The sequence below is a fragment of the Thermus brockianus genome (assembly GCF_001880325.1).
GTDB classification, from domain to species: domain Bacteria; phylum Deinococcota; class Deinococci; order Deinococcales; family Thermaceae; genus Thermus; species Thermus brockianus.
This window is the reverse complement of sequence record NZ_CP016312.1, coordinates 1,461,544-1,677,662: the sequence shown is the minus strand read 5'-3', so window position 1 is coordinate 1,677,662 and position 216,119 is coordinate 1,461,544. Positions and strand designations below refer to the sequence as shown.

229 protein-coding genes, 4 tRNA genes, 12 pseudogenes and 1 riboswitch (2 of these 246 only partly in view) are annotated in these 216,119 nt (G+C 67.5%); of the genes and pseudogenes, 102 read left to right on the top strand and 143 right to left on the bottom strand.

Features of this window, described 5'->3' with window-relative positions:
* Window positions 1-827: the 5' portion of an NAD(P)H-dependent flavin oxidoreductase gene (locus A0O31_RS09045; protein WP_071677575.1), read on the bottom strand. Its footprint begins 28 nt before the window's first position; the window shows 827 of its 855 coding nt (coding positions 1-827); it begins with the start codon at window positions 825-827; the stop codon falls past the left edge of the window.
* Window positions 828-863: 36 nt separating this feature from the next.
* Between A0O31_RS09045 and A0O31_RS09040 the strand changes: the two genes are divergently transcribed.
* Window positions 864-2,036, top strand: coding sequence for an MFS transporter (locus A0O31_RS09040; protein WP_071677574.1), 1,173 nt, complete (start codon window positions 864-866; stop codon window positions 2,034-2,036).
* On the opposite strand, the gene A0O31_RS09035 is transcribed toward A0O31_RS09040, so the two are convergent.
* The 5 genes from A0O31_RS09035 to A0O31_RS09015 are packed head-to-tail and all read right to left on the bottom strand — an operon-like array spanning window position 1,992 to window position 7,449.
* Entirely contained in the window at window positions 1,992-3,428 is a 1,437-nt protein-coding gene (locus tag A0O31_RS09035) for a glycosyltransferase family 2 protein (protein WP_071677573.1), read from the bottom strand. The two genes, A0O31_RS09040 and A0O31_RS09035, sit on opposite strands and share 45 nt — an antisense overlap.
* Window positions 3,428-4,561 (bottom strand): HEAT repeat domain-containing protein, encoded by a 1,134-nt coding sequence (locus A0O31_RS09030; RefSeq protein ID WP_071677572.1) that lies wholly within the window; start codon window positions 4,559-4,561, stop codon window positions 3,428-3,430. Before A0O31_RS09030 ends, A0O31_RS09035 begins: the two co-directional genes overlap by 1 nt.
* Window positions 4,545-4,907 carry a response regulator transcription factor gene (locus A0O31_RS09025; protein WP_237258994.1) on the bottom strand — a complete coding sequence of 121 codons (363 nt, stop codon included), beginning with the start codon at window positions 4,905-4,907 and terminating at the stop codon, window positions 4,545-4,547. Before A0O31_RS09025 ends, A0O31_RS09030 begins: the two co-directional genes overlap by 17 nt.
* Window positions 4,908-4,917: 10 nt before the next feature.
* Complete coding sequence (locus A0O31_RS09020) at window positions 4,918-7,089, bottom strand: ATP-binding protein (protein ID WP_071677570.1); 2,172 nt, start codon at window positions 7,087-7,089, stop codon at window positions 4,918-4,920.
* A 42-nt stretch (window positions 7,090-7,131) separates the two neighbouring features.
* Window positions 7,132-7,449, bottom strand: a complete 318-nt coding sequence (locus tag A0O31_RS09015) for a cupin domain-containing protein (RefSeq protein WP_071677569.1) — start codon at window positions 7,447-7,449, stop codon at window positions 7,132-7,134.
* Window positions 7,450-7,505: 56 nt separating this feature from the next.
* On the opposite strand from A0O31_RS09015, the gene A0O31_RS09010 reads away from it, so the two are divergent.
* Window positions 7,506-7,582, top strand: a tRNA-Pro gene (locus A0O31_RS09010).
* Window positions 7,583-7,614: 32 nt separating this feature from the next.
* On the opposite strand, the gene rpe is transcribed toward A0O31_RS09010, so the two are convergent.
* From rpe to tkt, 3 genes are read right to left on the bottom strand one after another with little or no spacing between them, the layout of a single operon-like run.
* Window positions 7,615-8,265 carry a ribulose-phosphate 3-epimerase gene (rpe, locus tag A0O31_RS09005; RefSeq protein WP_071677568.1) on the bottom strand — a complete coding sequence of 217 codons (651 nt, stop codon included), beginning with the start codon at window positions 8,263-8,265 and terminating at the stop codon, window positions 7,615-7,617.
* A 20-nt stretch (window positions 8,266-8,285) separates the two neighbouring features.
* On the bottom strand, window positions 8,286-8,717 hold the full coding sequence (locus tag A0O31_RS09000; protein WP_071677567.1) for a phosphate-starvation-inducible PsiE family protein: 432 nt from the start codon (window positions 8,715-8,717) through the stop codon (window positions 8,286-8,288).
* A 55-nt stretch (window positions 8,718-8,772) separates the two neighbouring features.
* A complete protein-coding gene (tkt, locus tag A0O31_RS08995; RefSeq protein ID WP_071677566.1) occupies window positions 8,773-10,728 on the bottom strand; it encodes a transketolase in 1,956 nt (651 codons plus the stop codon).
* A gap of 164 nt (window positions 10,729-10,892) precedes the next feature.
* Between tkt and A0O31_RS08990 the strand changes: the two genes are divergently transcribed.
* A tRNA-Arg gene (locus tag A0O31_RS08990) sits at window positions 10,893-10,969 on the top strand.
* 99 nt (window positions 10,970-11,068) lie between these two features.
* Here the strand turns inward: A0O31_RS08990 and A0O31_RS08985 are convergent.
* Both A0O31_RS08985 and A0O31_RS08980 read right to left on the bottom strand, forming a co-directional pair.
* Entirely contained in the window at window positions 11,069-12,202 is a 1,134-nt protein-coding gene (locus A0O31_RS08985; RefSeq protein ID WP_038034998.1) for a tyrosine-type recombinase/integrase, read from the bottom strand.
* Entirely contained in the window at window positions 12,183-12,467 is a 285-nt protein-coding gene (locus A0O31_RS08980; protein WP_152024424.1) for a helix-turn-helix domain-containing protein, read from the bottom strand. Before A0O31_RS08980 ends, A0O31_RS08985 begins: the two co-directional genes overlap by 20 nt.
* 496 nt (window positions 12,468-12,963) lie before the next feature.
* Between A0O31_RS08980 and A0O31_RS08975 the strand changes: the two genes are divergently transcribed.
* From A0O31_RS08975 to A0O31_RS08965, 3 genes are all read left to right on the top strand, one after another.
* A complete protein-coding gene (locus A0O31_RS08975; RefSeq protein ID WP_008631029.1) occupies window positions 12,964-13,326 on the top strand; it encodes a hypothetical protein in 363 nt (120 codons plus the stop codon).
* 346 nt (window positions 13,327-13,672) lie between these two features.
* Window positions 13,673-15,265 carry a site-specific DNA-methyltransferase gene (locus tag A0O31_RS08970; protein ID WP_008631028.1) on the top strand — a complete coding sequence of 531 codons (1,593 nt, stop codon included), beginning with the start codon at window positions 13,673-13,675 and terminating at the stop codon, window positions 15,263-15,265.
* Complete coding sequence (locus A0O31_RS08965) at window positions 15,262-17,748, top strand: DEAD/DEAH box helicase (RefSeq protein ID WP_008631027.1); 2,487 nt, start codon at window positions 15,262-15,264, stop codon at window positions 17,746-17,748. The genes A0O31_RS08970 and A0O31_RS08965 overlap by 4 nt, the downstream gene beginning before the upstream one ends.
* 132 nt (window positions 17,749-17,880) lie before the next feature.
* Here A0O31_RS08965 and A0O31_RS08960 read toward each other — a convergent pair whose 3' ends face one another.
* From A0O31_RS08960 to thiE, 14 genes are all read right to left on the bottom strand, one after another.
* On the bottom strand, window positions 17,881-18,450 hold the full coding sequence (locus A0O31_RS08960; RefSeq protein WP_071677565.1) for a DUF4411 family protein: 570 nt from the start codon (window positions 18,448-18,450) through the stop codon (window positions 17,881-17,883).
* The gene (locus tag A0O31_RS08955; RefSeq protein ID WP_071677564.1) at window positions 18,437-19,570 is read right to left on the bottom strand and encodes an ImmA/IrrE family metallo-endopeptidase; all 1,134 of its coding nucleotides are present in this window, start codon (window positions 19,568-19,570) and stop codon (window positions 18,437-18,439) included. Before A0O31_RS08955 ends, A0O31_RS08960 begins: the two co-directional genes overlap by 14 nt.
* Window positions 19,571-19,608: 38 nt before the next feature.
* Window positions 19,609-19,740, bottom strand: a complete 132-nt coding sequence (locus tag A0O31_RS13455) for a hypothetical protein (RefSeq protein ID WP_257786032.1) — start codon at window positions 19,738-19,740, stop codon at window positions 19,609-19,611.
* A 448-nt stretch (window positions 19,741-20,188) separates the two neighbouring features.
* Window positions 20,189-21,751, bottom strand: coding sequence for a YfjI family protein (locus A0O31_RS08945; RefSeq protein WP_071677562.1), 1,563 nt, complete (start codon window positions 21,749-21,751; stop codon window positions 20,189-20,191).
* Window positions 21,732-22,769 (bottom strand): DUF7146 domain-containing protein, encoded by a 1,038-nt coding sequence (locus A0O31_RS08940; RefSeq protein ID WP_008631018.1) that lies wholly within the window; start codon window positions 22,767-22,769, stop codon window positions 21,732-21,734. Before A0O31_RS08940 ends, A0O31_RS08945 begins: the two co-directional genes overlap by 20 nt.
* A gap of 5 nt (window positions 22,770-22,774) precedes the next feature.
* Entirely contained in the window at window positions 22,775-22,963 is a 189-nt protein-coding gene (locus A0O31_RS08935; protein WP_008631016.1) for a hypothetical protein, read from the bottom strand.
* A 2-nt stretch (window positions 22,964-22,965) separates the two neighbouring features.
* Window positions 22,966-23,157 (bottom strand): hypothetical protein, encoded by a 192-nt coding sequence (locus A0O31_RS12720; RefSeq protein ID WP_008631014.1) that lies wholly within the window; start codon window positions 23,155-23,157, stop codon window positions 22,966-22,968.
* Window positions 23,158-23,328: 171 nt separating this feature from the next.
* On the bottom strand, window positions 23,329-23,526 hold the full coding sequence (locus tag A0O31_RS08925; protein ID WP_008631012.1) for a helix-turn-helix domain-containing protein: 198 nt from the start codon (window positions 23,524-23,526) through the stop codon (window positions 23,329-23,331).
* Between the two features lie 343 nt (window positions 23,527-23,869).
* Window positions 23,870-24,646 carry a bifunctional hydroxymethylpyrimidine kinase/phosphomethylpyrimidine kinase gene (gene thiD / locus A0O31_RS08920; RefSeq protein WP_071677560.1) on the bottom strand — a complete coding sequence of 259 codons (777 nt, stop codon included), beginning with the start codon at window positions 24,644-24,646 and terminating at the stop codon, window positions 23,870-23,872.
* On the bottom strand, window positions 24,643-25,950 hold the full coding sequence (thiC, locus tag A0O31_RS08915) for a phosphomethylpyrimidine synthase ThiC (RefSeq protein ID WP_071677559.1): 1,308 nt from the start codon (window positions 25,948-25,950) through the stop codon (window positions 24,643-24,645). Before thiC ends, thiD begins: the two co-directional genes overlap by 4 nt.
* Window positions 25,947-26,876, bottom strand: coding sequence for an NAD(P)/FAD-dependent oxidoreductase (locus A0O31_RS08910; RefSeq protein ID WP_071677558.1), 930 nt, complete (start codon window positions 26,874-26,876; stop codon window positions 25,947-25,949). The genes thiC and A0O31_RS08910 overlap by 4 nt, the downstream gene beginning before the upstream one ends.
* Window positions 26,873-27,655: a thiazole synthase gene (locus A0O31_RS08905; protein WP_071677557.1), complete on the bottom strand. Its 783-nt coding sequence runs from the start codon at window positions 27,653-27,655 to the stop codon at window positions 26,873-26,875. Before A0O31_RS08905 ends, A0O31_RS08910 begins: the two co-directional genes overlap by 4 nt.
* A 10-nt stretch (window positions 27,656-27,665) precedes the next feature.
* A complete protein-coding gene (gene thiS, locus A0O31_RS08900; RefSeq protein WP_071677556.1) occupies window positions 27,666-27,860 on the bottom strand; it encodes a sulfur carrier protein ThiS in 195 nt (64 codons plus the stop codon).
* Window positions 27,847-28,467 carry a thiamine phosphate synthase gene (gene thiE / locus A0O31_RS08895; RefSeq protein WP_071677555.1) on the bottom strand — a complete coding sequence of 207 codons (621 nt, stop codon included), beginning with the start codon at window positions 28,465-28,467 and terminating at the stop codon, window positions 27,847-27,849. The genes thiS and thiE overlap by 14 nt, the downstream gene beginning before the upstream one ends.
* 70 nt (window positions 28,468-28,537) lie before the next feature.
* Window positions 28,538-28,647: riboswitch (TPP riboswitch) on the bottom strand.
* A gap of 130 nt (window positions 28,648-28,777) precedes the next feature.
* Between thiE and A0O31_RS08890 the strand changes: the two genes are divergently transcribed.
* The 7 genes from A0O31_RS08890 to sat are packed head-to-tail and all read left to right on the top strand — an operon-like array spanning window position 28,778 to window position 35,083.
* Window positions 28,778-30,508 (top strand): nitrite/sulfite reductase, encoded by a 1,731-nt coding sequence (locus A0O31_RS08890; protein ID WP_071677959.1) that lies wholly within the window; start codon window positions 28,778-28,780, stop codon window positions 30,506-30,508.
* A gap of 9 nt (window positions 30,509-30,517) precedes the next feature.
* The gene (locus A0O31_RS08885) at window positions 30,518-31,279 is read left to right on the top strand and encodes a uroporphyrinogen-III synthase (protein WP_071677554.1); all 762 of its coding nucleotides are present in this window, start codon (window positions 30,518-30,520) and stop codon (window positions 31,277-31,279) included.
* Complete coding sequence (locus tag A0O31_RS08880; RefSeq protein ID WP_071677553.1) at window positions 31,276-31,920, top strand: precorrin-2 dehydrogenase/sirohydrochlorin ferrochelatase family protein; 645 nt, start codon at window positions 31,276-31,278, stop codon at window positions 31,918-31,920. Before A0O31_RS08885 ends, A0O31_RS08880 begins: the two co-directional genes overlap by 4 nt.
* The gene (locus tag A0O31_RS08875; protein WP_071677552.1) at window positions 31,908-32,576 is read left to right on the top strand and encodes a phosphoadenylyl-sulfate reductase; all 669 of its coding nucleotides are present in this window, start codon (window positions 31,908-31,910) and stop codon (window positions 32,574-32,576) included. The genes A0O31_RS08880 and A0O31_RS08875 overlap by 13 nt, the downstream gene beginning before the upstream one ends.
* A 1-nt stretch (window position 32,577) precedes the next feature.
* A complete protein-coding gene (locus A0O31_RS08870) occupies window positions 32,578-33,318 on the top strand; it encodes a sulfite exporter TauE/SafE family protein (RefSeq protein ID WP_071677551.1) in 741 nt (246 codons plus the stop codon).
* Window positions 33,311-34,030 (top strand): uroporphyrinogen-III C-methyltransferase, encoded by a 720-nt coding sequence (cobA, locus tag A0O31_RS08865; RefSeq protein ID WP_071677550.1) that lies wholly within the window; start codon window positions 33,311-33,313, stop codon window positions 34,028-34,030. Before A0O31_RS08870 ends, cobA begins: the two co-directional genes overlap by 8 nt.
* Window positions 34,031-34,033: 3 nt before the next feature.
* Entirely contained in the window at window positions 34,034-35,083 is a 1,050-nt protein-coding gene (gene sat / locus A0O31_RS08860; protein WP_071677549.1) for a sulfate adenylyltransferase, read from the top strand.
* Here the strand turns inward: sat and A0O31_RS08855 are convergent.
* From A0O31_RS08855 to nth, 5 genes are all read right to left on the bottom strand, one after another.
* Complete coding sequence (locus A0O31_RS08855) at window positions 35,061-36,104, bottom strand: LLM class flavin-dependent oxidoreductase (protein WP_071677548.1); 1,044 nt, start codon at window positions 36,102-36,104, stop codon at window positions 35,061-35,063. The two genes, sat and A0O31_RS08855, sit on opposite strands and share 23 nt — an antisense overlap.
* Before the next feature lie 56 nt (window positions 36,105-36,160).
* Entirely contained in the window at window positions 36,161-37,696 is a 1,536-nt protein-coding gene (locus A0O31_RS08850; RefSeq protein ID WP_071677547.1) for a DEAD/DEAH box helicase, read from the bottom strand.
* Between the two features lie 75 nt (window positions 37,697-37,771).
* Window positions 37,772-38,986 (bottom strand): molybdopterin molybdotransferase MoeA, encoded by a 1,215-nt coding sequence (locus A0O31_RS08845; RefSeq protein WP_071677546.1) that lies wholly within the window; start codon window positions 38,984-38,986, stop codon window positions 37,772-37,774.
* 17 nt (window positions 38,987-39,003) lie between these two features.
* On the bottom strand, window positions 39,004-40,143 hold the full coding sequence (locus tag A0O31_RS08840; RefSeq protein WP_084720317.1) for an MFS transporter: 1,140 nt from the start codon (window positions 40,141-40,143) through the stop codon (window positions 39,004-39,006).
* Window positions 40,144-40,159: 16 nt separating this feature from the next.
* Window positions 40,160-40,813, bottom strand: coding sequence for an endonuclease III (gene nth / locus A0O31_RS08835; protein ID WP_071677545.1), 654 nt, complete (start codon window positions 40,811-40,813; stop codon window positions 40,160-40,162).
* Window positions 40,814-40,836: 23 nt separating this feature from the next.
* Here nth and A0O31_RS08830 point away from each other — a divergent pair, with 23 nt between their 5' ends.
* Window positions 40,837-41,202: an ASCH domain-containing protein gene (locus A0O31_RS08830; protein ID WP_071677544.1), complete on the top strand. Its 366-nt coding sequence runs from the start codon at window positions 40,837-40,839 to the stop codon at window positions 41,200-41,202.
* On the opposite strand, the gene A0O31_RS08825 is transcribed toward A0O31_RS08830, so the two are convergent.
* The 3 genes and pseudogenes from A0O31_RS08825 to A0O31_RS08815 form a co-directional block, all read right to left on the bottom strand.
* The gene (locus tag A0O31_RS08825) at window positions 41,168-42,904 is read right to left on the bottom strand and encodes a GNAT family N-acetyltransferase (protein ID WP_071677543.1); all 1,737 of its coding nucleotides are present in this window, start codon (window positions 42,902-42,904) and stop codon (window positions 41,168-41,170) included. The two genes, A0O31_RS08830 and A0O31_RS08825, sit on opposite strands and share 35 nt — an antisense overlap.
* Window position 42,905: 1 nt before the next feature.
* A pseudogene (proS, locus tag A0O31_RS08820) lies at window positions 42,906-44,338 on the bottom strand (proline--tRNA ligase).
* An 11-nt stretch (window positions 44,339-44,349) separates the two neighbouring features.
* Window positions 44,350-45,534, bottom strand: a complete 1,185-nt coding sequence (locus A0O31_RS08815) for an RNA-guided endonuclease InsQ/TnpB family protein (RefSeq protein WP_237258993.1) — start codon at window positions 45,532-45,534, stop codon at window positions 44,350-44,352.
* A 141-nt stretch (window positions 45,535-45,675) separates the two neighbouring features.
* Here A0O31_RS08815 and A0O31_RS08810 point away from each other — a divergent pair, with 141 nt between their 5' ends.
* Both A0O31_RS08810 and A0O31_RS08805 read left to right on the top strand, forming a co-directional pair.
* Window positions 45,676-47,436 (top strand): adenosylcobalamin-dependent ribonucleoside-diphosphate reductase, encoded by a 1,761-nt coding sequence (locus A0O31_RS08810; protein WP_071677542.1) that lies wholly within the window; start codon window positions 45,676-45,678, stop codon window positions 47,434-47,436.
* Window positions 47,433-48,107, top strand: a complete 675-nt coding sequence (locus A0O31_RS08805) for a DUF58 domain-containing protein (RefSeq protein WP_071677541.1) — start codon at window positions 47,433-47,435, stop codon at window positions 48,105-48,107. Before A0O31_RS08810 ends, A0O31_RS08805 begins: the two co-directional genes overlap by 4 nt.
* On the opposite strand, the gene A0O31_RS08800 is transcribed toward A0O31_RS08805, so the two are convergent.
* The 4 genes from A0O31_RS08800 to A0O31_RS08785 are packed head-to-tail and all read right to left on the bottom strand — an operon-like array spanning window position 48,078 to window position 53,675.
* On the bottom strand, window positions 48,078-49,940 hold the full coding sequence (locus tag A0O31_RS08800; RefSeq protein WP_071677540.1) for an aldehyde ferredoxin oxidoreductase family protein: 1,863 nt from the start codon (window positions 49,938-49,940) through the stop codon (window positions 48,078-48,080). The genes A0O31_RS08805 and A0O31_RS08800 overlap by 30 nt on opposite strands.
* 53 nt (window positions 49,941-49,993) lie before the next feature.
* Complete coding sequence (locus A0O31_RS08795) at window positions 49,994-51,244, bottom strand: ABC transporter substrate-binding protein (RefSeq protein WP_071677539.1); 1,251 nt, start codon at window positions 51,242-51,244, stop codon at window positions 49,994-49,996.
* 54 nt (window positions 51,245-51,298) lie between these two features.
* The gene (locus A0O31_RS08790; protein WP_420833572.1) at window positions 51,299-52,432 is read right to left on the bottom strand and encodes a carbohydrate ABC transporter permease; all 1,134 of its coding nucleotides are present in this window, start codon (window positions 52,430-52,432) and stop codon (window positions 51,299-51,301) included.
* Window positions 52,433-52,481: 49 nt separating this feature from the next.
* Window positions 52,482-53,675 carry a carbohydrate ABC transporter permease gene (locus A0O31_RS08785; RefSeq protein WP_071677537.1) on the bottom strand — a complete coding sequence of 398 codons (1,194 nt, stop codon included), beginning with the start codon at window positions 53,673-53,675 and terminating at the stop codon, window positions 52,482-52,484.
* A 30-nt stretch (window positions 53,676-53,705) separates the two neighbouring features.
* Here A0O31_RS08785 and tsaB point away from each other — a divergent pair.
* Window positions 53,706-54,253, top strand: a pseudogene (tsaB, locus tag A0O31_RS08780) (tRNA (adenosine(37)-N6)-threonylcarbamoyltransferase complex dimerization subunit type 1 TsaB).
* Here tsaB and A0O31_RS08775 read toward each other — a convergent pair.
* Both A0O31_RS08775 and A0O31_RS08770 read right to left on the bottom strand, forming a co-directional pair.
* On the bottom strand, window positions 54,250-54,903 hold the full coding sequence (locus A0O31_RS08775; protein ID WP_071677536.1) for a flavodoxin family protein: 654 nt from the start codon (window positions 54,901-54,903) through the stop codon (window positions 54,250-54,252). The pseudogene tsaB and the gene A0O31_RS08775 overlap by 4 nt on opposite strands.
* Window positions 54,904-54,948: 45 nt before the next feature.
* The gene (locus A0O31_RS08770) at window positions 54,949-55,935 is read right to left on the bottom strand and encodes a lipocalin family protein (protein ID WP_071677535.1); all 987 of its coding nucleotides are present in this window, start codon (window positions 55,933-55,935) and stop codon (window positions 54,949-54,951) included.
* An 83-nt stretch (window positions 55,936-56,018) separates the two neighbouring features.
* On the opposite strand from A0O31_RS08770, the pseudogene A0O31_RS08765 reads away from it, so the two are divergent.
* The 4 genes and pseudogenes from A0O31_RS08765 to aspS all read left to right on the top strand — a co-directional run.
* Window positions 56,019-56,704 (top strand): annotated as a pseudogene (locus tag A0O31_RS08765) (TatD family hydrolase); the annotation flags it as partial.
* A gap of 50 nt (window positions 56,705-56,754) precedes the next feature.
* Window positions 56,755-58,071 carry a phospholipase D-like domain-containing protein gene (locus tag A0O31_RS08760; protein WP_071677534.1) on the top strand — a complete coding sequence of 439 codons (1,317 nt, stop codon included), beginning with the start codon at window positions 56,755-56,757 and terminating at the stop codon, window positions 58,069-58,071.
* Complete coding sequence (locus A0O31_RS08755; RefSeq protein WP_071677533.1) at window positions 58,058-58,357, top strand: hypothetical protein; 300 nt, start codon at window positions 58,058-58,060, stop codon at window positions 58,355-58,357. The genes A0O31_RS08760 and A0O31_RS08755 overlap by 14 nt, the downstream gene beginning before the upstream one ends.
* Window positions 58,358-58,468: 111 nt before the next feature.
* On the top strand, window positions 58,469-59,737 hold the full coding sequence (gene aspS / locus A0O31_RS08750; protein WP_071677532.1) for an aspartate--tRNA(Asn) ligase: 1,269 nt from the start codon (window positions 58,469-58,471) through the stop codon (window positions 59,735-59,737).
* Window positions 59,738-59,770: 33 nt separating this feature from the next.
* On the opposite strand, the gene A0O31_RS08745 is transcribed toward aspS, so the two are convergent.
* Genes A0O31_RS08745 through sdhC form a run of 4 tightly spaced genes read right to left on the bottom strand, consistent with a single transcriptional unit; the run spans window position 59,771 to window position 62,964 of the window.
* A complete protein-coding gene (locus A0O31_RS08745) occupies window positions 59,771-60,469 on the bottom strand; it encodes a succinate dehydrogenase iron-sulfur subunit (RefSeq protein ID WP_071677531.1) in 699 nt (232 codons plus the stop codon).
* 9 nt (window positions 60,470-60,478) lie between these two features.
* Complete coding sequence (gene sdhA / locus A0O31_RS08740) at window positions 60,479-62,212, bottom strand: succinate dehydrogenase flavoprotein subunit (protein WP_071677530.1); 1,734 nt, start codon at window positions 62,210-62,212, stop codon at window positions 60,479-60,481.
* Between the two features lies 1 nt (window position 62,213).
* Window positions 62,214-62,609 (bottom strand): succinate dehydrogenase hydrophobic membrane anchor subunit, encoded by a 396-nt coding sequence (locus A0O31_RS08735; protein WP_071677529.1) that lies wholly within the window; start codon window positions 62,607-62,609, stop codon window positions 62,214-62,216.
* Window positions 62,599-62,964, bottom strand: a complete 366-nt coding sequence (gene sdhC, locus A0O31_RS08730) for a succinate dehydrogenase, cytochrome b556 subunit (RefSeq protein WP_071677528.1) — start codon at window positions 62,962-62,964, stop codon at window positions 62,599-62,601. Before sdhC ends, A0O31_RS08735 begins: the two co-directional genes overlap by 11 nt.
* Before the next feature lie 277 nt (window positions 62,965-63,241).
* On the opposite strand from sdhC, the gene speD reads away from it, so the two are divergent.
* The 4 genes from speD (at window position 63,242) to A0O31_RS08710 (ending at window position 66,780) form a co-directional block, all read left to right on the top strand.
* Window positions 63,242-63,679: an adenosylmethionine decarboxylase gene (gene speD, locus A0O31_RS08725; protein ID WP_071677527.1), complete on the top strand. Its 438-nt coding sequence runs from the start codon at window positions 63,242-63,244 to the stop codon at window positions 63,677-63,679.
* Between the two features lie 87 nt (window positions 63,680-63,766).
* Window positions 63,767-64,909 (top strand): NEW3 domain-containing protein, encoded by a 1,143-nt coding sequence (locus A0O31_RS08720; protein ID WP_071677526.1) that lies wholly within the window; start codon window positions 63,767-63,769, stop codon window positions 64,907-64,909.
* 1 nt (window position 64,910) lies between these two features.
* The gene (locus tag A0O31_RS08715; RefSeq protein ID WP_071677525.1) at window positions 64,911-65,834 is read left to right on the top strand and encodes an ABC transporter ATP-binding protein; all 924 of its coding nucleotides are present in this window, start codon (window positions 64,911-64,913) and stop codon (window positions 65,832-65,834) included.
* Window positions 65,824-66,780 carry an ABC transporter permease gene (locus A0O31_RS08710; protein ID WP_071677524.1) on the top strand — a complete coding sequence of 319 codons (957 nt, stop codon included), beginning with the start codon at window positions 65,824-65,826 and terminating at the stop codon, window positions 66,778-66,780. Before A0O31_RS08715 ends, A0O31_RS08710 begins: the two co-directional genes overlap by 11 nt.
* A 6-nt stretch (window positions 66,781-66,786) precedes the next feature.
* On the opposite strand, the gene A0O31_RS08705 is transcribed toward A0O31_RS08710, so the two are convergent.
* Window positions 66,787-67,167: a cupin domain-containing protein gene (locus A0O31_RS08705; protein ID WP_071677523.1), complete on the bottom strand. Its 381-nt coding sequence runs from the start codon at window positions 67,165-67,167 to the stop codon at window positions 66,787-66,789.
* Window positions 67,155-67,781, bottom strand: coding sequence for a phosphoribosyltransferase (locus tag A0O31_RS08700; protein WP_071677522.1), 627 nt, complete (start codon window positions 67,779-67,781; stop codon window positions 67,155-67,157). The genes A0O31_RS08705 and A0O31_RS08700 overlap by 13 nt, the downstream gene beginning before the upstream one ends.
* 89 nt (window positions 67,782-67,870) lie before the next feature.
* Between A0O31_RS08700 and A0O31_RS08695 the strand changes: the two genes are divergently transcribed.
* Entirely contained in the window at window positions 67,871-69,553 is a 1,683-nt protein-coding gene (locus A0O31_RS08695; RefSeq protein ID WP_071677521.1) for a long-chain-fatty-acid--CoA ligase, read from the top strand.
* On the opposite strand, the gene A0O31_RS08690 is transcribed toward A0O31_RS08695, so the two are convergent.
* The 10 genes from A0O31_RS08690 to A0O31_RS08645 are packed head-to-tail and all read right to left on the bottom strand — an operon-like array spanning window position 69,550 to window position 79,451.
* Complete coding sequence (locus A0O31_RS08690) at window positions 69,550-70,674, bottom strand: cysteine desulfurase family protein (RefSeq protein ID WP_071677520.1); 1,125 nt, start codon at window positions 70,672-70,674, stop codon at window positions 69,550-69,552. The two genes, A0O31_RS08695 and A0O31_RS08690, sit on opposite strands and share 4 nt — an antisense overlap.
* Before the next feature lie 9 nt (window positions 70,675-70,683).
* Window positions 70,684-71,130 (bottom strand): RrF2 family transcriptional regulator, encoded by a 447-nt coding sequence (locus A0O31_RS08685; protein WP_071677519.1) that lies wholly within the window; start codon window positions 71,128-71,130, stop codon window positions 70,684-70,686.
* A 15-nt stretch (window positions 71,131-71,145) separates the two neighbouring features.
* Window positions 71,146-71,952 (bottom strand): metal ABC transporter permease, encoded by an 807-nt coding sequence (locus A0O31_RS08680; RefSeq protein WP_071677518.1) that lies wholly within the window; start codon window positions 71,950-71,952, stop codon window positions 71,146-71,148.
* Complete coding sequence (locus A0O31_RS08675) at window positions 71,945-72,685, bottom strand: metal ABC transporter ATP-binding protein (protein ID WP_071677517.1); 741 nt, start codon at window positions 72,683-72,685, stop codon at window positions 71,945-71,947. The genes A0O31_RS08680 and A0O31_RS08675 overlap by 8 nt, the downstream gene beginning before the upstream one ends.
* A gap of 39 nt (window positions 72,686-72,724) precedes the next feature.
* The gene (locus tag A0O31_RS08670; protein ID WP_071677516.1) at window positions 72,725-73,555 is read right to left on the bottom strand and encodes an ABC transporter ATP-binding protein; all 831 of its coding nucleotides are present in this window, start codon (window positions 73,553-73,555) and stop codon (window positions 72,725-72,727) included.
* 43 nt (window positions 73,556-73,598) lie between these two features.
* Window positions 73,599-74,795: an ABC transporter substrate-binding protein gene (locus A0O31_RS08665; protein WP_028494574.1), complete on the bottom strand. Its 1,197-nt coding sequence runs from the start codon at window positions 74,793-74,795 to the stop codon at window positions 73,599-73,601.
* 9 nt (window positions 74,796-74,804) lie between these two features.
* Window positions 74,805-75,872, bottom strand: a complete 1,068-nt coding sequence (locus A0O31_RS08660) for a branched-chain amino acid ABC transporter permease (protein ID WP_028494573.1) — start codon at window positions 75,870-75,872, stop codon at window positions 74,805-74,807.
* On the bottom strand, window positions 75,869-76,762 hold the full coding sequence (locus A0O31_RS08655; RefSeq protein WP_028494572.1) for a branched-chain amino acid ABC transporter permease: 894 nt from the start codon (window positions 76,760-76,762) through the stop codon (window positions 75,869-75,871). The genes A0O31_RS08660 and A0O31_RS08655 overlap by 4 nt, the downstream gene beginning before the upstream one ends.
* Window positions 76,759-78,693: a long-chain fatty acid--CoA ligase gene (locus A0O31_RS08650; RefSeq protein WP_152024422.1), complete on the bottom strand. Its 1,935-nt coding sequence runs from the start codon at window positions 78,691-78,693 to the stop codon at window positions 76,759-76,761. Before A0O31_RS08650 ends, A0O31_RS08655 begins: the two co-directional genes overlap by 4 nt.
* The gene (locus tag A0O31_RS08645; RefSeq protein ID WP_071677515.1) at window positions 78,690-79,451 is read right to left on the bottom strand and encodes an ABC transporter ATP-binding protein; all 762 of its coding nucleotides are present in this window, start codon (window positions 79,449-79,451) and stop codon (window positions 78,690-78,692) included. The genes A0O31_RS08650 and A0O31_RS08645 overlap by 4 nt, the downstream gene beginning before the upstream one ends.
* Before the next feature lie 161 nt (window positions 79,452-79,612).
* On the opposite strand from A0O31_RS08645, the gene rpmH reads away from it, so the two are divergent.
* The 6 genes and pseudogenes from rpmH (at window position 79,613) to prmC (ending at window position 83,023) form a co-directional block, all read left to right on the top strand.
* Window positions 79,613-79,759, top strand: coding sequence for a 50S ribosomal protein L34 (gene rpmH, locus A0O31_RS08640; protein WP_014516087.1), 147 nt, complete (start codon window positions 79,613-79,615; stop codon window positions 79,757-79,759).
* Window positions 79,729-80,097, top strand: a complete 369-nt coding sequence (gene rnpA, locus A0O31_RS08635; protein ID WP_084720338.1) for a ribonuclease P protein component — start codon at window positions 79,729-79,731, stop codon at window positions 80,095-80,097. The genes rpmH and rnpA overlap by 31 nt, the downstream gene beginning before the upstream one ends.
* 5 nt (window positions 80,098-80,102) lie before the next feature.
* Window positions 80,103-80,345, top strand: coding sequence for a membrane protein insertion efficiency factor YidD (gene yidD, locus A0O31_RS08630; protein ID WP_071677514.1), 243 nt, complete (start codon window positions 80,103-80,105; stop codon window positions 80,343-80,345).
* Window positions 80,342-81,634 carry a YidC/Oxa1 family membrane protein insertase gene (locus A0O31_RS08625; RefSeq protein ID WP_071677513.1) on the top strand — a complete coding sequence of 431 codons (1,293 nt, stop codon included), beginning with the start codon at window positions 80,342-80,344 and terminating at the stop codon, window positions 81,632-81,634. The genes yidD and A0O31_RS08625 overlap by 4 nt, the downstream gene beginning before the upstream one ends.
* A 9-nt stretch (window positions 81,635-81,643) precedes the next feature.
* Window positions 81,644-82,230 (top strand): annotated as a pseudogene (locus A0O31_RS08620) (Jag family protein).
* On the top strand, window positions 82,193-83,023 hold the full coding sequence (prmC, locus tag A0O31_RS08615) for a peptide chain release factor N(5)-glutamine methyltransferase (RefSeq protein ID WP_071677512.1): 831 nt from the start codon (window positions 82,193-82,195) through the stop codon (window positions 83,021-83,023). Before A0O31_RS08620 ends, prmC begins: the two are co-directional and overlap by 38 nt.
* On the opposite strand, the gene A0O31_RS08610 is transcribed toward prmC, so the two are convergent.
* Entirely contained in the window at window positions 82,955-84,340 is a 1,386-nt protein-coding gene (locus A0O31_RS08610; protein ID WP_071677511.1) for a DUF3084 domain-containing protein, read from the bottom strand. The genes prmC and A0O31_RS08610 overlap by 69 nt on opposite strands.
* Window positions 84,341-85,069 carry an LPS export ABC transporter ATP-binding protein gene (gene lptB / locus A0O31_RS08605; RefSeq protein WP_071677510.1) on the bottom strand — a complete coding sequence of 243 codons (729 nt, stop codon included), beginning with the start codon at window positions 85,067-85,069 and terminating at the stop codon, window positions 84,341-84,343.
* Window positions 85,070-85,123: 54 nt separating this feature from the next.
* Between lptB and gltX the strand changes: the two genes are divergently transcribed.
* Genes gltX through ftsY form a run of 3 tightly spaced genes read left to right on the top strand, consistent with a single transcriptional unit; the run spans window position 85,124 to window position 87,920 of the window.
* Window positions 85,124-86,536 carry a glutamate--tRNA ligase gene (gltX, locus tag A0O31_RS08600; protein WP_071677509.1) on the top strand — a complete coding sequence of 471 codons (1,413 nt, stop codon included), beginning with the start codon at window positions 85,124-85,126 and terminating at the stop codon, window positions 86,534-86,536.
* A 32-nt stretch (window positions 86,537-86,568) separates the two neighbouring features.
* Window positions 86,569-87,006: a hypothetical protein gene (locus A0O31_RS08595; protein WP_071677508.1), complete on the top strand. Its 438-nt coding sequence runs from the start codon at window positions 86,569-86,571 to the stop codon at window positions 87,004-87,006.
* On the top strand, window positions 87,006-87,920 hold the full coding sequence (ftsY, locus tag A0O31_RS08590; RefSeq protein WP_071677507.1) for a signal recognition particle-docking protein FtsY: 915 nt from the start codon (window positions 87,006-87,008) through the stop codon (window positions 87,918-87,920). The genes A0O31_RS08595 and ftsY overlap by 1 nt, the downstream gene beginning before the upstream one ends.
* Here ftsY and A0O31_RS12860 read toward each other — a convergent pair.
* Window positions 87,917-88,072, bottom strand: coding sequence for a C1orf53 family protein (locus A0O31_RS12860; RefSeq protein ID WP_161489863.1), 156 nt, complete (start codon window positions 88,070-88,072; stop codon window positions 87,917-87,919). The two genes, ftsY and A0O31_RS12860, sit on opposite strands and share 4 nt — an antisense overlap.
* A gap of 30 nt (window positions 88,073-88,102) precedes the next feature.
* Between A0O31_RS12860 and A0O31_RS08585 the strand changes: the two genes are divergently transcribed.
* The gene (locus A0O31_RS08585) at window positions 88,103-88,507 is read left to right on the top strand and encodes a disulfide oxidoreductase (RefSeq protein WP_071677506.1); all 405 of its coding nucleotides are present in this window, start codon (window positions 88,103-88,105) and stop codon (window positions 88,505-88,507) included.
* On the opposite strand, the gene A0O31_RS08580 is transcribed toward A0O31_RS08585, so the two are convergent.
* The 3 genes from A0O31_RS08580 to A0O31_RS08570 form a co-directional block, all read right to left on the bottom strand.
* On the bottom strand, window positions 88,504-89,151 hold the full coding sequence (locus A0O31_RS08580; protein ID WP_071677505.1) for a chromosome segregation protein ScpA: 648 nt from the start codon (window positions 89,149-89,151) through the stop codon (window positions 88,504-88,506). The two genes, A0O31_RS08585 and A0O31_RS08580, sit on opposite strands and share 4 nt — an antisense overlap.
* Window positions 89,148-90,161, bottom strand: coding sequence for a tryptophan--tRNA ligase (gene trpS, locus A0O31_RS08575; protein WP_071677504.1), 1,014 nt, complete (start codon window positions 90,159-90,161; stop codon window positions 89,148-89,150). The genes A0O31_RS08580 and trpS overlap by 4 nt, the downstream gene beginning before the upstream one ends.
* A 45-nt stretch (window positions 90,162-90,206) precedes the next feature.
* Window positions 90,207-90,293, bottom strand: a tRNA-Leu gene (locus A0O31_RS08570).
* 192 nt (window positions 90,294-90,485) lie between these two features.
* Here A0O31_RS08570 and leuC point away from each other — a divergent pair.
* From leuC to A0O31_RS13635, 7 genes and pseudogenes are all read left to right on the top strand, one after another.
* Window positions 90,486-91,904: a 3-isopropylmalate dehydratase large subunit gene (gene leuC, locus A0O31_RS08565; protein WP_071677503.1), complete on the top strand. Its 1,419-nt coding sequence runs from the start codon at window positions 90,486-90,488 to the stop codon at window positions 91,902-91,904.
* Window positions 91,905-91,915: 11 nt separating this feature from the next.
* On the top strand, window positions 91,916-92,521 hold the full coding sequence (gene leuD, locus A0O31_RS08560; protein WP_071677502.1) for a 3-isopropylmalate dehydratase small subunit: 606 nt from the start codon (window positions 91,916-91,918) through the stop codon (window positions 92,519-92,521).
* On the top strand, window positions 92,518-93,555 hold the full coding sequence (gene leuB / locus A0O31_RS08555) for a 3-isopropylmalate dehydrogenase (RefSeq protein WP_071677501.1): 1,038 nt from the start codon (window positions 92,518-92,520) through the stop codon (window positions 93,553-93,555). The genes leuD and leuB overlap by 4 nt, the downstream gene beginning before the upstream one ends.
* A gap of 5 nt (window positions 93,556-93,560) precedes the next feature.
* Window positions 93,561-93,932, top strand: a complete 372-nt coding sequence (locus A0O31_RS12950) for a PDDEXK family nuclease (protein ID WP_071677500.1) — start codon at window positions 93,561-93,563, stop codon at window positions 93,930-93,932.
* On the top strand, window positions 93,929-94,663 hold the full coding sequence (locus A0O31_RS08545; protein WP_071677499.1) for an SDR family NAD(P)-dependent oxidoreductase: 735 nt from the start codon (window positions 93,929-93,931) through the stop codon (window positions 94,661-94,663). Before A0O31_RS12950 ends, A0O31_RS08545 begins: the two co-directional genes overlap by 4 nt.
* Window positions 94,660-95,639 (top strand): annotated as a pseudogene (locus A0O31_RS13640) (dihydroxy-acid dehydratase domain-containing protein); the annotation flags it as partial. The gene A0O31_RS08545 and the pseudogene A0O31_RS13640, both read left to right, overlap by 4 nt.
* Before the next feature lie 63 nt (window positions 95,640-95,702).
* Window positions 95,703-96,326, top strand: a complete 624-nt coding sequence (locus A0O31_RS13635; protein WP_476756173.1) for an IlvD/Edd family dehydratase — start codon at window positions 95,703-95,705, stop codon at window positions 96,324-96,326.
* On the opposite strand, the gene A0O31_RS08535 is transcribed toward A0O31_RS13635, so the two are convergent.
* Genes A0O31_RS08535 through A0O31_RS08495 form a run of 9 tightly spaced genes read right to left on the bottom strand, consistent with a single transcriptional unit; the run spans window position 96,323 to window position 102,916 of the window.
* The gene (locus A0O31_RS08535) at window positions 96,323-96,700 is read right to left on the bottom strand and encodes a c-type cytochrome (RefSeq protein ID WP_071677498.1); all 378 of its coding nucleotides are present in this window, start codon (window positions 96,698-96,700) and stop codon (window positions 96,323-96,325) included. The genes A0O31_RS13635 and A0O31_RS08535 overlap by 4 nt on opposite strands.
* 35 nt (window positions 96,701-96,735) lie before the next feature.
* Entirely contained in the window at window positions 96,736-97,791 is a 1,056-nt protein-coding gene (locus tag A0O31_RS08530) for a polyamine ABC transporter substrate-binding protein (protein WP_071677497.1), read from the bottom strand.
* Window positions 97,788-98,567: an ABC transporter permease gene (locus A0O31_RS08525; RefSeq protein WP_071677496.1), complete on the bottom strand. Its 780-nt coding sequence runs from the start codon at window positions 98,565-98,567 to the stop codon at window positions 97,788-97,790. Before A0O31_RS08525 ends, A0O31_RS08530 begins: the two co-directional genes overlap by 4 nt.
* Window positions 98,564-99,424, bottom strand: coding sequence for an ABC transporter permease (locus A0O31_RS08520; protein ID WP_071677495.1), 861 nt, complete (start codon window positions 99,422-99,424; stop codon window positions 98,564-98,566). Before A0O31_RS08520 ends, A0O31_RS08525 begins: the two co-directional genes overlap by 4 nt.
* Window positions 99,417-100,484, bottom strand: a complete 1,068-nt coding sequence (locus A0O31_RS08515; RefSeq protein ID WP_071677494.1) for an ABC transporter ATP-binding protein — start codon at window positions 100,482-100,484, stop codon at window positions 99,417-99,419. The genes A0O31_RS08520 and A0O31_RS08515 overlap by 8 nt, the downstream gene beginning before the upstream one ends.
* An 18-nt stretch (window positions 100,485-100,502) precedes the next feature.
* Window positions 100,503-101,582: a rod shape-determining protein RodA gene (gene rodA, locus A0O31_RS08510; RefSeq protein WP_071677956.1), complete on the bottom strand. Its 1,080-nt coding sequence runs from the start codon at window positions 101,580-101,582 to the stop codon at window positions 100,503-100,505.
* Window positions 101,583-101,589: 7 nt separating this feature from the next.
* Entirely contained in the window at window positions 101,590-101,811 is a 222-nt protein-coding gene (minE, locus tag A0O31_RS08505; RefSeq protein WP_071677493.1) for a cell division topological specificity factor MinE, read from the bottom strand.
* A complete protein-coding gene (gene minD, locus A0O31_RS08500) occupies window positions 101,811-102,614 on the bottom strand; it encodes a septum site-determining protein MinD (RefSeq protein ID WP_071677492.1) in 804 nt (267 codons plus the stop codon). Before minD ends, minE begins: the two co-directional genes overlap by 1 nt.
* Entirely contained in the window at window positions 102,611-102,916 is a 306-nt protein-coding gene (locus tag A0O31_RS08495; protein WP_071677491.1) for a winged helix-turn-helix transcriptional regulator, read from the bottom strand. The genes minD and A0O31_RS08495 overlap by 4 nt, the downstream gene beginning before the upstream one ends.
* Window positions 102,917-102,989: 73 nt before the next feature.
* On the opposite strand from A0O31_RS08495, the gene A0O31_RS12945 reads away from it, so the two are divergent.
* The 3 genes from A0O31_RS12945 to A0O31_RS08485 are packed head-to-tail and all read left to right on the top strand — an operon-like array spanning window position 102,990 to window position 105,071.
* On the top strand, window positions 102,990-103,127 hold the full coding sequence (locus A0O31_RS12945) for a hypothetical protein (protein ID WP_203226792.1): 138 nt from the start codon (window positions 102,990-102,992) through the stop codon (window positions 103,125-103,127).
* A gap of 9 nt (window positions 103,128-103,136) precedes the next feature.
* On the top strand, window positions 103,137-104,681 hold the full coding sequence (locus A0O31_RS08490) for an acyl-CoA mutase large subunit family protein (RefSeq protein ID WP_071677490.1): 1,545 nt from the start codon (window positions 103,137-103,139) through the stop codon (window positions 104,679-104,681).
* A 3-nt stretch (window positions 104,682-104,684) separates the two neighbouring features.
* Window positions 104,685-105,071: a nuclear transport factor 2 family protein gene (locus A0O31_RS08485; protein ID WP_071677489.1), complete on the top strand. Its 387-nt coding sequence runs from the start codon at window positions 104,685-104,687 to the stop codon at window positions 105,069-105,071.
* A gap of 25 nt (window positions 105,072-105,096) precedes the next feature.
* Here A0O31_RS08485 and acs (A0O31_RS08480) read toward each other — a convergent pair whose 3' ends face one another.
* Window positions 105,097-107,043, bottom strand: coding sequence for an acetate--CoA ligase (gene acs, locus A0O31_RS08480; protein ID WP_071677488.1), 1,947 nt, complete (start codon window positions 107,041-107,043; stop codon window positions 105,097-105,099).
* 129 nt (window positions 107,044-107,172) lie between these two features.
* On the opposite strand from acs (A0O31_RS08480), the pseudogene A0O31_RS08475 reads away from it, so the two are divergent.
* The 10 genes and pseudogenes from A0O31_RS08475 (at window position 107,173) to A0O31_RS08435 (ending at window position 120,768) form a co-directional block, all read left to right on the top strand.
* Window positions 107,173-109,703: pseudogene (locus A0O31_RS08475) on the top strand (AMP-binding protein).
* A pseudogene (gene acs, locus A0O31_RS08470) lies at window positions 109,681-111,563 on the top strand (acetate--CoA ligase). The pseudogenes A0O31_RS08475 and acs (A0O31_RS08470) overlap by 23 nt, the downstream one beginning before the upstream one ends.
* Window positions 111,564-111,763: 200 nt before the next feature.
* On the top strand, window positions 111,764-112,012 hold the full coding sequence (locus A0O31_RS08465; RefSeq protein ID WP_071677487.1) for a DUF4212 domain-containing protein: 249 nt from the start codon (window positions 111,764-111,766) through the stop codon (window positions 112,010-112,012).
* Window positions 112,013-112,021: 9 nt separating this feature from the next.
* Entirely contained in the window at window positions 112,022-113,764 is a 1,743-nt protein-coding gene (locus A0O31_RS08460; RefSeq protein WP_071677486.1) for a sodium:solute symporter family protein, read from the top strand.
* Between the two features lie 37 nt (window positions 113,765-113,801).
* On the top strand, window positions 113,802-114,173 hold the full coding sequence (locus A0O31_RS08455) for a hypothetical protein (RefSeq protein ID WP_071677485.1): 372 nt from the start codon (window positions 113,802-113,804) through the stop codon (window positions 114,171-114,173).
* Complete coding sequence (locus tag A0O31_RS08450) at window positions 114,127-115,875, top strand: putative nucleotidyltransferase substrate binding domain-containing protein (RefSeq protein WP_071677484.1); 1,749 nt, start codon at window positions 114,127-114,129, stop codon at window positions 115,873-115,875. Before A0O31_RS08455 ends, A0O31_RS08450 begins: the two co-directional genes overlap by 47 nt.
* The gene (locus A0O31_RS12940) at window positions 115,872-116,048 is read left to right on the top strand and encodes a hypothetical protein (RefSeq protein ID WP_203226791.1); all 177 of its coding nucleotides are present in this window, start codon (window positions 115,872-115,874) and stop codon (window positions 116,046-116,048) included. The genes A0O31_RS08450 and A0O31_RS12940 overlap by 4 nt, the downstream gene beginning before the upstream one ends.
* Window positions 116,045-118,545: pseudogene (locus A0O31_RS13450) on the top strand (ATP-binding protein). Before A0O31_RS12940 ends, A0O31_RS13450 begins: the two are co-directional and overlap by 4 nt.
* A complete protein-coding gene (locus tag A0O31_RS08440; RefSeq protein ID WP_071677483.1) occupies window positions 118,523-118,882 on the top strand; it encodes a response regulator transcription factor in 360 nt (119 codons plus the stop codon). The pseudogene A0O31_RS13450 and the gene A0O31_RS08440 overlap by 23 nt, the downstream one beginning before the upstream one ends.
* Complete coding sequence (locus A0O31_RS08435) at window positions 118,879-120,768, top strand: 3'-5' exonuclease (RefSeq protein WP_071677482.1); 1,890 nt, start codon at window positions 118,879-118,881, stop codon at window positions 120,766-120,768. Before A0O31_RS08440 ends, A0O31_RS08435 begins: the two co-directional genes overlap by 4 nt.
* On the opposite strand, the gene purD is transcribed toward A0O31_RS08435, so the two are convergent.
* From purD to A0O31_RS08410, 5 genes are read right to left on the bottom strand one after another with little or no spacing between them, the layout of a single operon-like run.
* Window positions 120,765-122,012, bottom strand: coding sequence for a phosphoribosylamine--glycine ligase (gene purD / locus A0O31_RS08430; RefSeq protein ID WP_071677481.1), 1,248 nt, complete (start codon window positions 122,010-122,012; stop codon window positions 120,765-120,767). The two genes, A0O31_RS08435 and purD, sit on opposite strands and share 4 nt — an antisense overlap.
* Window positions 122,009-122,881 (bottom strand): phosphoribosylglycinamide formyltransferase, encoded by an 873-nt coding sequence (gene purN / locus A0O31_RS08425; protein ID WP_203226790.1) that lies wholly within the window; start codon window positions 122,879-122,881, stop codon window positions 122,009-122,011. The genes purD and purN overlap by 4 nt, the downstream gene beginning before the upstream one ends.
* Window positions 122,882-123,781, bottom strand: a complete 900-nt coding sequence (locus tag A0O31_RS08420) for an MBL fold metallo-hydrolase (RefSeq protein WP_071677480.1) — start codon at window positions 123,779-123,781, stop codon at window positions 122,882-122,884.
* A complete protein-coding gene (locus A0O31_RS08415; protein WP_071677479.1) occupies window positions 123,775-124,569 on the bottom strand; it encodes a fumarylacetoacetate hydrolase family protein in 795 nt (264 codons plus the stop codon). The genes A0O31_RS08420 and A0O31_RS08415 overlap by 7 nt, the downstream gene beginning before the upstream one ends.
* Window positions 124,570-124,578: 9 nt before the next feature.
* The gene (locus A0O31_RS08410) at window positions 124,579-125,109 is read right to left on the bottom strand and encodes a glycerol-3-phosphate acyltransferase (protein ID WP_071677954.1); all 531 of its coding nucleotides are present in this window, start codon (window positions 125,107-125,109) and stop codon (window positions 124,579-124,581) included.
* Window positions 125,110-125,193: 84 nt separating this feature from the next.
* On the opposite strand from A0O31_RS08410, the gene A0O31_RS08405 reads away from it, so the two are divergent.
* The 9 genes from A0O31_RS08405 (at window position 125,194) to A0O31_RS08365 (ending at window position 132,898) form a co-directional block, all read left to right on the top strand.
* Window positions 125,194-126,228, top strand: coding sequence for a substrate-binding domain-containing protein (locus A0O31_RS08405; protein WP_071677478.1), 1,035 nt, complete (start codon window positions 125,194-125,196; stop codon window positions 126,226-126,228).
* 3 nt (window positions 126,229-126,231) lie between these two features.
* On the top strand, window positions 126,232-126,675 hold the full coding sequence (locus tag A0O31_RS08400; protein WP_071677477.1) for a YqhA family protein: 444 nt from the start codon (window positions 126,232-126,234) through the stop codon (window positions 126,673-126,675).
* Window positions 126,675-127,340 carry a hypothetical protein gene (locus A0O31_RS08395; protein WP_071677476.1) on the top strand — a complete coding sequence of 222 codons (666 nt, stop codon included), beginning with the start codon at window positions 126,675-126,677 and terminating at the stop codon, window positions 127,338-127,340. Before A0O31_RS08400 ends, A0O31_RS08395 begins: the two co-directional genes overlap by 1 nt.
* Before the next feature lie 10 nt (window positions 127,341-127,350).
* Window positions 127,351-128,469, top strand: a complete 1,119-nt coding sequence (gene mqnE, locus A0O31_RS08390) for an aminofutalosine synthase MqnE (RefSeq protein WP_071677475.1) — start codon at window positions 127,351-127,353, stop codon at window positions 128,467-128,469.
* A complete protein-coding gene (locus tag A0O31_RS08385) occupies window positions 128,469-129,281 on the top strand; it encodes a menaquinone biosynthesis protein (protein WP_071677474.1) in 813 nt (270 codons plus the stop codon). The genes mqnE and A0O31_RS08385 overlap by 1 nt, the downstream gene beginning before the upstream one ends.
* Window positions 129,282-129,345: 64 nt before the next feature.
* A complete protein-coding gene (locus A0O31_RS08380) occupies window positions 129,346-129,882 on the top strand; it encodes a YceI family protein (protein ID WP_071677473.1) in 537 nt (178 codons plus the stop codon).
* Window positions 129,882-130,649: a VOC family protein gene (locus A0O31_RS08375; protein ID WP_071677472.1), complete on the top strand. Its 768-nt coding sequence runs from the start codon at window positions 129,882-129,884 to the stop codon at window positions 130,647-130,649. The genes A0O31_RS08380 and A0O31_RS08375 overlap by 1 nt, the downstream gene beginning before the upstream one ends.
* A 138-nt stretch (window positions 130,650-130,787) precedes the next feature.
* Window positions 130,788-131,822 (top strand): 3-deoxy-7-phosphoheptulonate synthase, encoded by a 1,035-nt coding sequence (gene aroF / locus A0O31_RS08370; RefSeq protein ID WP_071677471.1) that lies wholly within the window; start codon window positions 130,788-130,790, stop codon window positions 131,820-131,822.
* The gene (locus A0O31_RS08365) at window positions 131,819-132,898 is read left to right on the top strand and encodes a prephenate dehydrogenase (RefSeq protein ID WP_071677470.1); all 1,080 of its coding nucleotides are present in this window, start codon (window positions 131,819-131,821) and stop codon (window positions 132,896-132,898) included. The genes aroF and A0O31_RS08365 overlap by 4 nt, the downstream gene beginning before the upstream one ends.
* On the opposite strand, the gene A0O31_RS08360 is transcribed toward A0O31_RS08365, so the two are convergent.
* The 4 genes from A0O31_RS08360 to A0O31_RS13150 are packed head-to-tail and all read right to left on the bottom strand — an operon-like array spanning window position 132,883 to window position 135,717.
* On the bottom strand, window positions 132,883-133,836 hold the full coding sequence (locus A0O31_RS08360) for a GGDEF domain-containing protein (protein ID WP_071677469.1): 954 nt from the start codon (window positions 133,834-133,836) through the stop codon (window positions 132,883-132,885). The two genes, A0O31_RS08365 and A0O31_RS08360, sit on opposite strands and share 16 nt — an antisense overlap.
* A 46-nt stretch (window positions 133,837-133,882) precedes the next feature.
* Window positions 133,883-135,232, bottom strand: coding sequence for an FAD-binding oxidoreductase (locus A0O31_RS08355; protein ID WP_071677468.1), 1,350 nt, complete (start codon window positions 135,230-135,232; stop codon window positions 133,883-133,885).
* Window positions 135,233-135,241: 9 nt separating this feature from the next.
* Complete coding sequence (locus tag A0O31_RS13155) at window positions 135,242-135,445, bottom strand: hypothetical protein (protein WP_237258991.1); 204 nt, start codon at window positions 135,443-135,445, stop codon at window positions 135,242-135,244.
* On the bottom strand, window positions 135,436-135,717 hold the full coding sequence (locus A0O31_RS13150) for a hypothetical protein (RefSeq protein WP_237258990.1): 282 nt from the start codon (window positions 135,715-135,717) through the stop codon (window positions 135,436-135,438). The genes A0O31_RS13155 and A0O31_RS13150 overlap by 10 nt, the downstream gene beginning before the upstream one ends.
* Window positions 135,718-135,787: 70 nt before the next feature.
* Here A0O31_RS13150 and A0O31_RS08345 point away from each other — a divergent pair.
* A pseudogene (locus A0O31_RS08345) lies at window positions 135,788-136,239 on the top strand (EVE domain-containing protein).
* Here the strand turns inward: A0O31_RS08345 and pilC are convergent.
* Window positions 136,214-137,433 (bottom strand): annotated as a pseudogene (pilC, locus tag A0O31_RS08340) (type IV pilus assembly protein PilC). The pseudogenes A0O31_RS08345 and pilC overlap by 26 nt on opposite strands.
* Here pilC and A0O31_RS08335 point away from each other — a divergent pair.
* Entirely contained in the window at window positions 137,432-138,025 is a 594-nt protein-coding gene (locus A0O31_RS08335) for an L-threonylcarbamoyladenylate synthase (protein WP_071677467.1), read from the top strand. The pseudogene pilC and the gene A0O31_RS08335 sit on opposite strands and share 2 nt — an antisense overlap.
* Window positions 138,018-138,539 (top strand): SMC-Scp complex subunit ScpB, encoded by a 522-nt coding sequence (gene scpB / locus A0O31_RS08330; RefSeq protein WP_071677466.1) that lies wholly within the window; start codon window positions 138,018-138,020, stop codon window positions 138,537-138,539. Before A0O31_RS08335 ends, scpB begins: the two co-directional genes overlap by 8 nt.
* Here scpB and A0O31_RS08325 read toward each other — a convergent pair.
* Window positions 138,486-139,561 (bottom strand): annotated as a pseudogene (locus tag A0O31_RS08325) (PIG-L deacetylase family protein). The gene scpB and the pseudogene A0O31_RS08325 sit on opposite strands and share 54 nt — an antisense overlap.
* A gap of 33 nt (window positions 139,562-139,594) precedes the next feature.
* Here A0O31_RS08325 and A0O31_RS08320 point away from each other — a divergent pair.
* The gene (locus A0O31_RS08320) at window positions 139,595-140,218 is read left to right on the top strand and encodes a GNAT family N-acetyltransferase (protein WP_071677465.1); all 624 of its coding nucleotides are present in this window, start codon (window positions 139,595-139,597) and stop codon (window positions 140,216-140,218) included.
* Here A0O31_RS08320 and A0O31_RS08315 read toward each other — a convergent pair.
* Window positions 140,215-140,535, bottom strand: coding sequence for a heavy metal-binding domain-containing protein (locus A0O31_RS08315; RefSeq protein WP_071677464.1), 321 nt, complete (start codon window positions 140,533-140,535; stop codon window positions 140,215-140,217). The genes A0O31_RS08320 and A0O31_RS08315 overlap by 4 nt on opposite strands.
* Before the next feature lie 17 nt (window positions 140,536-140,552).
* Between A0O31_RS08315 and A0O31_RS08310 the strand changes: the two genes are divergently transcribed.
* The 7 genes from A0O31_RS08310 (at window position 140,553) to A0O31_RS08290 (ending at window position 148,637) form a co-directional block, all read left to right on the top strand.
* Window positions 140,553-142,775, top strand: a complete 2,223-nt coding sequence (locus tag A0O31_RS08310; RefSeq protein ID WP_071677463.1) for a DEAD/DEAH box helicase — start codon at window positions 140,553-140,555, stop codon at window positions 142,773-142,775.
* 134 nt (window positions 142,776-142,909) lie between these two features.
* Entirely contained in the window at window positions 142,910-143,143 is a 234-nt protein-coding gene (locus A0O31_RS13145) for a hypothetical protein (RefSeq protein WP_237258989.1), read from the top strand.
* Complete coding sequence (locus A0O31_RS13140; protein ID WP_237258988.1) at window positions 143,122-143,307, top strand: hypothetical protein; 186 nt, start codon at window positions 143,122-143,124, stop codon at window positions 143,305-143,307. Before A0O31_RS13145 ends, A0O31_RS13140 begins: the two co-directional genes overlap by 22 nt.
* Before the next feature lie 13 nt (window positions 143,308-143,320).
* On the top strand, window positions 143,321-144,022 hold the full coding sequence (locus tag A0O31_RS13135; RefSeq protein WP_237258987.1) for an adenylate/guanylate cyclase domain-containing protein: 702 nt from the start codon (window positions 143,321-143,323) through the stop codon (window positions 144,020-144,022).
* Between the two features lie 47 nt (window positions 144,023-144,069).
* Window positions 144,070-145,902, top strand: coding sequence for a tetratricopeptide repeat protein (locus A0O31_RS08300; RefSeq protein ID WP_237258986.1), 1,833 nt, complete (start codon window positions 144,070-144,072; stop codon window positions 145,900-145,902).
* Complete coding sequence (dnaG, locus tag A0O31_RS08295; RefSeq protein WP_071677462.1) at window positions 145,881-147,614, top strand: DNA primase; 1,734 nt, start codon at window positions 145,881-145,883, stop codon at window positions 147,612-147,614. Before A0O31_RS08300 ends, dnaG begins: the two co-directional genes overlap by 22 nt.
* 39 nt (window positions 147,615-147,653) lie before the next feature.
* The gene (locus A0O31_RS08290; RefSeq protein ID WP_071677461.1) at window positions 147,654-148,637 is read left to right on the top strand and encodes a malate dehydrogenase; all 984 of its coding nucleotides are present in this window, start codon (window positions 147,654-147,656) and stop codon (window positions 148,635-148,637) included.
* Between the two features lie 6 nt (window positions 148,638-148,643).
* Here A0O31_RS08290 and A0O31_RS08285 read toward each other — a convergent pair whose 3' ends face one another.
* A complete protein-coding gene (locus A0O31_RS08285) occupies window positions 148,644-149,105 on the bottom strand; it encodes a phosphoribosyltransferase (protein ID WP_039455771.1) in 462 nt (153 codons plus the stop codon).
* Entirely contained in the window at window positions 149,105-150,322 is a 1,218-nt protein-coding gene (locus A0O31_RS08280) for an aspartate kinase (protein ID WP_039455769.1), read from the bottom strand. The genes A0O31_RS08285 and A0O31_RS08280 overlap by 1 nt, the downstream gene beginning before the upstream one ends.
* An 88-nt stretch (window positions 150,323-150,410) precedes the next feature.
* Between A0O31_RS08280 and A0O31_RS08275 the strand changes: the two genes are divergently transcribed.
* From A0O31_RS08275 to A0O31_RS08265, 3 genes are read left to right on the top strand one after another with little or no spacing between them, the layout of a single operon-like run.
* Entirely contained in the window at window positions 150,411-151,544 is a 1,134-nt protein-coding gene (locus A0O31_RS08275) for a methyltransferase (RefSeq protein ID WP_071677460.1), read from the top strand.
* Complete coding sequence (gene rpoD / locus A0O31_RS08270; protein ID WP_039455765.1) at window positions 151,541-152,857, top strand: RNA polymerase sigma factor RpoD; 1,317 nt, start codon at window positions 151,541-151,543, stop codon at window positions 152,855-152,857. The genes A0O31_RS08275 and rpoD overlap by 4 nt, the downstream gene beginning before the upstream one ends.
* 43 nt (window positions 152,858-152,900) lie before the next feature.
* Window positions 152,901-153,725 carry a DMT family transporter gene (locus A0O31_RS08265; RefSeq protein ID WP_071677459.1) on the top strand — a complete coding sequence of 275 codons (825 nt, stop codon included), beginning with the start codon at window positions 152,901-152,903 and terminating at the stop codon, window positions 153,723-153,725.
* On the opposite strand, the gene A0O31_RS08260 is transcribed toward A0O31_RS08265, so the two are convergent.
* Window positions 153,709-154,215: a 2'-5' RNA ligase family protein gene (locus tag A0O31_RS08260; RefSeq protein ID WP_071677458.1), complete on the bottom strand. Its 507-nt coding sequence runs from the start codon at window positions 154,213-154,215 to the stop codon at window positions 153,709-153,711. The two genes, A0O31_RS08265 and A0O31_RS08260, sit on opposite strands and share 17 nt — an antisense overlap.
* Window positions 154,216-154,347: 132 nt before the next feature.
* Between A0O31_RS08260 and A0O31_RS08255 the strand changes: the two genes are divergently transcribed.
* The 10 genes from A0O31_RS08255 to A0O31_RS08210 all read left to right on the top strand — a co-directional run bounded on the left by A0O31_RS08255 (window position 154,348) and on the right by A0O31_RS08210 (window position 163,184).
* A complete protein-coding gene (locus A0O31_RS08255; RefSeq protein WP_071677457.1) occupies window positions 154,348-155,463 on the top strand; it encodes a hypothetical protein in 1,116 nt (371 codons plus the stop codon).
* 58 nt (window positions 155,464-155,521) lie between these two features.
* Window positions 155,522-156,010 carry an NUDIX hydrolase gene (locus tag A0O31_RS08250; RefSeq protein ID WP_071677456.1) on the top strand — a complete coding sequence of 163 codons (489 nt, stop codon included), beginning with the start codon at window positions 155,522-155,524 and terminating at the stop codon, window positions 156,008-156,010.
* Complete coding sequence (gene ribF, locus A0O31_RS08245) at window positions 155,988-156,872, top strand: riboflavin biosynthesis protein RibF (RefSeq protein ID WP_071677455.1); 885 nt, start codon at window positions 155,988-155,990, stop codon at window positions 156,870-156,872. Before A0O31_RS08250 ends, ribF begins: the two co-directional genes overlap by 23 nt.
* A 40-nt stretch (window positions 156,873-156,912) precedes the next feature.
* Window positions 156,913-157,878: a sensor histidine kinase gene (locus tag A0O31_RS08240; RefSeq protein ID WP_071677454.1), complete on the top strand. Its 966-nt coding sequence runs from the start codon at window positions 156,913-156,915 to the stop codon at window positions 157,876-157,878.
* The gene (locus A0O31_RS08235; protein ID WP_071677453.1) at window positions 157,875-158,471 is read left to right on the top strand and encodes a response regulator; all 597 of its coding nucleotides are present in this window, start codon (window positions 157,875-157,877) and stop codon (window positions 158,469-158,471) included. Before A0O31_RS08240 ends, A0O31_RS08235 begins: the two co-directional genes overlap by 4 nt.
* 102 nt (window positions 158,472-158,573) lie before the next feature.
* Window positions 158,574-159,101, top strand: a complete 528-nt coding sequence (locus A0O31_RS08230; RefSeq protein ID WP_071677452.1) for a TorD/DmsD family molecular chaperone — start codon at window positions 158,574-158,576, stop codon at window positions 159,099-159,101.
* On the top strand, window positions 159,073-161,370 hold the full coding sequence (locus tag A0O31_RS08225) for a molybdopterin-dependent oxidoreductase (RefSeq protein WP_071677451.1): 2,298 nt from the start codon (window positions 159,073-159,075) through the stop codon (window positions 161,368-161,370). The genes A0O31_RS08230 and A0O31_RS08225 overlap by 29 nt, the downstream gene beginning before the upstream one ends.
* Window positions 161,370-161,957 (top strand): 4Fe-4S dicluster domain-containing protein, encoded by a 588-nt coding sequence (locus A0O31_RS08220; protein ID WP_071677450.1) that lies wholly within the window; start codon window positions 161,370-161,372, stop codon window positions 161,955-161,957. The genes A0O31_RS08225 and A0O31_RS08220 overlap by 1 nt, the downstream gene beginning before the upstream one ends.
* Window positions 161,950-162,711 carry a polysulfide reductase NrfD family protein gene (locus A0O31_RS08215; RefSeq protein WP_071677449.1) on the top strand — a complete coding sequence of 254 codons (762 nt, stop codon included), beginning with the start codon at window positions 161,950-161,952 and terminating at the stop codon, window positions 162,709-162,711. The genes A0O31_RS08220 and A0O31_RS08215 overlap by 8 nt, the downstream gene beginning before the upstream one ends.
* Before the next feature lie 32 nt (window positions 162,712-162,743).
* Window positions 162,744-163,184: a rhodanese-like domain-containing protein gene (locus tag A0O31_RS08210; RefSeq protein WP_071677448.1), complete on the top strand. Its 441-nt coding sequence runs from the start codon at window positions 162,744-162,746 to the stop codon at window positions 163,182-163,184.
* Window positions 163,185-163,226: 42 nt separating this feature from the next.
* Here the strand turns inward: A0O31_RS08210 and gcvPB are convergent, their stop codons facing one another.
* The 8 genes from gcvPB to A0O31_RS08170 all read right to left on the bottom strand — a co-directional run bounded on the left by gcvPB (window position 163,227) and on the right by A0O31_RS08170 (window position 172,282).
* Complete coding sequence (gene gcvPB, locus A0O31_RS08205) at window positions 163,227-164,651, bottom strand: aminomethyl-transferring glycine dehydrogenase subunit GcvPB (RefSeq protein WP_071677447.1); 1,425 nt, start codon at window positions 164,649-164,651, stop codon at window positions 163,227-163,229.
* On the bottom strand, window positions 164,648-165,964 hold the full coding sequence (gene gcvPA / locus A0O31_RS08200) for an aminomethyl-transferring glycine dehydrogenase subunit GcvPA (protein ID WP_071677446.1): 1,317 nt from the start codon (window positions 165,962-165,964) through the stop codon (window positions 164,648-164,650). The genes gcvPB and gcvPA overlap by 4 nt, the downstream gene beginning before the upstream one ends.
* A gap of 108 nt (window positions 165,965-166,072) precedes the next feature.
* Window positions 166,073-166,459 (bottom strand): glycine cleavage system protein GcvH, encoded by a 387-nt coding sequence (gene gcvH / locus A0O31_RS08195; RefSeq protein ID WP_071677445.1) that lies wholly within the window; start codon window positions 166,457-166,459, stop codon window positions 166,073-166,075.
* 18 nt (window positions 166,460-166,477) lie between these two features.
* A complete protein-coding gene (gene gcvT, locus A0O31_RS08190) occupies window positions 166,478-167,527 on the bottom strand; it encodes a glycine cleavage system aminomethyltransferase GcvT (protein ID WP_071677444.1) in 1,050 nt (349 codons plus the stop codon).
* An 18-nt stretch (window positions 167,528-167,545) separates the two neighbouring features.
* Window positions 167,546-169,270 carry an ATP-binding protein gene (locus A0O31_RS08185; protein WP_071677443.1) on the bottom strand — a complete coding sequence of 575 codons (1,725 nt, stop codon included), beginning with the start codon at window positions 169,268-169,270 and terminating at the stop codon, window positions 167,546-167,548.
* Window positions 169,270-170,148, bottom strand: coding sequence for a DNA double-strand break repair nuclease NurA (locus A0O31_RS08180; protein WP_071677442.1), 879 nt, complete (start codon window positions 170,146-170,148; stop codon window positions 169,270-169,272). The genes A0O31_RS08185 and A0O31_RS08180 overlap by 1 nt, the downstream gene beginning before the upstream one ends.
* A 4-nt stretch (window positions 170,149-170,152) precedes the next feature.
* Complete coding sequence (locus A0O31_RS08175) at window positions 170,153-171,883, bottom strand: NAD-dependent malic enzyme (RefSeq protein WP_071677441.1); 1,731 nt, start codon at window positions 171,881-171,883, stop codon at window positions 170,153-170,155.
* Between the two features lie 66 nt (window positions 171,884-171,949).
* Complete coding sequence (locus tag A0O31_RS08170) at window positions 171,950-172,282, bottom strand: metal-sulfur cluster assembly factor (RefSeq protein ID WP_071677440.1); 333 nt, start codon at window positions 172,280-172,282, stop codon at window positions 171,950-171,952.
* Window positions 172,283-172,461: 179 nt separating this feature from the next.
* On the opposite strand from A0O31_RS08170, the gene A0O31_RS08165 reads away from it, so the two are divergent.
* Complete coding sequence (locus tag A0O31_RS08165) at window positions 172,462-173,157, top strand: TerC family protein (RefSeq protein WP_071677439.1); 696 nt, start codon at window positions 172,462-172,464, stop codon at window positions 173,155-173,157.
* A gap of 1 nt (window position 173,158) precedes the next feature.
* A complete protein-coding gene (locus tag A0O31_RS08160; protein WP_071677438.1) occupies window positions 173,159-173,674 on the top strand; it encodes a VTT domain-containing protein in 516 nt (171 codons plus the stop codon).
* On the opposite strand, the gene A0O31_RS08155 is transcribed toward A0O31_RS08160, so the two are convergent.
* On the bottom strand, window positions 173,671-173,973 hold the full coding sequence (locus tag A0O31_RS08155) for a P-II family nitrogen regulator (protein WP_071677437.1): 303 nt from the start codon (window positions 173,971-173,973) through the stop codon (window positions 173,671-173,673). The genes A0O31_RS08160 and A0O31_RS08155 overlap by 4 nt on opposite strands.
* 3 nt (window positions 173,974-173,976) lie before the next feature.
* Window positions 173,977-174,933 carry a sodium-dependent bicarbonate transport family permease gene (locus A0O31_RS08150; protein ID WP_071677436.1) on the bottom strand — a complete coding sequence of 319 codons (957 nt, stop codon included), beginning with the start codon at window positions 174,931-174,933 and terminating at the stop codon, window positions 173,977-173,979.
* 47 nt (window positions 174,934-174,980) lie between these two features.
* On the opposite strand from A0O31_RS08150, the gene purE reads away from it, so the two are divergent.
* From purE to A0O31_RS08130, 4 genes are all read left to right on the top strand, one after another.
* Complete coding sequence (purE, locus tag A0O31_RS08145; protein WP_071677435.1) at window positions 174,981-175,475, top strand: 5-(carboxyamino)imidazole ribonucleotide mutase; 495 nt, start codon at window positions 174,981-174,983, stop codon at window positions 175,473-175,475.
* The gene (locus tag A0O31_RS08140; protein WP_071677434.1) at window positions 175,472-176,614 is read left to right on the top strand and encodes a 5-(carboxyamino)imidazole ribonucleotide synthase; all 1,143 of its coding nucleotides are present in this window, start codon (window positions 175,472-175,474) and stop codon (window positions 176,612-176,614) included. The genes purE and A0O31_RS08140 overlap by 4 nt, the downstream gene beginning before the upstream one ends.
* Complete coding sequence (locus tag A0O31_RS08135) at window positions 176,593-177,723, top strand: phenylacetate--CoA ligase family protein (protein WP_071677433.1); 1,131 nt, start codon at window positions 176,593-176,595, stop codon at window positions 177,721-177,723. The genes A0O31_RS08140 and A0O31_RS08135 overlap by 22 nt, the downstream gene beginning before the upstream one ends.
* Window positions 177,724-177,826: 103 nt before the next feature.
* Window positions 177,827-178,747, top strand: coding sequence for a carbohydrate kinase family protein (locus A0O31_RS08130; protein ID WP_071677432.1), 921 nt, complete (start codon window positions 177,827-177,829; stop codon window positions 178,745-178,747).
* On the opposite strand, the gene hisH is transcribed toward A0O31_RS08130, so the two are convergent.
* The 5 genes from hisH to A0O31_RS08105 form a co-directional block, all read right to left on the bottom strand.
* Window positions 178,718-179,314 (bottom strand): imidazole glycerol phosphate synthase subunit HisH, encoded by a 597-nt coding sequence (hisH, locus tag A0O31_RS08125; RefSeq protein WP_071677431.1) that lies wholly within the window; start codon window positions 179,312-179,314, stop codon window positions 178,718-178,720. The two genes, A0O31_RS08130 and hisH, sit on opposite strands and share 30 nt — an antisense overlap.
* Window positions 179,314-179,898 carry an imidazoleglycerol-phosphate dehydratase HisB gene (gene hisB / locus A0O31_RS08120; RefSeq protein WP_071677430.1) on the bottom strand — a complete coding sequence of 195 codons (585 nt, stop codon included), beginning with the start codon at window positions 179,896-179,898 and terminating at the stop codon, window positions 179,314-179,316. The genes hisH and hisB overlap by 1 nt, the downstream gene beginning before the upstream one ends.
* The gene (locus A0O31_RS08115; protein WP_071677429.1) at window positions 179,891-180,934 is read right to left on the bottom strand and encodes a pyridoxal phosphate-dependent aminotransferase; all 1,044 of its coding nucleotides are present in this window, start codon (window positions 180,932-180,934) and stop codon (window positions 179,891-179,893) included. Before A0O31_RS08115 ends, hisB begins: the two co-directional genes overlap by 8 nt.
* A gap of 403 nt (window positions 180,935-181,337) precedes the next feature.
* Entirely contained in the window at window positions 181,338-181,955 is a 618-nt protein-coding gene (locus tag A0O31_RS08110) for a nitroreductase family protein (protein WP_071677428.1), read from the bottom strand.
* Window positions 181,956-182,009: 54 nt separating this feature from the next.
* Window positions 182,010-182,951: a thiamine-phosphate kinase gene (locus tag A0O31_RS08105; RefSeq protein WP_071677427.1), complete on the bottom strand. Its 942-nt coding sequence runs from the start codon at window positions 182,949-182,951 to the stop codon at window positions 182,010-182,012.
* Window positions 182,952-182,978: 27 nt separating this feature from the next.
* On the opposite strand from A0O31_RS08105, the gene A0O31_RS08100 reads away from it, so the two are divergent.
* From A0O31_RS08100 to A0O31_RS08090, 3 genes are read left to right on the top strand one after another with little or no spacing between them, the layout of a single operon-like run.
* A complete protein-coding gene (locus tag A0O31_RS08100; RefSeq protein WP_071677426.1) occupies window positions 182,979-183,692 on the top strand; it encodes a 2-phosphosulfolactate phosphatase in 714 nt (237 codons plus the stop codon).
* Window positions 183,680-184,384 carry a WecB/TagA/CpsF family glycosyltransferase gene (locus tag A0O31_RS08095; protein ID WP_071677425.1) on the top strand — a complete coding sequence of 235 codons (705 nt, stop codon included), beginning with the start codon at window positions 183,680-183,682 and terminating at the stop codon, window positions 184,382-184,384. The genes A0O31_RS08100 and A0O31_RS08095 overlap by 13 nt, the downstream gene beginning before the upstream one ends.
* Window positions 184,385-184,393: 9 nt before the next feature.
* Window positions 184,394-186,295 carry a tetratricopeptide repeat protein gene (locus A0O31_RS08090; protein ID WP_071677424.1) on the top strand — a complete coding sequence of 634 codons (1,902 nt, stop codon included), beginning with the start codon at window positions 184,394-184,396 and terminating at the stop codon, window positions 186,293-186,295.
* 186 nt (window positions 186,296-186,481) lie between these two features.
* On the opposite strand, the gene A0O31_RS08085 is transcribed toward A0O31_RS08090, so the two are convergent.
* The 40 genes and pseudogenes from A0O31_RS08085 to A0O31_RS07885 form a co-directional block, all read right to left on the bottom strand.
* Window positions 186,482-187,018, bottom strand: a complete 537-nt coding sequence (locus A0O31_RS08085; RefSeq protein WP_237258985.1) for a murein hydrolase activator EnvC family protein — start codon at window positions 187,016-187,018, stop codon at window positions 186,482-186,484.
* 142 nt (window positions 187,019-187,160) lie between these two features.
* Window positions 187,161-187,430, bottom strand: a complete 270-nt coding sequence (locus A0O31_RS08080; RefSeq protein WP_071677422.1) for a hypothetical protein — start codon at window positions 187,428-187,430, stop codon at window positions 187,161-187,163.
* Between the two features lie 260 nt (window positions 187,431-187,690).
* Complete coding sequence (locus A0O31_RS08070) at window positions 187,691-188,101, bottom strand: hypothetical protein (protein ID WP_071677420.1); 411 nt, start codon at window positions 188,099-188,101, stop codon at window positions 187,691-187,693.
* A gap of 2 nt (window positions 188,102-188,103) precedes the next feature.
* The gene (locus tag A0O31_RS08065; RefSeq protein ID WP_071677419.1) at window positions 188,104-188,457 is read right to left on the bottom strand and encodes a lysozyme family protein; all 354 of its coding nucleotides are present in this window, start codon (window positions 188,455-188,457) and stop codon (window positions 188,104-188,106) included.
* A 246-nt stretch (window positions 188,458-188,703) separates the two neighbouring features.
* Window positions 188,704-188,982 (bottom strand): phage tail assembly chaperone, encoded by a 279-nt coding sequence (locus A0O31_RS08060; RefSeq protein ID WP_071677418.1) that lies wholly within the window; start codon window positions 188,980-188,982, stop codon window positions 188,704-188,706.
* Window positions 188,975-189,271 (bottom strand): hypothetical protein, encoded by a 297-nt coding sequence (locus A0O31_RS08055; protein ID WP_071677417.1) that lies wholly within the window; start codon window positions 189,269-189,271, stop codon window positions 188,975-188,977. Before A0O31_RS08055 ends, A0O31_RS08060 begins: the two co-directional genes overlap by 8 nt.
* A gap of 2 nt (window positions 189,272-189,273) precedes the next feature.
* Entirely contained in the window at window positions 189,274-190,104 is an 831-nt protein-coding gene (locus A0O31_RS08050) for a hypothetical protein (protein WP_071677416.1), read from the bottom strand.
* A 15-nt stretch (window positions 190,105-190,119) separates the two neighbouring features.
* Window positions 190,120-190,629, bottom strand: coding sequence for a hypothetical protein (locus tag A0O31_RS08045; protein ID WP_152024420.1), 510 nt, complete (start codon window positions 190,627-190,629; stop codon window positions 190,120-190,122).
* A gap of 123 nt (window positions 190,630-190,752) precedes the next feature.
* A complete protein-coding gene (locus tag A0O31_RS08040; RefSeq protein WP_071677414.1) occupies window positions 190,753-191,847 on the bottom strand; it encodes a baseplate J/gp47 family protein in 1,095 nt (364 codons plus the stop codon).
* Entirely contained in the window at window positions 191,831-192,208 is a 378-nt protein-coding gene (locus A0O31_RS08035) for a hypothetical protein (protein WP_071677413.1), read from the bottom strand. The genes A0O31_RS08040 and A0O31_RS08035 overlap by 17 nt, the downstream gene beginning before the upstream one ends.
* A 3-nt stretch (window positions 192,209-192,211) precedes the next feature.
* Window positions 192,212-192,709 carry a hypothetical protein gene (locus A0O31_RS08030; protein ID WP_071677412.1) on the bottom strand — a complete coding sequence of 166 codons (498 nt, stop codon included), beginning with the start codon at window positions 192,707-192,709 and terminating at the stop codon, window positions 192,212-192,214.
* Window positions 192,702-193,373, bottom strand: coding sequence for a hypothetical protein (locus A0O31_RS08025; RefSeq protein ID WP_071677411.1), 672 nt, complete (start codon window positions 193,371-193,373; stop codon window positions 192,702-192,704). The genes A0O31_RS08030 and A0O31_RS08025 overlap by 8 nt, the downstream gene beginning before the upstream one ends.
* A gap of 2 nt (window positions 193,374-193,375) precedes the next feature.
* On the bottom strand, window positions 193,376-193,924 hold the full coding sequence (locus A0O31_RS08020) for a hypothetical protein (RefSeq protein ID WP_071677410.1): 549 nt from the start codon (window positions 193,922-193,924) through the stop codon (window positions 193,376-193,378).
* A complete protein-coding gene (locus tag A0O31_RS08015) occupies window positions 193,914-196,397 on the bottom strand; it encodes a tape measure protein (RefSeq protein ID WP_071677409.1) in 2,484 nt (827 codons plus the stop codon). The genes A0O31_RS08020 and A0O31_RS08015 overlap by 11 nt, the downstream gene beginning before the upstream one ends.
* 143 nt (window positions 196,398-196,540) lie before the next feature.
* Window positions 196,541-196,864 (bottom strand): hypothetical protein, encoded by a 324-nt coding sequence (locus tag A0O31_RS08010; protein ID WP_071677408.1) that lies wholly within the window; start codon window positions 196,862-196,864, stop codon window positions 196,541-196,543.
* Window positions 196,865-196,874: 10 nt separating this feature from the next.
* Window positions 196,875-197,312, bottom strand: a complete 438-nt coding sequence (locus A0O31_RS08005; protein ID WP_084720316.1) for a hypothetical protein — start codon at window positions 197,310-197,312, stop codon at window positions 196,875-196,877.
* Window positions 197,313-197,317: 5 nt separating this feature from the next.
* Window positions 197,318-198,715, bottom strand: coding sequence for a DUF2586 family protein (locus A0O31_RS08000; RefSeq protein WP_237258984.1), 1,398 nt, complete (start codon window positions 198,713-198,715; stop codon window positions 197,318-197,320).
* Between the two features lie 10 nt (window positions 198,716-198,725).
* On the bottom strand, window positions 198,726-198,929 hold the full coding sequence (locus A0O31_RS07995) for a hypothetical protein (protein ID WP_071677406.1): 204 nt from the start codon (window positions 198,927-198,929) through the stop codon (window positions 198,726-198,728).
* A gap of 2 nt (window positions 198,930-198,931) precedes the next feature.
* Complete coding sequence (locus tag A0O31_RS07990; protein ID WP_071677405.1) at window positions 198,932-199,366, bottom strand: hypothetical protein; 435 nt, start codon at window positions 199,364-199,366, stop codon at window positions 198,932-198,934.
* On the bottom strand, window positions 199,363-199,878 hold the full coding sequence (locus A0O31_RS07985; RefSeq protein WP_071677404.1) for a phage virion morphogenesis family protein: 516 nt from the start codon (window positions 199,876-199,878) through the stop codon (window positions 199,363-199,365). The genes A0O31_RS07990 and A0O31_RS07985 overlap by 4 nt, the downstream gene beginning before the upstream one ends.
* 2 nt (window positions 199,879-199,880) lie before the next feature.
* Window positions 199,881-200,273, bottom strand: coding sequence for a phage protein Gp36 family protein (locus A0O31_RS07980; protein WP_071677403.1), 393 nt, complete (start codon window positions 200,271-200,273; stop codon window positions 199,881-199,883).
* Window positions 200,251-200,496, bottom strand: a complete 246-nt coding sequence (locus tag A0O31_RS07975) for a helix-hairpin-helix domain-containing protein (RefSeq protein WP_071677402.1) — start codon at window positions 200,494-200,496, stop codon at window positions 200,251-200,253. Before A0O31_RS07975 ends, A0O31_RS07980 begins: the two co-directional genes overlap by 23 nt.
* 26 nt (window positions 200,497-200,522) lie before the next feature.
* A complete protein-coding gene (locus A0O31_RS07970; RefSeq protein ID WP_161489862.1) occupies window positions 200,523-201,377 on the bottom strand; it encodes a phage major capsid protein in 855 nt (284 codons plus the stop codon).
* Between the two features lie 18 nt (window positions 201,378-201,395).
* Window positions 201,396-202,712 carry a phage protease gene (locus tag A0O31_RS07965; RefSeq protein WP_071677400.1) on the bottom strand — a complete coding sequence of 439 codons (1,317 nt, stop codon included), beginning with the start codon at window positions 202,710-202,712 and terminating at the stop codon, window positions 201,396-201,398.
* Window positions 202,713-202,892: 180 nt separating this feature from the next.
* Window positions 202,893-204,032, bottom strand: a complete 1,140-nt coding sequence (locus tag A0O31_RS07960; RefSeq protein WP_071677399.1) for a PBECR2 nuclease fold domain-containing protein — start codon at window positions 204,030-204,032, stop codon at window positions 202,893-202,895.
* Window positions 204,019-205,446 carry a phage portal protein family protein gene (locus A0O31_RS07955; protein ID WP_071677398.1) on the bottom strand — a complete coding sequence of 476 codons (1,428 nt, stop codon included), beginning with the start codon at window positions 205,444-205,446 and terminating at the stop codon, window positions 204,019-204,021. The genes A0O31_RS07960 and A0O31_RS07955 overlap by 14 nt, the downstream gene beginning before the upstream one ends.
* Window positions 205,439-205,843 (bottom strand): hypothetical protein, encoded by a 405-nt coding sequence (locus A0O31_RS07950; protein WP_152024419.1) that lies wholly within the window; start codon window positions 205,841-205,843, stop codon window positions 205,439-205,441. The genes A0O31_RS07955 and A0O31_RS07950 overlap by 8 nt, the downstream gene beginning before the upstream one ends.
* 109 nt (window positions 205,844-205,952) lie before the next feature.
* Window positions 205,953-207,206 (bottom strand): terminase large subunit domain-containing protein, encoded by a 1,254-nt coding sequence (locus A0O31_RS07940; protein WP_071677395.1) that lies wholly within the window; start codon window positions 207,204-207,206, stop codon window positions 205,953-205,955.
* Entirely contained in the window at window positions 207,199-207,507 is a 309-nt protein-coding gene (locus tag A0O31_RS12710) for a hypothetical protein (protein ID WP_152024418.1), read from the bottom strand. Before A0O31_RS12710 ends, A0O31_RS07940 begins: the two co-directional genes overlap by 8 nt.
* Window positions 207,508-207,861: 354 nt before the next feature.
* Window positions 207,862-208,212, bottom strand: a complete 351-nt coding sequence (locus A0O31_RS07930; protein WP_071677393.1) for a RusA family crossover junction endodeoxyribonuclease — start codon at window positions 208,210-208,212, stop codon at window positions 207,862-207,864.
* Complete coding sequence (locus tag A0O31_RS12855; RefSeq protein WP_161489861.1) at window positions 208,203-208,373, bottom strand: hypothetical protein; 171 nt, start codon at window positions 208,371-208,373, stop codon at window positions 208,203-208,205. Before A0O31_RS12855 ends, A0O31_RS07930 begins: the two co-directional genes overlap by 10 nt.
* Window positions 208,370-208,783 (bottom strand): hypothetical protein, encoded by a 414-nt coding sequence (locus A0O31_RS07925; protein WP_071677392.1) that lies wholly within the window; start codon window positions 208,781-208,783, stop codon window positions 208,370-208,372. The genes A0O31_RS12855 and A0O31_RS07925 overlap by 4 nt, the downstream gene beginning before the upstream one ends.
* Before the next feature lie 15 nt (window positions 208,784-208,798).
* Entirely contained in the window at window positions 208,799-209,173 is a 375-nt protein-coding gene (locus A0O31_RS07920) for a hypothetical protein (protein ID WP_071677391.1), read from the bottom strand.
* Window positions 209,163-209,714, bottom strand: a complete 552-nt coding sequence (locus tag A0O31_RS13130) for a hypothetical protein (RefSeq protein ID WP_237258983.1) — start codon at window positions 209,712-209,714, stop codon at window positions 209,163-209,165. The genes A0O31_RS07920 and A0O31_RS13130 overlap by 11 nt, the downstream gene beginning before the upstream one ends.
* Before the next feature lie 450 nt (window positions 209,715-210,164).
* A pseudogene (locus tag A0O31_RS13605) lies at window positions 210,165-210,350 on the bottom strand (helix-turn-helix domain-containing protein); the annotation flags it as partial.
* A gap of 43 nt (window positions 210,351-210,393) precedes the next feature.
* Window positions 210,394-211,266 (bottom strand): hypothetical protein, encoded by an 873-nt coding sequence (locus A0O31_RS07910; protein ID WP_152024417.1) that lies wholly within the window; start codon window positions 211,264-211,266, stop codon window positions 210,394-210,396.
* Between the two features lie 499 nt (window positions 211,267-211,765).
* Entirely contained in the window at window positions 211,766-211,954 is a 189-nt protein-coding gene (locus A0O31_RS07900; protein WP_071677387.1) for a hypothetical protein, read from the bottom strand.
* The gene (locus A0O31_RS07895) at window positions 211,947-212,246 is read right to left on the bottom strand and encodes a hypothetical protein (protein ID WP_152024416.1); all 300 of its coding nucleotides are present in this window, start codon (window positions 212,244-212,246) and stop codon (window positions 211,947-211,949) included. Before A0O31_RS07895 ends, A0O31_RS07900 begins: the two co-directional genes overlap by 8 nt.
* A gap of 14 nt (window positions 212,247-212,260) precedes the next feature.
* Entirely contained in the window at window positions 212,261-212,524 is a 264-nt protein-coding gene (locus A0O31_RS07890) for a helix-turn-helix domain-containing protein (protein ID WP_071677385.1), read from the bottom strand.
* Entirely contained in the window at window positions 212,517-212,744 is a 228-nt protein-coding gene (locus A0O31_RS07885; RefSeq protein WP_071677953.1) for a helix-turn-helix transcriptional regulator, read from the bottom strand. Before A0O31_RS07885 ends, A0O31_RS07890 begins: the two co-directional genes overlap by 8 nt.
* A gap of 170 nt (window positions 212,745-212,914) precedes the next feature.
* Between A0O31_RS07885 and A0O31_RS07880 the strand changes: the two genes are divergently transcribed.
* Genes A0O31_RS07880 through A0O31_RS07870 form a run of 3 tightly spaced genes read left to right on the top strand, consistent with a single transcriptional unit; the run spans window position 212,915 to window position 215,384 of the window.
* Entirely contained in the window at window positions 212,915-213,487 is a 573-nt protein-coding gene (locus A0O31_RS07880; RefSeq protein ID WP_237258982.1) for a S24 family peptidase, read from the top strand.
* A 9-nt stretch (window positions 213,488-213,496) separates the two neighbouring features.
* Window positions 213,497-214,249 (top strand): hypothetical protein, encoded by a 753-nt coding sequence (locus tag A0O31_RS12705; protein WP_152024415.1) that lies wholly within the window; start codon window positions 213,497-213,499, stop codon window positions 214,247-214,249.
* Window position 214,250: 1 nt separating this feature from the next.
* Window positions 214,251-215,384 carry a tyrosine-type recombinase/integrase gene (locus A0O31_RS07870; RefSeq protein ID WP_071677382.1) on the top strand — a complete coding sequence of 378 codons (1,134 nt, stop codon included), beginning with the start codon at window positions 214,251-214,253 and terminating at the stop codon, window positions 215,382-215,384.
* A gap of 77 nt (window positions 215,385-215,461) precedes the next feature.
* Here the strand turns inward: A0O31_RS07870 and A0O31_RS07865 are convergent.
* Both A0O31_RS07865 and A0O31_RS07860 read right to left on the bottom strand, forming a co-directional pair.
* A tRNA-Ala gene (locus tag A0O31_RS07865) sits at window positions 215,462-215,537 on the bottom strand.
* 37 nt (window positions 215,538-215,574) lie between these two features.
* Window positions 215,575-215,913 carry a hypothetical protein gene (locus tag A0O31_RS07860; protein WP_071677381.1) on the bottom strand — a complete coding sequence of 113 codons (339 nt, stop codon included), beginning with the start codon at window positions 215,911-215,913 and terminating at the stop codon, window positions 215,575-215,577.
* A gap of 62 nt (window positions 215,914-215,975) precedes the next feature.
* On the opposite strand from A0O31_RS07860, the gene A0O31_RS07855 reads away from it, so the two are divergent.
* Window positions 215,976-216,119 carry the start of a Rad52/Rad22 family DNA repair protein gene (locus tag A0O31_RS07855; RefSeq protein ID WP_071677380.1) on the top strand. Its footprint extends 498 nt past the window's final position, so only the first 144 of its 642 coding nucleotides appear in the window; it begins with the start codon at window positions 215,976-215,978; its stop codon lies off the right edge, out of view.

Here is a 216,119-nt window from a genome sequence, read left to right as displayed (position 1 = left end):
TACTCCGCCACCAGGCGGGCCACCACCTCCTTGGCCGAGGGGATGTCCCGAATGAAGGCCACCCCGTGCCCTGCAGAGTAGACCTCCTTCCAGGCCTTCCCCCCGCCTTGGCGGAAGCGCTCCAGGGACTCCTGGAGGAAGTTGGCGGGCACCCCGGTGACCTCGGGGGTGTACTGGATCTCCTCAGGGGTAGCCCGGAGAAGGGCCTCCTTGTACTCCAAAGGCGCCTCGGACTCCAAGGTGGCGATGAACCGGGTGCCGATGTAGGCCCCGTCCCCCAGGGCCAAGGCGGCAAGGAGCTGCCTTCCCGTGGCGATCCCCCCAGCGATCAGGACGGGCACCCCAAGCTCCTCCCTGAGCCAGGGGCCCAGGACGAAGGGGCTCACCACCCCCGCATGCCCCCCGGCTCCCGCCGCCACAGCCACCAGGGCATCGGCCCCCGCCTCCACCGCCTTCCTGCCGTGCCTTAACCCCACCACGTCGCACCAGACCACGCCCCCGTAGGCCTTGACCTTCTCCACCACCCGCGTTGGGTCCCCCAAGGAGGTGACCACCAGGGGGACCTGGCGCTCGGCCACCGCCTGGAGGTCCTCCTCGAGGCGGGGGTTAGCCTTCAGGATCAGGTTCACGCCGAAGGGAACCCCCTCGGGGAAGGTTTCCAAGAACTCCCGAAAGGCGGCGTGGGTGCGGAAGTTGAGGCTAGGGATGACCCCGATGGCCCCCGCCTCGGCCACGGCCAAAAGGAGCCTGGCCCCGGAAACCAAGAACATGGGGGCGGCCACGATGGGGTAGCGGATGCCCAGCATCCTCGTGATGGCAGTCTCCATAGGAGGGATTTTACCCGGTTCAAGGATAATAGGCAGGTGGAACCGGACCGCTCCCTGCGCCTCTCCATCTGGGAAGGAACCCTGGCCGTCCTTTTCCTCAACTGGAGCACCGACGTCCTCGTCATCGGGTACGCCCTGGCCCTAGGGGCCCCGCCCCTGGCCCTGGCCCTCCTGGAGGCCCTGCCCTTTCTCGCCCAACTCACAGCCCCCCTAGCTCCCTTCCTCCGGGGAAGCCAGAAGGCTTGGGCGGTGCGGCTCAACCTGGCCTCCCGCCTCCTCTTCCTGCCCACCCTCCTGGCCCCCTTCTTGCCCGAAGGGCTAAGGATGCCTTGCCTTCTCCTCTTCGCCGCCATCTCCCAGCTCCTCGCCGCCCCGGTGGGGGTGCTCTGGCTTTCCTGGATGGCGGACCTGGTGCCGCAAGAAAGGCGGGGCCGCTACTTCGGCTTCCGAAACGCCCTTCTGGGCCTGGTGGGTACCTTAGGCAACGCCCTGGGCGGCCTGGTGGCGGACACCCTCCCCTCGCCCACGGGGTACCAAGCGGTGCTCCTTTTGGGGGTAGGCGCAGGCCTCCTCTCCGTTTGGGTTTTGCGGTTGCAGACCGAACCCCGAGCGCCTTCCCCCCCTCCGCCCCGCACCGCCTTGCGGGCCGCCTTCCACGACCAGGCCTACCGCCTTTACCTGACCTGCGTCCTCCTCTGGTACGGGGCGGTGATGGTGGGGGGACCCTTCGTGGTCCCTTACTTCGTGCAGGTGGGCGGGCTTTCCATGGCCGAGGTGGGGCTTTGGACCCTCCTCTCCGCCACCTCTGGGCTCCTCTTTGGCCCCCTTTGGGGCCGGCTCGCCGACCGGGAAGGGCACGGCGTGGTCCTCTTCCGGGCGGGCCTAGTGGGGGCCCTGATGCCCGCTTTGTGGCTCCTAGGCTCCCCCACCTTCCCCTGGCCCATCTGGCTTTCCGCTGTGGCCGACGCCCTGGCCTGGAGCGGTCTAAGCACCGCCATGGCCAACGCCGCCCTCGCCCGGGCCCCCGAGGAGGTGCGGGGCGGCTACCTGGCCCTCTTTTGGCTCGCCCTAGGGCTCGGGGGGCTTGCGGGAAGCCTCCTTGCCGGAAGCATCGCCCACTTAGGCGTGGGGCCTAGCCCTTACCACCTGCCCATCCTGGTTTCGTTAGGCCTTCGGCTCCTGGTGGCTTTGGCCTTCCGGCGCCTCTAGGCCTTTCCGCTGCATCTCCCCCCAGACCCCCCGTTTACGCCACACCTGGAAGGTGGCGAGAAAGCGCTCCCAGGCGAGGAGCTGGCGGTAGCCCAAGGCCTCCAGGAACCCCAGGAAGAGGAGCCAAAGCCTGTCCCTTAGCCGGGGGTACCGCTTGAGGAGCAGGGTTTCCATACCCACGGCGAGATGGGAAAGGAGCACCCCATACCCCACCGCCAGGGCCAGGAAGAGCCCCGCCACCTGGGCGTTCAGGAGGCCCAGAAGCCAGAAGACGGGAAGAAGGGCGTAGCCCAGCACCTCCACCACCGGGCCCAAGGCCTCAAAGAGGAAAAAGTAGGGCATGGCCACGAGGCCAAGCCGCCCGTACCGGGGGTTGAAGAGCATGGCCCGGTGGTGCCCAAGCACCTCCCAAAGCCCCCTGTGCCAGCGGTTGCGCTGCTTACGCAAGGTGGCCCAGTCGGCGGGCACCTCCGTGTAGCAGATGGGGTCCGGGGTGTAGAGGATGCGGTACGCCCGCCCCTCCTCCCGGGCGCGGCGGTGCAGGCGCACCACGAGCTCCATGTCCTCCCCCACGGTGTCCGTGCGGTAGCCCCCCACGCGGAGGGCCTCCTCCCGGCGGAACACCCCAAAGGCCCCGGAGATGATGAGGAGAGCATTCATGGCGCTCCAGCCGGCGCGCCCCATAAAGAAGGCCCGGGCGTACTCAATCACCTGCATCTTCTCCAGGAAGCCCCGGGGTAGCCGCATCTCCCTAACCACCCCGCCCCGCACCACGGCCCCGTTCAGGGGCCTTATGGTGCCCCCCACGGCCAAGACCCGGTCGTCCTCCAGGAAAAGCCGGCTCGCCCTGAGGAGGGCCTGGGCGTCCAGGAGGCTATCGGCGTCCACGGCGCAGAAGAGGGGGTAGCGGGCGAAGTTGAGCCCGGCGTTCAGGGCGTCCGCCTTGCCTCCGTTTTCCTTGTCCACCACCAGGAGGTTGGGGTAGAGGAGGGAGCGGTACACCCCCCGCACCGGTTTGCTCGGGAGCACCCGGCGGTAGACCCAGTCCACCGCCACCAGCCGGAAGGCTTCCTTTAGGACCTCGAGGGTCCGGTCCTTGGGCCCGTCCGCCACCACGACCACCTCAAACTCCGGGTAGTGCAGGGCGAGGAAGGAACCCACCGCGGCGGCGATGGTCTTTTCCTCGTTGTAGGTGGGCACCAGGATGGAAACGGGCAGGTAAGCCTCCCGCTCCAAGAGGTCCTTCAGGGCCACCTCGGAAAGCTCCCGGGCGTAACGGGCCACCATGGCGAGGCCGCTTAGGGCGAAGTAAGCGTAAAGTAAGTTCAAAAGGGCAAAGTAGTAGAGGATAAAGACTTGATAGGCGAAAAGAAGCCCAAGAAGCGTCTCCATCACGCCCCCAAAACCTGCTTGGCCATGGCCCGGCCGTAAGGGTCGGGGTGGGCCTCGGCCGCCCGTTCCAGGAGGGCCGGGTTCAAGGCCTTAAGGGCCTCCGCCGCCGCCCGGCGCACGTAGAAGGAGGGGTCGGAGAGGGCCCTCCACAAGGCCCTCCGGGCCAAGGGTTCCCCCAGGAGGGGAAGAAGGCGCACCGCCTGAAGCCGCACGAACTCCTCCTCCGCCTCCAAGGCGGCGAGCACCGCCTCCTCGTGCCCCAAAGGAGGGTATTCCAGGCGCCAAAGGGCCCGCATGGCCGCCGCCCGCACCTCGGGGTCCGGGTGGTGGAGAAACGCTAGGGCCTCCTCCGCCAGGCTGTGGAGCTTGAGCCGGCCCAGGGCCTCCAAGGCCGCCCCCACCTCCTCCCTTCCCCCCGCTTTCAGAAGGCGCCGCACCACCGGCTCCGCCCGGCCCTCCAAGAGGAGGAGGACCTCCAAGAGCGCCCCCCGAGGGAGCGCCGCCCGCAACAAGGCCTCGGCGAAGGCCTCCAGGTCCTGCTCCCCCACGAGGCGGGCCCCCGACCGGGCGGCCGCCAGGCGCAGCACGGGGTCCGGGTGGGCCAGGTAGGGGAGGACGAGGGGAAAGGCCTCGGGTAGGCGGGCCTGGGCCAGGGCGTCCAGGGCCTCGAGGCGGCGGGCCCGGGAAGCGAGGGGGCCCTTCAAGGCCCTTTCCCAACGGGGTAAGCCCAGGCGGAGCCAGGGAAGGAGGGCTTGGCCCAAATCCCCTTTCAGGCTCTCCCTTAAGGCCAAAAGGGCGGCGAAGGCCTCCTTGGGCCAAGGAAAAGGAGGCGGACTTCCCCCCTCCAGGAGGGCCTGGGCGAAGCGCTCCAGGTATCTTTCCCGGAGTCTTTCCTCCTGGCCTTCCCGCCAAGCGGTGTAGGCGTGGTAGAGGAGGGCATAGGCCCCCAGGAGGACAAGGGCGAGCCCGGTGAGGGCGAGGCCAAGGAGAAGGGCGCCCAGCGTTTCCCCATACCCAAGAAGGCCAAAGAGGCGCGCCGTAAGGGTGAGGACCAGATACCCCAAGGCCAGGGCCTCGAGGAGGACCACCAGGAAGACCACCAGGGCGTAAAGCCCCTCACCGGGACGCCACATACCGCTCCAAGCGAAGGACCAGCTCTTTTGGGCTAAAGGGCTTGGTCAGGTAGTCCTGCGCCCCCGCCCGCAGGGCCTCCAACACGTGGTGCTCCTGCCTTAGGCCCGAAAGGACCAGCACCGGGGTCCGCTTCCCCAGGGTCCCGCGCAGGTGGCGCAGGAGGTTCAGACCGAACCCCCCGGGGAGGTTCAGGTCCAAAAGGATGGCGTCCCAGTCTTCCCCCAAAACCGCCAGGGCTGAGGGGTAGTCCCGGACCAGGTGGGGCTGGAAGCCCTCCCGCTTAAGGGCAAGCTCCAGGACCTTGGCCACGGCGGGGTCATCCTCCACCACCAAAACCCGGGCCACGGAGGCCATTTTATTCCCCGGATAGGCGCTCCAGAAGGGCCCGCACCTCGGGGTCGGGGTTGCGGCGAAGCTCCTCCGCAAGGAGGCGCCGGGCCTCCTCCTTCTTGCCCACCTCCAGCAGGGCCTTGGCCAGGGTGAAGCGGGCCAAGGGGTAGTCGGGCTTTAGGGAAAGCACCTGCCGGGCCAAAAGCTCCGCCTCCCTGGCCCGCCCTAGGGCCAAGACCACCTCAGCGAGGCCCCAGCGGGCATCCAGGTTGCCCGGATCCTCGGCCAACACCTGGCGGTAGCTCTCCTCCGCCTCGGCATAGCGGCCCATATGGTAAAGGAGCCGCCCGTAGCGCACGCGGATATCGGGGCTATCCAAGAGGGCCAAGGCCCGCTCGTATAGGGGCTTGGCCTCGGCGTGGCGGCCTTGGAGGTAGAGGGCGAAGGCCAATTCCCCAAGGGCCTCGGCGTCGTCGGGAAAGACGGCCACCGCCCTGCGCAAGAAGGCTTCCGCCCCAGCGGGGTCCTTGGGCAAGCGCCTTTTACCCTGGTACAAGCTATACCGCTCCCGAAAGGGTACGGGGTCCGAAGGGTAGCCCAAAAGCCCCGCCTCGTCCAGGGCGAAAGCCCGCACCTGGCTTAAGCGGTCCGCCTCGGGCAGGTAGCGGAAAAACCCTTCCTCTGTCCGGGCGGAAAGGAGCACCTTTTCCCCGCTCCGCACCTCCACGAAAAAGCCCCTCGCCCCTTCCGGGCCCAAGAGGCGGAAGACCACCTCTCCCCCCTCCCCCGGCGCCGGCCGCACCAGGGGAGCGGGGAGGAGTTTCCGCCGCACCCCCGTGCCCAAAACCGCCCCCTCCCCGGCGGGCAGGGCCTCCCGGCCCAGGGAAAGCCGCCCCTGGTAGAGGGAAACCCTACTCCGCTCCTCCCGGGAAAGGCGCAGGTGGGTGCCCGTGGGCCTTAGCTCCCCCTCGGGGGTGGCGAAGGCGAGGCTTGCGTTCCCCTCCCGCACCGCCTCCACCCCGCCCCTTTCCAAGGCCACCCTTACCCGCTCCCCCCCACCCCAGAGGCTCCGCCAACGCCGGGCCTCCCCTTGCGCATCGGGGCTAAAGGCGAGCTCCAGCCCCTTAAGCCGCACCACCTCCCCCGCCGGCACCTCCCCAAAGGCCCGGGAGCCCAAGGGAGCGGGGTAAACGGGAAGCCGGGCCAGGGCGATGAGGGCCAGCATGAGGAGAAGAAGCCTCCCCACGGGAGCCCGCTGCCCAGGCCGGGGCCGGGGGAGGAGGAGCAGGAAGGTGCTCCCCCGGCCCAGGCGGCTTTTCAGGCGCACCTCTCCCCCATGGGCCTCGAGGACCCGCTTCACCAAGGCGAGGCCCAGCCCCGTCCCCTCCGCCTCCCCCCGGGTGGAGGCCCGGAAAAAGGGTTCAAAGACCTTCTCCGCCTCCTCCTCGGGTATGCCAGGCCCGGTATCGCTTATGGCTATGCCGTAGCGGTCCGCGCCCGCAAGAAGCCGCACGGAAACCCTTCCCCCTTCTGGGGTGTACTTGACGGCGTTGCTCAGGACGTTGAGGATCGCCTGGTAGAGCCAGTCCCGGTCCCCGTAGACCCAAGCCTCCCGCCGGGGCAGGGAAAGGCGGATGGCCAGGCCCTTTCTGCGGGCCAGGGGGCGCACCTCCTCCACCGCCTGCAAGAGGAGGGCCTTCAGGTCCACCCGCTCGGACTTAAGCCGCACCCCCTGGCCCAGGCTCAGGTACTCCTGGGCCCGTTGCAAAAGCTCCCGGATACGCCGGGCGGAGCGCTCGGCGATCTCCAGAAGCTCCAAAGCCTCTTCCGGCAGGCCCTCGGTCTCCCGGAGAAGCTCCAAAGCCCCCAAGACGCTCATGAGGGGGTTTTTTATCTCGTGGAGGAGTAGGCCAAGGAGCCTCGCCGTCTCCCCCTGTGCCTTAAGCAGGGCCAGCTCCCTTTCCCGAAGCTCCCAAAGCTCCCGAAACGCCCGAAGGAGGAGGCGCAGGGCCTCCTGGACCTGGGGCGAGGGAGGCCTACCCTCCCAGTAAAGGGCCAGGTCCCCCTCCTCCCAAAGCTTCTCCCCCCGCAGGGGGGGCTCGGGCAACACCTCCCCCCGGAAGGCCACCCGCACCGGGTACCGGCGCAAAAGCTCGGCCAAAAAGGCTAGGTCCGTGGGGGGGTGCTCTTGGAGCATCGTCCTCAGCCTAGCCCGAAGGTTTGAAGGGGATGTGAAGGCCTAGGGCTTTGGGGCCATGACCACCAGGAGGAGGGCGGGGCTTGCCGACTGGTTCCGCACCCCGTGGGGCTCGCCTTCCCTGGCCCGCACAGCCATCCCCGGGGCCAAAAGGGCCTCCTCCTCCCCCACCTGCACCACCACCTCCCCCTCCAGCACCAAGTAGACCTTGTCCGCCCCCGCATGGGCGTGCACCTTCTGGGCCTGGCCAGGGAGGAGGGCGTAGAGGTCGTAGAGCAGGTATGGCGAGTCAAATACGGGGATCTTCACCATCTTCTCCTGGCTGTAGCGGGCCAGCCGCTTGAGGTCCCGGATTTCCATGGGCCCCAGTCTACTTGACGAAGCCCTTTTGGGGCACTACACTAACCTTTGCGCGCCGGGGAGTAGCGCAGCCTGGTAGCGCACACGCTTGGGGTGCGTGTGGTCGTCGGTTCAAATCCGGCCTCCCCGACCAAAAAAGGCCCCGCCCAAAGGCGGGGCCATGGTTTATTCCAAGACCTCGCGCAAAGCCCGAAGGTTATCCGCCACGGGCCTCCCGTTGAAAAGGGCGCTACCCACCACCGCCACATCGGCACCCGCTTGGTATACCTCTCCCACGGTCCTCGCATTCACCCCCCCATCCACCTCAATGAGGCAGCCGGGGTTTAGGCGGTCCCTAAGGGCTTTCAACCCCCGGATCCGCTCGGTGGAAGTGGGGATGTACCGTTGCCCGCCAAACCCCGGGTTCACGGTCATGAGGAGGGCCAGGTCCAGGTAGGGCAAAAGGGGCTCAAAGGCCTGGAGGGGGGTTCCGGGGTTGATGGCGAGGCCGGCCTTTTTGCCCAAATCCTTGATGCGCTCCACCGCCCGATGGGGGTGGTAGGTGGCCTCCACGTGCACGGTGATGTGGTCCGCCCCTGCGTGGGCGAAGTCCTCCAGGTAGCGCTCGGGGTGCACGATCATGAGGTGCACGTCCAGAGGTAAAGCCGTGACCCGGCGCACCGCCTCCACCAGGATGGGGCCAAAGGTCAGGTTGGGCACGAACACCCCGTCCATCACGTCCAGGTGGATCCAGTCCACCCCCGCCCTTTCCGCCTCCTGGATCTCCTCCCTCAACCTACCGAAATCAGCCGTGAGAATAGAAGCGGCGAAATGCACGAAAAAACTATACCCCCTCCTTAGCGGCGCACCCACCGGTACGCCAAGGCCAAAGCCAAAATCATCAGGGAAAGCAGGAGAAGTTCAGCCAAAACCGCCTGAAAACCCGGATGGTCCAGGGAAAAGGGAAACTTCTGGAGCCCTTCGGCTGTCACCACCAAGATGCGCCGTACCCCCGCAATCACCCCGATGATAAGGAAGGGTTCCACCTGAAGCTGACCCTCCTTGGCAAAACGCACCAAGGTGTAGAGGATTTCCGCCATCATCAAGGCAAGGAGAACGCGATCCAAAAGAAAAACGGCCAGCTTGCCCCCTTCACCGCCCAGGAGAAGCGCAACCCCCTCCACCACCGCCATGGCCAAAAGGTAGGCTGCACCCAAAACAACCAATATCCCCGCGAAGAGATAAATGACCGCCTCCGCGCGGGGAAAAAAGCGGTAAAACCCCTCCATGAGGAAAGGGTAACCCCGAGGACACCCCTTGCCCAGGAGGGAAAAGCTCGTGTGATTACACCAGCTCTAGAAGGACTTCCGCCACCCGCTCCGGCGTAAAGCCCAGGCGCTCGTAGACCTCAGGGTAGGGGGCGCTCGCCCCAAAGCGGTCCAGGCCCACCACCCTGTGGGCGTACCGCTCCCATCCCAAGGAAGCCCCCGCCTCCACCGCCACCACGGGAAGGCCTGGGGGTAAGACCGCTTTGCGGTATTCCTCGGGCTGGGCCTCAAAGAGCTCCAGGCAAGGCAGGCTTACCACCCGCACCCCAACGCCCCGCTCCCCTAGGAGTTCCTTAGCCTTCAAAGCCAGGTGGACCTCGCTCCCCGTGGCCAAAATCACCCCTTGGGGCTTCTCGGCGTCTTCCAGAACGTACCCGCCCCGCAAAAGTCCCTTGGCCTTCTCGGGGGAAAGGAGGGGCACCGCCTGCCGGGTGAGGACCAAGGCGGTGGGGCCTTCCTTCCGCCTTAGGGCCACCTGCCAGGCGTAGAAGGTCTCGTAGGCGTCGGCAGGGCGGATCACCCAAAGCCCCGGCATGGCCCTCAGGCCCATTAGGTGCTCCACGGGCTGGTGGGTGGGCCCGTCCTCCCCCAGGGCGATGGAGTCGTGGGTGAAGACGAAGACCGTGGGGGTTCCCATAAGGGCGGCGAGGCGGATGGCAGGGCGCATATAGTCGGAGAAGACCAAGAAGGTGCCCCCGTAGGCCCGGTAGCCCCCGTGGAGGTTAAGCCCATTGAGGATGGCCCCCATGCCGTGCTCCCGCACCCCAAAGCGCAGGTAGCGGCCCGTGGGGTTTTGCGGGGAGAAGTCCTCCATACCCTGGGCCTTGGTGTTGTTGGAAGGGGTAAGGTCGGCGCTACCCCCCAAGAGTTCGGGCATACGGGGAGCGAGGAGGTCCAGGACCTTGCCGCTTGCCGCCCGGGTGGCGAGGGGCTTGTCAAAGGCGGGAGGCTCCTCCGGCAAGGGGGGAAGCTCCCCACGGAGGCGCCGAAGAAGCTCTTGGTAGAGCTCGGGGTACGCCTTGGCGTAGGCCTCCATCGCCCCCTCCCAAGCCTCCTGCCAGGCCCGCCCCTGGGCGCGCAGGTCCATGTGCCGGTAAACCTCCTCGGGCACCACAAAGGGCGGGTAGGGCCAGCCCAGGTTCTTGCGGGTGGCCTCCACCGCCTCCGGGCCCAAGGGCTCCCCATGGGCCTTGGGGGAGTCTTGCTTGGGAGAGCCGTAGCCGATGTGGCTCCGCACGGCGATGAGGCTGGGGCGCTCGTCCAGTTGGGCAAGCCTGAGGGCGTGGCGGAGAGCGTTCAGGTCGTTGGCATCCTCCACCCTTAGGGTCTGCCAGCCGTAGGCGCGGTAGCGCAGGAGGACGTCCTCCTTAAAGGCCAGGTCCGTGGGGCCGTCTATGGAGATGCGGTTATCGTCCCAAAAGACGATGAGCTTGGAAAGCCCCCACTGCCCCGCCAAGGAGCTCGCCTCCCCCGAAACCCCTTCCATCAGGTCCCCGTCGGAGGCCAGCACGTAGGTGTAGTGGTCCACCACGGTGTGCCCAGGGCGGTTGAACTCGGCGGCGAGCTTCTTCTCCGCCAGGGCCAGGCCCACCGCCGTGGAAATCCCCTGGCCCAAGGGCCCCGTGGTCACCTCCACCCCTGGGGTGTGCCCCCGCTCGGGGTGGCCTGGGGTCTTGGAGCCCCACTGGCGGAAGCGCTGGATTTCCTCTAGGGGGAGATCGTACCCCGTGAGGTGGAGGGCGGCGTAAAGGAGCATGGACCCGTGGCCGGCGGAAAGGACGAACCGGTCCCGGTTGGGCCAGGTGGGGTCCAGGGGGTTGTGCCGCATCACCTCCCGGAAGAGGAGGTAGGCCAAGGGGGCCATGGCCATAGGCATCCCCGGGTGGCCGCTTTTGGCCTTTTCCACAGCATCCATCGCCAGGAAACGGATGGCGTTCACGGATAGGGCGGTGAGGTCCTGGGTCTTGGTCATGTTCCCTCCAGGGTAGGCTTCCCCGAGCCAAAGCGCAAGGAAGCCTGGGGCGTTGGCGCATAAAGGGGGACTTATGAAAACCCCCTTATCCCCCGCGAAAGACTATACCGGACCCCGGGCGGTTGCCATGGCCTCCAAGGGGTGCTAAAATCCCAAGGGCGTGGGCGCCCGTAGCTCAGCAGGATAGAGCGGGGGCTTCCTAAGCCCTAGGTCGGGGGTTCGAATCCCTCCGGGCGCACCAGCACCAGGACGCAATCCTCCCGCCCACGGAAGCGTGGGCGGGGCCTTTTTTACCCCCATGTTCTACCCCCATAGCGCCAAGCTCCCCTCATGTGCCCCCCTACGCTTGCCCCCTGGGCCGGCTCGTCAGCTCCTCGGGGTCCACGACCCAGGCCGCCCGCTCGTGGGCCAAGAGGTGGCGGTAGATGCCCAGGGTGATGCTGGGGTTTGCGTGGCCCATGCGCTCCGCCACAAGCTCAAGGGGGGCTCCGTTGGCGAGGAGCAGGCTTCCGTAGGTGTGGCGAAGGTCGTGGACACGGATGGGGGGAAGGCCCAGGCGGGTGGTCATCTTCCGTAAGGCGTGCCCCAGGGTGTGGGGGTTCAGGGGCCCCCCCGTCCGCCCCGGAAACACCCAGGCCAACCTGAGCTCCTCGGGCGGGATCCCCAGCTCGAGGAGCTCCTGGTAGCGGGCGCGAAGCCGGGCCAGGGTGGCGTGGGGGATGGGGATGCTCCGCCTCGAGGAGGGCGTCTTCGGCTCGGTGAGGACCCCCCGCCCGCCCATCGCAGTCCACGCCCGGCGCACGTGGAGGACCCCCGCCTCGAGGTCCACGTCCTCCCACCGGAGCGCCAGCGCCTCGCCCGCGCGAAGCCCCAGGGCAAGGCAGAGGCGCAGGGCCATGCCCACCTCCCAAGTGGGCCACGCGTCAAAGGCCCGGAGCAAGGCCTCCACCTCGTGGGGCTCGAGGGCGCGGCCCACGGGGGGCCTTGAGGGGACCTCCACCCGCACGGCGGCGGTGGGGTCCCGCGCCACCAGCTCGAGGGCCAGGGCCTCCCGGAACACGGCCCGGGCCCGCTCCAGGACCTTCCTCAGCGACCTGGGGGAAAGCCCCTTGCGGGCCAGGGCGTCAAGAGCGGCGCGGATGTCGCTTGGGACGATGTCCTGGAGGCGTTTGTTGCCCAGGGTGGGCAGCAGGTACCGCAACTCTCTCTCGTAGGCCCGGATGGTGGTGGGGCCACGCACCCGGGCCTTGCGCTCAAGCCAGGCCTGGGCGAACTCGGCAAAGGTCCGGGGGTCGCGCTTGGGGATGAGTCCCAGCCGGTGCTTGACCTGGTACTCCGCCGCCTTCGCCTGCGCCTCCTTGGCCGTCTTGCCGTAAAAGGAGCGGCGCACGCGTTTGCCGTCCTCCACCACATACACCCGGACCTCCCAAAGGCCCGAGGCGTGGCGGCGCGGTTTAGCGCCCCGTTTCGGCACCTTCCACCTCCTCTACCCGCAGGAGCGCACACAGGTCCACGGGCTCGCCCGTGAGCCGCTCGAGGCCCTCCAACACCTGGGCGAGTGTGCTGAGCCTAACGCTTTCAATCCTACCTGCGGCGATCGCGTAGACCGTAGACGGGTGCATTTCGGGCACGAGCTTCACCAGCTTGTAGACGCTGAGCCCCCGCTCCTTCAGGTACTCCCGCAGTCGGAACCGAATGCGCTTCCGCCCCATTGTCCGATAGTCTACTATATCAATCAACTGCTTTACTAGACTACTCTTGTGGAGCTAAAGCACAGGTGGCCCAGGGGGGTGTGGGAAGGGAGCACCTGCCCAAGAAGGGACCGCCCCTCAAGCCCCTGCAAGCAAAAGAACCTGCCTCCCTCGCCAAGCGCAAGAGAGGCAGGCTTGTGGTGCGGATGGGTCGCCGCGCAAGGCCTGGCCTTACCGCGCCAGCCGCGCCACGCCGGGCCACGCCTCGCCATGCCGGGCCGTGCCACGCCGCGCCAAGCCCCACAAAGCCGAGGTAGAAGGCTTGGCTTTCAGGGTCTGGCGCGCGAGCCCATGCGCAGGCACGTCCTCAGTATGCCCCGACGCTCCCCCCTGTCAACGGATAACGGTCCTTATCCCGTTCCCCTTTCGCCCTCCGCCTCTCCCGCAGGTGGGCCACCCTCCCTGGGAGTTTGCCTCCGGAGCCGCCTCGCCATCAAAGACGCTCTGGAGCAGTTCTGGTATAAGCTGGTGACGGAGGCCCGCCGTGCTTAAGGAAGGACCAGGAAAGGAGCTCCTCGAGGGGGTGGCCACGCTCCTGAGGATGGACCCCATGAGCTACGTGGCCTTCGGCCCCTACTGGTGGTGGATCAAGCGCTGGCTGCAAGAGGCCTACGGGGAGGACTCCCCCGTGCAGGGGGAGGCGGACGACCCCGTGGCCCGGGAGCGCCTGGCCGCCTACTGGAAGGGGGACTGGAAGAAGCTCTGGAGGGCGGCCATCCGCCACTACCAGCAGAAGGTGGCCTGGGGGGAGCGCTACGAGCCCCACAGCTACATGCCCCCTCACGAGGAAGCCTACGTGGTGAACGACCCGGACATGGTCCCGCCTTCCCTGCCCCGGATGCGGTAGCCAACGCACAGCTCCCGGGGCGGTTTCCCGGGAGTCGGGGAAGGCGCGGGCGCGAGTGGCCTAAGCTTCCTGGGCCACGTTGGCGGGCGGTTTAGGAAGCCGGTCCCGCCACTCCTCGGGGCGGAGGGCCCCCCGCTTCAAGAAGGCCACCCCTTGCCCATGACCCCCACGGTGTTCACCCTGTTGACCAGGGCTTCCACCGGGGCTTTGAGGAGGTCGTCTCGCATGAAACGAGGATGCCCTCGAGGTTTTCCAGGTGGGTGATGTGGTAGATGCGCGTGGGCACCGGATAGACCGGGCTTTGCTGTGGCATGGTTCCATTATACCTGGGGATATACTCTTCCTCATGCCAGCCTTGGAGTGGATCGGCAAGCAGGCGGTGGTGCGGCACCACTTGGAAGTCCCTTACCGCATCCTCGCCCCGGTGCCCGAACTCTCCTACGGCGAGGGCGAGAACCTTTTGGTGGAGGGGGACAACCTCGAGGCCCTAAAGGCCCTCCTCCTCGAGTACCGGGGGCGGGTGAAGCTCATCTACATAGATCCCCCCTACAACACGGGCAACGAAGGCTGGGTCTACAACGACAACGTGAACAGCCCCGAAATCCAGGCCTGGCTGAAGAAGGTGGTAGGCCCGGAAGCGGAAGACCTCTCCCGGCACGACAAGTGGCTTTCCATGATGTATCCCAGGCTCAGGCTCCTCCACGAGCTTTTGCGGGAGGACGGAAGCCTGTGGATGAGCATAGACGACAACGAGGTCCACCGGGCGAGGATGCTCCTAGACGAGATTTTTGGGCCTCAAAACTTCGTGGCCACGGTGATTTGGCAAAAGAAGTTTTCGCTTCAAAACGATGCCACCTACTTCTCCGACATGCACGACTACATCCTGGTCTACGCCAAGCGAAAAAAGTCCAACCGGGACGACCCTGCGGGATGGGCTCTGAACAAACTCCCCGCTACGCCGGCGAAGGTGGCCCGGTACCAAAACCCGGACGATGATCCGAGAGGTCCTTGGCAGTCGGTAGATTACACGTGCGCAAAAACCAAAGACGAGCGGCCCAACCTTTACTACCCCATCGTCAACCCCAACACCGGCGAGGAGATCTGGCCCTCTCCTACCCGGGTCTGGGCCTTTTCCCGTGAGGAACACGAGCGCCATTTGAAGGAAAATCGCATCTGGTGGGGGAAAGATGGTAGGGGTAGACCCAGGCTAAAGAAGTTTCTAAGTGAAGTCCAGGCCGCCATGGTGCCCACCACGCTCTGGTTGCGGGAAGACGTTGGGGATACCCAGGAGGCCCGCAGAGAGGTGCGCCAAATCCTGGCAGGGGAGGACTTCCCCACCCCCAAGCCCACCCGGCTCCTCCAGCGCATCCTGCAGATCGCCACGAACCCCCATGACGAGGACATCGTCCTGGACTCCTTTGCCGGTAGCGGCACCACGGGGCACGCGGTGCTCAAGCAAAACGCCGAGGACGGGGGTAACCGGCGCTTCATCCTGGTGGAGCTGGACCCTGGGATCGCACAGAACATCACCCGCAAGCGCCTGGAGTACGCCGCCAGGACGCATGGGGGCGGCTTCCGGTACCTGCGCCTGGGGGAACCCCTCTTCACCCCAGACGGGCGCATCCGGGAAGGGGTGGACTACCTCACCTTGGCCCGGTACGTCTACTACCGGGAGACGGGAGAGCCCTTGCCCGAGACCTTCACCCCCCCTCTTTTAGGCGTGTCCCAGCGCGGGGTGGCGGTCTACCTCCTCTACAACGGGGTGCTGAAGGACAAGTCCCCCAAGGGGGGAAACGCCCTCACCCGGGAGGTCCTGGCCCACCTGCCCCCTTTTGACGGCCCCAAGGTGGTCTACGGCACCTCCTGCCGCCTGAGCCCCGCCACCCTGAAGGCTTTGGGCATCACCTTCCGCCACATCCCTTACGAGGTGGCTCCATGATGAAGCTGAAGGCCTATCAAGAGGAAGCCCTGAAGGCCCTGGAGGACTTCCTCCACCGGGTAAGGGTTCACGCGGACGCCGGCCTTCCCAACCCCTTGGGCCAGGCCTACCGCGAAGTGGCGGGGAGGTATCTGGACAACCCCCCTCCTTACTACGAACCGGTGGGCCTCGAGGGGATCCCCTACGTGTGCTTCCGCATCCCCACGGGCGGGGGCAAAACCCTCCTGGCGGCCCACGCCCTGGCCCCGGCCCGGCGCTTCCTGGGCCAAGACGCCCCCGCTGTGGTCTGGCTCACGCCCACGGAGGCCATCCGCCAGCAGACCTTGCGGGCTTTGAAGGACCCCCGCCATCCCTACCGCCAGGCCCTCGAGGGGGCTCTGGGTGAGGTCCGGGTCATGGACCTACGGGAGGCCCTGGCCCTGACTCCCGGGGACGTAGGCGCGGTCAGCCTGGTGCTGGTGGCCACCCTCCAGGCCTTCCGGGTGGAGGAAACCGAGGGGCGCAAAGTCTACGAGGACAACGGCCACCTCATGGCCGTCTTCGGGAACCTCGAGACCGCCCTTCCGGAAGGGGCATCCTCGCCCCCGGAAGGGGTGGGGCGGTACTCCCTGGCCAACCTCCTCCGCCTCATGCGTCCCATCGTGGTGGTGGACGAGGCCCACAACGCCCGCACCCCCCTCTCCTTTGACACCCTGGCCCGCTTGGAGCCCGGGGTCATCCTGGAGTTCACCGCCACGCCCCGGGAGGACTCCAACGTCCTCTTCGCCGCCACGGCCCACGAGCTTCACCGGGAGGGCATGATCAAGCTGCCCATAGAGCTCGTGGTGCTGAAGGACCGGGAGGCGGTCCTACAGGCGGCCCTGGCCAAGCGGAAGGACCTCGAGGCCCTGGCCGAGGGAAGCCGGGAGTACCTCCGCCCCATCCTCCTGATCCAGGCCGAACCCAAACGTGGCGAGGACCCCTTCACTTGGGAAAGGGTCCGCTCCTTCCTCCTGGAGCTCGGGGTAAAGGAAGAACAGATAGCGGTCTCCACGGGGGAACGGGACGACCTCACGGGCCAGGACCTCCTCTCTCCCTCCTCCCCCGTGCGCTACGTCATCACCGTGGACAAGCTCAAGGAGGGATGGGACTGCCCCTTCGCCTACGTGCTGGCCTCGGTGCGCTCCCTGAAGTCGTCCACGGCCATTGAACAGGTGCTGGGCCGGGTGCTGCGGATGCCGGGGGCCAGGCCCAAGGAGCGGGAGGAGCTCAACCGGGCCTACGCCTTCGCCGTGTCCGAGGACTTCTGGGAGGCGGCCAACACCCTCCGGGAAGCCCTGGTCCTCGAGGGGTTTGAGCGCTACGAGGCCGAGCGGGCCGTGTACGCCGTGGGCTTGGGCTTGGAGGAGCGCGTGCCCCTCAAAGCCCATCCCAAGCCAGAGGTCCTGGAGTCCCTAGGGTCCAAGATCGCCTACGACCCGAAGACCAAAACCCTGGTCCTCAAGGAGCCCCTGACCCCTAGCGAAAAGGCCATCCTCCGCGAGGGGCTGAAGGAGGAGGACCGGGACAAGCTTCCACAAACCGTTCGCACCCCCTCCGAGGAGGGCAGGGTCCTGGAAGTACCCCTCCTCGCCTGGCACGGGGAGCCCCTGGAGGCCGAGCACTTTCTGGAGGAGGGGTGGAGCCTGGCGGGTCGGGACGCCCACGTGGACTTCGTCCCGGGGCCCCTGGGGGTGAGGGGGGAGATCGGCCTGGAGGGGGGCCGGGTGCGCATCGCCCGCCTGGAGGGGTTGGACCGGGCGGGGAGGCTGTTCGGTCCCCACGTGGGCTGGACCCTGGAAAGCCTCGCCCTTTGGCTGGACCGCCACATCCCCCACCCCGACCTGCCCCAGGAGGAGACCCTGCCCTTCCTCTACAGGGCCTTGGGGGGGCTTCTGGAGCGGGGCTTCGCCCTAGAGGATCTGGTGGCGGAGAAGCGGCGGCTCAGAGACCTCCTGGAGGCCAAGATCCGCGCCCACCGGGAAGCGGCCCGAAAGGAGGTCTTTCAGCGCCTCTTGAAGAACCCTCCTGCCAGCCTGGGGACCCTCACCTTGCGGTTGGAGGGGGACTACTTCCCGTCCAACCCCTACCGGGGGGCTTACGTCTTCCGCAAGCACTTCTTCCCGGTCATCGCCGACCTCGAGGACGGCACGGAGGAGTTCCAGTGCGCCCGCCTTCTGGACGAGCTAGACGAGGTGGAGTTCTGGGTGCGCAACTACCCCACCTGGCGCCACGCCTTCCGCCTGCCCTACCCCGGTGGCACCTTCTTCCCGGACTTCCTGGCCAAGCTTCGGAACGGGACCCTTCTCGTGGTGGAGTACAAGGGGGCGCACCTGGCGCACACCCCCGAGACCTACGAGAAGGAGGCCATTGGCCAGCTCTGGGCCCGGAAGACGGGCAACCGCTTCCTCATGGTGCGCACCCTCCAAGAGCTTGATGCCCTCCGCCAAGCGGCCCGTCTCTGACCCCGCTTGGCTCCGAGTCCTACGCGGAAGGATTAGGGGGGCCTGGAGCCCGCCCAAGACCTCCGGCGCCTCGGGCGATTGAAGGGCGGTTCAGAACCGGTTCGGGCGGGGCCTCGAGGGATGGGCTACCGATTACCCTCCGCCCGCCTCGCCTGGAGCCTGAGGAAGGCTAGCCTGCCCCTGGACCTCCAGGAGAGCCGTCAGCAAGGGCACGCACCGCACCCCGAAGGCGAAGGCCACATAGGGTAGGCGTGGCCTTCCCGTGATTAGGCCACTCGCCCCGTCCAGCTGGGGCACCACGTGCCTTTCCTGGGTAATCAGGGTGAGGTTGTGGACCTTGGCCAGGGCCACCAGGGTCGGGTCAGCGCCTCGGAGAAAAGGCTCAGCGTCCTCAGGGGCATAGTGTTCCCTCACAAAGTGGGCCACCTTCTCCAAGGCGTCAAAAAAAGCTTCGGTAACTTCCAGAAGCTTGTACTGCCCGTCTAAGGACTTCAGGAGGTCATGGCCCGGACCCCGCTTTCGCAAGATCTCGTCCCTCACTTCGCGCCCTAGCCGAAGGATGCCCCTTTTGATTCCGTCCCGGAACCAGGCCTCCAGATGGGCCTTGGCCTCCTCTGGTGATCTCCCGAGGGCCTTAGCCAGGGCTTCCAGGAAGCCTGGGACGAAGGGAGTGATGATGGCGTTGGCGTCAAGTAGGTACACCCTTGCCCTCCAGGAAGGCCCAGGCCGTCCTGAGGTCCACATTGAGGAGAAAGGCCACGTCCTTGGCGTCCACTTCCCCTTCTAGGGCCGCCCGCCTGACCTCCCGCACGAAGGCGGGGCTGTTCTGGACCACCAGGGTCTTCCAGAAGTCCCCGCCCCCCTTCCTGGGACGGGGAGGCGCGGTCTTCCGCAGGGCCTCGAGGGCCTCCATGTACCCCTCCCGGTGCACAAGTTCCAAGCGAAAGGCCCGCTCCAGGGCGGCCCTCGGGCTCACGAAGAAGCGCCGGGAAGCCTCCCGGGCGGCCTCCAAGGGGGGAAGGTGCCCGTTCCAAGCCGCGCGAAACTCCTCCTCGGGCATCAGAAGCTCCGCGGCCACGTGGTCCGCCCAGACCTCCACCTCGTCCCGGGCCTCTTCCTCCAGCCCGCCCTCCAGTCCCCCTTCTCCCCGCCACACGTGGGCCAGCTCGTGGGCCAGGGTGAAGACCTGGCGGGAAGGGTGCTCGCGGGCGTTCAGGAAGACCACGGGGGCCACGGGGTCCACCAGGGCGAAGCCGGAGAACTCCTCCGGGTCGTAGGTCCTCCGGGTGTGGGTGCCCACGTGCCCTTGCCGGAGGACCAGAACCCCAAGGGCTTCCGCCCTGTCCGCAAGGGCCTTGAGGAAGCCTTGATGGTCCCGGGCCCTTCTCCGCAAGGCTTCCACTTGCAGGAAGGTCGCCATCTCGCGGGCCACCTCTGCCGGGGAAGCGCCCTTGCCGCTTCCCACGAAGGGAAGGGGCTTCCCCTTGCGCTCCCGCCACCACTCCTGCTTACGTCGCGCGTCGTGGTAGGCCTCGAGGAGCTCCGGGCTTGGGGGGGCTTGCCGCCCTCTTCCCCGACGAAAGTCCCTCAAAGGAAGCTTGACCTCGGGCGGGGGCAGGAGGAGGTGCCCCAAGCCCAAATGAAGGGCCTGGGCCAGCTTCAGGGCCTGGGGGTAGGTGGGCTTCTCTTTCCCCTCTAGCCAGCGCTCCACCTTCTCCGGCTTGACCTGGACCTTCCGGGCGAGGCTTTCTGCCTCGAGGCCCGCCCAGTCCATGGCCCACCGGAGGGTTTCTGGCTTGATGGGTACCTCTACCGTTTTCATCCCGGCCCCCCCTAGGGGACTCCATTCTACCCCCGGCCTTACGCTGGCAACGTGCCCTCTCCCAAAGCCTCGAGGAGCCGGGCAAGTTCCTCCGGGGGGAGGCGGTTGCCCGCCATGTTCCAGGCCCCCTGAACGCCGTGGATCTCCAAGACCGCCCCTACCTTGCGCATGACCTCGGGAGGGAGGGGGCGGGGCGGCGCGGCAAACCAGGCGGCGCGGACTTCGCGCCCGGTGGGCCGGACAGGCACCGCCCGATGGGGTTCCTCGCTCTCGGTGCGGCTCTCTGGCGCAACAGGGGGCTCCACTACCCATTCAGGCCGAAACCGCTGGTACCCCATACGACCTCCTCCACGCGGCTATGGCTACGGTGGCTACTTTGGCTACTGAGAGGGGTTTTCTCCGTCCTGGACGGGGAAAATACAGTAGCCACAGGGTGGCTACGGAGTGGCTACTGTGGCTACGGTCGGCTACGGTAGCCGGGGCCCCGGGGTAGGGATCCTCAGGACCGTAGCCATTCCGTAGCCAACAGTAGCCAGGGGGTGGCTACTGTTTTTTTACCGTCCTGGACGGCGCTCATGGGGTTCAGTAGCCAAAGTAGCCACTATAGCCACCCCCCGCTCAAAGCGCCCGGGGGTTCAACTCCCAGACCTCCCTGCGCCCCTCCCGATGGACGCGAACGTACCCGTGGGCCTCGAGGAGCCGCAGGGCCTCCCGCACGGCCTGGGTGGTGCGCCCCACGGCCCGGGGACCGTAGCGCACCACGTCCGGCGTGGCGATGGGCGACGCGCCCCCCCGCGCCCGCTCCCGCAGCCACTCCAGGAGGCGCGCGGCCCGCCGAAGGGGCTCGGGCACCCGGGCCCCCTCCATCAGCCGCCGGTGTTCCAGCATGTACCACTCGGCTAGGGCGATGCCCCGCTCCATGTGCTCGGGGCCCAGGCGGGTGAGAGACGGATCCTCGAAGAGGCCCAGGACCAGGGCGAGGCGCACCGCGTGCTCGGGCGTTTTGGCCGCGAACGCCCGGGCCTCCCCAAGCTCCTCCTTTTGCGCCTCCAGGTGCTCAAAAAACGCCACGTACAGCCGCTTGGCGGCGGGGTGCAGGGGGAGGCTGGGGAGTTCCAGCCCCCGCACCCGGGCCTCGGGGTCGTCCCGGACGTTCCCGGCGGTGGCCTCGAGGAGGGCGTCCAGACGGCCCTGGTAGGCGATGTAGGCGGGGTTTCGCGTCAGGTCCTCCTCCACGTAGCGCCGGGGGCCCACCTGGGGGGCCCAGGCGGTGAAGAAGCGCGCCAAGAGTCCCTGGTTTCGCACCAGGCGGTCCTCGAGGAGGTCCCGGGCCACCTCGGGTTGCATGCCCAGGTGGACGCTCAGCCGCCTCCCGAGGAGGAGGCGCTTCCCGTCCCCCTGCCGGGCCCGCTCCACTCCCTGCCCGTCCCAGAGGCGGCTCAGGACGGAGATGGTGTAGAGCCGCTTCTCCTTACTCATGGCGTGGCCGCCCAGGAACACGCCGGCCTCGGAGGCGAACAGCCCCACGCTGGGCCAGTCGTCCGCCAGGGCGCTCACGATGGCCTCAGTGGTAGCGTCCGAGAGGAGGCACAACCCGCTCCACGGCCTGGCCGGGGGGAGGCCCAGGGCCTTCAGGGCCTCGGCCCGCTCCTCCCGGGAGAGGCCCTTCTCCCCCTGGATGCGCCGGCGCTCCGCCTCCCAGGCCTCGCGCTCCGCGCGCCAGGCCTCCTCGGCCAAGGCGGCAACCTCCGCCTTCGCGGTCTGCCACGCCCGGGCGGGCAGGAGGGCGAGGCGGTCCAACTCCGTTTTGCGCTCCCCCGAGTCGGCCACGGTCAGGAAAAACAGGCTCGCCGGGTACGTCCGCCCGTCCACCACGGCGTTGGCGATGCCCTGGGCCCCCAGGGACGCCCCGGCGAGGAACGCGGCGGCGGTCAGGGCCTCCGCGCCCTGGACCACGCGCAGGGCCTCCCGCACCACGCCCTCCAGGGGCCCGAGGGCCTCGAGGGGGTAGGGCTCGGGCGGGTCGGCCTCCCGGAACAGGGGCAGGGGCTCTGGCCAATCGTCCACGTCCTCGGGCCGCACGTAGGGCACGTTGCGCAGGGCCTCGAGGGCCTTCTCGGGGTCGAAGCCGTCAGCCTGTTGCGAAACGCCGTTCAAAACCTTAGAGTGTTCCTTGAGCATCAGTTTCCTCCTCTCCCGGGGCGGCCTCTACCCGCCCCGCGCGCTTTTTCGCCGCCAGCACGTCAAGCCAGTCCGTGCCGTCTGGCGGCACGGCCAACTTCACCGCGATCCCAAGCGCCAAAAGCTGCTTCGCCAGTTTTTTCCCAGCTTCCACCCCCCTCTCGTCCCCGTCAGCCGCGATCAAGACCTCTCCCACCCCGGGTGGGGGCTCCCACGCCTCGAGGCCCCCCGCGCTCACGGCGGCCCAGGCGGGAAGGCCCGCGGCCTCGCGCACCGCGAGGGCGGTCTCCACCCCTTCGGCCACGGCCAAAACCCCGCCCCCAGGGGCGTAGAGGCGGATGGCCGCCCCCTTCAGGCCGCCCTCGAGAACCGCCCGGCTGAGCTTTTTGGGGCTCCCCACCGGGGCCTTCCCCCTCCCGTCCGGGCTCAGATAGGTCCGGTGCAGGGCTACTAAGCCGTGCTGAGGGTGCTCCACCCGGGCGAGGAGGGCGGGAAAAGTCCCTAAGGCCTCCTCCCCTTCCCGGTACTCCAGGCCGGGGTGGAGGCGGAGGTTCTGGAGGCCGGGGAGGACGGCCTCGAGGCTCAGGCCCCGGGCCTCGAGGTAGCGCCGCCCCAGCTCCGCGCCGGGGCGGTCGAGGGGGACAGCCCGGGCCCAGATGGCCTCGAGGAGCCTCCGCCGCCCCTCGTCCGGTCGGGGCTCGGGGCGGGGAGAGGGCGCGGGCCGAACGCGGCGAAAAACCCTCCCCAAGGGCTCCTCGTGGGAGTCGGGGAAAAGTGCGCCCCATGAAAGGCCCAGGGCCTCGAGGACGGCCTCCGTGGGGCAGCCCGCAAAGCAATGCAACAGGACCCGCCCCTCGGGGCTGAGGCGGATGGAGAGAGAGGGATCCCGGTCCTCGTGGGCGGGGCAATGGCCGATCCACCGGCCCTGGCCCGAGGGGCGGGCCCGGGTGGCCCAGAGGATGTGCTCGAGGACCCCCTCGGGGCCTAGGGTGCGAGTACCGGCGGGCACCGGGTTCATCGTGCTCACCTCCCTCGCCCCTCGAGGGCGGGGGCGGTTTTTTCCGCCCCCTCCTCTTCACGTTGCAGGTCCCAATCAACCGCCTCGTTGGCCGCGTACAGCGCGTCAACGCGGCCCGTGGGCGTGAGCATGGCGAGGATGACGCGCAGGACCGCCAGGAGGATGCGGTCGCGAAGCGTTTGAGCTTTTCCCACGGCTACGCCTCCTCCCGGGGCAAGCGGCCCCGCTCCAGAAGGCCCTCGAGGATGCTGGAATGAAGGTAAAGTTTGCGCCCCACACGAACGCCGTATTTCCTCATAAACCGCCGCACCCCATCCCTCCCCAGACCCAGGTGCTCGGCCAGGATGGGGGCCACCTCGTTGAAGGTGAGGAGTTTCTTCTCCCTCATCACGCCGACCCTAGCGTCCCGTGCCGTCATGCGGCGTAGGGGGTAGGAGAGGGCCGCCCGTTCCCGGTTTCCAGGGCGGGGTTGCAAGGTTGCGTTTGGGTGGATAAGCTGAACCTTGCGCATCAGCCGGATCGCGCGTACGCTCCCACGCCCCCCGTGGGAGCGCCTTTTTTACCTCCTTCCCCCCAATCCCCTTTCCAGAAACGCCTCGAGTTCCTTGTACGGGATGAGCGTGCGCGCCCCGATTTTCATGGCCTTGAGCTCCCCGCGCCAGATCGCGCGGTAGATCGTAACCCTGCTCACCGAAAGCAAACGCGCGGCCTCGTTCACGCTCACGGCCAGGGGGGGCTGCCCGGTGCTCTGTTTCATCCGCTATCCCTCCGGTTCCACTTGTACCCCAACATATAGTGGTGTCGCAAGTGATAACCGCCACATGTTGTAGTTACCCGCTCCTCGAGGGGCGGGAGAAAGATTAGCCCTTTTCCAAAGTTTTACCCCTCTTTTTACCCCCATACTACCCCCACGGCTACCCCTAAACGGAGAAACACCAGGAAACAGCCAAGCGAATAAATCGCGTCCCCGTGCCCCTCCATGGGTCCCCACGGAGCACAGGAAACGTTTTCCAAGGACTTCCTAAGCCCTAGGTCGGGGGTTCGAATCCCTCCGGGCGCACCAGAAAGCCTCTCCCCTCCTTTGGGAGGGGAGAGGCTTTTTAGGCCCCGTGGTTAAGGGGTCCGTGCCCCTGGCCCAGGGGAGGGGCCGTCCTTAGGGCCCGGGTGAGGTAGGCCTTGGCCTCGGCCACCGCCTCCTCCAGGGGTTTTCCCAGGGCCAAAAGGGCGGTGATGGCGGCGGAAAGGGTGCAGCCCGTGCCGTGGGTGTTCCGGGTGGCCACCCTGGGGGCCCGGTAGGCCCGCACTCCCTCCCGGGTGGCGAGGAGGTCCACCGCCTCCTCCCCCTCCAGGTGCCCCCCTTTGAGGAGGACCGCCTTGGGGCCAAGGGCCAAAAGAGCCCGGGCGGCCTCCTCCGCCTCGGCAAGCGTGCGGATGGGGCTCCGGAGGAGGGCTTCCGCCTCGAGGCGGTTGGGCGTGATGAGGTCAGCCAAAGGGAAAAGCTCCGCCTTCAGGGCCTCCACCGCCTCGGGGGCGAGGAGCGGGTCCCCGCCCTTGGCCACCATCACGGGGTCCACCACCAAGGGGGCGATGCCAAAGCGCCGCACCCCCTCGGCCACCGCCTGGACGATGCCCGCATCCCCGAGAGCCCCCGTCTTGGCGGCGTGGATGGGGAAATCCGTGGCCACGCTTTGGATCTGGGCATAGACCAGGCGGGGCGGCAAAAGGTGAAGGGCCTCTACCCCCAGGGTGTTCTGGGCCGTGACCAGGGTGAGGGCGCTCGTCCCATAGACCCCGAAGCGGAAGAACACCTTGAGGTCCGCCTGCACCCCCGCCCCACCCCCCGAGTCGGAGCCGGCGATGGTGAGGGCTACCCTCATGCCAGGGGAAGCTCTTGGCGCTCGCGGCCCCTTAGCACCGCCTCCACCAGGTTCATGGGGCAGAAGGGGCCACACATGCTGCAAGCCTTGGTGCGGCTTCCCCGCTCCTCCTTAAGCCGCCTGGCCTCCTCGGGGAAAAGGGCGAGGGCGAACTGGGCCTCCCAGTCCAGGCGGTAGCGGGCCTCGGACATGCGCCGGTTCCGCTCTAACGCCCTCGGGTTTCCCCGGGCCACGTCGGCGGCGTGGGCGGCGACCTTGAAGGCGATGACGCCCTGCTTCACGTGCTCGGCGGTGGGCAGGCCCAGGTGCTCCGCCGGGGTTAGGTAGCAGAGCATGTCCGCCCCCATCCAGCCCGCCAACGCCCCGCCGATGGCCCCGGCGATGTGGTCAAAGCCGGCGGCGGTGTCCACGGGGAGCATGCCGAGGATGTAGAAAGGGGCGTGCCCCGTGAGTTTTTTCTGGATTTGGACGTTGGTGGCCACCTCATTGAGGGGGATGTGCCCTGGCCCCTCCACCATGGCCTGGACCCCGGCCCGCCTGGCCCGCTCCACCAGCTCCCCGATGGTGAGGAGCTCGGCGATCTGCGCCCGGTCGGTGCTGTCCGCCAGGGAGCCCGGCCTAAGGCCATCCCCCAGGGAAAGGGTCATGTCGTAGGTGCGGGCGATGTCCAGGAGGTCGTCAAAACGGGCGTAGAGGGGGTTTTCTTCCCCGCGGTGGAGCATCCAGGCGGCCATGAGCCCCCCGCCCCGGCTCACGATGCCCGTGGTGCGGGGGCTGTGCCGGTAAACCTCCAGGTTCTTCAGGGTGACCCCCACGTGCACCGTGATGTAGTCCACCCCCTCCTTGCCGTGCTCCTCAATCACCGCAAAGAGCTCATCGGCGGACATGTCAAAGAAGTTCTTGCGCTTGGCGGCCCGGAACTCCGCCTCGTAGATGGGCACGGTGCCCAGGGGGACGGTGGCCACCTCGAGGATGCGCCGCCGGATCTCCTTCAGATCCCCCCCGGTGGAGAGGTCCATGAGGGTGTCCGCCCCGTAGCGGATGGCCACCCGGGCCTTTTCCACCTCCTCCTCCACGTCCACGTAATCGTAGGAGGTGCCTAGGTTGGCGTTGACCTTTACGGCAAGCCCCTCCCCGATCCCCTTGAAGTCCCTAAGGGTGCGGTGGTTGGGGTTCCTGGGGATCACGATCCTTCCCGCCGCCACCCCTTCCCGCACGAACCCGGGGGAAACCCCCTCTTGCTCCGCCACGTAAGCCATCTCCTCCGTGATGATCCCTTTCCTTGCCGCTTCCAGTTGCGTCATCCTTCCACCCCCATAAGCCGCAAAAGCCGCCTCGCCGTCCAAGGGGCGAGGAGAACCCCGTTCCGGCCATGCCCCGTGGCCGCATAGACCCCCTCCCCCACCTCCCCCACGAAGACCTCCCCCATGGGCCTATACCCCCAGACCACCCCCCGGAAGCGGGCCCCCTCCAGGAGGGGAAAGCGCTCGTGGGCGTAGTCCGCAAGCCACCGAAGCCCAAAGAGGTCCACGCCCTCCCCCCAACCCTCCCGGCCCGTGGCCCCCACGTAGACCCCGCCCTCCCGGGGCAGGAGGTAGCCTTCGCCGGCGAAGAGGGGGCCAGGGGGAGAGGGTCCCTGGAGGAGGAGGGCCTCCCCCCTAAGGGGGCGCACCCCTAGGCCAAACCGCGCTCCCCAGGCCCCCACGGCGAGGAGGATGCGCCGGGCCTGTACCGCCCCTTCGGCGAGGACTACCTGCCCCTCCCGCACCCCCTGGGCCTCGGCCCTCAGGTAGGGCACCCCCATGCCCCGAAGCGAGGCCAAAAGGGCCTCCCTAAGGGCCCTTGGGTGGACATACCCCCCAGGGAAGGCCCGGGCGCCCAAGGCCCCCCGGACCGGGTAGGGCGGGGGGTCTTCCGCCTCCCAGGCCTCCTTCTCCCCGGGGCTCAAGGCGGCCACGAAGGTGCCGGCGAAGCCCGCCTCCACCGGGAAGCCCTTTTCCCCAAGCTCCGCCAAAAGTTCCGGGTAGTAGTCCAGGGCGAAAAGCCCCGCCTCCAGAAGCTCCCCCGAAAGCCCCTCGGGGTAAGGGGCGAGCATCCCGGCGCTCGCCAGGGTGGCGGCGCCGGGCTTCTCCGCATCCAGGAGGAGAACCTCGAGGCCCCGCTTGGCGAGCTCGTGGGCGGCCAGGGCCCCGATGATCCCCGCCCCCACCACGGCCACCTCGGCCCTCACCCTGGCCTCCCCAAGGGCACCCCTTCCGTGGGGCTAGAGGGGCTCGCCCCCTCCCTAGGCCGCATGGGCCCCGCCAGGTAGGCCTTCCTCCCCGCCTCCACCGCCAGGCGGAAGGCCTCGGCCATGGCGGGCGGGTCCTTGGCCTCGGCGATGGCGGTGTTCACTAAGACGGCGTCCAGGCCCAGCTCCATCACCTCCGCCGCGTGGGAGGGAAGGCCGAGCCCGGCGTCCACCACCACGGGCGGGAGGCCTGGGCGTTCCCGGGCGAAGAGCTCCAGAAGGGCCCGCGTCTTCACCCCCCATCCCGAGCCGATAGGGGCGGCCAGGGGCATCACCGTGGCCGTGCCCAGGGCGGCGAGCCTTTTGGCCAGAACCAAGTCCGGCCCCATGTAGGGCAGGACGACGAAGCCCTCCTGGAGAAGCATCTCCGCCGCCTTTAGCGTCTCCAGGGGATCGGGGAGGAGGTAAGCGGGGTCGGGGATGACCTCCAGCTTCACCCAGTTCTCCCCTGTAAGGAGCCGGCCGAGCCGGGCAAGCCGCACCGCCTCCTCCGCCGTGCGCGCCCCGGCGGTGTTGGGGAGGAGGCGCACCCCCTCTAGGGCCTCCAGAAGCCCCACATGCCCCGGGGCCCCCACCTCCACCCGGCGCACGGAAACCGTCACCACCTCCGCCCGCGCCGCCTCTATGGCCTCCCGCATCACCGCGAAGTCCTGGAACTTCCCCGAGCCCAAAATGAGGCGGCTCGTGAGGGTTATGGGTCCCACCTGCCAAGCGTCCATCTATCCTCCTTTACCCCCCTTGCATCAGGGCCACCACCTCCACCTCGTCCCCCTCCTGGAGGACGTGGGGCGGAAGCTCCCTGCCGGAGTAGGCCTCCCCGTTGAGGAGGACGGCCACCCGCTCCGGCTCCACCCCCAAGGCCTCCAGCACCTCCTTAAGGGTCTTCCCCTCCAAGGGCTTGGGCTCGCCGTTAAGCCACACCATAAAGCCTCTCCCTAAAGGCCCGGGCTGCCTTCTCGGGGTCTTCGGCGTCCAGGATGGCCCGCACCACCACGATGCGCCGGGCGCCCGCCTCGAGGACCGCCGCCAGGTTTTCCAGGTTGATGCCCCCGATGGCGAACCAGGGCCTCTCCCCCAGGTTCTCCGCTGCAAAGCGGACGTAGCCGAGCCCCGCCGCCTTGCGCCCGGGCTTGGTGGGGGTTTCCCACACGGGCCCCACGGAAAGGTAGTCCGCCCCTTCCTCCAAGGCCCGTAGGGCCTGATCGGGGGCGTGGGTGGAACGGCCCACGAGGCCCTGGAAAAAGCGCCTGGCCTCCAGGGGCGTCAGGTCCCCCTGCCCGAGGTGCACCCCATCGGCCCCCAAGAGGGCGGCGAGGTCCGGGCGGTCGTTGAGGAAGAAGGGAACCCCGTAGCGCCGGGCCAAGGCCAGCATCCTTTCGCCCAACTCCAGGATGGGCCTGGCCTCCCAGTCCTTGGCCCTAAGCTGCAACACCTCCACCCCACCCCCAAGGGCCCGCTCGGTACGGGAAAGCACCTCTTCCCACGTCCAGCCAGGCCTTGGGGTCACCACCAAGTAGAGCCTTCCAAACAACCTTTCACCCCCTCAAGCCAGCGGCCAAGGCCCACGCGGCCCAAGGGGCATTTGGGTTTTGGGGATTGGGGATCCTCCGCATAGGCTTCCCTCCGCCGGCATTACCCGGATCAGGTTCCAAGGGTTGCTGGGAAAGACCCAGCTCTCAGCCCCTCTATTAGGGCACCCCTAGCCTGCAAGGGCCACTTTACCACGAAAGGGCCTAGGGAATGGAAAGGGGGACACAAAGGGCCTTATACCCTTGACATTCATGAGCTCAATGGTATACCATGCCCGGCAACCCTCCCTCTGGGAGGGGAAGGAGGGGAAGATGGCAGGGCTTTCCGAGGTGGTGGAAGCGGAAATCCGGTACCTGGAGGCGATGATCGCCCGCCTCGAGGCCGGGGAGGAAGACCCCGAGGACTTCCGGGTCTACCGGCTCAAGAACGGGATCTACGGGATTCGGGGACGCCCTGAGCACCACATGATCCGCATCAAGCTCCCCGTGGGCCGCATTACCCCAGAGGGCCTCCGGGTCCTGGCGGACGTGGCCGAGGCTTATACGGAAAACCGCCTGGCCCACGTGACCACCCGCCAGGCGGTGCAGCTCCACCACGTGCACCGGCGGGACGTGCCCAAGGTCCTCCGGGCGGTGAACGCCGTGGGCCTCACCACCCGCGAGGCCTGCGGCCACTCCATCCGGGCCATCACCTGTTGCCCCTACGCCGGGGTCTCCCCCGAGGAGCCCTTTGACGTCACCCCCTATGCGGAAAGGGCCTACCGCTACTTCCTCCGCCACCCCGTGGGGCAGAACCTGCCCCGGAAGTTCAAGGTGGCCTTTGAAGGGTGCGCCACGGACCATGCCCGCACCCCCATCCACGACATCGGGGTGGTGGCGGCGGTGGAGGGGGGCAAGCGGGGCTTCCGCATCTACGTGGGTGGGGGGCTGGGCGCCGCCCCCATGAGCGCCGAGCTCCTGGAAGCCTTTACCCCCGAGGAGGACCTCCTCCCCACCATGCTCGCCATCATCCGCCTCTTTGACCGCTATGGCAACCGCAAGGTCCTGACCCAGGCCCGGCTCAAGTTCCTGGTGAAGAAGTGGGGCATCGCCGCCTTCCGGGAGGCGGTGCGGGAAGAAAGGCGGGTGGTGAAGCTCACGGCAAGCGGGGCCGACCTCGAGGCCTGGGCCCCGCCCGAGGACTACCCGCCCCCTCGCCTCCCCAACCCGCCCCGAAAGCCCTTCTCCTTCGCTCCCGGCTTTGACGCCTGGCGGCGAACCAACCTCTTCAAGCAGAAGCAGGAAGGCTTCTACACCGTCACCGTGCGCCTCCCCTTGGGGGACATCACCCCCGAAGGGCTCAGGGCCCTGGCGGAAATCGCCGAGACCTACGCCGGGGAGATCCGAAGCGCCATCAGCCAAAACTTCCTCCTGCGTTTTGTGCCCGAGGAGGCCCTGGGTGGGCTCTACGAGGCCCTCCTGCAGGCAGGGCTCGCCCATACGGACGCCCACACCCTCCTGGACATTACCCGTTGCCCCGGGGCCGACACCTGCAACCTGGCCATCACCCGCTCCCGGGGCCTGGCCCAGGCCCTGGGGGAGAAGCTACAGGCCCTCCCCTTGGCCCAGGACCCAGGGGTAAAGGCCATCAGCGTCAAAATCTCCGGTTGCCCCAACTCTTGCGGGCAACACCCCATCGCCGACATCGGCTTCTACGGCTCTAGCCGCAAGGTGGGGGACCGGGAGGTGCCCCACTACGTCCTCCTCCTGGGAGGGCGGACCCGGGAAGGGGAAGCCCGCTTCGGCCAGGTGGTAGGCCGCATCCCCGCCCACCGGGTTCCCGAGGCGGTGGAGGCCATCCTCCAACGCTACCTAGGGGAGCGGCAAAACGGGGAAAGCTTCCAAGCCTACTTGGACCGGGTAGGAGCAGCTTCCTTCAAGGCATTGCTAGAGCAATTCCAGGAGATTCCGCCCTACGCGGAGACCCCGGAGTTCTACCAGGACCTGGGGGCGGAAGGGGAGGCCTTCAGCGTGCAGCTTGGGCGCGGGGAATGCGCCGTATAGGAAGACGCCATGCGCATCGCCTACGCTGGCCTAAGACGCAGGGAAGAGTTCAAGGCCCTAGCGGAAAAGCTGGGCTTTACGCCGCTCATTCTCCCCGCCCAGACCACGGAAAAGGTGCCCGTCCCCGAGTACCAGGACCGCCTCCGGGAACTCCACCAAGGGGTGGACCTCTTCCTCGCCACCACGGGGGTGGGCGTGCGGGACCTCCTGGAGGGAGGCAGGACCCTGGGCCTGGACCTCAAGGGGCCCCTGGCCGAGGCCCACCGCCTGGCCCGGGGGGCCAAGGCGGCCCGCATCCTGCGGGAGGAAGGCCTTTCCCCCCACGCCATGGGGGACGGTACGAGCCCAAGCCTCATCCCCCTCCTCCCTGAAGGCCCGGGCAAGGCGGCGCTCCAGCTTTACGGCAAGCCCCTGCCCCTCCTGGAAGGGGCCCTAAGGGAAAAAGGGTACGAGGTCCTTTCCCTAATGCCCTACCAACACCTACCCAACCCCGAGGGTATCCGGGCCCTGGAGGCAGCCATCCGGGAAAGGGCCGTGGAGGCGGTGGCCTTCGTGGCCGCCATCCAGGTGGAGTTCCTCTTTGAAGGCGCCAGGAACCCCCACGCCCTCCGGGAAGCCCTAAACACCCAGGTGAAGGCGGTGGCCGTGGGCCGGGTCACGGCGGACACCCTGAGGGAATGGGGGGTAAGGCCCTTCTACGTGGACGAAACCGAGCGCCTAGGGAGCATGCTCCAGGGCTTCAAGAAGGCCCTTTTCCAGGAGGTGCCATGACCTACTTCCCCTTGATGCTGGACCTTAAAAACCGCCCTGTCCTCCTTATCGCCGGGGGCCCCGAGACCGAGGCCAAGCTCCACGCCCTCCTCCAGGCTGGGGCCCGGGTTACGGTGCTGGCGGAGGAGGACGCTTGGGGCTTGAGCGCCCTGGAACGGGAAGGGAGGATCCGCTGGCTCCGGCGGGGCTACCGGGAAGGGGACCTGGAAGGCTATTTCCTGGTCCTCAGCCACCCCAAGGACAAGGCCATCCACCCCCGGGTGCGCCGGGAGGCGGAGGAAAGGCGCATCTTCCTGGTGGCGGTGGACGACCCAGAACACGCCAGCGCCATCCTTCCCGCCGTGCTCCGCCGGGGCGACCTGGTGGCGGCCCTTTCCACCTCGGGCGCGGCCCCCGCCCTGGCGGTGCGCCTCAAGGAGCGGCTCGCCCGGCTCTTCCCCGAGACCTACGGGGAACTCGTGGCCTTCCTCCGCACCCTAAGGCCCAGGATCGCCCAGATCCCGGGCTTTGAGGAGAGGAGGCGGCTTTGGTACCGCATCGTGGACCAGGCCCTGGAGGAGCTGGACCTAGATCCCAAGGAAGGCTTGTCCAAGGCCATCGCTAAGGCTGAAGCCACCCTGGAGGAGGTATGGACAAGGTGAAAAGCGCCAAGGCCCTCGTACAGGAAGCCCTGGCCCAAAGCCAAAATCCCTGCTTTACCTGCAGCTTCCAAGCGGAGGATGTGGCGGTGCTCCACATGCTTTTGGAGGTCAAGCCCGACATCCCCATCCTCTTCCTGGATACCGGCTACCACTTCCCCGAGGTCTACGCCTACCGCGACGCAATGCAAAGGCGTTTCGGCTTCCGCCTGGTGAACCTTCAGGCCTCTCTTTCCCGGGAAGAGCAGGAACGCCGCTACGGGAAGCTCTACGAAAGCGACCCCACCCGCTGCTGCCAAATCCGCAAGGTGGAGCCCCTTTTCCAAGCCCTGGAAGGGTACGACACCTGGTTTACCGGCCTGAGGCGGGAACAGTCTCCCACCCGGGCCAACCTCCAGCCCCTGGAAGAAGCGGTCCTCCCTTCGGGCCACCGGCTCAGGAAGGTAAGCCCCCTTTACGACTGGACCCTCAAGGAAGTCTTTGCCTACCTGGCGGTGCAGGACCTGCCCTACCTTCCCCTTTACGACCAAGGCTACCTTTCCATCGGCTGCGCCCCTTGCACCGCCAAGCCCCTAGACCCCAACGACCCCCGTTCCGGACGCTGGGCGGGTAAGGGCAAGCTGGAGTGCGGCATCCACCTGCACGGGAAGGAGGGGTAGCATGGCCTTCCTCCTGGGCTTCTTCATCGCCTTCGCCATCGGGGTCACAGGGGTGGGAGCGGGAACCATCACCGCACCCCTCCTCATGCTGGCCCTGGGGCTTCCCCCGGAGGTGGCGGTGGGCACCGCCCTCCTCTTCGGTTTCCTGGTGAAGCTCCCCGCAGGTGCGGTCTACCTCGCCCAGAGGCAGGTGGCGCCCAAGGCCCTGGCCCTCCTCCTCCTCGGAGGAATACCCGGGGTGCTCCTGGGAAGCCTTCTCCTCACAGGGGTCAAGGGGGCTAAGGACCTTGTCCTCCTCCTGGTGGGCCTCACCGTGGTGGCCTCCGCCGCCTTGGGGCTTTGGCGGAGCTTCGGGAAACCCACCGTGGGCCGGGAGAGGCCTAGGCTTCTTCCCCCCGCGGCCTTTGGGATTGGCCTCGAGGTGGGCTTTTCCTCCGCCGGGGCCGGGGCCTTGGGCACCCTTCTCCTCCTCTACGCCACCCGGCTCTCCCCGCAACAGGTGGTGGGGACGGATATTCTCTTCGGCCTCGTCCTCTCCCTCCTAGGGGGTGGGGTGCACCTCCTCTTCGGCCAGGTGGCCCCGGACCTCCTCCTCACCCTGGGGACCGGGGGGATCCTGGGCGCCACCCTGGGAGCCCTCTTCGCCACCCGCCTGCCCCGGGAACCCCTGAGGGTGGCCCTCCTCCTCTGGCTCCTCTTCGTTGGGGGGCACCTCATCTACCGGGGGGTGGCCCATGGGTAAGGTCTACCTGGTGGGGGCAGGCCCAGGCGACCCCGAGCTCCTCACCCTCAAGGCCCACCGCCTCCTCCAGGAGGCCCCCGTGGTCCTCCACGACCGCCTGGTGGACGAACGCATTCTGGGCCTTGTCCGGGGAAAGAAGGTCTATGTGGGGAAGGAGGAGGGGGAAAGCAGGAAGCAAGCGGCCATCCACCACCTTCTCCTCCACTACGCCCGCCGCTACCCCTTCGTGGTGCGCCTAAAGGGTGGGGACCCCTTCGTCTTCGGCCGGGGCGGGGAGGAGGCGCTTTTCCTCCTCAGGCACGGGATCCCCGTGGAGGTGGTCCCGGGGGTAAGCAGCCTCCTCGCCACAGGGTTACCCCTCACCCACCGGGGCCTCGCCCACGGCTTCGCCGCCCTTTCCGGCGTGGTGGAAGGAGGCGGCTACCCCGACCTGACCCCCTTCGCCCACGTTCCCACCCTGGTGGTGCTCATGGGGGTAAAGCGGCGGGTCTGGATCGCCAAGGAGCTCCTCCGCTTGGGCCGCAACCCCCAAGAACCCACCCTCTTTGTGGAACGGGCCACCACGCCCAGGGAGCGCCGCATCCTCGCCCGCCTGGGCGAGGTGGCCCAAGGCAAGGTGTCCGTGGAAGCCCCTGCCCTCTGGATCCTAGGGGAAACGGTGCAGGTCTTTGAGGAAGCCCGCCTTAAAGCCGAAGCCCTCCCATGGAGGTAGCCCATGGTGGAGACCCTTCCCACCCTACAGATTGGCGAGGACGAGCGCTTGGACCTGGAGAACCTGGCCACGGGGGCCTTCGCCCCCCTGCAAGGCTTCATGACCCGGGAGGAAACCCTAAGCGTGGCCGAGGCCATGCGCCTGCCCACAGGAGAGGTCTGGACCATCCCCATCCTCCTCCAGACCCCGGAAAGGCCCCGGGTGGGCCGGGGGGAGACCCTGGCCTTGGTCCACGGCGGGGAGCGGGTGGCCCTCCTCCACGTGCAGGACGTGTACGCCCTGGACCTAAGGCAACTGGCCAAGCAGGTCTTCGGCACGGAAAGCGAAGCCCACCCCGGTGTGGCCCGCCTCTACGCCAAAGGCCCCTACGCCCTGGGGGGTAGGGTGGAAGTCCTAAAACCCCGGGCGCGCGGCCCCTTGGAGAAAACCCCCGAGGAGGTGCGGGCCCTCTTCCGGGCATGGGGGTGGAGGCGGGTGGTGGCCTTCCAAACCCGCAACGCCCCCCACCGGGCCCACGAGTACCTGATCCGGCTCGGCCTGGAGCTGGCGGACGGGGTCCTCATCCACCCCATCCTCGGGGCCAAAAAGGCGGACGACTTCCCCACGGAGGTCATTGTCCAAGCCTACGAGGCCCTTATCCGCGACTTCCTCCCACAAAACCGCGTGGCCCTTTTGGGCCTCGCCACCCCCATGCGCTACGCTGGGCCCAAGGAGGCGGTTTTCCACGCCCTGGTGCGCAAGAACTTCGGGGCCACCCACTTCCTGGTGGGCCGGGACCACGCCGGGGTGGGGGATTTCTACGATCCCTACGCCGCCCACCGCATCTTTGACGAGCTTCCCCCTCTGGGCATTGAGATCGTCCGGGTAGGAGCCATCTTCCACTGCCCCCTTTGCGGCGGCATCGCCTCGGAAAGGACCTGCCCCGAGGCCCATAGGGAGAAGCGCCTTTCCATCAGCATGACCAAGGTGCGGTCCCTCCTGCGGGAGGGGAAAACCCCTCCACCCGAACTGGTGCGGCCCGAACTCCTCCCTATCCTGCGACAGGGCGTGTAGCGAGGGCCTTTTGCACCCGGGGCAGGACCTCCGTGCCCAAAAGCTCTATGGCCCGGAGCACCTTGGTGTGGGGAAGAGTGCCCACGGTGAGCTGGAGGATGAGCCGCTCGGGGCGGAAAAGCTCATGCCAGTAAAGGGCCTTCTCCGCCACCCTAAGGGGGTCGCCGATAAAGTCGGCCCCCTGTAGGCCCCGCGACCAGGCGAAGTAATTCACGTCCATGGGCCGCCAGCCCCGCTCCCGCCCGATCCGGTTCATCACCTCTAGGAAGGCGGGGGCGGCGAGGCGGAAAGCCTCGGCGTCGTCCTCCGCCACGAAGCCGTGGGCGGCGAGGGCGAGCCTGGGGGTGTGGCCGTGGGCCTGGGCCGTTTCCCGGTAAAGCTCCACAAAGGGCAGGAAGCGCTGGGGGCTTCCGGCGATGATGGCGAGGACCAGGGGAAGCCCAAGCTTCCCGGCGCGCACCGCCGACTCCGGACTCCCCCCCGCCGCCACCCAAAGGGGCAGGGGATTTTGCTTAGGCCTCGGGTATACCCCAAGGCCCGGGATGGGCCGGGTGAAGCGCCCCCCGGGCCAAAAGACCTTCTCCTCTTCCCGAAGCTTCTGGAGAAGGGCAAGCTTCTCCTCAAAAAGGGCCTCGTAATCCCGGAGATCGTACCCAAAAAGCGGGAAGGACTCCACAAACGAGCCCCGGCCCACCCAAAGCTCCGCCCGCCCGCCAGAAAGGAGGTCCAGGGTGGAAAACTGCTGGAAGACCCGGATGGGGTCCTCGGAGGAGAGGACCACCACGGCGCTGGCGAGGCGTATCCGCCGCGTGCGGGCCGCTATGGCGGCAAGCACCACCGCCGGGGCCGAAACCACGTAGTCCTCCCGGTGGTGCTCGCCCACGGCGAAGAGGGAAAGCCCCACTTCGTCGGCTAGCTCTGCCTCCTCCAAAAGGCGCTTTAGCCTCTCCTCCGCCGTGGGGGGGCGGCCCAGCCCGGGGTCAAAGGTGCGCTCGCCAAAGGTGTAAAGGCCGAACTCCACCCCTCAAGGATAGGCGAGCGCTTTATCTTTAAAAGCGCCTTAGGCCACCTTGGCCCCTACGCCCGCACCCGGCGCCGGCTGGGGGCGGCCTCGGGCAGGGCCTCCACCCGCTTGGCCCTCTCCAGCCTGACCCCCTGCACCTCGGCGAGCCGGGGCAGGTCCTGGGGGCGGAGGTCCACGTAGAAGCCCTCCTCCCCGGGGGCGATCTTCCCCACCTCGAGGCCCTGCTCCTTCAAGAGGGCCACAAGCCGGGGCAGGGTAAGCCTGGGCCCCGTGGCCTTGAACGTGAGCCAGCCCTCCTCCCCCGTGAGGAGGCTTTTCTCCTTGGGCGCCCCGCCCAAGAGGAGGGCCATGATGGCGGCCACCACCTCCACCCGCCCCTCGGCGAAAAGCCTCCCGGCGAAGTCCAGGTAGGGCTTAAAGTCCCGCTCCGGCACCCGGGCCAGCCGGGCCAGGAGGTGGTGCCACTTGGCCTCCAACACCTCCTCGGGGGTGGGGGGATTCACCCGCTTGAAGGTGCGGCCCACCGCCCGCTCCAGCTCGGAGAGCTCCCGCTTCTCCCGGGCCCCGTAAAGGACCACCACCTCGCCCCCTCGTCCGGCCCGGCCCGTGCGTCCCGAACGGTGCTGGTAGGTTTCCGCCTTATCGGGCAGGCGGTAATGGACCACCAGGTCCACCTCGGGAATGTCCAGGCCCCTGGCGGCCACGTCCGTGGCCACCAGAATCCGCACCTCCCCCTCGCGGAAGGCCCGCATCACCCGCTCCCGGTCCGTCTGGGAAAGGTCCCCATGGATGGCCCGGGCCGGGTGACCCAGGCGCAAGAGGCCCGTGGCCACCTCCTCGGTTTCCGCCTTGGTGCGGGTGAAGACAATGGCCCGCTTGGGCGCCTTCACGTACAGGATGTCGGAAAGCAGGGCCAGCCGGTCCCCCGGGGCCAGGATGGCCTCCTCCTGGTAGGTGACCCCCTCCTCCCGCACCACGTTGATGACCACGGGAGCCTTCATGTAGCGTTCGGCGAGCCTTCTCGCCCAGGAGGGCAAGGTGGCGGAGAAAAGGAGGGTCTGCCGCGCGGCAGGGGTAGCGGAAAGGATGGCCTCCACCTCCTCCTCAAAGCCCATGGAGAGCATCTCGTCCGCCTCGTCCAAGACGGCGATTTTCACCTCGGAAAGGTCCAAAACCCCTTGCCGCAGGTAGTCCAGGGCCCGCCCCGGGGTGGCCACCACCACGTCCGCCCCCCGGGCAAGCTCCTCCTTCTGTTTGCCGTAGCCGGTGCCCCCGTAGACCGCCACCACCTTGAGGTGGGGGGCCACCGCCGCCACCTCCCCCGCCACCTGGAGGGCCAGTTCCCGGGTGGGGGTGAGGATCAGGGCCCTAGGCTTCCTGCCGCGGGTGGGGCTCGGTTCCAGGGCCTGGGCGATGGGCAGGGCGAAGGCCAGGGTCTTGCCGGTACCCGTGCGGGCCTGGCCGATGAGGTCCTTGCCCTCCAGGGCCAAGGGGAGGGCGGCCGCCTGGATGGGGGTAGGGGCGGTGATGCCCCGCCGGGCCAAGGCTTCCTTGATCTCTTCCTTTAGGGGAAAATCTTTGAACTCCATTCTCGCTCGCTTCCCGGGCCCCACCCGCGCCCGAAAAGGAGGGGTAAAGCCCGTAAACCTTTCAAGTTTAGTGAACTAGAGCACGAATGTCAAGGGGATGACCTCCACCACCTCCCCCTCCCGGGCGTCCCGGTCCGGGGGAAGGACCACGAGGGCGTTGCCGAAGGCCATGGAGCGGAGGACGCCGCTGCTTTGGTTGCCCGTGGTGCGCACCACGAGCTCCTCCTCAAAGGAAAGCACCCCCCGGCGGAAGACCTTCTTGCCCTTGGCCCCCTTGAAGGGGGTAAGGGCCCGGGCCTTGAGGGGGCGGTAAGGGGGGTCGGTGCGCCCTAGGAGGCGGAAGAGGAAGGGCCTGCCGTAGAGGAAGAAGGTGACCATGCTGGACACGGGGTTTCCCGGAAGGCCTAGGACGGGAAGGCCCCCTAGCCGGGCGAGGAGCAAAGGCCCTCCGGGCTGCTGCTTCACCTTCCAGAAGACCACCTCGCCCCTCTCTTCCAAGACCTTCCGCACCACGTCGTACTCCCCCATGGAAACCCCGCCCGAGGTGAGGAGGAGGTCCAAAGGCCCCGCCGCCTCCAGGCGGGCCAGCACCTCCTCGGGACGGTCCGCCACCTTGCCCAGGAGGACGGGTTCCCCCCCCGCCTCGAGGACCAACCCCAACAGGCTATAGGCGTTGGAGTTGTACACCCCGCCGAAGGGCAAGGGCTCCCCCGGCTCCACCACCTCGTCCCCCGTGGAGAGGATGCCCACCCGGGGCCGGCGGAAGACCTTGAGGCGTGGGTAGCCCATGGCCGCAGCCAGGCCCAGCCTCCCGGGGGTGAGGAGATCCCCCCGCCTCAGGTAAACCTCCCCCCGCTTCAGGTCATCCCCCTTGGGCCGGATGTCCTTGGGGCTCGCTGGGGCGAAGAGGAGGACATCCTCCCCTTCCCGCCGCGTGTCCTCCACCCGCACCACGGCGTTGGCCCCCGGGGGAATGGGGGCACCCGTGTACACCGCCACCGCCTCGCCCTTCCCCACCCTGCCCGCAAAGGGCCTCCCCGCCGGAGACTCCCCGATGACCCGGAGGCGCACGGGGTTATCCCCCGAAGCCCCCCAAGTATCCTCCTCCCGGCAGGCGTAGCCGTCCACGGCGGTGTCGTCCTGGTCCGGGTGGTCCACCCGGGAGGCGAGGTCTTCCGCCAGGACCCGGCCGTAGGCCTCCCGGAGGGGAACCTCCTCCACGCCCAGCTCCCCGCGGGCCTCCGCCAGCACCAGGGCCAAGGCTTCCTCCACGCTGAGGTTCGTGCGCACGGGTCCAGTCTAGCGCATTAGGCCTCGTAAAGGGCTTTTAGGCGGCCAAAGGCCCACGGCCAAAGGGCGATGCCCAGGGCGTAAAGGGCCAAGGTGGCCCCAAAGAGGTAGTGGAAGGCGGGAAGCCCCAAAGCCGCCTGGAGCTTACCGGAAAGGGCACTTCCTAGGGCGAAAAGGAGGCTCCAAAGCGCCGACTCCACCAAAAAGAAACCCGGGCGCTCCTCCTCGGGCAAGTAGTCCATGACCAAGGCGGCGTAGACGGGCCCGGCGGCGTTCATCAGGGCCCCCCGCACCAAAAGGGCGAAGGTGACCACGGGAAGCCAAGGGGCCCAGGCCAAAAGGGCGAGGAAGGGGAGGGAGAGGGCCTGCACCAGGACGATGGCCTTAAGCTTCCCCACCCTATGCACCAAAAGGGGCTGGAGGAGCATGGCCCCGCCCGTGGCCAAGGAGGAGAGGGCGAAGACGAGCCCCGTGGCCCCGTAGGTGAGGCCGAACTTCTCCTTCAGGTAAAGGTTCAAAAAGGGAATGACGAGCCCCGCCCCAAAGCCGATGACCACCTGGGGCACGAGGAGGCGAAGCCACACCCCAAACCGCCCCCCAAGCCGAGGGGTCTTCCCTTCCCCTTCCGGCAAGCCCAGGGCCAAGGGCACCGCCAGGAGGAAGAAGGGCAGGGCGAAGAGGAGGACGTGCCTGGCCCCCACCCACTCGGACAGGAGGCCAGCGAGCAGGGTGGAGAAAAAGCCGCTCGCCGTGGTGAGGGCCGCCTGCAGGCTGAAAAGGGCCACCCGCCTTTCCGGGGGCACGAGCCGCGCCATGAGGGGCGCCGCCGCCCCCTGCAAAAGGGCCCCCGCCAGGCCGTACCCCCCGAGGGCGGGAAAGACCAAGAGGCCGAGCCCCAGGAGCAGACCGCTTCCCGCCGCCAGGAAAAAGGCCAAGTAGAGGCTTTTGAGGTAACCCAGGCGGGGGATGAGGTAGGCGAGGGGCAGGGCGGACACCACCCCCATGAGGAGGAGAAGGGCCTGGGCGTAGCCGATGTGGGCCCGGGTATAGCCCAGGGCCTGGAGGTGGAAGTTGAGGAAAAAGTAAACCAGGTTGGCCCCGAAGGACCAAAGAAAACTGGCCAGCACAAAGCGGTATGCGGGGGAAATCCCCTTCACCGAAGACCTCCTTAGCCTAAGCCTCCCGGCTTGGACAGTAGGGGGCGAGGACGCAGGCGCCGCAACGGGGCCTCCTCGCCGTGCACACGTAGCGGCCGTGGAGGACCAGGGCGTGGTGGACGAAGACCCAGTCCTCCTTGGGGAAAAGGCTTTCCAAATCCCTTCCAATCTTCTCCGGGCGCTTGGCTTCCGTAAGGCAAAGCCTCCGGCTTAGGCGCGCCACGTGGGTGTCCACGGCGATGCCGGGGACGCCGAAGGCCGCCCCCAGGACCACCGTGGCCGTCTTCCAACCCACCCCGGGAAGCCGCATGAGGGCCTCCTTGCTCCTAGGCACCTCTCCCCCATACTCCGCCACGAGCCGCTGCGCCAGGGCCACCAGGTTCTTGGCCTTGGTCTTGTAGAGCCCGATGCGCCTGATATAGGGCTCCACCTCCTCGGGCGTGGCCTCCGCCAGGGCCTTGGCGTCGGGAAAGCGGGCGAAGAGAGCCGGGGTGGCCTCGTTCACGCTCCTATCCGTGGCCTGGGCGGAAAGGACCGTGGCCACAAGGAGTTGGAAGGGGCTATTGTGCTTAAGCTCCGTGCGGGCACCGGGATAGGCCTCCTTTAAGGCTCTGAGAACGGCCAGCGCCCTCGCCTTCCTTTCCTTAAGCCCTTCCCTCGGACAACCCACGCCCCCTACTCTACAATGGGGGTGTGGAAAGGCCCAAAATCGGGCTCATCGTGCGCGAACCCTACGCCAGCCTCATCGTGGACGGCGAGAAAACCTGGGAGATTCGCAAGCGCTACGCCCGCCACCGGGGGCCCTTGGGCATCGTCACGGGAGGGAGGCTTATCGGCCAGGCGGACCTGGTGGGCGTGGAAGGCCCTTTCAGCGTGGAGGAGCTCCTGCCCCACTTCGCCAAGCACCGGGCGGAGGAGGCCTTCCTCCGGGCCTACGCCGAGGATGCCCCCCTCTACGCCTGGGTCTTGGAAAACGCCTTCCGCTATGAAAAACCCCTCTGGGTTCCCCGGCGCAAGGGCCGGGTCATGTTCGTGGACCTCTCCGAGGTACCGTGGTGAGCCCCCCGTAGCCCACAAAGACCAGCAGGTCGGGGTCCAAGGCGGCGATGACCTCGGGGCGGTGGGTGGCCGCCACCAGGGTGATCCCCGCTTCCCGGCAAAGCTTGCCCAGGCCCAAGGCCACCCGCCGGGCGGTGGGCACGTCCAGGTGGGCGGCGAACTCGTCTATGAGGAGAAGGTCGGGCCTCTCGGCCAAGAGAAGGGCGAGGCGGAAGCGCTCCCTCTGCCCCGTGGAAAGCTCCAAGGGCCTGGCCCGGTAGAGCACGGCGTCGGAAAGCCCCACGCGGTTCAAGACCTCAATGGCCGCCCCCACGTCCCCAAGCTTCCGGTAGACCGCCTCGAGGACCGCCCCCTCCCCCAGCGCCACCTCCCGCTCCCCCGGGATGTAGGCCACGCGCCTGCCCGGGGGCAGGACCACCCGGCCCAGGTCCGGGGGCTCGCCCAGGAGGAGGCGGAGCAGGGTGGTCTTCCCCGCCCCGCTCGCCCCCGCCAGGACCACCAGGGCCCCTGGGGGAATTTCCAACGCCGCACCCCGGAGCACCGCCCGCTCCACCACCCGCGCCTTCACCCCAAAGGCCGCCAAGGCCTCCTGAACCTCCCCGGAGAGCCCCTTAAGGTCCAGGTGGCTCCGGTAAGCCTTGTGGACCCCTTGGAGGCTTATGGGCCCCTTAAGCCCCGCCACCCGCCCAAACCGGGGCCGGAAGAGCCTCCCCCCGTGGGCCCGGGCGTAGGGATCCTCCCGGAGGAAGCGCTCTAAATACGCCCTCGCCTCCTCGGTTAAGGGGTAAAAGAGCACGGGCCGCCCCGAGGCGGTTTCAAAGAGGTAGCGGAAGCCCACCTTCTCAAAGAAGGGGTGGTAGCGGGCCATCTGGGCGATGGTGTAGACGAGGTGCTTCTCCCGCCTTCCCTCGGGGGCGCCCCGCTCCTTGGCCCAGGCCAAGGCCATCTCCACCAGAAGCTTCCCAAAGCCCTCCGAGCGGTAGTCGGGGTGGACCACCACCCGGGCGATGCGGGCGGCGGCGGTATGCACCCGGTCCAGGGCCTCCTCCCAGTCGCCTCCCCCCTCGTAGGTGGGGTGGAACCAGTCCTTGGGGAAAATCCTTTCCCGGATGTCCCGCTCCACCCCTTGGGGGGTCTTGCGGTGCATGCGGGGGATGGGCGGGTCTAGGCGCAGGTAGCCGAGGATCTTGGGCTCAAAGGGGAGGCGCTCCAGGAGTTCTAACACCAGGAAGCGGCTCGCCGGGGTGGAGCCCCGAATCTCCTTAAGCCGCGCCTCTCCCCCGCAATCGCAGACGGGCTTGGCGTTGGCGAGAAGGGTCTTATGGCACCGGGTGCAGACCCAAAGGGCCACCACCTCCTTCTCCGAGGCGTAGTGGAACTGCTCCAGCTCGGCGATGGCCTCAAAATCCCCCTCGTAGGTGGCCTCCCGCACCCGAAGGCGGTACCGGTAGGCCTCCCCGCCCAAGGGGCTTTCCCGCACGTGCACGAGCTCCCGGCTAAAGGGGGGCCAGAGGGGGAAGGCCCCCTCTAGGGCGTACTCGTCAAAGTCCAGGAGGGGCTTTTGGAACTCCGTCCTTAAGCGCACCCGGTCCCCTGGGCGAAGCCACTTGGCGGCATCCCCCGACATGCGGAGGACGATGCCCTCCTCCAGGAGCACCTCCCCGTACCACCGCCAGTAAACCCTGCGCCCCAGGACCCGCACGTCAGTAAGCCTTGGCGAAGACCACCCGCTTGCCGTAGGCCGCAGGCCTCCCGCAGCGTACGCAGACCCCCTCCTCCGGCTCCCCCTCAAAGGGCACGCAGCGGGTGGTGGCGGTGGTCTCCTCCTGGATGAGCCTCTCGCAGGCCTTGTCCCCGCAGTGGAAGGCCAGGGCGAACCCCTCCTGCACCGCCTCCTTAAAGGCCTCGTAGGTGTCCACCCTGCGGGTGTGGGCCTCGCGGAAGGAAAGGGCCCTTTGGTAGAGAGCTTCGTGGAACTCGTCTAGCCTTTGCGGCAAAAGTACGGGCAAGGCCTCCAAGGAAACCCGTTCCTTCCCCCCTAGGCGGCTTGCCAACACCGCCTCGCCCGCCTCGAGGTCCTTGGGACCGAGCTCCACCCGGTAAGGCACCCCTTTAAGCTCCCACTCGTGGAACTTGTACCCAGGGGTGTACTGGTCCCGGTCGTCCAGGTGGACCCGCACCCCCACCTCCCCAAGGCGGCGCTTGAGGCCATGGGCGGCCTCCAGAACCCTTTCCCGGCTCTCCTCCCGGTAGATGGGCACGATGACCGCCTGGATGGGGGCGAGGCGGGGGGGAGGATGAGGCCCTGGTCGTCCCCGTGGGTCATGATGATGGCCCCAATAAAGCGCCAGGAAAGCCCCCAGCTGGTGGTGTGCACGTACTTCACCTGGAGGTCCTTGTCCTGGAACTTGATGTCAAAGGCCCGGGCGAAGTTTTCCCCCAGGTAGTGGCTCGTGCCCGACTGCAGCGCCTTCCCGTCCCGCATCATGGCCTCAATGGTGGTTGTGTAGACCGCCCCGGCGAACTTCTCCTTCTCGGTTTTCCTGCCCTCTATGACGGGGATGGCGGCGTACTCCCGGGCGAGCTTGGCGTAGATGCCGAGCATCCTGCGCACCTCCTCCTCCGCCTCCTCCCGGGTGGCGTGGGCGGTGTGGCCCTCCTGCCACAAGAACTCGCTGGTGCGCAGGAAAGGCCGGGTGCGAAGCTCCCAGCGCACCACGTTCCCCCACTGGTTTAAGAGCTGGGGCAGGTCCCGGTAGCTTTTGATCCACTTGGACCACATGTAGCCGATGACCGTCTCCGAGGTGGGGCGCACCGCCAAGGGCTCCTCCAGCTCCTCCCCCCCGGCGTGGGTCACCACGGCGAGCTCGGGGGAAAACCCCTCCACGTGCTCCGCCTCCTTCTTAAGGAAGCCCATGGGGATGAAGAGGGGAAAGTAGGCGTTTTGGTGGCCCGTTTCCTTGAACATGCGGTCCAGAACCTGCTGGATGTTTTCCCAGATGGCGTAGCCGTAGGGGCGGACCACGATGGTGCCCCTCACCGGCCCGTAGTCGGCGAGCTCTGCTTTCTGGATGACCTCGAGGTACCATTCGCTGAAGTCTTGGCTCTGAGGGGTTAGACCCTTCTCCTTCGCCATACCCGCCCATCTTACCCTAGTGACGACTCCCCGCTCTTCAGAGCAGGGCTTCTCAGTTCAGAACGCGAGGGCATCCCTCCCCGAAGGCCCCGTCCAGGCCTTCGCCAGGATGTTCCGCGCAGCGGCCACATGGCCACATCCCGGTGCAGGGAAGTCCCACAAGCGGGACAGGTGAACTCCCTGACCCACAAGGGTCGCCTCTCCCTGTGGCCGCACACCGGGCAGTCCTGGCTGGTGTACTTAGGGTCTACCGTTATCACTCGCCTACCAGCCTCCTCCGCTTTGTAGGCAAGGATCCGCAAAAACTGAGCCCAACCAGCGTCATGTACGCCCTTAGCCACGTGGCTACGGCTCAGACCTAGGATGTTCAGGTCTTCGTGGACGATGGTTCCATAGCGGTTCACCAACCCCCGGGCCACCTTGTGGTGAAAATCCAGCCGTTGCCGGGCTACCTTCCGGTGAAGCCGGGCAAGCTCCTCTTTTGCCTTGTCGTACCGGTTGCTACCCCGTTTCTTACGGGAAAGCTCCCTCTGCTTCCTAGCTAGTTTGTTTTGAGCCTTTTGATAATACCTGGGGGCTTCTATCTTCTCCCCCTCCGAGGTGATGAGAAAGTGGGGGTTGGTCCCCAAGTCAATGCCCACCGCCTCGCCAGAAGGGGAAAGGGGTTTGGGCTCCACCTCGCAGACGAAGACCACGTACCATTCGTTCCCCTCTCGCTTGACCGTGGCGGTCTTGAGTTGCCCCTCTAAGGGTCGGTGAAGCTTCACCTTTACCGAACCAACGCCGTGGATGAGCACCCGCTTCCCCCCCTCCTGGAGTTTGACCCCGGTGGCGTAGGCTTGGGGGAAGGTGAAGGAGTCGTAGCGTCCCTTTCCCTTGAACCGGGGATAACCGGCTTTTCCCCCTTTGGCCCTAACCCGACGGAAGAAGCCTTGAAAAGCCCGGTCTACCCTTTGGAGAACGTCTTGCAGGACCTGGGAGTGGACCCTTTGGTACTCGGGCAGGTCAGCCCGTATCTCGGGGAGCCATCGCTTTTGCTCGTGGAGGGAGAGGCTTTTCTTCGCCTTCTTGTAGGCCTCCCTCCTCTCCTGAAGGGCGGCGTTGTAGAGCTGGCGGCAGAGTTCCAGGGTGCGTTCTAGGTCTTTTTGTTGGGGCTTGGTGGGATAGAGGCGGTATTTGAAGGCTCTACGCGCCACCTGTCTACCATGACAGGGCATCTGGCGCCCACGATGCTCTGTCTGCCTCCAGAGGGCGGGGGGGAGGCCATGTATCCCAGGGGCGGAAAGTCCGGGGCATTATAGCTCCCCCACGCCCCCGCTTTTCTCTAAACTGAAGGCGTGCCCAAGCCCTACCGGGAAGAAGAGGCCATCCGCCTGGCCCTGGAGTTCTTTGAGGGGGACGAACTTAGGGCGAGCGTCTTCCTCCGGCGCTACGCCCTGCGGGACAGGGAGGGGAGGCCCCTCGAGGCCACCCCCCCGGAGCTATGGCGCCGCCTCGCCCGCCACGCCGCCCGGCTGGACCGGGGGATGGAGGAAGCCTACCTTTGGCTCCTCCAGGACTTCCGCTTCGTCCCTGGGGGGAGGATCCTCTTCGGCCTCGGCAACTGGCGGAAGAGCACCCTTTTCAACTGCTACTTCGTCCCCATCCGGGAAGACTCCGTGCGGGGCATCGCCCGCTTCCTGGACGAGGCCATGCGCACCTTCGCCTACGGAGGCGGGGTGGGCACCAACGCCGACGTCCTCCGCCCCAAGGGGGCCAAGGTGGGGAACGCCGGGGTGGAAAGCTCGGGGGCGGTGAGCTTCATGGAGCTATTCTCCACCCTGGCCGGGGTCATGGGGGCGAGCGGGGGGAGGAGGGGTGCCCTCATGCTCACCTTCGCCGACACCCACCCCGAGCTTCTGGACTTCCTTAGGGCCAAGACCGACCCCGAGCGCAGGAGGATCCGCCACGCCAACCTCTCCCTAAGGGCCACGGACGCTTTCCTGGAAGCCGCCTTGGCCGACGAGCCCTGGCGGCTTTCCTTCACCACGCCCAGGGAGGAAATCAGGGCGGAGATCCGGGCCAGGGAGGCATGGACCCTCCTGGTGGAGGCCGCCTGGGCCAGCGCCGAGCCTGGCCTCCTCTTCTGGGACCGGGTGCGCACCTGGGCCACGGCCCAGTACGGGGGGATGGAGGTGCAAGGCGTCAACGTCTGCGGGGAGGTGCCCATGGAGCCCTACGGGGCCTGCAACCTGGGAAGCCTCAACCTCGCCGCCTTCGTCCAGGCCCCCTTCACCCCCCACGCCTCCCTGGACTACGCCGCCTTGGAGGAGGCCACCCGGCTTGCGGTGCGCTTCTTGGATGCGGTGGTGGACCTGGGGAAGAACCGCCACCCCGTGCGGGCCCAGAAGGAAGCCTCCCTGAGAAGCCGCCGCATCGGGCTTGGCCTCATGGGCCTCGCCGACATGCTGGCCATGCTGGGCCTCCCCTACGGCAGCGGGGAAGCCCTCCGCCTCGCCGAGGAGGTCATGCGCCGCATCAAGGAGGCGGCCTACGGGGAAAGCGCCCAGCTGGCCCAAGAGAAGGGCCCCTTCCCCGCCTTTAACGCCGCAAAACACCTCCAAAGCCCCTTCATCCAGGCCCTCCCCGAGGCCCTCATCCAGAAGGTGGAAAAAGGTTTAAGAAACGCCGCCCTCCTCTCCATCGCCCCCACGGGGTCCATCTCCATCCTGGCCGGGGTGACGGGCGGCATTGAGCCCATCTTCGCCCTCACCTACCTCCGCCACGCCGGGGGAGAGGTCTTCCTGGCGGAGCACCCCCTTCTCAAGCGCTACCGAAAGGCCACCAAAGGCGGCACCCCCGACTGGCCCACGGCGCACACCGTGGACCCATTCCAAAGGGTGCGCCTCCAAGCCACCTTGCAACGCCACGTGGACCAAAGCATCTCCTCCACGGTGAACCTGCCCAAGGAAACCCCCAAGGAGGTGGTGGAACAGCTTTTCCTCACCGCTTGGAAGGAGGGGTGCAAGGGGATCACCGTCTTCCGGGAGGGAAGCCGGGAGGAGGTCATGGAGCCCTTGCCCCCCGTGGGGGTCTGCACCTTCTGCCAGACGGCATGACCCGCTACCGCCTCGCCACCAAGCCCTACCTCCCCTACCCCGGGGAGCGACTCGCCCGGAGAAAGGGCTTTGGAGGGGAGTTCTTTGAGCTTCGCCCCTACGCCCCCGGGGACGAGGTGCGCCGGGTCCACTGGCGGGCCTACGCCAAGACGGGAAGGCTCTACACCCGCCTGGAAACCGCCCCGGAAAGGCCCCGCTTCCGCCTCTACCTGGACGAGAGCGAGAGCATGCGCCTCCACGGGAAACTGGCCTACGCCGAGGAGGTGGCCTCCCTCCTCCTCCGGATCGCCCGGCAGGAGGACCCCCAAGCCCGTCTAGCGCGGGGTAGACCCGGGGCCTGGGGGGCGGGAAGGGGTACCTTGGTCCTCCTCACGGACGGCCTGGACCCCTTGCCCTGGGCGAAGCTCCTCCCCCGGCGGGTGGTCCTGGTCCAGATCCTCTCCCCCCAGGAGCTCCAGCCGCCCTTTGGGGAAGCCCTCCTGCGGGACGTGGAGACGGGGGAGGCCCTTTGGGTGGGGAGGGCGGAGGTGGAGGCCTACCGGGAGGCCCTGGCGAAGCACCTCAAAGCCCTCCGCCTCCTCGCCCTCCTCCGGGGAAGGTACGCCCTCCTAAGGGTGGGGGAACCGCCCCTGCCCGCCCTCCTACGCCAGGGCGTTTTGGAACTCCTCTAGGCCAAGGGCGGCAAGCCGCCCGGGGTCCACCCCCCCTTCCCAGCCCGCGAGCCGGCGGTAGGCCAAGACCCCTTCCCGGAAGGCCACCGGGTCCAGCCGGGCCTCGAGGTTCCCCCGCCGGAAGGGCTGGAAAAAGCGCTCGGGAAGCCGGTCCTCCTCCGGGGAGAGGCCTTCCCGGAGGTTGAAAAGGCGCGTGAGCTGCAAGGTCCTCTCCCCCACCGCCAGCATCTCCTCAGGGGTCAGGCGCCAGCCCGTGGCAGCGTAGACCGCCTCCTGCCACTCCTCGGGGGTCCAGGGGACGAAGTCGCAAAGCACCAGGCTGTTCACGAAGCCCCGCTCCCGGGTCTTGGTCCAGAGCATGCGGATCTTGGTTTCGGAGAGGTCCTCAATGGGCAGGGGCGGGAAGTCCTCCCCGTAGAAGCGGAGCTCCTTTAGAGCCTTCCCTTCCTTGGCGAAGGCGGTGTCGTGGAGGTTGTGGTTGTGGTCCGCCCCCGTGGGGCTCACGGCGTAGCCCACCCCCAGGGCCCGCTTGTACCGGGGGTCGTGCATGGGCACCTCCTGGCCCTTCACGTGCATGGCGAGCTCGGGATGGCCGATGGCCTCCGCCAACCGCCTCGCCCCCAAGGCCAGAAGGGCCCCAAGCCGCCCCTCCTTGCGGGCGAGCTTCTCAATGGCGGCGATGAGGGCATCCCCGTTGCCGAAGCGGAGGCCAAGCCCCTCATCGTCCAAATAGCCCTTTTCCACCGCCTCCATGGCGCAGGCGACGGTCACCCCCACCCCGATCACGTCCAGCCCGTACTGGTTGCAAAGGGTATTGGCCTTGGTCACGGCGTAGGGTTCGGTGACCCCGCAGGTGGAGCCCAAGGCCCCAAGCCCCTCATACTCCGGCCCCCCGTACTCCGGGCGCACATCGTACTTGCCCGTGCCCTCTATCCTCACCACCTGCTTGCAGCGGATGGCGCAGGCGTAGCAGGTGTCCCGGCCAATGCGGATGCCCAGGGCGTCCAGGCTGGTGCCGTCCAGGGCCTCGGCGCCCTCCAAAAAGCCATCCAGGAAGTTGTGGCTCGGGAGGACCCCCCGGAGGTTAAAGGGCTTCACCGTGCCCACGGTACCCATGGTGACGAGGCCCGCCGCCCGCTCCATGCGCTCCTTGGCCATGCGCCGGGCGAGCTCCTTGAGGAGGGCGGGGTCGTGGTAAGGGGGAAGGGTTTCCTTCCTTGCCCGGGCGGAAACCGCTTTGAGGCGTTTCGCCCCCATCACCGCCCCCAAGCCTCCCCGGCCGGCGAAGTGGGCCAGGTCGTGGATCACGTTGGCGGTGAGGACCCCGTTCTCCCCCGCCAGGCCGATCTGGGCGATGCGGGCATTCCCCCCGTGCGCCTCCTTGATGAGGGCCTCCACCTCCAAGGGGTCCTTGCCCCAAAGGTGGCTGGCGGGGTGGATGGCCACCTCGCCCCCCTCCACGTGCAGGTAGACGGGGCTTTCCGCCTGGCCAAGGACCACCAAGGCGTCCAGTCCGGCGTTCTTCAGCTCAGCCCCGAAGAAGCCACCCCCCTCGGCGTCCCCGTACCCGCCGGTCAAGGGGCTCTTGGCGGCCACGGTGTTCCGCCCCGAGCCGGAGATGGGGGTGCCGGTGAGGACCCCGGGGGCAAAGACGAGGGCGTTTTCCGGCCCCAGGGGGTCCGCCCCCTTGGGCACGTGCTTGAGGAGGAGGTAGGCGGCAAGGGCCCTACCCCCCAGGTACCGGCGCCAAAAGCCCTCACCGTAGCTTTCGTACCAGATGCGCCCCGTGGAGAGGTCCACGAAGGCCACGCGGTCGTGGTATCCCTTGGGCATGCCTTAAGTCTAAACCGCCCGCCCTTAGGGCGGGCGGTCCAAGGGCCCTTGGCCTAACGGGTCCTGCCGGAAAGGAGGTCCTCGGCGAGCTTTTGCGCCTTGTCCAAGGCCGCCTTGGGGTCCACCCTGTTCAGGATGGCCTCCTTGATGGCCTGGCCCAGGATGTCAAAGCGGATCTGCTCCCACTCGGCCAAGGCGGGCTCAAACTTGGCGTAGCGGCTTTGGCGGACGATGGTGGCGTAATCGGGGTTTTCGGCCACGTAGCCCTGGTAGACGGGGTCCTTGAGGGCGGCCTCGGTCACGGGCACGTACCCCGTGGCCGTGGCGAAGACCGCCTGGGCCCTGGGGCTTAGGACGAACTGGAGGAAGTCCTTGGCCACCCCCTGTTCCTCCTTGGAGGCCTGGCGGAAGACCACCAGGTTGGTGCCCTGGACCAAGCCGAAGCCCGCCTGCCCTTTGCTTCCCGGAAGCGTGGCCACCCCCAGGTCAAACTTGGCCCCTTGGCGGTAGTAGGTGTAGCCGGCGGAGGTGTCCACGCTGAAGGCGTAAGGGCCGGAGCCCAGGTTCTGGTTGATGTAGCCCGAGGTGATGGCCTTGGCCCAGCCCTCCTTCACCCCGTTTTGCAGGAGGGTGAGGGCCTCCACCGCCTCCTTGGAGTTCAGGACGAGCTTGCCGTTTTGCAGGTAGCTTCCCCCCAGGTTGAAGAAGAAGTAGGCGAAGGTGGAGGCGTCGGGCTGGAACCAGTAAACGGGGCCCCCTTCCGCCTGGGAAAGCCGCTTGCTCAGGGCCACGAAGGCCTCGAGGGTGGTGGGCACCTTGGCCCCGTGCTTCTTCAGGAGGTCCTTGTTGTAGTAGAGGACCTGGATGCTCTTGTTGAAGGGCACGCCGTAGACCATGCCCCTGAACCGCACGGCGTTCAGGAAGGTGAGGTTCACCCCTTGGAGCTTCACCCCCAAGGACTCAATGGGCAAGAGGGCCTTGGCCTCCAGGTAAAGGGCAATGTTGTTCTCGTAGGCCTGGGCCATGGCCGGCACCTTCCCGGCGGCGAAGGCGGCCTTGATCTTGGTGGAAAGGTCCCGGTACCCCCCCTGGGGCACGGGGCGGACGCAACGGCCCTGCTGGGTCTTGTTGAACTCCACCACCAGGTTCTCCAAAGCGGTCTTGGGGGCTCCGCCGGTGAACCCGTGCCAAAGCTCAGCCACCACCTTGGCCTTGGCGCACTGCTCCTTGATGACGTCCTCGGGTTTGGCCTGCTGGGCTAGGGCTAGCCCCAAAAGGGCCACGAACGGCAATATCTTCTTCATACGCCTCCACACCTCCGGCTAGGAGTATACCGCCCCGGGTCAGGCCCGTGTCAGCTACTTGAGCCCCGAGCGGGCGATGCCCTGGATGAACTGCCTTTGGGCCACGAAGTAGCCCAGGATGACGGGAAGGATCACGAAGGTGCTGGCGGCCATCAACGCCCCATAGTCCGAACCCGCCTCGGAAACAAAGGCCTGGAGGCCCAGCTGCACCGTGCGCATCTCCGGGCTTTGCGTGACGATGAGGGGCCAAAGGAGGGCGTTGTAGGCCCCCAGGAAGGTAAAGATGCCGTAGGACACAAGCCCCGGCAGGGAAAGGGGCAAGGCGATGCGGAAAAGCTGGGTGAGGTACCCGGCCCCGTCTATGCGGGCGGCGTCAAAGAGGTCCTGGGGCAGGGAGAGGTAGAACTGCCTGAGGAGAAAGATGCCAAAAACCGAGGCCAGCCAGGGCACGATGAGGGCGTAGTACGTGTCCAGCCAGCCGAGCCGGGCCAGGAGGACGTAGTTGGGGATAAGGAGGACCTCCCCCGGCACCATCAGGGTGGCGAGGATGAGGACGAAGACCCCCTCCTTGCCGGGGAAGGGCACCCGGGCCAGGGCGAAGGCGGCCAAGGCCGCCAGGAAAAGCCCCACCCCCACCTGGGTCAGGGCGGTGAAGAAGCTATTGAAGAAGTACCGGCCCCAAGGGGCGGCCCGCCAGGCCTCGAGGTAGTTGTGGAACACGTACCCCAAGGCCCCGGGCACGGCGTTCACCCACTCTAGCCGCCACGCCTCCCCTTGGGAGCGGAGGGCATCGGGGGGCAAGGGCGGGGAAAGGGGCACCTCCTTGGGCCAAAGGACCACCAAGGGGAGAACCCGGAAGGCCCCTTCCGTGGTGTTGGTGAGGCGGACCCGCCACGCCCCCTCCCGGTAGGCCACCTCCACCCGGGTCCCGTCCGCCACCGGGTCAAAAAAGGCCCCCGGGGTTCGGGGCACGAAGGCCCTCGGGGGCCTCCCCTCCTCCCCCGGGAAGGCGAGCTCCACGCTCCGCCCAGGGCCCAACCCCCCCCAGAAGGGGCTATCCCCAAGCCTCGCCGCCTTCAGCCAGTTCTGCGGCTTCATCCTCGCCGGCACCCAGATGGGCTTTGCCTGCAGGGCCTCCTGGGGGCTTTTGAGGCTCGTGGCCAGCATCCAGTAGAAGGGGAAGGCCATCAAGAGCCCGCCGGCGAGGAGCAGAAGGTGGACCAGGAGGATAGAGGCCTTAAATCTCATAGTTCACCCGCCGCTCCAAAATCCGCCGTTGCACGAGGGTCAGGACCAGGATGATCAGGAAGGTCACCATGGCGATGGCGCTGGCATAGGAGAAGTCGGAATCGCGGAAGCCTTTGTTGTAAAGGTAAAAGGCCAGGGTCAGGGTGTCCTGCAAGACCCCCCCCGTGGGGGTCAGGACGTAGACCTGGGTGAAGACCTGGAATGCCCCGATGATCCCCAAGGTGAAGAGGAAGAAGGTGGTGGGGGAAAGGAGGGGCCAGGTGATGAGGCGGTGTTGCTGCCAAAAGCTCGCCCCGTCCAGCTCCGCCGCCTCGTAGTACTCCTTCGGGATGGCCTGAAGCCCTGCCAGGAGGATCACCACCTGGTAGCCCAGGAAGTGCCAGACGCTCATGGCCATGACCGCCACGAAGGCGAGGCTCGGCCCCGCCCAAAAGCCCTGGGGCTCGAGGCCCAAGGGCCTGAGGAGCAGGGCGAAGACCCCGGTGGGGGTATTGAGCCAGTCCAGGCCCGGGGTGCCGAGAAGCCAGTTCAAGAAGCCGAACTCCGGGTGGTAGATCCACCGCCACACCGCCGCCGCCGCCGTGAGGGCGGTGATGTAGGGGAGGAAGTAGAGGGTGCGGTAAAACCCCTGGAAGGCCACCCCCGTGTTCAGGAGGATGGCGATGGCGGTGGCCAGGAGAAGCCCCGTGGGTACGGTGAAGAGCACGTACCAAAAGGTGTTCCCCGAGGCCCGCCAAAAAAGCGGGTCCCTGAGGAGGATCTGGTAGTTCTCAAGCCCGGCAAAGGCTGCCGGGCGCAGGAAGTTCACCTTCTCAAAAAGGCTCAGGTAAAAGGCGTAGAAGGTGGGAAAGACCTGCCAGACCAATAAAAGCGCCAGGGCCGGCCAGACCAAAGCCCACCCGTAAAAGGCCGCCTGCTCCCTCTCCCCCATGCGCCGCCCGAAGAGGAGGGCAAAGGCGAGGGGGACGAGGAAAGCGGCCCAGGGAAACCAAGGCGCCAAAAGCCCCAAGAGCAAGAGCGCATGGCGGAGGCCAAAGCGGAGGCCATAGAGGGCGAAGGCGCCGTAGGCCAAAGCCCCAAGGGGGACCCAAAAGGGAGGCGCAAAGCCAAGCCTTTCCGCCAGCACCGCCAAGGCCCAAAGGACCCCCACGGAGAGGAGAAGGTGCAACGGGTACCCCCGCATCCCGTGCCGGAGTATACCAACCCCCTTAGGATGGGGAGCATGTGGACCCTGACCCTGGACACCGCCACCCCCTACCTGGCCCTGGGCCTCTTCCGGGGGGAGGAGGGGGTGGGCCGGGTGGTGCGCCTGGGAAGGCGGCACGAGGAGGTGCTTTTTGGCCTCCTGGACGAGGTCTTAGCCGAGGTGGGGGCGGAGAGGGAAGCGATCGGCGCCCTGGTCCTGGGCACGGGCCCAGGCTCCTACACGGGCCTCCGCATCGCCCTGGCGGCGGGGCTTGGCATCGCCTTCGCCCAAGGGGCCAGGGTCCATGGGGTAAGCTCCCTCCTCGCCGCCGCCTGGCCCTTCCTGGCGGAAGGGGGACCGCCCCTCACCCCCCTTTTCACCGCAAGGAACCGGCTCTACTACGGGGCCACCTACGCCAAGCGGGAAGGGAGGCCGGTGGAGATAACCCCCCCAGGAAGCTCAAGGCGGAGGAGCTTCCCCACGAAGGCCTCCTCCTGGACCCACCCCCTGACCCCCGGGCCCTTTACGAGCTCCTTCCCTTCGCCCAGGAAGGGGCGGAACCCCTTTACCTCTAGTCGGCGGCCACCCCCGGGAGGCGGGGAACCCGGTAGAGGTAGCTCGGAAGGGGCTCTTGGAAGGGGGCCCCCCGGAGCCTTTCCGCCATGAGGACCAGGTTCTCCCCGGCGATGCGGGCGTCCTCCACCAGTTCCGGGTTCTCCTTGAAGGTAGCAAGCCCCCGCCGGTGGGCATAGACGAGGCCCAAGGGCGCAAGGACGAAGCCCATGTAGGAAAGGGGCAGGAGCATCTGGGCCAAGGCCTGGCTCGCCCCCTCCTCCTCGGCCACCGCCAGGAGGGCCATGGGCTTGCCCAGGTTGAGAAGCCCCTGGTTTTCCATGGAGGTCATCCGCTCCAAGAGGGCCTTCATCCGGGCGGAAACGCTAAACCAGTACACGGGGGTGGCGAAGACCACGGCGTCGGCGTTCAGGATCCGCTCCGCCACCTTGCCAAACCCGTCCCAAGGCCCCTGCACGCAGGTTTCGGGACCGCAGGAGGAAGGGTCTTGGGAGTAGTTCCCCGCGCATAGGGGAAAGGGGTGCTTCACCAAGTCCAGGCGCTCCGTGGTGGCTCCCTTGCGCCTGGCCGCCTCCAAAACCTCGTCCAAAAGCTCCGCCGTAAACCCGTCCGTCCGTGCCGATGCGTTGACGCCGAGCACGCGTAAACCCATAAATATCACCTACGCACTAAACCTCTTTTAGTATAACACGCGCATTTACGGGCGGAAGGTCCCGGCCACAAACTCCCCCATCCCCCGGGCCCGCACGGGGTAGCCCTGCAGCCACCCCTCCCCCGCCACGGGGCCTTCCCAGTAGGCCACCCGGGTGGTGCGGGAGAGGATCTCCCCTTCCCGGAAGAGGGGCCTGAGGGTTAGGGAGAGCGCTGGCCCCTCGAGGCGCCAGGCCAGGGTGTAGACCCGGCCCGAGGGGCTTCGCCAAACCTCCAAGGGGACGAAGGCGAGGTCCAAGGCCTCCACCCACCCCAAGGGGTCCATCCGGCTCCCCAGGACCTGGACCACCTGGCCCTGGGCGTCCTTCACCTGGTAGGCCATGAGCTCGGAGCCGTCGGAGAGGTGGAGGCCAAACCAGTCCCAGGTGGCCTGGACCCCGGAAAGCTGCTCCCCCCACTGGTGGTCCAGCCAGGCCTCCCCTTCGGCCTTTTCCCCGAGAATCCTGCCCGAGGCCCGGACCCGGGTGTAGGACTGGTAGTACATCCGCCCCGTGGCCTCCGTGCCGGAGTAGCCCGGGGGGTGGACCACGGGGGGCTTTTGGGGCTGGAAGAAGAGGTCTAGCGGCCCCGCCAGGAGGCGGAAGTCTTCCCCTTCCCGCTCCAGGCGCCAACCCCCCACCTCCAGCCTGGGCCCAGGCTCCGCCCGGCCCCGGGGGGCCAGGAGGTCCTGGTCGGAAACCTCGAGGAAGCGCCTCTCCCCCGTGCGCAGGTCGGTGAGGGCCAGGTGGGCGGCGTGGAAGGCGCCAAAGAGGCTTCCCGGCAGGCCCAGGATGCGGTAGGAAGGAGGGGCGTAGGCCTTGAAGAAGGCGAAGTGGAAGGCGTAGGGCTCCGCGTGGCCCGAGGCGTACCACCACTCCAAAGGGGCGGGCTTCGGGTCCCAATCCTTGGGGTCGGGAAGCCTTTCGGGGTCCACCCGCAAAAGGAGAGGGGCGCAGGCGGCGAGGAGAAGGGGAAGCAGGGCCAGCCGCTTCATAAGGGGCCTCCCCCTATAGCCTACCGGGGCAGAGGGGGGCCTGTGTAACCCCGCAAACAGGCCTTTGGGCTAAGCTTATCCCCGTGACCGATACCCACGCCCACCTGGACTTCCTGGAACCCGGGGAGCTAGCGGAGGTGCAGGCCCACCTCCCGGAACTCCGGGCCGTCCTCACCCTAGGGGTGGACCCAAGCCGTTGGGAGAAGACCCTGGCCCTGGCCCAAGGGAACGTGTACGCCGCCCTCGGCCTCCACCCCACGAGCGCCCACCTCCTCTCCCCGGAGGTGGAGGAGGCGCTCCGCCACCACGCCCGCCACGAGCGGGTAAGGGCCATCGGGGAGACGGGCCTGGACTACTACTGGACCCCCGAGACCCAAAGGGCCCAGCTGCGCGCCCTGGACTTCCAGGCGGCCCTGGCGGAAGAAAGGGGGCTTCCCCTTGTCCTCCACGTGCGGAGCAAGGACGGAAGCGCCGAGGAGGACCTCGCCGCCTGGCTCCGCCTCCACCGCCCCAAACGGGTGGTCCTCCACGCCTTCGGCGGGCACCCGGCCTTGGAGCGGGCGGGCCTCGAGGTGGGGGCCTACTTCAGCCTGGCAGGCCCCCTCACCTACAGGAAGAACGAACCCCTAAGGGAGGTGGCGAGGCGCCTCCCCGAAGACCGCCTCCTGGTGGAAACCGACACCCCCTTCCTCCCCCCGAGCCCCACCGGGGGAAGCGCAACCGCCCCCACTACGTGCGCTTTACCCTGGCGCGGCTTGCGGAGGTGCGGGGGCTAAGCCTCGCCGAGGCGGAAGCCCTCACGGACCGAAACGCCCAGGTATGCTTTGGGTGGTGATGCGAAGGCTCCTTTTTGCCCTGGTCTTCCTCCTCCTCGCCGCCCTGGCGGCTCCCCGGCTCGTGGTGGAGCCCGAGGACGGGGTAGAACCCCTCCTGGACCTCATCCGCTCGGCCAAGGAGGAGATCCTGGTCAAGGTCTACCTCTGGACCCCAAGCCGCCTGGACCTGGTGGAGGCCTTGGGGGAGGCGGTAGCCCGAGGGGTTAAGGTGCGGGTCCTCCTGGAGCGGGAGCCCTCAGGGGGGCGGGCGGACCTCACGGTCTACCAGGCCCTGAAGGAACGGGGAGTGGAGGTGCGCCTCACCACCCCCTTCCGCTTCGTCTTCGTCCACGAGAAGAGCGTGGTGGTGGACCGCAAACGGGCCTGGGTGGGGACGATGAACTTCACGGGAAGCTCCTTCGGTGCCAACCGGGAATACGCCCTCATCCTGGACGACCCCAAGCAGGTGGCGGAGGTGGCCCGGGTCTTTGAGGCGGACTGGAAGGGGGAGCGCCTGGACCTTTCCCGGCCCCTCCTCGTCTGGGCCCCAAGCCGCACCCTGGGCGGGGTCAAGGAGGGCAACGCCCGCGAGGTCCTCCTCTCCCTCATCCGCGGGGCCAAGAAGGAGCTTTTCTTGGAGCACCAGGCCATGGCGGACCCCGAGGTGGTGGCGGCTCTGAAGGAGGCCTTGGCCCGGGGGGTCAGGGTGCGCCTGGTGGGAAGCCCCGCCGAGCCCGGGGACACCTACTTCCTGGCGGGTGCGGAGGCGCTTAAGGCGGCGGGGGCCGAGGTGCGCTTCCTCCCCGACCCCTATGTCCACGCCAAGGTCCTGGTCAAGGACGGGGAGGTGGCCCTTTTGGGAAGCCTGAACCTGAGCGCCAACTCCCTCAACGCCAACCGGGAACTCGCCGTGCTCCTTTCCCGCAAGGAAGCCCCCGAGGCCTTCGCCCGCCTCCTCGCCACCATGGAAAAGGACTTCCAGGCGGGGCTTAAGGAGAACCCCTTCGCCCTCCCCGAGGTGGAAGGGGTCATCCCCTGGCAGGAGGCCCCCAGGTATTTTGGCCGGGTGGCCTGGGTGGAAGGGGTGATCCAGCGGGTGGAGGACCGGGGCACCGTGGCCTTCCTCCACTTCGGCACGGGGGAAAGGGACCTGCGCCTGGTGGTCTTCCCCCGGAGCTACGGCCTCTTCCAACAACCCTTCCCCCAAAGCTACCTGGGCAAGCGGGTGCGGGCCAAGGGGCGCATCGTCCTCTACGCCGGGTATTACGAGATCGTCCTGGAAAGCCCCGAGGCCCTGGAGGTCCTGGATGGAAGCCCTTAAAGCCCTGGGCTACGAGGTGAGCCCCCTTGAGGGGGGGTGGTATGCGGAGAAGCGCCGGGGCGGGGTGGTCTACCAGGTCTTCTACGGGGAAGGGGGGGATGTAAGGCTAAGGCGGCGCCGCTTCCTCCGGGAGGAAGCGGGCCCCAGGACCTTAGCCGGGGTGGCGGGGGAGTGGGCGGCCCGCCTGGAGGTGGAGGAGAACTTCTTTGCCGTGGCCGAGCCCGAGCGGCTTCCCGAGCTCGTCTTGGCCTTTGAGCGGCTTGACCGGGAGGGGGAAACCCCCTAAACTTAGGCCCAACATGCGCCCGCGTCTTCTCAACAACGGCTAGCTGGGGGGCGATGCACCTGGCCCCCCCGGTCCCCCATGGCCGGGGGGGCCAACGCTTAGGAGGGAAGGATGCGCGTACTGGTGAAGGACCTGAAGCGGCACGTGGGCGAGGAAGTGGAGCTTTTTGGCTTTCTCCACTGGCGGCGGGATTTGGGCAAGGTGCAGTTCCTCCTCTTCCGGGACCGAAGCGGGGTGGTGCAGGTGGTGACGGGGGGAAGGAAGCTTCCCCTGCCCGAGTCCTCCTTACGGGTGCGGGGGGTAGTGGTGGAAAACCCCAAGGCCCCGGGGGGCCTCGAGGTCCAGGCCCAGGACCTGGAGGTCCTCTCCCCCGCCCTAGAACCCACCCCGGTGGAGATCCCCAAGGAGGAGTGGCGGGCCCACCCCGATACCCTCCTGGAGTACCGCTACGTGACCCTGAGGGGGGAAAAGGCCCGCGCCCCCCTCAAGGTGCAGGCCGCCTTGGTGCGGGGCTTCCGCCGCTATTTGGACCGGCAGGACTTCACGGAGATCTTCACCCCCAAGGTGGTGCGGGCCGGGGCCGAGGGGGGGTCGGGGCTTTTCGGCGTGGACTACTTTGAGCAAAGGGCCTACCTGGCCCAGTCCCCCCAGCTCTACAAGCAGATCATGGTGGGGGTGTTTGAGCGGGTCTACGAGGTGGCCCCGGTGTGGCGCATGGAGGAGCACAACACGAGCCGCCACCTGAACGAGTACCTCTCCCTGGACGTGGAGATGGGCTTCATTGAGGGCGAGGAGGACCTTATGCGCCTGGAGGAAGGCCTCCTCCAGGAGATGCTGGAAGAAGCCCTCACCGCCGCCGGGAACGAGATAAGGCTTCTCGGGGCCGAGTGGCCCTCCCTCCCCAAGGACATCCCCCGCCTGACCTTGGCCGAGGCCCGGCGCCTCCTGAAGGAGGAGCTAGGCTACCCCGCCGGCCAGGACCTCTCCGAGGAGGCGGAGAGGCTCCTCGGCCAGTACGCCAAGGAGCGCTGGGGCACGGACTGGCTCTTCCTCACCCGCTACCCGCGGGCGGTGCGTCCCTTTTACACCTACCCCGAGCCCGACGGCACCACCCGGAGCTTTGACCTCCTCTTCCGCGGCCTGGAGATCACCTCAGGGGGCCAGCGCATCCACCGCTACGAAGACCTCCTGCAGAGCCTCCAGGCCAAGGGCATGGACCCCGAGGCCTTCCAGGGGTACCTGGAGGTCTTCAAGTACGGCATGCCCCCCCACGGGGGCTTTGCCATCGGGGCGGAAAGGCTCACGCAGAAGCTTCTGGGCCTGCCCAACGTGCGCTACGCCCGGGCCTTCCCCCGGGACCGGCACCGGCTTACCCCCTAGAAGGGGCGGGGAGCCTGAGCTCCCCGCCCGGGGCTAGAAGCGGTCAAAGAGGATTTCCCGCTTCACCTCTTCAATGAGCTGGGTCACGGGGATCTCCCGGGGACAGGCCTCGGTGCAGTTGTAGGCGGTGCGGCAACGCCACACCCCGCTTCCCGAGCCCAGGGCCTTGAAGCGCTCCCTCTTGCCCCGGTCGCGGGAGTCAAAGATGAAACGGTGGGCCTGGACGATGGCCGCCGGGCCCAAGTAGGTGCCGTTCACCCAGAAGACGGGGCAGCTGGTGGTGCAGCTGGCGCAGAGGATGCACTTGGTGCCCTGGTCAAAGCGCTCCCTTTCCTCGGGGGACTGGAGGCGCTCCCGCTGGGGCGGGGGTTCGTCGTTGATGAGAAAGGGCTTCACCGCCCGGTAGGCGGCGAAGAAGGGCTCCATGTCCACGATGAGGTCCTTCTCCACCGGCAGGCCCCGGATGGGCTCCACGGTGATGACGTTACCCAGGTCCTTCACCAGGGTCTTGCAGGCCAGGCGGTTTCTGCCGTTGATGAGCATGGCGTCGGAGCCGCAGATCCCGTGGCCACAACTCCGGCGGAAGGCCAGGGTGCCATCCTGTTCCCACTTGACCTTGTGCAGGAGGTCCAAGACCCGGTCCGTGGGCTCCGCCTCCACCTGGTAGGTCTGCCAGCGGGGCTTTGGGTCCTTGGCGGGGTCAAAACGGAGGATCTTCAGGGTGACCTGCATGGGCGCCTCCTAGTAGGTGCGGGCCTTGGGCTCAAAGCGGCCCAGGACCACGGGCTTGTAACGGAAGGCCACCTTGCCGTCCGCCACCTTGTAGGCCAGGGTGTGCTTGAGCCAGTTCTGGTCGTCCCGCTCGGGGTAGTCCTCCCGGGCGTGGGCCCCGCGGGACTCCGTGCGGTTTAGGGCCGAGTGGACCAGGGCCTCGGAGACCTCGAGGAGGTACCCAAGCTCCAAGGCCTCCACCAGCTCGGTGTTGTAGGCGTCCCCCTTATCCTCAATGGAAATCCGGCTGTAGCGGTCCATGAGCTCCTTGAGGATCTCCACCTGCTTTTGCAAAAGCTCCCCGGTGCGGAAGACGGAGGCGTGGTCCATCATGGACTGCTGCAGCTCCGCCCGCAACACCGCCACCTTCTCCGTGCCCGTGGAGTTCTTGATGCGCTCAATGCGCTCGCGGCTTGGGCCCAGGTGCTCCTCGGTGAGCTCGTGGTAATCGGCGTCCTTGGCGAAGCGGGCGGCGTGGATGCCAGCCCGGCGGCCAAAGACCACCAGGTCCCCCAGGGAGTTGGTGCCCAGACGGTTCGCCCCGTGCAGGCTCACGCAGGCCGCCTCCCCGGCGGCGTAGAGACCGGGAACCACGGTGTTCTTCTCGTCCTGGATCACCTGGCCCCACAGGGTGGTGGGAATCCCCCCCATGGCGTAGTGGGCCGTGGGCATGACCGGCACCGGCTCCTTCAGGGGGTCCACCCCCAGGTAGATGCGGCTGAACTCGGTGATGTCGGGGAGTTTCTTCTCAATGACCTCCGGGGGCAGATGGGTGAGGTCCAAGAGGACGTGGTCCTTCTTGGGGCCCACCCCGCGCCCCTCCCGCACCTCCAGGTACATGGCCCGGGCCACCATGTCCCGGGGGGCTAGGTCCTTGATGGTGGGGGCGTAGCGCTCCATGAAGCGCTCCCCCAAGGCGTTGCGCAAAATACCCCCCTCGCCCCGGGCCCCTTCCGTGAGGAGGATGCCCAAGGGGTAAAGCCCCGTGGGGTGGAACTGGTAGAACTCCATGTCCTCCAGGGGCAAGCCCTTGCGGTAGAGGATGGCCTGCAGGTCCCCGGTGAGGGTGTAGGCGTTGGAGGTCACCTTGTAGATGCGGCCAAACCCCCCGGAGGCGATGACGATGGCCTTGGCCTGGAAGAGGTGGAGCTCCCCCGTGGCCAGTTCCAAGGCCACCAGGCCCTTGGCCACCCCGTCCTCGAGGATGACGTCCGTGACGTGGAACTCGTTGTAGAAGGTGATGTTGTGCTTGACGCACTGCTGGTAGAGGGTCTGGAGGATCATGTGCCCCGTGCGGTCGGCGGCGTGGGCCGCCCGGTGCACGGGAGCCTTGCCCCAGTCCTTGGTGTGCCCGCCGAAGCGGCGCTGGGCGATCTTGCCGTTGGGAAGGCGGTCAAAGGGAAGGCCCATGTGCTCTAACTCAAGCACCGCCTCAATGACCTCCTTGGCGAAGACCTCGGCGGCGTCCTGGTCGGTGAGGTAGTCCCCTCCCTTGACCGTGTCAAACATGTGCCATTCCCAGTGGTCCTCCTCCACGTTGCCCAGGGCCGCCCCTATCCCCCCTTGGGCCGCCCCCGTGTGGCTCCGGGTGGGGTAAAGCTTGCTGACCACCGCCACATCGGCGCCTTCCCTGGCCGCATAAAGGGCGGTGGCGAGGCCCGCCCCGCCCGCACCCACCACGATGACCTCGTGTCTGTGCGCCATACTAGTTCACCCCAAAGTCGTGGTTAAAAAGGCTCAGGCTCCCCAGGACGAAGAGGAAGGCGATGAGGCCGTAGAGCACCACCTTGGTCCAGAAGCGCTTGGCGGGATGGCGGATCCAATCGTCCAGAACGTAGCGAAGCCCGTTGGTCCCGTGCAGGAGGGCCAGGGCCAGGATAAGCCAGTCGTAGATCTTCCAGGTGGTCTGGGAAAGTCTCTTGGCCACGTAGTTGTAATCAATCTTGTTGAGGTCCATGAGGACGGCGTTCATCCACATGTGGCCGATGAGGAGGAAGACGAGGACCACCCCGGAGATGCGCATGAAAACCCACCAGTAAAGCTCCAGGTTGGTGCTGGCCTCGAGCCTCGCCTCTTGGTAGCGCTTGGACTTAATCGCCATGGCTCCCTCCCAGGATGCCCCCGCCAATCTTCACCAGGAAGGGCAGGTAGAAGAGGACGAAAAGCACCCAGACGGCGTACCAAAGCTGCCTTTGGTAGCGCACCCCCCAGGTGGTGAAGTCCATGAGGATGATCCTAAGCCCGTTGAACCCGTGGTAGAGCACCCCGGCGATGAGGAGCAATAGCCCCACCTGGAACACGGGCTGGTGGTAGAACTTCATGAGGGCGTTGGACACCTCCGGCCCCCACATGGCGCTTGAGATATTGGCCACGTGGAGCATGAGGAAGACCAGGATGCCCAGGCCTGAGATCCGGTGCAGGTAAAACGCCCACTGCCCTTCTCTTCCCCTGTACATGGCACCTCCTTGCCGGAGTTATCATACACCTTTCCCCCTGGGCCCTTGCGTCGGGCAGCCCACCTTTCCGCCGTCCTATACCCCATGCCCGTATACGAGGCTTGGTCCCAACGAAGCTTCCCCCTTGGCTGCCCCCACCGCCCCAAGAAGGGGGCCTTCCCAGGGGCAAGGCGGGCTTTTCCCGCCCGGGAACGAGGTATTGACAGGGGGGGGAGGGGGGGCATAATGGGGGGCGTGCCGCGGGGGATACCCCGGGGGGCACGGGAAGGAGGTGGTCATGGTGGAACTCTTCGGATTCGGTCCGCATCTCATGGTGGACGGGTACGACGCCAACCCCATTAAGCTCCAGGACGCTGAGCTGGTGCGCCGCGTCCTGGACGAGCTCCCCCAGGAGATGGAGATGACCAAGGTTCTCCCCCCCTTCGTCTACAGCTACGGCCCGAACGGGGAGGACGGGGTGACGGGGGTGGTGATCATCGCCGAAAGCCACATCGCCATCCACACCTTCCCCAAGAAGCGCTTCCTCTCCATCGACATCTTTTCCTGCAAGGCCTTTGACATGGCCAAGGCCCTGAAGAAGCTGGCCGAGGTCTTTGAGATCGGGCGCTACGAGACCTACATGATCCACCGGGGCAAGGAGTTCCCCAAGGACCCCGAGCTGGCCCGGAAGATTGTCCTGGGCGAACGGGAGTACCTGGAGGCCCGGGTCAGCTAGCGGGCCCACCCCCCTTCCCCGGGCACGCCCGGGGTTTTCATTTTGCGCTCATCCTTTCTGCCTAGCCTTGATAGAGGAGGCTTAGGTATGGTGCGTAGGCTCTTTCCCCTCGTGCTCCTCTTGGGTCTTGCCCTGGCACAAAACTTCCGGGGCCTTTCCCTGGGCACCCCCTACCCCGAGATGGGGGTGCAACCGGGGGAAAGCGTCAACCTGACCCTCACCCTGAAGAACTACGGGCTTCCGCCTGGGGTGATCCGCCTAAGCGTGGCGGAGGTTCCCCAGGGCTGGCAGGCGAGCCTGATTGGGGGCGGCCGGCTCGTGCGGGCGGTGCACCTGGCCACGGACGGGGAGGCCACCCTGACCCTTAGGCTCCAGCCCCCTAAGGAGGTGAAGCCGGGCACCTACCGCTTCCTGGTGCGGGCCGAGGGCCTAGGGCAAACGACGAGCCTCCCCATCGCCTTGGTGGTGGGCCAAGGCTTGCCGCAACGGCTTAGCCTCGAGGCCGAACTCCCCGTGCTCAAAGGCCCCCCCACCAGCGCCTTCCGCTACCGGGTGACCCTCAAGAACGAGTCCGACCGGGACCTTTTGGTTTCCCTGGAGTACGAGGCCCCCAAGGGCTTCCAGGTCACCTTCACCCCCGCCTTCGCCAGCCAGCAGGTGACGAGCCTGCCCCTCAAGGCCGGGGAAAGCAAGGATCTGGACGTGGAGGTCTCCTTGCCCAAGGACACCCAGGCGGACACCTACGGCCTTACCCTGCGGGCGGTGGCGGGGGAGGCCAGGGCGGAGCTCGCCCTCACCCTGGAGGTCACGGGGCGGCCCGAGGTGCGCTTCACCACCAAGGAAGGGCGGCTTTCCGGCCAGGTGGTGGCGGGCCGGGAAAACGCCGTGAAGCTCGTGGTGAAAAACGAGGGAAGCGCCCCCGCCAAGAACCTCTCCTTCAGCGCCATGGAGCCCTCGGGGTGGGAGGTGAAGTTTGAACCCGAAAAGCTGGAAGCCCTGAACCCCGGCCAGGAAGAGGAAATTACCGCCCGCATCAAGCCCTCCCCCAAGGCGGTCACGGGGGACTACATGGTGACCCTTTCCCTCTCGGGGGACGAGGGGGTCTCGGAAAGCCTGGACTACCGGGCCACCGTGGTGCGCTCCAGCCTCTGGGGTCTGGTGGGGGTGGGCATCATGGCCGTGGCCCTTCTGGTCCTGGGCTTTGCCGTGAACCGCTTCGGCCGGAGGTAGCATGGCGGTCATCCAAACCCGCGGCCTCACCAAGCGCTACAGCCGGGTGGTGGCCGTGGAGGACCTGAACCTGGAGGTGGCGGAGGGGGAGGTTTTCGGCCTCCTCGGCCCCAACGGCTCGGGCAAGACCACCACCATCCTCATGCTCCTGGGCCTCACCGAGCCCACCGCAGGCGAGGCCCGGGTCCTGGGGCTTGACCCCATGCGGGAGCCCCTGAAGGTGAAGGCGAAGGTGGGCTACCTCCCGGACCAGGTGGGCTTCTATGGGGAACTCACCGCCTGGGAAAACCTGCGCTACACCACAAGGCTTCTCGGCCTTTCCGAGGCCGAGGCCAAGGCCCGGATTGAGGAGGTGCTAAAGCGCATGGGGCTTTGGGAGGTAAGGGACCGGCGGGTTTCCGCCTTCAGCCGGGGGATGCGCCAGCGCCTGGGCCTGGCGGAGGTCCTCCTCAAACGGCCCAAGGTGGCCATCCTGGACGAGCCCACCCTGGGCTTGGACCCGGAGGCCGCCCGGGAGTTTTTGGCGCTCATCAAGGGCCTAAAGCAGGAGGGCATCACCGTCCTCCTTTCCAGCCACCTCCTGCACCAGGTGCAGGAGATCTGCGACCGGGTGGGGCTTTTCCACAAGGGAAGGCTCGCCCTTTTGGGCACCGTGGAGGAGCTCGCCCAAAGGGTGCTCGGGGGCGGGTACGAGATCCAGGTGGAGGCGAGCCCGGGCCTCGCCGAGGCCTTCGCCGCCTTAGACGGGGTAGCCAAGGTGGAGGCGGGGGAAGGGCACTACCGCATCCTCGCCACCCGGGACCTCAGGCCTGAGCTTGCCCGCATCGCCGTGGCGCAGGGTAGCCTCTATGGCCTTGCCTTGCGCAAACCGAACCTGGACGAGGTCTACGCCCACTACTTTAAGGAGGTGGCCCATGCGGCGTGAGGGTTCCCCTTGGACCGGGCTTTGGGCCGTCTTCTTCAAGGAGATGGCGGACCACCTCTCGGGGCTCAGGATGCGGATCCTGGAGGCCCTCATCCTCCTTTCCGCCCTGGCTGCCCTGTACACGGGTACCCAGACCTTAAGGCAGACCGTGGGGGAAGACCCCTACCTCTACCTCAAGCTCCTCACCACGGCCCAAGACCCCCTGCCCTCCTTCGTGGGCTTCCTCTCCTTCTTCGTGCCCCTGGCGGCCATCGCCCTAGCTTTTGACGCCGTGAACGGGGAGTACGCCCGGGGCACCCTTTCCCGCATCCTCTCCCAACCCATCTACCGGGACGCCCTCCTCTTCGGCAAGTTCTTGGCGGGGCTTGGCACCCTGGCGGTCCTCCTCCTCGCCCTTTTCCTCCTGGTGGTGGGCCTTGGGCTCTTCACCTTGGGCGTGCCCCCTGAGGCGGAGGAGATGGCCCGCGCCTTCTTCTTCCTCCTGGCCACCCTGGCCTACGCAGGGGTCTGGCTCGCCCTAGGCCTTCTCTTCTCGGTGCTCTTCCGCCAGCCCGCCACCGCCGCCTTGGCCGCCATCGGGGTCTGGCTCTTCTTCGCCGTCTTTTACCCCATCCTCACCGACCTGGCGGCCAACGCCCTCCTCCTCCAGGCCGACCCCTTTGACCCGGAAAGCCAACTCCGCCAGGCCAACCTGGCCCTCTGGATCTCCCGGCTTTCCCCCAACACCCTCTACGCCGAAACCCTCACCGCCGTCCTCAACCCGGCGGTGCGTTCCCTGGGGCCCATCCTCATCACCCAGCTGGAGGGGGCGGTGCTCGGCACCCCCCTGCCCCTAGGGCAAAGCCTCCTCCTCGTCTGGCCCCAGCTCACCGGGCTTTTCGCCCTGGTGATCCTCCTCTTCACCCTGGCCTACGTGGCCTTCCAGCGGCAGGAGGTGCGGGCCTGAGAAGGGCTACTCCTCCAGCCACTCCGTGGCGTAGGCGCTCGTCTTGGGGATGACACAGAGGAACTCCACGGGCTCATCCCCCTCGTTCACGTAGGCGTGGGGGGTGTCCGGGGGGATGTAGACCGCCTGGCCGGCGGAAACCTCGCGCACCTCGTTCCCCAGGAAGACCTTCATCCGCCCGGAAAGCACGTACTGCTCGTGCTCAATGGTGGGGTGCTTGTGCCTGGGGATGCGCCCTCCAGGAAGGAGGGTGAACTTGCGGGTGATGAAGTGGGGGGCCCCGTCCTCGGGACCGATGAGCACCTGGATAAAGGCCTTCTCCCCCCGCTCCACGGGGCGGGCTTCCACGCTCGCCGCTTGCTTGACCACGGGCTTCATGCCGCCCATTGTAGCAAAAGGGCCTCCACGTCCTCGTCCGTGACCTCGCTGAAGTCCAGGTAGTAGGCCCCCACGGCGGCGAAGTCGGGGGGAGTGGAAAGGGCCACCACCTCCGCCCGCTCCTTGAGCTTTTCCGCCGCCTCCGGGCTCGCCACGGGCACCGCCACCACCACCCGCCTGGGGTTTTCCGTCAAGACCACGGAAAGGGCCGCCTCCATGCTGGAACCCGTGGCGATGCCGTCGTCCACCAGGACCACATCCCGCCCCGAAAGAGGCACCTTGGGACGCACCTTGCGGTAGCGCTCCGCCCGCTTGCGGATCACGTCCTTCTGCCGGGCCGCCTCCCTTTCCAGGTAGCTTTTGTCGGCGTACTGAAAGGCGTACGGGCGCAGGATCAGCTCCCCCTTCTCCCCCACCGCCCCCAGGGCGAACTCAGGGTTGCCGGGCGCTCCCACCTTGCGCACCAAGACCACGTCCAGCTCGCCTCCCAGGCGCCGGGCCACCTCGTCCGCCACCACCACCCCACCCCGGGGTATCCCCAAGACCACAGGACGCTCCAAGCCTAGGGGTTTTATGCCCTCGGCCAAAAGGGCTCCGGCGTGCCGGCGGTCACGGAAGCGCATAGGAAACCTCCAGTATCCATGCTACACCAGTCCACAGTCTTGAACGCGGTATAAAGAGTTTGGTAACCTGGGGGGCAAAGGAGGGTAGCATGTCTGAAGTCGGCACCAAGCCTTGGCTGGCCCACTACGACCCGGGTGTCCCGGCGGAGGTAGAGGTCCCCCCCATCCCCCTTTGGCGCCTTTTGGAGGAGAGCGCCCAGCGCTTTCCCAAGAACGTGGCCCTGGAGTTCCTGGGGAAAACCTTAACCTACGGGGAAACCTGGGACCTGGCCCGCCGCTTCGCCCAGGGGCTAAAGGACCTCGGGGTAAGGCCGGGGGACCGGGTGGCCATCATGCTCCCCAACACGCCCCAGTTCGTCCTGGCCTTCTTCGGCACCCTGTTGGCGGGGGGCGTGGGGGTGAACGTGAACCCCCTCTACACCCCGCGGGAGCTCAGGCACCAGCTGGCCGATGCCGGGGCGGAGACCCTCATCATCCTGGACCACCTCCTCCCCCGCTTCCTGGAGGTGGAAAAGGAAACGCCCGTAAAGCGGGTGGTGGTCACGGGCATCAAGGACTTCCTCCCCTTCCCCAAGAACCTCCTCTACCCCTTGAAGGCCAAAAGGGACAAGCTTCCCCTGGGCTTCCCCAAGCGGGAAGGCTTCTTCGCCTTCACTGAGCTCCTCAAGCGCCCCCCCGCCGCGCCCCACATGGCCGATCCCGAGGACCTCGCCCTCCTCCAGTACACGGGCGGCACCACGGGGATCTCCAAGGGGGCCATGCTCACCCACCGCAACCTGGTGGCCAACGTCCTGCAGATTGACGCCTGGGACCCCACCTCCAGGGAGCTTTTGGGCAAGGGGGTGATGCTCGGGGCCCTTCCCTTCTTCCACGTCTACGGCATGACCGTGGCCATGAACTACGGCCTCTTCTCCGGCTACAAGCTTGTCCTCCTCCCCCGCCCGGAGATCCACGCCGTGGTGGAGGCCATAGAGAAGCACCAGGTCACCCACTTCCCCGGGGTGCCCACCCTGTACGTGGCCTTCAACAACTTCCCCGGGATTGAGAAGCGCAACGTCAAAAGCATACGCATCTGCCTCTCGGGGGCGGCCCCCCTGCCCGTGGAGGTGGCCAAGCGCTTTGAGGAGATCACCGGAGCCAGGCTCATTGAGGGCTACGGCCTCTCCGAAGCGAGCCCTGTGACCCACTCCAACCCCGTGGAAGGGGTGGTGAAAAAGGGCTCCATCGGCATGCCCCTCCCCAGCGTGGAGGCCAAGGTGGTGGACGAGGGGGGCAAGGAGGTCCCCTTGGGCGAGGTGGGTGAGCTCATCGTCAAGGGCCCCAACGTCATGAAAGGCTACTGGAACCGCCCCGAGGAAACCCAAAAGGCCCTCAAGGACGGCTGGCTCTACACCGGCGACATGGCCCGCATGGACGAGGACGGCTACTTCTACATCGTGGACCGCAAAAAGGACATGATCATCGCCGGCGGCTACAACATCTACCCCCGCGAGGTGGAAGAGGTCCTCTACACCCACGCGGCCGTCCAGGAAGCCGCCGTGGTGGGCGTCCCCGACCCCTACCGCGGGGAAACCGTGGCTGCCTTCCTCGTCCTCAAACCCGAGTACCGGGGCAAGGTGACGGAAAAGGACATAGAGGCCTTCTGCCGCCAGCACCTGGCCGCCTACAAGGTACCCCGCATCCTCGTCTTCCGCGATAGCCTCCCCAAGTCCAGCGTGGGGAAGATCCTAAGGCGGGAGCTTAGGGAGGAGTTCGCCAAGCGGCAAGGCTAACCCCGGGCCCGCGCCACCGCCTCCCCAAAGGCGGCCACGGCCTTATCCACCTCCTCCAGGGTGGTGGTGCGGCCCAGGGAAAAGCGCAAGGAAGCCTTGGCCTCCCGGGGGGGGCGGCCTAAGGCCAGGAGGACGTGGGAGGGCTCGAGGCTCCCCGCCGAGCAGGCGGAGCCCGAGGAAACGGCCACCCCCAGGAGGTCCATGGCGAGGAGCAAGGCCTCCCCATCCGCCCCCTTCACCGTGACGTTCGTCAGGTGGGGCAGGCGGGCCGTGGGGTGGCCGTTCCGCTCCACCCCGGGCACGGCGAGGAGGCCGGCCTCGAGGCGGTCCCTCAGGGCGGCGAGGCGCGGCGCTTCCTCGGGCAGGAGCCTCAAGGCCTTCTCCAAGGCCACCGCCATACCCCAGGCCAGGACCGGGCTCGGCGTCCCCCCCCGCCTCCCCCCTTCCTGGGTTCCCGGCACCAAGGGGACGAGGTCCACCCCTTGGCGCACCAGAAGCGCCCCCACCCCCTTGGGCCCGTGGAACTTGTGGGCGCTTAGGGAAACCAGATCCGCCTCCACCTCGTCCGCCCGCAAAGGGACGTGGCCTATGGCCTGCACGGCGTCCGTGTGGAAGAGAACCCCCCGGGCGTGGGCCACCTGGGCGATCTCCCGGATGGGGTAAAGGGTACCCACCTCGTTGTTGGCGGCCATGACGCTCACCAGGAAGGTGTCGGGCCTCAAGGCCTCCGCCACCTGCTCGGGGTAGACAAGGCCGAAGCGGTCGGGCTTTAGGCGGGTCACGGCGAAGCCCAGGCGCTCCAGAAGCCTTAGGGCCCCAAGGACCGCCGAGTGCTCCACCTCGGTGCTCACCACGTGCCCCCGCCCCTTGGCCAAGGCCACCCCCAGGAGGGCCAGGGCGTCCGCCTCCGAGCCCCCGCTGGTGAAGACCACCTCCCGGGGCCTCACCCCGAGGAGGGAGGCCACCTTCTCCCGCGCCCCCTCCAGCACCCGCCGGGCCTCCTGGCCAAAGCGGTGGATGCTGGAGGGGTTGCCAAAGGCCTCCTCCACCCCCCGCATGGCCTCCCGCACCTCGGGGTCCAGGGGGGTGGTGGCGGCGTGGTCCAGGTAGATCCCGCGCACCCCCTTAGGCTACCCGGTGGGCTCCAGTTGGATCAGGCGCCTCGCCTCTATGAGCTTCCGCTCCTCAATGAGGTCCTTGAGGGTGGTCCCCCCCAGGACCTGGCGCATGGCCAGGTCCACCCGCTTCCAAAGGAGCTCCGTGGAGCACTGCCCCACCTTGGCGCAGCTCTCCGGGTCCTCAATGCAGGAGACGGGGGCCAGGCTTCCCTCCAGGGCCTCCACCACCTCCAAGGCGGTGACCCGTTCCGGGGGGCGGGCCAGGCGGTACCCTCCCTTGGCCCCCCGCACGGAGCGGATGAAGCCCGCACGGCGAAGCTGGGCGGCGATCTGCTCCAGGTAGTGCTGGCTGATGCCCTGGGCCTCGGCCACCTCCTTAAGCGGCACCGCCTCGGGGGCGCGGAGGCCGATCTCCACCAGGGCCCTCAGGCCGTACTGGGCCTTCGTGGAAACCCACATACCCTCAGTATATCCCTATTTGCCGTGCGGAAATAGCGCTTTTGTGAAGGCGAGGGCAAAGAGGGCCGCCTGGGCCAGGACCACGCTGGCCCCGCTGGGCCAGTCCAGGAGGAAGGAGAGGAAAAGCCCAAGGAGGGTGGAAAGGAGGGCGAAGAGGAGGGAAAGGAGGGTCATGCGGGCGAAGGTGGAGGAGAGGAGCCGGGCTGCCGCCCCGGGGATGACCAGGAAGGCCGCCACCAGGAGGACCCCCACCACCTTCACCGCCAGGACCAGGCTCACGGCGATAAAGCCGGAAAGGAGGTAATCGTGAAAGACCACGGGCAGGCGGTCCGCCAGGGCGAGCTCCCGGTCCAAGGTGGCGTAGGCCAAGGCCCCCCAAAGGGGCAAGAGGAAAAGCCCCAAGAGGCAAAGAAGCCCCAAGGCCCAAAGGTCCTCCGGCCCCACCGCCAAAAGGGAGCCAAAGAGGTAGCCCATGGCGTCCCCCACGTACCCCTTGGCCTTGGCCAGGAAAACCGCCCCTAGGGCCACGGAAAGGGCGAAGAAGACCCCGATGGCGGTGTCCTCGGAAAGCTCGGTCCTCTCCTTAACGAAGGTGATGGCCAGGGCCACCAGAAGGGTGAAGGGCAGGGCGAACCAAAGGGGCTCCCCCCGCAGGAAAAGCCCCAAGGCCACCCCGGCGAAGGCGGCGTGGGCCAGGCCGTCCCCCAGGAAGGAGAGGCGCCTTTGCACCACGAAGGGGGAAAGGAGCCCGGCGAGAAGGCTCACCAAAACCCCCGCCAAGAGGGCCCGCTGGAAAAAGGAGTAGGCCAAGGCTTCAAGCACCGCTTCCCCCCAGGTAGAGGCCGTGGGCGTGGCCCAGGTGGCCGAAGGCCTGGCGCAGGCACTCCTCGCTTAGGGCCCGCTCGGGCGGGCCGAAGCCCACCACCCTGCGGTTGAGCACCAGGACGTGGCTGGCGTGGTGGGCCGCCTCCCAGTCGTGGGTGACCATGAGCACCGTGGCGCCCGTTTCCACCTGGTAGGCCTCGAGGTAACGGTACAGGTCCACCTCCCCCGCCCGGTCCACCCCCGTGGCCGGCTCGTCCAGGAGGAGGAGCCTGGGCCTGCGGGCGAAGGCCCGGGCCAGGTAGACCCGCTGGAGTTGCCCCCCGGAAAGCCGGCCCAAGGGCCTTTCCGCCAGGCCTTCCGCCCCCACCCGCTCCAAAGCGCGAAGGGCCTCCGCCCGCACGCCAGGGCTTAGGCGGAAGGGCCAGCGCCCAAGAAGCCCCGTGGCCACCAGCTCCACCGCCAGGGCGGGAAAGGTGCGGTCAAAGGCCTTGATCTGGGGCACGTAGCCGAACCAGCGGGGGTCGGCCTGGGCCAAGGGGCGGCCCAGGGCCCGCACCCGCCCCTGAAAGGGCACGAGGCCCAAAAGGGCCTTTAGGAGCGTGCTCTTTCCCGCCCCGTTGGGCCCCACGATGGCCACAAAGGCCCCTTCCGGCACCCTCAAGGAAACCCCTTCCAGGACCCAGAACTCCCCCAGGCGCACGGAAAGGTCCTCTACTTCCAGGGCCCACACGCCCTTAACGATACTGAGTTTTCACTATTTGGTCAAGGGCTACATGAAGCGCTTGCGCCTTTTGTACGCCTTCACCTCCTTGAAGCTCTTGCGCCCCCCACCCTTGGCCACCCCCAGGTAGAACTCCTGCACGTCCGGGTTCTCCAAGAGGTAGTCCCGATCCCCCTCCAAGACGATCCGGCCCGTTTCCATGATGTAGCCGTAGTGGGCGATGGAAAGGGCCACCCGGGCGTTTTGCTCCACCACGAGGACCGTCACCCCCTCCTCGGCGTTCACCCGGGCCACGATGTCAAAGATTTCCCGCACCAAAAGGGGCGCAAGCCCCAAGGAGGGCTCGTCCAAAAGGAGAAGCCTGGGCTTCGCCAAGAGGGCGCGCCCGATGGCGATCATCTGCTGCTCGCCCCCGGAGCAGTAGCCGGCCAAGCGGTGGCGGAGGTCGGCCAAGCGGGGAAAGTAGTGATAAATGCGTTCCAGCTCCTCCTTAAGCCGCGCGTCCTTCCGGGTCAGGGTCCCCACCCTGAGGTTTTCCTCCACCGTGAGGTGCTTGAAGACCCGGCGCCCCTCCAGGACCTGGACGATGCCAAGCCGCACGATCTCCTCGGGGGGAAGGCCATGGATGGGCTTGCCCCCATAGAGGATCTCCCCCCGCACCACCTCCCCGTCCTCCGGGATGAGGAGGCCGGAGATGGCCCGGAGCGTGGTGGTCTTCCCCGCCCCGTTGGGGCCCAGGAGGGCGGTGATCCTGCCCTCCGGCACCTTCAGGGAAACCCCCCGGAGCACCTGGATGATGTCGTGGTAGACCACCTCAATGTTGTTGACCAAAAGGAGGATGGGACCGAGGTCCTCTGGACGCGTGGGGTTCAGGCTCATGGCAGGGAAAAGGGGCCCGGGGGCTTCCCCGGGCCCAAAAGGGCTATTTGCCGTAGTGCACCTTGCGGAAGAGGGCCGAGGTGAAGGGGTCGGTGATGGGCACGAAGCGCCCACCCTTGACCTCGAGGATGCGCAACCCCTCCGCCCCGGTGCGCTCGCTCCTGGTGAAGTCCACCTCAATGCCCTGCTTGGTGGACACGGCGAGTCCCGGCTTGAAGGCGTTGGGCCCGTTCATGCCCACGATGGCCTGGTAGACCGTCTCGTTGGTGATGCGCTTGAAGCGCTCCTGGGCCCGCTTCATGGCCTCAATGGCGATGGCCGCCGCCAGCATGCCCGCGGTGTAGTTGTGGTTCTCCACGTAGCTCGCCGGACGGCCGAAGCGGGCCACCAGGTCTTTCTGGAGGCGGATGCCCGGGGTATCGTCCTGGGCGGTAAAGTAGGGGCTTGCCCAGAGGAAGCCTTCCGCCGCCTCCCCCGCCAGGGCGATCAGGTCCACCCCACCGGTGTACACCGCCCCCAGGTGCCGCATCTTGCCCGAGAGGCCCAGCCTCCGGGTGTCCTTGAGGATGTTGGCCACCGGCCCCGCCACGTTTTGGTGGACCACGAACTCCACCCCCGCCCCCTCAAAGCGCCGGAGAAGGGCGGTGTTGTCCAGGTTGCCCGCCCCCACCTCCTGCACGTCCACGATCTGGAGGCCGAGCTGCTGCGCCGCCTTCCGGGCGTCCTCCACGGGGGCTCGGCCAAAGGGAGAGGGGTGGACCACCAGGGCCACCTTAGCCCCCCGCTTCTGCTTGGCGATGTACTCCAAAAGGGCCACCACCTGCTCGGAGTAGGTGGAAACCGGGATGAAGTAGTAGTCCCCGTTGGGCGGGTCAATCAGGCCCACGTGGTTGGAGGCGGGCAGGGTGGGGATCTTGAGCTCCTGGATGAGGGCCTTCATCTGGAGCATGGCCCCCGTGCTGTAGCCCAGATAGATGGGGATTTTAAAGCGGTCCACCGCCTCCTCAAAGAGGCGTTGCGTGGTGGCGTTATCGTAGCGGTCATCCCGCACCACGCAGTTCAGCACCACCCCCGGGATGGCCCGGGCCATGTGCCGGCAGTAGTCCTCTATCCCCGCGCCGTAAGGGGCCCCCGTCTCCGAGGTGGGGCCGGTGATGGCCCCCGACCAGAAGAGGGTCACCTGTTGTTGGCCTAAGGCCAGGCCCAACGCCGCCAAAACCGCCACCAAACCCTTGCGCATACTTCCCTCCTAGTACTTGAACGGCCACGTGCGGAGGTAGCTCCGCACGATGCGCCACCAGTTGTAAAGCCCCCTGGGCTCAAACATGAGGAAGAGGACGATGATGAGCCCAAAGGCCAAGGGCCTGAGGGCGCTGGCCACATCCACCCCCGCCACGCTGAAGCCCAAGGCCTTGATGAGGTTGGAAAGGGCCTCCATGTTCACGTCCAAAAGGACGAGGAAAAGGGGTCCAAGGAAGCTTCCCACCAAGGTGCCCAACCCCCCCACGATGGCCATGGCCAGGTACTTCACCGAGTGGGCGAAGACGTAGTCCTCTATGACCACCGCCCGGGAAAGGTAGGCGTACAGCACCCCCGCCACCCCGGCGTAAAAGGCCCCCAGGGCGAAGGCGAAAAGCTTGGTGCGCCCGGGGTCCATGCCCATGGCGTCCGCCGCCCGGTCGTTGTCCCGCACGGCGATGAGGGCGCGGCCGTACTTGGTGCGCAGGAGGTTGCGGAAAAAGAGGGCGAGGAGGACGAGGGTTGCCAAGGAAGCGTAGTACCAGAAGTGGAAGTGGTTGCGGAACCCCGCCTCATAACCCAAAAAGCTCGCCCGGGGCATGTCCATGGCCCCCCCTTGCTTCAGGAGGGGCAGGTGGCCCACGGTCCACTCAAAGATCACCTGGAAGGCCAGGGTGGCCAGGGCCAGGTAGAGGTGCTTCACCCTAAGGCTTGGAATCCCCACCAGAAGGCCGAAGAAGGCGGCCACCAGCCCCCCTAACGGGATGAGGAGCCAGAAGGGAAGCCCCTGGGGGGCGAGGAGGGCAGCGGTGTAGGCCCCCACCCCCATGAAGGCCGCCTGGCCGATGTTGATGAGGCCCGCATACCCCGTGGTGATGTTGAGGCCCAAGACGGCGATGCTATAGACCAGGATCAGGTCCAGGATGAAGACCTGGGTCCGGGAGAGGAGCTGGGGCAAAAGGAGGAGAAAACCCAGGAAAAGGAGGAGGGAAAGGAGCTCCCGGTGGGTGGCAAAGAGGCTCGCATCCTGGGAATACGAGGTGCGGTAGTTTCCGGTCTGCGCCCAAGGGTTTCTCATACGCGCTCAATCTCCTCCGTACCAAAAAGCCCGTGGGGTTTGAACCAAAGGACGAGGAGCAAGACCAGGAAGGGGAAGACGTCCCGGGTGCCCCCACCGGGCACATAGGGGTCCAGGAAGCCCGCCGCCAGGTTTTCCAAAACGCCGATGAGGATGCCCGCCACCACCGCCCCGGGAATGGAATCAAGCCCCCCCAGGATCACCACCGGGAAGACCCGCAGGCCGATGTGGACCAGGCTGTCCAGGTTAAGGCCGGAGATGGTGCCCACCATCACCCCGCCCGCCGCCGCCGCCAGGCCCGCCGCCGCCCAGGCCAGGGCGAAGACCTTGCCCACGGACACCCCGAGGCTCATGGCCGCCATCTGGTCATCGGCCACGCTCCGCATGGCCACCCCCAGGGTGGAGCGCTGGAAGAACCAGGTGAAGAGGAAAAGAAACCCCAGGGTGAGGAAAAGGGCGAGGAGCTGGGCGTAGGAAACCTGGGCCCCCAGAACCCGCACCCCGCCCTCGGGCAGGAAGGGAGGGTAGCCGTAGCTCCCCGCCCCGTAGGGCGTGAGGTGCAGAAGTCCGTCCAGGAAAAAGGCCAGGCCGATGGTGGCCATGATGACGGAGATGATGGGCTGCCCCACCAGGCGCTTGAGGAAAAGCCTTTCCAGAAGGTAACCCACCAGGGCCGTGAACCCTAGCGCCAAGGCAAAGGCCAGGACCACGGGGAGCTTGAGGCCCACCAGGAAGAAGTGGGCGGAAAAGGCGCCGATGGCGATGAGCTCCCCTTGGGCGAAGTTCACCACCCGGCTCGCCTTGTAGATGAGGACAAACCCCAGGGCCACCAGGGCGTAGATGAGGCCCAGGACCACCCCCGAGAGGAAGAGTTCCACCACGAAGCTCATGCCGCCACCACCTCCTCGAGGTCCAGCACGGGCACCCGGGCCTGCACCCGCTGGACGGTGCCGTCCTGGTACCGGTACTCCGCCTCCACCTCCACCGCCTTGGCCCCGGAGTACAAGGCCTCCACCAAGGGGGCGTACTTCTTGGCGATGAGCCCCCGGCGCACCTTGCCCGTGCGGGTGAGCTCCTCGTCGTCGGCGTCCAAAAGCTTGTAAAGGAGAACAAAACGGCGGATCTTCAGCTCTTCGGGCAACTCGCCGTTCACCCGCTCCACCTCCTTGCGGATAAGCTCCGCCACCTCCGGCTTCAGGGACAGGTCCAGGTAGGTGGTGTAGGCGAGCCCCCGGTCCTCCGCCCACTTGCCCACCGTCTGCGGGTCCACGTTGATAAAGGCGGCCAGGAAAGGCTTGCGGTCGCCGAACACCACCGCCTCCTTGATGTAGGGGGAGAACTTCAGCTTGTTCTCCACAAACTGGGGGCTGAAGACCGTGCCCCGCTCGGTGCGCATCACGTCGGAAAGCCGGTCAATCACCACCAGGTGGCCATCCTCCGTGAGGTAGCCGGCATCCCCGGTGTGGAGCCAACCGTCCCGGAAGGTTTCCGCCGTGGCCTCGGGCCTTTCCCAGTAGCCGGCGCACACGGCATCGGACCTTAACAGGATCTCCCCCTCCTCGCTGATCCTCACCTCCGTGCCGGGAATGGGGAGGCCCACGGTATCGTGGCGCACGTCCCCATCCCGGTGGACGAAGGCGATGCCGATGATCTCCGTCTGGCCGTAGATCTGCTTGGGGTTCACCCCGATGGCGTGGAAGAACCGGAACACATCGGGCCCCAGGGCCGCCCCTCCCGTGTAGGCACGGCGGAGGCGCAGGAAGCCCAGCTGGTCCCGCAGAGGCCGGAACAACACCCAGTCGGCGAAGGCGTAGGCCAGGCGCAGGGAGAGGGGCATGGGCCGCCCCCGCATGCGGTACTCCGCCGCCCGGTAGCCCAGGCGGAGAAGCCTTTCGTAAACGAAGCGGTTGAAGCCAGGGCTTTCGGAGATGCGCACCCAGATGCTGCTCTGGATCCCCTCCCAAACCCTTGGGGGGCTGAACATCACATGGGGACCGATCTCTTTCAGGTCCTGCAAAGCGGTCTCCACCGCCTCGGGGAAATTGACGGCGAACCCCCCGGTAAGGGCCATGGCCACGGACATCATCTGCTCCCCAATCCAGGCGAGGGGCAGGAAGGAAAGGTAGTCGTCCGTGGGCTGGAGGGGGTCCACCTCCTGCAGGGCCACCCCCATGTGAATCAGGTTGCGGTGGCGGAGCATGGCCGCCTTGGGACGGCCCGTGGTGCCGGAGGTGGAGGAGAGGTGGCAGACCTCCTCGGGGCTTGCGGAAAGGAGGAGCTTCTCCACCGCCTCGGGGTGTTGCCTCCGGTGCTCCCGCCCCCGCTCCAAAAGTTCCTCAAAGGAGATGAGCCAAGGGTCCTGGTAGCCCCGCATCCCCTTGGGGTCCTCGTAGATGACGTGGCGCACGTGGGGGATCTCGTTCCGGATCTCGTAGAGCTTGTCCACCTGCTCCTGGTCCTCGGCGAGGACCACGCTCGCTCCCGTGTACGCAAGCATGTAGGCGATCTCGGAAGGCAGGGAGCTTTGGTACACCCCCACGCTGATCCCCCGCACCGCCTGGGTCCCCAGTTCGGCGTAAAGCCACTCGGGGATGTTGTCGGCGATGATGGCGAGGCGCTCCCCCGGGGAAAACCCGAGGGCCAAGAGCCCGTGGGCGAAGAGGAGGACCTTCTCGTAGTACTGGGCGTAGGTGACCTCGTTCCAGATGCCGTAGTCCTTCTCCCGAAGGGCCACCCGGTCCCCTTCCTCCAGGGCGCGAAGCCTCAGGAGCTGGGGCAGGGTGTAGCGCTTCATCTCGTAGGAGGGCCGGATCGCCTTCACGCCTCCACCCCCAGGTAGGCCTCCTGTACCCTGGGGTTTTGGGCCACCTCCGCCGGGGAGCCTTCGGCGATGACCTGGCCGAAGTCCAACACGTAGACCCGGTCGGAGATGTCCATGACCACCCCCAGGTCGTGCTCAATGAGGATCACCGTGGTGCCTTGGGCCCGGATCTCCAGGATGAAGCGCACCATGTCCTCCTTTTCCTCCAGGGTCATCCCCGCCATGGGTTCGTCCAGGAGGAGGAGCTTGGGGGCCAGGGCCAAGGCCCGGGCCACCTCCACCCGCTTCCGCACCCCATAAGGGAGGTTCCCCACCAGGGCCTTGCGGTAGGGCTCCAGCTCCATGAAATCTATGACCTCCTCCACCCACCTCCGGTTCCGCACCTCCTCCGCCAGGGCCCGGCCGTAAAAGAGCCCCGCTTGGAGGAGGCCGTAGCGGAGGTGGGTGTGCCGGGCCAGCATGAGGTTTTCCAGCACGGTGAGGCCGGAGAAGAGCTCAATGTTCTGGAAAGCCCGGGCAATGCCCTTGCGGGTGATCTCGTGGGGGCTTGCCCGGGTGATGTCCTGGCCCTCAAAGAGGATGCGCCCTCGCTGGGGGTGGTAGAAACCGGAGATGACGTTCAAAAGGCTCGTCTTCCCCGCCCCGTTGGGGCCGATGATGGAGACGAGTTCTCCTTCCTCCACCGAAAGGGAAACGGCGGAAAGCGCAGCCACGCCGCCAAAGGTTAAGGTGACGTTCTCCACGAGTAGCTGGGCCACAGGCTCCTCCCTAACGACCGTTTGCCGGGAAGTATAAGGGAGGCGGCGGGGGAATGTCAACGTTATACCGCTTGGGTGTAAAAAACCGTTAGACCGGGTACAGGGCTTTCTGTGCTACACTCGTTAGGGTATCGGGGCGTCGGCCCCAGGGAGGGAAATGGATGAAAAGGACCTGGCAGCCCAACCGGAGGAAGCGGGCCAAGACCCACGGCTTCCGGGCCCGCATGAAGACCCCAGGCGGCAGGAAGGTGCTGAAGCGCAGGCGGCAGAAGGGCCGCTGGCGCCTCACGCCCAAGGTGAACGCCTAAAGCGCCCGCCCCCCGCCCCGGGGGGCAAGCTCGTTTCCCTCAAAGGGGACCGGGCCTTCCAAAGGCTCCGCAAGGGCAAGGCCGGGCGGGGGCGGTATGTAAGCGTGAAGTGGCTCCCCGCCCCCGAGCTCAGGGTGGGCATCGTGGTCTCCAAAAAGGTGGGGAAGGCGGTGGTGCGCAACAAGGTGAAGCGGCGCCTACGGGAGATCCTCCGCCGCCTCCACCTGCCCAAGGCCCACCTCCTGGTGGTGGCGAGCCCCGAGGCCCGGGAGGCGAGCTACGTCGAGCTTTTCCAGGACGTGGCGCGCGCCCTGAAGAAGAGCGGGCTGATACAATAGGCGGCGTGCGCAGGCTCCTCGTACTCCTGGTCAAGGCGTACCGCCGTTACCTCTCCCCCCTTAAGCCCAAGACCTGCCGGTTCCACCCCACCTGCTCCGCCTACGCCCTCGAGGCCCTGGAGCGGCATGGGGCCCTTTGGGGTAGCTATTTGGCGGTGCGGCGGATCCTAAGGTGCCACCCCCTGCACCCCGGGGGGCTAGACCCCGTACCCCTTGTCTTCCCTCCCCGGAAGGAGGCGGCCCGATGAGAAAACTCCTCGCCCTTTTCCTCCTCCTCTCCCCCGTCTGGGCCCTAGAGGCTGCCTTCAAGGACATGGACGTGAACGGGGACGGTACCCCCGAGAAGGTGGCCGTGACCAACCTCATGGATCTGGCCTTTGACCCCAAGGGACAGATTGTGGGCTGGTACGTAAAAACCTACAAGGGCACGGCCATCGGCGACTACACCCGGGCCCCCAACCTGGCGGACGGGGCCCCCGTGGTGGCACCGGAGGGCTTCGCCCCTGAAAGGGCTGAGTTCCTGGTGGAGGATGGCCGCCTCCTCGCCCGCTTCCAAGGCCCTGAAGGAACCCTCACCTACCGCCTGGCCAAGGGGCGGTACACCCTCGAGGTGGAGGCGGACTTCCCCCTTACCCTAAAGCTCAAGGCCCAAGGCCAACCCAAGGTTCTCCCGGAAGGGGCAACGGAACCCGCCCCGAGCGGGGAAGGCCTCCTCCGCTACCTGGCCTGGCAGACCCGCCCCAAGGCCGGCTACGCCCTGGTGGCCTTCGCCGAGGGTCCTGTGGCGGGCAAACTGGTGGGCAAGGAAGGGGAAGTGCGGCTAGAGCCCGGAAAAGCCCTCAAGGTCTACGGCGGCCAGAACGAGCTGGTGCGTTACCACGTGGAGGGGCTCCTTTCCCTCCCCGGGCTCTTTAGCCCCAACATCTGGGGCCAGCTCTCCTTAGGCCTCCTTTGGCTCATGGAAACCGCCTTCCGCTACACGGGAAGCTGGGGCCTCGCCATCCTCTTCCTCACCCTGGTGGTGCGCCTCCTCCTGTGGCCCTTAATGCACCAGCAATTCAAGAGCATGGCGGAGATCCAGCGCCTCCAGCCCCTCATCCAGAAAATCAACGAGAAGTACAAGGACGACCCCAACAAGCGGGCGGAGGCCACCATGAAGCTCTACCAGGAGCACAAGGTGAACCCCGCCGCCGGCTGCCTGCCCCTTTTCATCCAGATGCCCATCCTCTTCATCCTCTGGAAGGTCATCGCCAACTACGAGTTCGGCCAGGGCCTCCTCTGGATCCCCGACCTGGCCCTGCCCGACCCCTTCTACATCCTCCCCGCCCTCTACGTGGCCACCACCTTCCTCTCCACCTGGCTTTCCGCCCACGGCAACAAGGACCTCATCCGGCAAAGCCTCTTCATGAACCTGATCTTCATCTTCCTGGTCCTCCAGTTCCCTTCGGGCGTGACCCTTTACTGGGTGCTCTCCAACCTCATCGGCCTGGGGCAGCAGTGGCTCATCAACCGGAGCCTCAAGCCGGTGGCGGCGTAAACTTGAGGCATGGACGAGAAGAAGAAAAGCATTGACGACCTCCTCTCCGACCTCGGGGTCCTGGAGGAAGCCCCGGTGGAGGTGGAGCTGAAGGAAGCGGGCAAGGAAGCCCGCCCCCAAGGGCCCAAGGAGGTGCTGGAAGCCTTCCTGGTGGGCCTCCTCCTCCGCCTGGACCCGGCGCACTACGTGGAGATCCGCCAGGAAGGAAACCTCCTCAAGGCGGAGGTCAAGGGCGGGGACCTGGGCCGCTTCATCGGCAAGGAGGGCCGCACGCTGAAGGCGGTGGAGTACCTGGCGGGGGTGGTCCTGGCCAAGTACTTCGGCGGGGCGTACCGGGTGGTCCTGGACGCCGCCGGCTACCGCAAGCGGCAGGAGGAGAAGATCCGCCGCATCGCCGAGGAGGCCGCCCTCGCCGTGGCCATGACCGGGGAGCCCTTGCACCTCCCCCCATGCGCCCCTCGGAGCGGCGCATCGTCCACATGCTCCTCAAGAACCACCCCCAGGTGACCACGGAAAGCCAGGGGGAGGGCGAGGCGCGGCACGTGGTGGTCTACCCCCGTGATAAGGCTCCTCCGAGCGCTTCAGGGGCGGCTTAAGGAGGCGGGCCTCCCTGAGGGGGAGGCCTTGGACCTCCTGGCCCTGGCCACGGGCCTTTCCCGGAAGGACCTCCTCCTCAAGCTTCCCGAACCCCCACCCCCGGGGGCCGAGGAAAGGGCTTGGGCCCTTCTGGAGAGGAGGCTTTCCCGCTACCCCCTGCAGTACCTCTTGGGGGAGGTGGAGTTCTTCGGCCTACCCTTGAAGGTGGAGGAGGGCGTCCTCATTCCCCGGCCCGAAACGGAGGGCCTGGTGGCCTTGGCCCTCACCCTTCCCCTTCCGCCAAGGCCCAGGATCCTGGACGTGGGCACGGGCACCGGGGCCATCGCCCTCGCCCTCAAGCGCCACCTCCCCGGGGCAGAGGTCTTCGCCACGGAGGTGGACGAGAAGGCCCTGGCCTTGGCCCGGGAAAACGCCAGGCGGCTTGGCCTCCTTGTCCACTTCCGGAAAGCCCCCCTTACGGGCGGGCTTACGGGGCTGGACCTCCTCGTGGCCAACCCCCCCTACCTGCCGGAGGCCTACCGGGAAGAAGCGCCGCCCGAGCTCCGCTACGAAAACCCCCTGGCCCTCTACGCCGGGGAAGAGGGGCTCGCCGTGGCCTGGCCCTTGGCCCTGGAGGCGGAAAGGGCCTTGCGGCCTGGGGGCTTTCTCCTCTTGGAGCTTGCGCCCGAGAACGTGGGCAAGCTGGCCGAGGCGCTACGGGAGCGGGGGTGGAGGGTGGAGGTGCTACGGGACCTGGCGGGTCGGGACCGGTACCTCCGGGCCCGGCGGCCCCCCCAGGAGGCGGAAGGCTAGGAGGGGCCTTTCCGTGGTCCAAAGCTCCTTCTCCGCCACCACCCCCACCCGCGCCACCCCCTGCCGCCCCCTTAGGAGGGCGAGGCCCCGGGCGAGCTCCTCCGGGGAAGGGAAGGTGGCGTATTCCGGAGGAAACCCCGCTTCCAAAAGGCGCTTCCTCGCCTCCTCCCCCAAGCGCTCCAGGGTCTCTTGGTTGCGGGCCTGGGTGGCAAGGCGGAAGGTGGCGCTGGCCAGGACCTCCCCTTCGGCGAAGGCCCGCCTTTCCGGATAGAAGCGGACCCGCACGAGAAGCCTGCCCTCCTGGTACCCCGCCCCCTCGAGGACCGCAAGCCCCGGGCCCCTGACCTCCCCCAGAAGCTCCACCCCCCGGAAGCCCTGGAGGAGGGCCCGCCTTTCCGCCACCCTCTCCAGCACCGCCCGGCCCTCCTCCGTCCCCAGGCGCACCTCCCCCAGGTAAAGCCCTTGGCTTAGCCGCACCAGGCTCTGGGCCAGCTGCCCCTTTTCCCCCTGCAGGACCTCCGCTTGGGCCAAAAGGCTCAGGAGGCGCTCCTCCGCCTGGCGGAGCTCCCGCCGGGTGCGCTCCAAGGCGGCCTTAAGCCCCTCCGCCTCCTGGGCGAGGCGGGCCCGCTCTTCCCTCGCCCCTTCCAGGCGGGCCTGGGCCTTCGCGAGCTCCTCCTGGAGGCGGCGCCTTTCCGCCTCGAGGCTCCTCGCCGCCTCCTGGAGGCCCTTTAGGCGGCTCTCTAAGCCCTGAAGCTCCCGGCTCCTTTCCCCAAGCTCCTTGTTCTTTAGGGTGAGGAGGTTGGCCAGCTCCTCCCGCTCCGCCTTAAGCCGCCCCGTTTCCTGGAGAAGGGCCTTTCGCTCCTGGGTGAGGGCCTGGACCTGGCGGGAAAGGGCCTGGGCTTCCCCCTCGAGGCGGCGCCTCACGGCCTCCGCCGCCGCCAAGGCCTCGGAAAGCTCCCGCCTTTCCACCCGCAAAGCGTTGAGCTCCGCCAAAGCCCGGGCCGCCTCCGCCTCCATGGCCGCCTTGGCCCGCAAAAGCACGTCCCGCTCGGCCCTTAGCGCATCCCGCTCCTTGCGGATGGCCGTGGCCTCCAGGATCACCTCCCGGGCCTCGCGGAAGACCAGGAGGAAAGCGAGGTAGCTGAAAAGGGCAATCCCCACCCCCGTGAAGACGGCGATAAGGGTAGCCGTCTGCCGGGGGCGCAGGCCAAAGAGGCGGTAATGGCGCTTCCCCGCCCACTTGGCCACCTTGTCCCCCAGGTAGGCCACCAGGGCAGCGAGGAAGAGGATGAGGAATAAAAGCGCCCAAAAGGTCATCTAAAGCTCGTAATCCTCACCCAGGTAGTGCCGCCTTACCCCCTGGTCTTGGGCGAAGGTGTCGGGGTCCCCGTGGAAGAGGACCTGGCCGTCGTACATCAGGTAGACCCGGTCGGTGATGGCCAGGGTCTCCCGCACCGCGTGGTCGGTGATGAAGACCCCCACCCCCCGCCTTTCCCGGAGCTCGGCGATGACCTTTTGGATCTCCCGCACGTTCTTGGGGTCCACCCCGGTAAAGGGCTCGTCCAGGAGGATGAAGTCGGGGTCGGTGCAAAGGGCCCGGGCGATTTCCAACCGCCGCCTTTCCCCCCCAGAAAGGGCGTAGGCCAGGCGGTCTTTTAAATGGTAAATGGAGAGCTCCTCCAGAAGGGCTTTGGCCTTTTCCAGGCGCTCTTTTTTGGAAAGAGGCTGGAACTCCAGGATGGCGAGGAGGTTTTCCAGTACGGTCATCCGCCGGAAGGCGCTGGGCTCCTGGGGCAAATAGCCGAGGCCGAGCCGGGCCCTTTTGTACATGGGCAGGCGGCTCACCTCCTGCCCCTTCAGGTAGATACGCCCCGCCGTGGGCCGGATGAACCCCACCACCATGTAGAAGGTGGTGGTCTTCCCCGCCCCGTTGGGGCCGAAGAGGGCCACGATCTCCCCCCGCTTCAGGTGGAGGTCCACCCCCTTGACCACCTCCTTGGGGCCGTAGCGTTTGCGCAAACCCTGGGCCAGAAGCTCCCCGTCCATTACCCCCAAGCCTAAGGCCCGGCCTTTAAGCGCGGATGAGATAATGGGCGAGGTATGGTGGTGACCCGCATTGCCCCAAGCCCCACGGGGGACCCCCACGTGGGCACGGCCTACATCGCCCTTTTCAACTACGCCTGGGCCCGCAAAAACGGGGGGCGCTTCCTGGTGCGCATAGAGGACACCGACCGCGCCCGCTACGTGCCGGGGGCGGAGGAAAGGATTTTGGCCGCCCTCAAGTGGCTCGGCATCACCTACGACGAAGGCCCCGACATCGGCGGCCCCCATGGGCCTTACCGCCAGTCGGAAAGGCTTCCCTTCTACCGGCAGTACGCCGAGGAGCTCCTGAGGCGGGGCTTCGCCTACCGGGCCTTTGAAACCCCCGAGGAGCTTGAAAGGATCCGCAAGGAAAAGGGGGGATACGATGGCCGGGCCCGGAACATCCCCCCGGAGGAGGCGGAGGAGCGGGCTAAGCGGGGCGAGCCCCACGTGATCCGGCTCAAGGTCCCCCGCCCCGGCGCCACCGAGGTGAAGGACGAGCTCCGGGGGGTGGTGGTGTACGACAACCAGGAGATCCCCGATGTGGTCCTCCTGAAGTCCGATGGGTACCCCACCTACCACTTGGCCAACGTGGTGGACGACCACCTCATGGGGGTCACGGACGTGATCCGGGCGGAGGAGTGGCTGGTTTCCACCCCCATCCACGTCCTCCTCTACCGGGCCTTCGGCTGGGAGGTGCCCAAGTTCTACCACATGCCCCTCCTGCGCAACCCCGACAAGACCAAGATCAGCAAGCGGAAAAGCCACACCTCCTTGGAGTGGTACAAGGGGGAAGGCTTCCTGCCGGAGGCCCTAAGGAACTACCTCTGCCTCATGGGCTTCTCCATGCCGGATGGGCGGGAGATCTTCACCCTGGAGGAGTTCATAGAGGCCTTCAGCTGGGAACGGGTATCCCTCGGGGGGCCGGTCTTTGACCTGGAAAAGCTCAAGTGGATGAACGGGAAGTACATCCGCGAGGTCCTCTCCCTGGAAGAGGTAGCCGAGCGGGTGAAGCCCTTTTTGGCAGAGGCGGGGCTTTCCTGGCCCGAAGAGGCCTACCTGCAAAGGGCGGTGGCCCTCATGCGCCCCCGGTTTGACACCCTGAAGGAGTTTCCCGAAAAGGCCCGCTACCTCTTCACCGAGGACTACCCCTTTACGGACAAAGCCCTCGCCAAGCTCCAGGAGGGCCTCCCCCTTCTTGGGGAGCTCCTTCCCGCCCTAAAGGCCCAGGAGGACTGGAGCGAAACCGCCCTGGAAAGCCTCCTCCGGGGGTTCGCCGAGGGGAAGGGCCTAAAGCTCGGCCAGGTGGCCCAACCCCTAAGGGCCGCCGTCACGGGGAGCCTGGAAACCCCGGGGCTTTTTGAAATCCTGGCCCTCCTGGGCAAGGAGCGGGTCCTCAGGCGGCTGGAGCGGGCCCTCGCCCATTCGTGAAAAGCGGCGCGAGAGGGGCTATACTGGAAAGGATGAAGCGGGCCTTCCTCCTCCTTGCCCTCCTTGGTCTAGCCCACGCCCAAAGCGCCATCCAGATGCGCTTTGGCTACGGGGAAACCCTGGGCCTCACCTTCGGCGCCGGGGTGGAAAGCCGCCTAAGGCAGAACCTGGTGGGCCGCCTCACGGCCGAACTCGCCCCCGCCGCCCCGGGGGTAGCCCTTGAGGCCGCCCTTCTCTTCAAGCCCGACCTGGGCCAGTACGCCCAGGACCTACAGGGCCTCCTCCCCTACTTCGGCGGGGGCTTGGGCGGCCTGGTGGGGCCAAGCCCTACCCTAGGGGTGAGCTTCACCCTGGGCCTCGAGGGCCTTCTGGACCCCTACACGGGCCTTTTCGCCGAGGGAAGCTACGTCTATGGCTTTGCCCACTTCCCCAAGGTGTGGCGCTTCGCCCTGGGGGTGAACTTCCGCTAATGGGCTTCTTTGACCGCCTCAAGGCCGGGCTTGCCAAGACCCGGGAAACCTTCCTCAAGGCCGTCCCCTGGGGCGGTAACCCCGAGGAGGTCTTGGAAGAGCTGGAAATGGCCCTCCTCGCCGCCGATGTGGGGGTGGCGGCCACGGAGGAGCTTTTGGCGGAGCTAAGGGCCTCGGGGAGGAAAGACCTGAAGGAAGCGGTAAAGGAAAGGCTTGTGCAGATGCTGGAGCCGGACGAGCGGCGGGCCACCTTGCGCAAACTGGGCTTCCGCCCGCAAAGCCCGAAGCCGGTGGAGCCCCAGGGGCACGTGGTGATGGTGGTGGGGGTGAACGGGGTGGGCAAGACCACCACCATCGCCAAGCTGGGCCGCTACTACCAAGCCTTGGGCAAGAAGGTGATGTTCTGCGCTGGGGACACCTTCCGTGCCGCCGGGGCCACGCAGCTCGCCGAGTGGAGCAAGCGCCTGGGCATCCCCGTGATCCAAGGCCCCGAAGGGGCGGACCCCGCCGCCTTGGCCTTTGACGCCGCCAAGGCCCGCCAGGCCCGGGGCTTTGACCTCCTCTTTGTGGACACCGCCGGCCGCCTGCACACCAAGCACAACCTGATGGAGGAGCTTAAGAAGGTGAAGCGGGCCATCGCCAAGGCCGAACCCGGGGAGCCCGGGGAGATCTGGCTGGTGCTGGATGCGGTCACGGGGCAAAACGGCCTGGAGCAGGCCAAGCGCTTCCACGAGGCGGTGGGCCTCACGGGGGTCATCGTCACCAAGCTGGACGGCACGGCCAAGGGCGGGGTTTTGGTGCCCATCGTGCGCACCCTGAAGGTGCCTATCCGGTTCATCGGGGTGGGGGAAGGCCCGGAGGACCTCCAGCCCTTTGACGCCGAGGCCTTCGTGGAGGCCCTCCTCGAGGCCTAACCCTCCTCTTCCGCAGAACGCCAAGGGCAGTGGCGGCACCCCGAGCCGCAACAGTAGCCCCGCTTGCGGTGGTAGGCCTCCGTGAAAACCACCCGGTCCCCTTCCCAGTAGAAGTCCTCCCCTTCCCGCAAAGCCTCGTCCTCGGCCTTCACAAACCCCAGTTTACGGGTATGCTTTAACCGATGCAGCGCGGCCCTTTCTTGCTTAGCTTCGCCTGGGTGGTGGCCCTGGTGGCCACCTTGGGTAGCCTTTACTACTCCGAGGTACGGCTTTTCCTTCCCTGCGAGCTCTGCTGGTACCAGCGGATCTTCATGTACCCGCAAGCGGTCCTCCTGGGACTGGCCCTTTGGCGGCAGGACCTGGGCGTCTGGCCCTATAGCCTGGCCCTTTCCCTTATCGGGGGAAGCATCAGCACCCTGCACCTTTTAGAGCAGAGGTTCCCCGAGCTCTTTACCCTGGCCTGCAAGCCCCCCGTGCCCTGCTCCGTGGAGTACATCCCCCAGTTCCCCATTCCCCTGCAAGCCCTCATCGCCTTCCTTCTCATCGCCCTCAGCATGGGGCTTTTGGCCAGGGAGGCCAGGCGCTAGGCCAAGCGCCGTTCCAGGGCCTCCTCCACCTCCACGTAAAGGGGCGCAAAGGGAGCCTCCTGGTAAAGCCGCACCCGCCCGAGGCGATGGGCCTCCAAAAGGGCGGCAAAGCCCACCGCCTTTTCCCCCCAGGAAGGAAGGGGCAGGCGGTGGAAGGCCACCCGCCCCCTCAGGTAGGGCCAAAGCCTACTCCAGGCCTCCTCGAGGCCAAAACCCTCCCGGGGCAGGTGGAGCACCGCCTTGCGAAAGGGCCGGGCCGCCTCGGCCAGCACCCGTGGGGGAAGCCGAAGGGAGGGCCTGGGCACGGGCGGAGGGGACACGGGGTAAAGCCTCGCCCGCTTGACCAGGCGCCCCTCCAAAAAGGCCACGGCCTCGGAAAGGTCCAAAAGGACCCGCACCAAGGGAGCCTCCTCCCCTTCCTCCTTGGGCGCCAGGGCCTTTTCCGGGGCCAGCTTGAGCACGAGGAGCTCCGCCAAAAGGGGAAGAAGCTCAGCCTTCGCCTTAAGCTCCTCCGGCACCTGGGAAAGGGCCTGCTCCACCACCAAAAGGACCGGGAGGTCCTTCGGGGAAAGCCGGCCCCGCCGAAGGGCCTCCCTAAGCTCCCAGGGAGACCCGGCAAAACCGGGAAAAGCCAAGCGGATCACGCCAGGACCGGCCGCTTCCTGGGCAGGAGGAGGCCCACCTTCTCCCGCACCTCTTCCATGGTGGCCGCCGCCACCGCCCTGGCCCGCTTCGCCCCCTCCAAAAGGGCGTCCATCACATAGTCGGGGTCCCGCTTGAGGGCCTCGGCCCGCTCCCGGATGGGCCTTAGGGTCTTCATCATCTCGTCAAAGAGGATGCGCTTCACCACGTACGTGCCCACCCCCGCCTTGCGGTACTCCTCCTTAAGCGCCTCCACCAGCTCCTTAGGGGCGAAATAGGAGAGGTAGGTGAAGAGGATGGTCCTTCCCGGGTCCCCGGGGTCGGAAAGCCGGATCCGCTGGGGGTCGTCGGGCAGGTGCTGGATCTTTTGCCAAATGCTCTCCTCGGGCTCCAAAAGCCCGATGGTGTTCCCCAAGGACTTGCTCATCTTGGCCTTGCCGTCAATGCCCGGCACCCGGGGGGCCTCCGGGTTCAGAAGGGCCTCGGGCTCGGGGAAGGTTTCCCCAAAGAGGTGGTTGAAGCGGCGGGCGATCTCCCGGGTGAGCTCAATGTGCTGCACCTGGTCCTCCCCCACGGGCACGGTGTCCGCCTTGTAGATGAGGATGTCCGCCGCCTGCAAAACGGGGTACATGAGGAGGCCGGACCAGATGGTTTCCTGCTTGCTGGCCTTGTCCTTGAACTGGGTCATGCGGGTCAGGTCCCCCAAGGGGGTTAGGGTGGTGAAGACCCAGGAGAGCTCCGTGTGCTCGGGCACGTGGGACTGGACGAAGAGGGTGACCTTTTCCGGTTTGAGCCCGGCGGCGATGTTGACGAGGGCCGCCTCAAAGGTGCGGCGGGCCAGGGTTGAGGGGTCGTAGGCCAAGGGGTTGGTGAGGGCATGGTAGTCCACGATGCAGAAAAAGGCCTCTTGGCCCAGCTTCTCCCCCAAGGCCACCCACTGCTTGATGGCCCCCAGGTAGTTCCCAATGTGGATCTCCCCCGAGGGCTGGATGCCGGAGAGCACCCGTCGCATGGCCTAAGTGTAGCAAAAGGCGATGGCCCCCTTGCGGGGGCCTTTTGGTGCCGGGGGCGGGACTTGAACCCGCACGCCCTTGCGGGCACATGACCCTGAATCATGCGCGTCTACCAATTCCGCCACCCCGGCAGACGCAAAGCTCATTCTAGGGGGGCCTGGCTCCCCCGTCAAGCTTGACCCGGGCGCAAGGAGGCCTTAGGCTATAGGGCAATGCGGCGGGGCATCCTGCTAGACCTAGGCCGGGCGGGCCCGGTCTAGGGAGGCCTTTCCGCTTTCCCCCGGGCCCAAACCCCGGGGGATTTTCGCATAGGGAGGGAGAGCATGGGGAAGACGCTTTACGAGAAGGTTTGGGAAGCCCACGAGGTGCGAAAGCTGAGGAACGGGCAAAGCCAGCTTTTCATAGACCTGCACCTCCTCCACGAGGTGACAAGCCCCCAGGCCTTCGGCATGCTCAGGGACCTGGGCCTTAAGGTACGCTACCCCCACCGCACCTTCGCCACCGTGGACCACATCGTCCCCACCCACGACCGCACCGAGCCCTTCCAAGACCCCTTGGCTCAGAGCATGCTGGACGCCCTGAGGCAGAACACCAGGGAGCATGGCATCACCTTCTTTGACCTGGGAAGCGGCAACCAGGGCATCGTCCACGTGATCGGTCCCCAGCTCGGCCTCACCCAGCCCGGCATGACCATCGCCTGCGGGGACTCCCACACTTCCACCCACGGGGCCTTCGGGGCCGTGGCCTTCGGCATCGGCACGAGCCAGGTGCGGGACGTCCTCGCCACCCAAACCATCGCCGCCCAGAAGCTCAAGGTGCGCCGGATCAACGTGGAAGGGAAGCTCGCCCCTGGGGTTTACGCCAAGGACGTGATCCTCCACATCATCCGCCACCTGGGGGTAAAGGGAGGCTTGGGCTACGCCTACGAGTACGGGGGGAGCACGGTGGAGGCCATGGACATGGAAAGCCGCATGACCCTTTGCAACATGTCCATTGAGGGCGGGGCCCGCATCGGCTACGTGAACCCCGACGAGACCACCTTCCGCTACCTCGAGGGCCGCCCCTACGCCCCCAAGGGCGCCGAGTGGGAGGAGGCCAAGCGGCGGTGGCTTTCCTTCCGCTCCGACCCCGACGCCCCTTACGACGACGTGGTCACCTTCCGCGCCGAGGAGATCGCCCCCACGGTGACCTGGGGCATCAACCCCGGCCAGGCCATCCCCATTGACGGCCGCATCCCCTTCCTGGAGGAGCTTCCCGAGGAGGAGAGGCCCGTGGCCGAGGAGGCCCTGGCCTACATGGGCCTTAGGCCAGGGCAGCCCATCAAGGGGGTGCCCATCCAGGTGGCCTTCATCGGAAGCTGCACCAACGCCAGGCTCTCCGACCTCCGGGAAGTGGCCCGCTACCTCAAGGGGCACAAGGTCAAGAAGGGGGTGCGGGCTCTGGTGGTGCCGGGCTCGGAGTGGGTGGCGAGGCGGGCCGAGGAGGAGGGGATCGCCGAGGTCTTCCGCGAGGCGGGGTTTGAGTGGCGCAACCCGGGCTGCTCCATGTGCCTGGCCATGAACCCGGACCGCCTCGAGGGGGATGAACTCGCCGCCTCCAGCTCCAACCGCAACTACAAGGGGCGCATGGGAAGCCCCAAGGGGCGCACCGTGCTCATGAGCCCCCTGATGGTGGCGGCGGCGGCGGTGGCCGGGGAGATCGCCGATGCCCGGGAGGTCTTCGGCGTGGTGGGCGCCCGCTAAGGAGGTGGAAGATGTTGGAGAAGTTCACGGTCATCCGGGGAAAGGCGGTGCCCCTAAGGGGCGAGGACATAGACACGGACCGGATCATCCCGGCCCGCTTCATGAAGGCCCTCACCTTTGAGGGCCTAGGCCAGTACCTCTTCTACGACGAGCGCTTTGACGAGCAGGGCAACCCCAAACCCCACCCCCTGAACGACCCCCGCTACCAAGGGGCCAGCATCCTCTTGGTGGAGTCAGGCTTCGGCTCCGGGAGTAGCCGGGAGCACGCCCCCCAGGCCATCAAGCGGGCGGGGTTTAAGGCCATCATCGGGGAGAGCTTCGCCGAGATCTTCTTCGGCAACGCCACGGCCATCGGCCTGCCCTGCGTCGCCTTGGCCCCCGAGGACCTGGCCCTCCTCTTCCAGATGGTGGAGGCAAACCCCGGGGTGGAGGTTACGATTGACCTGGTGCAAAAGGAGGTGCGCTTCGGGGACAAGGTGGCCCCCCTCTTCCTTCGGGAAGAGGCCCGGGAGGCCCTCGTCCAGGGGCTTTGGGACCCCATCGGGGAGCTCTTGGAGGCCGGGGAGCTTCTGGACGCCTTTGACCGCAAGCTCCCCTACCCGAGGAGGGCGGAATGAGGGTGGCGGTCCTCCCCGGGGATGGCATCGGCCCCGAGGTGACCGAGGCCGCCCTGAAAGTCCTCCAAACCCTGGACCGGGCCCACGGCCTAGGCCTCACCTACGAGGTTTTCCCCTTTGGCGGAGCCGCCATTGACCAGTATGGGGAGCCCTTCCCCGAGGTAACCCGGCGGGGGGTGGAGGGGGCCGAGGCGGTGCTTTTGGGGAGCGTGGGCGGACCCAAGTGGGACAACCTCCCCCGCAAAATCCGCCCAGAGACCGGGCTTTTGGCCCTCAGGAAAAGCCAGGACCTCTTCGCCAACCTCCGCCCCGCCAAGGTCTTCCCGGGGCTTGAGCGCCTCTCCCCCCTCAAGGAGGAAATCGCCCGGGGGGTGGATGTCCTCATCGTCCGGGAGCTCACCGGGGGAATTTACTTCGGGGAGCCCCGGGGCATGTCCGAGGCGGAGGCCTGGAACACGGAGCGCTACAGCAGGCCCGAGGTGGAGCGGGTGGCGAGGGTGGCCTTTGAGGCGGCCAGGAAGCGGCGAAAACACGTCACCAGCGTGGATAAGGCCAACGTCCTCGAGGTGGGGGAGTTCTGGCGCAAGACCGTGGAGGAGGTCCACCAAGGCTACCCCGAGGTGGCCTTGGAGCACCAGTATGTGGACGCCATGGCCATGCACCTGGTGCGAAGCCCCGCCCGCTTTGACGTGGTGGTCACGGGGAACATCTTCGGGGACATCCTCTCCGACCTGGCCTCCGTCCTCCCCGGCTCCTTGGGCCTCCTCCCCTCCGCTTCCCTGGGCAGGGGGGTGCCCGTCTTTGAACCCGTGCACGGCTCCGCCCCGGACATCGCCGGCAAGGGCATCGCCAACCCCACCGCCGCCATCCTCTCCGCCGCCATGATGCTGGAGCACGCCTTCGGCCAGGTGGAGCTCGCCCGCATGGTGGAAAACGCCGTGGCCCAGGCCCTGGTGGAAACCCCTCCCCCCGACCTGGGCGGCACCGCCGGGACCCAGGCCTTCACGGAAGCGGTGCTCCGCCGCCTACAATGAGGGCAATGCGCCACCACCGCTTCAGCGAGCCCCAAGGCGGGGCCTACCGGTGCCAGAAGGTACTGGAAGAAGTGGAAGGGGGCTTGGTGGAGATGAACCCTGTCGGTCCTAGGCACGCCATCGTCCGCAGGCTAACAGGCCGCTTGGCCCCCTTGGTCTTGGAAGGGAAGGCCCTGCTTAAGGACGCCCTCCGGGTGGGGGAAGTGGCCGACACTCCGCTACGCCACGACCTCTCCACCAAACTCCCCTACGCCCAAGGGGGCGTGCCCGAGGTCTGGGGGGTGGACCTGGAGGGCCAAGGGGCCCCCTACGGGGAGGTGGAAACCCTGCGGCCCGCCTTCCTCGGCGTGGAAATCCCCATGGAGGAACTCCTATGAAGAAGACCCTAATCCTCACCGGAGCGAGCCGGGGCATCGGCAAAGCCCTCGCCCTGGAGCTCGCCAAGGCGGGCTACGACCTGGTCCTGAACGCCCGCTCGGAAGGCCCCTTAAAGGCGGTGGCGGAGGAGGTGGCTGCCCTAGGGGGTAGGGCCCTTTACGTGGCGGGGAGCGCCGGCAAGGCCGAGGTGGCCGAGTCCCTGGTGGGGAAGGCGGAAAGCCTTGGCAACTTCTTCGGTTACATCCACAACGCCGGGGTCCTGCACCCGGGGCCCCTGCTCTACGAGATAGCGGAGCCGCTTTTCATGGAGGTCCTCGAGGCCAACCTCCTCGCCGGCTACCAGCTCGCCCGCTTCGCCTACCCCCTCCTGCGGAGGCGGGGCGAGGGGCTTGCGGTGTACGTGGGCTCGGGGGCGGCGGAAACGAACCTCCCCGGCATCGGCGCCTACGCCGTGGCCAAGGCGGCGGAGGAGCACCTGGCGCGGCAGCTGGCCGCAGAGGTGCCCGAAATCGCCTGCTTCGTCTACCGGCCCGGGGTGGTGGAGACGGAGATGCAACGCCAGGCCCGGGAGGCCCAAGGGAGCGCCGCTTCTGTGCTCCAACGGGTCTTTAGGGGCTACAAGGAGGAGGGCTTACTCCTCACGCCGGAGGAGGCGGCCAAGGCCCTGGTGCGCCTCCTTCCCAAGGCCAGGCAGTACCACGGCAAGACCGCCAGTTGGAGGGACGCATGAGATCGGACCGCATCAAGAAAGGACTGCAGCAGGCCCCCGCCCGGAGCATGCTCCGGGCGGTGGGGGTAGGGGACGAGGACTTCCAAAGGCCCTTCGTGGGGGTGGTGAACACCTTCACCGACGGGATGCCCTGCAACTTCCACCTGCGGACCCTCGCTTTGGACCTCAAGGCGGGCCTCAGGGAAGCGGGCCTCGTGCCCTTTGAGTTCGGGGCCCCCGCCATCTCCGACGGCATCAGCATGGGCACCCCGGGGATGCGGGCAAGCCTCGTGAGCCGCGAGGTCATCGCCGACAGCGTGGAGCTCATAGCCCAAGGCTACCTTTACGATGGCATGGTGGCCCTCTCCGCCTGCGACAAGACCATCCCCGGGGGGCCATGGGGGTCATCCGAAGCGGCGTCCCCGGCATGGTCCTCTACGGGGGCACCATCGCCCCCGGGGAGTGGCAGGGCAGGAAGCTCACCATCGTGGAGGTCTTTGAGGCAGTGGGCCAGCGGGCGGCGGGCAAAATCGCCGACGAGGAGCTTTTGGAGATAGAGAAGCGGGCCATCCCGGGCCCCGGGGCCTGCGGCGGCCAGTACACCGCCAACACCATGGCCATGGCCCTCGAGGCCCTAGGCCTCTCCCCCCTCGGCTACAACGCCATCCCCGCCGTCCACCCGGACAAACCCCGGGCCACCCGGGAGGCAGGGAAAATCCTCGCCGAGGCCATCGCTAAGGACTGGAAGCCCAAGGACTTCCTCACCCGGAGGAGCTTCCTCAACGCCATCGCCACCGTGGCCGCCACGGGGGGGAGCACCAACGCCGTGCTCCACCTCCTGGCCCTGGCCAGGGAAGCGGGGGTGGAGCTTACCCTGGACGACTTTGACCAAGTTTCCCGCAAGACCCCGGTCATCGCCGACCTGAGGCCCTGGGGTACCTACACCGCCTGGGAGCTCTTTGAGGCGGGGGGGACGGCCCTCGTCTTCCGGCGGCTTTTGGAAGCGGGCCTCCTCTTTGGGGACGAGAAAACCCTCACGGGGAGAACCCTGGCGGAGGAGGTGGAAAGGGCCTTTCGGGAGCAGGAAGGGCAACGGGTGGTCTTCCCCGTGGCAAAGGCCCTCAAGCCCCACGGGGGCCTGGTGGTCCTCAGGGGCAACCTTGCCCCCCAAGGGGCCGTCCTAAAGCTTGCCGGCACGGAGCGCACCTTCTTCCAAGGCCCGGCCCGGGTCTTTGACTCGGAGGAAGCCGCCATGGAAAGGGTCCTAAACGGGGAGATCCGCCCCGGGGACGTGGTGGTCATCCGCTACGTGGGGCCTAAGGGGGCTCCCGGCATGCCGGAGATGCTCTCGGTGACGAGCGCCCTCGTGGGGGAGGGCCTTGGTCCCGAGGTGGCCCTCCTCACCGACGGCCGCTTCTCTGGGGGCACCCGGGGCCTCATGATCGGCCACATCGCCCCCGAGGCCTTCGTGGGGGGCCCCATCGCCCTCCTGGAAGAGGGGGACACCATCCGGATTGACGTGGAGAACCGCCGCCTCGAGGTCCTCCTTTCCGAAGAGGAACTCGCCCGGCGCAAGGCGAGGTGGCAACCCCGCCCCCCCGCCTTCACCCGGGGGCTTTTCGCCCGCTACGCCGCCCTCGTGCGCCAGGCGGACGAGGGCGCCGTCCTGGAAGAACCCCTCTAAGGGCGCTTCACCTGGTCGGGGGTGAGGTTTAGGCCTCGCCCCCGGCGGATCTCTTCCGGGGTGAAGGGTTCGCCCTTGGCCCCAAGGAGGGCGCGGAGGTGGTTCAGAAGGGCGGCGAGCTCCTCGTCCTTAAGTTGGGAAAAGCCCGGCATCAGGCCAGCCTCGCCCTTCTTGCCGTAGAGGACCACCAGGATCAGGTAACGCCGCCCCTCCGGGGTAGCGAAGAGGGGCAATGCCCCCTGAAGCGAGGGGTAGGGACGCACCCCTTGGCCCTTCTCCCCGTGGCACTGGGCGCAGGACCTCGCCCAAAGGGCCTCTACCCCTTGGCCCCACGCCAGGCCCAAGACGAGGAGAATGGCCCAAAGCTTCCTCATGGGTCCAGCCTACCCTATTCCCTGCCCTAGCGCCTTTAGCGGGCCTTTACCTCGGTCCAAACCCGGTCAAAGAGGGCGATGTCCGGCCCCAGGTCCTTCAGGTATTCCAGCTTGGCCCGCACCTCCTCCGGGGGGAAGACCACGGGGTCTTGGCGCATCGCTTCGGGAAGAAGGGGGATGGCGGCGGCCACGGGGGTGGCATAGCGGGTGTACTCCGCCAGGGCGGCGGCGTTTTCCGGCTCCAAGAGGAAGTCTATAAAGCGGTAAGCCAGCTCCTGCGCCGGGCCCCGCTTCAGGACCACCATGGCGTCCGTCCAAAGGGTACCCCCTTCCTTGGGGATGGCGTAGCGCAGGCGCTCGTCCTCTTGCCGGGCCTGGAGCACGTCCCCCGAGTAGGCGAGGGCAAGGGCCGCATCCCCCGCCAGGATGCGGTTTAAGGCCTCTATCCCCCCCGCAAACCCCACGGAACGCCCCTTGGCGCTAAGGAGGAGCTCCTTGGCCTTTTCCAAGGCAGCGGGGTCCGTGGTGTTCACCGAGTAACCTAGGTACTTGAGGGCCGCCCCAATGGTCTCCCGCATCTCGTCCAGGAGGAGGAAGGGCCCCACCTGGCGGGCAGGGTCAAAGAGGACCGCATAGGAGTCCACGGGGCCCTGGACCAGGTCCTCCCGGTAGGCAATCCCCGTGGTGCCCCACAAGTAGGGCACGGAGTACTGCAAACCCGGGTCATAGGGGGGATCTTGGAAGAAGGGGTCCAGGTTTTTTAGGTTGGCGAGCCTCCCCTTGTCCAGGGGGGCGATGAGCCCCTCCCGGGCCATCTGGAGCACGTAGTAGTCCGGGGCCACCACCAGGGAAAACTCCTGGTCCGCCCCCGCCTTCAGCTTGGCCAGCATGGCCTCGGGGGACTCAAAGGTGTCCAGGACCACCTTGGCTCCCGTTTCCGCCTCAAACTTCCTGACGAGCTCCTCGGGGATGTAGTCAGCCCAGTTGAGGAAGTAGAGGGTACCCGCCCCTTGGGCCGGCCTAGGCCGGAGGAGGAATACCCCAAGGAGGACCAAAACCACAAGCAAAAGGAGAAACGCCCCTCGCCTCATACCCGCCTCCTTGAAAGAGCATACCCCAACGCCAGAAAAAACGCCGAAAGGCCCACGATGAGGGTGGAAAGGGCGTGCACCTTGGGGCTTACGCCCAGCTTCACGCTGGAGTAGATGTAAAGGGGCAGGGTGGTGGCCCCGGGGCCTGCGGTGAAAAAGGTGACCACAAAGTCGTCCAAGGAAAGGGTGAGGGCCAGGAGGGCCCCCGCCGCCACTCCCGGCCAGGCCAAGGGAAGGGTCACGTGGAGGAAGGTCTGGAACCCCCTGGCCCCCAGGTCCCGGGCCGCCTCCTCCAAGGCGGGGTCCAGGAGGAGAAGCCGGGAGCGCACCACCAGGGTCACAAAGGCCAGCTGGAAGGTGATGTGCCCGAGGATCACCGTGAGGAGGGAAAGCCTCGGGAAACCCAAAAGCTCCCGGGAGAAGGCGAAAAGGAGAAGGAGGGAGATCCCCATGACCACGTCGGGCACCACCACGGGAATGTAGAGGAGATAGCGCAAAAGCTCCTTGCCAAGGAAGCGGTAGCGCACCATGCCCAAGGCGAGCAGGGTGCCCAAGACCGTGGAGACCAAAGTGGACACCAGGGCCACGACCAGGGTGTTCCCAAAGTACTCCAAGACCCTGGGGTCCTGAAAAAGGGCCCGGTACCAGTCCAGGGTGAAGCCGGTGAAGCGCACCCCCCGGCGGCTCTCGTTGAAGGAAAGGGCCACGATGACCAAAAGGGGAAGGTAAAGGAAGGCGTAGACCAAAAGGGCGTGGAGGGAAAGCAACCGCCTCATACCAGCTCCTCAAGCCCCCTTTCCCCCTGGATGCGGGCGTAGAGGTAAAGGCTTAGGAGGACGAAGCCCATGAGGAAGACGCTCAACGCCGCCCCGAAGGCCCAGTCCCGGGTGACGCCGAACTGCTGCTGGATGAGGTTGCCGATGAGCACCACCCGCCCAGCCCCCAAAAGGTCCGCCACCACAAAGGTGCCCATGGCGGGGATGAAAACGAGGACGCTTCCCGCAAAGAGCCCCGGGTAGGTCTGGGGAAGCACGGCGTGGAGAAAGGCCCTAAAGGGCCTCGCCCCTAGGTCATAGGCCGCTTCCAGAAGCTGCCAGTCCAGCCTTTCCACGCTGGCGTAGACCGGCAGGACAAAAAAGGGCAGGAAGGTGTAGACCGTGGCCCAAAGCACGGCGCCAAAGGAGGGGTAGAAGGCGAAGGGGCCAAGGCCAAAGGCCTCCAAAAAGGCGTTCACCAGGCCCTCCCGTTGCAGCAAGACGAGCCAAGCGTAGACCCGGATGAGGAAGTTGGTGAGGAAGGGCAGGAGGAGCAGAAAGAGGAGGAGGTCCCGCTTCGGGTGGCGGGCGATGTAGAAGGCCAGGGGATAGCCCAAGAGGGCGGAAAGGAGTGTGGCCCAAACACCCACCAAGAGGCTTTGGAGGAAGGCCTCCAGGTAAAGGGGCTCCAAGGCCCGGGCGTAGTTGTGCAGGCCAAGGGGCGGGCCCAGCTCCCCGTAAGGCCCCCGGGTGAGGAAGGAGGCGAGGAGGACCAAAAGGGAGGGGAAGAGCACGAAAAGGACGAGCCAAAGCCCCCCCGGCCCTACGGTGACCAGGACCCGGAAAAGGCGCTGGCTGGGGGTCGCCGCCTCATTCATGGACCACCACCAGGTTCCCTGGGGGGAGGTAGGCGTAGACCTCCTCCCCATAGCCGAATTCCTCTGCCCCTGGTTCCTGCAGGTCCTGGTTCAGGGTGTAGGCGAGAAGCCGCACCTCCCCCGCCCTCAGGTAGTACTGGTTCTCCGCCCCCGTGTAGACGATCTCCTCCACCACCGCCCGCACCAGGTTCTCCCGGGCGGGGACCCCGTTTTGCGCCGGGTACAGGCGGATCTTTTCCGGGCGGATGGCCAAGGTGGCCGCTTGGGCCAAGGGCTCCTTTAGCCGCAAAGGCCCCAAAGGGGTTTCGGCCCCCAGGGGGTGCGGCCTTGCGGGGAGGAAGTTGGAACGCCCCAAAAACTCCGCCACGAAGCGGTTTTTGGGCCTTTCGTACACCTCGTCGGGAAGCCCCTCTTGCACGATGCGCCCGGAGCGCATCACGGCGATGCGGTCCGACATGACCAAGGCCTCTTCCTGGTCGTGGGTGACGAAGATGAAGGTGGTACCAAGCCGCCTCTGGAGTTGCATCAGCTCCACCCGAAGCTCCTGGCGAAGCCGGGCATCCAGGGCGGAAAGGGGCTCGTCCAGGAGGAGGACCAAAGGCTCCAGGACCAAAGCCCGGGCCAGGGCCACCCGTTGCTTCTGCCCCCCAGATAGCTCCCTCGGGTAGCGCTTCTCCAAGCCCACAAGGTCCACGAGCTCCAAGGCCCAGGCCACCTTCCGCCGTACCTCGGCCTGGGGCAGGCCTTTCATCCTAAGGCCAAAGGCCACGTTCCCCTCCACGGTCATGTGGGGGAAGAGGGCGTAGTTCTGGAAAACGGTGTTCACCGGCCGGGCATAGGGAGGAACCCCCGCCATGTCCTTTCCGGCGATCTCCACCCGGCCCGCGTCCGGTGTGTCAAATCCGGCAAGAATTCTAAGAAGAGTGGTCTTCCCGCACCCCGAGGGTCCCAAGAGGCTGAAAAACTCCCCCCTTCGCACCTCCAGGTCCACCCCGTCCAAGGCCACCACCCCGCCAAAGGCCTTGCGCACCCCGGATAGGCGCACCAGTACGTCCGCCACGGGGCCTAGTTTAGCAGGCTAGGGCACCGCCCGGTCCCGGTGCACGAGGAGGACCAGGCCCAAGGCGAAGAGGGTGGCCATGAGGCTGGAGCCCCCGTAGGAGAAAAGGGGCAGGGTAAGGCCGGTGACGGGCATCACCCCCAAGGCCACGCCCAGGTTCACCACCACCTGGAAGCCCAGCATCCCTCCAATGCCGGCAATAAAGAGCCGATCCTCCATCCGGGCACATTCCAGGGCGAGGCCAAAGAGGCGCACGGTGAGGAGGGCGTAGAGCCCAAGGAGGGCCACCACCCCCACAAAACCCCACTCCTCCGCCCAGACGGCAAAGACAAAGTCCGTGTGGCGGAAGGGGACGAAGCCCAGCTGGGTCTGGGTCCCCTGGCCATACCCCTTGCCGAAAAACCCCCCAGAACCGATGGCGATGGTGGACTGGATTACCTGGAAGCCCTGGCCCAGAGGGTCGCGGTAGGGGTCTAGGACGATGAGGACCCGCTCCCGTTGGTAGGGCTTGAGGTTGGGCCAGACCACGGTGGGCACGAGGAGGATAAGGGCCAAGGCCCCGAAGAGAAGATGCCTCCAGGGTAGACCCCGCACGAAGAGCACGGTAAAGGCCCCAAAAAGGACGACCAAGGTGCCCCCAAGATCGGGCTGGAGGAGGAGAAGCCCCGCCACCGGGGCCGTGAGGAGGGCAGGCAAGATGTAGTCCGAGAAGCGGCGGACGGGCCTTTCCGCAAGGAGGCGGGCCAGGGCCAGGACGAGGCCCACCTTGGCGAGCTCCAGGGGCTGGAACTGCAAGGGCCCTAGGACAAACCACGCCTTGGCGCCGTTAATCTCCCGGCCAAAGGCCAAGACCGCCACCAAAAGGGCCAAGGAAAGGGCGTAAAGGGGATAGGCCGAGGCGAAGAGGAGCCGACGGGTGAGGAACTGGACCCCCACCGCAAGCCCGAGACCCAGAAAAAGGGCCAAGACCTGCCGGGAGACAAGGCCAGGGTCAGGGGTGGCGCTTCTAAGGTTAAAGACCCCGAGGACGGCCAAGGTCAGGGCCAAAACGATGAGCCCCCAATCGTACGCCAAGAGGTTTGGCCGCTTAAGGACCACGCCCACCTCAGCGCAAGGGGATATCCGCCACCAAGACCATCTTCTCCCCCCGCTCCTCCAGGGCCACCTGGAGCCCCTCCTCCTGGGCGGGGAAGTAGCGGCGGAGCACCTCCAAGAGGTCCCTCTTTAGGCTTTCCACAAGCCCGGGGGAAAGCTTCGCCCGGTCGTAGGCCAGGACCAGCTTAAGCCTTTCCTTGGCCTTTTCCTTGCTCCTTTTACGCCACCACATCACCGACCCCCAAAGAGCCTGCGCAAGACGCCCAAGAACCCCTGGACCTCGTCCAGGTGGCGGAAGGGCACCTCCTCCCCCCGCATCCGCCGGGCGGTGTCCAAGAAGGCCTGGGCGGCGGGGCTCGTCCCTTTGAGGACCAAGGGCTCCCCCTGGTTGGTGGAAACGATGACCTGTTCGTCCTCGGGGATGATGCCGATGGGCTTTAGGCCCAGGATCTCCACCACGTCCTCCACGGAAAGCATATCCCCCCGGCTCACCATCTTGGGCCGGAGGCGGTTCACGATGAGGTAGTTTTCCCGGATCTCCCGGGCCTCCAAGAGGCCGATGATGCGGTCGGCGTCCCGCACGCTACTCACCTCGGGGTTCACCACCACCAAGGCCCCTTCCGCCGGGGTGGCGGCGGTCTGGAAGCCCTTCTCTATGCCGGCGGGGGAGTCTATGAGTACCCGGTCAAACCCCTCTTCGTTAAGGAGGAGCTGGATAAGTTCCCTGAACTTGGCGGGGTCCAAAGCCTCCTTGTCCTTGGTCTGGGAGGCGGGGAGGAGGTAGAGGTTTTCCACCCGCTTGTCCCGGATGAGGGCCTGCCGGGGTTTGGCCCGCCCCTCCAGGACGTCAATGAGGTCAAAGACCACCCGGCCCTCGAGGCCCATGACCACATCCAGGTTGCGGAGGCCCACGTCCACGTCCACCACCGCCACCTTCTCCCCCAGCTTGGCCAAGGCCGCCCCCAGGTTGGCGGTGGTGGTGGTCTTCCCCACCCCGCCCTTGCCCGATGTCACCACGATGGCTCTGGCTTTCACCGTACCTCCTCCTTGGGCTCCAATACCTCCTCCAATCCGCGCAGGAAATCCAAAACCCGCTTGCCCCGCGGGGTCAGGATGTATTCTACCCGAGGCGGCACCTCAGGGTAGGCGCGCCGCTCCACGAAGCCCAACAGGTGGAACTCCCGAAGCCTCTCCGCCAGGGTTCTCGGGGATAGGACCAGGAGGCTTTCCAGGTCGGAGAAGCGGGAGGCCCCCCGGCTTAGGGCGAAGAGGACCTCGGGGGCCCCCCGGCGGGCCAGAACCTTAAGCACCTTCCGGGCGCTCTTGGATAGGGCCATGGGCTAATGCTATCAAAAGAGGATGTAGCTAGGTAGCGGGGAAGTAAAGCGGAGAAAGGGGTATGCTAAGGGCGTGCAAGGAAATCCCCGGCCCGACTGGAAGGACTTTTTGGCCATGGTGCTGGCCGCCTATAGCCTCCTCTTGCCCCCTTTGCTCCTTATCCTAGGGGTCCTCTTCCTCGCCCTTCTCCTTCTCCGCCTCTTCTTGTAAAACTAGGGCATGGAAGGCCTCTTTGAGTCCCTGCCCGAAGGGTACCGGGAAAGGCTCGGCCGCCCGGGGGAGTACCCCTTCACCCGGGGCATCTACCCGCGGATGTACCTGGACCGGCTCTGGACCATGCGCCAGTACGCCGGCTTCTCCACCGCCGAGGAGTCCAACGCCCGCTACCGATACCTCCTCGCCCAGGGCCAGACCGGCCTCAGCGTGGCCTTTGACCTGCCCACGCAGCTCGGCCTAGACCCCGACCACCCCATGAGTGTGGGGGAGGTGGGGCGGGTGGGGGTGTCCATCGCCACCCTCGAGGACATGCGCAAGCTCTTTGAGGGCATCCCCCTGGACCGGGTTTCCACCAGCATGACCATCAACGCCCCCGCCATGATGCTCCTCGCCCTCTACCTCCTGGTGGCGGAGGAGCAGGGGGTAAGCTGGGACCAGGTCTCGGGCACGGTGCAGAACGATATCCTCAAGGAGTACTTCGCCCGGGGCACCTACATCTACCCCCCAGGCCCTTCCATGCGCCTGGTGACGGACATCTTTGAGTTCTGCGCCCAGCACGTGCCCAAGTGGAACACCATCAGCATCTCCGGCTACCACATCCGGGAGGCCGGGGCCACCGCCGCCCAGGAGATCGCCTTCACCTTGGCGGACGGCAAGGCCTACGTGCGGGCGGCCATGGAGCGGGGCCTGGACGTGGACGCCTTCGCCCCCAGGCTTTCCTTCTTCTTCGCCGCCCACGGGGACATCTTGGAAGAGGCGGCCAAGTTCCGCGCCGCCAGGCGGCTTTGGGCCCGCATCATGCGGGAGGAGTTCGGGGCCAAGGACCCCAAAAGCTGGATGCTCCGCTTCCACACCCAGACCGGAGGCTCCACCCTCACCGCCCAAGAGCCCTTGAACAACGTGGTGCGCACCGCCTACCAGGCCCTGGCCGCCGTGCTTGGGGGCACGCAAAGCCTCCACACCAACGCCTACGATGAGGCTTTGGGCCTCCCCACGGAGAAAAGTGCCCTCCTCGCCCTGCGCACGCAGCAGATCCTGGCCTACGAGAGCGGGGTGACCAAGGCCATTGACCCCTTGGGGGGAAGTTTCTACGTGGAGCACCTTACCGATACCCTGGAAAAGGAGGCGGAACGGCTCATCGCCGAGATAGACGCCCTGGGCGGGGCCGTGGCCGCGGTGGAGGCGGGCTACTTCCAGCGGGCCATAGAGGAGTCCGCCTGGCAGTTCCAGAAGGAGGTGGAGGAGGGCAAGCGGATCATCGTGGGGGTGAACCGCTTCCATGACCCCAACAGCCCCCTGAACGAACCCGTGCCCGTGCAGCGCATTGACCCGGAGCTCCACGAAAGGAGGAAGCGGGAGCTTGCCGCCTTCCGGGCAAACCGGGACGGGGAAAGCGTCCGTATCGGCCTGGAGAACCTGCGCCGGGCGGCCAAGGGAGGGGAGAACCTCTTCCCCTATGTCCTCGAGGCCTTCCGCCGCCGGGCCACCTTGGGGGAGGTCTGCGGGGTCCTCCGGGAGGAGTGGGGGGAGTACCAGCCGGGGAGGTGAGCCGTGGAGGGCGAGGCCGAGCTTTGGGGTTTCCTGGAGCACCACCTAAAGAGCATCTACGAAGGGGACTACGCCACCTACGCCGCCACCACCCATCCCGAGCTTTCCCTCTACGAGTGGTTCGTCACCCCCCACCGCCTGGACGGCCTGGACTTCCACCGCTTCATGGTGGAGAAGCGCTGGGCCACCCGGGGGAAGCCCTACCGGATAGACCTCTTGGAAAGAAGGCTCCAGCGCTACGGGGAGGTGGCCATCTTCAGCTATACCCTCCTCCTCACCCTCGAGGAGGAAGGGGGCCTAAGGCACCAGGCGGTGAACGAAAGCCGCGTGGCGGTGCGCTTCCCCGAGGGGTGGAAGGTGGTGCACGTGCACAAAAGCCCGGCGGGCTAGCCCGCCGGGCCGAGGGCGCAGGGCCTTAGGCCCCTTCCTTCAGCCTCTCCACCACGGAGCGGTCCTCGAGGGTGGAGGTATCCCCCTTAATCTCCTTCTCCCCGGCGGCGATCTGCCGCAGGAGGCGGCGCATGATCTTGCCGGAACGGGTCTTGGGCAAGGCGTCGGTGAAGCGCACCTCGTCGGGGCGGGCGATAGGGCCAATCACCTTGGCCACATGGGCCTTGAGCTCCTCCCGTAGGGCGTCGGAAGGCGCATGCCCCTCCTTCAAGGTCACGAAGGCCACGATGGCCTCCCCCTTAAGGGGGTCGGGGCGGCCCACCACCGCCGCCTCCGCCACCGCCGGGTGGGAAACCAGGGCGGACTCAATCTCCATGGTGCCCAAGCGGTGCCCCGCCACGTTCAAGACGTCGTCCACCCGGCCCTGGATCAGGTAGTAGCCGTCCTTGTCCCGCCGCGCCCCGTCCCCGGTGAAGTAAACCCCGGGGTGCTGGCTGAAGTACTGCTGGATAAACCGCTCCGGGTCGCCCCAGACGGTGCGGAGCATGCTGGGCCAGGGCCTTGTGATGCAGAGGTGGCCGCCCTCGTCCGGGTTCTCCACGGGCTTGTGCTCGCTGTCCAGGATCTCCGGCTTCACCCCGAAGAAGGGCTTGCCGGCGTGCCCCGGCTTCATGGGATGGGCCCCGGGCAGGGTGGTGATCATGATGCCCCCCGTTTCCGTCTGCCACCAGGTGTCCACGATGGGGCACCGCCCCTTGCCAATCACGTGGTAGTACCAAAGCCAAGCCTCAGGGTTGATGGGCTCGCCCACGGTGCCGAGAAGCCTCAGGGTCTCCAGCCGGTGCTTGTTGGGCCACCCCTCCCCCCACTTCATGAAGGCCCGGATGGCGGTGGGGGCGGTGTAGAAGATGGTGACCCCGTACTTGTCCACGATTTGCCAGAAGCGGTCGGGCTCCGGCCAGTTGGGGGCCCCCTCGTACATCACCGTGGTGGCCCCGTTGAGGAGGGGCCCATAGACCACGTAGGAGTGGCCGGTGATCCAGCCCACGTCGGCGGTGCACCAGTAGACGTCCTCGTCCTTGAGGTCAAAGATCAGCTTGGTGGTGTAGTAGACGTAGGTCATGTACCCGCCCGTGGTGTGCAGGACGCCCTTGGGCTTACCGGTGGAACCCGAGGTGTAGAGGATGAAAAGGGGGTCCTCCGCCTCCATGGGCTCGGGGTCCGAGCGGTCGGAGGCCGCCTCCATGAGCTCGTGCCACCAGTGGTCCCGGCCCGGGGTCCAGGGCACCTCCTCCCCGGTGCGGCGCACCACCACCACGTGCTCCACGCTGGGGGTTTCCTTCAGGGCCTCGTCGGCGTTTTGCTTCAAGGGGACGATGCCCCCCCGGCGGTAGCCGCCGTCGGCGGTGATGAGGACCTTGGCCTCGGCGTCCTTGATGCGGTCGGCCAAGGCCCCGGAGGAAAAGCCCCCGAAGACCACGGAGTGCACCGCCCCAATCCGGGTGCAGGCCAGCATGGCGATGGCCGCCTCGGGGATCATGGGGAGGTAGATGGTGACCCGGTCGCCCTTCTTCACCCCAAGCTTTTTGAGGACGTTGGCGAACTTCTGCACCTCCCGCCAGAGGTCGTGGTAGGTGAGAACCCTTTCCTCCCCAGGCTCCCCCTCCCAGATGATGGCCGCCTTGTTCCTCCGCCAGGTCCTCACGTGGCGGTCCAGGGCGTTGTAGGAGAGGTTGGTCTTGCCCCCCACGAACCACTTGGGGTGGGGGAGGTCTCCCTCCAGGACCTTCTGCCAAGGCGCAAACCAGGAAAGCTCCGAGGCCACCCGTCCCCAGAAGCCTTCCGGGTCATTTAGGCTTTCCTCGTAAAGCCGGGCGTATTCCTCCTCGCTCTTGATGTGGGCCTGCTGGCGGAAAGCCTCGCTTGGGTAAAACACCCGCTCTTCCTTGAGCACGCCTTCAATCCGGTCCATACCCCCTCCTTTGCCCTTAGAGGATAGGCGGCGGAGAGGGCGGGGTCAAGAAAAAGGGGGTTTTTCACCATTTGCCAAAGGCCCCCTTTCTTGACAGGGAGGGCCCTGCCAAGGGCAAGATGGAGGCAAATGGCCAAGAGGCGAAGCCTTTCCACCGTCCAGGCCGCCCTGCGCATCCTGGCCTATCTGGCGGAGCACCCCGAGGGGGTGGAGGTGAAGGAGGTGGCCCGCCTCCTGGGCAAAAGCCTCTCCACCGCCTACGCCCTCCTCAACAGCCTGGTGGAGGAAGGCTTCGCCGTTAAAGGGGAAAAGGGCTACCGCTTGGGAAGCGCCAAACCCCTCCGGGTGGAGACCACGCCCTTGGAAGAGGCCCTGGAGGAGCTTTACCTGCGCACGCGGGAAAGGTGCTACCTGGCCCTCCTCACCCCCGAAGGGGTGAGGCTAAAGACCCGGGGGCGCCAGGGCCAACCCCATCCCCTGGGGGAAAGCCTTCCCGAGGAGGTCCATGCCCTGGCCTTGGGCAAGGTGCTTTTGGCCTTTGGCGCCCTGCCCCTTCCCCCCCTCCGCCCCCGCACCCCCTACACCCTCACGGACCCCCTGGCCCTGGAGGAGGAGCTCAAGCGGGTGCGGGAGTCGGGCCTGGCGGCGGAGATGGAGGAGTACGCCCCGGGGCTTTCCGCCCTGGCCGCCCCCCTTTTTGGCCCAGGGGGGAAGCTCCTTGGGGCCCTGGGCGTGGTGGTGCCGGCCCGGCGCTTCCCCTTCGCCTTTAGCCGCCTGGCCCGGGCCCTTTCCGAGGTGGCCCAGGTTTCCCCTTACCTCAAGCCCCCCGAGCCCCCAAGCCTCGCCCCGCCCCCGGAGGCGAGTTTCCGGGTGGAGGTGATAACCCCTCCCGCAGGGCTCCAGGAGCAGGCCAACCTGCAGGACTTCGCCGCCGCCTACCGGGAGGCCCTCGAGGACCCCGAGGGCTTCTTCGGCCCCTTCGCCCGGGAGTTCTTCTGGGAAAGGCCCTGGGAAAAGGCCTACGATCCCGAAACCCGCCGCTGGTTCCAAGGGGGGCTCACCAACGCCGCCCTAAACGCCCTAGACCGCCACCTCCCGGCAAAGGCCCAGCAGGTGGCCCTCCTCACCCTGGACGGGGAAGGGCGCCTGGAAAAGTGGACCTACCGGGAACTCCAGGAACTCTCCGCCCGCCTGGCGGGCCTCCTTTGGGACCTAGGGATCCGGCCGGGGGACCGGGTGGCCCTCTACATGCCCACAGGGGCCGAGGCCGCCCTAGCCCTTTTGGCCTTAGCCCGCATCGGCGCGGTGCACGTGGCCCTGCCCGTGGGCCTCGGGCCCGAGGCCCTGAGGGAAAGGCTACGCCAAAGCCAAGCCCGCCTTCTCCTCGCCGCCGACGGCTACTACCGCAGGGGGCAACGGGTCCCCTTGCGCCCCGTGGTGGAGGCGGCTATAGCGGGGCTAGACCTCCCCGTGCTTTGGCACGCGCGGGGGAACACGGAGTTTTGGGAAAGGGTTTCGGAAGCAAAGCCCGTGGACCCCGTACCCGTGCCCGCCCATCACCCCCTTTTCCTCCTCCACACCTCGGGCTCCACGGGAAAGCCCAAGGGGGTGGTCCACGGCCACGGGGGGTACATGGTAGGGGTGGCCTGGGCCCTCCGGTACCTCTTTGACCTGAAGCCAGGGGAGGTCTTCCACACCACCGCTGACCTCTTCTGGGTGGTGGGCCACTCCTTCGGCCTCTACGCCCCCCTGTTCCTAGGGGGGACGACCCTCCTCGTGGAGGACCGGCCGGACCACCCGAGCCCCGCCGCCTTCTACCAGCGCCTGTCCCGCCTTGGGGTGGATGTCCTCCTCACCTCCCCCACCCTGCTCCGCACCCTAAGGCGCCACGGGGAGGCGCGGCCCACGCGCCTGCGCCTGGTGGGGAGCGTGGGGGAGGCCTTGTCCCCGGAGGTGTGGCGCTGGACCCGGGAAAACCTGGCCTGGCCCCTGGACAACTGGTGGCAGACGGAGCTGGGGGCCCCGGCCCTCGCCACCCCCCTTGCCCTCCCCGCCAAGCCGGGCTTCGTGGGGGTGCCCCTGCCGGGGGTGGAGGCCCGGGTGGTGGACGAACGGGGGGAGGTCCTCCCGCCAGGGGCCAAGGGGCACCTGGTCCTCCTCCGGGCGGGCCCCGCCCAGATGGTGGACCTCCTGGGGGGGAAAGCCCCTGGCAGGGGGGGCTTTACTGGACCGGGGACCTGGCGGTGATGGACGAGGAGGGGTACTTCCGCATCCTGGGCCGCTCCGAGGAGGTGATCAAGGTGGGGGAGGCCAGGCTCGGCACCGCCGAGGTGGAAGCCGCCGCCCTCACCCACCCCCAGGTGGCGGAGGCGGCGGCCATCGGGGTGCCGGGGGAGGAAGGGGAGGAGATCGTGGTCTTCGTGGTGCCCAAGCAAGCGGTGCCCGAGGAGCTCAAACCCCTCCTGGCGGAAAAGCTCAAGGCCCACCTCCTGCGCCACCTGGGCCCTGTGCCCCCGCCCCGGGTCCTCTTCGCCGAAAGCCTCCCCCGCACCCGGAGCGGCAAGATCCTGAGGCGGCTTCTCAAGGCGGAACTCTTGGGCTTAGACCCGGGGGATACCTCGGGACTGGAGGATACCTATGGCGGTGGAAAAGCTTCTTAGGACGGAGGAGCGGCTTTGGGCCCCAGAGCCCCTGCGGCAGGCGGCCAACCTGAAGGACTTCGCTGCGGAGTACCGGCGGAGCCTGGAAGACCCCGAGGGTTTCTGGGGAGCGTGGGCGAAGCGGTTCTACTGGGAGAAGCCCTTCCAGAAGGTCCTGGAGTGGAACCTCCCCGAGCACCGGTGGTTCTTGGAAGGGACCACCAACGCCGTCTACAACGCCTTGGAGCGCAACGTGGAACGGGGCCTTAGGAACAAGGTAGCCCTCCTCTACCTCGCCGAAGACGGCCGGGAAGAGAAGCTCACCTACGGGGAACTCTTGGACCGGGTGCGCCGCCTGGCCACGGCGCTCAGGCGGCTTGGGGTGGGCAAGGGGGACCGGGTGGTGGTCTACATGCCCCTCACCCTGGAAGGGATCATCGCCATGCTGGCCGTGGCCTACCTGGGGGCCATCCACAGCGTGGTCTACGCCGGGCTCGGGGTGGCGGCCCTAAGGGAGCGCATCCTGGACGCCGGGGCCAAGCTCCTCATCGCCGGGGACGTGAGCTACCGCAGGGGCAAGGGGGTGGACCTCCGGTCCATTGTGGAGGAGGCGATTAAGGACCTTCCCCTCGAGGTCATCTGGTTCCAAAGGGCCTACCGGGCGGAGCTTCCCCAGGGGCATTACGACTTCCACGAGCTCCTCTGGAACACCCCCCCAGAGGCCCGGGCGGAGATGGTGGGGGCGGAACACCCCCTCTTCATCCTCTACACCTCGGGCTCCACGGGCAAACCCAAGGGGGTGGTCCACGTCCACGGGGGCTACATGGTGGGCACCACCTACCACCTGCGCACCTTCTTTGACGTGAAGGACGACGACGTCTTCTGGGCCACCAGCGACATCGGCTGGATCGTGGGCCACTCCTACATCGTCTACGCCCCCCTGCTGGAAGGCATCACCTCCCTCCTCCGGGAAGGGGCCCCGGACTACCCCGACCCCGGGGCCTTCTGGGGGTGGTGGAGCGGTACCGGGTGAACGTGATGTTCACCGCCCCCACGGCGGTGCGGCTTTTCATGAAGTACGGCCCCGAGTGGCCCAAGAAGCACGATCTCTCCTCCTTGCGCCTTATCGCCGTGGCGGGCGAGCCCCTAAACCCCGAGGCCTTGCGCTGGGCCTACACCCACCTGGTGGAGGAGGGCAGGCGGGGCTTTGTGGCGGACAACTGGTGGCAGACGGAGCTGGGCGGGCCCACCCTGGGCACGCCCCTCACCCTCCCCGCCAAGCCCGGCTTCGTGGGGGTGCCCCTGCCGGGGGTGGAGGCCCTGGTGGTGGACGAGGAGGGAAAGCCCGTCCCCCGGGGGCAGGGGGGGCTTTTGGTGCTCAGAAGGCCCTTCCCCCACATGATGCGCACCGTCTGGGGCAACCACGAGCGCTACCTGCAGTACTGGCGGGAGGTCCCGGGAGGGGTCTACGCTGCCGGGGACGTGGCCAGCCAAGACGAGGAGGGCTACTTCAGCGTCCTAGGCCGGGCGGACGATGTCCTGAACGTGGCCGGACACCGCATTGGCACCGCGGACGTGGAAAGCGCCCTGGTTTCCCACCCAGCGGTGGCGGAGGCGGCGGTCATCGGGGTGCCGGACCCCCTCAAGGGGGAGGCCATCAAGGCCTTTGTGGTGCTGCGCGCCGGGCAAACCCCTTCAGAGGAGCTTAAGGAGACCATCATTCAGCACGTGCGCCGGGAGCTCGGGCCCATCGCCACGCCGGGCGAGGTGGTTTTCCTGGACAAGCTCCCCAAGACGCGCTCGGGCAAGATCCTGCGCCGCCTCTTGAAGGCCCAGGAGCTGGGCAAGGACCCAGGGGACCTTTCCACCTTGGAGGAATAACCCGTCCTCCCATGTCCCACCCCCTCGAGGGGGTGGGTTTTGCCTTCCCATGACCCAGGAGAAAATCCCGGCTTTTGCGCATGGTCGCAAAGCCTCCGTTTCTTGACACCCCCCTCATCCTTCCCTAAGATTGCCGCTAACCGCGAGGGAAGCCTGTGGCCCGGAGGCGCTTTGGCGCTTCCCAAGCGGGGGAGGGAGTTATGAACCAGCTGGAAGGGTACTGGAAGGCCAACACCGCGCTCATACGGAACCTGCTCATCGTCTGGGCCCTGGTTTCGTATGTCTTCGGCATCCTCCTGGTGGAACCCCTCAACGGGATTCGCCTAGGAGGGCTTCCTTTGGGCTTCTGGTTCGCCCAACAGGGAAGCATTTACGTCTTCGTCATCCTGATCTTCTACTACGCCTGGAAGATGGACCAACTGGACCGTCAGTACGGCGTGCATGAGTAAGGAGGGAGCATGAGCGTTGAGGCTTGGACCTATCTCATTGTAGGTATCACCTTCGCCCTTTACATCTACATTGGGTACGCCTCGAGGGTGCGGGAAACCGCCGGATTCTACGTGGCCGGCAGGGGCGTGCCCGCCATTGCCAACGGGGCCGCCACCGCCGCCGACTGGATGTCCGCCGCCAGCTTCATCTCCATGGCGGGCCTCATCTCCTCCATGGGCTACGACGGGGCGGTCTACCTCATGGGCTGGACCGGGGGTTACGTGCTCCTGGCCCTGCTCCTTGCCCCCTACCTCCGCAAGTACGGGAAGTACACGGTGCCCGACTTTATCGGCGACCGCTACTACTCCCACACCGCCCGGGCCGTGGCCGCCATCGCCACCATCTTCATCTCCCTCACCTACGTGGCGGGACAGATGCGGGGCGTTGGCATCGTCTTTAGCCGCTTCCTCCAGGTGGACATCGCTACCGGGGTTATCATCGGCGTGGCGGTGGTGGCCTTCTTCGCCGTGCTGGGCGGCATGAAGGGCATCACCTGGACCCAGGTGGCCCAGTACACGGTCCTCATCATCGCCTACCTGATCCCCGCCATCGCCATCGCCAACCAGCTCACGGGCAACCCCATCCCCCAACTGGCCTTCACCTTCAGCGACCTGGTGAACCGGCTCAACCAGATCCAGGTGGACCTGGGCTTCACCGAGTACACCAAGCCCTTCCAGGGGAAGCCCATGATTGACATTCTGGCCATCACCCTGGCCCTGATGGTGGGCACCGCCGGCCTCCCCCACGTGATCATTCGCTTCTACACCGTGCCCGACGTTCGCTCCGCCCGCTACTCCGCCGGGTGGGCCCTCCTTTTCATCGCCCTCCTCTACACCACCGCCCCTGCCCTCGCGGCCTTCGCCCGCTACAACCTAATCTCCACGCTGCACGGCAAAACCCTGGAGGAGGTGCGGCAGATTGACTGGGTGGCCAAGTGGGAGAAGACCAAGCTTTTGGCCTTTGTGGACAAGGACGGGGACGGGAAGGTCACCGTGGCCCCAGGGCGGGCCTTCGCCCTCAAGGGAGGCCGGCCCGACTTCAACACCCCGGACGAGAAGAGCAAGAACGAGGTCCACATCGACAACGACATCATCGTCCTCTCCACGCCGGAGGTGGCCCGGCTGTCCCCCTTCGTCATCGCCCTGGTGGCAGCAGGCGGTTTAGCAGCGGCGCTCTCCACGGCAGCGGGCCTTCTCCTTGCCATGTCCAGCGCCATCTCCCACGACATCTATTACCGCATTTTCCGCCCCAACGCCACGGAGGCGCAGCGGCTTTTGGCCGGGCGCATCGTGATCCTTCTGGCGGTGATTCTGGCCGGTTACTTTGGGGTGAACCCGCCGGGTTTCGTGGCCCAGGTGGTGGCCTTCGCCTTCGGCCTTGCCGCTTCAAGCCTCTTCCCCGCCATCCTGCTCGGCATTTTTGACAAGCGCATGAACCGGGAAGGGGCTATCGCTGGCATCCTGGTGGGCCTCATCTTCACGGCTGTCATGATCGGGATGATGCGGGCGCCACAGATCTTCGGCGCCCCCGCTCCCGTCATTCCCAACCTCTGGGGCATCAGCGCTGAAGGCGTGGGGGTGATTGGGATGATCCTCAACTTCATCGTGGCTTACGTGGTGTCTCGGGCCACCCCGCCCCCACCTGAACATATCCAGCACCTGGTGGAGGAAATCCGCATTCCCAAAGGGGCAGGCCAGGCAGCAGAGCACTAGCTGGCACGGGGGGCTTCGGCCCCCCTAAGATATTTCTATGTTCCTTCTTTACCTGCGGTTTTACCTGGGAAGCCTTCTGGCCCTATTCGGCTTCTACCTCACGGGCCACTACCTCCTCGCCCTTCCTTTCCCCACCCCGGCTACCCTCATCCAGCTCGCCCTGGGAGCAGGGCTTGGGGTAGGGCTAGGGGCGGTATACCACAGGCTTTGGCCCCTTCCCCCGCCAGGCATAGGGCGCGTGGTACGGCTCTTTGTCCTCCTACCCCCCGCTTTTATGCTGGGCATCGGGCTCATGCTCCTCTTCCAAGCCCAAGTGGCCCTCTACCTTGTGGTGCCCCTCCTCGCCTGGCTCACCCCGGACTATGGACCCAAGAACGGTCCCACCCCTGAACGCCCTTCCCGAGGCTGAACGGGAAGCCCTTCTCCAGGAGGCCAGGGAGGAGCGCCACCCTCCGGGCACCCCCTTCCTGGAACAGGGCGGAAAACCCGCCCAAGCGGTCTACTTGGTCCTGGAAGGCGAGGTGGCCCTTTGGGACGGGGAAAGGGAGGTGGACACCTTGGGGCCCGGGGAGTTTTTTGGGTTCCCCTCCCTCCTGGCCCAAGAACCCCCTGCCTTTGGCGTGGTGGCCAAGACCCCGGTGCGCCTCCTCCGGTTTCCCGAGGCCAGTTTCCGCAAGCTTCTCGCCCACCCCGAGGCCGCCCGCTTTTTCGGGCAGGGCTTGGCGGAGCGGATCCGCTTGCGGTCCCTTCCGGACCTCTCCCTCTTCGCCCCGGTGGGGCGGCTCGTGCGGCGGGAGCCCGTTTTCATCCCGCCCAACGCCCCGGTGCAGGAGGCGGCAAGGAGGATGCGGGAAGAAGGCATCAGCAGCCTCCTGGTGGCTTCCGAACCCCCCGGCATCCTCACGGACCGCGACCTGAGAAACCGGGTGCTGGCGGAAGGCCTTCCCCCCTCCACGCCCGTGGCGGCGGTGATGACCGCACCCCTCTTCGCCCTGCCGGCGGATACCCCCCTCTACGAGGCGGTGGCGGCCATGGTGGAGCGGGGCATCCACCACCTACCCCTGCTGGAGGGGGGGAGGATCGTGGGGGTGGTGACCCACACGGACCTCCTCCTCCACCAGGCGCAAAACCCCCTGCTCCTCTTGAGGCGGATTGAGCGCTTGGAGCTCGCCCGCTACAGCGCCGAGGTGGCCCACCTGGTGGAGGGGCTTTTCCAAAAGGGCCTCGAGGCCCTGGAGATAGGCCGGGTGGTAGCCTCCTTGAACGACGCCCTCATCCGCCGCCTCCTAAAGGAGGCGGAAACCGCCCTAGGGCCCCCTCCCATCCCCTATAGCTTCATGGTCTTCGGCTCGGAAGGCCGAAGGGAGCAAGCCCTCCTCACCGACCAGGACAACGCCCTGGTCCTGGCGGAAAGGGGGCACGAGGCCTACTTCCAGGCCCTGGCGGAGCGGGTGGTGGGGGGGCTTTTGCAGGCGGGGATCCCCGAGTGCAAGGGGGGGTACATGGCCACCCGCTGGCGCATGCCCTTGGCGGACTGGATCGCCACCTTCCGCCGCTTCATGGAGGCCCCCGAGCCCCAGGCCCTTCTGGAAACCCAGATCTTCTTTGACTTCCGGAGCGCCGCCGGGGCGCTTTCCCTAAGCCCCTTGGAGGAAGCCATCCTGGAAGGGGCCAAGCGGGGGGTCTTCCTCTACCACCTGGCCCGGGCGAGCCTGGAGTTCCGCCCCCCTTTGGGCTTCCTCGGCCGGGTGCGCACGGAAGAAGGCTTCATAGACCTCAAGCGCTCGGCCCTCGCCCCCATCGTGGCCCTGGCCAGGCTTTACGCCCTCCTGGCGGGAAGCCCCGCCAGGGGCACGGTGGAAAGGCTAAGGGCGGCGGTGGAGGCGGGGACGCTAAGCCGGGATGGGGCGGAAAGGCTGGAGGAAGCCTTCCGCTTCTTCTTCGGCCTTCGGCTCGCCCACCAGCTCAAGGCCTTCCGGGAGGGGAGGCCCGTGGAGAACCGGGTGCTCTGGGCCGCCCTCTCCCCTGGGGAGAAAAGGCGGGCCTTGGAAGGCTTTAGAGCCATCCAGGAGGTCCAGGAAAGCACGGCAGGCCGCTTCCAGCTGCGATGAAGGAGAAAGCCTTCGCCCTCTTCCTCCTGGCCCTTTTCCTCTTCACCCTGCCCTTTGGCCTCCTCTTCCGGGAGGCAGAGGGGCCTTTGGGACTTCCTCCCCTTTACCTTTACCTCTTCGGGGCCTGGGCCCTGGTGGTCCTCCTGGCCCGCTTCCTCTTCCGCCGGCCATGAACCCTTGGGCGCTCCTCCTCGGCCTTTTCCTCTACCTCGGCCTCCTCTTCCTGGTGGCCCTCTGGGGGGAGGGAAGGGGGGCAGGTGGGCCAAGGGGCCCTGGGCCTACGCCCTCTCCCTGGCGGTCTACGCCACCGCCTGGACCTTCCTGGGAAGCGCCGGCCGGGCGGCCACCGAGGGGGCCACCTTCCTCCCCATCTACCTGGGCCCCACCCTGGTCCTCCTCCTCTGGCCCTGGCTCCACGGGAGGCTCCTCGCCCTGGCCAAAACCCACCGCCTCACCTCCTGGGCGGACCTCCTCCACCTCCGCTACGGCCCCGGGGTCCTGGCCCCTTTGGCGGCGGGGTTTCTGGTGGTGGGGCTCCTGCCGTACCTCGCCCTGCAGCTTAAGGCCATCGCCCAGGCCTTCCTCTTCCTGAGCGGGGAGAAGGCCCCTTTGGCGGACGTGGCCCTCCTCACCGCCCTCCTCCTCGCCCTCTTCGCCATCCTCTTCGGCACCCGCCGCCTGGACCCTTCCGAGCGCCACCCGGGCCTGGTCTTGGCGGTGGCCTTTGAGTCGTTGGTGAAGCTCCTCGCCCTCCTCCTGGTGGGTGCCCTCGTCCTCCTTAGCCTAGGAAACCCTTTCCCCCTGGCCCAGGCCCGGCCCCACCTTCACCCCCTCCTCCTGCCCCCCGAGCGGCTTTCCGGGCACCTGGCCTGGGTGAGCCTGGTCTTCCTCTCCGGCCTCGCCTTCCTTTTCCTGCCCCGGCAGTTCCACGTGGCGGTGGTGGAAAACCAAGACCCCCGCCACCTGCCCCAGGCCGCCTGGGCCTTCCCCCTTTACCTCCTCCTCATCAACCTGCCCATCCTGCCCTTGGCCCTTTGGGGAAGGCTCCTCCTCCCCGAGGAAAACCCCGACCTCTACGTCCTCGCCCTACCCCTCCTCGCGGGAAGCCCCCTGCTGGCCTTCCTGGCCTTCCTGGGGGCGGTTTCCGCCGCCACGGCCATGGTGGTGGTGGAGGGGCTTGCCCTTTCCATCCTCATCTCCAACCACCTCCTCTCCCCCCTCCTCCTGCGCTACCGCGCCCTGGGAAGCCTCCTCCTTTGGCGAAGGCTCGCCATCCTCCTGGTGATGCTCCTCGCCTACCTCTACTTCCGCCTGGCGGGGGAGGCCTACGCCCTGGTGGGCATGGGGCTCATCTCCTTCGCGGCCGTGGCCCAGCTGGCCCCGGCGGGGCTTCTGGGGCTTTTCTGGAGGGGGGCCACGCAGAAGGGAGCCTTGGCCGGGCTTGTGGCGGGCATCCTCCTTTGGACCTACACCCTCTTCCTGCCCGCCCTGGCCCGCTCGGGCTGGCTCCCTGAGGCCTTCCTGGAAGGCCCCCACCCCCTTCTAAGCCCAGAGAGGCTTTTGGGCCTCAAGGGCCTGGACCCCATCACCCACGGCTTCCTGGTGAGCCTTGGGGTAAACCTGGCCCTCACCTTGGGCGTCTCCCTCTTCAGCCGGGAAAGGCCCCAACGGGAAGGGCGCACCGGGGAGGTCCGGGAGCTTGCCGCCCTTTTGGAAAGGGTTTTGGGCCGGGAGGCGGCGGAGGGCTTCCTCCAGGAGGCCCAGGGGCTTTCGGGAAGGGAGGCCGCCTTAAGGGCCGAAGCCCTCCTCTCCTCCGCCATCGGCCCGGCCACGGCGAGGCTCCTCCTCCTCTCCGTCACCCAAAAGGCCCCCGGGGAGGAGGGCTACGCCCCCCTCCTGGAGGAGGCGGCCCGGGAGTCCAAGGAGGTGCGGGCCTACGCCCAGGCCCTGGAAGCGGCGAGGCGGGAGCTCGCCGAGGCTTACGAGCGGCTCAAGGCCCTGGACCAGGCCAAGGACGAGCTCCTTTGGGCGGTCTCCCACGAGCTCAAGACCCCCCTCACCGCCGTGCGGGCCCTGGCGGAAATCCTCAGGGACCACCCGGACCTCCCGGAGGCGGAAAGGAGCCGCTTCACCGCCCTCCTGGCCAAGGAAGCGGCAAGGCTTTCCCGGCTGGTGGAGGAGGTTTTGGCCTACACGAGGCTCCAGGCGGGGCCTTCCCTAGAGAAGAGGCCCACGGACCTCAAAGCCTTGGCGGAGGAGGCCTTGGGCCTGGTGACGCCCTTGGCCCAGGAAAGGGGCATTAGACTGGAAGGTAGCCTGGCCCCCATCGCCACCCTCACCGACCGGGATAGGGCGCTCCAGGTGCTCCTCAACCTCCTCACCAACGCCGTGCGCCACGCCCAAAGCCGGGTGCGCCTGGAGCTCATCCCAAAGGGCCAGGAGGCGCTTTTCCGCGTCCTGGACGATGGCCCTGGGGTACCCAAGGAGGCGCGGCACCTGGTGTTTGAACCCTTCCAAAGCCTTTCGGGAGGCACGGGGCTCGGGCTTTACCTGGCGCGACGGCTCGCCGAGGCCTTGGGGGGGCGGGTTTACCTGGAGGAAGGGGAAGGCGGGGCCTTCGCCTTCACCCTGCCCTTGGAGGTGGTGGATGCGGATTCTTTTGGTGGATGACGAGGAGAGCATCCTGGTGCCCTTGGAGTTCCTCTTGCGCAAGGCGGGGTACGAGGTGGGCCTGGCCAAAACGGGAGAGGAGGCCCTAAGGGCCTTGGAAACGGGCCCCTTTGACCTGGTGGTCTTAGACCTGATGCTTCCTGGCCTAGACGGCTTCGCCGTTTTGGAGCGGCTAAAGGCCCGTCCAGACCCCCCCAAGGTCCTAGTCCTCACCGCCCGGGGCCGGGAGGCGGACCGGGCCAAGGCGGAGGCCTTGGGGGCGGAAGCGTATTTGGGTAAGCCCTTCGCCACGGAGGACTTCCTGCAGGCGGTGGGGCGGCTTTTGGAGGGAGCATGAGGGAGGCCTTGCGCTTTCTGGGCGCCCTCCTCTTGGGCCTCCTCCTGGTGGGGGGAACGGTGGGGGCAGGGCTTTTCCTCCTCCTCCAGGGGGAAGAGGAGCTCGCACGGGAGCTTCTCCGGGTGGCCCAGGAGAAGGCCTTCCTCCTCCTCTTCCTAGGCCTCCTCTTCGCCCTGGTGCTGGCCGCCCTCCTCCACCCCCTCTTCCTCGGGTACCTGGCCGCCACCCGGGCCCTGGGCCAGGAGGCGGAGGTCCTCCTGGCCAACCCCGGCCACCGCCTGCGCCTTAGAGGACCCTTTGAGCTCCAGGCCCTGGCCAGGCTCATCAACCGCCTGGCCGAGGAAAAGGAGGCTTTAGAAAAGGAGGTGGAGGCCCGCATCGCCGAGGCCAAAGCCCTCCTGGAGCGGGAACGGGAGGTTCTGGGGGCCCTCATCGCCCACCTGCCCCAAGGGGTGGTCCTGGCAAACCCCAAGGGCCAGGTCCTCCTCTACAACCCCCCGGCGCGCGGGCTCCTCGGGGAGGGGCTTGGGGCGGGCAAAAGCCTCTTTGGCCTCCTGGACCGGGGGCTTCTTGCCCACGCCCTGGCCCTTCCCGAGGAACGCTTCCTGGCCCAGGGCCCCACGGGGCCCTTGCGCCTCCAGGCGGTGCCCCTAAGGGGAGAGGCGGGCTTTTTGCTCCTCTTGGAAAGGCCCAAGGAGGAGGGGGGCCTCGAGGGGGAAGCCCTCCATGCGCTCAAGGATAAGATGGCGGGCCTGAAGGCCCTGGTGGAGGTGCTGGAAGGGGAAGCCCCCGGGGCCCTCGCCCCCCTCCTCCGCCAGGCCCGGGCCACGGCGGAGGCCCTTTCCCGCCTGGTGGAGGCGCTCAAGGCCCCGGCGCGGGCGGAGGAGGTGCGGGCGGAAGACCTCCTTCCCCTGTTGGCGGAGGCCCTGGAGCGGGAGGCGGGGCTTTCCCCAGGGTTTTCCCTAAAGGAAGGGGCCGAGGGGCTTTTGGTGCAGGCGGACACCTACGCCCTGGCCCGGGGGCTTGCCGCCACCTTGCGCGAGGAAGAGGAGGTCTTCCTGGAAGGGGAACGGCAGGGGAACCTCTTCCGCCTCACCCTAAGCTTCCCCCACCCCGCCCCGAAGCCCCACCCCCTCCTGCAGGAGGCGGTGGAGGCCGGCCTGGGAAGCCTTTGGCGGGAGGGGAGCCGGCTCCACCTCCTCCTGCCGGCCAGGGAAGCCCCAAGCACCCCCCTCCCCAAAGGACCCCCGCCCCGGGCCGAGGTGGTGGACCCCGCCCTTCTCCAGGTGCCCGAGGCCCTGGAGGAAGCCCCCTTGGAGGGCCTGCTCTACACCGCCTTTGACCTGGAAACCACGGGGCTGGACCCGGGAAAGGACGCCATCGTCGCCCTGGGGGCGGTGCACGTCCTGGGGCGGAAGGTGCTCTACCAGGAAACCTTTGAAGCCCTGGTGGACCCGGGGCGGCCCATTCCCCAGGCGGCCACCGAGGTCCACGGCCTCACCTGGGAGATGCTCAAGGGCAAGCCCAAGCTGGAAGAGGTCCTCCCCGCCTTCAAGGCCTTCCTGGAGGACACGGTGCTCCTGGCCCACAACGGGGCCTTTGACCTGGCCTTCCTGCGGAAGGTGGGGGTGGGGGAGCCCCCTTTGGTGGACACCCTCCTCCTCGCCCACCTCCTCTTCCCCGACCTCAAGGACCACCGCCTCGAGGCCTTAGCGGAGCGCTTCGGGGTCCCCGTCCTGGGACGGCACACCGCCCTCGGGGACGCCCTCATGACCGCCGAGGTCTTCGCCCGCATGGTGCCCCTCCTGAAGGAACGGGGCTACGCCACCCTAGGGGCGGTGCTCGCCGCCTGCCAAAGGCTTCCCTTGGCCCGGCTCAAGTACTAGCGGGCCCTAAGGGCCCTCCGCCCGATGTCCTTCCGGTAAACCGCCCCCGGGAAGCCCACCTGGGGGACGAAGGCGTAGGCCCGGGCCAAAGCCTCCTCTAGGTCCTGCCCCAGGCCCACCAGGTTCAGCACCCTACCCCCGGCGCTCACAAGCCGCCCCCCCTCCCACCGGGTGCCCGCATGGAAGACCAGGACCCCTTCCGGGGGCTCGGGCACGTGGAGGGGGATGCCCTTTTTGGGGGACTCGGGGTAGCCGGGGGCGGCCAGGACCACGCAGGCGGCGGCCCCTTCCTTCCAGGAAAGCCCGGTTCCCGCAAGCCTCCCCTCGGCCACCTTAAGGGCGAGCTCCACCAGGTCGTTTTGCAGAAGGGGAAGGACCGCCTGCGCCTCGGGGTCGCCGAAGCGGGCGTTGAACTCCAGGACCTTGGGGCCCTCCCGGGTGAGCATGAGCCCGGCGTAGACCACCCCCCGGTAGACCACCCCCTCCGCCCGGAGGCCCCGGATCAAGGGCTTCAGGATCTCCTCCTCCACCCGGCGCAGGGTGGCGGGGTCCATGGGGTACGGGGCCACCGCCCCCATCCCCCCGGTCATGGGGCCCTGGTCCCCGTCCAAAAGGCGCTTGTGGTCCTGGGAGGGAAGGAGGGGCAGGATGGTTTCCCCATCGGTTAGGGCCAGGACCGTGGCCTCCTCCCCTTCCAGGTATTCCTCAATGACCACCTCCCCCCCTTCGGGGCCCGAGAGGAGGTTTAGGACCGCCTGCTTGGCCTGGTGCAGGTCAAAGGCCACCGTGACCCCCTTGCCGGCGGCGAGCCCCGAGTCCTTCACCACGATGGGCACCCCCACCTCCTCCAGGTACTCCAGGGCCTCGAGGGCCTCGGTGAAGACCCGGTAGCGGGCCGTGGGGATGCCGTGGCGCTGCATAAGCTCCTTGGCGAAGGCCTTGGAGCCCTCAATCATGGCCGCCTTTTGCGTGGGGCCGAAGATCTTCAGGCCCCGCTCCAAGAAGGCGTCGGCAATCCCCTCCACCAGGGGAGCCTCGGGGCCCACCAGGGTGAGGTCTATGCCCTCGGCCAAGGCCCATTCCGCCAAGGCCTCCACGTCCCCATTCCAGGGAACGAGCTCCGCCAAGGCCGCCATCCCGGCGTTGCCGGGGGCGGCGTAAAGCTTCTCCACAAGGGGGCTTTGCGCCGCCTTCCAAAGGAGGGCGTGCTCCCGCCCCCCGCTGCCCACCACCAGGACCCTCATAGAGGGGATTCTACCCGCTCCCAAAGCGCCAGGGCCGCCCCTCCCACCTCGGGCAAGGCGGCGAGCTCCTCCCGCAGGGGCAGGTGGGGCGCGGCGAGGAGATGGGCGAGGAGCCAAGCCCCCCGGACCCAAGGGTTCCGGGAAGCGGCAAGGGCCTCGGGCCAAAGGCTTTCCTTCCCCCAAAGGGCCAGGGCGGCAAGGGCCCGGGCGGAAAGGGCGCGCTCCCCTGGGGGCAGGGCGTAAAGCGCCCCCCGCAGCTCCCCAAAGGCCTCGGGGGGCCGGGCCAGGCCTAAAAGGAGCAGGCGCACCGCCCTGGGATAGAGCCAGTGCTCCAGGCGCAGGACCCGGGCCTCCACCTCCGCCTCCCCGTCCCCGGGGAGGATGGGCACCCGCCCCTGGAGGACGATGGGCCCCGTGTCCACCCCCTGGTCCACGAAGTGGACCGTGGAGCCCGTCTCCTTTTCCCCAGCCTCGAGGACCCGCCGGTGCACGTGGAGGCCGGGATAGGCGGGGAGAAGGGAGGGGTGGATGTTGAGGAGGCGGCCGTACCACGCCTCCACGAAACCCGGGGAGAGGAGGCGCATGAAGCCGGCGAGGAGGACCACGTCCACCCCCATGGCCCGCAGGAGGGCCTGGGCCTCCCCCTCAAAGGCCTTCCGCCCCCGCCAGGGGAGGGCCTCCGCCCGCACCCCCCGCCTCCTGGCCCGCTCCAGGGCGGGGGCCTCGGGGTTGTCGGAAAGGACCAGGACCACCTCCCCTAAGGGGTTCCCAGGGGGGAAGGCCTCCAGGAGGGCCTGCAGGTTCGTCCCCCTCCCGGAGGCCAGGACCGCCATCCGGGCCCTATGGCCCAGGGGAAAGGGCCAGGCCATCTACCCCTCCAAGGCCTCGGGGTGGTGTTTCTGCCAGTAGCGCACCAGCCCCTGCAGGTTCATATAGGGGGGGTCGGCGAGCTCGTACAGGCGCATCCCCGCCTCGTCCACCCCCGCCCGCTTCAGGCCCTCCCGCCAGTAGGCCTCAAAACGCCGGGTCATCTCCTCTTGGGATAGGCCCTCCCTGAGGCGGCTTAGCGTCCAGCCCGCCCAGTCCTCCAGGGCCTGGCGCAAGGCGAGAAGGTGCGCCTCCACGTCCCGGTAAACCCCAAAGTGGGTGAGGTAAAGGGCCTCAGGGCGCAAGGAAAGGAGGCGGTCCAAGGAGGCGTACCAGCTTTCCAGGTGGATGTCCGGCGGGGGTGTGGGGGGGAGCACCGGCCCCGGGGCGATGCGCACCCCAGCGATGTCCCCGGCAAAGACCACCCCGTCCACCAGGTAGGCGTGGTGGTGGGAGGCGTGGCCCAGGGTTTCCAACGCCTGCACCCTCACCCCGCCCAGGTCCACCACCTCCCCGTCCCCCAAGACCCGCACCCTTTCCGGGGGGATGCCCTTTAGCTCCCCCCAGAGGGGCTTAAGGAGCTCCCCATAGATGCGCTCCGCCGAGGCCAAAAGCCTGGAGGGGTCCACCAGGTGGGGTGCCCCCTTGGGGTGGACGTAGACCGTGGCCCCGAGCTCCGCCAAGCGCCAGGCGGCCCCGGCGTGGTCCAGGTGGATGTGGGTGACGAAGACGTGGCGCACCGCCCCGGGCTCCACCCCGTGGGCCCTGAGCCCCTCCTCCAGGCGGGCGTAGGTGCTCTCGGGACCGGTTTCTATCAGGACGGGCCCCACGGGGGTATCCAGGAGGAAGCTGGCGATCACCCTTTCCACCCCCTGGAACCCCAGGTCCAAAACCCTCACCACGGCTGTGCCTCCTTGGGGCCGATGCGGGTGTGGAGGGTGCCTATCCCTTCCACCGCCACCTCGAGGCGGTCCCCGGGCTTCAAGGCCCCCACCCCTTCCGGGGTGCCGGTGAGGACCACGTCCAAGGGCTCTAGGGTCATGAAGGTGGAGATGTAGGAAAGGATCTCCGCCACGCTGAAGATCATCTCTGAGGTATGTCCCTCCTGCCGGAGTTCCCCGTTCACGTAGGTGCGAATCCAGACGTTTTGCGGGTCCAAATCGGTTTCCAGCCAAGGCCCCAGGGGCAGGAACTTATCGGCGCTCTTGGCCCTTACCCACTGCAGGTCCTTCTTCTGGGCGTCCCGGGCGGTGATGTCCACGGCCACCGTGTAGCCCAGGACGTGGTCCAGGGCCTTCTCGGGGGGAACGTTCCGCATGCGGTCCCCCACCACCACGGCAAGCTCCCCCTCGTAGTGGAGCTCCTCGGTAAAGAAGGGATAGGGCACGGCGTCCCCCGTGTTCCAAGGGTCCATGGGGTTGCCCGGGTGGGCCAGGGTGTTGGGGGCCTTGAGGAAAAGCCCGGGCTCCTTGGGGAGGTCGTGGCCGAAATCGTGCCCCATCTCCCGGATATGCTCCCTGTAGTTCCGCCCCACGCAGACGATCTTGCTGGGGGTTGCCGGCACGAGCAGCCTGACCGAGGCCAGATCGTAGCGCCGGCCCGTGGGGTTCCCCCCGGGGCCATCCGTCTCCAGGACCAGCTCCCCTTCCAGAATGCCCCAGCGCCCGCCGTTAAACCTCAGGATCTTCATGCCCCAAAGCTACCACCTTCCCCTCAGGATTTGTAGGCCCCTTAGGGCCATCACCACGGCCACCAGCAAGGCGGCAAGCCGGCCCCCCTCGGGCACCTGCAGGAAAAAGACCAGGTAACCCCAAAGGGCCCCAAAGGGGATGGGGTAAATCCCCCGCCTCCTCCGCCACCAAAAGAGGTGGTAGACCCCCGCCACCAAGAGGGCGAAAAGGGCGGAAAGAAGGGCCTCCCGCGGGAACCATACCAGAAAAAATCCCAAGGAAGGGGCGATGCCCCCGCCTCCCCGGAAGCGGAAGAAGAGGGGCCAGGTGTGCCCCGCCACCACCGCCGCCCCGGCCCAAGGACGCCAGGCCTCGGGGGTCAAAAGGCCCACCAAGGCCCCCTTGCCCACGTCAAAGAGCACCACCCCAAGCGCAGCCCAGGGCCCCTTCTGCCGGAAAACCCCAGAACCCCCCGGAAGGTCCTTCCCCCGCACCTCGGGAACGAAGAGAAGCCCCCCCACCAAGGAACCCAGGAGGTAGGCCAAGAGCACGTACCCCATGCCCCCATTCTTGCAAAAGGCCTCCCGTTGCCCTATCCTGAGGATGGAAGTTTCCATGAAGCGCTTCCATCCAGGTGCCAGGCCATGAGAAAGAAGAAACCCACCATCCACGAGGTGGCCGCCCGGGCCGGCGTAGGCCTGGGCACGGTAAGCCGCGTGCTCAACAACCACCCTGCGGTGCGCCCGGAAACCCGGGCCCGGGTCCTAAGGGCCATGGAGGAACTGGGCTATACCCCCAACCCCCACGCCCGCAGGATCGCCGGGGGAAGGAGCTACACGGTCAGCGTCCTCCTCCCCTTCGTGGCCACGGAGTTCTACCGCAGGCTCATTGAGGGGATAGAGAGCGTCCTCCTGGAAAAGCGCTACGACCTGGCCCTTTTCCCCATCCTCTCCGAGGCCAGGCTCAGGCGCTATTTGGAGAGCCACACCCTGGCCTACCTCACGGACGGCCTCATCCTCGCCTCCTACGACCTCACGGAGCACTTTGAAGGGGGAAAGCTCCCCACGGACCGGCCCGTGGTCTTGGTGGACACCAAGAACCCCCGGTACGACTCGGTCTACCTGGACAACTTCCTGGGTGGGCACATGGCAGGCACGTACCTGGCCCGCTTCCCCGGGGCCATTTTCGCCGTGAAGGTGGAGGAGGAGCCCGACCGCGCCTTCCGCCACACGGTCTTCGCCGAACGCATGGCGGGCTTTTTGCAGGCGCTAAAGGAGCAGAGAAGGCCTTTCCCGGAGGACCACCTCTACACCACCCGCCTCTCCCCCGAAGGGGGGCGGCTTGCCCTCCGCCATTTCCTGGAAAAGAGCTCCCCGCCCCTCAACGTCTTCGCCGGGGCCGACCAGGTGGCCTTAGGGGTCATGGAGGAGGCGGAAAGGCTCGGCCTCACCGTGGGCCAGGAGGTTAGGGTCTTGGGGTTTGACGGCCACCCCTTCGCCGAGGAGGTGGGGCTTTCCACCATCGCCCAGCCCGTGGAGGCCATGGGGGCCAAGGCGGCGCAGCTTCTCCTGGAAAGGATGCAGGGCTACGCCGCTCCCCCCCGGGAGGTGCGCTTTGAGCCCCTCCTCATTGAAAGGGCCTCCACGGGAACCCCGCCCGCCGTACCCTACGTGCCCTAAGCCATGCGCCTGGAAACCTTGGCCCACCTTATCCGCTGGGTCATGCTCCTGCCGGTGGCGGGGCTTCTCCTGGGTGCCTTCTACTTTGCCTGGAACGCCTTTACCGAAGCCCTAAAGGCCCTCTCCCACCCCCTAGAAGAGGCCCTCCCCGCCTTGGTGGGGGCGGTGGACCTGGCCCTTTTGGCCGCCGTCTTCCTCCTCTTTTCCCTAGGCCTTTTTGAGCTTTTCATCCGCCCCTTGGCGCTTCCCATGGGGAACATCCTGGCGGTGGAAAGCCTCTCGGACCTAAAGGCCAAGCTGGGCCAGGTGATCGTCATGATCCTGGTGGTGAAGTTCTTTGAGAAGGCGCTGGACTTCAAGCCGCAAAGCGCCCTGGACTTCCTCCTCTTCTCCGGGGGCGTAGCCCTTTTGGCGGGGGCGCTCTGGCTCGCCAAGGCCAAGGAGTAGTGCTGGTCTACCTGGACCAAAACCACGCAAGCCGCATGGCCAAGCACCTCCTGGGCCAACGGGGCCACGAGGCCTTTGGCCGGCTCTACGAGGCCCTAAGGGGAAGGGTTTTGGCCCCGGCAAGCCCCTTCCATGTCCTGGAAACCCTTTACCCGCAAAGGGGCCCCAAGGAGAAGGCGGGCTACCTCCTCCCTGCCCTCCAAGCCCTCTTCGGCGAGCTTTCCCAAGGGTACTGGGTGCGCCCTTGGCAGGAGGTGGCCTGGCGGCAAGGGCGGGGGCTTTACCGGGAAGACCTCCTCTGGCAGGGGGGAAGCTGGGAGGTGCCGGCGGACCTCTCCCCCTTCCAGGGGCTTCCGGAAAGGCTAAGGGGGCTTCCTCCCCTCGAGGCCCTCCACACCGCCAAGGCGGAGATCCTCTCCCGCACGGGGTTAAAGGAGGTGCCCTTCGTCCGCCTCCTCGCCGAACTCCTCGCCCGCATGAGCACGGACCCCCACCGCAAGCCCCGCCCCTCCGACCTGCTGGACGCGGTGATGGCGGCCACGGTCTACCCCTACGTGGACCTCCTCCTCACCGACCGCTACCTCCGGAACCTCCTCCCCGAAAGGAGCGTGGGCGGCCGGCGAAAAGAGGTGGAGGCCCTGGTCAGGCGCCTTCAGGGGGAGTAGACTGCCCCCCGTGAAGGGGATTAAGGACCCCCGCCTCCTGCCCATCGCCGAAAAGGTGGAAGCCGGGGAGAGGCTCACCTTCGCCGAAGGGCTTGTCCTTTACGAAACCCACGACCTCCCCACCCTCATGCGCCTGGCCAACCGGGTGCGGGAGAGGAAGCACGGCCACAAGACCTACTTCGTCCACTCCATCCGCGTCTCCCAGACCAACATCTGCTACGTGGGCTGCACCTTCTGCGCCTTCCAAAGGCGTTTTGGCGAGGAAGGGGCCTGGGACTGGGACGTGGAGGAGGTGGTGGCCTGGGTTAAAGCCCGCTACCAGCCCGGCCTCACGGAAATCCACATGACCGCCGGCCACCACCCCAAAAGGCCTTTCCAGTACTACCTGGACCTGGTGCGGGCCCTGAAGGAAAGCTTCCCCGGCGTCCAGGTGAAGGCCTGGACGGCGGCGGAGATCCACCACTTTTCCAAAATCGCCCGCCTGCCCTACCGGGAGGTGCTCCAGGCCCTGAAGGAGGCGGGCCTGGACGCCATGCCGGGGGGCGGGGCAGAGATCTTCGCCGAGAGGGTGCGCAAGCGGATCGCCCGGGCCAAGGTGAGCGCCGAGGGCTGGCTGGAGATCCACCGCACCGCCCACGAGCTCGGCCTCCCCACCAACGCCACCATGCTCTACGGGCACATAGAAACCCTGGAGGAGCGCCTGGACCACATGGACCGTCTTAGGCAACTCCAGGACGAAACGGGCGGCTTCATGAGCTTCATCCCCCTGGCCTTCCAGCCCGACGGGAACCAGCTTGCCCGGGAGCTGGGCAAGCGGGAGTTCACCACGGGCCTGGACGACCTCAGGAACCTGGCGGTGGCCCGGCTTTACCTGGACAACATCCCCCACATCAAGGGGTACTGGGCCACCCTTACCCCCGAGCTCGCCCAGGTGTCCCTGGACTGGGGCGTCACCGACATTGACGGCACCCTCATTGAGGAGCGCATCGTGCACATGGCGGGAAGCCCCACCCCCGAAGGCCTCTCCAAGCGGGAGCTCGCCCGCATCATCCTGGCGGCGGGGAGGATCCCCGTGGAGCGGGACGCCCTTTACCGGGAGGTGCGGGTCTGGGACCAGGTGGAGGCCTGATGGCCTACGTCCTGGGGGTGCCCCTTTACGCCAACACCGCCCCCCTCTACCACTTCCTAGAAGCGAACGGGTTTGCCCTCCGCCACGGGGTGCCGGCGGAGCTCAACCGCATGGTGCTCTCGGGGGAGGTGGGGCTTTCCTTGGTTTCCAGCTACTTCTACCTGAAGCACCAAGACGCCCTGGGCCTCCTTCCCGACTTCTCCGTGGCCGTGCTGGGACGGGTTTACTCCGTGAACCTCTTCCACAAGGTGCCCCTAAGGGCCCTGAGGCGGGTCGCCCTCACCACGGAAAGCGCCACCAGCATAGAGCTCCTCAAGCTCCTCCTCCGGGAAAAGGGGCTAAACCCCGCCTACGCCCAAGCGGGTGGGGGCTTAGAGCTCCTGGAAGACCACGACGGCGTCCTCCTCATCGGGGACCGGGCGATTAAGGCCTACGCCGGCCTCCTAAAGGAGCTCCCCGAAACCCCCCACGCCCTCCCCACCCGCTTTGGGGAGGTGGAGGTGGTGGACCTCTCGGCCCTTTGGTTCCAAAGGACCCGCCTCCCCTTCGTCTTCGCCGTCTGGGCCTACCGCAGGGAAAACCCTCCCCCCAAAGCCCTGGTGCAGGCCCTCAGGCGGGCGCGGCGGGAGGGGCTGGGCCGGCTTAAGGAGGTGGCGGAGGCGGAGGGAAAGCGGCTTGGCGTAAACCCCCTCCTCCTCCAGCACTACCTCTGGAACTTTCGTTACCACCTGGAGGAGCCGGACCGTCTGGGCCTAAAGGCCTTCGCCGAGGCCTTGGGGCTTCCCTTCCGGCCGTTGTATTATCCCGAATAGCGCTTGACTTTTTATAGCGCTTTGGGTATTATCCCCTTGGGCCCAGGGCCCAAAGGAGGTGTGTATGCGTTGGAACCTAGACCCCACCCACACCAGCGTGGAGTTCGCCGTGCGGCATATGATGATCGCCACGGTCAAGGGCACCCTTAACCTCAAGGAAGGGTACGTGGAGACGGACGAAAGCGGCAAGCCCCTCCGGGTGGAGGCCCGCCTGGACGCCAAGAGCATCCACACCGGGGTGGCGGACCGGGACAACCACCTGCGCTCCCCGGACTTCCTGGACGTGGAAAACCACCCCGAAATCGTCTTCAAAAGCGAGCGCATCACCCCCTTGGGAGAAGGGCGTTACCGGGTGGAGGGGGAGGTAACCCTCCGGGGCGTGACCCGGCCCCTGGCCTTTGAGGTGGAGACCCATGGCCCCGCCAAGGACCCCTGGGGCAACGAGCGCATCGCCGCCCACTTTGAGGGGAAGCTGAACCGCAAGGACTTCGGCCTTACCTGGAACGTGCCCCTGGAGATGGGCGGGGTGCTGGTGGGGGAAGAGGTGCGCTTTAGCGTGGACACGGAGGCGGTGAAGGCGAAAGAAGCGGTGGCCCAGTAATGCCCTTTCCCAGGCGGCTCCTTTCCTTGGCCCTAAGGGTGCGGGACCTAGGGGCCGCCTTGGGGTTTTACCGGGACCTTTTGGGGCTAGAGGTGGAGGCGGACCCGCCCCATTACCGCCTTTTCCCCAATGGAAGGGGGTTTTACCTGGAGCTTCTCCACGACCCTGGGGCCCCCTTAAGGCCCTACCCCTCGGTGGGGCTCTACCACTTCGCCCTCCTTCTCCCCGACCGCAAGGCCCTGGCCGGGGTCTTCCGGAGGCTCCTCGAGGCGGGGGCCCACTGGGAAGGGGCGGCGGACCACGGGGTTTCCGAGGCCCTCTACTTCCGCGACCCCGAGGGGAACGGCCTGGAACTCTACCGGGACCGCCCCCAAGGGGAATGGCCCAAGGGGCCCCTCATGTTCACCCTCCCCCTGAACCTGGAAAGGCTCCTTGCGGAAAACCCCAAGGCCACCTCCTTACCCCCGGAAACCCTCCTCGGCCACCTCCACCTGCACGTGGGAAGCCTCGAGGCGGCGGAGGCCTTCTTCGCCGGGAAACTGGGCATGGCGGTCACCCTACGCACCTACCCCGGGGCCCTCTTCTTCGCCTGGGATGGGTACCACCACCACCTGGGGACGAACACCTGGGCGGGAAAGCGCCAAGCCCCGGAAGGGGCCACGGGGCTTCTCGCCTACACCCTCCTGGACCCCTTTGGGCGGGAGGAAACCCTCTTGGACCCCGTGGGGGCGCGGGTGCGCTTGACAGGCCGAGGGGATGCCCCCTAAACTTGGGGGCAATATGCGGAGGCTAGGGCGCTACTTCGGCTTTTATTATCCCGCCGGGGGCGCCCTGCGGTCCGCATAGGTTTTCACCGCAACCGGGCGCCCCCAAAAGGGGGCGCCCAAGGTTTTTGGGAGGGGAGCATGCTCATCGTGATGAAGCGGGGACACACGGAAGCGGAGCTGGCAGAGGTGGTGCGGGAGATTGAAAAGGTGGGCTACCGGCCCCACGTCTCCCGCGGGGTGGAGACCACCCTGGTGGGGGCCATCGGGCGGGGCCCGACGCCGGAGCTTATGGAGCATTTCCGAGCGCTCCCTGGCGTGGCGGAGGTCATCCCCATCTCCAAGCCTTGGAAGCTGGCGAGCCTCGAGGTCCAGCCCTTCCCCACCGTCCTGGAGTTCCCCACGGGGAAAACGGGGGGCGGGCACGTCCTGGTGGCGGCGGGCCCCTGCGGGGTGGAGTCCCGGGAACAGACCCTGAGGGCGGCCCGCTACGTGAAGGCCCACGGGGCAGGAATGCTCCGGGGTGGGGCCTTCAAGCCCCGCACGAGCCCCTACGCCTTCCAGGGCCTTGGGGTGGAAGGGCTGAAGATCCTGGCCGAGGCCCGCAAGGAAACGGGCCTCCCCGTGGTCACGGAGGTCCTTTCCCCGGAGCAGGTGGAACTCGTGGCGGAGTATGCCGACGCCTTCCAGATCGGGGCCCGCAACGCCCAGAACTTCCCCCTCCTCCAGGCGGTGGGGGAGGCGAGGAAGCCCGTCCTCCTCAAGCGGGGCATGAGCATGACCCTGGAGGAGTTCTTGATGAGCGCGGAGTACATTCTCTCCCGGGGGAACATGCAGGTCATCTTGGTGGAGCGGGGCATCCGCACCTTTGAGAAGGCCACCCGCTTCACCCTGGACGTCTCTGCCGTGCCCGTCCTCAAGAGCTGGACCCACCTCCCCGTCTGGGTGGACCCCTCCCACCCGGCGGGCAAGCGGGGATGGGTCATCCCCCTGGCCCTGGCGGGCCTCGCCGCCGGGGCGGACGGCCTCATCGTGGAGACCCACCCCGAGCCGGAAAAGGCCCTTTCCGACGCGGCCCAGCAGCTTCACGAGCACGAGTTCGCCGAGCTCATGGCCAAGGTGCGCCGCCTGGTGGCGGCCCTGGACAAGACCCTTTCCGCCCCCACCCCGGCATGAACCCCCTCTTCGGCAAGGTGGGCATCTTCGGCGTGGGCCTCCTGGGGGGAAGTGTGGCCTTAGGGCTTAAGGAGCGCTTCCTCGCCCAGGAGGTGCACGCCTACGACCAAGACCCCCTGGCCCTGGAAAAGGCCCTCTTCCTGGGGGTGGCGGACCGGGTGCATGCGGAGCTGGGGCCTTGGGTAGGGGAGCTTTCCCTGGGCATCCTCGCCGCCCCCGTGGGGGCCCTGCCCACCCTCGCCGAGGCCCTAGGCCCCTTGGCCCATCCCGAAAGCCTCTGGACGGACGTGGGGAGCGTGAAGGGCAAGGTGGTGGCCCAGCTGGAGGGGTTTCTTCCCCACTACCTGGGCGGCCACCCCATGGCGGGCAGCGAGCGGGCCGGGGTAGAAAACGCCCACGCCGGGCTTTTGCAAAACGCCGTCTGGGTCCTCACCCCCACGGCCCACACGAGCCCCAAGGCCCGGGAGGGCATCCGGCACCTGGTGGAGGCCCTAGGGGCTTACCCCTTGGAAATACCTCCCCTCCTCCACGACCAGCTGGTGGCCCGCATCTCCCACCTTCCCTACCTCCTGGCCGTGGCCTTAAACCGCATGGTGGCGCAAAGCCCCCACAAGGAGCTCCTCATGTTCCTGGCCGCCGGGGGTTTCCGCGACCTCACCCGGGTGGCCTCGGGAAGCCCCAGGATGAGCCGGGACATGGTGGTGGAGAACAAGGAGGCCTTGAAGGAGGCCATAGAGGAGCTAAGGGCGGTGCTTTGGGAACTGGAAGGCCTTCTAGACGAACCTGAGGCCCTTCTAGGGGTAGCGGAAGAGGCCAAGCGCACCCGGGATAGCCTCCCCATCGTGCGGCGAAGCCTCCTCCCCGAGATGTACGACCTGGTGGTCCAGGTGCCGGACCGCCCCGGGGAGATCGCCCGCATCGCCACCGCCTTGGGAGAGGCGGGGGTGAACATCAAGGACATAGAGGTCCTCACCATCCGGGAGGCGGCGGGGGCCTTGCGCCTCTCCTTCGCCACCCGGGAGGAGCGGGAGGAGGCCAGGCGGGTCCTAACCCAGGCGGGCTACCGGCTTCCCTGATCCTCCGTGTACCGGACCACCCGGTCCTTCCCTGTCCGCTTGGCCCGGTAAAGGGCCTCGTCCGCCCTTCGGTAGAGCTCCCCTAGGTCCCCCCGGTAGGTGGCCACGCCGAAGCTGGCCGTGGTGCCCAAGGCCCTGAGGCCCTCCCGAAGCCGCTCCGCCAGGCGGGTGGCCTGGAGGGGGTCTGTCTCCGGCAGGAGGATGGCGAACTCCTCTCCCCCAAAACGCCCCACCAGGTCGCCCCGGCGCACGTGGGCCACCAGGTAACGGGCCACCTCCTTAAGGAGCCGGTCCCCCTCGGGGTGGCCCTTCTCGTCGTTCACCCGCTTGAAGTCGTCCAGGTCCAAGAGGACGAGGCTAAAGGGCTTAGCCCCCCGCTCCACCCGGGCCATCTCCCGCTCCAGGGCCATCTCCAAGGCCCGGCGGTTGGGAAGCCCCGTGAGGGGGCAGGTGAGGGCCTGCTCCCGCCAGAAACGCGCCCGGCCGTAGAGCTCCCGAAAGCGGGCAAGAAGGAGGGTAAGGGCCAGGAGGACGGGCTGGCTCAGGGCAAAGTGGGCGTAGTAAGGGCGTTCCCATCCCCAAAGGAGGGGCGCAAGGAGGAGAAGCCCTCCCCAAAAGCCCGAGGCCGCCAGGGCCCAGGGCACGGGGTAGGCGAAGGCGGCCAGGAGGTAGAGGGCGGGGGCCCAGTACCCCAACGCCCACCCGTGCCCTTGGGCCCGCCCAAGCTCAAAGAGGAGGTAGGCCCCAAGCCCGTGGACCAGGAACCTGGGGGCCCCTTTGGGCCCTCGGCTTAGGGCGAAGAGGAAAAAGAGGGCGAAGGCGCCATAGGCCCACCAGAAGCCTAGGGCCTTGGGCGGGTAAAGGTAAAGCTGGAGGCCAATCCCCAAGGGAAGGCCAAGCCAGGCGGCAACGTAGAGGAGGCGGCCCAGGCGGTCCATGTATTCACTTTTGTCCAGAGCGTGTGAAAAGCGCGTGCAAAAAACCTCATGGCAGAAGCTTGCCCGGGTTCAAAAGCCCCTCGGGGTCCAGGGCCGCCTTGGCCTGGCGGAAGGCCTCGAGGGTCTCCCCGTCCACCGCTTCCGCCATGAACTTCCGCTTCATGAGGCCAATCCCGTGCTCGCCGGAAAGAACCCCCCCATGCCTTAAGGCCACCCGGGCGATGGCGTGGGCGAGCTCCCAGACCTTCTCCTCGCTCTCCCGCCTGGGGTCAAAGAGGATGTTGGGGTGGAGGTTGCCGTCCCCGATGTGGCCGAACTGCACCACGATGAGGCCATAGGCCTCCCCCAAAGCCCGGATCTCCCGCACCACCTCGGGCAAGGTGGAGCGGGGCACGGCGATGTCCTCGTTCACCCGCTTAGGCCGGATCCTTCCCAAGGCCGGGCTTACCGCCCGCCTCGCCCGCCACAGGGCCTCGGCCTCCTTCTCGTCCTGGGCCCGCCGGACCTTCGCCCCATGGGCCTTAGCGGTTTCCTCCAAAAGAGAAAGCTCCTCCTGAACGAGCTCGGCGTCGTCCCCGTCCGTCTCCACCAAAAGCAAGGCGTGCCCCCGGGGCAGGCCCATGGCCAGGTAGTCCTCCACGGCGTCCACGCAAGCCGGGTCCAAAAACTCCAGCCTCGCCGGCACCGCCCCCAGGGCAACGGCCCGGGAAACCGCCTCCGCCAAGGCCTCCACCTCGGGGAAAGCCGCCATGAGGGTGGCCCGGTGCTGGGGAATGGGCACAAGCCGCACCCGGGCCCCGGTGATGAGGCCCAAGGTGCCCTCGGCCCCCACCAGGAGGCCAGGGAGGTCATAGGCCTTCCTTTCCAGGAGGTGGGCCTCCCCAAAGGCGTCCACGAACTCCAGGGCCAAAAGGTAATCCCCCGTGACCCCATACTTGAAGCAAAGGGGCCCCCCAGCGTTCTCCCCCAGGTTGCCCCCCAGGGTGCTGGTGCGGTAGGAGGCGGGGTCGGGGGGGTAAAAGAGCCCAAAAGGCCTCGCCGCCTCGGAAAGCCGGGCCGTGGTCACCCCGGGCTCGGCCCAGGCGGTGCGGGTCGCGGGGTCCAGGGCCAGGCGGTCCATGCGGGTGAAGGCCACCACGATGGCCTCCCCCAGGGGCACCGAGCCCCCGGAGAGCCCGCTTCCCGCCCCCCGGGGCACGAGGGGTAGCCCATACCTGCGGGCGAGGCGCACCAGGGCCTGCACCTCCTCCCGGGTCCTGGGGAGGGCCACCGCGAAAGGCTCTTCCCCCACCCAAATGGCGTCGTAGCGGTAGACCTCCTTTTCCGGCCGGGAAAGGAGCGCCCTAAAGCCCAATAGCCGCCTAAGCTCCTCCTTGGCCGCCTCCCAAACCCCCATGCCCTAAGGCTACCAGGCTGGGTCGCAGAGGGCGGAAGCGTCCGGATAGACGGGGTTTCCTCGCACAAAGGGCCCCGCAAGCCCCCCGGTGAAGCCGCGCACCCAAAGCCGGCGGGGCTGGCTAGGCTCCACGCTAATCCCCTGGGGCACCATCCCCCCTTGGGGCGAGGTGGCGGAAACCGCCCGGATGGCGCCCTGGGGCGTCACCTCCACGAAGCCCCGAACGGCCCCCCATAGACGGGACCCCTAAGGGCCGCCCGCTCCTCGGGCCGGGCGTCTTCGGGGTGGACCCCCTCGGGAAGCCAGTAGAACTCCAGCCAATCCAGCCGGCCTTCTAGGAAGAAGGCATAGTCCAGCCGGGTATGGGTATGAGTGCAGTAGCTGGACTGCGTCCTAAGGTCCGAGATCCGGTGCCCCGGGTAGACCAGCTCCACGGTCAGGGAACAGGCCGCCAAGAAGGGGAGGAGGAGGAGAAGTGCCCGCATACTCCCATCCTTCTCCCCCTCTCCCTCCCCAGGCTTTGCCCAGGCTAAAGGGAGCTTTAGACTGGGCGGCATGGCCTACTGGCTCCTAAAGTCCGAGCCCGAGGTATACAGCCTTGAGGACCTCAGACGGGAAGGGCAGGCCATCTGGGACGGGGTGCGCAACTACCAGGCCCGGAACTTCCTCCTAAGGATGCAGCCCGGGGATATCTGTTTCTTTTACCACTCGGGCACCAACCCCCCGGGAATCGCCGGGCTTTGCCGGGTGGTGCGCACGGGAATCCCCGACCCCACCCAGTTTGACCCCCAAAGCCCCTACTTTGACCCAAAGGCCACCCCGGAAAGGCCCCGCTGGTACACGGTGGAGGTGGCTTTCCTCGAGGCCTGGCCCCTCATCCCCTTGGCCGAGCTCAAGGCCTGCTTCCCCCCGACCACCCCCTTGTCAAAAAGGGGAACCGGCTTTCCGTGATGCCGGTTCCCCCGGAGGTGGCGGAGGGGCTTATTGCACGGAGAGGGTGCCGATGATCTTGAAAAGCGGCAGGAACATCCCGGCCACGATCATGCCCACGATGGCGCCCAGGAATATAATCATGAGGGGCTCAATGGCCGCGGTGAGGCTCGCCACAGCCTCGTCCACCTCCCGCTCGTAAAAGTCCGCCAGCTTGTTGAGCATGGTGTCCAAGGCCCCCGTTTCCTCGCCGATGGCCACCATGGAGCTCACCATGGGGGGGAAGATGAAGGGGTGCTGGGCCAGGGTCAGGTTCAAGGGATCACCCTGCTGGATCCTCTGCTTGGCCGCCTCCACGATCTCCTCCACCACCACGTTCCCCGCCGTCCCCTTGGTGATGTCCAAGGACTCCACGATGTTCACCCCGCTTCCCAAGAGGAGGGCCAGGGTGCGGGAGAAGCGGGCCACGGCGGTCTTGCGGTTCAGGTTGCCGAAAACGGGGATGCGAAGCTTGATGCGGTCAATGACCTTCCGCCCCTGAGGGGTGCTGTAGTACCAGCGGTAGACGAAGAAGAGGACCACCGAAAGAAGGAGGAGGGGCAGGGTAGCCGCCCGAAGCAGGTTGGAAACGGCGATGAGGAAGCGGGTGAGGAGGGGAAGCTCCGAACCCAGGTCCGTGAGGATCTGGGCGAACTGGGGCACGATCCCCGTGAGGAGGAAGTAGGCCACGCCCACGGCGAAGACGAAGACGATGACCGGGTAGGTCATGGCGCTCCGGATCTTGCCCCTGAGCTCCAGCTCCTTCTCCAAAAAACTGGCCAGGCGGTCCAGGATGGTGTCCAAGCCCCCGAGGTCTCCCCCGCCCGCACCAGGTTCACGTAAAGCCGGGAAAAGAGCTTGTGCTTGGCTAGGGCTTCGGAGAAGGCCATACCTCCCTCTATATCCGCCCGCACCTGCTTGAGGATTTCCCGGAACTTCTTGTTCTCCGTTTGTTTTTCCAGAATGGCCAGGGACTGGAGGAGGGTGAGGCCTGCCCCGAGCATGGTGGCGAGCTGCCGGGAGAAGATGGCCAGGTCCTTTAACCCCGGCCCCCGCTCCAAGACGGGAAGCCGCACCTCGGCCCGAAGCCCCTTTCCCGGCTCCTTGATCTCGGCCACGAAAAGGCCCCGGTCGCGGAGGAGCCGGGCGGCGGTGCGCAAATCCTCGGCCTCAATGGTGGCCTCCACCAGGCGGCCCTGCCGGTCGCGGGCCTTATACTGGTAGACTGGCATGGTAGAAGTATACCAAAGGGAACTGGAGGAGGCGGCCCGCGCCCTACGGGAAGGCGGGCTTGTGGCCTTCCCCACCGACACCGTCTTCGGCGTCTTGGCCCGCCTGGAGGACGAGGCCGCTTGCCGCCGCATCTACGAGGTCAAGGGCCGGCCCGAGGAAAAGCCCTTACAGGTCCTGGTGGCGGACCTGGAAAGCGCCCTAAAGCTCGCCCAACTGGGCCCCCTGGAGGGCAGGTTCCTTCGCCTGGTGGAGGCCTTCTGGCCCGGGGGGCTCACCGTGGTGGTGCCTGGGCGGGACATCCCCTCCTGGATCAGCAAGGACGGCTCCGTGGGGCTCAGGATGCCGGCCCACGAGGTGCTCCGGGAGCTTTTGCGGCGGGTAGGGGGCTATGCCGCCGCCACCAGCTTGAACCGGAGCGGGGAGCCCCCGGTGCGCACGGCGGAGGAGGCACGCGCCTTCGCCGTGGACTACGTCTTCCCCGGGGAAGCGGGGGGGCTCGCCTCCAGCGTGGTGGACCTGCGCACGGGGGAGGTCCTGCGGGAAGGGGCCATCCCCAAGGAAGCCCTTCTCCCCTACCTAAGGGATGCTTAGCCTGAAGGCGGAAATCCTGGCCGTCCTCTTCGCCGCCGGGAGGCCCGTTAGCCTCAAGGAGCTTCGCGCTTTGGGCCATCCGGAGGAAGGTATCCTCCGGGCCCTAAAAGCCTTGGAGGCCGACCTGGCGGAAGGCCACCTGGGGGTGGCCCTGGAGCGGGTGGCCGGGGGTTGGCGGCTTGTGGTGCACGAGAGGGCACTTCCCGCCGTGGAGAGGGTGCTTAAGCCTAGCCCCCCTAGGCTCTCCAAGGCGGCCCTCGAGGTCCTCGCCCTCATCGCCTACCACCAGCCCGTGGCCCGGGCGGAGCTGGAAGCCATGCGGGGGAAGAGCGTGGAGGGTGTCTTGGAAAGCCTCCTGGAAAGGGGGCTTATCCGGGTGGTGGGGGAGAAGGAGGCCCCGGGCCGGCCCAAGCTCTACGGCACCACGGAGCGCTTCCTGGAGGTCTTCGGCCTGGAGAGCCTAGAGGACCTCCCGCCCCTCGAGGACGGCCCACCCCTCCTCCTCCGCGGCTAGGGCCTCCTTGGCGGGGATGGGCAAGGGGCTAAAGAGCTCGTTCTGGCGCACGAAGGCCAGGAGAAACCGCCCCAAAAGGCGCATCTGGCTCCGATGGGCCCGGATGGCCTTTTCCTTGAGGCGCACCTCCTCCTCCGTAAGGGGAAAACGCCGCCAGGGAAGCCCCCTTCCCCTGGGGGGCGGGTAGAGGGGAAGCCGAGGGTGAAGGCCCTTGGGCAGGGGGTACTGGTACCCCCGTGGACGATGTAGTACTCCAAACGCCCCTCCATCCCCAAGGCCGCCGCCGCCTGCATGCCGAAGTAGGCGGTGGCCTGGTGGTCCCGGTGGGCGTCCAGGGGGCTTGGCAGGAGGATGCGGCTCGGCCTCAGCTCCCTAAGGAGGTCTAGCAAGACCCCCTCCAAGGCCTTGCCCGTGTAGGGAAGCCCCGGGCGGTAGCACCCGGGGTAGGCCACGGCCTTGAGACCGGTGTAGGGGCTTTCCCAGGGCAGGTAGTAGTGGGTGGTGAAGAGGGCGAAAAGCCCCTGGTCGGGGAAGCCCAAGAAGAGGGCACTCCCCCGCCCAAGCCCCAGGGCCTCGAGGCCCCGCCAGGCCTCCACCATGCGCCTTAGGGCCAACCGGCGCATGGCCTCCCTGGAAGGCAAGGGGCTACCCGCCGCCAGGTCAAAGGCATCCCCCGAGGTGAGGTAGACCACCGTGACCCGCCCGCCCCGGAGGGCCACCCGGCGCATGCGCCCCGCCGCCGCCAGCACCTCGTCGTCGGGGTGGGGGGCGAGGACGAGGAGGTGCTCCTCCCCCGCCCCCTCCGCCACGGGGAGCCCCCGGGTCCTTAACGAGGCGAGGAAGGCGTGGTAGTAGGCGAAGAGGAAGCGCCCGTTGATGAAGGCCCAAACCCCCAAGGCCGCAAGGAGCACCGCCACCCGCTCGGCCCAGACCAGACCCAGCCAAAGCCTTAGCGCCTCCGCCAGGGCGAAGTAGGCCAGGAGGAGAAGAAGAAGCCACTGCCACGGGGCCAAACGGCGCACGAAGGGCATTCTACCCGGGGGTAGACTGGAACCATGCCCAAGGTGCGGAGGGCCACGCCCCAGGACCTCCCCGCCATCGCCCGCATCTCCCACCAAACCCTCCTTTTGGGCAGGGAGGGGGCGCGGGTCTTCCCCAGCAAGGCCCTTTGGGGGGAGCTTTTCGTGGCCCCCTATCTGCGCCGGGGGTGTTGCAGCCTGGTGGCGGAGGAAGGAGGGGAGGTGGTGGGCTATATCCTCGGGGCCTGTTCCGATGGGGCGCTTCTCCTTGACCTCCTCCCCCGGCTTCCCCTTCTCCTCCTAAAGCTCCTCCTCGGCCGCTACGGTCCCGTCCTCCCCCACCTCCGCTACCTCTTCCGCCTCCTCCTTTTCCGCGGCCCCAAGGCCCCCAAGGACCGCTACCCCGCCCACCTGCACATCGCCGTGAGCCCCAAAGCCCAAGGCCACGGGGTGGGGCGGGCCCTCCTCGCCGCCTTCTTGGAGTGCCTCAAGGACAAGGGGGTAGCCGGGGTGCAGCTTTCCACCACCCGGGCCAACCAGGCCGCCCGCAGGCTTTACCGGAGCCTGGGCTTCCGCCTCTACGCCAAGCGGGCAAGCCCCTTCTGGGCCCCCTACCACGGCCACCCCGTGATCCACGAGGTCTGGGTGCGGCCGCTTTAGGCGAGGCGCACGGCGGTGCCGCTCACGGTGACCATGAGCATGGAGTTGCCCTGGCCCAGGACCTCGTAGTCCACGTCTATGCCCACCACGGCGTCGGCCCCAAGCCGCCTGGCCGCTTCCGCCAGCTCGCCTAGCGCTATCTCCCGTGCCCGCTTGAGCTCGGCCTCGTAGGCCCCACTCCGGCCGCCCACGATGTCCCGAATCTGGGCGAAAAGGTCGCGGAAAAGGTTGGCGCCCACAATGGCCTCGCCAAAGACCACGCCCAAGTAAGCCTCAATTCGGTGCCCTTCCACATGGGGGGTAGTGGTGAGGATCATGGGCCCATAATAAAGGGGTGCTACCCGAGGCCCTAAGGGGGTGGGAAAGCTACCGGGAGTGGCTCGAGGCCGATCCTGAGTTCCAGGGGCGCATCGTCTTCGCCCGCCTCCTTCCCCGAAAGCCCCCGGAAAGGGTGGCGCCCCAGGGGCCCTTCGCCGGTGTGTTGGCGGCCTTGGGGCTTCTGCCCTTCCGCCACCAGCAGGAGGCCTTGGACCTGGTGGCAGCGGGCCGCAACCTGGTCATGGCCTACTCCACCGCCGCCGGCAAGAGCCTCGTCTTCCAAATCCCCGTGCTCAAGGCCGCTTTGGAAGGGGAAACGAGCCTTCTCCTCTTCCCCACCAAGGCCCTAGCCCACGACCAGCTCCGGCGCCTTAAGGCCATGGCGGCGGCCCTCGGCGCCCAGGGGATCTACCCCTACGACGGGGACACCCCGGGAAGCACCCGGAAAAGGGCAAGGGAGGAGGGAAAGGTCCTCCTCTCCAACCCCGACATGCTCCACTTCGGCCTCCTGCCCCACCACGGGGAGTGGGCCCCCTTCCTCGCCCGCCTCCGCTACATCGTCTTGGACGAGCTCCATGCCTACCGGGGGGTTTTCGGCACCCACGTGGCCCTGGTCCTCTTCCGCCTCCTCCGCCTCGCCCGCCACTACGGGGCAAACCCCCAGGTCATCGCCGCCAGCGCCACCATCGGCAACGCCAAGGAGCATGCGGAAAACCTCACGGGCCTCCCTTTCGCCGAGCTCAAGGAGGAGGTAGCCCGCTCGGAAAGGGAACTCCTCGTCCTTCTCCCCAAACCCCTGGACCGCAAAGGGGAAAGGCGGCGAAGCCCCCTCCTCGAGGCCGCCTACCTGGCCCGGGCCCTGGCGGAGGGGGGGCTTAGGGCCCTGGTCTTCGCCAACGCCCGCAAGAGCGCCGAGCTCATCGCCCGCTACGCCGCCCACCCCGGGGTCAGGCCTTACCGGGCAGGCTACACCGCCCGGGAAAGGCGGAAGCTGGAGGAAGCCCTCAAGGAGGGGGCGGTGCGGGTATTGGTGAGCACCAGCGCCCTGGAGCTTGGGGTGGACATCGGGGAGCTGGACGCCGTGGTCCTGGTGGGCTATCCCGGCTCGGTTTCCGCCTTTTGGCAGCGGGCAGGACGGGCGGGGCGGGGAGAAAGGCGGGCCCTGGTGGTCTACATCCCCCGGGAAGACCCCCTGGACGAGTACTTCCTCCACCGGCCCGAGCTCCTCCTGCAAAGCCCCCCCGAGATGGCGGTGGCCGACCCCAAGAACCCCGTCCTCTGCCCCCTGCACCTCCACGCCGCCGCCTGGGAGATGCCCCTTGTCCGGGAGGAGGTGCTCTGCCGGGAAGCCCTGGGGGAACTCAAGGAGAAGGAGGGCCGCTTGTACACCCCCAAAAGGCGGCCCCACCGGGCCATCTCCTTAAGGGGCCTTGGCGCCACCTTCACCCTGAGGGGCCCGGAAGGGGAGGTGCTAGGGTACCTGGACGAGCGCCAGGCCTACTGGGAGGCCCACCCCGGGGCCATCTACCTCCACGGGGGGGACAGCTACCTGGTGCGGAACGTGGACCCCATGAGACGGGAGGTCTGGCTCCTCCCCGCCCTGGAGGACTACTACACCGAGCCCCGGGCGGAAACGGACCTGGAGGTCCTCTCTGGGGAGCCCGTGGGCCAGGGGGTCTGGGTGGGGAAGGTGGTCATCCGGGAAAGGGTGGTGGGGTACGTGAAGAAGCGCTTCTTCACGGGAAGCGTCCTGGAGGAGGTTCCCTTGGAGCTCCCCGAGGTCTCCTTCCCCACAGAAGCCCTCTGGTTCCACCCTCCGGAGGCGGTGCCTCCCCACCAGATCCCCGGGGGCATCCACGCCCTAGAGCACGCCATGATCGGCCTCCTGCCCCTCTTCGTCCTGGCGGAACGGCAGGACATCGGGGGAATCTCCTACCCCTTCTACCCCAGGCCCCTTCCCTCCGGCACAGGCCCCACCGTCTTCATCTACGACGGCTACCCCGGCGGGGTGGGCTACGCCCGGGCCGCCGCCCAGCGCTTTCCCGAGTGGGTGCGGGCCACCCTGGAGCTCCTTAAGCGGTGCCCGTGCGAGGAGGGGTGCCCAAGGTGCGTCCTCTCCCCCAAGTGCGGGAACGGCAACCAGTACCTGGACAAAAGGGCGGCCTTCCACCTGGCCGGGGCCCTTGCCTGGCGGCAGGCGCAAAATCTTAGTGGTGTTCCAGGAAAAACCTTAAACTAAAACTGCAGATGTCCGGAAGCGTTTGGGTGAACGGGGAAGCCTATCCGGTGGAAACCCGTTTTAACCTCACCCAGATCCCTTAAGGGCCCCCAGGCGGCTTCCCAAGGGCCCTTCGGGGCCCTTAAACTCTTCTCATGACCCCGGTGGAGGAAAGCCCCGAAACCTTCTTCGCCCGCTTCCAGGCGTATGCCGTCCGGGCCTACCTCTTCCCCGAGCCCTGGGGGAGCCCCCTCCTCGAGGCCCTCGTGGAGGGCACCATCGTCTACGCCTTTGACCGGGGTACCCCCCCGCCCCCACGGGGCCCACCCGGATCCTCCTCCACGGGGTGGTGGCGGAGGCCAAGCCCTTGGAGAAAGCCCCCTTTATAGAGCGCAAGAAGGACCGCTACCGCCTGGGCGGGGAGGCGGTGCCCCTGGGGGAAGGGTTTTACCTCCTCAAGGCCCCCCTCCCCGTGGTGGTCTACGCCGAGGTATCCTTGCCCCAAAGGGCCGAGGTCCTCCTCTACCCTCCTTTGATGCTCTTCCGGGAGTAGCCGTGCGCTGCGAGTGCGGGCACAAAAACCCCCCGAGGCCCGGTTCTGCATGGCCTGCGGCCAGGCCTTGGGGGTCATCCTCCCCGAGGAGCGGCGCTTCGTCAGCGTGGTCTTCTTTGACCTGGTGGACTCCACCCGGGGCTTCCGAGAAGGCCTGGCCTCAGCCTACGCCCGGCTGCAGGAGGCCCTGGAAGGGGCCGCCCGGGCCGCCCGGTGCCACGGGGGCTTCGTCCACCGCTTCCTGGGGGACGGGATTCTGGTCCTCTTCGGGGCGCCGCGGTCCAAGGGCTTAGAGCCTTGGCGTGCCCTGGAAGCGGCCTTGGGCATGGTGCAGGCCTCCCCCCTTCCCGCCCGGGCCGGGGTGGCGAGCGGGGAGGTGCTCTGGGCCCCTTTGGGAAGCGGCCAGGCGGGGGAGCCCACGGCGGTGGGAAGCCCCGTGGTCCTGGCGGAGCGGCTTTCCAAACTGGCCACCCCGGGGGAAGTCCTGGCGGACGCCACCACCCTGGCCCTAGCCAAGGGAGCCCAGGCCGATTTTCTGGGCTACCGGGAGGCCCGGGGCCTGGGGGAGGTACCGGTGTACCGGGTACGAAGGGTGGAAATCGCCCTGGACCCCGAGGAGGAGGCCCTCCTCCAAGAGGTGCGCCGCGCCCTGGCCCGCCCCCCCGCTCGGCTCAACCTGGTGGGCCCCCGGGCAGCGGCAAAAGCCTTCTTTTAGAGAAGTTTTTGGTAAGCCCGCCCTTTCCCACAGCCCTCCTGGAGCGGATGGGCCCGGAAACCCCCTTGCGGGCAAGCCTTCGCCAAGCGGTGGAGCGCACCCTGGGCGACCCCGATGCCCTTCTGGCCAAGGCGAAGCTTCCCGCCCCCCTCGCCCTGGCCTTCCGCTACAGCCTGGGCCTCGAGGGCCGCCCCCCTTGGCCCCGCGAAGACCTGGAAGGGGCCATCCTCGAGGCCTGGAAGCGGTTTTTGGCCGGCTTGGGAAAACCCCTCCTTATCGTCCTCAAGGACCACCACACCCCCGACCGCACCCTGGAGCGCTTCCTCCAGGAAGAGCTTCCCGAAAACGTGCTTCTCCTGGTGGAAAGCCGCCTCCCCCTCTTCGCCCCCAGCCTGGCCCTAAAGGGGAGCAAAGCACCCCCTCTCCTCGCCCTGCAGCCCGCCCTAGACGCCCTGCCTCCGGGAGAAAGGCGGGCTCTTTTGGCCTACGGGGTCCTGGGGGAAGCGCCGGAAGCCTTGGTAAAGAAGCTTGCGGGCCCCTTCTCTAAGGAAAGGCTCCTCCGGGAGGGCCTATTGGCAGGGGAAAGCCCCTTACCCGAGGTGCGGGAAGCAGCCCTGGCCCTGGTCCCCGAGGCCACGGCCAAAGCCTGGCACGGAGAGGCCGCCCGCTTCCACCTGGAAGCGCAGAACCTACGCCAGGCTGCTTTTCACCTAGCCCGGGCCGGAAGGGGCCTGGAGGCCGCCCAAATCCTCCGATCCTTGGCCCAGGCCGCCTGGCACCAGGGCCACCCGGAAAAAGCCCTCCCCCTCTACCAAGAGGCCCTGGCCATAGCCCCCAGTTCCTGGCAAGCCTTCTTGACCCAAGAGGTCCAGGACGCCCAGGCCTCCTTGGGGCAAGGCCCGGAGGCGGAAGCGGGCCCGAGGCGCCAAGACCCCGCTCTACGGGCCTTCCGTCAGGTCCAAAACCCCCTAGACCTCCTCCCCCTCCTCCCCGGGCTCAAGCCCTACCCCCAGGAGGAAGCCCAAGCCCGCCTCCTCCTGGCTGGGGCGCTTTGGCGCCGCTTCCAACCCCAGCGGGCCCTGGAGGTCCTAAGCCCCTTTCACCCCGCCTTACCCCCATCCCTCCACCTCCACCGCCAAAGCCTTCGGGCGGGCCTCCTCATGGACCTGGGCCGCTACCGGGAAGCGGAAGCCCTCTTGGCCGAGGGGGCGGAGGGAGACCGGGAGGCCCAGGTACGCTTCCGGGTCACCCGGTTGCGCCTTCTTTTGGAAACGGGCCGGCTCCCCCAGGCCCTTGCGGAGGGAGAGGCCCACTATGGGGAAACCCCCCATCCCTGGCTCGCCGCCGCCCTCCTCAGCGCCTGGACCCTCCGGGGCCGCTTCCGAGAGGACCTTTTCCAGGAGGCCCTAAAGCACCCGGACGGCCGGGGCCTCGCCGCCTTGGCCCTGGCCCACCACCGCTGGCAAGAGGGCCTGGACCCCGTGCCCCTCCTCAAAGAGGCCCTGCGGGAAGCCCGCCGCCTTTCCAATCCCTACGTGCACCACCTGGCCCTCACCTCCTTGGCCCTTTACCTCTGGCCCTTAGCCCCCAGGAAGGCCCAGGCCCTCTCCCAGCACCTCCTCTACCAGACCCACCGCACGGGCTTCGCCGTGCACCACGAGGTGGCGAGACTCCTAAGGGCCCAGCTCCTCCTGGAAAGCGGGGAACCCGTGGAGCACCTCCTGGGGTTCTCCCCCTCTGTCCCCTTGACCCAAGCCTGGCACGGCCTCCTGGCCGGAAAACCCCCGGGGCGGGAGCTCAGGGGATACGGTATCCTGGGGAGGTGGGTTCAGCGCCTTTGGCTTGAGCGGGGGATGGCATGGACACGGCGCAAGCGGTAGAGGCCATCAAGCGCCGCCTCTCCTTGAAGGAGGTGGTTTCCCGCTACGTGGCCCTGAAGCCCGCGGGCCGGGGGCGGTGGAAGGGCCTGTGCCCCTTCCACCAGGAAAAGACCCCCTCCTTCTACGTGGACGAGGAGAAGGGCCTCTTCCACTGCTTCGGGTGCAAGGCGGGCGGGGACCTTTTCGCCTTCGTGGAGCGCATAGAGGGGTTGGACTTCCCCGCCGCCCTGGAGCGCCTGGCGGAGGAGGCCGGGGTGGAGCTTCCGCAAAAGCCCGGCGCCCCGCAAAATCGGAAGGAGCTCCTCGAGGTCCTGCGCCTGGCCCAGGCCTACTTCCAAGAGGCCCTCGCCGCCTCGGAGGAGGCCAAGGGCTACCTGCAAAGCCGGGGTCTTAGCAAGGAAAGCGTGGCCCGCTTCGGCTTGGGCTACGCCCCGGCCAAGGCCGATGGCCTCCTCACCCACCTCGTGCGCCACGGGGTGAGCCCGGAAGAGGGCCTGAAGGCGGGGGTGCTGGCGGAAAAGGAGGGGCGCTTTTTTGACCGCTTCCGCCACCGCATCACCTTCCCCATCAAGGACCACCTGGGCCGCATCGTGGCCTTCACGGGGAGGGCCTTGGGGGAGGAAACCCCCAAGTACCTGAACTCCCCGGAAACCCCCCTCTTCCGCAAGCGGGAGGTCCTCTTCGCCTACCCCGAGGCCAAGGCTAGGCTCCGGGAAGGGCGGGCCATCGTGGTGGAGGGCCTTTTTGACGCCATCGCCCTGCACCAGATGGGCTTTGGGGAAACCGTGGCCGTGCTGGGCTCCGGGCTTTCCGAGGAGCAGGCCCGGCTTTTAAAAAGCCAAGAGGTGCGGGAGGTCTACCTAGCCTTTGACGCCGACGAGGCGGGGCAGAAGGCCGCCTTGCAGAGCCTGGACCTGGAGATGGCGCGGCAGTTTCTCTTCTACGCCGTGCGCCTGCCCGTGAAGGACCCTGGGGAGCTCCTCCTTTTGGAAGACGGCCCCGCCCGCTTCCAGAAGGCCTTGGAAGCGGCGCTCCCGGAGGTGGAGTTCCGCTTCCAGGAGGCCGCCAAGGGCCTAGACCTCACCCAGCCGGAGCACAAGCGGAAGGTCCTCGAGGCCCTCACCCCGAGGATGCTTTCCCCCGAGCCCTTTGATCCCGTGGCCGAGCGGCTTAAGGCCCTGGTGGTGGAAAAGCTGGGCCTTTCCCCGAGGCAACTGGAGGAGTACCTGGCAAGCCGCAAACGAGGCCGGCCCGCCCCACCCCCGCCCCCCAAGGCCGAGCCCAAGGACCGGGCCCTCCTTTTGGAGCTGGACGTCATGGCCCTCCTCCTTTCCCTTCCCGAGGAGCGCTTCTTGGACTGGGTCCTCTACGTTTCCGACCACGTCTGGCCCCCCACAGGCTCCCTCCTCGCCGAGTTTTTGGACCTGGCCCGGCGGGAACCCCGGCGGGACTACCTGAGGCAGGTGCTAAGCCGCAAGGAGGCGGGGGGGCTCTTCTTGGAAAAGCTCATGATGGCCCCACCCCTGGAAGAACCCCGCTTCCCCGAGGTCATGGAAAAGACCCTCGCCCGCCTGCGGGAGGCCTACTACCTGGAACGGCGGGCGAAACTCAAGGCCCTTCTGGCCCAGGAACCCCGGATGGAGCTCCTTAAGGAGATCCAGGAGCTGGACCAGGCCATTGAGGCGGAGCGGCGCATCTACCGGGGGCTTTAGCGTAAAATCCCCTTGGGCGTAAGCCCAAAGGAGGGAAGCATGAAAAGCCCTGTTCGCGTGGCGGTCACCGGCGCCGCAGGCCAGATCGGTTATAGCCTTCTCTTCCGCATCGCCGCGGGGGAGATGCTGGGCAAGGACCAGCCCATCATCCTGCAGCTTCTGGAAATCCCCCAAGCCCTGAGAGCCCTAGATGGGGTCATCATGGAGCTGGAGGACTGCGCCTTCCCGCTTTTGGCCGGGGTGGTGGCCACCGACGACCCCAAGGTGGCCTTTAAGGACGCCGACTACGCCCTTCTGGTGGGGGCGGCCCCCCGTAAGGCGGGCATGGAGCGGCGCGACCTCCTGGAGATGAACGGCAAGATCTTCACCGAGCAGGGCCGGGCCCTGGCGGAGGTGGCCAAGAAGGAGGTGAAGGTGCTGGTGGTGGGCAACCCCGCCAACACCAACGCCCTCATCGCCTACAAGAACGCCCCGGGCCTAAACCCCCGGAACTTCACCGCCATGACCCGCCTGGACCACAACCGGGCCAAGGCCCAGCTGGCCAAGAAGACGGGGGTGGCCGTGGACCGGATCCGCCGCATCGCCGTCTGGGGCAACCACTCCTCCACCATGTTCCCCGACCTCTTCCACGCCGAGGTGGACGGGAAGCCGGCCCTGGAACTCGTGGACATGGAATGGTACGAGAAGGAGTTTATCCCCACCGTGGCGGGGCGGGGTGCGGCCATCATCCAGGCCCGGGGGGCCTCCAGCGCCGCCAGCGCCGCCAACGCCGCCATTGAGCACATCCGCGACTGGGCCTTGGGCACGCCGGAGGAGGACTGGGTATCCATGGCCGTCCCCTCCCAAGGGGAGTACGGCATCCCCGAGGGCATCGTCTACTCCTTCCCCGTGACCGCCAAGGACGGGGAGTACCGCATTGTGGAGGGGCTTACCATCAACGAGTTCGCCCGCAAGCGCATGGAAATCACGGCCCAAGAGCTCCTGGACGAGATGGCGCAGGTGAAGGCCCTAGGCCTCATCTAAGGCCTTCTAAAGCCAGACCTCGGGGGCCCAGGGATAGACCACCCAGGCCCCCGTTTCCTTGGCGTAGAAATCGGGGCGGTCCGGCACCCGGTTGCGGCCCGGTTTGAAGTGGAGGGTAGCCACCACGGGCACACCCCCCGCCCTTTGGATGCGCCCCTTCACGGCGAAAGCGGTGCGCCCCGAGTCCCAGACGTCGTCCACCACCAAGACCCGCTTGCCGAAGAGGAGGGGGTCAGGGGGGAACTGGAGGAAAACGGGCTCGGGCAGGGTTTCCTCCCCCTCTTCGTAGAACATCACCGCCGCGGTGAGGATGTTGCGGATGGAAAGGGCCTGGGCCAGGAGGGCCGCGGGGATGAGGCCCCCCCGGGCGATGCCCAGGAGGAGGTCAAAGGGCTCTTCCCCAAGCTTCCCGGCCAGGAGGCGGACCAAGGCGAGAAGCTCGTCCCACGAAGGCGCCTCCCGCTCCATCAGGGCTTATCCAGTTCAAAGGCCTGGTGCACAGCGCGCAGGGCGGCCTCGGCGTACTCGGCGGGGATGATGACGGAGATGCGCACCTCGCTGGTGGCGATCATCTCAATGTTGGCCCCGGTGGAGGCCACCGCCTGGAACATCTTGGCGGGGATCTCCGGGGCCGAGGCGAGCCCCACCCCCACGATGGAAACCTTGGCGATGTCCGGCCTCAGGATAGCCTCCCCGCCAATCTCCGCCAAGACGGGCTCCAGGGCCTCGAGGGCCTCCTGGGCGAAGTCCTTCTTCACGGTGAAGGCCATTTGCTGCCGGGAAGGGTCGTGGCCGGGCACCCCTTGGATGATCATGTCCACGGCGATGCCCCGCTCCGCCAAGGCCTGGAAGACCTTGGCGGCGATGCCCGGCTGGTCGGGAATGCCGATAAGCCCGATCTGGGCGTGGTCCAGGTCCAAGGCCGCGCCCGTCACCACCTTGCCCATTTCCATGTCAACCTCCTTCACCAGGGTACCGGGGTTGTAGGAGAAGCTGGAGCGCACGTGAAGCACCACCCCGTAGCGCTTGGCGTAGTAGACGGCCCGGGGGTGGAGCACCCTGGCCCCCAGGGCCGCCATCTCCAGCATCTGGTCGTAGCCGATGACGTCCAGCTTCCGCGCCTCGGGGATTAGGTGGGGGTCGGTGGTGTAGACCCCTTCCGTGTCCGTGTAGATCTCGCACTCCTTGGCCCCCAAGGCGGCGGCGATGGCCACGGCGGTGGTGTCCGAACCGCCGCGGCCCAAGGTGGTGATCTCCCCCTCCGGGGTGGTGCCCATAAAGCCGGCGATCACCGCCACGTAGCCCCCGTCCATGGCCTCTTGGATGCGCCTTGGGTCCACCTCGAGGATACGGGCATCGCCGTAGCGCCCGTCGGTGGTGATGCCGATCTGGTGCTGGACAAACCCCTTGGCAGGGATGCCCATGGCCCAAAGCTGCATGGAAAGGAGGGCCACGGAAACTTGCTCCCCCGTGGTGGTGAGGAGGTCTAGCTCGCGGAAAGGAGGTCTCGGGTTCACCCGCTTGGCCAGGGCGATGAGCTCGTCCGTGGTGTGCCCCATGGCCGAGACCACCACCGCAAGTTTATGCCCCTTCTCCCGGTAATGGGCGATGCGCTGGGCCACCTTGTGGATGCGCTCTAGGTCGCCCACGGACGTGCCGCCGTACTTTTGAACCACCAGGGCCACGCTCGCCTCCTTCCCGCCCCAGGGGCGGTTTGAAGAGGAATACTATCACATTTGCCCTTCCTCCCCAAGCCCCGTATCCTGAAAAGACGTGAGCCTGACCCTCGAGGCCTACCACCGCCTCACCCCCCTGCCCCGGGAAGGCGGCCTTCTTTACGTGAAACCGGGCGCCCGGGGCTACCGGGACCCCGTCTACGATGCCTTGCAAAAGGCCGTGGCCCCCTTTGGGGAGCGCGCCTTGGACCTGAACCCCGGCGTGGGCTGGGGCAGCCTCCCCCTGGAAGGGCGCATGGCGGTGGAACGGCTGGAAACCTCCCGGGCCGCTTTCCGCTGCCTAGCGGCGAGCGGCCTAGGGGCTCGGCTTGCCCCCCCATGGGAGGTGGAGGAAGGCGCTTATGACCTGGTGGTCCTGGCGCTCCCCGCAGGCCGGGGGACCGCCTACGTGGAGGCCACCTTGCTGTCCGCCGCCCGGGCCTTGCGCCTTGGGGGAAGGGTCTACCTGGCGGGGGACAAGAACAAGGGCTTTGAGCGCTACTTCAAGGAGGCCAGGGCCCTTTTCGGGTACGGGGAGGTCATCCAGCGGGAAGGCCCCGTGCGGGTGGCCCTCCTGGAAAAGGAGAAGGAGGCCCCACCCCTGCCTCCCCTTTGGCGAAGCTTCCAGGCAAAGCTTCTTGGGGAAACCTTCACCTTTCACCACCTTCCCGGGGTCTTCTCCGCCGGCAAGGTGGACCCCGCCTCCATCCTGCTCCTCCAAGCCCTCCGGAACGCCCTAGGCCCGGAAGGGGTGCGGGGCAAGCGGGTGCTGGACCTGGGGGCAGGCTACGGAGCCCTCACCTTGCCCCTCGCCCAGTGGGGCGGCGAGGTGACGGCGGTGGAGGACGATCTGGTCTCGGTACTCTCCCTAAACCGGAGCTTGGCGGAAAACCGCCTCCAGGCGCGAGTCCTGCACTCGGACGTGGACGAGGCCTTGACGGAAGGGGAGCAGTTTGACATCATAGTTACGAACCCCCCTTTTCACGTGGGGGGTGCGGTCATCCTGGATGTGGCCCAGGCGTTCGTGGAAGCGGCGGCGGCCCGGCTAGCGCCGGGCGGTGGGTTTTTCCTGGTGGCGAACCCCTTTCTCAAGTACGAGCCCTTGCTGGAGGAGCGCTTCGGCGCCTTCAAAACCCTCTTGGTGAGGGAGTACAAGGTGCTTTACGCCCAAAAGGAGGGAGGACGGCGTTGAAAAAGGCCAAGACCAAGAAGACGAAGGTGCAGGAGACCGAGGCCAAGGACACCCTCACCGCCTTAGAAGCCCTTCCGGAGGCGGAGGCCCCGGGGGAGGACCTCGCCGACCTCCCCGACCCCGATCCCGAGCTCTTGGAAGCCGAGGGGGACCTCGCCCTTTTGGACGAAGGGCTGGACTTGGACGCCGACCTCCTCCTCCCCGAGGCGGAGGGTGAGGAGGTTTTTGAGGAGGCGGAGGAGGAGGAACTCGTCCTTCCCAAGGTTTCCACCTCTGACCCCGTGCGCCAGTACCTGCACGAGATCGGGCAGGTGCCCCTCCTCACCCTGGAAGAGGAGATTGAGCTCGCAAGGAAGGTGGAGGAGGGCATGGAGGCCATCAAGAAGCTCTCCGAAGCCACGGGGCTGGACCAGGACCTCATCCGCGAGGTGGTGCGGGCCAAGATCCTGGGCACCGCCCGCATCCAGGAAATCCCCGGCCTCAAGGGCAGGCTGGACCCCCAAACGGTGGAGGAGGTGGATCAGAAGCTAAAAAGCCTCCCCAAGGAGCTCAAGCGCTACCTGCACATCGCCCGGGAAGGGGAGGCGGCGCGGCAACACCTCATTGAGGCCAACCTGCGCCTCGTGGTCTCCATCGCCAAGAAGTACACGGGGCGGGGCCTATCGTTCCTTGACCTCATCCAGGAGGGTAACCAAGGCCTCATCCGGGCGGTGGAGAAGTTTGAGTACAAGCGCCGCTTCAAGTTCTCCACCTACGCCACCTGGTGGATCCGGCAGGCCATCAACCGGGCCATCGCCGACCAGGCCCGCACCATCCGCATCCCGGTTCACATGGTGGAGACCATCAACAAGCTCTCCCGCACCGCAAGGCAACTGCAGCAGGAGCTGGGCCGGGAGCCCACCTACGAGGAGATCGCCGAGGCCATGGGCCCGGGCTGGGACGCCAAGCGGGTGGAGGAAACCCTTAAAATCGCCCAGGAACCCGTGTCCCTGGAAACCCCCATCGGGGACGAGAAGGATAGCTTCTACGGCGACTTCATCCCCGACGAGCACCTTCCCTCCCCCGTGGAGGCGGCGGCGCAAAGCCTCCTTTCCGAGGAGCTGGAAAAGGCCCTCTCCAAGCTCTCCGAGCGGGAGGCCATGGTCCTCAAGCTCCGCAAGGGGCTCATTGACGGCCGGGAGCACACCCTCGAGGAGGTGGGGGCCTACTTCGGCGTGACCCGGGAAAGGATCCGGCAGATTGAGAACAAGGCCCTGAGGAAGCTCAAGTACCACGAGTCCCGCACGCGGAAGCTCCGGGACTTCCTGGACTGAGCCGCCTTCCCCCCAGGCGCTGGCCCCGCCTGGAGCCTTTTTTATGGACGCCACCGGACTCGCCTTGGGCTTCGGCCTCCTTTCCGCCCTCACCTGGGGGGCGGGGGACTTCGGGGGCGGAATGGCGGCCAAAACCGCCCGCCCCCAAGCGGTGGTCCTCTGGACCTCCCTCTTGGGAGGGCTCCTCTTCCTGGCTTTGGCTCAGGCCCGACAGGAGCCCTTCCGCCCCCAGGACCTGCCCTTCGCCCTTTTGGGCGGGGCTTTGGGGGCCGTGGGCCTTTATAGCCTTTACCAGGCCCTCGCCCAAGGGACCATGAGCCTGGCCGCCCCCGTGGCTGGGGTGGTGGGGGCGGCCCTCCCCGTGGCCTGGGGCCTCCTTCAGGAGGGCTGGCCCGGAACCTGGCCCGCCTTGGGCCTGGGGGTAGGGCTTTGGGGGGTATGGCTGGCCTCGAGGCCCGAAGGAAAGGCCAAACCCTTAGGCCTTCCCTGGGCCTTCCTCGCCGGGCTAGGCTTTGGCGGCTTCTACGTCCTCATGGACCGGGTGGAAGGCCTCCTCTGGCCCGCCGCCTCGGGCAAGCTCACCGCCTTTGCCCTGGTCCTCCTCTTCTTTCCCCGGCCCAAGGTCCATCTTCCCAAAGCCGCCCTCCCCTGGGTCCTCCTCGCCGCCCTAGGGGACGCCGGGGGCAACCTCTTCTTCCTCCTCGCCGCCCAAGCGGGGCGGCTGGACGTGGCCGCCTTGGTTTCCTCCTTCTACCCCGCCACCACGGTGGCCTTGGCCTGGCTCTTCTTAGGAGAGCGCCTCGGCCCTGCCCGCACCCTTGGAGTTCTCCTAAGCCTCCTCGCCTTGGGCCTCATCGCCTTGGGCTGACAAGGGGAAACCGCGCCACCTCAACCAGGTCCTCCCCGTCCTGGTCCTTCACCAGGGCCACCTCCTTCACCAAGAAGGAGCGCCGGGGAGGCAGGGGAAGCGTTGCGGCCAAGACCTGGGCCTTTTCCTCGTCAAGGCCCAAGGCCAGGGTGATGTGGGGCAGGTAGCTCGGGCCCTCTATCTCCTTCAAGGGCGGGGCCAGGGGCTCGAGGGCGTGGAAAAGCCTTTGGAAGGCGCTACCTCCATAGGCCCGGAGGTAGACCACCCCCTGGGGAAAATAGCCCCACCCGCCCAGCCGCAGGCGGAAGGGGGCATGCCCCCGCAGGATGCCCTCGAGGGCGATTTTCAGGGCCTCTTCCTCATAAGGCCAGTCAAAGGGCTGGCGCAGGTTGAGGTGGGGCGGGCCAAACCCCCGCACCCCGTGCTGGGCCTGCAAGCCTTCCAGGAAGGTCCGGAGGTCAGGGGGCGGCCACACCAGCACCCCGTACACGCCGCCAGTATACCTGGGCGGCCTAAAGGCCCCAGCTTGCGGAACCGAAGCTGCCTTTCCTTACCCGGGACATCTTACCCTTGACATGGATTATAGTGGGGGTGTGAGCTAAAGCCGTAAGGAGGTGGTTCTATGAAAAAAGCCCTTCTCGCCCTCTTGGCCCTTGGCCTCATGGTGGCCTTTTCCAGCAAGGAGGCCATCCAGAAGGAGTGGGAGCAAAGCGCCCACAACAACGGGGTCATGGGGTACAAAACCCTAACCGAGGCCACGGTGGAGGCCCGCCAGGCCAACGCCGCCCACTGCGCCCGCTGCCACAGCGAGCAAGGCTTCTTGGCCTGGCTGGAGCAGCTCAAGAAGGGGAACCCCGGGAACCTGGTGGGCCCGGACGGGAAGCCCGCCACCGTGGAATACCTCAAGTCCCTAGGGCTCACCAAGGACCAGGTGAAGCCCATCACCTGCAACACCTGCCACGACGAGGACGGGGACCTGCGCCTCGTCCACGACACCCCCATGCTCCCCTCGGGCTTCAAGGCCACGGCGGTGGGGAACGCCGCCTTGTGCATCACCTGCCATAACTCCCGAAACGGCCGCATCACCTGGAACGCCGAGGACCCGGGCCGCTACACCTACCCCCACGCCTCCAGCCAAGGGGACGTGATCCTGGGCAAGAACGCCTACTTCGTGGACGACACCAAGGAGTGGCCGAACCCCCACGCCTTCTTCACCGGGAACGCCTGCTCCACCTGCCACATGAGCCTGGCGGGCACCGGGGAATACTCAAGCCACACCTTCAAGACCCCGGAAAACCTCTGCGCCTCCTGCCACGGGGCCAAGTACACCCAGGAGATGGTGCAGGAGAACACCGAGCACCTCCTCTCCCTCCTCCGGGCTAAGGTGAACGCCAAGGTGCTGGCGGTGCGGGACCGCATCAAGACCGTGCGGGCCTACAACCCCGAAACCGGCCAGTTCACGCAGGGCGTGGCGGTGAAGGCCCCGGTGTACCGGGTGGACATCCTCTCCATCGCCGGCCAGATCGCCTTCAAGATGACCCTCACGGACGGGACGGTCCTCTACAGCCAGCTCGGGGACATCCGGGACGAGAAGGGCCAGCCCGTGTTCGCCACCAAGGACCCCGTGGTGCGGGCCGCTTGGAACTACCTCCTCATTGAAAACGACGGCTCCAAGGGCGTGCACAACCCCACCTACACCCGGGCCGTCCTCCTGGCCACCCTGAACGCCTTGCAGTGAGGGAAGGCTTCCCTGCCCCCGGGGCCTAGGCCCCGGGGTTTTCCCGTACCATGGAGACGTGAGCCGCACCTACCTTTACCGGGGGCGCATCCTGAACCTGGCCCTGGAAGGGCGCTACGAGATCGTGGAGCACAAGCCGGCGGTGGCCATCATCGCCCTCCGGGAGGGCAAGATGCTCTTCGTCCGCCAGATGCGCCCCGCCGTGGGCCTTGCCCCTTTGGAAATCCCGGCGGGGCTCATAGAGCCCGGGGAAGACCCCTTACAGGCAGCCCATAGGGAGCTTGCCGAGGAGACGGGGCTCATGGGGGACCTCACCCCTCTTTTCAGTTTCTACGTCTCCCCCGGCTTCACCGACGAAAAAACCTTCGTCTTCCTAGCGCAAAACCTCAAGGAGGCGAAGGCCACCCCCGACGAGGACGAGGCCATAGAGGTGGTCTGGCTGGAGCCGGAAAAGGCCTTGGAGCTACACCAAAAGGGCCAGGTGGAGTTCTCCGCCACCGGGCTTGTGGGGGTCCTTTACTACCATGCTTTTCTCCGAGGTAGCTGACGTCCCCAAAGGCCCCAAGGTGGTGGCCGTGGGCTCCTTTGATGGGGTGCACCTGGGCCACCAGTACCTCCTGCGCCAGGCCCTGGCAGAGGCCAAGGCGCTAAAGGAGCCCCTCCTCGTCTACACCTTTGACCCCCCCACCAAGGTCTTCACCCGGGGGGAGGGCTTCCTCATGGACCTCACGGAGAAGGTGGAGGCCCTAAGGGAGGTGGGGGTGGAGCTCGTGCTGGCGGTGCCCTTCAACGAGGCGTTCGCCCAAAGGCCGGCGGAGGCCTTTCTGGAGGACCTAAAGGCCCTGGGGGCGAGCCGCATCTACGTGGGGGAGGATTTCCGCTTTGGCCGGGGCCGGGCAGGGGGGGTGGAGGAGCTCGCTCAGGTAGCCCCCACCCGCATCGTCCCCCTCCTCACCCTAGGGGGCGAGGCGGTGAAGAGTAGCCGCATCCGTGCCCTCCTCCTGGAGGGAAGGGTGGAGGAAGCCCGCCACCTCCTGGGCCGCCCCTACGGGGCCTGTGGGGTGGTGGTGGAAGGGGAGAAGCTTGGGCGAAGGCTCGGCTTCCCCACGGCCAACCTGGCGGTGCACCCCAAGAAGGTCCTCCCCCCGGGGGTCTACGCCGTGGAGGTGGAAGGGTCCTTTGGCCGCTACAAGGGGGTGGCCAACGTGGGCACAAGGCCCACCCTGGGCGGGGAGGAAAGGCGGCTTGAGGTCCACCTCCTGGGCTACGCCGGGGAGCTTTATGGGGAGGAGGCCCGGGTGCGCTTTCTGAAGCGCCTGAGGGAGGAAAGGCGCTTTCCTAGCCTCGAGGCCCTAAGGGCGCAAATCCAGGCGGACGTCCAGGCAGCCCGGGCATACTTTGGCCTTTAGGGACACTTTTCTCCTCACACCGGCCGTAGGCTAAGGAGGTATGGATTGTGCCCGCCTGGCCGAAGCGCTCGCGGGAGCCAAAGGCCGGCAGGATGTCTTCCGCCGCGCCCTGGCCGCCTTGGAGGAGGCTGGGGTTATCCGCTGCGGCGAAGCCTATTGGGTAGGGGAAGGGCTTTCCCTTTTGCAAATGCAAGCCTGCCGCACCACCTGCCCCTTGGTCGTCCGTTCCCGCCCACTGGCGGAGGAGGCCTTAAGGCGAGGGGAAAAGGTGGAAGAGGATTCCTTCGTGGCCCTACCCGTGCACCAGGGGAAGAAGGTCCTGGCGGTCCTCGCCTTAAGCCTAGAACCCGGCCAACAGGTCCCGGAGGCCCTGCCTGCGCTCCTTCTCCTCGCCCTACGCCGCCCTTCGTTGGAGGTGGCGGGGCGGCTTCTGGCCGCCCAAGAGGAGGAGCGGCGGAGGGTAGGCCGGGAGCTTCACGATGGGGTGGGAAGCCTTCTCACCGCCGCTCTTCTCACCCTTAAGGTGGCGGAAAAGCGGCCGGAAAAGCTCCCCATGGCCCGGGCTCGGCTGGCGGAGGCCCTGGAGGAGGTTCGGCGGTTATCGCGAGAACTCCGCCTGCCCCTTCTGGATGACCTCGGGCTCAAGGAAACCCTGCAGCGCTATCTGGCGGATTACAGGAAAGGGGGCCTCGAGGTGGAAGCCCACTTGGACATACCTCCCCTCTCCAAGGAAAAGGAGATGGCCCTTTTCCGCGTGGTTCAAGAGGCCCTAACCAACGTGGTGCGCCATGCTCGGGCTACGCGGGTCCAGGTGGCGCTCTGGCAGGACGGGGACCGCTTATTCGGCGTGGTGGAGGACGACGGCCAGGGTTTTGACCCGAACCGCACCCCCCCTTCCGTGGGTCTATTGGGAATGCAGGAGCGGGTGCAGGCCCTCGGCGGTACCCTCCTCGTCCGGTCCGCCCCCGGGAAGGGAACGCGGGTGGAGTTTGGGGTGCCCCTATGAGGGTGGTCTTGGTGGAGGACCATCACCTGGTGCGCAAGGGGCTTCGCCTCCTGCTGGAGGAAGAAGGGCACGAGGTGACGGCGGAGTTCGCCAGCGCCGAGGAGGCTTTGAAGGCCTCCTGGGACGGGGACGTGGTCCTGCTGGATCTAAACCTCCCGGGCCTGGGAGGGCTGGAGGCCCTTCCGCGGCTGGCCCAAAGGGCCAAGGTTCTGGTGGTCTCCATGCACGACGAGCCCGCCTATGTGGCCCGGGCCTTCGCTTTAGGGGCCAAGGGCTACCTGCCCAAAGCGGCCTTGGACCAGGAGCTTTTGGAAGCGTTGGAGCGCCTGGAAAAGGGCCTCCGCTACCTCCACCCCAAACTCACCGAAGCGCTCTTGGAGGGCCAGCTTGAGCCTGGCCTCGAGGTCCTCTCGGAGCGGGAACGGGCGGTGGTGACCCTCTTGGCCCAGGGGCACACCCTTTCCCAGGCCGCCGAACGCCTGGGCGTTTCGGTGAAAACGGCCTCCACCTACAAGCAGCGGGCCCTGAACAAGCTGGGCCTGATGGACACCCCAGACCTGGTGCGCTGGGCCCGGAAGCAGGGGCTTATCTAGCCCCGGGACATATGCCTTAGGAGAGTTTCCGACGGAGGCGTCGGAAGCGCTCCGTCTTGTGAAAAGGAGTGCAAGCCCTAACCTCAGGCCAGGAGGTGAGGCATGGAACTCCTGGGCTGGGTCACGGCAAGCCTCTTCTCCCCCCCGGGAGAAGCCCTTTATCGGGAACTTCACGGTGCCACCCTACAAGACGCCTTGGAAGAGCTCGCTGGGCATCCCGTGACCTTGCCCCAGGTGCCCCTTAGCGAGCTGCAGGTGGCCTATACCCTTCTCTTCGTTACCCACCCCGAGGGCCTGCCCGCACCGCCTTACGCCAGCTACGCCCTGGACGGGGAGCTCTTCGGGCCCTCCTACCAACGCCTTTTAGAGATCTACCGAGAAGGGGGGTTGGAGGTCCAGGAAACCTGGCGCGACCTCCCCGACCACCTGGCAGCCCTAGGCGAGGCCATCGCCCTGCTCCACCCTAGGCGGCCCGACCTGGCCCGGCGCTTGGCCCAGGAGTTCCTCCGTCCTTGGCTCAAGCGCTTCGCCCCTGTGGTAAAGGCCAAAGACCCCACCGGCTTCTACGCCCAGCTCGTGGCCTGGCTAGAGGAGGTATTGGATGCAAAGACGGGAGTTCCTGAAGCTTAGCGCCTTGGGGGCAGGGGCTTTAGCCCTGAGGGGAAGCGGACCCGCTAAGGCCACCAAAGCCCCCTGGTACGCCAAGGAGGTCCGAAGCGTCTACCAAATCTGCGAGGGGTGCTTCTGGCGATGCGGCATCGTGGCCCACGCGGTGGGAAACCGCGTGTACAAGGTGGAGGGATACGAGGCGAACCCCAAAAGCCGGGGCCGGCTATGCCCTCGAGGCCAAGGCATGCCCCAAACCACCTACGACCCCGACCGGCTGAAGCGCCCCCTCATCCGGGTGGAAGGCTCCAGCCGCGGCGAGGGCAGGTACCGGGTAGCCACGTGGGAGGAGGCTTTGGACTACGTGGCCCAGAAAATGCTGGCCATCAAGGAGGCGTATGGCCCCGAAGCCATCGCTTTCTTCGGCCACGGAACCGGGGACACCTGGTTTGTGGACTACCTGCCCGCCGCCTGGGGCAGCCCCAACGCCGCCAAACCCTCCGTTTCCCTTTGCACCGCTCCCCGGGAGGTGGCCTCCCAGTGGGTTTTTGGCCGGCCCATCGGCGGCCACGAACCCGTGGACTGGGAAAACACCCGCTACATCGTTCTCGTGGGGCACCACATCGGTGAGGACACCCATAACACGCAGCTCCAGGACTTCGCCCAAGCCCTCAAGCGGGGCGCCAAGCTGGTGGTGGTGGACCCCCGGTTCTCCACCACCGCCGCTAAAGCCCACCGCTGGCTCCCCATCAAACCCGGCACCGACACCGCCTTGCTCCTTGCCTGGATCCACGTGCTCATCTACGAAGGGCTCTACGACCGGGAGTATGTAGAGAAGTACACCCTGGGCTTTGACGAGCTCAAAGCCCACGTGAAGGACCTTACCCCCGAGTGGGCGGAAAAATACACAGAAATCCCCGCCGAAACCATCCGCCAGGTGGCGCGGGAAATGGCCGCCCACAGGCCCCAGGCGGTGCTGCCCCCTACCCGGCACAACGTCTGGTACGGAAACGACACCTACCGGGTCATGGCCCTCCTTTACCTCAACGTCCTTCTGGGCAACTACGGGCGCCCCGGTGGCTTTTACATTGCCCAAAGTCCTTACCTAGAGAAGTATCCCACCCCTCCCTTGCCCCTGGAACCAGCGGCGGGGGGTTGCTCGGGGCCTTCCGGCGGGGACCACGAACCCGAAGGTTTCAAGCCCCGGGCGGACAAAGGGAAGTTTTTCGCCAATAGCACCGCCATCCAGGAACTTATAGAGCCCATGCTCACCGGAGAGCCCTATCCCATCAAGGGGCTCATCGCCTACGGCATCAACCTCTTCCACTCCATCCCCAACGTGCCTCGCACCAAGGAGGCGCTCAAGAAGCTAGACCTCTACGTGGCCATAGACGTCTTGCCGCAAGAGCACGTGATGTGGGCGGACGTCATCCTGCCGGAGGCCACCTACCTGGAGCGCTACGACGACCTGGTGGCTGTGGCCCACAAAACCCCCTTCCTGGAACTGAGGGTACCCGCCCATGAACCCCTCTTTGACACCAAGCCGGGCTGGTGGATCGCCAGGGAGCTGGGTCTGCGCCTGGGCCTGGAAGCCTACTTCCCCTGGAAGGACATTGAAGAATACCTGAACACCCGGCTTCAGAGCATCGGGCTGGACCTGGAGACCTTAAAGTCCATGGGCACCTTGATCCAGAAGGGCAAGCCCTGGCTGGAGGACTGGGAGAAGGAAGGCCGTCTCCCCTTCGGCACCACCTCGGGCAAGATTGAACTTTACTGCCAACGGTTCAAGGAGGCCGGCCACTCGCCCCTGCCCGTCTTCACCCCCCCTGAGGACCCCCCAGAAGGCTTCTACCGCCTCCTCTACGGCCGTAGCCCCGTCCACACCTTCGCTCGCACCCAAAACAACTGGGTTCTCATGGAAATGGACCCCGAGAACGAGGTTTGGATCCACAAGGAAGAAGCCCGGAAGCAGGGTTTGAAGGAAGGGGATTACGTATACCTGGAAAACCAGGACGGCGTACGGGAGGGGCCGGTGCGGGTCAAACCCACGGAAAGGATCCGCAGGGACTGCGTCTACCTGGTCCACGGCTTTGGCCACAAGGCCCCCTTGATGAAGGTGGCCCACGGCCGCGGCGCCTCGGACAACTACCTCCAGACCCGCTACACGCTAGACCCCATCTCGGGCGGGGCGGGCCTCCGGGTGAACTTCGTGCGCCTAGAGAAGGCCAATCCCCCCCAGCTTCCCGCCCTCTCTCGCCTGGCCAAGCGCCCCTTGGATGAAAGGAGGTTGTGATGCCCCGCTACGCCATGGCCATTGACCTATCCCTCTGCGTAGGCTGCGCCGCCTGCGCCGTGGCCTGCAAGATGGAAAACGAGGTGCCCCCAGGCGCTTTCAACCTTTGGATCCGGGAACGGGAGCTGGGCACCTTCCCCGACCTTACCGTGGAGTTTCGCCCCGAGCAGTGCCTGCACTGCGAAAACCCCCCGTGCGTGCCCGTTTGCCCCACGGGAGCCAGCTACCAGACCCCAGAGGGTTTGGTGCTCGTGGACCCCAAGAAGTGCATCGCCTGCGGGGCTTGTGTGGCCGCCTGCCCTTACGATGCCCGCTACCTCCACCCAGGGGGCTACGTCAGCAAGTGCACCTTCTGCGCCCACCGCCTAGCGCAAGGAAAGGTGCCGGCCTGCGTGGAAACCTGCCCCACCCTCTGCCGTACCTTCGGGGATTTGGATGACCCCAATAGCCCCGTTTCCCAAGCCTTGCGACAGGCCAACCGGGTGGATGTCCTTCGTCCCGAGATGCACACCAGGCCCAAGCTCTTCTACCTGAACGCCCCCTCCAAGAAGGGGCTTTCCAAGGAAAGCGAGGTGCGCCATGACTGAGTTTTATGGCCTCCCCAATGCCCAAGAATTCTGGCACTGGGCCAACGCCCTACACTTCGTGCTGGTGGGGCTGGCAGGAGGCATGGCTTTTCTAGCCGCCCTTTTGCACCTCAAGGCCAGCGAGGATGCCCGCCGCTACACCCTCTTCGCCTTGGGGCTCATCGCCTTGGACCTCTTCGTCCTCTGGGCAGAATCCCCCGCCCGTTTTCGCTTCACCCATGTCTGGCTTTTCCTTTCCTTCCACCCAGGAAGCCCCATCGGGTGGGGCGCTTGGAGCCTAGCCCTGGCCTTCGCCAGCGCCCTCCTCCTCTACCTGGGGAAAGGACCGAGGCGGTTCTTGGCCTGGGTCCTCCTCCTCTTGAGCCTGGTGGTCCTGGCCTACCCGGGGATGGCCCTGGCGGTCAACGCCAACCGCCCCCTCTGGAACGCCCTTTTGGCTGGGCTTTTCCCCGTCACCGCCCTAACGCTCGCCTTAGGTCTGGCCACGCTGCTCCAGAGCCCCTGGGCCCCTTACCCTTTTCGGCTCGTGGCGGGTCTATCCCTCTTCCTCGCCTTCCTTTACCCCCTCACCCTGTCCCCGGAGGCCCAGGCCCATTTCCTGGAGGAAGGTGGGGTCCTTTACGGCCTCCTCCTCTTGGTGGGGCTTGGGGCCTTCGCACGGGGAAACCTGGCTCCCTGGGCGGGGTTTTTGGCGGCCTCGGGGCTCCGGGCCCTCTGGGTCCTGGTAGGCCAGTGGCAAGGTCTTGGCCTATAGGGGGAAAACCCCTTTAGGAAAGGAGGTAAGCGATGAAAGGCATGAAGAAGCTCGCTTGGTTGGGAGTCCTTCTGGTTCTTCCGGTTCTGGCCCAGGCGACCACCACCACTTTCTCCGCCCTCACGGTGCGGGAGCTCGGGAACTTCCTGACCACGTTGCCCCAGGACTTCTACGGCATCCAGCCCGCCGCCGCCAAGCAGATGATGGACACCCTAGACGTCTTCATCCTGGACGTGCGGGAGCCGAGCGAGTTCAAGGACGGGCGCATTCCCGGGGCGGTGAACATCCCCATCCGCGACTTGCCCAAGCGGATAGGCGAGCTACCCAAGAATAAGCCCATCATCATCTACTGTGGGATCGGCCACCGGGGGGCCATGGGCCTCGTCCTCCTGCGGGGCCTAGGGTACAACGTGAAGAGCATCCTGGGCGGCTACAAGGCTTGGACCGGAGCCAACCTGCCTGTGGAGAAGTAGCGGCAGGACGTTTTGGGGCGGGGCTTTAGCCCCGCCCCCTTTTCACTCTTCCTCAAAGTAGGTGAGCTTGGGGTACTTGTTGGCCCTTAGCTCGTCCAGGCGGCGGACCGGGGTGGTGTAGGGGGCGTTTTCCAGCCACTCCTTGGGCTTTTGCAAAAGCTCCCCCAGGGCCTCGGCGAAGGCCTCGAGGGTCTCCTTGCTCTCCGTTTCCGTGGGCTCCACCATGAGGGCTTCCTTGACGATCAAGGGGAAGTAGACCGTGGGGGGGTGGAAGCCCAGCTCCAAAAGCCCCTTGGCCAGGTCCAAGGCCCTATACCCTTGGGGCGGCTGGGCCACGAACTCGTGCATGCAAGGCCCATCGTAAGGCACCCGGTAGCCCTTCTCCTTCAAAAGCTCCTTCAGGTAGCGGGCGTTGAGGACGGAAAGGGCCGCCGCCCGCTTGAGCCCGGGAAGCCCCAGGGTGCGGATGTAGGCCCAGGCCCGCACCAGGGCCAGGAAGTTCCCGTAGAAGCCCTTCACCCGCCCGATGCTCTTGGGCCGGTCAAAGTCCAGGTAGTAACCCTCCTCCCCCTTGGCCACCAGGGGCACGGGCAGGTAGGGGGCCAGGTGGGCCTTCACCCCCACGGGGCCCGAACCGGGGCCGCCCCCGCCGTGGGGCACGGTGAAGGTCTTGTGCAGGTTCAGGTGGACCACGTCAAAGCCCATGTCCCCGGGGCGGGCCCAGCCCATGATGGCGTTCAGGTTGGCCCCATCGTAGTAAAGCTGCGCCCCTGCCGCCTTGGCCAGGCGGGAGATCTCCAGGATGCGCCTCTCAAAAAGCCCCAGGGTGTTGGGGTTGGTGAGCATGATGGCGGCCACGTGGGGGCCGAGCTCCCGCTTGAGGGCCTCGAGGTCCACCTCCCCATCGGGCCCCGAGGGGACCTCCTTCACCTGGTAGCCCGCCATGCTGGCGGTGGCGGGGTTGGAGCCGTGGGCGGAGTCCGGCACCAGGACAAGCCGGCGCGTCCTCCCCTCCCCCCGGTCCTCGTGGTAGGCCCGGATGACCAAAATCCCCGTGAGCTCCCCGTGGGCCCCAGCGGCGGGCTGGAGGGTGATGGCGTCCATGCCCGTGAGGGCCTTCAGGTACTCCCCGAGCTCCCACATGAGGGCCAAGGCCCCCTGGGCCGTCCCGGGGTCCTGGTAGGGGTGGAGCTCGGCGAAAAGCCGCGCCGCCTCCTCGTGGAGCTTGGGGTTGTACTTCATGGTGCAGCTCCCCAAGGGGTAGAAGGTGGTGTCCACCCCCACCTGGCGGCGGGAAAGCCCCGTGTAGTGGCGCACCAGGGTGAGCTCGTCCACCTCGGGAAGCCTGGGCGGGGTCTCCCTCAGGAAGGCCTTGGGGATGAGGCTTTCCGCCTGGGGTGCTTCCTTTACGAGCTTCAGGCCGCGCCTTCCCTTGCGGCTCCGTTCAAAGATGAGGGGGTAGTTCACGCCAACACCTCCTTCAGGGCATCCCTCAGGGCCAAGAGGTCCTCCTCCTCGTGGAGCTCCGTGGCGGCGAAGAGGGCCAGGTTTTCCCCGTATTCCTCGGGCACGGGGGTGGCGGCGTGGAGGCTCCGGGCCGCCAGGGCCTTGCGCACCGCCTCTGGGGGCTTGGGAAGCCTGAGGGCGAACTCGTTGAAGAAAGGCGCCGGCGTGAAGGCCTCCACCCCCGGCACCTCCAGGAGGAGGTGGTAAAGCCGGTGGGCCAGGGCCACACCCCGGAGGGCCACCTCCTTAAGCCCCTCGGGCCCCAAGGCCGCCAGGTACATGGCCCCCATGAGGGCGGTGAGCTGGGCGTTGGTGGTGATGTTGCTTTTGGCTTTAGCCCGCCGGATGTACTGCTCCCGGGCCTGCAGAGTGAGGATGAAGCCCCGCCTGCCCTCGGCGTCCACCGTCTCCGAGACCAGGCGCCCCGGGAGCTGGCGCACGAAGGCCTTCTTGGTGGCCAGGTAGCCGAAGTGGGGGCCGCCGTAACCCATGGGCAGGCCCAGGCTCTGCCCATCCCCCACGGCGATGTCCGCCCCGTAGGCCCCCGGGGGCTTGAGGACCCCGAGGGAAAGGGGGTCGGCCACCGCCACGAAAAGGGCCCCCGCCCGGTGGGCCGCCTCCGCCAGGGGGGCGAGGTCCTCCAGAGCCCCCAGGTAGTTGGGGTTCTGCCCCACCACCGCCCCCACCCCCTCGGGCACCGGGACGGAAGGGGTGCGCCCCCCTTCCAGGGGAAGGACCTTTAGCTCCGCCCCCACCGCCTCCAGGTAGGCCTTGAGCACCGCCCGGTACTCGGGGTGGACCCCTTGGGAGACCAGGACCCCCATCCGGCCCGTTTCCCTCAGGGCCAGGAGAACCCCTTCCGCCAGGGCGGTGGCGCCGTCGTACATGGAGGCGTTGGCCACCTCGAGGCCCGTGAGCTCGGCGATCATGGTCTGGTACTCAAAGGTGGCCTGCAGGACCCCCTGGCTCACCTCGGGCTGGTAGGGGGTGTAGGCGGTGAGGAACTCCCCCCGGCCCGCCAGGGCCTGGACCACGGGGGGCACGTGGTGGCTCCGGATTCCCCCGCCCAGGAAGGCCTTGCGGGCGGGCTTGTTCCTCTCGGCGAGCCGCCTCAGCGCCTCCAAAACCGCCCACTCGGGCATGGGCTCGGGCAGGGCAATCTCGGGGTTGAGGATCTCCTCGGGCAGGTGGCGGAAGAGGTCCTCTAGCCTTTCCGCCCCCACCCGCTTCAGCATCTCCTGGATCTCCGCCTCGGTATGGGGCGCGTAGTCCATAGGTCCATCCTTAAACAAAACCCCCGGGCCATTTGACCCGGGGCCACAGAGGGACACGCCCCCCCGCCTAAACCCGTGCGGGGAAGGGCCGCCCTCGGGAAAACCATGCTAGGCCTCGCTCTCCAACGCTTCCTGGTAGCCGTCGGCGTCCAGAAGGTCGTCCAGGTCCCCCATGTCCAGGGGGCGGAGGCGGAAAATCCAGCCCTCCCCGTAAGGGTCTTGGTTGATGAGCTCCGGGGTCTTCTCCAGGGCCAGGTTCACCTCCACCACCTCCCCAGCCACAGGAGCGTAGATGTCGGAGGCGGTCTTCACGCTCTCCACCACCGCCACCGCCTCGCCCTTCTCCACCTTGCGCCCCACCTCGGGGAGCTCCACGTAGACCACGTCCCCCAAGGCGTCTTGGGCGTAGTCGGTGATGCCCACCAGCACCGTGTCCCCTTCGGGCAGGGCCCACTCGTGGGTCTTGGTGTAAAAGCGGTCCTTGGGTATGTCCATAGCGCCTCCTAACCCCCGCTATTTTAGCGGCACAAAGGGCAAGGGGCTAAGGGAAGCCTGTACCCGCCTTCCCCGTACCTCCACGGAGAAGGGGCCTTCCGCCCCCTCCTCCACGTAGGCCAGGGCGATGCCCTTTTCCAGAAGGGGGGAGTAGCCCCCGCTCGTCACCCGGCCCACCGGGGCTTCCCCGGAAAACACCCGGTAGCCTTCCCGGGGGATGCCGGTTTCCAACACCAGGCCCACGAGCCTTTCCCGGCAGGCCCCGGAAAGCATGGCCTCCTTGCCCAGGAAGTCCTTTTCCCGCTTCACCACCCAGGCCCAGGGGGTGCAGAGGGGGTTGGTGGTATCGGTGAGCTCGTGGCCGTAGAGGGGGAAGCCGGCCTCGAGGCGCAAGGTATCCCGGGCCCCAAGGCCACAGGGCTTCGCCCCCGCCTCCACCAGGGCCAGGAAGACCGCCTCGGCGTCCTCGGGGGCCAGGAAGAGCTCAAACCCGTCCTCCCCCGTGTACCCCGTGCGGGCGAGGAGGGCGGGACGGCCCGCCACCTGGGCCCGGAAGACATCGTTCTTCTTGCGCCCCTGGAGCTCGGCATCGGTAAGCCCCTGCAGGAGGCTTTCCGCCTTGGGGCCCTGGAGGGCGAGGAGGGCGGTGGCCTCGGAGCGGTCCAAGATCTCCACCCGGAAGCCCTCCGCCAGGGCCTGGAGGTGGGCCAAGTCCTTGGCGATGTTGGCGGCGTTCACCACCATGAGGTACTCCGCCTCCCCCAGGCGGTAGAGGTAGATGTCGTCCACCACCCCGCCCCTTTCGCTCGGGAGCATGGAGTACTGGGCCCGCCCCACCTTGAGCCGGGCGGCATCGTTCACCGTGGCCCACTGGAGGAAAGGGAGGGCTTCCTCTCCCCGCACGAGGAACTCCCCCATGTGGCTCACGTCAAACACCCCGGCTTCCCGCCGCACCGCCAGGTGCTCCTCCACGATGGAGGTGTACTGCAGGGGAAGGGCGTAGCCGGCAAACTCCACCATCCGCCCGCCCAGGCGCAGGTGGGCCTCGTAAAGGGGGGTGCGCTTCATACCAAGGCCATCCTACCCCTAAAAGAGCTCCCGCCTTAAGGCCTCGGCGGAGTTGTCTTCCAAGACCTCCTCCCGCTTGGTGGCCCAGGCGGGGAAGGGGAAGCGCACCAAAAGGGGCACGGGGATTTCCGGCTGGTGGAGGATCACCCACCCCTGGGGCAGGATGAGGGCCCTTTGGCGGAAGGTGGTAGGGAGGTAGCGGTACTCGGGGCGCTCCGCCTCGGCGGCGTCCAGGCGGCCCACCACCCTTATGGCGGCGTTGGCCACCACCCGGCGCTCCACCTCGCTCGCCGTCTGCTCCGCCCCGATGAGGATGACGCCCAAGGAGCGGCCCCTTTCCGCGATGTCCAAGAGCACGTCCTTGATGGGGCCCTCCTCGTCCCGGGGGGCGTACTTGTTGAGCTCGTCCAAGACGATAAAGACCCGGCCCCTATACTGTCCCCGCTCCTTGCGCTCAAACACGTCCTTGAGGAGGCTTCCCACCACGAACATCTGGGCCTGGGGGGAAAGCTTGGCCAGGTCCACCACGTGCACCTGCTCGCCCCTTAGGGGGTCTGGGGGGTTGCCGGGGCGGTCGCCCCGGATGAGGTGGGCCACGTTCTCCACGCTGGCCCGAAGCCGCCTGATGAAGGCCTCGAGGGTGCCCCGGGCCTGCCTGGCGGTCCAGGACCTGTCCCCCTCCCCCTCCCCCGTTTCCGGGCCCAAAAGCTTGTACTCCAGGTAGCGCACCAGGTCGGCGAAGCTCCTCAGGGGCACCTTGCCCAGGGCGTCAAAGTTGATCCCCTCAGGGAGCTCCTCGCGGGGCCAGTCCTCCACCAGGAGGTGGGGGCCCTTCTGCCCCTCGGCGAGCCTCCTTAGCTTTTCCGTGAGGTGCTGGACCAGGAAGCCTAGGTTGGTCATGAAGCCCCGGTCGGCGAAGAGGAAGGGCAGAAGCCCCCTCTGGCAGAACTGGACCAGGTCGTAGTGGTAGGCCCGCACGCCCTCGAGGCGGGTATCCACGTCGGGCACGTACCCCTCCTTCTTGGGAGGGGCCAGGAAGGCCACGCTCCCAAAGGGCGTGGGGGAAAGGCCCAGGGCCTCGTACTCCCGCCTAGCTTCCTCCAAAAGGCGGGCGTTGGGCTTGTCCAGGAAGAAGAGGTCCTCCCCCTTCACGTTGAAAAGGAGGACCTTGGCCTGGTGGGCGTCCTCCAAGACCCCGCTCTCCAAAAGGCTTTTGAGGAGAAAGGTGGCGTAGCTGGTCTTGGCGGCCACCCCGCTGATGCCGGAGATGTTCACGTGCCCGCCCTTCACCCCGTTCAGGAACTCCAGGTTGAGGTAGGCCACCTCCCCGTTCTTGAGGAGGCCAGCGGGGAGCTTGGTACTCCCCCTCTGGTTCCGCATGCCCTCGTAGTAGAGGGCAAGCTCCAGGTCCTCCCCTTGGGCCAGGTAGACGGGGGAGCCGGGGTCCGGGGGGAAGAACTCCTCGGGGAGGATGCGGGTCACGCTCACGTGGGCCACGTAGGCCAGGCTCACGGGGATCTGCCCCTTCACCGCCAAGAAGGTGTCCGTATCGTAACTCTCCCCCTCGTGCACCTTGGCCACGTGGTCCACCATGCCGAAGTAGCGCACCTTGCCCACCTTGGGGTGGAAGCCCTCCACCACCACCAGGTCGTCTAGCCTCAAGAGGCCCTCCCCCTCCACCCCCACCCAGAAGGCCAAGGGGGTGGCCTCCCGGCTACCCAAAACCACGCCCACCCGTTCCATCAGCCACCTCCCAAATGCCGGGCAAGAAGCCGGGCCACCACCTCGCGGCTTCCCATCCTGCGGCCAAGCTCCCTTTCCAAGCCCCCCACGGGGGTGAGGTTCTGGGGCGCCCTAGGGTCTTTCACGGGGTGGGAGGCCAGGGCGGGGAAAAGGCTTAGGGAAAGGTCCGCAAGCCACCCATAGGGCCCATCCAAAGGGGTTTCCAGGCGCAAAAGCCCCGCCTCCGGGGGCCTCACCCCTTCCGGGGGCAAGGGCAGGCGCAGGTACCAGCTGGCAAGCTCCAGCCCCTTGCGCCGGATGCGGAAAAGGGGGGTCCTTTCCCCAGGGGCGAGCCCCGCCAAGAGGGCCTCCTTTTCCGGGGGCAGGTAGCGGGCCCAGTGCGTCTTGATGTAGCCCAGGATGGGCCCTTCCCGCCCATGGCGCACGGGGCCATCCACCACCAAAAGCCCCCCGGAAAGCCCCCGGGCCACCTCTGCCTCCAGCTTGGCCCTTGCCCGCCGCAAGCCCTCCTGGAGGGCGTAGACCCCTTCCCCTTCCGCGGGAAAGGGCTCGTAGAGGAGTTCCCCCACCCGTAAAGCCTCGGAAAGCCCCACCCCCACCCGGCGCACCCGGGGAGGAAGGAGGCGCATCCTCCCCGCCTCGTAGACCACGGCCCCCGCGGCCACGCACCCCAGAAGGGCAAGCCGCCTTCCCTCCGCCAAAAGCCCCTCCGCCCGCTCCTTGCCGTCCAGGAAATAAAGGGGCTCGGGCCAAGGGAGGGCCTCCGCCCTCCGCGCCACCCAGGGTTCCTCCAGGGGCCAAAACCCCTCGGGTTCCGGCCCCTCGGGCAAGAGGTCCTGGGCCTGGGGAAGCTCCAGGGCGTAAAGCCGCCAGGCCATGCCCCTAGATTACCGGGGCGGGGCGGTAGGGGAGGTACCTGGGCTCCCAGAAGCGGCTTCGCACGAAGGCGTAGAGCTCGGGGAAGGAAAGCCCCTGGATGCGCTCCTCCTCCGCCACCCCTTCCTCCAGGGCCTTTTTCATGACCCGGGCGGCCACGTAGGGGGAAACCTCCCGGAGGTGGCGCACTGGGGGGTAGAGGAGGTCGGGGAAGCGCTCTTGGGTGAGGTCGTAGAGGGCGTAGGCGGCCTCGAGGACCATCCCGTCCGTCACCTCCCGAGCCCGGGCCAAGACCGCCCCCAGGCCGAGGCCGGGGAAGATGAAGGCGTTGTTCCCCTGGCCCACGGGGATGGTCCGGCCCTTGTAGCCCACGGGGGGGAAGGGGCTACCCGCCGCCACCAGGGCCCGCCCCTCCGTCCAGTAGATGAGGTCATCGGGCAGGGCCTCGCTGGCGGAGGTGGGGTTGGAAAGGGGGAAGATCACGGGCCTAGGGGTGTTTTCCAGCATGGCCCGAGCCACGGGCTCGGTAAAGCTTCCCCCTTGCCCGGAAAGGCCGAGGAGCACCGTGGCCCGGGCGTTTTGGATAGTTTCCAAAAGGTTTGGGTACTCGCCCGAAAAGCGCCAGTCCCTGAGGCGCTCCCGCCTCTGGGCGAAGGGCCGCTTGTAGGCCTCCATGTTCCGCCCTTCCACGAGGAGCCCCCGGGAGTCCAGGACCAAAACGCGGGCCTTGGCCTCCTCCTCGCTCAGGCCTTCCCGCTTCATCCCCTCCACCAAGGCCCAGGCCACGCCGATCCCCCCGGCCCCCGCCCCGTAGACCACCACCACCTGCTCGGAAAGCCTCTCCCCCTTGAGGCGGCAGGCGGAAAGCACCCCGGCCAGGGCCACGGCCCCCGTGCCCTGGATGTCGTCGTTGAAGGAAGGCACCACCTTCCGGTAGCGCTCCAGCACGGCAAAGGCCGCTTCCTTGGCGAAGTCCTCCCACTGGATGAGGGCCTTGGGGTACCGCTTGCGCACCGCCTCCACGAAACGGTCCAGGAACTGGTAATAGGCTTCCCCCCTTAGGCGCTTGTGCCGCACCCCGAGGTAAAGGGGGTCGTTGAGGAGGTCCTCCCGGTCCGTGCCCACGTCCAGCTCCACGGGCAGGGTCTTGTCGGGCCCCACCCCGCCCACGGCGGTATAGAGGGTGAGCTTGCCGATGGCAATGGCCATTCCCCCATACCCCTGGTCCCCGATGCCGAGGATGGCGGAGGAGTCCGTGGCCACGATGAGGCGCACCTCCTCCAGGGGCACGTTGGCCAGGGCCTCCTCCACCCGGTCAATGTTCCGGGTGCTGGCGGTAAAGCCCCGGGGGTAGCGGTAGATGTGGGAGAACTCCCGAACCGCCTCCCCCACGGTGGGGGTGTAGAGGATGGGGAGCATCTCCTCCAGGTGGTCCACCAAAAGGGCGTAGAAAAGGACCTCGTTGCGGTCCTGGAGGTGGCGGAGGTAGATGTGCTTCTCCAAAGGGGAGGCGATGAGGCGGTAGCGGCGGTAGACCCTTTCCTTCTGCTCCTCCAGGGTGTTCACGTGGGGAGGCAGAAGGCCTTCTAGGCCTAGGGCGCGCCTTTCCTCCTCGGTGAAGGCCGTGCCCTTGTTGAGAAGGGGAAGCCGCAAAAGCAGAAAACCCGTGACATAAGGCTCCAGGTAGCGCTCGCCCTTCTCGTCCCGCTTGACATCGTAATAGCGGCTAACCGGCATGCCCCTATTTTCCCACCCCGGCCAAGGACAATGGCCCCCAAGGACAGGGGAGCCCCCCACCCCACCTCAGACGTTGAAGCCGAACATGCGCATCATGCGCTTCCCCTCCTCCGTCATGCGCGCCGGGGTCCAGGGCGGGGTCCAGACGAACTCCACGTTCACCCCCTGCACCCCCGGTAGGCGCATGACCGCCATCTCCGCATCCGCCTTCACCACGTCCTGGGCGGGGCAGCCGATGGCGGTGAGGGTCATGGTGATGTCCACCACCCCGTTCTCGTGCACCTCCACATCGTAGACGAGGCCCAGGTCCACGATGTTCACCGGGATTTCCGGGTCGTAGACCACCTTTAGGGCCTCGAGGACCTCCTCCTTGGTGGGCAGCTTGGCCTCCGCTTCCATGCCCCTCAGTATACCCGGAAAACCCTATCCCTTTTTGCGGGGTTGTATAATGGCCCTGGTTGGGGAGTAGCCCCAAGCCGGCACCCCGTCAAGACGGGCCTTGGGCCCCGGGGGCCGGGGGCAGAAAGCCCGGGCAAGACCACCGCTTTAGCGGTGGTCTTTTCTTTGTGGAGGCGCGGATGGAAGCAGGCGTGGTTTCGGTCATCCTCATCCTGGTGGCCCTGGAGGTGATCCTCTCCGCGGACAACGCCCTGATCCTCGGGGTCATGGTGCAGAAGCTTCCCGTACACCTAAGGCGGAAGGCCCTTTTCTACGGCATCCTGGGCGCCTACGTGCTAAGGGGCCTTGCCCTCTTCTTCGCCGCCCTCGTCATCCAGCTCTGGTGGGTCCAGGTCCTGGGGGCGGCCTATCTCCTCTACATCGCCCTCAGGCACTTCCTGAAGCCCGAGGAGGCCCACGCCCCGCCCCCTCTAGAGGTGAGCGCCGCCCAGTTCTGGAAGGTGGTGGCCCAGGTGGAGCTCATGGACCTGGCCTTCGCCGTGGACTCGGTGCTGGTGGCGGTGGCGCTTTCCGACAAGCTTTGGGTGATCTACACCGGGGTCTTCCTGGGCATCCTGGCCCTGAGGGCCCTGGCGAGCCTGGTGGTCACCCTCCTGGACGGCTACCCCAGGTTCAAGCACCTGGCCTACGTGGTGGTGGGCCTCGCCGGGGTGAAGCTCCTCGTGGGCGGCTGGGACAAGCTCGTTAAGGAGGCCCTCCACCGCCCCGAACTGGCCGTGGGCTTGGACAAGGAGGCCTTTAGCTTCCTTATCCTGGGCGTTCTCCTCCTGGGAAGCCTTTGGGCCTTAAGGAAGCCTGCGGAGCGCACCGCCTAGGATGTGGGCCTACCTCGCCCCCGCCCTTGTCCTCTTCCTGGAGGTGGGCTTTCCCTTCGGGCTTTTCGTCCCCGGGGGCGACACCCTGCTCCTGGCCCTGGGGGCCTTGGCGGGGGAAGGGCGCCTTAGCCTCTTCCCCCTCCTTCCCCTCCTCTTCCTCGGAAGCTTCCTGGGGCACGGGGTGGGCTACGCCATTGGCCGGGCCCTGGGCAAAGGGGTGCGCAAGCGGCTACCCGAGGCGCTTCTTGCCCGCGCCGAACGGGTCCTGCTTCGCTTGGGCCCCACGGCCCTCCTCCTTGCCCCTTTCCTCCCCGGGGTGCGCACGGCCCTCCCCCTCCTCCTTGGGGCCTTAGGCTTCCCCCTCGCCCTTTACCTGGGCCTTGCCGCCTTGGGGAGCCTCCTTTGGACCCAGGGCCTCGTCCTCCTCGCCTATTTCCTCGGCCAGCGGGTTTCCCCTTGGCTCCTTTGGCCCCTCCTTCTCCTCCTCGCCCTCCTTCCCCTCCTCCGGCGGCGCTAAACGTACTTCTCCCCCCGCACCACGAAGACGTTCTCCACGTAGGCGATGACGGCGTAGTGGGGAAAGTAAGCCTCCTGAAGGCGCTCCAATATCTTTAGGGCCACCTCCTCGGAAACGATGGTCTCTAGGCGGATGTTCTGCCCCTCCCAGTCCACGCTCCGCACGCCCCTCGAGCCCTCCCCCCGGGCAGGGACGATGGTGTAGCCCTTGGCGCCAAGCCGCTTAATCTCCTCCACCAGCCGCTTCTCCAAGAGGCTTTCCGCCACGATGGTCACCAGCTTCAAGGGCACCAGGTTCACGGCTCACCCCCCTATCGCCTTGGCCAGGGCGTGGTAGATGGGTATCCCCAAGACCAGGTTAAAGGGAAAGGTGATGGCCAGGCTCGCCCCTAGGTAGAGGCTGGGGTTGGCCTCGGGCAGGGCGATGCGCACCGCCGCCGGGGCGGCGATGTAGCTGCTGCTCGCCGCCATGGCCCCAAACACCATGGCCCCCCCAGGGGAAAGCCCCCCCAGGTGGCCCAGATAGACCCCAAGGGCCCCGTGGAGGAGGGGGAGGAGGGTCCCGTAAAGGACCAGGCGGAAACCCACCCGCCTCAGGACGGAAAGCCTCGAGGCCGCCACCATCCCCATGTCCAAAAGGAAGAGGGTGAGGGCCCCATAGAAGGGGTCCACGAAGAAGGGCTTGACCCGCTCCATGCCCCTTTCCCCGGAAAGGAGCCCCACCAAAAGCCCCCCCACCAAAAGGACCACGCTCTTCCCCGTCAGCACCTCCCTAAGGGCTTCCCCCAGGTTCCCCCCACCCCGCTTGCCCAAGAGGAGGGCCACCACGATGCCCGGCACCTCCAAGAGGGCCACCAGGGTGGGCAAAAACCCTTCGGGCCTTTCCCCCAGGGCCTGGGCGAAGGTAAGGGCGGCGAGGAAGGTCACGGCGGAAACCGAGCCGTAGTGGGCGGCCAAGGCGGAGGCGTCCACCCGGCTTACCCCCAGGGCCTTCCGGGCCAGGAAATAGCCCGTAAGGGGGCGCAAAAGCCCGAGGAAAAGGGTGGCCAAGGCGGGAAGGAGGAGCACCAGGAAAGGGGTCTTGGAAAGCTCCACCCCGCCCTTAAAGCCGATGGCGAAGAGGAGGTAGATGGATAGCGCCGTATACAGGACCTCGGGAAAGGCCAGGTCGCTTTTCAAAAGCCTTGCCGCCATCCCCAGGAAGAAGGCCAGGACCATGGGGGAAAGGAGGTTTAGCCGAAGGAGCTCTAGGGCGTCCATACCCCCAAGCTTTACTGCGGGAAGAAGGGCTTTTACAATCCGGTACGATGGCGCCTTTGGTAGGTCTTATCATGGGCTCCCGCTCGGACTGGGAAACCATGCGCCACGCCGCGGAAACCCTGGACGCCTTGGGCATCCCCTACGAGGTGCGGGTGGTCTCCGCCCACCGCACCCCCGACCTCATGGCCGCCTACGCCCAAAGCGCCGAGGAACGGGGACTTATGGTCCTCATCGCCGGGGCCGGGGGGGCGGCCCACCTCCCGGGCATGACCGCCGCCCACACCCCCTTGCCCGTGCTCGGGGTCCCCGTGGAAAGCCAAGCCCTCAAAGGGCTAGACTCCCTCCTTTCCATCGTCCAGATGCCCGCCGGCGTCCCCGTGGGCACCCTGGCCATCGGGAGGGCGGGGGCGGTGAACGCCGCCCTCCTCGCCGCCAGCATCATCGGCCTCAAGCACCCTGAGGTGATGGAGCGCCTCAAGGCCTACCGCAAGGCGCAGACGGAGGCCGTCCTGGCCCACCCCGACCCCCGGGAGGAAGCGTGAGGGTGGGCATCCTGGGTGGGGGGCAGCTTGGGCGGATGCTGGCCCTGGCGGGCTACCCCTTGGGGCTTTCCTTCCGCTTCCTGGACCCCTCCCCCGAGGCCTGCGCCGGGCAGGTGGGGGAGCTTTGCGTGGGGGAGTTCGCCGACCTCGAGGCCCTCTCCCGCTTTGCCCAGGGCCTGGACCTCGTGACCTACGAGTTTGAAAACGTCCCGGTGGAGGCGGCCAAGCGCCTGGCCCAAAGCCTCCCCGTTTTCCCGCCCCCCAAGGCCCTGGAGGTGGCCCAGGACCGCCTCCAGGAAAAGTCCTTCATGCGGGCGCTCGGAATCCCCACCCCGCCCTTCCACCCCGTGGACGGGGAGGGGGACCTGAAGGAGGCCCTGAAGGCGGTGGGCCTTCCCGCCCTCCTCAAGACCCGCCGCGGGGGGTACGACGGCAAGGGGCAGGCCCTGGTGCGCACGGAAGGCGAGGCCCTGGAGGCCCTGAAAGCCCTAGGGGAAAAAGGCCTCCTCCTGGAGGGCTTCGTCCCCTTTGACCGGGAGGTCTCCCTCCTCGCCGTGCGGGGACGGGACGGGGCCCTGGCCTTTTATCCCCTGGTGGAAAACCACCACCGAGGGGGGATCCTCCGCCTTTCCTTGGCCCCCGCCCCCGGGCTTGCGGAGGCCCTGCAGCGGAAGGCGGAAGCCTACGCCAAGGAGGCCCTCCGGGCCTTGGACTACGCGGGCGTCCTGGCCCTGGAGTTTTTCCAGGTAGGCGAGGAGCTCCTCTTCAACGAGATGGCCCCCCGGGTCCACAACTCCGGCCACTGGACCCTGGAGGGAGCGGAGACGAGCCAGTTTGAAAACCACCTGAGGGCCATCCTGGGCCTCCCCTTGGGGAGCACCGCCCCTCGGGGATTTAGCGCCATGGCTAACCTCATCGGCCTGAAACCGGACTGGGCGGAGGTCCTGGCCCTGGAGGGCGCCCACCTCCACTGGTACGGCAAGGGGGTACGCCCCGGGCGCAAGGTGGGGCACATCACCCTAAGGCGGGACACCTGGGAGGAGCTCCAAAGGGACCTCCCCCGGCTCCTCGCCCTGGCGGGAAGCCCCGGTATAATCGGGGGCAAAGGAGGCGAAGGATGGACCGGACCCAGCGCCTAAGGGAGGTTATCCGTGCGGCCAAGGCCCACCCCGTCTACCGGGAGAAGCTCAAGGAGGTGGACCCGGAAGGGGTGTCCCCCGAGACCCTCCCCGCCCTGCCCCTCACCACCCGGGAGGAGTGGGTGGCCTACCTCAAGGAACACCCCACCCCTCCAGAAGGGGCAAGGCTCATGCACCTCACCCCAAGCCCCCTCATGGGCTGGATGCCGGAGTACCTCTCCGAGGAGGACCTCCGCTACCAGGCGGAGGCCCTCGCCGCCCACTACCGGCGGCTTGGCCTTACGGGGAAGCGGGTCCTCGTGGCCTTCAGCTACCACGTCTTCGCCGGGGGGTGGCTTTTCCACGAGGCCTTGGTCCTGGCGGGGAACCTGGTCTTCCCCCACGGGCCTGGGGAAGCGGGGCGCATCGCGGAGCTGAGCCCCCAGTTTGACGTGCTGGTCACCAACCCCTCCTTCGCCCTGAAGGTGGCCCAGGCGGGGGGGCGGTTTAGCCTGCTTCTGGCGGGCGGGGAGCCCTTCACCTCGGTGCCCGGCTTCCGGGAAAAGGTGGAGGCCCTTCTGGGCGGGGTGGCCCTGGACGCCTACGGCACCAGCGAGCTCGGTATCGTGGCCGGGGAAAACCTGGCCAAGGACGGGCTTTGGGAAATCCCCGAGATGGCCGTCCTGGAGGTACTGGACCCGGAAACCCTCAAGCCCGTGGCGCCGGGAGAAAAGGGGGAGCTGGTGGTCACCGCCCTAAGCCGCACCCTCATGCCCATGGTCCGCTTCCGCACCGGGGACCTGGCCCTGGCCGAGCGCCGGGAGGGGCTTACCGTCCTGCCCCGCGGGGTCTTCGGCCGCACGGACCAGATGGTGAAGGTGAAGGGGGTAAAGCTCTACCCCACGGAGCTCGCCCCTATCCTGGCGGGCTTCGGCCTGGACCCCAAGGGCTTCCAGGTGGTGGTGGACAGGAAGCTGGAGGGCACGGACAAGCTGGTGCTCCGCCTGAAGGCGGAAAAGGTGCCGGCGGGGCTTTACGAGGCCATCCAGAAGGCCACGGGGCTGAGGCTGGACGAGGTGGAGCTCGTGGGCGAGCTGGAGGGGGGCCTCGTGGTGGACCGCCGCTTCTAGCTCGTTAATCTCTTCTCATAAGCCCTGGGTATACTCCTCCCAAAGCAACGGGGCCCTTGCGGTATAGTGAGGGCAAACCCTGCGCCTTGCGGAAGGAGGCAAGATGCGGTTCTTCGTGCTAGGGGATGTTTCCGTGGACCTGCTCTTTTTTGTGGAGCGTATACCGGAGCCGGGGGAGGAGGTGCCCTCGAGGCGGGCCCTGATGAAGCCAGGGGGGGCAGGGGGCACCTTGGCGGTCCAGCTGGCAAGCCTAGGCCACCGGGTCCAGCTGGCGGGGCGGGTGGGCCAGGACCCCTTCGCCGAGCTCGCCCTGAGCCGGGTGCGGGAGGTGGGGGTGGACCTGAAGCACCTCCAGGAGGACCCCGACCACACCACGAGCTCCGTCCTCATCCTGGTGGTGCCCGGCGGGGAAAGGGCCATGGTGAGCGCTGAAGGAGCGAGCCGCCACCTGGACCCCGCCCTCTTCAAGCCCCGCTACCTGGACACCGTGGACGCCGTGGTCCTCTCCGCCTACGCCCTGGTGGGGGGGGCCACCCGGAGCTACGCCGTGGAGGTCCTGGAGGCCGCCAGGAAACGGGAACTCCCCATCTTCGCCGACTTGGGCACGGGGGCGGTGCGGGCAGCGGGGGCGGAGCTTTTGAAGTACCTAAGAGGCGTTTCTTGGCTCCTCATGAACCAGACCGAGCTCCTCGCCCTCACCGGCGCCTCCTCCCTCTCCGAAGGGGTGGCCCGGCTTCGGGCCGAGGGGTTTGCCCACCTGGCCATCAAGGTGGGGGCCATGGGCTCCATCGTGGTGACCCCGGAAGGGGAGGAGCTCCTAGAGCCTTTCCCCATAGAGGACATCGTGGACTCCACGGGGGCCGGGGACGCCTACACCGCCGCCTTCGCCCACGCCATCTTGGAGGGCAAAAGCCCCGTAGAGGCGGGGAGGCTCGCCAACCTGGCGGGGGCTTTGGCGGCCACGGGGCTTGGGGCCCAGGGCCGCCTGATCACCCTAGAGGACCTCAAAGTAGCGGCGGGCTAGCTCCAAAAAGGCAAGGCCCGCCCGGCCGCTCTTCTCGGGGTGGAACTGGGGGGCGAGGAGGTTTTCCTTGGCCACAAGGGCGGTGAAGGGGGTTCCCTCGTACTCCCCGACCCCGAGGGCGTACGGGGTAAGGGGGCCATAGTAGGAGTTGGCGAAGTAGAAGTGGCGGCCCGTGAGGCGGGCGAAAGGCCCCTGAAAGGCCAGGGCGTTCCAGCCCATCTGGGGGACCCGCCCCCGGGGAAAGCGGCGCACCAGCCCCGGCACCAGCCCAAGCCCCTTCACCCCAGGCGCCTCCTCGCTCCCCTCGTAGAGGACCTGCATCCCCACGCAGATGCCCAGGAAGGGAAGCCCCCTTTCCAGATGGGCGAGGACCCTTTCCAGGAAGCCGCTTCGGGCGAAGGCCTCCATCACCTGGCCGAAGTGGCCCTGGCCCGGGAGGACCAGGAGGTCCGCTTCCGGGTGGGCCTTGGGGTCGGCGGAGACCGCCACGGCGAACCCCGAGGCCTCGAGGGCCTTGGCGGCGCTCCTGAGGTTCCCCGAGCCGTAGTCAAGGAGGAGGGCCCGCACTAAAGCACCCCCTTGGTGCTGGGAAGCCCCTCCCCCGTGAGGCGGGTGGCCTTGTGGAGGGCCCGGGCCAGGGCCTTAAAGCTCGCCTCCAGCACGTGGTGGGCCTCCCGCCCCGCCAAACGCCTCAGGTGGAGGGTAAGCCGCCCGTGGTTCACCAGCCCCCGCAAAAACTCCCGTAGGTGGTAGGGGTTCACCCCGCCCGCCTCCCCCACCACGGGCCACGCCTCGGGGTGGTACGCCAGGTGGGGCCGGCCCGAAAGGTCCACCACGCAGAGGACCAAGGTCTCGTCCATGGGGGCGAAGGCCTCCCCATAGCGCTCTATACCCCTCCCCTCCCCCAAGGCCTCCTTCAGGGCCATACCCAGGGTGATGCCCACGTCCTCCACCAGGTGGTGCACGTCCACCTCCAGGTCCCCCTTAGCCTCCACCTCCAGGAGGAAGCGCCCGTGCCGCTGGAGCTGGAGGAGCATGTGGTCCAAAAAGGGAAGCCCCGTGGCCACCTTCCCCCCCACGGGGCCATCCAAGCCCAAACGGAGGCGGACCCAGGTCTCCGCCGTGCTCCTCTCCACCAAAGCCTCACGCATAGGCCACCCCGAAAGCCGCCCGCAAGAAGGCGTCCATCTCCTCCTTCCGCCCCACGGTGACCCGGATGCACCCGGCAAGGCCCGGGTACCGGTCCTGCCGCCGCACCAAGACCCCTTGGGCGAGGAGGTGGCGGAAGGCCGCCTCGGCGTCCGGCGTCCGCACCAGGAGGAAGTTGGTGTGGCTCGGGTAGGGGTGCCAGGTGGGGTGGGCCTTTAGGACGGTGTAGACCCGTTCCCTTTCCCGCACCACCTCCGCCACCACCTCCCCCACGTAGCCGGGGTTTTCCAAGACCACCTCCAGGACCGCCCCGGTGTGGGCGGGGAGGACAAAGGGGGGGAGCACCTCCCGCACCACCCCCGCCACCCGGGGGTGGGCCAGGAGGTACCCCGCCCGGATCCCCCCTAAGGAGAAAGCCTTAGAGAAGGTGCGCAGGAAAGCCACGTGGGGGTTTTCCCGGCCCAAGGGGCTAAAGTCCGTGCCGGCGAACTCCCGGTAGGCCTCGTCCACCACGAGAAGCCCCTCCACGGCCCTCGCCCTTTCCGCCAGGGCCAAAAGGGCCTCCTCGGGGAAAAGGGCCCCCGTGGGGGCGTGGGGGTTGGGGAGGAAGAAAACCCCGCCCCGGAAGGCGGAAAGGGCTTCCTCCAGGGGCAGGGCGAAGCCCTCCCCCAAGGGCACCGCCCGGTAAGGGGTGCCCGCCACCCGGGCGGCGTGGGCGTAGTGGGGGAAGGAGGGCGCGAGGTCCAACACCCCCTCCGCCGCCAGGCTCAGGGCCAGGATGAGGAGGTTAGAGCCAGGTGCCAGGACGATCCCCTCCTCCGGCCAGTCCAACAGGGCGGCAAGGCGCCTTCTCAGGGTTTCTGCGTGGATTTCTGGGTAGCGGTTCCACGAAAGCCCCCTAAGCCGCCTAAGGGCCTCCTCCTTAAGGGTCTCGGGCAGGTCAAAGGGGCTTTCGTTTTGGTCCAGCTTCACCGGGGCCTCCTCCTTCTTGTAGGGGTAGGGGGTAAGGTCCCGGAGGTGCGCCTTGAAGGCCCGCATGCCCCGAGTATAGCGGCAGACTGGGCGCGCGAACCGGGCCAAAGGAGGCGGAGAAGGACCCGGGGCCGAGATCGCCCGGCAAGCGGGAAGGCACGAGGGGGCGCCCAGCAGCCTGCGGAAAAGGCGGTCAAGGCCCCCACCTTCCCCTGGAAAGGAGGCTTGGAGAAGCCCCGTGGCCCGCCTCCTGCGGGGGTTTCCCATACAAGAGCGCTAGCGGGGTGGGCCCAATACGGGAACAGGCCCTATATTCCCGCTACCCCGATGCCTTCTCCGAAGGCCCATGGGCGAAGCACCATGGACCCCCTTTAGCGCAAGGGAACGCTAAGCCATGCCCGCGGGGTCTTGGCGTTCACCCTTGCGCAGATGGCCTAGCCGGGAGGAGGGAGACCCGCTGGCCCCTTCCCTAGCGCCAGGCCACCACCCGTTCCAAGGGCAGGCGGTGGGAGGGGTACCCCTCCTCGGCGGGATAGCCCAGGGGCAGGAGGGCGGGGATGGCCACGTGGGCGGGGAGGCCCAGAAGGGCCTTTACCTTTTCCGGGTCAAAACCCAACATGGGCACGCTCCCAAGCCCATGGGCTTCCAGGAGGAGAAGCAGGTACCCCAACAGGATGTAGCTCTGCCCCGCTGCCCACTGGGCCCGTTCCTTGGCGTCCATCCCCGCAAAGGCGGCCTGGATGGCCCGCTTTTGCGCCTCCCGCTTCTCCCCTTGCACCCCAGGGTGGATGACCTCGTCCAGGTGGGCGAGGGCGTCCTCGAGGTCCGCATAGAGGACGAGGACCACGGGGGCCTCCTCCACCTGGGCCTGGCCGAAGGCCGCTTCCCTAAGCGCCTTCTTGGTGGCGGCGTCCCGCACCCCCAAAAGGCGCCAGGGTTGCAGGTTCCAAGCGGAAGGCGCCCGGAGGGCAGCCTGGAGAATATCCCGCAGGAGCTCCTCGGGCACGGGGTCCGGCCTATAGCGGCGGATGGAGCGGCGCCTTAGGGCCGCGGTCTTGGCGTCCAAAACGGAAAGGGTAGCCTCCATACCCCTGGGAGGGTACCGGGAAAGCCCAGGGCCCATTTGTGAAGAGAAGCACAATCAGGGGCGGAAGTGGTCGTACCCCCTCCTGGGCACGGCCTGCTCCCGGAAATAGACCCCCTCCCCCTCAGCAAGGCGCCCAGCCCTAAAGAGGGGGAGCCCCGCCTCCTTGGCCCTCGCCTCCACCGCCTCCCTCTTCTCAGGGGGCACCACCAGGACCGCCTCAAACTCCTCTCCCCCAAAGAGGACAAGCTCCAGGGCCTTCGCCTCGCTCCCGGCAAAGGCCAGGACATCGGGGTAGAGGGGCAGGGCCTCCAGCTCCACCCGTACCCCCAGTTCGCTCAGCTGCCAAAGGGTTTCCGCCAGGCCGTCGGAGGAGTCCAGGCTCCCCCGGAGAAGCCCCGCCAAGGCCAAGAGGCCAAGCCGGGGCAAGGGGTAGTGGGCGGCCTCCCGGATGGCGGGAAAAGGGGTGAGGTCTCGCCCTTGGTAGTGGGCGAGGATGGCCGCCCCAAGCCGCCCCCAGCGGTCCCCGGCGAGGTAGAGGAGGTCCCCCGGCAGGGCCCGGCGGGGAAGGGGGCTTTGGGCCTCGGCGAACCCCGCCACCACCAGGGCCACCTCCTCCCCCGCATTGGTGTCCCCCCCGAGAAGGGGGGCCCCAAGCCGGCGCGCCGCCTCCGCCGCCCCCCGCACCAGGCCCAAGGCCAGCGCTTCCTCCGCCTCCGGGGGCAGGAAAAGCCCCAGGGCAAAGCCCAGGGGCCTTCCCATCTTGGCGAGGAGGTCCGAGGCCGTGGCCGCCACCCCCCGAAACCCCACCTCAAAGGGCCCCATGCCCCTTAAGGCCACCTCCCGGTAGCGGAAGCCATCCACCTTGAGGAGAAGGGCCTTTTCCCCCACCCACACCCCCCCGGCGTCGTCCCCTGGGGGGAGGGGGGCGTCCACGGGGTAGCCCAAGGGGGCAAGCTTCTTCAAGAGGGCCCTTTCGCCCAGGTCTTTCAGCCGCATAAACCCAGGCTAGGGTATCATGGCGGGGTGTGCCGGGTTGACCTGTGCCTGAGGCCGTCCCCTGGCCCCCTCATCCTGGTGGAGGTCCTGCCCGCAGGGAGCGTCCTCACCCGCCTCCTGGCCCTGGGGGCGAAAGGGGTCTGGGTGGCCCCGGGGCCCAAGGTGGCCCGCCTCCTGGCGGAAAGCCTGGGCAAGGAAGCCCTTCTTTTGGGCGAGGTGGAGGGCTTTCCCCCCGAGGGGTTCCACGGGCGGCTTTCCCTTCTAGACCTGGAAAAGACGGAGGTGAAGGGCAAAGAGGCCGTCCTGGTGGCGCCCTTCCTCAACGCCAGCGTCCTTCCCGAGGAAAGGGAGGTGTACCTGGCAAGCCTCCGCAACGCCAAGGCGGTGGTGGGGCTGGCCAAAACCCTCCCAAACCCCACCCTACGCCCCTCTGGGGCCCCCGAGCCCCTCCTCTCGGCGGTGGTGGCCCTAGGGTTTTTGCAAAAGCGCCTTTCCCCCGAGGCCCAAAGCCTGGCCACGGCCCTCCTCAAGGCCTTCCCCGACCCCCAGGAGGCCCTTTTCCAAAGCCCGGAAGGGCAGGCCCTCCACAAGGAAGGGCGCACGGAGGAGCTGGCCTGGGCCAGCCTCATCGGGGTGGACCCGGTGGTGCCTAGGCTTGCCGAGACCCGCTTTTTCCCCAAAGAAACCTACGGCCTAAGCCAAAACCGTTACGCCCAGAGGTACGTGGCATGGAGCGGCTGACCCTCCTCGGCCTCCCCCTGGACCCCGTGGACATGGAGGAGGCCCTAAGGCGCATCGGGGGCTTCCTGGAGGAGGCAAGAACCCACCAGGTGGTCACCCTCAACCCCGAGATCGCCGTAAGGGCCCAGGAGGACGAGGCCTTGAGGCGGGCGGTCCTCGAGGCCGAACTCGTCACCCCGGACGGGGTGGGCATCCTCTGGGCGGTGCGGCGGCTCCATGGGATGCACCTTCCCGAACGGGTCACGGGGGTGGACCTAACCCTGGCCCTTTTCCGCCGCTTCCCGGGGCTTAGGGTCTACCTCCTCGGGGGGAGGCCCGGGGTGGCGGAAAGGGCGGCGAGAGAGGCCGAGCGGCTTGGGGCCAAGGTGGTGGGCTTCCACCACGGCTATTTCCAGGAGGAAGCCCCGGTGGTGGAGGCCATCCAAAACCTCGCCCCCGACCTCCTCCTCGTGGGCATGGGGGAAAGGCAGGAGGCCTTCATCCACCGGCACAAGGCCCACCTAGGGGCCAGGGTGGCCATGGGGGTAGGGGGAACCCTGGACGTCCTGGCGGGGGAGGCCAAGCGCCCCCCCCTTTGGGCGCAACGCCTCGGCCTGGAGTGGCTTTTAAGGGTGGGCCTGGACCCCAAGCGCTGGCGGCGGGCCCCGAGGCTTCTGCGCTTCGCTTACCTTGTTCTTAAGGAAGGGCGCTAGAATGCCTCCATGCGGCGGCTTCTTGCGCTCACCCTCCTCCTAGGGCTCACCCTGGCCCAAGGGCTCGTCCTCCCCTTTGAGGGGCCAAGGGGCTACGCCCTGGCCCAGGCCTTCGCCCAGGGCCTGCAAGCGCCTCCCCCCACCCTCCTCGCCCTCCTCCTCCCCGACCTTCCCTGGCGGGGAAGCTACGAGCTTGTGGGGGGGCTTTACACCCGGGCCGGGGCCCGGCTCGCCCTCTCCGCCACGGGGGCCGGGTGGGTGCTCCTGGGGCGGGAGGAGGAAGGGGGCTTAAGGCTCATCCTCGCCACCCCCACCGGGGCCAAGGAGGGGCTTTTCCGGAGCCCTGAGCTCGCCTGGCTCTGGCTCCAGGGCCAGGGCCTCGCCCCCCGGTACGCCCCCTTACCCCCTCCTTCCCTCCCGGAGGAGCGGCTTAGGGCCCTGGCGGAGGGCAAGGACCCCGACCCCTTGCACCAGTCCGCCCTGGACCTGAGGGAAGGCCGGGGCACGGGGCTTTTGGAGGGGGTTTTGCCCAAGCGGCTCCTCCTCCTCTGGCAGGGCACGCTTCCCCCCGCTTACGAGGCCTTCCGCCTCCTGGCCGAGGGTAAGCGGGAGGAGGCCCTAAAGCGGGCCGAGGCCTTGGCCCAAGGGGACACCCTGGAAAGGACCGCGGCCCACCTCCTCTACCGGGCCCTGGAGGATGAGCGCTGGAAGGAAAGCGCAAGGAGCCTCGCCCAGGCCTTTCCCGAGCTCCCCTTGGCCTGGGAGGAGGTGAGCTTCGCCGCCTTCGCCGAGGGCAAAGGGGAAGAGGCCCGGGATGCCCTCCTCCAGGCCCTAAAGCTCAGGCCGGACTACTGGCTTTACTGGACCAACCTGGGGTGGGCCTACTACCTCACGGGGGACCTCCCCCGGGCCATCCTGGCCTCGGAACGGGCCGTTCGGCTCAACCCCAACGCCACCGCCTACTACAACCTGGGGCTTTTCCGGGCCATCTACGGGGACTTCCTGGGGGCCAAGGCCGCCTATGACCGGGCGCTTCGGCTGGACGAGGGCGAGGACTTCCCCGAGGCCCTAAAGGACCTAGAGGGGCGCCAGGAGCCCCTTACCCTCTTCTTCCGCGCCTACCTGGCCGAGCGGGTGGGGCTGGACGCCAAGCCCCTTTACCAGGCCTTCCTCGCCCAGTATCCCAGGCATCCCCTAGGCCCCTCGGCCAGGCGGGCCCTCGCCCGGCTGGAGAAGGGCGGGGTGGGCCTCGAGGTCCTCAGGCTCACCCTCATCCCGGGGGATGTGGACGCCAGGCCCTTCCGGGCCGGGGAGGCGGTCTTCCCCGAGGTGCGCCTCACGGGAAGCCCCTACCTCCAGCGGGGCGCCCTGGAAACCCGCCTCTTTCGGGGAGGCGAGCTCCTCCAAGGGGAAAAGAAGGACCTGGGCTTCCCTCCCCTCGCCACGGGCCTGGTGGAGGTGGCGCCCGCCGTAACCCTCCCCGAGCCCGGCCGGTACACCCTCGAGGTCCGCTACGGGGAGGCCACCGCCCTCCTTCCCCTGGAGGCAGGCCCGCCGAGCCTCGCCCGCAGGCTCTACGCCCTGGGCCTAGAGGTGCGGGACCTCTCGGGCCGGGCCCTCCTGAGCCCCAAGGAGGCCCTGGGGGAAAAGGGGGAAGAGCTCCTCTTGGAGAGGACCCTCGAGGCCCTCAAGGAGGCCGCCCCCTTGGCCACCGGAAGCCGCCTCACCGCTCCCCTGGAAACGGGTCCCTACGCGGGGAAAAGCGTCCAGCAGGCGCTCCAAGACCCCGGGCTTGCGGGGGTACGGGCTTTCTTTGAAGCGGTATTGGCAAACCCCGAACTCCTGGCGGAAAACGACGTGGTAAACGCCTTTGTGAATTGGCTCCTAGGCCTTTCGGAAAACCAGCCCTGAAGAAATCCCCCCGGGCCTAGCCCGGGGGGCAGTCCTTGGGGCTGGTGGAGCCGACGGGACTCGAACCCGTGACCTCCTGAGTGCGATCCGCACGAAAATCCCTGCGCACCGCGGCAAGTCGCGTCAGGAATCGGCACGGATTGGCACGTGGGGGTACTATCCGGTTGGCGCTCTGCTACAGCTCTGCTACAGGCTCACGGGCTCGTTCAGCCGCACCTGGGCGAGGTCTAGTTTGGAGAGGTTCACCACCACGGCCTTCTGTGTGGTCCAGCGCCCCTTGGGAGAGTACAACGTCCCCGCCGGGAACCAGTAGCGGTGCTCGGATTCAGCTTGAGTAGCCAAGAACGCCACGGGGTCCAGATAGCCCTCCTCGATGGCCTTGCGGTTCATCCCGGGCCAGTAGTCCGGTGGAAGAGGTTTCCGCCGCACCTCAAAGTGCAGGTGGGCGAGAAAGGGGGCTCGAGGGTCCCCTCTCCCCACGCTCCCGATGGCCTCTCCCGCCAGCACCACGTCCCCCTCCTCCACGGCGACGAAGGCGAGATGGGCGTACTGGGTGGCGAGGTACGGGAGCCCCAGGAGCTGGGCCAGGGTGGGGTGCTCAATGAGGACGACATTTCCCCACACTCTGTGACTCCCGGTGTGGACCACCCGGCCCGCCGCAATGGAGCAGACGGGGTAGCCATAGTCCTCATTGCCGCTGGTACCCACTAGGTTTAGGTCCACGCCAGGGTGCTCCGCCGGTGGGAGGCCAGCAGAGCGCCTCCAGGCCGGATAGCGTGGGTCTAAAAACCCGGCGTCTACCCTGGCCCTTTCAGGAAACCGGAACGGATGTATGACCCTCATTGACTGCCTCCAAGGAACGGGCTCATCGTTTGAACATCTCAAACCCGGCAGACACGACGGCACCAACGAGCATGATGAGGAGTGCCCACACTATGGCCTGCCAGGTCTGCATCCGGCCTAAAAGGGCCTCCAGGCGGCCCTCCAGGCGGGTCAGGGCCTGCTCCACTCGCCGCAGGTCCTCCCTCATCTCCTCCACCCCGTCCATGCGGCGCTGGAGCTCCTGGATGAGGGCGTTGTGCCTCTCGGTGGTGCGTTCTAGATGCTCCAGCCGCGTATAGACCCTGTCCTCCATGTCACCACCTCAACCCTGCTCCGATTGCCCACCGCCAGGAGCTTGGCAGGCGACCGAGCTCCAGCGTGGCCCACCAGCCTGGCAGGTAGAGCCCCAGGAGGGCGTAGAGCCCTACCTGAGGCTCCGGCCAGGACCGGGCCTCCAGGCCCAAAGCCGCTTCCACCGGACCCTGAGCCCAGAGGACCTCCTCGGCGTAGCACACCCCCCAGAGCGGAGGGCCGTAGACGACCCTGCACGCCGCACGGCCACCCGCCAGGGCGCTACCGCAGGCGAGCGCGCCCAGCGTCAGTAGGAGCGTTCCCACCCGGCGCATTCTTGCCGCCCCCCCCACTGGCGATGGAGCGGAGCCACGCAGTACCACCAGAGGCCGCGAGGCCCGCCCCGATGCCGAAGGTGAGCCAGTCTGGTCCCACATACCCCATGCGGTGGCCCAGGTAGGCGAGGGCCACGCCGAGGGCCAGGGAGAGGCCCACCACGGCCACGCCGTCCAGGGACCGGAGAACATGCTTCCGGATGAGCGCCACCAGTGCGGCCACCACCGCCGCCAGGGAAGCCGTGGAAGCGAACCACTGGGAGATGTCGGTGGGGATGCCCCCCTCCTGGGCCAGCGCCAGGCCGGAGAGAGCGAAACCAAGGGCCAGAACCGTCCTAAACCGCATCTTCTTTCCCATACCTACCTCCTCTTTACCCACAGCGTAGACCCAACCCAGCGAGCCACGCTCACGGGGAGCTCCTGCCCGTCCAGGTTGAGCTCCTTCACCCGGATAAGCCCCTCGGGGTGTTCCAACCCCACCGCCTCGGCGTAGACAGCGGCCACCCGGCGAAGCCACCCCCGTCCGAATGTTGGGAAATGGGGCAGGGCAGCGTAGTACTCGCATCTGTCGCGGTGGAACTGGGCTAGGCCCAGGAGGGGGTGGCGGGAGAGCGCCTCACGCAGGCTATTCGTGAGCGCCTTGCGCACCCACCCTACCCCGTGCTGGACGGCGGAGTCAAACACATAGAGGGCGACGCCGGTGTCATCCGTCACGCTCTAGGTCAATAGACGATCATGCTCTAGGTTAATTTGACGCAGTTCAATCATGCTTTGGGTTAACGATGTGAGCCGTTATGCAACAGAAAGGTGAGCCGACTGAACGCACATCAGTTGACCGCAATTCTGGGCTTATGCGCGGTGCAGGTGTCCGACTAGGTAGTGCGCAAGGTCGGGTCGGGGCATGGAGCCCCGACCCTAGGGGTCGAGGCGGTAAGGGGACATCCCGGCCGTCCAGAGCCGTTAGGGTGCGCCACCTCCTATTTTCTCCTTTGTGGTTTCGTCGGGACGAACAGGCCAGGGAACATCTCCCGCCAGTACCTGCTCGTCAGTGAGGATGCCAGGCAAATCACGCAATGCTTGCCGGTAGTTGGCCCACTCCTCCGGCACAGGCTCACCGCGCTCATAAGCTCGAACCACGATCCAATCGGCATCTGCCAGGCGGCGGTTCCGCTCGGCCCTCAAAGCGGCCCACGCCCGGCGGATGCGCTCCTCCTTGGTAAGAACCCTAAGTTTAGCCATCTAGCACCTCCTCTCGCACTTCCGGCTCCTCGCCCTCATACCAGAGGAGAAGCCGGACCTCCAGGGTGCCGTCCTCCAGGCACCGGGCGCTCACCACCGGGCTGAACGGGAGCACCTCTGGTTCCACTACCTCTACTGAGTCCCCCGGCTGGAGGACGGAGAGGTCGTATTGCTCCGTTAGCTCCTGCCCTGGCGTGGCCAGGGTGGCCGTGAGGACCCTGCCGCTCCAGGAGTAGCGAAGAGAGTGGCCGGGCAGAGCTAATTGAGGGGTGTAGGATACCCGAATCATTATTAGTACCACCTCCCGATGGCGATGTAGTAAGAGAAAATGGGCGCCCCGCTAATCTGGTAGATAGCCCCTATGTTGAACCTAGTCGCGGACGGGTTCCAGACTACAAATGATTTCAGTTGGGCATCGGCGACGTCGCCTCCTAGAGCTATGGAGGGTTCGTCCACGAAGGCGGCTGGAAAAGTCACTCCGAGGAGGTCTCTGGTGTAGACGGTTACGCCCCTCTGAACTGAAACTTCGGACGCGCTGGCCCACCTACTAGTAGGTTGTTTCGCCCAACAAATCTGCGTCCCATCGGCGAAGCGCACAAACGACCCGTTGGAGTTAGAGCCGTATGCCACAATCTTGCGCCCCGCACTATCCAGGGGCATCCCGTCGCTGTCCAAAATAGACACGCCAAAGGCCAATTTTGAAACGGTAATGCTGGCATCGGCCAGTTGTGCAGTTCCCACCGCTCCCGGGGCCAGCTTAGCACCATTTACCGCCCCATTGGCCAATTTTGCGGTCGTTACGCTCCCGTCAGCTAGCTTGTCTGTGGTAACGGAACCATCGGGATGGTCCAGGACTGGCGCGGTCCGGTGGGCAGAGAGGGTGGTGCCGCCCTGGTTGGCTTCAAGGGCTCCCACCCTATTCGCGAGCCCGGCTATGGTATCAGGCGGTGTAGCATCCCAATTCGTGCCCAGGATGGCCCCTATGCGGCTCTTCAGGCGCTCCGTGCGGTTGAGGAGCTTCTGGAAGAGCGTCCTGAGCGGCCCGATGTTTCGGGGTTCCCCCGGAAGGGGCACTTCAAACTGCGTCTCCCACTGGTCTTGCGGCGTCAGGTTCTCAGGCATGTCTACCTCCTACAGCTACAGGATTTGGATGGGCTCAGGGTTCCATGTCCTCCCGTCGTCCCATGCCCCACCGTCGTCCCATGCATCCCGGAGTCCGGAGACGTACCAAATGCTCCGGACCCGAGCGTGGGCAGGCTTCACCTCCCGCAACAGAGTAGGGATGCGGATGACCTCCGTGGCGGCCAGTTGGTAGTCCCACGGGGTGCCGTCGTCCCATGCCCCCACCCCGTCATTCCAGCGGTCGGTAACGTAGGCGGCCACTTCGGGCCACAGATACACGGAAAACTCGGCCCAGATGGCGGGGTCATCCAGGTAGTGCTCGCGGACGAAGGCCTGGTAGCCCGCCGCGCGAAGCCACAGGAGGACCCCGGGCAGGGTCCCGGCCTTCTCCCAAAACACCCGGGCCAGGCGGACCCGCTGGCGGAAGGCGTCTATGTATTCACCGGGGAAGGTGGGCATGGCCCGGTCGTGGGCCAATTGCAAGAGCGCTTGGGTATCGGCGTAGCTGGGATGCCGCGCTTGCACCGCGTCTACCGCCGCATCTACCGTCCGGTCCAGAGTGCTCCCCAATGCCCTAGCCCACGCCTGGCCGCGGTCGCCGTGTAGCCATGGGGGTTGCACCTTCGGCAGCCAGTCTGCGTACGACATCTAGACCTCCTGCCACGTGAGGGTCGGTGCGAGCACCAGGGCTTCGGTGGGGGCGAGAGCAACATCGGCGCTGGGGGCAGACAGGACCACGTTCACCACGTGCGGGCGGACAAAGAGGGCTTCCACTAGCCGGGAACGGTACAGGGTGCCCCCTATGGGCATCTCCCGCTGCAGCGCGCTGAGTTCACTAACCACTGAGGATTGGGCCGCAGAGAGATGCCCAGTCCGAACGGCAATGGTGGCGCTCACATTGACCACCCGAGGCGTGGCGGCATAGACCAACACGTTGGCCGTGAGGGGACGGCGCTCCTGGATGTAGGCGTCCACCTGGGCCACCACGTCGGCTCCTAGGCCACCCTCGCCCCAGACCACCACGTCCACCGTGCCCTGCCCTCGAGGGTGGTCATCCAGCACCCGCACCTTGGTTACCGCAGGATGGGCGGTGAGAGCCCAGAACTCGTAGGCGTGGCGGGTCGCCCCACCCCCCAGCTCAGCCCAGCGGGTGCGGCAGCGCCCCCGCAGCTCCTCGTCCGTTTCCTCGTCCCGGCCCGCCTCCAGGAGCCAGTCGGGCGGGTTCGTGGCGCTCACTCCCGGCAGGGGGGTGTGCAGGATGGAAATGGCCCCAGCGGGCACGTTGTACCGGGAACCGGGACTTTCCGCTTGCACCTCCACGTCCAGCTGACCTCCCGATTGGAGCAGCCCTCCGGTGGTGTTTTGGTAAAGTAGCCCGTCTGCGGTACCTAGCCACAGGTCGCCGGGCTGGATGTTGTAGGGGCCAGAACCGGGGCTTGCCGTCAGCCGCACCCGCCCGCGGGCAAACGTGGCCCGCTTCCGTTCCAGGGCGAAAAACTCCTCTGCCAACAGATCTAGCCATGGCCCCTGTGCCGTGGAGAGGTAGCCCCCCCGGGCGATTTGGGCAATGGTGCGCCAAAGGTCCTCCAGCCCCAGAGCAGGAGTCTCCACGGCCACGTGGCGGGCCACACTCCCAGGTACGAAGTCGGTCAAGGGGAACCCCTGGCGGGCGAGTTCGTCCAGGAGCATTTGCCGAAGCTCGTCCCGTGTTCGGGGCGTCAGCAACTCATCCAGGGTAGGCATTCAGCACCTCCACGCTCACCCGGTCCACGCTGAGGACCAGGTCAAAGGGCCCTTGGTCCGTCTCCAAGCGCAGGGCCACCCGCACGCGGTGGTCCGGTTCTGGGGCCACGCTGGCCTCGGCGAAGCGCACCCGGGGGTCCTTCTCGGCCTCCTGCTCCACCAGGATGCGCATCTCCTCCAGGAGCTCTGGGGTCATGGCCTCGTTCAAGTAGCGCCGCAGGTCCAGCCCGTACCCCGGGGCGTACCAGAGCGCCCCCCTCGGGGTGATGTAGCGGCGGGCGATGGCCCGGGCCAGGTTCTCCAGGCCGGAGACCCGGCGCCAGGTCAGCTCTTCAGTGATGTCGGTCCCGAAGTCGGTCATGGTTCACCCCGAAAAGACCTTGGAACTGCCGCCGATTATCTGGCCCACAGCCGCCCCCACCTGCACCGGGTCCCCCACCCGGGCCACAGGGGGGCCGCCCCCGGCAAGGAGGATTTGGGGGGCGTCCACCACGACCCGGACGGGGTCCTCCACCCGGATCTCTCCCGCTTCGTCGTCCACCCGGACCCGGCGGCCAGACACGGAGCGGATCTCTACCACCACCGTTCCCCCGGCCTCCCACAGGTAGGCCACGGGGCGCTCAGGGTTTCCCCCCTCAAACCCGAGGAGTACCCGGCTACCCGATTTGACCCGCACGTACGCCCCGGGGAGGAACACGCGCAGGGGCACCCGGACGAGGTGAGGGAAGCGCGGGTCGTCCGGGCGGAGGTCCAGGTGCATGTCCCCGTGGTCCAGGAGGACCTCCGCCGGGTAGAGGGCGAGGAAGTCTATGCCCTCGGGGTAGACGAGGGCCTTCAGAGCGCGAACGGCTCGCTCACGCACGCCACACCTCCATCGTGGCCATCTCCAGCCGATAGACGATTCGGCTCACCCGGACGGGCACCCGCACCCCACCTAGCCAGAGGGTGGCCTCCGCGCCCGGGCGGAGGGAGAGGTCCAGGGGGGCTAGGTACGCCCCGGGGCCGAGGGCTTTCGCCCCGGGCACCTCGGGGCCCTTGGGCCACTCGGGGCGCTCCGCGTGGACCTTTCCGTCCTCGCCCACGTAGATCGCCCGCCCCTCCCTTTCCGCCAGCCGCCAGAGGAGCCGGTAGGCGCTCTCGGCGTGGCGGACCCAGACCCTGAGGACGCTGGGCAGGTCCAGCGCCCCAGGCTTCTCCCCTACCTCCTTCAGGGCGTCTTCCGCCACCAGGCGGGCGGGCACGCCCTGGTAGTAGCGGGGGCGCAGGACGCGGTGGAGGGCGCCCGCCCCGGCCACCCAGCGCACCAGGGGCCAGCCCTCCGGGGTGCGCATGATCTGGACGGGCGTGCCATGGAGGACGAGCTCCACGTCGTCATGGAAAAGGCGAAGGGGCGCGGGCGCCCCTTCGGTCACGGAGTGCTCCCCGTGAGGGACCCCGAGGAGGAGGGTGGCGTGGGCCCGTCCGGGGTAGGGCCGCACCACCTCCCCGGTGGCGATGGGGTCGTCGCCTAACTTAAAGCTCGCCATAGCTACCTCTTAGGCGGAGGCGGGGGGGACTTAGAGGGGCGGTCCACCTCCAGGACGCTCACGCCCTGGCCGAGGAGCCCGCCCTCACCCCCGGCGCCGCCTCCCTGCTGTTTGGTGGCCTTCTTCGTCCTCGTCTCCGGCCACCACTCCTGGAAGCGGAGGGTGAGCCGATACCCCTCCCTCCAGTCCAGGGGGGCCTCCTCCAGGTCCACCAGGTAGACCTCCCGGATGCCCCAGCGGTGCGTGGCGGGGTGGACGAGCTGGACGGGGGTGTGCTTCTCCGCCCCGCGCCGGTTGCGGTAGACCTCGGCGAAGCGCCGGATGCGGTCCAGCTGGCCGAAGTCCGCCACCCGCACTTCCACCGTGACCTCTGCCGGGGAGTAGCCGAGCTTCGTGGACACCACCCCGTCCTGCCCCGGCACCTCCACGGTGGACTCGCGCAGGCCCCCGCCTCGCACGCTCACCCGCACCTGCCCCACGATGTCCGCCTTGGGGTCGGGGGCGATGCGCCAGCGGCTAGGGCCCACGATGACGAGCTCGTCATGCGTCATGGCCCACCTCCGAGGCCAGGGCCTCGAGGCCCAGCACCACGATGCGCCCCGCCGCCCAGTGGTCTATGGCCGCCACCACCTCGCGGGCCACCTCCCGTGGATCCTGTGCCCCGTTCACGTGGATATGGACCACGGTTTCTCTGGTCGTAGGAGCTAGCGCGGTCACGACGGGGAGGAGAGGAGCGGGAGGGGGCGGGGGAGCCTCGGGCGAGCGGAGAGTAGGCGCGACCTCCGGCAGTCTGATGGCGGCCTCTATCGTGGGAGCCACCTGCGTCGCCTGGAGCAGCGTTTGGGTGGCCCGCTCCACCATAGGCGCAGCGTTCTGCAGGCCCACGGCGAGGCCAAGGGCCGTCATGGCTCCGATGTGGGCGAACACCCGCGAGGGGGAACGGATGCCGAGCCCCTCTCTGGCCCCGCCCCCAATAGCCCGGGCCACGCCTTTCCCCCACTCCCACGCCTGGCGGGCCACGCCCCCCGCCGCGTCCAGCGCCCGCAGGAGGAGGTCCCCGCCAGGGGCACGCCGGACGATCTCCCGCAAGCCCCCCACAAAGCGGCTCCCCGCCCCACGCACGGCCTCCACGATGCGGCCCGGGAGGCTCCTGAACCACTCCACCACTCCCCGGTAGAGGGACGAGAGGGCTTCCCGCACCCTCCCCGCGGCGCTAGAAACGCGCTCGCGGAGGGCGGCCCAGGCGTTGGAGACGGCCTCGGTGATCCTCCCCCACGCCCCGGAAACCGCCGCCACCACGGAGGACCACGCCCCGCTCGCCCAGGCCGCGATCCTCTGCCAGGTCGCCGAGGCCGCGCCGGAGACGGACGTCCAGAGGTTAGCGAAGAATCCCCTGATCTTGTCCCAGTTGCGGATGATGTAGCCCACGGCAAACGCCGCCGCCGTAGCCACCAGCCCCCAGGGGGTGGCCAGCCGGAGGATGGTTAGCGCCCCCATGCCCAAGCGGGCCAGCATGGGCCCCATGCTGGAGGCCGCGGCCATCATGGCGGCTCGGTGGGCCACGGCGTAGCGCATGGCGGCCAACGCCACACGGCCAAACCACAGCACCGATAGCCCACCCCAGCGCACCACGCTTCCCGCCATGCCCAGGGTGAGGAGGTTGAGAAGCCGCCACGCTCCGGCCAAGGCGATGCCCATGCCGATGAGCCGGAAGCCAGAAACGGTGGAAGCCTCCATGCCGCCCGCAGTGCCCCCTAGCGCTTGGGCCACGGCGTTTAGAACGGGGGCCACGGTTTGGGCCACGCTTTGAGCGGCTCGGATGCCGTCCATGACCCCGCGCCACGTCTCCACGATGGCGGGGCGGATGCGCTGCCACGCCAGGCTCACCTTGGCAATCGTGCGCTCCACGCTGTCCAGGAAGCGGTTCAGGTTGGCTTCGGCCCTCGAGGGGTCGGTAGCGTCGGCGAGGCTACCAAACACGCTCCTAAACGCCCCGCCGATGTAGCGCTCCAGCATGGCCTTTAACCGCTGCCCCGTGCGGCTAGGGGTGTCGGGGTCGGTGAGGGCTACCAGGTTAGCCAACACGTTGCGCACGGGGTCAACGTTGATGTCCATTAGGAGCTCCGTGGGCCGGGAGCGGAGCGTGGACCACAGCCCGGAGATGGACCGGCTCGTGAGGTCCATGAGCTTCCCCAGCTGCCCGCCGGAAATGGTATCGCGTATGGTTTCCAGGACCGCCACGACGCCCAAGTCAGCGGATATGCGCCCCGCTTCCTGCAGTTTGCGCACCTCATCGGTCGTCCTCCCGATCCTTTTCGCGATCACCTCGTAGACCTTGCCGCGAGACACCCCGGCTTCGGCCAGCTGATCTAGCTCCTCGCCCTGCAACCGCCCTTTGGCCCGGATTTGCCCGATGGCGCGGAGCGCTCGGTCAATGACCTCCTCGCTGAACCCCTTCAGAGCGGCCAGGTCGCCCACGGCCTTGAGCACCACCGGGATTTCCGCCGGCTTGAAGCGGTCGGTCAGCAAACGCTGGTACGCGTCAATGACGTCCCGGGTCTCAAAGGGGGTGCCGGCGGCGAACCTGACCGCCTCCCGCATCATCCGCTCCGCCTCCTCGCGGCTGCCCAAAAGCGTCTGGAAGGCGATGAGGGTGTTCTCCTTAAACGAAACCGCGTCCAGGACGAGCTTGGCCCCGTACCCCGCCGCCCCGGCGAGGAGGAGGTTGCGGAGGTTGAAAACGCTGGAGGAGAGGGCGGCCATCTCCGCCCTGGCCCTGGCCGCCCCGGAGGCGAGGGCCGCGAACCCTCCTCGGGCCGCCCCTACCCCTGCCAGGGCCAGGGAGAGGGAGCGGGCGGCGTAGCCCGTCTCCCTGAACTCCGCCCCTATGCCCGCGCTGGCCGCGCGGGCGGCGGAGGTAGCCCCCACCACCGCCCGCTGGAACTCCCGCACCTGTCTGACGGCGGCGGTGAGCCCGGCAACCTGGGCGCGAAGCTCAAAGATCCACTGCAGGCGGTTATCCACGGTCGGGGATGAGGGCCAGGTGGCTCGCGGCCTCCAGCATGGCCCCGGCCGCCGCCTCCGGGGAGCGCTCCCCCCTGCGGTAGGCTAAGAGGCACTTGGCGGCCAGGGCCACGTTCCGCTCCTTCAGGATTTGCTGGTAGACCTCAACCGAGCGGCGCCAGAAACCGGGCCTCCTCGTCCTGGGCCAGGGCGATGAGGTCGGTGGCAATGCGCGGCACGAGCCCAGGCCGCTGGCGAACGATCTCGGCGAACTCAGCGCGCGAGGGTTTCAGGAGACAGTCCAGGACCAGAGTCTTCTGCGCCGCGTAGAGGTTCGCCCCCTCACGGGCGGCGGTAGCCACGAAGCGGCTGTATTCGGGCTCCTGGGGTGGGCGGAAGTACGCCTTGCCCCAGCGCCCCTCGGCCACGTAGACCTCCCCGTGCTCCAGGAGGAGGTCCTGCTCGTCTGCGGGTTTCAGCTCAGGCATCTACCCCTCCTCACTTGGCCCGGAAGGGGACCTTGGACCGGGGCAGGACCTCGAGGGCCTTCCCCTTGAGCTCCACCATGACGGGCTCAGCGCCTTTGGACACGGACACGCTCCCCCCGCCCGTAGGCCTCCACGCCCGGATGAAGTCCACGGTGGTCTGCCCGTCCGTCCCGGCGTAGACCACCTGGATGTCCACCTCCTTGTCCTGGAAGCCGTTCCCCCACTTGTCCAGGAGCTGGTCGTAGATGTCCTTGGGGAGCTTGACCGTCACCTCCACCGGCTCCACCATCCCCGGCGTGCGCCCCACCGGCTTCCCCCCCTTGTAGATGTACTCCTCCTGGACCTCGGGCACGGCGTACTCCACCTCGGCGTCCACAGGGATGGTCTCCCCGTCAATCATGATCTCCACCGAGGAGAAGTCGTAGAGCTTGGTGTTCCTGACCTCCATTCAGATCACCCCACCTTCAGCGCCGGGTTCTCAAACCCGATCTCCACGCTGATGAACTTGGCGTAGCCCAGAGGGATGACGGCGATGGACACGGGGAGGCGGCGGGAAGAGAGGATGTTCTCCGTGCGGTCCACCGTCACCCGTACGGCGGGCTGGCCCTCTATCTCGCTCACCTTCCCCTTCAGAGCCGCTCTGAGCATCCCCGCGATGTACCCTTCCACCCGCACCGCGTCCTTCTCGGCGATGCCCCCGGTGGCGGGGTCCACGCGGATGGACTCGTTCACGAACCTAAGCCCCGCCTGGTACGCCACGGTGCAGGCCAGGTCCATCACGGAGCGGTACTGGTCCAGCTCAAAGTCCGAGCCGGGCGGGGCCATGAGGCGGCCCTGGGTGAGGTAGTACCCCGCGTAGGCGGGGTAGGTGCGGGCCGTGGTGAAGCGGGCCTCGTCCAGACCGGGGCTCACGTACTCGTCCCGGTGGAGCCGGACCACGCCCACCAGGGGCCCCGAGGCCACCCGGCCCACGTCCTCCTGGGCCGGGCGCGCGGCGCGGCGTCCCGCCCATAGCCAGGAGATGGGCCTCCGGTGCACGCGCCCCGTGATGGGGGAGGCGATCTCGGCGTACCCCGCCCCGACCCCGACCCGGGTGGAGGCGAAGGAGGCCCAGTCGGTGCGCAGCTGACTGTCGGTCTTGTCCTCGGCGTCCAGGATGGCCCAGATGTAGCGGTGCTGGCTGGCCGCCTCCCCCATGCGGGCGTCCACGGCGGCGGCCACGGTGGGGGTGGCGGCCCCGACAACGTGGACGAACTGGTAGCGGAGCTGGGCCTGGCCGAAGAGGGCGTCTATGGCAGCGTTGAGGTCGGTCAGGCTATAGCCGGGGGCGGTGGTGTTAGCCCGAAACTCATCCCCTGCGGCAAAGGAAGGCTCTGTGGCTCCGTTGGTGAACGTAAGGGTTAGGCCCGTCCCCTGCAGAACGTACGTGCCGTTGGAGGGCACGGCGATCTCCGGGCTCCAGTTGTCCCCGCCGTCCAGGGAGTAGATGAAGGCGGCGGTGCCACGGGCCCCCGTGCGGGTGATGCGCACCACCAGCTCGTAGGCGTCGGAGGGGTTGCCGCTTACCGCCAGGGTGCCTGTACCCGTGCCCGTTTTGGTGACGCTCCCTACTGAGCCGGCTACGCTGGCGTTCACCCGGATCGCGTAGATGGCCCCCGCCCCCTGGGCGAAGGCCACGCCGATGGCCTCCAGGAGGGGACCGGAGCCGAAGACCTCTTTGGCCCGCTTGGTGTCGGAGACGGCCACCACCTCGTTCACGGGCCCCTGGCTCGCCACGCCGATCTTGACGTGCACGCCCTCTCCCAGGGCCGGGAGGACGCCCAGGTTCCCGTCCTGGACGTTTATGGTCACGCCGGGCAGGTTAGCCATTCCTGATCACCTCCCCCTGGGCCGCCTCAAGGGCAGCCTCGTACTCCTTGCGGGTCACCTCCTGCCCCAGGGCCCATCCCGCCTTCGTCTTGGCGGCGGCGAGGAGCCACCCTGGGGTGCCGAGCTCCCGCGCCCACTCCTCGTAGGGGCGCCGGGGCTCCTCCTGAACCTCTTGGGTCTCGTCCTTCCTAGGCATACTCAACCTCCGCACTGCATGGCTAACTGCTCCAGGATTACGTACTGCTCCCGCTCTTCCACCGGGGCCACCACCTCGAGGCCCAGCCGGTAGGCCACCCCCAGGGCGATGGCTCCCCCCTCCACCCACTCCCCGTCCCGCGGCTGGGCGAGGGTGCCCAGCCGCCGCCGCAGAGCGGTGAGGACCTCCGCCAGCATCCCCTCCACGTCCGAGTAGGCGCTGGCCCAGAGGTAGAGGGAGAGGCGCACCCGCCGGGCGTAGAGGGGGCGGCCTGTGGGCGCGGGGAAGGTGTACTGGGTGGAGGCCTCCAGGGTCTCCCGCTCGGGCACCACCACCAGACGGGGCGGGTGGGCGTGCTCGTCCAGCCCGGCGAGCCCCACGTAGATGGGCACGGGGGGAAGCTCCTGGGCGAGGACCTGGATGAACTCCGCGATCACAGCTCGGCCTCCAACCACGCGGCGATGGCCTCGCGCATGCGCTCGGCGTACTCCCCGAGGTCCCGCCCCTCGGGGAAGAAGGGCCGGGGGGGAAGCTCCACCCGGCTAGCGGTGACCCACCGCCCCCTCCCGCCCTTCCGCGTCCCACGCCCCCCGGCCAGGCGGAAGCGGAGGTAGCGCGCGCGGCGGGGGCGGATCACCGCCCCGAACTGGTGGGCGGCGGCGTAGCGCACGTTGGTCCCGATGGCGAACCCCCGAGCGGTGACGCTCTGGACGCTGAAGGAGCGGCGCAGGCGGCCCGTGTCCGAGAGGGTCTGCCCCCCCTCCAGCTGAGCCCGGAGAGAAGGCGGCCACGCCCTCCCGTACGGGTCGGTGGCGGTGCGGAAGCGGTCCATGAGGGCGCTCATGGCCCCCTCCGCCGCCGCGCGGGACACCTCCCGCAGGGCCCCGGGCCGGGTTAGCCGTTCAAAGCCACGCAGGAGCCGCTTCAGCTCGTCAAAATCCCCGCGCACACTCACGGCCACCTCCGCTCGCGGGTCACGGCCTGGACGGCGGTGGAGGAAACCTCGGGGGTAGCGTCCTCTACCCCGGGGTCCACCTTCCCTGCGGCCACCCCCTCCAGCCAGCGGATGGCGTCCTCATAGCGCATGCGCAGGTTCTCCTGCCCGGGCCGGGTGGGGTCGTACCCCCTCCGGCTCATGAGGTCGTAGGCGGCGATGAGGGCCACGGCCCGGGTGAGCCCGCGCCCCCAGGAAGCGAGGGGGAGGTCGTAGCGGGCCCGGAGGTAGGAGTCCGCCAGGGCGGAGGCAGCCTCGAGGGCCGCCTCCTGCTCCGCCTCCGGGATGGAGGCCAGGACCGCCTCGGGAAGCCCGAGGGCGCGCAGGTCAGCCCTGCTGGCGTAGGGCATCCCTGATCTCCGCCAAGAGCTTCGGCCCGATGCCCTTCACTCCCAGGAGGGCCTCGTCCGTGGCCTCCCGCACCGCCTCCAGGGTGGCGTATCCGTTGGCGAGGAGGAGGCTACGGGCGGGAAAGCCCTCGGGGAGGGGCGTACCTCCCGCAGGCCCCTCGGGGGTGGGGGCACCCTCCCGAGGGAGCTCGGGCGCTCCTGCTCCTTGCAGCCTCTCCCGCATGCGCCGAATAGCGAAGTACCCCATGGCTACCTGGTCACGAGCCGCACCACCACAGGATCGGTGTCGCCGGGGAGTCGGGAGTAGCGGTGGGCCACGAAGTAGACGTTCACGGCGGCGAGGAGGGTGTCGCTGGCGATGTCCTTGTCCGTCTCAATGCTCGGCGTGCCGTTGTACCAGAGGGCGAGGGCCCCGCGGCGCACGAAGAGGGTGACGTAGGTGTTGGGGGTGCCGCTGATGACCGGGGCCCGGCGGGAGACGATGATGGGCAGGCCCAGCACCCGTGGGCGGCCACCGTCCTGGGGGTTGAGGAACAGGGGCATGCCGTCGTTGCTCTTCGCCTTGCGGAGGTCGTTCAAGACTTTGGGGTGCATGACGACGGCGGCCACGGAGTCCTCGCTCTCGCCGAAGGCGCTCAGGGCGTCCACGATGGCGTCGTAGGAGATGGTGCCGGAGGAGGCGTTCACCGTCTGGACTCCTCCGCCCGTGGTGGAGGCAGCCGCTTCCACCAGAGCCCGGTCAAAGGTCCGCCGAGCCCCCTCGAGGAGCTGGCGGGTGGCTTCGGCGTAGGGGTCGGCGTACATGGCCGCCATGCGGGCCCAGGCGGTTATCTCAAACAACTTCCCCGCCCGCTGCACCACGGCCTCCTCTGTGGTCATGGTGAGCTTCGTGGGGGTCAGGGATTGCCCCTCCCCCACGACCTCGTACTCGCCCAGGACTCCGAAGTACGGAATCCTGACCCTATCTCCGCCTTTGGCGTCGCCGGGCAGGGTGCGAGACTCCACCACCGCCTCCGTGCCCAAGAGGGCCACGCGGTCGGGCCACGCGCCCGCCACCGCGTCGGCCAGCACCTCGGGGATGAATAGGTCGCTCCTAGTGGTCACAGGCATCTCACTACCTCCTCAGTACCCGAGGGCCCTCCGCCGCAGGGCGCGGTAGGCCTCGGGGTCCTTCCTGTAGAGCTCCGCCCGCTGAGCGGGCGTCATCTGGTTCCAGTCCAGCCCACCAGGTTCCGGCTCTTCCAGACCGTTCGCCCGGACCACCCTGGGGGCCACCCGCAAAAACGCCTCCAGCGCCTCGGGAGTCTGGCTCTCCGCCCAGGAGAGCATGGCCGGGGTGAGCTTGCCCTCCCTCTTCCCCTCCTCAATGAGGCGGGCGAGCCGCTCCTTCCTCCGCTCCTCCTCCAGCGCGGCCAGCCGCTCCTGGACCCGGGGCAGCTCCTCGTGGGCCTGCTTCCAGGCCAGGAGAACCGCCTCGGCCTCGTCCTCCCGGCGCGTCCCCGTGAGGGCAAAGACCCTCTCGGGGAACGCCATGAGCCTGCGGAGAACCGCTTCGGCCTCGGCCTCGCCAGCGTCCTCCCTAAGCCCTAAAAGCCTCAGAACCTTCTCCATCCTCGTCCTCCTGGTCTCCTCCCGCTCCCAGGGGGCCTTCTCGCCCCACTGGTGGTAGTGGGCCGCGATGTGCCTCCTCACCGCCTCCAGCTCCGCCTCTGGGATGTCCACGCCACCACGCGCCCCTTGCAGAACGGCGGCGGCGGCGTAGACCCCCCTTTTGTGCACCACAAGCCGCCCGTCCACCACGTCGTGGTGGGGGAGCTTGTAGGAGCCGAAACTCTCTGGGTCCGTGGCGTCGTACCAGGCGAAAGCCTTGCGGTACCTCGCCCAGTCTATGGTCTCCTTGTCCCCGCTCCCGTCCCGGCTGGCCCAGCGCCGGACCCGGGCCACGGCGGCGTCCGCGTCCCACGAGGAGCCCTCGTGGACCGGACCCGCCTCAAACCCCACCGCCTTCGCCACCAGAGGCTCCATGCGCTTGGTGGCCGGGAGGTTGGTGAGGGCGAGGTTGATGAGCTCCACGATGCGCCCCTCCTCGTCCACGTAGAAGGCGGGGCTGAAGTAGCGGTACTCCCGGTTGCGCAAAAGCTCCATAGCCCTCGGGGTCCACTCCACGTTCACCGCCCAGAGGCCGTCCTCCCGGACCTCGAGGTCAAACCACCCCGCGGCGGGGACGGGGCCGTTGGACACGGGCTCCAGGGCCTGGTGCTCGTAGTCAATGGAGAGCCGGTTGCCGTAGTCCCGCCAGGCCTGCATCACCCGGCGGGCCGCCTCCTGGTCAAAGAGAAAGACCCCCTTGGTCGTCTCCACGCGACCGAAGGGGAAGATGCGAAACTCGCGGGGGGGCTCGCCCCCGGGGACGGGGATGGTCAGGGCATGCCGTGTCATGGTCCACGAAAACCCCCCGGGGCTTCCCGGGGGTAGAGTTATCCGAGCTTAGCTCTAGGATAGCACACCTTGCACTCCGCTACAAGGGGTGCTAGAATCAGGGCAAACCCACCGGGCTGGGCCTGGGTTCCCGATAGCCCGGTGCAGGACGGGCGCCCCTCCAGGGGGGCGTTCCCCGTTTTATTTGGCCACCCACCGGAGAAACCCCACCCGCTGGTTTTGGAGATAGGCGTAGTCCCTAGACTCCACGAAGGTCAGGGCTACCAGGGCCCCCCGGTGCACCTCCGCCGAGAGGACCAGGTGCCGGTCCCGCCCCTCCCGGTAGACCTTCAGGTACCGCTGGCGGAAGACCACTCGCCGCTCGTGCTGAAGGGGGAGGAGCCAGACCTCCTGCGGGGTCCGCACCAGGTCTGGAAGCCAGGCGAGGAAGCGCTCCCGCCCATCCCCCTTGAGGTGGCCCACGAGCCCCCGGTCCACCAGCACGGGGAGGCCCGTGGGGTCCACGAGGAGGGCGGGGAGGCCTCCCAAGCGCTCCTCCAGGAGGGCGAGGAAGCGCGCCTCCCCCACCTCCGCCAGCGTGGGCAGGAGGTCTCCGGGGGCGGGCGTAGGGTCCAGGCGTTCAGGTAGGCCGTAGGAGCGCCAGGTGGGTGGCTCCCCGGCGAAGGCGGGCGCCCAGGGGAGGCGGGCGGCGTCCCTTTGGCCCTTGGCGTAGCCCTCCACCCACTCCTCCTCCGCCGGGGAGAGGCCGAAGCCCTCCTGCGGGGGGACGCTGGGCAGGGCCCGGGCCACGCCCCGGCGCTCGGCCTCCGCGCGGGTGAGGGCCCGCACCCCGCTCCGGCAGTTGTGGTGGAGGGGGGGCCAGTTGGACCTCCACCACGGGTCGTCCGCCGGGCGCACCACCCCGTCCCGGGCCCGGCAGATCTCCGTGGTGCGGCTGTCCAGCACGGCATCGTACATGAGGTAGGGGTGGGAGCGCCGCACGGCGGGGTCCTGGAGCTGGTCCCACCTCCCGGCGGAGTAGGCGGCCTGGACGTTGTTGCGGAAGATGGTCTCCAGGTGGCCGTAGCTCCACCTCCCCCCGAGGACGCGCAGGGCCTCCTGCCGCCACTCCTCCAGGGGCGTCCCCTCCTCCAGGGCCCGGAGGACGCTCTGGTGGAGAAGGGCGAGGCGGTCCAAGAGGGCCACCCCGGCGGCGGTGAAGGCCCGCCGCCGGGCCTCCTGGGTGAGCTGGCCCCACTCCCCCTTGAGGAGGGGCACCTTGCCCCGGAACCACTCCGCCGCCTCCTGGAAGCGGAGGGGATCGGCGCTAACGCTCCACATCCCGGATCACCGAGTACCGCCCCGCCAGTCCCGCGAGGACCAGGGCCCGCTCCGTGAGGGCGGCCACCTCCTCAGGGGAGGCCTCCCGGAAGCGGCGCATGAGGAGGCCCCGCACCTCCTCGTAGCTCTGGGCCTGGGCGAGTTCGGCCTCGAGGCCCGCCAGGGGGTCGGGGAGGCGGGATAGGAGGCGATCCGCGAGGGCGTCGGCGTAGAGCTGCCCCTGGACGAAGCCCGGGGCCTCCTGGGGCGGGTCCCCCGAGGCGAGGCGCACGAGCCCCTGCCCTTTCCGCACGGGGAGGCCGTACTCCTCCAGGAGGGCGTCCAGGTCCACGTTCGCCCCCGCCTGGGCGAAGGTCGCCACGGCCTGGGCCAGCCTCTGCAGGGTCTCCGCCCGGGCGGCCAGGTCCTCGGGGGGCCTGGGGTCCCAGCGAGGCCAGGGGGCGAGGGCAGGGTCTCCCGCGTTCCACTCGGCCCAGAGGGCCAGGACGCCGTTCCTGAGCCCGGTGGCTAGGGTCTCCACGTCCGCCTCCAGGAGGTCCGCTCGCACGGCCTCGTGCACCCGCGCGGCGGCGTAGCTCCCGCCCTGGACGTCCGTGGTGAGGTTCTGCCCGAGTATGGCGATGGTCATGGCCCGGTCCGCCCAGGCGATGGCCTCCGCCTTGGAGCGCCACACCTCCGCCGAGGGCGAGAGCACGTCCAGCCGCCACCCCTCGGGGAGGACGAGGCCCGTGTCACCTCCGAGGTCCGCCAGGAGCTGGGCGAGCTCCTTTCCCGTCTCCCCCGTGGGCCCATCGGTGTAGGCCACCCTGAGGGCCCCCACCTCGTTGTCCCTGGCCCAGTAGCGGATGGCGTCCAGTTTCACCAACCAGGGGAGGGCGAGGGTCCGCCAGAGCCCCTTTTCCCACGGGCGCTTCGGCCCGTAGGGGGTGTAGAGGAGCCACATCCCCCGCTCCAGCAGATGCTCCTGCCCTGTGGCGTCCCGCACGCGCCACGCCCCGTCCCGCATCACCAGGGCCCCCGGGTTCCAGACGTCCAGCTTGGGCCAGAGGAGGCCGTCCTCTTCCACCCAGGAGAGGGCGGCGAGGCCCACCCCCGTGAGGAGGGCCCAGACCATGAGGTCGTGCAGGGCCTCCTCGGGGAAGAGGCTCCACCACCGCTCCTCCAGGAGCTTCGCCCAGCGCTCCCCGCCGGGGGCGGGCTCCAGAGTGAAGGGGAGGCCCAAGAGGCCCCGGACCCGCACGGAGAGGACCCCCTGCGCCCGATCGTCCCCCAAGATGGCCCGGGCAAGCTCGGCCACGGGCCGCATGTCCCCCTGCTGGGCGATGGCCCAGACGGTGCGGACCTCCGCCGGGGTCCACTCGGCCCGGAGCCAGCCCCGAGGCTCCTGGTAGGTGTTCACCTTCTCCTTAGCCATGAATCTCCCTCCATATCTGGAGGAGCCTGGGGCGGGCTAGGACATAGCCCACCCGGTTGGGGGTGGTGGACCAGAGGAAGGCCGCCAGGTCCTTCGCCTCCTGGCTCCGCTCGTGGGGCGGGCGGTCCAGCTCCAGGGCCCGCCGCAGGGCCTCACGCACTGTGTCCCAGGGGTACCAGCGCCCCCCCACCCGCAGGGCGTAGCTCCCCGCTTGACCCACCAGCCGCTCCACCTCCTCCCGGCGCCCCCGGCCGGGAGGCCCCACGCGGCGCATGCGGGCGTTCAGAGCGCCCCAGACGAGGAGGGCGGGGTCAACGTCAGAGCGACCTCGGCGCTCTCGTACGTAAGCCCGCAGCGCCTGCACCTGTACCGCCGCACCAGCATCACGTCCGGCCATACCCCCTCCACGCCCACCCGCCCCCTGGACTCCACCTCCGTGGAGCCGCACCGGGGGCAGGGTAGAGTCTTGCCCAGCTTAGCCCTAGCATACAGCTCTTTGGAGCCCACTACCACCTCCCCTTCACCCGGTAGGGCCCACCAGTAGGGGCCGCATGCCGGGCCGCCCACACCGCGAGGGCCAGGGCCATCACCGTGTCGTCGTGCGCTCCGGACGGGGCCTCGTAGCTCACCCCGTAGGTCGTCTGGCGGGCCTCGAGGGCCCGGAGCTCCCCGAGGAGGGCGGGGTCCGGGTAGAGGAGAAGCCTCCCCTCGGCGAGGGCCAGGCGAAGTTCGGTGACCAGGGGGGGCTTTGTGGCGTGGGAAAACCGGTACGGGTAGACATTGGGATAGGCCCGCCGCAGGCGCTCGTAGACCGGATCCCCCACGCCCGTGGCGTCCACGAGTAGCCTCGGGGCGTAGGGGCGGACGAGGCTCAGGACCCGCTCCACCGTCTCTTCCCACTCTGCCCGCCAGCGCTCCAGGCGCACCAGGCGCATGGCCTCGGGCTCCGTGGCGTCCACGATGGCGAGAGCGCTCCAGTCGTGGACGCGGGCGAGGTCCAGCCCCGCCACGTAGCGCCGCCCCTCCCGGGGCTCCTCGGGGCCGGGGAGGCGTGTGGCCCGCTCCACGTCCTCCTCGGGGATGGCCCCGCCCGAGGAGAGGAACTCACACAGGTACTCCTGCCGAAATCGCCACTCTCCCAGGGCGCGGCGCTCCTCCTCCAGGAACGCCGGGTCCAGGTGGGGGACGTCGTAGGCGGTCACCATGACCCGCTCCCACCCCTCCCCTTCCACCCACTCCCGCCAGAACCAGCCCCGGGTGCCGAAGGGGGTGGAGATGGCCACCAGACGGCCACGGGTGGCGGCCAGCATGGGGCGCACGGCGGCGTAAAGGTCGTCGGGGATCCACGCGGCCTCGTCCAGGACCACGAGGTGGGCGCTGTAGCCCCGGATGGTCCCCTCTTTGGCGGGCAGGGCGATGACCCGGCTCCCCCCTCGGAGTTCCAGCCGAAGGGCGCTCTCCGCCTGGAGCTCCAGGCCGAGGACCTGGGCGAAGCGCCGCACCCGGTTGGCGAGCTCCTGGCTCTGCCGCTGGGAGGGGGCGATGAGGAGCACCGTGGCCTCCTGGCGCACCAGGGCGGTGTGGAGGGCGAGGGCGGCGGCGGTGGTGCTCTTCCCCGCCTGACGCGAGGCGAGGAGGAGAAGGCGGGGGGACGGGGAGAGGAGGGCCCGCCGCTGCCAGGGGGCGGGGATCACGCCCGCCCGCTTGAGGACCACCGTGGGGTCTAGGGCGAGGGCCAGGTCCTGGGCGAGCTCACGCACCCTCCGCCTCCAGACGTTCCACCAGGGCGGCCCTGGCCTCGGGGTAGGGGGCCAGGGCCTCGAGGACCACCGCCCTCAGCCGGGCCCACTCCGGGCTCGCCACCAGCGCCACCTGGACGCTGGGACGCTCGTCTAGCTCCCCGAGGAGCTTGGCCTCTAGTTCCAAAAGCCTGGTAGCCGCCCCAATCGCCTGGACCGCCGCCGCGTAGCGTCCCTTTGAGCGAGCCTCCTCCAAGAGAGAGCGGGCCTCGCGGTTTAGCTCCCTGATCCGGTCCAGAACGGACGCCCCGACCGAAACCACCTTGGCCTCAATGGCCTGCTGAATGGCGTCCTGGACGTGCGCGCGGTGGCGTTTTAAAGAGGTAGCAGAAACGCCATAGCGGACCGCTATGGTCCGAAACGGTTGCCCACTCGCGAGCGCCCGGTCTATCTCCTCCCGCTGGGGATGGGTGCAAATGGTGCACCTTCTAGGCACTACCACCTCCCTCTCCCGCCCCTCTCCGGGCACCCCCAGCCCATCGAGCGCCCGGGGGGGCGGTATCGCCCCAAGATGTGATTTTTAGGGGGCTCCGGTTTTGGTTAGGCGGTACCGGAAACCGCCGATTGGGCTGGTACCTCGGTGCCGGGAGGGGTTGGACCTCCCAGCCCGTGAGGGTCACAATCTCTCCACCCGTATCTCCACCCGTCCAGGACGGCACGCCTCCCGCCGCACGGCGTGAAGCTCCGCCACCTGGGAGTCGTCCTGGAGCACCCCCGCGTGCACGAGCGCGTCCAGGACCGCCTTCAGGATGTTGTCCAGGTCCCGCCTCCTCCGGTCCGGGGGATGAAGGACGACGAGCACCGCCACCTCCCCCCGCATGGGCTTCCCCCGCCACGCGGCGCGCAGGGTGGCCCACGCCTCCTTGTGCCACCGCTGGGCGTGGGGGGCGAGGTAGCGGCCATTCCCCCTGGCCGCCCAGTAGTGGTTCACGCTCGGGGGCCAGGGAAGAGTGGCCTCTAGCGCCACAGAACGAGCGCGAGGAAGAACATTAGCCATAAAACCCCCACGAGAACCAAAAACCCCACGCTCGCCCCCTCCGGCAGGGGCTCGCGGCGAGGGCGAAGCAGGACAGCGAGCCCCGTGAGCATGGCGAGAACGTAGGCCAAAAGCAGGTCCGCCAGGGTCATATCCGCTCCAAAATCTCCCGCGCTCTAATGACGGCCTCCTTGAGCCGCAACCGCTCCTGGGATGACAAGCGCTCCCGGGCGCGGCACGCCTCTAGCGCCCGGCTCGCTTCCGCGCCCTCCCTGAGCGCCTCCCGCAGGTCGTCCAGCCACTTCTCGGCCTCCAGGGCCAGCTCGGGGGGGCAGTAACACCCCACCGCCTCCGCGAGATGCGCTAGCGCCTCCTCCGCCCGTCCGAGAATCTTCATCCCTTCCTCCTCGTGGACGCCCTTAGCCCGGGCCTCCAGAATGGCCGCCTTCACGGCCACGCCGTAGTCCGGGCTGGAGCCGTAGCCCACGACCCTACCTCCGGCGAGCACCACGGCCTCCCAGGTCCCGGTCCCTAGGCAGAGGGCCACCACCACCTCCCCCACGGCCCACCTCCAGCGCTACCTCCCAGTCCCGCTGGGCGTCCTCTCACGCCGCTCAAGAGCCGCCCGCACCGCTCCGGCGCTCCTCCAGCCGATGACGCCAGCGCGCGCCACCTCGTCCAGGACGGCGAGGAGCGCCTGGGACCCAAACTGCTTGGTGGCGTCCTGGAGGAGGGCGCGGTACTCCTCGGCCACTTCCTCCCGCTCCTTCTCCGCCGTAGCCCGCACCGCCGCCGCGTGCCGGAGGAGGGAGGCCACAGCGCCGCGCTCGCAGCAGAGGGAGGGGGGCCTGCGCCCGGCGGCGAGGCCGTTCCCCGCGTACTCCAGCTCCTCCTCGCCGCACCACGGGCAGGGGCCGAGATCTAGGACGAGCTCAGGGGCGTCATCCAGCATGAGCCACCTCCTCATGACCACCGTCCACGAGCCTCCTGATCGCCTCTCTCCTGGAGACGGCGATGATGTCGCCACCTAGGCGGGCGTAGACCCACTCCCCATCGGCGGACATGCCGTTGTAGCGCCCTAGGCCAGCCTTGGTGGGCACGCCCCGCTGACGGAGGAGCTCCACCAGGTCCTCGCCTGACGGCTCCTGCCCCTCCCGGAGGAGCCGGAGCGCCCGGGCGGCGGGGGCCTCCTCACCTCGCGCCGCCTCGCCGTTGGGCGTGAGCCGCTTCCGGGCCACGGCGAGGAGGTAGGAGAGGGGGTCCTTCACCTCGGGCCTCGAGGCCAGGGCGTCCAGCGCCTCACCAATGGCGGCGGGGAAGGCTTCAGGGTTGCCCCGCCACAGGGCCGCTAGAGGCCCGGCCAGCCACTCCAGCCACGCCCGCTGGTCCCTGGCGTAGCGCCGGAGGGAGGCCAGGCGCTCCCAGACTCCGGCCTCCTTCAAGGCCCGCACCATGGCCTCCGGGGGCTCGGGCCAGCGGAAGCGGCCTCCCATGCTCGCCAAGGCGGCGCCGATTGGGATGGCTCCAGCGACGCCGCCCGGGATAGTCTGAGATGCCCCATTGCTTGGCTTCTCCGGTAAAGGGGAAGCTTTTGGTCTTCCTGGTTCGGCCTTTTTGACCTCCCCCCCCTCCCCCTCCTCCTTCACCGGTTCCGGGCTTTGGGGGGGGATTATAGGGGGGGGAGATGGTTCTATGGGTGGTTCTATGGGTGGTTCTATTGAATGGTTTGGGTGAACGCCGTTCACCACCCCCGGTGAACCACGTTCACCACCTGGTGAATCTGGTTCACCACCCTGGTGAATGCCGTTCACCACCTGGTGAATCTGGTTCACCACCCCTGGTGAATCTGGTTCACCATCCTGGTGAACGGGGTTCACCAGTCGGTCCACGGCCACGCGGTAGGTGTTAGTCTGGCCGACTTGCTCCCAGGTAATGTACCCGGCGTCCCTCAACCGGCGAAGGATCCCGATGACCCCCCGCCGGGTCAGCCCCGTGTCCCGGGCGATGGTGTTGAGGGACGGCCAGCAAATGCCGTCCCTGTTGGCCCGTTCAAGGAGGTACAGTAGGACCAGCTTCTCAGCCGCGCTGAGTTCGCGGTTGCCCCATATGTGATGGTTCCACCGGTACATCTCTCCTCCTTAAAGGGAGGGGGGCTCAGCCCCCCTCCCTGCTCTAGGTAGCCTTGTAGCCCTCCACCACCACCCGGAGGGTTTCCTCCGAGTCAAACGTGTCCCCGTGCCGGGCGGCGTCGGTCATGACTTCCCGGCGCAGGTCCTCGGGGACCTCCATGGCGTCAAACCACCCCGCGACCTGCTGGAGATGGTCAATCACCCGGCTGGCCTCTTCCTTGCTGAGGTCCTTCGCGGAGGAGATTTGCCGCCCGAGGAGCGCGGAGACGTAGCGGTGAGCCTCCTCGCGGCCAAGGCCCACCTTTCCCATGAGGACCGCGAGGAGCTTGAGCTGCTTCCCTGTGGCCCCTCCGTTCTCCTTCTCCTCGGGGGCGGGCCGGGCGGGAGCGTCCAGGATCTCCCCGGTCTCGGGGTCCACCCGGACCGTCTGGGCGCCGGGGATGGTGTCCACCTCGGACTCGTCCGTCCACCCCAGCCCCACGATGGAGAGGGTCACCCGGCGCTTCGCCTTGGTCTCGGCCTTCATGATGGCGTTCGCCAGCGCCTCTCCCGAGAGACCGCGCACGCTCACCGCGCCGATGGCCTCGTCCTCCCTCCCGTCCGCCGTGGTGGCCCGGGCCACCACCACGTAGAGGCCAAGGGGCTCAATGAACTCCCGGCTCGCGATGCGAACGCTCACGCCGTGGATGCGGCGGAGCTGGTCCGTGGCGTCTTTGCGGGCGTAGAGGGTGAGCCGCCCGTTGAGCACGATGTAGTCAAAGGGGCGGGTGAGGGGGTTGAGGCCCAGGGACTCGCAGACGTTGCGGTAGTAGATGACCCGCTCCGCCGGGGTGAGCTTGGAGAGGTCGCCCTCCACCACGACTTTCTCCAGGACCGCCATCCGCTCTTCAGTCGTTTTCGCCAGCTCGTGCGCCATCACGCACCTCCTCTATCAGAACGGCAGGGGCGCGTCGGGGGGAAAGTCCTCCTCCACGCGGCCCCTAACCTCTGCATAAGCGGCGGGACCCATGCGGGTGAACACCCCTATCCCGCCGCACTCCGGGCACTCTACCCAGATGTCGTCATCGGGCCGGTGCGGATGGTATGCCCACCATCCGCCCTCCCCCCAGCACTCATGGCAGTACTCCCGCCACTGAGTGAGGGGGTATGGCATGAGCCCCTGGCCCCCACAGGTGGGGCAGGTGTGCCATCCGCTAGCCACGGCCCCCGTGGTTAGGACCTCGCCCTCGCCCTCGCACACGGGGCAGAGGGCCCGGGGGGCCTGGAGGTCCCCCAGGAGCTCCCACCAGGGGCCCCAGCCCTCGCGCTCCAGCCGCGTGGCCAGGGCCCTGGCGGCCTCGGGGCGGGACCGCGCGAGGTCCCTGAGACGCCCCACCAGTCCCTCTGGGTTGGCCTGATACCAGGCGGCGCGCCAGCTACGCATAGCGCTTCCTCCGGTACTCCTCCTCCCGGCGCTTGCAGCCGGGGCACATTTCCTCGCCGCCAAAGGCGCTAAAGCGGACGAGGGGAAGGGGGACCAAAACCCCGCAGAACTGGCATTCCACGTACCCCTCGTCCTGGGGGCTCCTCTTCTTGTAAACCCTGTAAATCCGCCCCTTACGCATCGCGCACCCCCTTAATGGCCCGCCGAAGCTCCGGCAGGGCCATCCGCAACGTCAGAATCTCCCCCCGGGCCTTGGGCCACGCCCAGGCCCAATGGGGGTTGTAGATCCAATCCCTCGGCGGGCCGAGGCGGATCCAGTCCCCCCAGGCGTACTCCAGCACCCGGAGGCGGTCCTCGAGGCGCTGGAGATAGTCCTCCCAGGACTCCCCGCGCTCCCGAGGGGGGAGGGTTGGGTACTTCTCCAGCACCCGCCGCAGAGCCGTGGTATAATCAACCTGCGCCTGTCTAGTCATTCGCATCACCTCCACTAGGCCAGGGCCTCCACCCTGGCCTTCCTCACGGCCACGTGGCCGTAAAGGACCTGTTCAACGCCACCGCGTTCTAAAAACTCCACGATGGCCGAGTGAGGGACCAGCACCCTCCTCCCCACCCGGGCCACGCGGATCTGCCCCGCCCGGATGAGGTAGCGGAGGGTCCTTTCCCCGATACCCAGAACCTTGGCGGCCTGGGCGATGTTGTAGGCCACGGGGTGGGGCAACGCAGTCTGAGGGGTGGTCGTGGGGTTAGGCATGGGAGGCCTCCTCTGCCAGCAGTATTGCTGATAACTCGGACGCAGAAATACCCAACGCAGTCGCCAGCTTTTTTAGAGTGCTGATGCTGGGGCGACCGCCATTCTCCACATACGCAACGAGCGAGCGGGAGACGCCAGCCTTGGCTGCCAAATCCGCCTGGCTCCAGCGCTTCTCCGCTCGCTTGACCCTAATCAGGGTTGCCAGGTCCGTTGCCGTCATCCTGTCAGCCATGCTAGCACAGCCTGGCCGAATAGTCAACACCCCTGACAGAGTGTTAGCTATGCTAACACCGAGGGGGTGGCAAAGTGGTGGCTACAGAAGAAAAAGCCGCTATGGCTATCCGCAAGCGCATCCGCGAGCTGGGGCTATCACAGCCAAAGGTGAGCCGTATGGTAGGGCGCAGCGCTTCGTGGCTGGCAACCCAGGTCCTTCCCGACCCCGAGAATGCCATCCGCTATCTCTGGGCTAAGGACCCGGAAGCGTTCAACCGGCTTCTCCGGGTTCTCCAATGGACCCCCGAGGAGTTCTCCCGCGAAACCGGCATCCAGCTTCCTGGTGCGGAAATCCCCGGGTCCATCCCCGTGGTGCGGTATCGTATTCCTGTCATAGACGCCGGGGCTGGGCCGCCGATGTGGAACGAGGGCGCGGAATACATCACCCTTCACATCCCCGAGCTCAGGGGTAAACGGGAGGACGAGCTCTTCGCCGTGCGGGTCAAGGGAGACTCCATGGAGCCCACGCTCAGGGACGGGGACATCGTGGTCTTCTGGACGGGGGGAGCCCCGGAGCCCGGGCGCATCGTGGCGGTGCATGTGCACTGGGACGGGGTTGTGGTAAAGCGGCTCCAGCGCTACAACGGCTCCTGGTACCTCTACTCCGACAACCCGGACCACCCTCCCGTTCCCCTAACCGAGCACGACCGCATCCTCGGGGTGGCGGCCACCCTGGTGCGGAAGATGTAGGAGGTAGCCATGGGTTGGGTTCTCCTCATCCTTGGGGGGCTGCTCCTGGCGGCGGCGTTCTCCAAGACGCCCAAGGGTGCCAAGCCGCTGACCCTGAAGGAAAGGCTGGGGATGTTTGCCTTCGGTGCGGTGGTGGCGCTCATCGGACTGGTCCTCATTCCTCCACCGCAAACACCGCAAAACCCCCAATCGGCCCAATCTGTTCAATCTGCCCAACCTTCGCAACCTGCACAATCTCCCCAACCTTCGCAAACGGAGCAGGCCAGCGAACCCCCCAAAACCCAGGAGGCGGAAATGCCTCCGCCCCCTGTCCTACCCGGGCTTTTCTGGGTAGACATCACCTTGAACCTGGAGAAGGAGCCCTACGGCTTCCGCTTTACCATGGAGCCCTCCAACGTTATCCCTGGGGTGAAGTACCACCGGGCGGTGAAGGTGGACCCCGACACCGGGGCGGAGATGTGGGTGGAGATCGCCACCTACGGGGACAAGGTGCTGCATTACGAGGTCAGCGTATCCGGTTTGAACGCCGAGCCCACGGCGTCCTGGCTCCTCCCCTACCTCGCCACCGCCCCCTTTGACGGCAACCCGCAGCTGGAGTCCAAGGCGTGGGCCGAGAAAGCCCTGGGCCAGGTGCGGCAGGGTGCTCCCTTGGAGCGGAGGGTGGGGGAAGCCGTTTTCGTCCTCTTGGGCAACCCGCCCACGTCTTACACCCTGGAGGTCAGCCACCGGGACTACGAGTCCTGGAGCCAGCACCTGCGCTGACATGGCCCGCAAGCGTCCTCCAGGAGAAGGGTCCATCTACCAGCGGAAGGACGGGCTCTGGGTCGGGGCCATCACGGTGGGCTACACCCCTCGCGGGAACCCCCGGCGGAAGGTCGTCTACGGCAGGACCCGCCAGGAGGTCGCCCGTAAGCTCGCCGAGCTCCAGGTGCTCCACCACCGGGGGCTCCTCGCCGAGCCCGCCCAGATCACCGTGCGGGACTGGGCCGAGGACTGGCTCAAGCGCAAGGCGGCGGAGGTTCGCCCCCGCACCCTGGAGAGCTACCGCTACCACCTGGCGAAGGCCATACCCTCCCTCAGGGACCCCACGGCTTACGACCGCTTTGGGCGCATGCGGCTCCAGAGCGTCCAACCTCTCCACGTCCGGCGGCACCTGGACGGGCTCAGGCTCACCCCGCACGCCATGAAGAACATCCGCTGGCTCCTCCACGCCGTCTTTGAGGACGCCGTGCGGATGGAGCTCATCCACCGCAACCCTGTGGCTCCCGTGAAGGTGAAGGGGCCGCCGAGGAAGAGTCCGGGCCGGACCCTCGAGCCCGATGAGGCTAGGAGACTTCTCGCCGCGCTGGACGAGCACCCCTCCCCCCTCGCCATCGCCCTCCGGCTCATGCTCACCTGCGGGCTCCGAAGGGGCGAGGCTCTGGGCCTCCGGTGGGAAGACGTGGACCTCGAGGAGGGGGTGCTCCACGTGCGCCGGGCGTGGGCGAAGGTGGGCGGGAAGGGGGTTGTCTCCGAACCCAAAACCTCCTCGGGCTACCGTGCGGTCCCCATCCCCCCCACCACCCTGGAGCGCCTGCGGGCCTACCGCGAGAGCGTCCAGGGGCTCAGCGAGGAGGAGGCGCGGAGGAGCTGGCTCTTCCCGGGGCGGGACCCCTCCCAGCCCGTCCACCCGGACGCCCCGGACCACTTCCTCCGCAGGCTCCTCGCCCGGCTCGGTCTCCCCCAGGTGCGGGTCCACGACCTCCGGCACACCTACGGCTCCCTCCTCCTCGCTCAGGGGGCTCCCGTGGAGCTGGTGGCCGAGCGCATGGGCCACGCTAACCCCAACATCACCCTGGGCATCTACCGCCACCTCCTGGAGGAGGAGCGGCGGGGGTGGGTGCTGGACATCGGTTAGCGGGGTTCCTGCTACACCTTCTGCTACAGAGCGACCCCCCGGGGAAGCCCGGGGGGTCAAAAACTCCGTTCTGGAGCTGGTGGAGCCGACGGGACTCGAACCCGTGACCTCCTGAGTGCGATTCAGGCGCGCTCCCAGCTGCGCCACGGCCCCATGCGCCCTATATGGTAGCGGGGGGGCCTTGGCTTGTCTAGTCCCCTTCCTTGAGGCGCACCTCCACCCGGCCCTTCTTGTCCTTCACGGAGAGGGTGGCCTTGGCCTTCCCTTTGCGGTACTCCGCCTTCCACTCGTTCTTCTTCACCTCGTACTTGGTGCGCACCCAGCCCCGGCGGCGCAGGTCCTCGTCGTGGTAGCGGAAGACCGCTTCCGCCCGGGAAAAGTTGTAAACCACCAGGATCCCTTGGGGCTCCGCCACCCGCTCCACCACCACCGCCTGGGGAAAGGGGTCCAGGGTAAGGTTGGCGGTGATGCGGACCTCGAGGGCCACCGCCGGCACCAACAGGAGGGAAAGGGCAAGCCACCTCCGCATGCCCCAAGGATACCTAAGCCCCTCCCCTCGTCCGTGAGAGCCGGCTAAAGTACACTTAAAAGGTGGACGACGTTTGGCGTAAACTGGCGGAACCCTTCCCCCCCTCCGAGGTCCAGTGGCGCATAGAGGCCCTCACCAAGGACCGGAGGCGGGCCCTGGTGGTCCCCTACGTGGACGCCCGCACCGTCTTGGACCGCCTGGACCGG

Coding starts and splice junctions, on each gene's coding strand:
- A0O31_RS07880 (WP_237258982.1), top strand. CDS start 212,915: ATGGTAGGGCGCAGCGCTTCGTGGCTGGCAACCCAGGTCCTTCCCGAC.
- A0O31_RS08040 (WP_071677414.1), bottom strand. CDS start 191,847: ATGCCTACCCTGGATGAGTTGCTGACGCCCCGAACACGGGACGAGCTT.
- A0O31_RS08870 (WP_071677551.1), top strand. CDS start 32,578: ATGGCCTTCCTCCTGGGCTTCTTCATCGCCTTCGCCATCGGGGTCACA.
- A0O31_RS09035 (WP_071677573.1), bottom strand. CDS start 3,428: ATGGAGACGCTTCTTGGGCTTCTTTTCGCCTATCAAGTCTTTATCCTC.
- A0O31_RS08135 (WP_071677433.1), top strand. CDS start 176,593: ATGGACCGGACCCAGCGCCTAAGGGAGGTTATCCGTGCGGCCAAGGCC.
- A0O31_RS08180 (WP_071677442.1), bottom strand. CDS start 170,148: ATGGCCTGGCGGCTTTACGCCCTGGAGCTTCCCCAGGCCCAGGACCTC.
- A0O31_RS08545 (WP_071677499.1), top strand. CDS start 93,929: ATGAAGAAGACCCTAATCCTCACCGGAGCGAGCCGGGGCATCGGCAAA.
- A0O31_RS08170 (WP_071677440.1), bottom strand. CDS start 172,282: ATGGAAGCGGAGGCCAAGCTGCCCACCAAGGAGGAGGTCCTCGAGGCC.
- A0O31_RS08255 (WP_071677457.1), top strand. CDS start 154,348: ATGAAAAAAGCCCTTCTCGCCCTCTTGGCCCTTGGCCTCATGGTGGCC.
- A0O31_RS08880 (WP_071677553.1), top strand. CDS start 31,276: ATGACCTACTTCCCCTTGATGCTGGACCTTAAAAACCGCCCTGTCCTC.
- A0O31_RS08150 (WP_071677436.1), bottom strand. CDS start 174,933: ATGGACGCCCTAGAGCTCCTTCGGCTAAACCTCCTTTCCCCCATGGTC.
- A0O31_RS08105 (WP_071677427.1), bottom strand. CDS start 182,951: ATGCGGCTGAAAGACCTGGGCGAAAGGGCCCTCTTGAAGAAGCTTGCC.
- minE (WP_071677493.1), bottom strand. CDS start 101,811: ATGTGGTGGCGTAAAAGGAGCAAGGAAAAGGCCAAGGAAAGGCTTAAG.
- A0O31_RS08585 (WP_071677506.1), top strand. CDS start 88,103: ATGCAGCGCGGCCCTTTCTTGCTTAGCTTCGCCTGGGTGGTGGCCCTG.
- A0O31_RS08360 (WP_071677469.1), bottom strand. CDS start 133,836: ATGGACCGCCTGGGCCGCCTCCTCTACGTTGCCGCCTGGCTTGGCCTT.
- A0O31_RS08240 (WP_071677454.1), top strand. CDS start 156,913: ATGGATTGTGCCCGCCTGGCCGAAGCGCTCGCGGGAGCCAAAGGCCGG.
- A0O31_RS09020 (WP_071677570.1), bottom strand. CDS start 7,089: ATGCTCCAAGAGCACCCCCCCACGGACCTAGCCTTTTTGGCCGAGCTT.
- A0O31_RS08160 (WP_071677438.1), top strand. CDS start 173,159: ATGTGGGCCTACCTCGCCCCCGCCCTTGTCCTCTTCCTGGAGGTGGGC.
- A0O31_RS08770 (WP_071677535.1), bottom strand. CDS start 55,935: ATGAAGCGGCTGGCCCTGCTTCCCCTTCTCCTCGCCGCCTGCGCCCCT.
- A0O31_RS09000 (WP_071677567.1), bottom strand. CDS start 8,717: ATGGAGGGGTTTTACCGCTTTTTTCCCCGCGCGGAGGCGGTCATTTAT.
- ftsY (WP_071677507.1), top strand. CDS start 87,006: ATGGGCTTCTTTGACCGCCTCAAGGCCGGGCTTGCCAAGACCCGGGAA.
- A0O31_RS08940 (WP_008631018.1), bottom strand. CDS start 22,769: ATGAACCCGGTGCCCGCCGGTACTCGCACCCTAGGCCCCGAGGGGGTC.
- A0O31_RS08885 (WP_071677554.1), top strand. CDS start 30,518: ATGCGCATCGCCTACGCTGGCCTAAGACGCAGGGAAGAGTTCAAGGCC.
- A0O31_RS07920 (WP_071677391.1), bottom strand. CDS start 209,173: ATGCTGGATGACGCCCCTGAGCTCGTCCTAGATCTCGGCCCCTGCCCG.
- A0O31_RS08965 (WP_008631027.1), top strand. CDS start 15,262: ATGATGAAGCTGAAGGCCTATCAAGAGGAAGCCCTGAAGGCCCTGGAG.
- purE (WP_071677435.1), top strand. CDS start 174,981: ATGGCGCCTTTGGTAGGTCTTATCATGGGCTCCCGCTCGGACTGGGAA.
- scpB (WP_071677466.1), top strand. CDS start 138,018: ATGCTTAGCCTGAAGGCGGAAATCCTGGCCGTCCTCTTCGCCGCCGGG.
- aroF (WP_071677471.1), top strand. CDS start 130,788: ATGCTCATCGTGATGAAGCGGGGACACACGGAAGCGGAGCTGGCAGAG.
- A0O31_RS08450 (WP_071677484.1), top strand. CDS start 114,127: ATGGACCCAAGAACGGTCCCACCCCTGAACGCCCTTCCCGAGGCTGAA.
- A0O31_RS07965 (WP_071677400.1), bottom strand. CDS start 202,712: ATGACACGGCATGCCCTGACCATCCCCGTCCCCGGGGGCGAGCCCCCC.
- A0O31_RS08655 (WP_028494572.1), bottom strand. CDS start 76,762: ATGAGCTTCGTGGTGGAACTCTTCCTCTCGGGGGTGGTCCTGGGCCTC.
- A0O31_RS08320 (WP_071677465.1), top strand. CDS start 139,595: ATGCCCAAGGTGCGGAGGGCCACGCCCCAGGACCTCCCCGCCATCGCC.
- A0O31_RS07980 (WP_071677403.1), bottom strand. CDS start 200,273: ATGCCCTACGCCAGCAGGGCTGACCTGCGCGCCCTCGGGCTTCCCGAG.
- A0O31_RS12940 (WP_203226791.1), top strand. CDS start 115,872: ATGAAGGAGAAAGCCTTCGCCCTCTTCCTCCTGGCCCTTTTCCTCTTC.
- leuB (WP_071677501.1), top strand. CDS start 92,518: ATGAGGGTGGCGGTCCTCCCCGGGGATGGCATCGGCCCCGAGGTGACC.
- tkt (WP_071677566.1), bottom strand. CDS start 10,728: ATGACCAAGACCCAGGACCTCACCGCCCTATCCGTGAACGCCATCCGT.
- A0O31_RS13455 (WP_257786032.1), bottom strand. CDS start 19,740: ATGCGCAAGGTAGGGGCGGTCTTGGAGATCCACGGCGTTCAGGGGGCC.
- A0O31_RS08010 (WP_071677408.1), bottom strand. CDS start 196,864: ATGCCTGAGCTGAAACCCGCAGACGAGCAGGACCTCCTCCTGGAGCAC.
- A0O31_RS07995 (WP_071677406.1), bottom strand. CDS start 198,929: ATGCCTAGGAAGGACGAGACCCAAGAGGTTCAGGAGGAGCCCCGGCGC.
- A0O31_RS08495 (WP_071677491.1), bottom strand. CDS start 102,916: ATGGCCCTATCCAAGAGCGCCCGGAAGGTGCTTAAGGTTCTGGCCCGC.
- A0O31_RS08090 (WP_071677424.1), top strand. CDS start 184,394: ATGCGGCGGCTTCTTGCGCTCACCCTCCTCCTAGGGCTCACCCTGGCC.
- A0O31_RS13130 (WP_237258983.1), bottom strand. CDS start 209,714: ATGGGAGGCCGCTTCCGCTGGCCCGAGCCCCCGGAGGCCATGGTGCGG.
- A0O31_RS08805 (WP_071677541.1), top strand. CDS start 47,433: ATGACCCGCTACCGCCTCGCCACCAAGCCCTACCTCCCCTACCCCGGG.
- gcvPA (WP_071677446.1), bottom strand. CDS start 165,964: ATGGACTACGCGCCCCATACCGAGGCGGAGATCCAGGAGATGCTGAAG.
- A0O31_RS08230 (WP_071677452.1), top strand. CDS start 158,574: ATGGAACTCCTGGGCTGGGTCACGGCAAGCCTCTTCTCCCCCCCGGGA.
- A0O31_RS13150 (WP_237258990.1), bottom strand. CDS start 135,717: ATGCGGGCACTTCTCCTCCTCCTCCCCTTCTTGGCGGCCTGTTCCCTG.
- A0O31_RS08080 (WP_071677422.1), bottom strand. CDS start 187,430: ATGGAGGACAGGGTCTATACGCGGCTGGAGCATCTAGAACGCACCACC.
- A0O31_RS12705 (WP_152024415.1), top strand. CDS start 213,497: ATGGGTTGGGTTCTCCTCATCCTTGGGGGGCTGCTCCTGGCGGCGGCG.
- A0O31_RS08760 (WP_071677534.1), top strand. CDS start 56,755: ATGCTTTGGGTGGTGATGCGAAGGCTCCTTTTTGCCCTGGTCTTCCTC.
- A0O31_RS08520 (WP_071677495.1), bottom strand. CDS start 99,424: ATGAATGAGGCGGCGACCCCCAGCCAGCGCCTTTTCCGGGTCCTGGTC.
- A0O31_RS09015 (WP_071677569.1), bottom strand. CDS start 7,449: ATGGAAATCCGGGACCTCAAGCGGCTGGCCCGCTACAGCCAGGAGAAG.
- A0O31_RS08710 (WP_071677524.1), top strand. CDS start 65,824: ATGCGGCGTGAGGGTTCCCCTTGGACCGGGCTTTGGGCCGTCTTCTTC.
- A0O31_RS08925 (WP_008631012.1), bottom strand. CDS start 23,526: ATGAAACAGAGCACCGGGCAGCCCCCCCTGGCCGTGAGCGTGAACGAG.
- A0O31_RS08095 (WP_071677425.1), top strand. CDS start 183,680: ATGGAGCGGCTGACCCTCCTCGGCCTCCCCCTGGACCCCGTGGACATG.
- trpS (WP_071677504.1), bottom strand. CDS start 90,161: ATGCGACGGGTGCTCTCCGGCATCCAGCCCTCGGGGGAGATCCACATT.
- A0O31_RS07960 (WP_071677399.1), bottom strand. CDS start 204,032: ATGTGGAGCGTTAGCGCCGATCCCCTCCGCTTCCAGGAGGCGGCGGAG.
- A0O31_RS08400 (WP_071677477.1), top strand. CDS start 126,232: ATGCGCCTGGAAACCTTGGCCCACCTTATCCGCTGGGTCATGCTCCTG.
- A0O31_RS07975 (WP_071677402.1), bottom strand. CDS start 200,496: ATGCGGGAGAGGCTGCAAGGAGCAGGAGCGCCCGAGCTCCCTCGGGAG.
- A0O31_RS08455 (WP_071677485.1), top strand. CDS start 113,802: ATGTTCCTTCTTTACCTGCGGTTTTACCTGGGAAGCCTTCTGGCCCTA.
- A0O31_RS08720 (WP_071677526.1), top strand. CDS start 63,767: ATGGTGCGTAGGCTCTTTCCCCTCGTGCTCCTCTTGGGTCTTGCCCTG.
- A0O31_RS08365 (WP_071677470.1), top strand. CDS start 131,819: ATGAACCCCCTCTTCGGCAAGGTGGGCATCTTCGGCGTGGGCCTCCTG.
- A0O31_RS08315 (WP_071677464.1), bottom strand. CDS start 140,535: ATGATCCTCACCACTACCCCCCATGTGGAAGGGCACCGAATTGAGGCT.
- A0O31_RS08610 (WP_071677511.1), bottom strand. CDS start 84,340: ATGACCTTTTGGGCGCTTTTATTCCTCATCCTCTTCCTCGCTGCCCTG.
- A0O31_RS08790 (WP_420833572.1), bottom strand. CDS start 52,432: ATGGCCTTCCCCTTCTACTGGATGCTGGCCACGAGCCTCAAAAGCCCC.
- A0O31_RS08435 (WP_071677482.1), top strand. CDS start 118,879: ATGAGGGAGGCCTTGCGCTTTCTGGGCGCCCTCCTCTTGGGCCTCCTC.
- A0O31_RS08850 (WP_071677547.1), bottom strand. CDS start 37,696: ATGGAGTTCAAAGATTTTCCCCTAAAGGAAGAGATCAAGGAAGCCTTG.
- aspS (WP_071677532.1), top strand. CDS start 58,469: ATGCGCGTACTGGTGAAGGACCTGAAGCGGCACGTGGGCGAGGAAGTG.
- gltX (WP_071677509.1), top strand. CDS start 85,124: ATGGTGGTGACCCGCATTGCCCCAAGCCCCACGGGGGACCCCCACGTG.
- A0O31_RS07950 (WP_152024419.1), bottom strand. CDS start 205,843: ATGGCCGGACGTGATGCTGGTGCGGCGGTACAGGTGCAGGCGCTGCGG.
- A0O31_RS08735 (WP_071677529.1), bottom strand. CDS start 62,609: ATGGCGATTAAGTCCAAGCGCTACCAAGAGGCGAGGCTCGAGGCCAGC.
- A0O31_RS08700 (WP_071677522.1), bottom strand. CDS start 67,781: ATGCGCTTCCGTGACCGCCGGCACGCCGGAGCCCTTTTGGCCGAGGGC.
- A0O31_RS08355 (WP_071677468.1), bottom strand. CDS start 135,232: ATGGGGGTTTGGGAGGCGGCCAAGGAGGAGCTTAGGCGGCTATTGGGC.
- A0O31_RS08530 (WP_071677497.1), bottom strand. CDS start 97,791: ATGAGGCGAGGGGCGTTTCTCCTTTTGCTTGTGGTTTTGGTCCTCCTT.
- A0O31_RS08685 (WP_071677519.1), bottom strand. CDS start 71,130: ATGTGGGTTTCCACGAAGGCCCAGTACGGCCTGAGGGCCCTGGTGGAG.
- A0O31_RS08050 (WP_071677416.1), bottom strand. CDS start 190,104: ATGCCTGAGAACCTGACGCCGCAAGACCAGTGGGAGACGCAGTTTGAA.
- speD (WP_071677527.1), top strand. CDS start 63,242: ATGGTGGAACTCTTCGGATTCGGTCCGCATCTCATGGTGGACGGGTAC.
- A0O31_RS08055 (WP_071677417.1), bottom strand. CDS start 189,271: ATGATTCGGGTATCCTACACCCCTCAATTAGCTCTGCCCGGCCACTCT.
- thiS (WP_071677556.1), bottom strand. CDS start 27,860: ATGGTGTGGCTTAACGGCGAGCCCAAGCCCTTGGAGGGGAAGACCCTT.
- A0O31_RS08795 (WP_071677539.1), bottom strand. CDS start 51,244: ATGAAGAAGATATTGCCGTTCGTGGCCCTTTTGGGGCTAGCCCTAGCC.
- A0O31_RS08525 (WP_071677496.1), bottom strand. CDS start 98,567: ATGAGGCGGTTGCTTTCCCTCCACGCCCTTTTGGTCTACGCCTTCCTT.
- A0O31_RS08070 (WP_071677420.1), bottom strand. CDS start 188,101: ATGGGAAAGAAGATGCGGTTTAGGACGGTTCTGGCCCTTGGTTTCGCT.
- A0O31_RS08375 (WP_071677472.1), top strand. CDS start 129,882: ATGCCCTTTCCCAGGCGGCTCCTTTCCTTGGCCCTAAGGGTGCGGGAC.
- A0O31_RS08210 (WP_071677448.1), top strand. CDS start 162,744: ATGAAAGGCATGAAGAAGCTCGCTTGGTTGGGAGTCCTTCTGGTTCTT.
- A0O31_RS08955 (WP_071677564.1), bottom strand. CDS start 19,570: ATGAAAACGGTAGAGGTACCCATCAAGCCAGAAACCCTCCGGTGGGCC.
- lptB (WP_071677510.1), bottom strand. CDS start 85,069: ATGGACGGGGAGCTTCTGGCCCAGGGTTTGCGCAAACGCTACGGCCCC.
- A0O31_RS08660 (WP_028494573.1), bottom strand. CDS start 75,872: ATGAGAAACCCTTGGGCGCAGACCGGAAACTACCGCACCTCGTATTCC.
- A0O31_RS09030 (WP_071677572.1), bottom strand. CDS start 4,561: ATGTGGCGTCCCGGTGAGGGGCTTTACGCCCTGGTGGTCTTCCTGGTG.
- A0O31_RS07895 (WP_152024416.1), bottom strand. CDS start 212,246: ATGACTAGACAGGCGCAGGTTGATTATACCACGGCTCTGCGGCGGGTG.
- ribF (WP_071677455.1), top strand. CDS start 155,988: ATGCTTTTCTCCGAGGTAGCTGACGTCCCCAAAGGCCCCAAGGTGGTG.
- A0O31_RS08285 (WP_039455771.1), bottom strand. CDS start 149,105: ATGGAGCGGGAGGCGCCTTCGTGGGACGAGCTTCTCGCCTTGGTCCGC.
- A0O31_RS08625 (WP_071677513.1), top strand. CDS start 80,342: ATGAGAAAACTCCTCGCCCTTTTCCTCCTCCTCTCCCCCGTCTGGGCC.
- thiC (WP_071677559.1), bottom strand. CDS start 25,950: ATGACGCAACTGGAAGCGGCAAGGAAAGGGATCATCACGGAGGAGATG.
- A0O31_RS08215 (WP_071677449.1), top strand. CDS start 161,950: ATGACTGAGTTTTATGGCCTCCCCAATGCCCAAGAATTCTGGCACTGG.
- A0O31_RS08875 (WP_071677552.1), top strand. CDS start 31,908: ATGGACAAGGTGAAAAGCGCCAAGGCCCTCGTACAGGAAGCCCTGGCC.
- A0O31_RS08535 (WP_071677498.1), bottom strand. CDS start 96,700: ATGAGGAAGCTTTGGGCCATTCTCCTCGTCTTGGGCCTGGCGTGGGGC.
- A0O31_RS08490 (WP_071677490.1), top strand. CDS start 103,137: ATGGAAGGCCTCTTTGAGTCCCTGCCCGAAGGGTACCGGGAAAGGCTC.
- A0O31_RS08300 (WP_237258986.1), top strand. CDS start 144,070: ATGGGCCCGGAAACCCCCTTGCGGGCAAGCCTTCGCCAAGCGGTGGAG.
- A0O31_RS08020 (WP_071677410.1), bottom strand. CDS start 193,924: ATGACGCATGACGAGCTCGTCATCGTGGGCCCTAGCCGCTGGCGCATC.
- A0O31_RS08165 (WP_071677439.1), top strand. CDS start 172,462: ATGGAAGCAGGCGTGGTTTCGGTCATCCTCATCCTGGTGGCCCTGGAG.
- dnaG (WP_071677462.1), top strand. CDS start 145,881: ATGGACACGGCGCAAGCGGTAGAGGCCATCAAGCGCCGCCTCTCCTTG.
- gcvT (WP_071677444.1), bottom strand. CDS start 167,527: ATGAAGCGCACCCCCCTTTACGAGGCCCACCTGCGCCTGGGCGGGCGG.
- sat (WP_071677549.1), top strand. CDS start 34,034: ATGGTGGAGACCCTTCCCACCCTACAGATTGGCGAGGACGAGCGCTTG.
- A0O31_RS08945 (WP_071677562.1), bottom strand. CDS start 21,751: ATGCTCAAGGAACACTCTAAGGTTTTGAACGGCGTTTCGCAACAGGCT.
- A0O31_RS13145 (WP_237258989.1), top strand. CDS start 142,910: ATGACCCCGGTGGAGGAAAGCCCCGAAACCTTCTTCGCCCGCTTCCAG.
- rpmH (WP_014516087.1), top strand. CDS start 79,613: ATGAAAAGGACCTGGCAGCCCAACCGGAGGAAGCGGGCCAAGACCCAC.
- A0O31_RS08130 (WP_071677432.1), top strand. CDS start 177,827: ATGCGGTTCTTCGTGCTAGGGGATGTTTCCGTGGACCTGCTCTTTTTT.
- A0O31_RS08670 (WP_071677516.1), bottom strand. CDS start 73,555: ATGAGCCTGAACCCCACGCGTCCAGAGGACCTCGGTCCCATCCTCCTT.
- cobA (WP_071677550.1), top strand. CDS start 33,311: ATGGGTAAGGTCTACCTGGTGGGGGCAGGCCCAGGCGACCCCGAGCTC.
- A0O31_RS08025 (WP_071677411.1), bottom strand. CDS start 193,373: ATGGCGAGCTTTAAGTTAGGCGACGACCCCATCGCCACCGGGGAGGTG.
- gcvH (WP_071677445.1), bottom strand. CDS start 166,459: ATGGACATACCCAAGGACCGCTTTTACACCAAGACCCACGAGTGGGCC.
- A0O31_RS08785 (WP_071677537.1), bottom strand. CDS start 53,675: ATGCGGGGGTACCCGTTGCACCTTCTCCTCTCCGTGGGGGTCCTTTGG.
- purN (WP_203226790.1), bottom strand. CDS start 122,881: ATGGCCTGGCCCTTTCCCCTGGGCCATAGGGCCCGGATGGCGGTCCTG.
- A0O31_RS08755 (WP_071677533.1), top strand. CDS start 58,058: ATGGAAGCCCTTAAAGCCCTGGGCTACGAGGTGAGCCCCCTTGAGGGG.
- A0O31_RS08460 (WP_071677486.1), top strand. CDS start 112,022: ATGAGCGTTGAGGCTTGGACCTATCTCATTGTAGGTATCACCTTCGCC.
- sdhA (WP_071677530.1), bottom strand. CDS start 62,212: ATGGCGCACAGACACGAGGTCATCGTGGTGGGTGCGGGCGGGGCGGGC.
- A0O31_RS08745 (WP_071677531.1), bottom strand. CDS start 60,469: ATGCAGGTCACCCTGAAGATCCTCCGTTTTGACCCCGCCAAGGACCCA.
- leuD (WP_071677502.1), top strand. CDS start 91,916: ATGTTGGAGAAGTTCACGGTCATCCGGGGAAAGGCGGTGCCCCTAAGG.
- A0O31_RS08405 (WP_071677478.1), top strand. CDS start 125,194: ATGAGAAAGAAGAAACCCACCATCCACGAGGTGGCCGCCCGGGCCGGC.
- A0O31_RS08465 (WP_071677487.1), top strand. CDS start 111,764: ATGAACCAGCTGGAAGGGTACTGGAAGGCCAACACCGCGCTCATACGG.
- A0O31_RS07955 (WP_071677398.1), bottom strand. CDS start 205,446: ATGGCTAAGGAGAAGGTGAACACCTACCAGGAGCCTCGGGGCTGGCTC.
- leuC (WP_071677503.1), top strand. CDS start 90,486: ATGGGGAAGACGCTTTACGAGAAGGTTTGGGAAGCCCACGAGGTGCGA.
- A0O31_RS08175 (WP_071677441.1), bottom strand. CDS start 171,883: ATGCCGGTTAGCCGCTATTACGATGTCAAGCGGGACGAGAAGGGCGAG.
- A0O31_RS12855 (WP_161489861.1), bottom strand. CDS start 208,373: ATGACCCTGGCGGACCTGCTTTTGGCCTACGTTCTCGCCATGCTCACG.
- A0O31_RS07885 (WP_071677953.1), bottom strand. CDS start 212,744: ATGACGGCAACGGACCTGGCAACCCTGATTAGGGTCAAGCGAGCGGAG.
- A0O31_RS08235 (WP_071677453.1), top strand. CDS start 157,875: ATGAGGGTGGTCTTGGTGGAGGACCATCACCTGGTGCGCAAGGGGCTT.
- A0O31_RS08800 (WP_071677540.1), bottom strand. CDS start 49,940: ATGCCCAAGGGATACCACGACCGCGTGGCCTTCGTGGACCTCTCCACG.
- A0O31_RS12950 (WP_071677500.1), top strand. CDS start 93,561: ATGCGCCACCACCGCTTCAGCGAGCCCCAAGGCGGGGCCTACCGGTGC.
- A0O31_RS08705 (WP_071677523.1), bottom strand. CDS start 67,167: ATGGGCGGCATGAAGCCCGTGGTCAAGCAAGCGGCGAGCGTGGAAGCC.
- A0O31_RS08220 (WP_071677450.1), top strand. CDS start 161,370: ATGCCCCGCTACGCCATGGCCATTGACCTATCCCTCTGCGTAGGCTGC.
- A0O31_RS08905 (WP_071677557.1), bottom strand. CDS start 27,655: ATGGACGCTTGGCAGGTGGGACCCATAACCCTCACGAGCCGCCTCATT.
- A0O31_RS12720 (WP_008631014.1), bottom strand. CDS start 23,157: ATGAGGGAGAAGAAACTCCTCACCTTCAACGAGGTGGCCCCCATCCTG.
- A0O31_RS07870 (WP_071677382.1), top strand. CDS start 214,251: ATGGCCCGCAAGCGTCCTCCAGGAGAAGGGTCCATCTACCAGCGGAAG.
- A0O31_RS08005 (WP_084720316.1), bottom strand. CDS start 197,312: ATGGAGGTCAGGAACACCAAGCTCTACGACTTCTCCTCGGTGGAGATC.
- A0O31_RS08110 (WP_071677428.1), bottom strand. CDS start 181,955: ATGGAGGCTACCCTTTCCGTTTTGGACGCCAAGACCGCGGCCCTAAGG.
- A0O31_RS08035 (WP_071677413.1), bottom strand. CDS start 192,208: ATGACCGACTTCGGGACCGACATCACTGAAGAGCTGACCTGGCGCCGG.
- A0O31_RS08185 (WP_071677443.1), bottom strand. CDS start 169,270: ATGGAACGGGTGGGCGTGGTTTTGGGTAGCCGGGAGGCCACCCCCTTG.
- A0O31_RS08225 (WP_071677451.1), top strand. CDS start 159,073: ATGCAAAGACGGGAGTTCCTGAAGCTTAGCGCCTTGGGGGCAGGGGCT.
- hisB (WP_071677430.1), bottom strand. CDS start 179,898: ATGCGTGAGGCTTTGGTGGAGAGGAGCACGGCGGAGACCTGGGTCCGC.
- A0O31_RS08595 (WP_071677508.1), top strand. CDS start 86,569: ATGAAGCGGGCCTTCCTCCTCCTTGCCCTCCTTGGTCTAGCCCACGCC.
- A0O31_RS08410 (WP_071677954.1), bottom strand. CDS start 125,109: ATGGGGTACGTGCTCTTGGCCTACCTCCTGGGTTCCTTGGTGGGGGGG.
- thiD (WP_071677560.1), bottom strand. CDS start 24,646: ATGAGGGTAGCCCTCACCATCGCCGGCTCCGACTCGGGGGGTGGGGCG.
- A0O31_RS08715 (WP_071677525.1), top strand. CDS start 64,911: ATGGCGGTCATCCAAACCCGCGGCCTCACCAAGCGCTACAGCCGGGTG.
- A0O31_RS08335 (WP_071677467.1), top strand. CDS start 137,432: ATGGTAGAAGTATACCAAAGGGAACTGGAGGAGGCGGCCCGCGCCCTA.
- A0O31_RS07910 (WP_152024417.1), bottom strand. CDS start 211,266: ATGGCGCACGAGCTGGCGAAAACGACTGAAGAGCGGATGGCGGTCCTG.
- A0O31_RS08890 (WP_071677959.1), top strand. CDS start 28,778: ATGGCAGGGCTTTCCGAGGTGGTGGAAGCGGAAATCCGGTACCTGGAG.
- A0O31_RS08665 (WP_028494574.1), bottom strand. CDS start 74,795: ATGCGCAAGGGTTTGGTGGCGGTTTTGGCGGCGTTGGGCCTGGCCTTA.
- sdhC (WP_071677528.1), bottom strand. CDS start 62,964: ATGTACAGGGGAAGAGAAGGGCAGTGGGCGTTTTACCTGCACCGGATC.
- A0O31_RS08440 (WP_071677483.1), top strand. CDS start 118,523: ATGCGGATTCTTTTGGTGGATGACGAGGAGAGCATCCTGGTGCCCTTG.
- A0O31_RS08060 (WP_071677418.1), bottom strand. CDS start 188,982: ATGGCTAAACTTAGGGTTCTTACCAAGGAGGAGCGCATCCGCCGGGCG.
- A0O31_RS08695 (WP_071677521.1), top strand. CDS start 67,871: ATGTCTGAAGTCGGCACCAAGCCTTGGCTGGCCCACTACGACCCGGGT.
- A0O31_RS08115 (WP_071677429.1), bottom strand. CDS start 180,934: ATGCGGGCCTTCAAGGCGCACCTCCGGGACCTTACCCCCTACCCCTAC.
- A0O31_RS08290 (WP_071677461.1), top strand. CDS start 147,654: ATGAAAAGCCCTGTTCGCGTGGCGGTCACCGGCGCCGCAGGCCAGATC.
- purD (WP_071677481.1), bottom strand. CDS start 122,012: ATGAGGGTCCTGGTGGTGGGCAGCGGGGGGCGGGAGCACGCCCTCCTT.
- A0O31_RS08775 (WP_071677536.1), bottom strand. CDS start 54,903: ATGGGTTTACGCGTGCTCGGCGTCAACGCATCGGCACGGACGGACGGG.
- acs (WP_071677488.1), bottom strand. CDS start 107,043: ATGGACCGGATTGAAGGCGTGCTCAAGGAAGAGCGGGTGTTTTACCCA.
- A0O31_RS08265 (WP_071677459.1), top strand. CDS start 152,901: ATGGACGCCACCGGACTCGCCTTGGGCTTCGGCCTCCTTTCCGCCCTC.
- A0O31_RS07890 (WP_071677385.1), bottom strand. CDS start 212,524: ATGCCTAACCCCACGACCACCCCTCAGACTGCGTTGCCCCACCCCGTG.
- A0O31_RS08415 (WP_071677479.1), bottom strand. CDS start 124,569: ATGAAGATCCTGAGGTTTAACGGCGGGCGCTGGGGCATTCTGGAAGGG.
- A0O31_RS07900 (WP_071677387.1), bottom strand. CDS start 211,954: ATGCGTAAGGGGCGGATTTACAGGGTTTACAAGAAGAGGAGCCCCCAG.
- A0O31_RS08385 (WP_071677474.1), top strand. CDS start 128,469: ATGGCCTACGTCCTGGGGGTGCCCCTTTACGCCAACACCGCCCCCCTC.
- A0O31_RS08380 (WP_071677473.1), top strand. CDS start 129,346: ATGCGTTGGAACCTAGACCCCACCCACACCAGCGTGGAGTTCGCCGTG.
- A0O31_RS07860 (WP_071677381.1), bottom strand. CDS start 215,913: ATGCGGAGGTGGCTTGCCCTTTCCCTCCTGTTGGTGCCGGCGGTGGCC.
- A0O31_RS08970 (WP_008631028.1), top strand. CDS start 13,673: ATGCCAGCCTTGGAGTGGATCGGCAAGCAGGCGGTGGTGCGGCACCAC.